General features: G+C 67.3%; 89 protein-coding genes and 4 pseudogenes (1 of these 93 running past the window's edge). 54 read left to right on the top strand and 39 right to left on the bottom strand.

Features of this window, described 5'->3' with window-relative positions:
* Nucleotides 1–35 precede the first annotated feature (35 nt).
* From BDD16_RS23455 to BDD16_RS22690, 9 genes and pseudogenes are all read left to right on the top strand, one after another.
* Nucleotides 36–782, top strand: a pseudogene (locus tag BDD16_RS23455) (condensation domain-containing protein); the annotation flags it as partial.
* A 121-nt stretch (nt 783–903) separates the two neighbouring features.
* Entirely contained in the window at nt 904–1,140 is a 237-nt protein-coding gene (locus BDD16_RS22725; RefSeq protein WP_375139103.1) for a condensation domain-containing protein, read from the top strand.
* A gap of 121 nt (nt 1,141–1,261) precedes the next feature.
* The gene (locus BDD16_RS22720) at nt 1,262–3,172 is read left to right on the top strand and encodes a non-ribosomal peptide synthetase (RefSeq protein WP_179636404.1); all 1,911 of its coding nucleotides are present in this window, start codon (nt 1,262–1,264) and stop codon (nt 3,170–3,172) included.
* Nucleotides 3,060–3,839 carry a thioesterase domain-containing protein gene (locus BDD16_RS22715; RefSeq protein WP_179636403.1) on the top strand — a complete coding sequence of 260 codons (780 nt, stop codon included), beginning with the start codon at nt 3,060–3,062 and terminating at the stop codon, nt 3,837–3,839. Before BDD16_RS22720 ends, BDD16_RS22715 begins: the two co-directional genes overlap by 113 nt.
* A 46-nt stretch (nt 3,840–3,885) precedes the next feature.
* On the top strand, nt 3,886–4,320 hold the full coding sequence (locus BDD16_RS22710; protein ID WP_179636356.1) for a DUF29 domain-containing protein: 435 nt from the start codon (nt 3,886–3,888) through the stop codon (nt 4,318–4,320).
* 715 nt (nt 4,321–5,035) lie between these two features.
* Nucleotides 5,036–6,619, top strand: coding sequence for an ATP-binding protein (locus BDD16_RS22705; protein WP_179636402.1), 1,584 nt, complete (start codon nt 5,036–5,038; stop codon nt 6,617–6,619).
* A 2-nt stretch (nt 6,620–6,621) separates the two neighbouring features.
* Nucleotides 6,622–8,934, top strand: a complete 2,313-nt coding sequence (locus BDD16_RS22700) for a phage integrase family protein (RefSeq protein ID WP_179636401.1) — start codon at nt 6,622–6,624, stop codon at nt 8,932–8,934.
* A gap of 256 nt (nt 8,935–9,190) precedes the next feature.
* Nucleotides 9,191–9,391, top strand: a complete 201-nt coding sequence (locus tag BDD16_RS23160) for a type II toxin-antitoxin system RelE/ParE family toxin (protein WP_310732894.1) — start codon at nt 9,191–9,193, stop codon at nt 9,389–9,391.
* A gap of 7 nt (nt 9,392–9,398) precedes the next feature.
* Nucleotides 9,399–9,683, top strand: coding sequence for a helix-turn-helix domain-containing protein (locus BDD16_RS22690; protein ID WP_179636400.1), 285 nt, complete (start codon nt 9,399–9,401; stop codon nt 9,681–9,683).
* Between the two features lie 122 nt (nt 9,684–9,805).
* Here the strand turns inward: BDD16_RS22690 and BDD16_RS22685 are convergent, their stop codons facing one another.
* Genes BDD16_RS22685 through BDD16_RS22675 form a run of 3 tightly spaced genes read right to left on the bottom strand, consistent with a single transcriptional unit; the run spans nt 9,806 to nt 18,265 of the window.
* Complete coding sequence (locus tag BDD16_RS22685) at nt 9,806–14,767, bottom strand: ATP-binding protein (RefSeq protein WP_179636399.1); 4,962 nt, start codon at nt 14,765–14,767, stop codon at nt 9,806–9,808.
* Entirely contained in the window at nt 14,757–16,565 is a 1,809-nt protein-coding gene (locus BDD16_RS22680; protein ID WP_179636398.1) for a methylation-associated defense system protein MAD7 family protein, read from the bottom strand. The genes BDD16_RS22685 and BDD16_RS22680 overlap by 11 nt, the downstream gene beginning before the upstream one ends.
* The gene (locus tag BDD16_RS22675) at nt 16,562–18,265 is read right to left on the bottom strand and encodes a hypothetical protein (RefSeq protein WP_179636397.1); all 1,704 of its coding nucleotides are present in this window, start codon (nt 18,263–18,265) and stop codon (nt 16,562–16,564) included. The genes BDD16_RS22680 and BDD16_RS22675 overlap by 4 nt, the downstream gene beginning before the upstream one ends.
* Before the next feature lie 277 nt (nt 18,266–18,542).
* Here BDD16_RS22675 and BDD16_RS22670 point away from each other — a divergent pair, with 277 nt between their 5' ends.
* The 3 genes from BDD16_RS22670 to pglX all read left to right on the top strand — a co-directional run bounded on the left by BDD16_RS22670 (nt 18,543) and on the right by pglX (nt 26,039).
* Entirely contained in the window at nt 18,543–18,788 is a 246-nt protein-coding gene (locus BDD16_RS22670; protein ID WP_179636396.1) for a helix-turn-helix domain-containing protein, read from the top strand.
* On the top strand, nt 18,785–23,071 hold the full coding sequence (gene pglW / locus BDD16_RS22665) for a BREX system serine/threonine kinase PglW (RefSeq protein WP_179636395.1): 4,287 nt from the start codon (nt 18,785–18,787) through the stop codon (nt 23,069–23,071). Before BDD16_RS22670 ends, pglW begins: the two co-directional genes overlap by 4 nt.
* Before the next feature lie 184 nt (nt 23,072–23,255).
* The gene (gene pglX / locus BDD16_RS22660) at nt 23,256–26,039 is read left to right on the top strand and encodes a BREX-2 system adenine-specific DNA-methyltransferase PglX (protein WP_179636394.1); all 2,784 of its coding nucleotides are present in this window, start codon (nt 23,256–23,258) and stop codon (nt 26,037–26,039) included.
* On the opposite strand, the gene BDD16_RS22655 is transcribed toward pglX, so the two are convergent.
* Nucleotides 26,036–26,992: an IS1595 family transposase gene (locus BDD16_RS22655; RefSeq protein WP_179632657.1), complete on the bottom strand. Its 957-nt coding sequence runs from the start codon at nt 26,990–26,992 to the stop codon at nt 26,036–26,038. The genes pglX and BDD16_RS22655 overlap by 4 nt on opposite strands.
* A 58-nt stretch (nt 26,993–27,050) precedes the next feature.
* On the opposite strand from BDD16_RS22655, the gene BDD16_RS22850 reads away from it, so the two are divergent.
* From BDD16_RS22850 to BDD16_RS22610, 9 genes are all read left to right on the top strand, one after another.
* Nucleotides 27,051–28,049 (top strand): DUF7008 domain-containing protein, encoded by a 999-nt coding sequence (locus BDD16_RS22850; protein ID WP_218898227.1) that lies wholly within the window; start codon nt 27,051–27,053, stop codon nt 28,047–28,049.
* A gap of 50 nt (nt 28,050–28,099) precedes the next feature.
* Nucleotides 28,100–29,401, top strand: a complete 1,302-nt coding sequence (locus tag BDD16_RS22645) for a DUF6161 domain-containing protein (RefSeq protein WP_179636393.1) — start codon at nt 28,100–28,102, stop codon at nt 29,399–29,401.
* A gap of 180 nt (nt 29,402–29,581) precedes the next feature.
* A complete protein-coding gene (locus tag BDD16_RS22640; RefSeq protein ID WP_179636392.1) occupies nt 29,582–30,655 on the top strand; it encodes a Fic family protein in 1,074 nt (357 codons plus the stop codon).
* A 62-nt stretch (nt 30,656–30,717) separates the two neighbouring features.
* Entirely contained in the window at nt 30,718–34,458 is a 3,741-nt protein-coding gene (locus BDD16_RS22635) for a BREX-2 system ATPase PglY family protein (protein ID WP_179636391.1), read from the top strand.
* Complete coding sequence (gene pglZ / locus BDD16_RS22630) at nt 34,455–37,265, top strand: BREX-2 system phosphatase PglZ (protein ID WP_179636390.1); 2,811 nt, start codon at nt 34,455–34,457, stop codon at nt 37,263–37,265. The genes BDD16_RS22635 and pglZ overlap by 4 nt, the downstream gene beginning before the upstream one ends.
* Complete coding sequence (gene brxD, locus BDD16_RS22625) at nt 37,262–38,572, top strand: BREX system ATP-binding protein BrxD (RefSeq protein ID WP_179636389.1); 1,311 nt, start codon at nt 37,262–37,264, stop codon at nt 38,570–38,572. The genes pglZ and brxD overlap by 4 nt, the downstream gene beginning before the upstream one ends.
* Nucleotides 38,569–40,635: a DEAD/DEAH box helicase gene (locus BDD16_RS22620; RefSeq protein WP_179636388.1), complete on the top strand. Its 2,067-nt coding sequence runs from the start codon at nt 38,569–38,571 to the stop codon at nt 40,633–40,635. The genes brxD and BDD16_RS22620 overlap by 4 nt, the downstream gene beginning before the upstream one ends.
* 445 nt (nt 40,636–41,080) lie before the next feature.
* Complete coding sequence (locus tag BDD16_RS22615; RefSeq protein WP_179636387.1) at nt 41,081–43,219, top strand: ATP-dependent nuclease; 2,139 nt, start codon at nt 41,081–41,083, stop codon at nt 43,217–43,219.
* Nucleotides 43,219–44,571: a UvrD-helicase domain-containing protein gene (locus BDD16_RS22610; protein WP_179636386.1), complete on the top strand. Its 1,353-nt coding sequence runs from the start codon at nt 43,219–43,221 to the stop codon at nt 44,569–44,571. The genes BDD16_RS22615 and BDD16_RS22610 overlap by 1 nt, the downstream gene beginning before the upstream one ends.
* A gap of 91 nt (nt 44,572–44,662) precedes the next feature.
* Here the strand turns inward: BDD16_RS22610 and BDD16_RS22605 are convergent, their stop codons facing one another.
* Nucleotides 44,663–45,742 carry an IS5 family transposase gene (locus BDD16_RS22605; RefSeq protein ID WP_179632875.1) on the bottom strand — a complete coding sequence of 360 codons (1,080 nt, stop codon included), beginning with the start codon at nt 45,740–45,742 and terminating at the stop codon, nt 44,663–44,665.
* Between the two features lie 83 nt (nt 45,743–45,825).
* On the opposite strand from BDD16_RS22605, the gene BDD16_RS22600 reads away from it, so the two are divergent.
* The 3 genes from BDD16_RS22600 to BDD16_RS22590 all read left to right on the top strand — a co-directional run bounded on the left by BDD16_RS22600 (nt 45,826) and on the right by BDD16_RS22590 (nt 52,394).
* Nucleotides 45,826–46,281: a 3'-5' exonuclease gene (locus BDD16_RS22600; RefSeq protein ID WP_218898225.1), complete on the top strand. Its 456-nt coding sequence runs from the start codon at nt 45,826–45,828 to the stop codon at nt 46,279–46,281.
* A 433-nt stretch (nt 46,282–46,714) separates the two neighbouring features.
* The gene (locus BDD16_RS22595) at nt 46,715–46,897 is read left to right on the top strand and encodes a hypothetical protein (protein WP_179636385.1); all 183 of its coding nucleotides are present in this window, start codon (nt 46,715–46,717) and stop codon (nt 46,895–46,897) included.
* Between the two features lie 163 nt (nt 46,898–47,060).
* Entirely contained in the window at nt 47,061–52,394 is a 5,334-nt protein-coding gene (locus tag BDD16_RS22590; RefSeq protein WP_179636384.1) for a RecQ family ATP-dependent DNA helicase, read from the top strand.
* 458 nt (nt 52,395–52,852) lie between these two features.
* On the opposite strand, the gene BDD16_RS22585 is transcribed toward BDD16_RS22590, so the two are convergent.
* Nucleotides 52,853–54,400 carry a relaxase family protein gene (locus BDD16_RS22585; RefSeq protein ID WP_179636383.1) on the bottom strand — a complete coding sequence of 516 codons (1,548 nt, stop codon included), beginning with the start codon at nt 54,398–54,400 and terminating at the stop codon, nt 52,853–52,855.
* A gap of 5 nt (nt 54,401–54,405) precedes the next feature.
* Entirely contained in the window at nt 54,406–54,813 is a 408-nt protein-coding gene (gene mobC, locus BDD16_RS22580) for a plasmid mobilization relaxosome protein MobC (RefSeq protein ID WP_179636382.1), read from the bottom strand.
* A gap of 567 nt (nt 54,814–55,380) precedes the next feature.
* Between mobC and BDD16_RS22575 the strand changes: the two genes are divergently transcribed.
* The 3 genes from BDD16_RS22575 to BDD16_RS22565 all read left to right on the top strand — a co-directional run bounded on the left by BDD16_RS22575 (nt 55,381) and on the right by BDD16_RS22565 (nt 57,644).
* Nucleotides 55,381–55,668: a hypothetical protein gene (locus BDD16_RS22575; RefSeq protein WP_179636381.1), complete on the top strand. Its 288-nt coding sequence runs from the start codon at nt 55,381–55,383 to the stop codon at nt 55,666–55,668.
* Nucleotides 55,669–55,738: 70 nt separating this feature from the next.
* Nucleotides 55,739–56,065, top strand: a complete 327-nt coding sequence (locus BDD16_RS22570; RefSeq protein WP_179636380.1) for a Mu transposase domain-containing protein — start codon at nt 55,739–55,741, stop codon at nt 56,063–56,065.
* 446 nt (nt 56,066–56,511) lie between these two features.
* Nucleotides 56,512–57,644 (top strand): IS630 family transposase gene (locus BDD16_RS22565; protein ID WP_246332863.1). Its coding sequence is split into 2 segments (ribosomal slippage): nt 56,512–56,944 and nt 56,944–57,644, totalling 1,134 coding nucleotides; the frame shifts between segments, so codons are not numbered across the junction.
* Between the two features lie 129 nt (nt 57,645–57,773).
* Here BDD16_RS22565 and BDD16_RS22560 read toward each other — a convergent pair.
* Complete coding sequence (locus BDD16_RS22560; RefSeq protein WP_179636379.1) at nt 57,774–59,138, bottom strand: replication initiation protein; 1,365 nt, start codon at nt 59,136–59,138, stop codon at nt 57,774–57,776.
* A 655-nt stretch (nt 59,139–59,793) separates the two neighbouring features.
* Between BDD16_RS22560 and BDD16_RS22555 the strand changes: the two genes are divergently transcribed.
* Nucleotides 59,794–60,921 carry a ParA family protein gene (locus tag BDD16_RS22555; RefSeq protein WP_179636378.1) on the top strand — a complete coding sequence of 376 codons (1,128 nt, stop codon included), beginning with the start codon at nt 59,794–59,796 and terminating at the stop codon, nt 60,919–60,921.
* A 4-nt stretch (nt 60,922–60,925) separates the two neighbouring features.
* A complete protein-coding gene (locus BDD16_RS22550; protein ID WP_179636377.1) occupies nt 60,926–61,927 on the top strand; it encodes a ParB/RepB/Spo0J family partition protein in 1,002 nt (333 codons plus the stop codon).
* Between the two features lie 279 nt (nt 61,928–62,206).
* Here BDD16_RS22550 and BDD16_RS22545 read toward each other — a convergent pair whose 3' ends face one another.
* The 7 genes from BDD16_RS22545 to BDD16_RS23145 form a co-directional block, all read right to left on the bottom strand.
* Nucleotides 62,207–62,974, bottom strand: coding sequence for a hypothetical protein (locus tag BDD16_RS22545; protein WP_179636376.1), 768 nt, complete (start codon nt 62,972–62,974; stop codon nt 62,207–62,209).
* On the bottom strand, nt 62,971–63,630 hold the full coding sequence (locus BDD16_RS22540) for a hypothetical protein (protein WP_179636375.1): 660 nt from the start codon (nt 63,628–63,630) through the stop codon (nt 62,971–62,973). The genes BDD16_RS22545 and BDD16_RS22540 overlap by 4 nt, the downstream gene beginning before the upstream one ends.
* A gap of 56 nt (nt 63,631–63,686) precedes the next feature.
* Nucleotides 63,687–64,064 (bottom strand): hypothetical protein, encoded by a 378-nt coding sequence (locus BDD16_RS22535; RefSeq protein WP_179636374.1) that lies wholly within the window; start codon nt 64,062–64,064, stop codon nt 63,687–63,689.
* 490 nt (nt 64,065–64,554) lie between these two features.
* Nucleotides 64,555–65,226 (bottom strand): metallophosphoesterase family protein, encoded by a 672-nt coding sequence (locus BDD16_RS23370; RefSeq protein WP_310732880.1) that lies wholly within the window; start codon nt 65,224–65,226, stop codon nt 64,555–64,557.
* Between the two features lie 10 nt (nt 65,227–65,236).
* Nucleotides 65,237–66,154 (bottom strand): metallophosphoesterase, encoded by a 918-nt coding sequence (locus BDD16_RS22525; protein ID WP_179636373.1) that lies wholly within the window; start codon nt 66,152–66,154, stop codon nt 65,237–65,239.
* 43 nt (nt 66,155–66,197) lie between these two features.
* Nucleotides 66,198–68,132 (bottom strand): AAA family ATPase, encoded by a 1,935-nt coding sequence (locus tag BDD16_RS22520; protein ID WP_179636372.1) that lies wholly within the window; start codon nt 68,130–68,132, stop codon nt 66,198–66,200.
* A gap of 269 nt (nt 68,133–68,401) precedes the next feature.
* Nucleotides 68,402–68,737: a helix-turn-helix domain-containing protein gene (locus tag BDD16_RS23145; RefSeq protein ID WP_310732879.1), complete on the bottom strand. Its 336-nt coding sequence runs from the start codon at nt 68,735–68,737 to the stop codon at nt 68,402–68,404.
* An 82-nt stretch (nt 68,738–68,819) separates the two neighbouring features.
* On the opposite strand from BDD16_RS23145, the gene BDD16_RS22510 reads away from it, so the two are divergent.
* The 3 genes from BDD16_RS22510 (at nt 68,820) to BDD16_RS22500 (ending at nt 70,134) form a co-directional block, all read left to right on the top strand.
* A complete protein-coding gene (locus BDD16_RS22510; RefSeq protein WP_179636370.1) occupies nt 68,820–69,272 on the top strand; it encodes a hypothetical protein in 453 nt (150 codons plus the stop codon).
* 132 nt (nt 69,273–69,404) lie between these two features.
* Nucleotides 69,405–69,755 (top strand): H-NS histone family protein, encoded by a 351-nt coding sequence (locus tag BDD16_RS22505; protein WP_179636369.1) that lies wholly within the window; start codon nt 69,405–69,407, stop codon nt 69,753–69,755.
* Nucleotides 69,756–69,783: 28 nt separating this feature from the next.
* Nucleotides 69,784–70,134 carry a hypothetical protein gene (locus tag BDD16_RS22500; RefSeq protein ID WP_246332862.1) on the top strand — a complete coding sequence of 117 codons (351 nt, stop codon included), beginning with the start codon at nt 69,784–69,786 and terminating at the stop codon, nt 70,132–70,134.
* Here BDD16_RS22500 and BDD16_RS22495 read toward each other — a convergent pair.
* Nucleotides 70,092–70,748 (bottom strand): DUF4113 domain-containing protein, encoded by a 657-nt coding sequence (locus BDD16_RS22495; RefSeq protein ID WP_179636368.1) that lies wholly within the window; start codon nt 70,746–70,748, stop codon nt 70,092–70,094. The two genes, BDD16_RS22500 and BDD16_RS22495, sit on opposite strands and share 43 nt — an antisense overlap.
* A gap of 72 nt (nt 70,749–70,820) precedes the next feature.
* Here BDD16_RS22495 and BDD16_RS23450 point away from each other — a divergent pair.
* Both BDD16_RS23450 and BDD16_RS22490 read left to right on the top strand, forming a co-directional pair.
* A pseudogene (locus BDD16_RS23450) lies at nt 70,821–70,949 on the top strand (rhodanese-like domain-containing protein); the annotation flags it as partial.
* Nucleotides 70,950–70,969: 20 nt separating this feature from the next.
* Entirely contained in the window at nt 70,970–71,887 is a 918-nt protein-coding gene (locus BDD16_RS22490; RefSeq protein WP_179636367.1) for an energy transducer TonB family protein, read from the top strand.
* A gap of 161 nt (nt 71,888–72,048) precedes the next feature.
* Here BDD16_RS22490 and BDD16_RS22485 read toward each other — a convergent pair whose 3' ends face one another.
* Nucleotides 72,049–72,468, bottom strand: a complete 420-nt coding sequence (locus tag BDD16_RS22485; RefSeq protein WP_179636366.1) for a hypothetical protein — start codon at nt 72,466–72,468, stop codon at nt 72,049–72,051.
* 11 nt (nt 72,469–72,479) lie between these two features.
* Nucleotides 72,480–73,235, bottom strand: a complete 756-nt coding sequence (locus BDD16_RS22480; protein WP_179636365.1) for a DUF4395 domain-containing protein — start codon at nt 73,233–73,235, stop codon at nt 72,480–72,482.
* Nucleotides 73,236–73,415: 180 nt separating this feature from the next.
* Between BDD16_RS22480 and BDD16_RS22475 the strand changes: the two genes are divergently transcribed.
* From BDD16_RS22475 to BDD16_RS22460, 4 genes are all read left to right on the top strand, one after another.
* Nucleotides 73,416–74,147, top strand: a complete 732-nt coding sequence (locus BDD16_RS22475; RefSeq protein WP_179636364.1) for a response regulator — start codon at nt 73,416–73,418, stop codon at nt 74,145–74,147.
* Nucleotides 74,138–75,199 (top strand): ATP-binding protein, encoded by a 1,062-nt coding sequence (locus tag BDD16_RS22470; RefSeq protein ID WP_179636363.1) that lies wholly within the window; start codon nt 74,138–74,140, stop codon nt 75,197–75,199. The genes BDD16_RS22475 and BDD16_RS22470 overlap by 10 nt, the downstream gene beginning before the upstream one ends.
* Before the next feature lie 312 nt (nt 75,200–75,511).
* Nucleotides 75,512–75,826 (top strand): transposase, encoded by a 315-nt coding sequence (locus BDD16_RS22465; protein ID WP_179636362.1) that lies wholly within the window; start codon nt 75,512–75,514, stop codon nt 75,824–75,826.
* A gap of 3 nt (nt 75,827–75,829) precedes the next feature.
* Complete coding sequence (locus BDD16_RS22460; RefSeq protein WP_179636361.1) at nt 75,830–76,087, top strand: hypothetical protein; 258 nt, start codon at nt 75,830–75,832, stop codon at nt 76,085–76,087.
* A 117-nt stretch (nt 76,088–76,204) separates the two neighbouring features.
* On the opposite strand, the gene BDD16_RS22455 is transcribed toward BDD16_RS22460, so the two are convergent.
* The 14 genes from BDD16_RS22455 to BDD16_RS22390 form a co-directional block, all read right to left on the bottom strand.
* On the bottom strand, nt 76,205–77,161 hold the full coding sequence (locus BDD16_RS22455; protein WP_179632657.1) for an IS1595 family transposase: 957 nt from the start codon (nt 77,159–77,161) through the stop codon (nt 76,205–76,207).
* Between the two features lie 28 nt (nt 77,162–77,189).
* Nucleotides 77,190–77,378: a hypothetical protein gene (locus BDD16_RS22450; RefSeq protein ID WP_179636360.1), complete on the bottom strand. Its 189-nt coding sequence runs from the start codon at nt 77,376–77,378 to the stop codon at nt 77,190–77,192.
* 295 nt (nt 77,379–77,673) lie between these two features.
* Nucleotides 77,674–79,989: a phage integrase family protein gene (locus BDD16_RS22445; protein ID WP_179636359.1), complete on the bottom strand. Its 2,316-nt coding sequence runs from the start codon at nt 79,987–79,989 to the stop codon at nt 77,674–77,676.
* A gap of 2 nt (nt 79,990–79,991) precedes the next feature.
* The gene (locus tag BDD16_RS22440) at nt 79,992–81,563 is read right to left on the bottom strand and encodes an ATP-binding protein (protein WP_179636358.1); all 1,572 of its coding nucleotides are present in this window, start codon (nt 81,561–81,563) and stop codon (nt 79,992–79,994) included.
* 77 nt (nt 81,564–81,640) lie between these two features.
* On the bottom strand, nt 81,641–82,831 hold the full coding sequence (locus tag BDD16_RS22435; protein ID WP_179636357.1) for an ATP-binding protein: 1,191 nt from the start codon (nt 82,829–82,831) through the stop codon (nt 81,641–81,643).
* 813 nt (nt 82,832–83,644) lie between these two features.
* Complete coding sequence (locus BDD16_RS22430; RefSeq protein WP_179636356.1) at nt 83,645–84,079, bottom strand: DUF29 domain-containing protein; 435 nt, start codon at nt 84,077–84,079, stop codon at nt 83,645–83,647.
* 46 nt (nt 84,080–84,125) lie between these two features.
* On the bottom strand, nt 84,126–105,284 hold the full coding sequence (locus tag BDD16_RS22425) for a non-ribosomal peptide synthetase (protein ID WP_179636355.1): 21,159 nt from the start codon (nt 105,282–105,284) through the stop codon (nt 84,126–84,128).
* Between the two features lie 59 nt (nt 105,285–105,343).
* Nucleotides 105,344–106,432, bottom strand: a complete 1,089-nt coding sequence (locus BDD16_RS22420; protein WP_179636354.1) for a hypothetical protein — start codon at nt 106,430–106,432, stop codon at nt 105,344–105,346.
* Nucleotides 106,433–106,588: 156 nt separating this feature from the next.
* Entirely contained in the window at nt 106,589–107,167 is a 579-nt protein-coding gene (locus BDD16_RS22415; protein WP_179636353.1) for a YcjF family protein, read from the bottom strand.
* A gap of 221 nt (nt 107,168–107,388) precedes the next feature.
* Nucleotides 107,389–107,658 (bottom strand): hypothetical protein, encoded by a 270-nt coding sequence (locus BDD16_RS22410; RefSeq protein WP_179636352.1) that lies wholly within the window; start codon nt 107,656–107,658, stop codon nt 107,389–107,391.
* A 30-nt stretch (nt 107,659–107,688) separates the two neighbouring features.
* Nucleotides 107,689–109,728 (bottom strand): ABC transporter substrate-binding protein, encoded by a 2,040-nt coding sequence (locus tag BDD16_RS22405; protein WP_179636351.1) that lies wholly within the window; start codon nt 109,726–109,728, stop codon nt 107,689–107,691.
* The gene (locus tag BDD16_RS22400) at nt 109,725–110,666 is read right to left on the bottom strand and encodes a prohibitin family protein (protein ID WP_179636350.1); all 942 of its coding nucleotides are present in this window, start codon (nt 110,664–110,666) and stop codon (nt 109,725–109,727) included. The genes BDD16_RS22405 and BDD16_RS22400 overlap by 4 nt, the downstream gene beginning before the upstream one ends.
* Nucleotides 110,667–110,699: 33 nt before the next feature.
* Nucleotides 110,700–112,337, bottom strand: coding sequence for a cyclic peptide export ABC transporter (locus tag BDD16_RS22395; protein ID WP_179636349.1), 1,638 nt, complete (start codon nt 112,335–112,337; stop codon nt 110,700–110,702).
* Nucleotides 112,334–113,917 (bottom strand): cyclic peptide export ABC transporter, encoded by a 1,584-nt coding sequence (locus BDD16_RS22390; RefSeq protein ID WP_179636348.1) that lies wholly within the window; start codon nt 113,915–113,917, stop codon nt 112,334–112,336. The genes BDD16_RS22395 and BDD16_RS22390 overlap by 4 nt, the downstream gene beginning before the upstream one ends.
* A gap of 380 nt (nt 113,918–114,297) precedes the next feature.
* Here BDD16_RS22390 and BDD16_RS22385 point away from each other — a divergent pair, with 380 nt between their 5' ends.
* Complete coding sequence (locus BDD16_RS22385; protein WP_179636347.1) at nt 114,298–115,737, top strand: sensor histidine kinase; 1,440 nt, start codon at nt 114,298–114,300, stop codon at nt 115,735–115,737.
* Nucleotides 115,738–115,774: 37 nt separating this feature from the next.
* On the opposite strand, the gene BDD16_RS22380 is transcribed toward BDD16_RS22385, so the two are convergent.
* Nucleotides 115,775–116,467 carry a response regulator transcription factor gene (locus BDD16_RS22380; protein ID WP_179636346.1) on the bottom strand — a complete coding sequence of 231 codons (693 nt, stop codon included), beginning with the start codon at nt 116,465–116,467 and terminating at the stop codon, nt 115,775–115,777.
* A gap of 93 nt (nt 116,468–116,560) precedes the next feature.
* Nucleotides 116,561–117,355: a thioesterase II family protein gene (locus BDD16_RS22375; protein ID WP_179636345.1), complete on the bottom strand. Its 795-nt coding sequence runs from the start codon at nt 117,353–117,355 to the stop codon at nt 116,561–116,563.
* A gap of 633 nt (nt 117,356–117,988) precedes the next feature.
* On the opposite strand from BDD16_RS22375, the gene BDD16_RS22370 reads away from it, so the two are divergent.
* From BDD16_RS22370 to ectB, 6 genes are read left to right on the top strand one after another with little or no spacing between them, the layout of a single operon-like run.
* Complete coding sequence (locus BDD16_RS22370) at nt 117,989–129,481, top strand: type I polyketide synthase (RefSeq protein ID WP_179636344.1); 11,493 nt, start codon at nt 117,989–117,991, stop codon at nt 129,479–129,481.
* A gap of 22 nt (nt 129,482–129,503) precedes the next feature.
* A complete protein-coding gene (locus tag BDD16_RS22365) occupies nt 129,504–135,491 on the top strand; it encodes a type I polyketide synthase (protein WP_179636343.1) in 5,988 nt (1,995 codons plus the stop codon).
* 2 nt (nt 135,492–135,493) lie between these two features.
* Nucleotides 135,494–142,285, top strand: coding sequence for a non-ribosomal peptide synthetase (locus tag BDD16_RS22360; protein WP_179636342.1), 6,792 nt, complete (start codon nt 135,494–135,496; stop codon nt 142,283–142,285).
* The gene (locus BDD16_RS22355; RefSeq protein WP_179636341.1) at nt 142,278–150,164 is read left to right on the top strand and encodes a non-ribosomal peptide synthetase/type I polyketide synthase; all 7,887 of its coding nucleotides are present in this window, start codon (nt 142,278–142,280) and stop codon (nt 150,162–150,164) included. The genes BDD16_RS22360 and BDD16_RS22355 overlap by 8 nt, the downstream gene beginning before the upstream one ends.
* Nucleotides 150,161–157,558, top strand: coding sequence for a non-ribosomal peptide synthetase (locus BDD16_RS22350; RefSeq protein WP_179636340.1), 7,398 nt, complete (start codon nt 150,161–150,163; stop codon nt 157,556–157,558). Before BDD16_RS22355 ends, BDD16_RS22350 begins: the two co-directional genes overlap by 4 nt.
* Nucleotides 157,559–157,586: 28 nt before the next feature.
* Nucleotides 157,587–158,852 (top strand): diaminobutyrate--2-oxoglutarate transaminase, encoded by a 1,266-nt coding sequence (gene ectB, locus BDD16_RS22345; RefSeq protein ID WP_179636339.1) that lies wholly within the window; start codon nt 157,587–157,589, stop codon nt 158,850–158,852.
* Between the two features lie 31 nt (nt 158,853–158,883).
* Here ectB and BDD16_RS22340 read toward each other — a convergent pair.
* Nucleotides 158,884–159,120 (bottom strand): annotated as a pseudogene (locus BDD16_RS22340) (IS6 family transposase); the annotation flags it as partial.
* Nucleotides 159,121–159,471: 351 nt separating this feature from the next.
* On the opposite strand from BDD16_RS22340, the gene BDD16_RS23445 reads away from it, so the two are divergent.
* From BDD16_RS23445 to BDD16_RS22295, 9 genes and pseudogenes are all read left to right on the top strand, one after another.
* Nucleotides 159,472–159,894, top strand: a complete 423-nt coding sequence (locus BDD16_RS23445; protein WP_179636337.1) for a pathogenesis-related family 1 protein — start codon at nt 159,472–159,474, stop codon at nt 159,892–159,894.
* A 350-nt stretch (nt 159,895–160,244) separates the two neighbouring features.
* A pseudogene (locus BDD16_RS22330) lies at nt 160,245–160,373 on the top strand (transposase); the annotation flags it as partial.
* A gap of 178 nt (nt 160,374–160,551) precedes the next feature.
* On the top strand, nt 160,552–160,785 hold the full coding sequence (locus BDD16_RS22325) for a saposin domain-containing protein (RefSeq protein WP_179636336.1): 234 nt from the start codon (nt 160,552–160,554) through the stop codon (nt 160,783–160,785).
* 144 nt (nt 160,786–160,929) lie between these two features.
* A complete protein-coding gene (locus tag BDD16_RS22320; RefSeq protein WP_179632657.1) occupies nt 160,930–161,886 on the top strand; it encodes an IS1595 family transposase in 957 nt (318 codons plus the stop codon).
* Nucleotides 161,880–162,839, top strand: coding sequence for an ADP-ribosylhydrolase MavL family protein (locus BDD16_RS22315; RefSeq protein WP_445683274.1), 960 nt, complete (start codon nt 161,880–161,882; stop codon nt 162,837–162,839). Before BDD16_RS22320 ends, BDD16_RS22315 begins: the two co-directional genes overlap by 7 nt.
* A gap of 50 nt (nt 162,840–162,889) precedes the next feature.
* Nucleotides 162,890–163,432: a protein-tyrosine phosphatase family protein gene (locus BDD16_RS22310; protein WP_179636334.1), complete on the top strand. Its 543-nt coding sequence runs from the start codon at nt 162,890–162,892 to the stop codon at nt 163,430–163,432.
* A complete protein-coding gene (locus BDD16_RS22305; protein ID WP_310734002.1) occupies nt 163,429–164,208 on the top strand; it encodes an SIR2 family NAD-dependent protein deacylase in 780 nt (259 codons plus the stop codon). The genes BDD16_RS22310 and BDD16_RS22305 overlap by 4 nt, the downstream gene beginning before the upstream one ends.
* Before the next feature lie 32 nt (nt 164,209–164,240).
* Entirely contained in the window at nt 164,241–164,609 is a 369-nt protein-coding gene (locus BDD16_RS22300) for a hypothetical protein (protein ID WP_179636333.1), read from the top strand.
* A 105-nt stretch (nt 164,610–164,714) separates the two neighbouring features.
* Nucleotides 164,715–165,323, top strand: a complete 609-nt coding sequence (locus BDD16_RS22295; protein WP_179636332.1) for a PAS domain-containing protein — start codon at nt 164,715–164,717, stop codon at nt 165,321–165,323.
* Between the two features lie 249 nt (nt 165,324–165,572).
* Here the strand turns inward: BDD16_RS22295 and BDD16_RS22290 are convergent, their stop codons facing one another.
* The 4 genes in view from BDD16_RS22290 to BDD16_RS22275 are tightly spaced (at most 17 nt apart) and all read right to left on the bottom strand, a layout consistent with a single transcriptional unit that may run on beyond the window.
* Nucleotides 165,573–168,368: a phospholipase D-like domain-containing anti-phage protein gene (locus BDD16_RS22290; RefSeq protein WP_179636331.1), complete on the bottom strand. Its 2,796-nt coding sequence runs from the start codon at nt 168,366–168,368 to the stop codon at nt 165,573–165,575.
* A 17-nt stretch (nt 168,369–168,385) separates the two neighbouring features.
* Nucleotides 168,386–171,169: an anti-phage-associated DUF1156 domain-containing protein gene (locus tag BDD16_RS22285; RefSeq protein ID WP_179636330.1), complete on the bottom strand. Its 2,784-nt coding sequence runs from the start codon at nt 171,167–171,169 to the stop codon at nt 168,386–168,388.
* A gap of 12 nt (nt 171,170–171,181) precedes the next feature.
* The gene (locus BDD16_RS22280; protein ID WP_179636329.1) at nt 171,182–171,820 is read right to left on the bottom strand and encodes a DUF3780 domain-containing protein; all 639 of its coding nucleotides are present in this window, start codon (nt 171,818–171,820) and stop codon (nt 171,182–171,184) included.
* Nucleotides 171,821–171,823: 3 nt separating this feature from the next.
* Nucleotides 171,824–172,645, bottom strand: the 3' portion of a protein-coding gene (locus BDD16_RS22275) for a DUF499 domain-containing protein (RefSeq protein WP_179636328.1). It continues 2,280 nt past the right edge of the window; the window shows 822 of its 3,102 coding nt (coding positions 2,281–3,102); its start codon lies off the right edge, out of view; its stop codon occupies nt 171,824–171,826.

Genomic DNA, 172,645 nt, shown 5'->3' with positions numbered 1-172,645 from the left:
GCGCCAGGCCAGCCTGCGCCAGAGCTTCCCCGTCGATGCCTCGGGTCAGGCTCGCCTGCACGAGTGCGCACCGTGGGATCCGCTCGAACTCGTCGACCTGCAACACCTCGCCCCCGAGGCGCAGAAGGCCGAGGTCGAGCGGCTGGCCGCGCCACGCCCAGGCCCCCTTCGACCTCGCACCGGCCCGCTGTTCAAGGTCGGCTGCGCCTGCGGCGGCACCGCTGGAGCACGTGCTGCTGCTCAACCTGCACCACAGCATCGCGACGGCTGGTCGATTGCCGTGCTGGTGCGCGAGTGGGCCGAGCTGTACCGCTCGCTCGTGCGGGCGAGGCCCGGCTTTGCGGCCCCTGCCCGCTCTTCCCGTGGCCTACCGCGACGTGGCAGCCTGGCAGCAGCGCTGGAGCACGAGCGAAGCCGCCTCCGCCCAGCTCGCCTGGTGGGTCGCGCAGCTCCAGGGCGCCCCCGCCCTGCTCGAACTCCCCACCGACTTCCCCCGCCCCGCCCAGCAGAGCTACCGCGGCGCCAGCTTCTCCCGCACCCTCGACGCCGCGCTGAGCCAGGCCGTCGAGCGGCTCGCCCGCGCCCAAGGAGCGACGGTCTTCATGACCCTGCTGGCAGCCCTGCAGCTCGTGCTGCACCGCCACAGCGCTCAGTCCGACATCAGCGTCGGCACGCCCGTGGCCAACCGCGAGCACGCCCAGACCGAGCACCTCGTCGGCCTGTTCGTCAACACCCTCGTCCTCCGCAGCCACCTCGACCCCCAGCAGCCCTTCGCCGAGCTGCTCGCGCAGGTCCGCCACACCGCGCTGGGCGCCTTCGCCCGCCAGGCGCTGGCCCTTCGAGCGTGTCGTCGAAGCGCTCAGCCCCGAGCGCAGCCTCGCCCACGCTCCGCTGTTCCAAGTCATGTTCGTCCTGCAGAACAACGACGCAGCCGACTTCGACCTCGACGGGCTCCAGATCACCCCGGTCGAGCAGTCCAGCAGTGTCGCCAAGGTCGACCTCACCCTGAGCGCGCAGCAAACCCCCCAGGGCATCCTCTGCCACTGGGAGTTCGCCTCCGACCTGTTCACCCAGGCTCGCATCGAGCGCCTGGCCCGCCACTTCGAGCAGGCGCTCCAAGTCGTCACCGCAACAGCCTGACACGCCGCTGCAGGCCATCGACATCCTCACCCAGGATGACAAGGCGCAGCTCCTCGCCTGGAACCGGACCGAGGCCGACTACCCGCAGGACCTCACCGTCGTCGATCTCTTCGAGCGGCAGGTGGACCAGACCCCTGACGCCACCGCCGTGGTCTTCGAGGGCCAGGCCCTGAGCTACGCCCAACTCGACAAACAAGCCAACCAGGTCGCCCACGCCCTCATCGAACAAGGCATCCAACCCGACACCCTCGTCGGGCTTTGCGTGCCCAGATCCCTGGAGATGGTCGTGGGGCTGCTCGGCATCCTCAAGGCCGGCGGCGCCTACGTCCCCCTCGACCCCGACTATCCGCCAGAGCGCCTCGCCTTCATGGTTCAGGACTCCAAGGCGCCGGTCTTGCTCTCGCACAGCGCCGTGCTCGATCGCCTGCCCCCGAGCCAGGCCGCCGTGCTCCAGCTCGACCAGCCCGTCCTCTGGGCCGGCCAGCCCGTCTCCCGCCCCTCTCGCCAGGCCTCGCCACACGACCTCGCCTACGTCATCTACACCTCCGGTTCCACCGGTACCCCCAAGGGCTGTCCTGATGACCCACGCCAACATCAGCCGGCTATTCTCCGCCACCGAAGCCTGGTTTCCACTTCGGCCCCACCAACACCTGGACCCTGTTCCACTCCTACGCCTTCGACTTCTCCGTCTGGGAGATCTGGGGCGCTCTCGCCCACGGCGGCCGCCTGGTCATCGTGCCCTACTTGGTCAGCCGCAGCCCCGACCTGTTCCGCCAGCTCCTGCTCGACGAGCAGGTCACGGTGCTCAACCAGGACGCCCTCGGCCTTCCTGCAGCTCATCCAAGCCGATACCGCCTGTACTTTCGAACGATTCTCACTGAAGTGGATCATCTTCGGTGGTGAGGCGCTGGAGCTTGCGAGCCTGAGGCCCTGGTTCGAGCGGCACGGCGACGTGCAGCCACAACTGGTCAACATGTACGGCATCACCGAGACGACCGTGCATGTTACCTACCATGCGCTGGACCGCCACAGCGTGACACGGGGATCGAGCGTGATCGGACGGGCCATCCCGGACCTGCGCATTTACCTGCTCGATCGCCATCTCAACCCGGTGCCGCCGGGTGTGGCGGGGGAGATGCATGTGGCTGGAGCGGGCTTGGCGAGGGGCTACCTGAACCGGCCGGAGCTGACGGCGGAGAAGTTCATCACCGCCGACGTCCTTGGCAAGACAGAGCGGCTATACCGCACGGGGGATCTGGCACGCTGGCTGCCGGACGGCAACCTGGAGTACCTGGGCCGCATTGACCACCAGGTCAAGCTGCGGGGCTTCCGTATCGAACTCGGTGAGATCGAGTCTGCACTCAGCGCCCACGAGGCGGTAAGTGCAGCGGCGGCGGTGCTGCGCGAGCGCGCGGGGGTCAAGGCCCTGGCCGGCTACGTTATTCTCCGCGCTGCGGTCGAAGTGTCCGAGCTGAAGGTCTGGCTCAAGAGCCGCCTGCCCGAGTACATGGTGCCGGCCTCCGTCACGGTGCTGCAGGCCATGCCGCTGACCCCCAACGGCAAGGTCGATCGCCGCGCACTGCCCGAGCCTGATCAGGTCTCCGGCACTCATCACCTCGCCCCACGCACTCTGACTGAAGTCCACCTCACCCGACTGTGGGAACAGGTGCTCGGCGTGCGCCCGATCAGCATTGATGCGAATTTCTTCGATCTCGGTGGCCACTCCCTGCTGGCAATTCGACTGCTGGCCTGCGTGCAGCAGCATTTCGGCCAGCAACTGCCACTGAAGGTGCTGTTCCGCTCGTCCACCGTCGCCCAGCTCGCCGATCATCTCGATGCCCCCCCGCAGGCCGATCTACCCCGTCACGTCGTACCGATTCAACCCACCGGTCACCGGCCGGCGCTGTACTGCCTGCCCGGTGCCGGCGGTCAGGTGCTGTACTTCCACACCCTGGCGCGGCACCTCGGCGCCGAGCAACCCGTCTTCGGTCTGCAGGACGCCGGGGATCGGTCCTGGCGAGCGCCTGCCTGACTCGGTCGAGGCCCACGCTCGCCAGCTCGTCACAGCACTGCGCACTCACCAGCCCGAGGGACCATACCGTCTGCTGGGGCACTCCAGCGGTGCACGTGTAGCGTTCGAGATGACACGTCAACTGGAACAGCAGGGGCAATGTGTCGCGCAGCTTGTCTTACTTGATGCAACGCCCAGTACGCCGGCGCAGGCATATCAGCAACGCCGAGGCCGCTCTGCTCTGAAGCGGATGATGGACGCCATCGATTCGCTAGAAGCCGCTTTTGAGCAGTCACTCGACCTGCCCGAAGCGATGCTGGAGGCACTGCCTGACGAGGACAGCCGCTGGCAGTGCATCGTGCAGCGACTGTGGCAACGCCAGATCGTACCGGCCAGCGTCGGGGTCGAGCAGGTGCGCACGCTGTTCCGGGTTTGGGAAACAGCTGAGGACAACCACGAACGCTACCAGCCCGGCGCGAGGGTACAGGCACCGGTGTGGGCGCTGCGTGCAAGTGATCGGCATCACGACACACCGGCCTGGTTGCTCGACGACGCGCAGTGGGACTGGCAACCCCACGCGCATTTCCCGGTGCATGTACAGTGGGTGGCGGGCAACCACAACACTATGCTCAACGAGCCGCAGGTGCGTGAACTCGCTGGCGTGGTCCGACAGGCGCTCGGGAGTTGAACTATGGCCGACAATGCGCGCTTGGACCTGACAGAAGGAGGCCCGAATGGGAACGCCGTACGAGAAGGACGTGGTGGCCTGGGCGATGGAGCAAGCCGCGCTGTTGCGCTCGGGCCAGCTCTCGGCGCTCGACATCGAGCACATCGCCGAGGAGATCGAGGACGTGGGCAAGAGCGAAAAGCGCGAACTGGCGAGCCGCATGGCAGTCCTGTTGGCGCACCTCCTGAAGTGGCAGTACCAACCCGGCCGGCGAGGCAGCAGTTGGAGCCGCACGATCAAGGAGCAACGCAAGGCCATTGCGGCGGCGATGCGTCAGACCCCCAGCCTCAAGGCGTCGCTGAGCGATGCTGACTGGTTGGCAGGGACATGGTCTGATGCGGTGACCAAAGCGGTCGAAGAAACGGGACTGGACAACTTCCCGGACGACTGCCCGTGGTCGATGGAGCAGGTGCTGTCGGCTGAGTTTTTGCCTGAGGCGTGATGTGAGCGCACCTGGGAGGGTGCGCTTCGCTTGCACAAGTAAGATCGCTCGCACAAGCGAAATTGATGCTATCGATACGGTCGACCCTCAGAGAGAGGTAGGCTCCAGACCGCGTCCGAAAGATGATGCTACTTGGCAAGTAAAAATGATGCTTGATGGGCGATTCAAGCAAATTTGACGCTTGCTGTCGGGTCGCGAGGGACTGGGTATGCACAGCAGCCGGTGTGCCGGCCGATCCCCAACGACCAGGCTGTGCAGCCGAACTCACCGAGGCGCGCCCACACCTCCTGACCCTAGGAATTGCCGTGAATTCAATGACTTGCAGGCTGACGGCGCGGGTTGTGGCAATGCCGTCGGTGCTGGCGTCATGGCGGTGTCGCGGCACCATGAGGCCGCGCAAGGTCGCCATCTGCGGCTGCCCGGCGTCGATAGCATCAAATTGTCTTGCAAAGCAGCATCAAATTCAGTTGCGTGAGCGGGGCTACGCCTGGCGCCGACATTTTTCATCACTAACTAACGCCCTGATAATAAACATTCTCAGGGTGTCAGAAAAATTGGTTCATCGCGTACCTGGCGGATTGACAGGGATGGTTTTTGAGCCCCGCAGAGGCGGCACGGCCCCGGCCAGCCGACGTGACAGGCCTTGAGCACGCTCGGCGCGACTTCCCGGCTTGGGCGGTGTCTCGCCAGCGGCTCGCCCTACTACACTTGCCCTATGACCCCCGCCGCCCCCGCACTGCCCCGCAAGAAGCTGCCCGTCGGCATCCAGAATCTGCGTGAGATCCGCGAGCAGGGCCACTACTACGTCGACAAGTCGGGCCTGGCGATCGATCTGCTCAACTCAGGCAAGTACTTCTTCATGAGCCGTCCCCGCCGCTTCGGCAAGAGCCTGCTGGTGGACACGTTCAAGGAACTGTTCGAGGGCAACCGCGCGCTGTTCGAGGGGCTGGTCGCCGAGACCCGCTGGGACTGGTCCCGGCGCCATCCGGTCATCCGCATCAGCTTCGCCGATGGCATGCTGAAGAGCCGAGCTGAGTTGGACCGGCGCATCCAGAGCAACCTGCGCCGCAATCGCGCCGCCTTGGGTCTGCCCCGTCCGACCGACATTGACCCTGACGACACGGCCGATGACCTGGCCGACCTGATCGAGCAGGCCCACCGGACGCTGGGTGCGCCGGCGGTGGTGCTGGTCGACGAGTACGACAAGCCCATTCTGGACAACCTCACCGATCCGGCCAGGGCTGCGGAGATGCGCGACGGGCTGCGCAACCTGTACTCGGTGCTCAAGGGGGCCGATCCGCACCTGAAGTTCGTCTTCCTGACCGGGGTGTCCAAGTTCAGCAAGGTCAGCATCTTCTCGGGCCTGAACCAGTTGGTCGACATCACGCTGGACCCGCGCTGGAGCGCGCTGTGTGGCTACACCGATGAGGACATCGACACCGTCTTCGCACCAGAACTGCCAGGGCTGGACCGCGAGGAGATCCGGCGCTGGTACAACGGCTACAACTGGCGCGGCACCAGTGTCTACAACCCCTTCGATGTGCTGCGGCTGTTCGACCGGCGCGAGTTCCACCCCTACTGGTTCGAGACGGGCACGCCCACCTTCCTGGTCAACCTGCTGGCCGAGCGCCGGATCTTCACCCCGGACCTGGGTCGCATCGTGGCCAGCGAGGCCCTGCTGTCCACCTTCGACGTGGACACGATGCAGCCCGAGGCCCTGCTGTTCCAGGCCGGCTACCTGACCATCGGCCAGGTGCGTGCCATTCCGGGGCGCATGGAGTTCACGCTCAAGTACCCGAACCTGGAGGTGGAGGCCAGCCTCAACGACAGCCTGCTCAAGCGCTACATGGGCGACGCCGCCGCCTCCGAGGCGCAGATCAGTCGACTGTGGCGCGTGCTGCAGGCCGGTGACGTGGCGGCCTTGCGCGAGCTGTTCCACGCCTTCTTCGCCAGCATTCCCAACGACTGGTACCGCAACAGTCCGATTGCCCAGTTCGAGGGCTACTGGGCCAGCGTGTTCTACAGCCACTTCGCCGCGCTCGGGCTCGATATCCGGGTCGAGGACTCGACGAACAAGGGCCGCATCGACATGACGGTGCTGGCGGGCGGGGCGGTGTGGGTGTTCGAGTTCAAGGTGGTGGAACTCGTGCCCCAGGGCAAGGCCCTCGCGCAGATCCGCGACCGGGGCTATGCGGACAAGTACCGCGGCCGGGGTGAGTCGATCCACCTGATCGGCGTGGAGTTCAGCCGAGTCGACCGCAACATCGTGGGCTTCGAGGTCGAGACCCTCGCCGGGTGATCGTGACGCCAAACCGCCCACGCGGCCGTCCACGCGGCACCGAGACCAAGCTGCTGCACGAACACGCGGGCCACCTCGGGCGTCACCACTTCGCGTTCCTGCGCGCGCTGCTCGATGGCGTCGAGCTGGAGCAGGCCTGGACGCGCTACCTCGCGTTCTCGGGCGGCCCGAGCGACCGGCGGCACTTTGTCAGCCGCCTGCGCCAGGTGGTCGAGGCGATCGAGCACGCGGGGGCACGGCAGGTGTGCGCGGCCGAGTTGGCGGTGGCGCTGCCAGCGCTGCGCGCGCTGCCGGACTTCGTGCCCGCACGAGGGTCACGGCGAGACACCTTGCCGCTGACCGCCGCCACCTCTGCCGCCCCCTCCCTGGACGACTGGCGGTCCGCGCAGTGCGGCGCCTCGGGTATCGACGAAGATTTTTATACCCAGGCCGAGTGGATCGACCTCTATGGGGAGGTGTTCGGTCACGCACCGCCAGCGTCGGCGTCGGCATCCATGCCCGCCCTCTCCCCTGAGCCCGCCCCTGCCCTCTCGGCCACGGTCCACGCCCGCCTGTCCGAGACCGCTCACCCCGAGGTGACCCCACGCCTGACCCCGGCGCAGCGCCGCACCGTGATCGAAGCGCTGGCCACCCTGGAGCGCGTGCTGGCCCGCGAAGCGCGGCTGGACGACGAGACCGGGTTCTGGCTGGGTGCGGGCCTGCCGCGCGAGCTGGCCCGGGTAGGGGTGCAGTCGCTGGGCGACCTGGTGCGGTACATCAACCTGCAGGGCTTTCGTTGGCACCGCACGGTGTCGCGACTGGGCGCGGTGCGCGCCGCGCGGCTCGTGGCGTGGCTCGTGCCCATCGCGCAGCAGGGGGACCAGGCGATTCGGGACTCGGCACTGCGGCCCGAGAGCGACCTCGCACGGCTGCGCCAGCGCGATCTGACGCGGGCACCGGTGACGGACCTAGCTGATCCGGCCAGTGGCACGGATCCGCTGATGCCGGTCGCGATCCCGGTCATGGACGTGGCCCTCCCGGACACGCTCTCCGGACGCGACGGCCTCTTCCGCGCGTCCGACACCAACGTCTGGGGCGCACAGACCGACGTGCAGGCCATCCAGCAGTGGCTGAGCCGCTACCAGGGCCAGACCCGGCGCGACTACGCCCGCATCGCCGAGCGGTTCTACCGCTGGTGCCTGCAGGTGCGGCGCAAGGCGCTGTCGTCGCTGCAGGAGCCGGACCTGCAGGCCTACCAGGCGTTTGTCACCGCGCCACCGCCGGACTGGGTACAGCCACGCAAGGTGCGCCGGGAAGACGCCGCATGGCGACCGTTCCGGGGACCGCTGGGCCGCAACAGCCAGCGCCACGAGTTCGCGGTGCTCGGCGGGCTGTTCGCGGCGATGCACGACAAGGGCTACCTGCGCGCCAACGCGATGTCCGGTCTGGGCCGCACGCTGGGGCTGGTGAAACCCAGCATCGACGTACGCCGGTCGCTGAACGAGGCGCAGTGGTCGTTCGCGATGGCGGTGCTGCGGGAGCGGCCGGACACGCCGGCGCGGCGGCGGCTGCAGTTGCTGCTCGAACTCGCGAGCACGACGGGGCTGCGGCTGTCGGAGCTGGCGACGACCCGGATGAAGGGTTTGCGGCAGGAGCTGGTGGACGGGGAGCCCGCGTGGCTGCTGGACGTGATCGGCAAGGGTGGCAAGCTGCGCACGGTGATGGTGTTCGACGACATCAGGGCGCTGATGGAGCGGCACCACGCGGACATGGACGCTGCGGGGGTAGGGTTCGAGGACGCCGTCAAGCGGGTGCAGGTGCCCAACAGCCTGCCGACCACGGCCGCGGGCGAGCGCATGGCAGCGGGCGACCAAGGGGCAGAGGCATCGGGGTCCATGGGCAACGCGCTCCAGGACGCCCTGCGTGCCGAACACCTGCAGGGGTGGCGGCCACTGATCGGGATCCTGCGGCGACCGCCGCCGAGGCGGGATATGGACGCGCGCGGCGTGCCGTTCGTGGACCGGGAGCGCCCCGCGCAGGCCGATCGGTACGGCGCGCTGGAGCGCTCGGCGATCTACGGGCTGCTGCGGCGCTTCTTCAGGGACGTCGCGAACGAAGCGGCCACGCGAGAAGGGGCGCCACCGGCGGCCGAGTTCACCCGGGCCTCGACGCACTGGCTGCGCCACACCTTCGCCAACGAGGCGATCAAGCAGATGCAGCCGCAAGTCCTGCAGAGCCTGCTGGGGCACGCGGACCTGCGGGTGACCTCCGTGTACGTGAAGGCGCAGGCGGCGGACCTCGTACGGGGCATGCGGGCGCTTCCGCGCAAGCGCTGAGGTCAAGCCCTCGCGAACGGTATGGCCCCTGGTTCGCCAGCGCTTTGTGCCTTGCCAACAGGGCAGGTCATGACGTGGCGAGTCGGTGCATGATACTAATCCAATGGATTACAATCCATGCATGCTGACCATTGCCGAACTGCCCTAATACCAGAAGCGAGCCGGCAAGCTGCTGTCCGATGACGATCGCCGGGATCTGATCCTGTACCTGGCTGCACACCCTCGGGCCGGCGATCTGATCGAAGGCACAGGTGGCGTGCGCAAGCTGCGATGGGGACGCGACGGGCGCGGCAAAAGCGGGGGTGTGCGCGTCATCTACTACGTTCACAGCGACGCCATGCCGCTGTACCTGCTGACGATGTTCGCCAAGAACGAACGGGCGAACCTGACCCGGGCCGAATGCAACGAGTTGGCCGGCCTGGTTGATCTTCTGGTGCAAATCTGGTTTGAAAGGTAGAACCCTCATGGGCAAAGCATTCGAGAGCATTCGCCAAGGGCTGAAGGAAGCGGCGGCCCACGCGCGGGGCGAGGCCACAGGCGTCAAGATCTATGAGCCGACCGCTGTGGACGTGGCCGCCGTGCGGGCGCGGCTGGGATTGACCCAGGACCAGTTCGCGGCACGGTTCGGGTTTTCGGTGGCGACCCTGCGCCATTGGGAGCGCGGCGATCGCCGGCCACAGGGCGCAGCGCTGGTGCTGCTGAACCTGATCGAGCGGGAACCCCAGGCCGTCATGCGGGCGCTGTCTTGATCGGGTGACGTGCTGCACGGCCATGCTGACGCGGCCGACTGGCCAAGTCGACCTGCCTCACGCCGTTGACAGGCGTGATCGCCTCGTTGAGGTAACCATGTCCTGATGTCTGCAAACCCATCTCACGCCAACAACCGGATCACCACCGGCCGACGTGAGCCTTCACCGTTGTACATCGCGTGATACTTGGCCATGCGCTTGATGTCGTCGGCACAGTCTTTTACCCGCTCGCTGGTGGTGAAGATCCTGGCCATCTGGCGAGCATCCGTCTCATTGAGTCGCAGCGTCAGGTAGTTCGCGATCGCGCTGTAAAGCGATGGATCAAAGTCCTTCGCCTCTTGTGACGCGACGACGAAGGCGATGCCGTACTTGCGACATTCCTTGGCCATGGTTGGCAACAGCTTCAGACCTGCAGCGAGATGCGCCTCGTCGAAAACGATCGCATGCGTGATCTCGGACTGCAGCCCACGCCTGAACATGTTCTGGTAGATGTTGTGCAGCACGAAGGTGGAGAAGGCCCGCTGGAGCACTTCGTTTTGCGTGCCGTGAATCTGCACCAGCGCACACCGGCGTTGGTCAAGCAAGGACTGAGCCCCTTCGACACGATCAAAGAATCCGTAATCGTCAAGTTCGCTCAGTCTCGTCAGCAGACCGCGCTCGGGTTTGGGGTCGGCCTTCAACAGGTCGTAGAAAGCGCGAAACGGCGGCGTTTTGCCTCGCTGACCGATGGCCCAGCCACAAGCCTGGTAGCTGGCCTTCAGGGCCTCGCGTAACCGGCCAAGCTGCACATCGCCGAGGTCCGGAAAGATGGTGGAAAAAATGTCGCGCAAGGTGGTGACGTTATCGACAAAGGCATGTGGCGTGTCCTGATCGACACGCATCGGATTGAATCCCAGGCCATTGAACTTGACTTCCAGCAAGCCACTGTTGATGCGCTCGGCAAGCTTCTCATCGATGTCCTCATGGTATGAAAACACGATCGGCGTGATCTGGTGCTCCTGCAACTGGATGCACAGGTTGATCAGGCAGGTGGTTTTCCCCATGCCAGGCAACCCCAGAATCATCAGGTGTGGATTGCTGCGGATGCTGGGCAACCAGGTCAGTTCGGAGGCATCGGTTTGCCTGTGCCCGAGAACGATGTCGGCACGGGGTGGATTCGTGGACTCGGCAATCGGCGCAGGGCGCAGCGATGCCAACGACTCGGTCGGATCTGAATCCATCGTCGATGCCCCAACCGGTGTTGTGGCCGCCTCATTCGAAGGCGGTGCCAGCGCATCATCCATTGATTCGATCGCCACCTCGCATGCACTGGTACGGCTTTCCGCGTCACTCTCAACCATCGCTGGATCGCCCATGGTTCGGGGTCGAACGGTACTCGGCGCACAGGCTTCAAGTGTGACCAGCGCTGCCGCATCGATGCTGCGACCGAAGATCTGGATCTGTGCCCCGCCGCCGTGGTCGACGCCGAGCGTTTGACCATCGTTCAATTCCGGACAAAAAATGTAGGCCCGCCGTTCGAGATCTGACAACGCAGGGGGATCGGATTCCTTCTTGACCATACGGTCGATTTCTCGGTCGATCACCTGCCAGGCAGGGTCGCGCAATCCATGGCGTCGTCCCTTGCGCGCGTAGAAACGCAGCACCCGCGCCAGCCAGGCTCGATGCACGGTTTTTTCAAGCATCGACGTGGCCATGCCGAACAGCCGCTCCCAATGCCGGCACGACGCATCAAGCTGGGCTTCGATCTCATCGGCCAGTTCGTCGGACTGTGCCGCATCAAGCCGACGGCGGTACTTGACCTCGATGAAGGTCAACTTCAGCCCACCACGGCGCGCCGCCGTGACATGCAGCAGATCGGCGCGCCGCGAGCGGTTCGCTGGCGTGCCGACATCACTGAACAGTTCGGGCACATCATCCAGCGGGATCAGGAAGCCATCCTGCAGGGACAGACCCGTGCCGTCTAGCGCCAGTCGATGCCGGGTCAGTGCCAGCGCCACCATTTCTTCGACCGTTCGGCCATCACCCGCAAGGCGCAGGGCCAGGCGACCGCTGATCGATTTCAGGCCATCGAGCACAAACCTGCAGGCTTGTGCTGTCGGCTGCAACCCCATCTTTTGCAACACCCGGCCCAGAAGGCGCTGGATTTCGTCGAGCCGGCTGGTCGAGGTGATCAGCTGGGTGAAGCCAAGGTCATCGCGCTCGGGCACGCAATCGATGATGTAGGCCTCGTAGACCCGCGGCAGCTCCAGCGGTGAATCGAAGTATTCGATGCCGGCATTGCGATCGGAGGTCACGACCCAGTCGCACAGGTGGTGCATCTCCTCCAGCAAGCCGGCATGGACAGCATCTGCATCGGTGACCAGCACGGGCCAGTCGTCGACGGTTCCGCCCAGCTGGCGCGCCACAGCTTGCAGCACCGCGTTGTGCAGCAGGACCTGGCGCTCGGTCAGCACACGCGTGACCGGGTGCTTTTCTCCTTCGGGCTTGGCCGGTATGTAGCTCATCCAGCGGGGCTGCTGTGCGGTGGCGTTGAACTCGCGGGTGGGCATCAGCATCAGGCCGTGTGCTTCGAGCACACCAGTAGGCGGCAGGCTGGCGCGGGGACGTGTCTCCAGGCGGGCCTTGAAGAGATCGAAAGCCAGACACATGTGCGCGGCCGTGCTCGGGCGCTCCGCCGAGCGCCTGGCCCACTGCAGTCGTGGCAACCTCACACCGCCAGGTCGGTGCACGCTGTCGAGCAGGCGACGGTCCACCTCCGTGATGCCAGCCGCCCCGGTGCGGCTGCGTTCGTTGAGTTTGGCCAGAAAACGGCCTGTGCCCGGCCCCCCATAGAGATCCAGCTCGAAGCACACTGGCCAGGCTTCATCGCTGTCCACATCTTCGATCTGCACCTCCTGCAGGGCATGGCTCAAGGCACGGGCGACCGGCATCGCGTCACCAACCTGGAGAGCGTGCAAGCGAATGCGTCGATAGGACGGGTGCAGCCGCAAGTAGCGCCCTACTTCGGCGCCCAGCGCCTGGGCCGCGGCACGTCCCACCGTCGGCGCGATCGATTCGTCACCACCGACCAGGCGACCGAGCAGCGCGACAGTGGCCTTGGGTTCAGGATCATTGGCAGCAGCCAGGGCGACAGCGTGAAAGCCCAGGACATCGGCGAACACGAATCCTTGTCCCACCTCCAGACCAGGCAGGAAAGCCGGGTAATGCGCACCCGTGACCGGCGCGAGCAGACGCTCGATCTTGGCAGCGGGCAGTCCTTCGGCATAGCGGTGGTGGCGCACCATGGCGTCGAAGCTTTGCTGCCAGGCCACGCGCAGTGGGTGGGTGGGCAGCACGATCAGACCCAAAGTGGTGCCCGTGGCCGACACCACTTCCAGCGTGTGCATCAGGGTCAACTCAGGCGTCCCTGTCTTCCAGGTCTGCCGCGCCGCATTCACGTATTCGCTCAGTCCCGGCACAGCATCATCGTCGTACAGCACGCCGATCGGACCATGGGCCTTGCTCATCCAATGGGCCAGGCGTCGTGAGGCCAATGTCAGCGCACTGACATCAGTTTCGGCATCAATGGACACAAAGGTTTCGGTGCCGATGGGTGTGCCGTCGGCTCGCACGCTCAGGCGCCAGCGTCCGATCGGACCTCCCCGTTCGATCCAGTCCCGAGCCAATCGCCTGATCAGTGGCGGGCTGTACACCTTGCCCGATTTCCCCTCCCATCGGCAACTGATGTAGCCGCGTGCATCCTCGCTGAACAACGCCGGGTTGCCAGGCTCCCGGGCCATGGTCTTGAAGACGTCGGCATTCGGCGCGACATGGGCGACCGCGAGGGCCAGCGTCTCGAAGGTCTTGCCTGCCGAGGCCTTCACCGGCTGGTCGCTGCGGCCGAAGCGCAGGATGAAGTCTTCCGGGCTGACGATCTGTTGAGGGCGATCGCCCAGCACGCGGATCACGACCTGTGGTTCGAAGCAGGCATCGCTCTCGACGGCGGCGAAGTCGTCCTGCGTGAACACCACCTTCTGGGGTGTCTTGCCACTGTGCGTGACGCGCTTTTCCGCCAGCACGTCGTGGTCGGTGCGGATCTCGATGACGTAGTCGATGCTGCCCTTGGGCAGATCCTCCGGTACGACCTGCCAGCGCACTTCCAGCCGGGCGCCGGAGGCCGCCGACTCGTTTTCTGTCTGCAGCAGCAGTTCGAGCCGGTCATCGTCGTTCAGGCTCAGGCCCGACCACTTGTACGGCTTGCGGTTCCTGGCGCGCCAACTGACCCATTCGACTGCCGCCAGCTCACTGTCGACGAACAGCCGGGGCCGCATCCGATTGAGTTGCAGGTCGTCGAGCGGGGCCAGTCGCGCCATCGCTTCGATGCGCGACAGACTTTGCACCTCGCGCAGGTAACGGACCAGCGTTTTTTCCGTCTCGGACTGCGTGGCGTCGAGCCGCAGCGCGGCGACCCGTTGCTCGGGCGACAACCGTGCACCCTGCGTCGGCAGCAACCGTTCGGTCAGGCGAGCGGCCTTGTCGAGGTCTTCGTCGTCAGGTCGGCCACTGGATGCGACTGGCCAGAGCCCCAGTTCATGCAGCGCCAGGCCCGCTTGGCGGGGATCGGTGACCACCCGGCACAGATAGACAAATTCGCGCCATGGGGCCAGATGGCGTTGGCCGCTGAGTTGCCGGGCCTTGACCATGGCCTTGTCGACATGGGTCTTGTAGCCCCGCTGCACATCCTCGCGCGCACTAGCGCGTGCTGCATCGAACAGCACCTTCTCGCTGATTTCCCGTCCGGCGCTGTAGATCCCGTCCATGCCGGCCCCCGCACTGCTCGGATCGACCAGCAGCAGGGTGGCCTCCCCTTTTTCCTCCCGCCAGGCCACCGCCAGGTCGGCGGTGATGCAGCGCCGATCGATGTCGATCTGATCGGTCACCACGGCTATCCGCCAGCCCGGCACCAGGAAGAATGGATCGGCGGCCAAGGCCCGGCACACCTCCGGTGGCAGGCAGCGCAAATAGGAGACGCTCGCCTGCATCGCCGTGCCGAGCAACCGTCCGAGGGCACGGGTCAGCAATCGTGTGGCTTGGTCAGGCAGCATGGGTATTCACTTCGCGGTCGTAGCGCGGTTTGATCTGTTTCATGCCTTCAGCATCGTTGACGCCGATCAGCAGGCCGAGGTCGCGCAGGCGCCGTTCTAGGAAGCGCTTGTTGTCCGCCAGCAGTTGCTGCGAGATCGACTGCCCTGGAGGCTGCTGGTCGATGTAGAGGCCGTGGTCCTCGCGCATGCGACGCAGGAAACCAGGCAGCGACAGCATCGAGCCTCCATCGGCCAGAAAGCGATGCACCAGAAAGTCGAGCATCGGCGCCTGTAGCACCACGGCCCGCAGATCCTGCGACTCACGATGACCTCCGGGCTGGGCGCGATAGACGCGACGCTTGGTGGCCAAGCCGTGTGGCGAGTCGGTCATCAGGGCCGATTCCAGTGCTTGTGCGTGGTTGCCGCGTTGCAACTTGTCGCCCATCAGCTGACACAGCGCTTCTCCCAGCCGAATGGCCGGGTGGCTCTGACCTTCGCGCAAGCGCTCGACGATGTCGGGTACCTGCCCTTCCTGCGACAGCGCTTCTGCCAGCCGCATCGCGTCTTCGTCGATCGCGTCGGCGATGGCCTGTGATCGAGGATGCCGTTCATGCAGGACGTCACCCAGCAGGTTGACCAGGGCGGTGCTGTCCCGGTCCGCAGTGGGGAGTTGATCGCGCAATTTGCGGTCGACGCGCACCCGGTCTTCGAGTACCCGCAGCACCATCATCGTCACCGCGAGGCGTTCGTGGCGCCGCAGGGTTTCGCCCGTGCACATTTCCGACACCTCGCGCAGCCTCCTGTCTTGGCCCTGTGAGGCATCGACAAACAAGGGCCAGGGCCTTTGCTGATCAAGCGCTTGCACCTGACCGCTGCGCTCCCAGTCCGACAGCAGTGCCGATGTCGACAGGATGACCTGTGTCAGGCCGAGGGCAATGCCCGCCTCCAGCATCGGCATCAACAGTGGCCTGGGAATGGTCTGGCCATGGTGACCGATGAACTGCATGAGGTCTGCGCGCAGGACCGAGGCCGCCCGACGTGCCAGCGGAAGACGGTTGGCGATGCGGTCGCTGCCATCGCTGCCCCGCGCCTTCAGAGGGGCACCGCCACAGGCCTCGGCCAGGCGGACCATCAGCAGTTCGTCGATCGATGCATCGTGCGCCTGAGCGTCGTCGTAGCGGTCGGCACTCACGTCAGACACGAATCGTCCGCGCACACCCATGTGTCGGCCGAACACTTTCAACAAGGGGTTCTCGGTGCATGCCACACCGATCGGGAAGGCGGCTGTGTTGCGGCCGATTTCGAGCCACTCCCCATCCGGCTGGTCGGCGAGCAGCGCGACCAGCATCTCGGGCACCTGACGCAGGTGTGCGATGGTGCCTGGCAGGTCGATCCAACTCGCGAGGTAATGTGCCGGGTAGACCCGCTGCACCGGTTCGTCGTGGCCGGTGGCGTGGCTGCGGTTTTCCAGGCACCAGGTCTGCAGCAGGTCGCCGAGCACCGCGCGCCCGATCTCGCCACCAAACCCGCTCAGACGCGACTCGGTGGCCGCTTCGAGCGCGCTCGCCACCGAGCTGATCGTGGGCACCTGCAGCTTGTCGTCGACCTGCAGGCTGAAGGTCGCGCCGAAGCGTCCTTTGCCCCGGCGATGCCCCCAGCGGGTCATGTACAGCACCGCCGGCAAGATGGCCCCGATGTCGTAGGACTGGGCCGCGATGGGCAGAACCCCATAGTGGTTGGCCGTCCAGAACGCTCGCACACGCTGGGATCCGAGCACTTCTTCTGCGATCGCCTTGACGGTCCTTTCTCCTGCACTCATCGCAGCACCTCGCGTTCGATCGTTTGCACGCCATCCACCGCCGTCACGCGGATGCGGAACAAGCTGTGCTCGTCGCCAGGGTGCCAGCCGAACAACTCGCGGGTGTCCTCACTGGCCAGACGCCGCGTGTAGACCTCCAGGTTGGCGAAGATGCCCTCTTGTGCCACGCCCGACAACTGCACTCCGGCACGCAACTCCAGCAGCAGATGAAACAGCTCCAGACCCATGGCCAGGACGTCGTCGCGGCCATGCTCACCGCGATAGATCAACCGCACATGCGTGTGCAGGGCTTCCAGTCCGAGCGCTGCTGCGGGCATCACCGCCTCCAGCCGGAAACGGTCCCAGGGCTTGCTGACCCACAGAACGGTTTCGGTGGGAGTGCGCGGCGCAATTCGAAGGGGCACACCAGCCGCCAGATGGGTTTTGTCCAGTGCCAGCGTCGGCAGGTCTTCGAGATGGGCGATGCCGAGGCACAACTCCTGTGTCAGCGTCTGGAGTTCCGGCGCGCTCATGATCCGCACCCGCCGGAAACGGTCGAAATGTCGTCCATGTGTCAACGTGATGCCAGTCGGATCCATGTCCTCCAGGCCTCCCAGCCAGGCGCGACGGCGGGCCTCGGCCAACCCAGCAGGGGATGAGGCTACCTGCGGATGCTGTCGAAGCGTCCGATCCTGGTCGGGATCACATTCCAGGGCTGGATCGAGTCGGGCGAGTTCAGCCAGCAGATCGCCTTGACGATGTGCGCTGTCAGCATCGAAACTGCGTTGCCAGAAACCGTCAGGCACCAGGCTGGGCGCCTGGTGCAGGTCGCTGCAGGTGTGCACACCGAAGAACACATAGGACAGCACGGCCCGTAACTCGCGTGCGGTGATGTGAACCTCGCCCCGCTGATGGCATGCCTGCAGTGCAAGCGTGAAGCGTTGACGGATCAGCGGTCCGCTTGCATCGTCCTTGAGCATCCTGACCGAACGCAGCGCCGTGCAGCGTGAGGCTGCGCTGCAACCGCCGCAGACCGCCCAAGGATCCTCTCCAGGTCCGTCGAGAAAGCGGTCGAGCAGCGTGTCGAGGAAATTGGTACTCCAGCGCCCATCATCTGCGTCGAAACCGCCGACGAGTGAGCGTTGGTTCAGATCGATCAGGCGCACGCGCTCGTCGAGCGTCGTGCCTTCATCCATCAGCATGCGCTTGAGTTGCTGACCGATCCTCGACAAGGAGTCTTGCCGTTCCAGCCACTCCAGCAGCTTGCCGCTGTTGATGGCGACGATACGCACGGCATCGGGCGGCATGTCGCCGTTCTGGAGGGGTTTGAGCAGGGGGTCGAGCAGGTCGTCAGCTCGTTGCCCTCGCCAGGCGGCCGATCCATCCTGGTTTGCCTGCAGACAGCGCCCGTCGGGTAGGGTCATCTGCCAGATCTGCTCGGCCGAATGCACCTCGGTGCGTCCCAGGCTGCGCGCCAGGTTCTGCAGGAAGGCGGTTTTGCCGTCACCAGCATTGCCGAACAGGATTACCAGCCGGACACCACCGGACAGGATGGCATCGCGCAGCACGTCATCCAGCCGAGTACGGACGTAGGTCTGGACAGCGAAGTCAGAATCCAGCCCCCGTGTTTCCTTGTTGCCGTGCGGTGCGCCTGGATAGGCCGACAGCAGTTGGGTCAGCCACGGGTTCTCCCGTGGGCCCAGATCTTCATTCTTGGTCATGAACTCCCCTTGCGCCTTCATTCTCCATGCCCGGCGTAGCGTCTCCACGGAGACTGGGTAGTGCTGACTGGTCTATCGCGTGATCAATGGTCTACACATGCCTTTTTTCAGGCGTATCTGCCACGCAGAAATAAGACACAGGGGGCAAAACCCGCACAAGATTTGGTGGCGGCTGCGCACTCTTTCATTCTGCCGGGGACACCTTGGACACATAGACCCCCTGTTTTGCTATCCTGCGCACCACCCCGCCACCGCACATGCCAAAACAGTCCCCCCGATGCTGCGCTGCCACCTCTCCACCCTCATGGGCCGCGACAAGCTGCGGATCTCGGATGTTGCACGCCTGACGGGGCTGAACCGCAGCACCATCGCCGCGCTGTACCGCGAGACGGCCACCCGGGTCGATCTGTCCACGATCGAGGCCCTGTGCAAGCTGTTCCGCTGCAGCGTGGGTGAGTTGCTGGAGCACGTTCAAGCAAGCGCCCCGACACGCCCCCACCCCACCGAGCGAGGCCCCGCATGACGCTCAGCGCCGCCCGCTGGCACGTCATCGCCGCATCGAACTTCGCGTGGGAGCGCGAGGCGCTGGACTGGCTGCGCGCCCACCTGCCCGACCGCGACCCGTGGCACGTCTGGACCAACTTCGAGTTCATCGACGACCAGGGCAAGGTCTGCGAAGTGGACGCGCTGGTGCTTTCAGGCGCCGGGCTGTTCGTGGTCGAGATCAAGAGCCGGCCCGGCACGCTGGCTGGCGATGTCCACACCTGGACCTGGACCACCGACGGCCGCGTGCTCACCACCGACAACCCGCTGATCCTGGCCGACCGCAAGGCCAAGCGCCTGGCCAGCCTGCTGCGGCGCCAGCCCGCGGTCGTCAAGGCCAAGATGCGCCTGCCGTTCGTCGAGCCGGCGGTGTTCCTGTCCTCCACCAGCCTGGATTGCCGCCTCGACAGCCGCGCCCGCCTGGGTACCTTCCAGCAGGGCCGCCCCGGCACGCCGGACGATACCGGCATCGTCGCGGCGCTGACCCGCGGCATCACCACCACCGCGCTCCCGCTGGCCAGCCCGATCGACACGCAGCAGGCCCGCGCGATCGACCGCGCCCTGAAGGAAGCCGGCATCCGCCCGTCCAACAAGCACCGCCAGGTCGGCGACTACCAGCTCGGCGCGCTGCTGGCCGAGGGCGACGGCTTCCAGGACTGGGCCGCGCAGCATGTCTCGATCGACACCATCCACCGCCGCGTGCGCATCTACACCGTGGCCGGCGCGTCCAGCCCGGAGGCCCGCGCGGCGCGGACCCGGCAGGCGCGGCGGGAATTCGAGGTGCTCGAAGGCATCGAGCATCCCGGCATCCTCAAGGCCAAGGACTACAAGGACACCGAACTCGGCCCGGCGCTGCTGTTCGAGCACGACCCTGACGCGGTGCGGCTCGACCACCTGGTGCGCGACCACGGCGCGCGCCTGACGCTGACGCAGCGGCTGCAGCTCGTGCGCGACCTCGCCGAGACGCTGCAGTACGCCCACGGCAAGCGCCTTGTCCACCGCGCGCTCGGGCCGCAGAGCGTGCTCGTCCACGGTGTGCCGGGTGCCGAGGGCGGCGCGCTGACGCTGCGGCTGACGAACTGGCAGACCGCCTCGCGCAACGCCTCCAGCGGCGCCGACGCGGGCGCCCCCGACACCCTGCACCACACCACCGGCACCCGCCACGTCGAGGACTACGTCGAAGACCCCGGCCTGGTCTACCTCGCCCCGGAAACCACCCGCGGCGACCCGGCCCACGGCCCCAGCCTGGACGTGTTCTCGCTCGGCTGCATCGCCTACCTCGTCTTCAGCGGCCAGCCGCCGGCCGAGTCCGTGCTCGCGCTCGACGAGAAGCTGCGCATCGGCCAGGGCCTGCGGCTGTCGGACGTGATGGACGGCTGCACCGCGAAGCTGCAGGAGCTGATCCAGTACGCCACCTGCCCGGATGTCTTCGCACGCTACGACACCGTGCAAGGCTTCCTGGATGACCTGGACCAGGTCGAGGACGCGCTCACCACGCCCGACCCCGAAGCCACCATCGATCCCTCGTCGGCCAGCACGGGCGACCGGCTGGAGGGCGGCTTCAGCGTCGTGAAGCGGCTCGGGCGGGGATCGTCCAGCGACGCGCTGCTGGTGCGGCGCGACGGCAGTGACGAAGACCTCGTGCTCAAGGTGGCGCTGGATGTCGCGCACAACGAGCGGCTGGTGGCCGAAGGCGAGGTGCTGGCCCGGCTGCACCACCAGCACATCGTCGCCCACCGCGAGACGCTCAGCGTCGCCGGGCGCACCGCGCTGCTCCTGCGCAATGCGGGCGAGAAGACGCTGGCGGCCCTGCTGCGCCACGAGGGCCGGCTGTCGCTGGACCTGCTGCAGCGCTTCGGCCGCGAGCTGATCGAGGCGGTGAACCACCTGGAGAGCGAGGGCGTCGCGCACCGCGACATCAAGCCGGAGAACATTGGCGTCAGCGCAACCCGCACCGGCAAGCTGCAGCTCGTGCTGTTCGACTTCTCGCTGTGCCGCACACCGCTGACCAACCTGACCGCCGGCACGCCGCCCTACCTCGATCCCTTCCTGTCGCTGCGCCGGCCGCCGCGCTGGGACCTGTACGCCGAACGCTTCGCGCTGGCGGTGACGCTGTACGAGATGGCGGTCGGCCAGCCGCCGGTCTGGGGCGACGGGCGGACCTCGCCGGCCATGCTGGAGGTCGAGGCCACCATCGAGCGCGAGGTGTTCGACCCGGTCATGCGCGACGGGCTGGGCGCCTTCTTCACCCGCGCGCTGCGGCGCGACCCGCGCGAACGCCACGACAACGCCGAGGAGATGCTGCGCGCCTGGGATGCGATCTTCACGGCCCGCGCCACGCTGCACCCGGCCACGCCCGATGCGCAGGCCGGGCTGACCGCACTGGCCCCGACCGTCACCCTGCGCACCACGATGGCCGAGCTGGGCTACAGCGCGGCGGCGCAGGAGGTGCTCGACCGCATGGGCGTCCACAACGCGCGCGAGCTGCTGGCGGTGGATCGGATCAAGTTCCGCTACCTGCGCGGCGTGGGCGACCGGGTGCGCAAGGAGATCCGGCTCACCGCCAAGGAGCTGGCCCGGCTGCGCCCCGACCTGACCCAGGGTCGGCACACCGCGCACGACGCCGACGAGTCGGCCGACGGCGCGGTCAGCGTCAACGAGCTGGCCGCGCTGCTGCTGCCACGCCGCCCGGCCGGGGACGACCGGCCGGAAGAAGCGGCGCTGGCCCACTACCTCGGGCTGGACGACGCGGTGCCGGCGGGCCGCTGGCCGACGCTGGGCGAAGCGGCCGAGGCGAGCGACGTCGTGCGCAGCACGCTGACCACCACCGTGCTCAAGGCCCGCGAGCGCTGGCTCAAGACCCCGGCGTTCACCGAACTGCGGGTCCAGCTTGACGCGCTGCTGGTGAGCCAGGGGCAGGTGATGAGCGCGCAGGAGGCCGCCCTGGCGCTGCTGAGCCTGCGCGGCTGTGCGGCGCGGGACGAGGTGGAGCGTCTGCGGCTGGCGACGGCGGTGCTGCGGGCGGCGGTCGAGGCCGAGTCGAACCTGGAGGCGCCCCGCTTCGAGGCGCACGACCACGCGGGCGGCGCGCCGCTGATCGCCCGCGCGGCGGCCTGGGCGGACTACGCGCGCCAGCTTGGCGCGGCGGCGGATGCTTGCGCGGCGGCCGATCCGTTGTTGCCGCCGCAACGGGTGCTGGAGACGCTGGAAGGCGTGCCCTTGCCGGTGGGCTTGCAGGGGCCGGGGTCGGTGGCGGCGGCGGGGGCTGCCCTGGTGCTGCCGGCCGGGCGGTTGCTGCGGCTGGCGGCGTCGGCGTCGCGGCGGGCGGCGCTGTCGAGTCGGCAGGAGCTGTATCCGCGCGGCATGTCCGCGTTGCAGGCGCTGCGGCAGTCGCTGGGCGCGCTGGTGGGTGTGCGGGAGCTGCGGGCGGTGGATCTGCAGGCGCGGGTGCGGGGCCGCTACCCCGAGGCGGCGGCGCTGCCCGAGCGGCCGGCGCTGGACCGGCTGCTCGAAGAAGCTGGCGCGCCGCTGCACTGGGACGCCACGGCCGCCGGGCATGAGGGCGCCTATTGCAGCGCCCTGCTCGGCCGGGGCGCCACGGCCGGTCTCACCACCGCCTTCTCGCGCCTGCCGACCCGGCTGAGCCACGGCGCGGCGGCGCTGGACGACACGCTGCTGGCCGACGCCGCCGAGGTGGAGGCGCGCCTGCAGCGCAGCCGGCGCCAGGGCGGGCTGCTGGTGCTCACCGCCGCGCCGCGGCTGGCGCAGCGGGCCGAGGCCGAGCTGCTGCGCCGATTCGGTGGCACGGAGCCGGGCGATCTGCAGCGGCTGAGCGTGGATGCGCTGCTGCTCGCGGCGCTGAAGGCGCAGGCGGCGGCGGCGCGGGTGGACTGGTCGGTCGTGCTGCGCGCCGATGCGGCGGAGCCGACCACGCGCGACTGGCTCAACCTGCAGCGCCTGGTGCAGCGCACGCTGCCGGGGCTGCGGGCGGCGCTGCTGGACAGCCCGGGGCCGCGGCTGGTGGTGAACGTCGGGCTGCTGGCGCGCTACGGGCTGATGGGGCTGGTCACCGAGCTGGAGCAGGCGGCCGGCCGACCCGGGCGCACACCCGGCGCGTGGCTGCTGCTGCCCACGTCGCGCACCGGTCTGCCGATGGTCGATGGCCAGCCGGTGCCGCTGGTCAACCACCTGCAGCACGGCCACACGGTCGCGCTGCCGCAAGCGTGGATCGAGAACCAGCACCGCGCCGCCACGCCGACATGAAGCGCCCCCTTTCCGTCATGCCCGCGCAGGCGGGCACCCACGCACGCGGCCACCGTCGGGGCGTGCGTGGGTCCTCGCATTCGCGAGGATGACGGGGCGGGGTGGGGGTTGGACGCGGACACCGCACTGACCCACGCCACACACGAACGAACAAGCAAGCAAGTACACAGGGGAGCTTTCCACCATGATCCACGCCCAACGCCTGCTGGCCGACCTGACCCGCCAGCTCAAGCTCACCGAAGACGACCTGCGCCAGCGCATCGCCGAGGACCACGCCCTGCGCACGGACCTCACCGCCGAGTGGGACGCCGCGCGGGTGGCCGACCGCACGGCCGAGACCTTCGAGAGCTGGGCCGACGCGGTGATCACGCAAGCGGGGGGGCATTGGCTGCTGAGCGGCGTGTTCCTGCGCTTCATCGAGGACAACGGGCTGGTGGCGCGGCCGTGGCTGGCGGGGCCGCCGCAGACGGACCGGCTGACGCTGGCGCGGGACCGGCACGAGGCGTATTTCCGCGCCGAGCCGCTGCACACCGACCGCGATTACCTGCTGGCCGCGTTCCGCGAGGCGGGGGAGTTGCCGGGTTTGCAGACGTTCTTTGACGAGGCGCACAACCCCGTGTTCCGCCTGGGGCTGAGCGGGGCGCAGGCACAGCGGCTGCTGCAGTTCTGGCAGCAGGTGGACCCGGACACCGGGGCGCTGGTGCATGACTTCACCGACGCGGAGTGGAACACGCGCTTTCTGGGCGATCTGTACCAGGACCTGTCGGAGGCGACGCGCAAGCGGTATGCGCTGCTGCAGACGCCGGAGTTCGTCGAGGAGTTCATCCTGGACCGCACGCTGACGCCGGCGCTGCGGGAGTTCGGGTTGCATGCGGTGCGGATGATCGATCCGACCTGCGGCTCGGGGCACTTTCTGCTGGGCGGGTTCGAGCGGCTGGTGCGGGCGTGGGCGCAGGCGGAGCCGGGGCGCAATGTGCGCGATGTCGCGCAGCGGGCGCTGGACGCGGTGGCGGGGGTCGACCTGAACCCGTTCGCGGTGGCGATCGCGCGGTTCCGGCTGCTGGTGGCGGCCTTGCGGGTGAGCGGGTGCGCGCGGCTGGCGGAGGCGCCGGATTTCAGGATTCCGGTGGCGATCGGCGACAGCCTGCTGCACGGGACGCGCTTCGGGGCCAAGGGCACGGGCGATCTGTTCGACATGGCCGAGGCGCACGCCGACACGGGGCTGGCGCACGCCTATGCGAGCGAGGATCTGGCGCAGGTGCAGGCGATCCTCGGGCGGCAGTACCACGCGGTGGTGGGCAATCCGCCGTACATCGTGGTCAAGGATGCGGCGCTGAACAAGGCGTATCGCTTGAAGTACGCCAGTTGCCACATGAAGTATTCGCTCGGGGCGCCGTTCACGGAGCGGTTCTTTGAACTGGCGGTGACGGGGCGGGATGGGCAGTCGGCGGGGTTTGTCGGGCTGATCACGGCGAACTCGTTCATGAAGCGCGAATTCGGCTCGAAGCTGATTGAAGAGGTGTTGCCACGTCTCGACCTGACGCATGTGGTCGATACCTCGGGCGCCTACATCCCCGGCCACGGCACGCCGACCGTGATCCTGTTCGGCCGCCACCGGGCGCCGGTCGCGGGCGAGGTCCGCACGGTCATGGGCATCAAGGGCGAGCCGTCCACGCCGGACGATCCCGCGCATGGTCTGGTCTGGAGCGCCATCGTCGGGCAGATGGACCGGGCGGGCAGCGAAAGTGATTTCGTCAGCGTGGCGGATACGTCGCGGGCAACGTTTGGCAAACACCCTTGGAGTATTGGAGGCGGCGGTGCTGCTGATCTCCTAGAACACCTTGAGGATTTAAATACTCTTCGCCTTGCCGACGTTTGCTCTTCAATTGGAAGGACAACTCACACAGGCGAAGACAATGTTTTTTCAGTTGATGCCGGATGGATTTCTAGAAACAATCTTGCATGTATCACGATACCTCTGGTAGAGGGTGAGCACGTTCGCGATCATATCGTTAATACAAAAATAGCAACTATATTCCCATATGACAAAAAAACGGCCATAGTGTTGGATAATTTTCCACAATCGATTGACCGTCATTTTTGGTTATATCGTCGACTATTGAAAGAGCGAAAGGATTTCGGAAATTACATCGAAGATAGAGGTTTGCGTTGGTATGAGCACTCGATGTTTTTTCCAATTCGATATAAAAATTCTCTTGGTATAACTTTTGCAGATATTTCTACGCACAACCACTTTGTTCTTGACCGTGGCGGGAAGGTCTTCAACCGTACTGCCCCGGTGATCAAGCTGCCCGCCGGCGCCACGGAAGACGAGCACTTGGAGCTGCTCGGGCTGCTGAATTCGTCGGTGGCGTGTTTTTGGTTTCAGCAGGTCTGTCACAACAAAGGCGGGCCGGGTGGTGGAAGCAGTAAAGATGAGAAATGGCATGATTTCTACGCCTTCAATTCGACAAAGGTTGCTGAATTTCCGCTAGTTACTGATCGCCCGGTAGATCTGGCTCGCCGTATAGATAATTTGGCGCAATGCATTTCTAGTATTTCCCCTTCTGCGGTCTTGGCTCGCGGAGAAGATCCAACCAAAGCTACATTGCAATCGGCTCGTGAAGAAACTGCTGCGCTGCGTCGTCAAATGGTATCGCTGCAGGAGGAAATGGATTGGCGTTGCTATAGCTTTTATGGTCTGTTAACTGATCGCCTAGATACATCAACGCCACCGGAAATAAATGTCGGTGAGCGAGCATTCGAAATCGTGATGGCCCGCCGCATGGCCGCCGGCAAGTTGCAGACCAAATGGTTCGAATGGCTTGGAATCCAGCCTGTGACAGAAATTCCGTCAGGCTGGCCGGCTGAATACCGGACGCTCGTCGAGCGCCGCATCGCGCTGATCGAATCCGACCGCAGCATCGGCCTGATCGAATCGCCCGGTTGCAAGCGCCGTCCTGATTAGCAACGATCCTCAGCATTCCCCCGAACGACCCGCTGAGCCCGAGGCTTGCACCGCGAGACATCGATGATGAGCCGAGCCACCAACTCGCGCAGGTCGAACCGACGGTTGAAGCGGTAGGCGAACGCTGCCAGGTAGCTGCTGGCGTACTTGGGGTACTTGAACGCATGGAACGCACCCGACAACGTCGTCTTCAGGTTGCCCAGCACCGTGTTGACCCAGGTGAACTCGGGCAGCTCGCGCGGCTTGCGCTGCCCCACCACGATCGGCGTGTGCAGACAGCCCGCGCTGGTGACCGCGGCGAAGCACCCCAGCCCGTCGCTGACCACCCGCGCTCCCGGCATCAGCGCCGCCTGCGCCCACTGGCCCACCGCCTCCAGCGTGAAGCCGCTCACCGGCGCGAGCTTGACGTACTGCGGATGCCCCTGGTCATTGACCGAGACCGCCGCCACGAACGGCACCTTGTTCTCCGAACCCCGACCCGCCTTGCCGCCGCTGCGCTCCCCGCCGAGGTAGGCATCGTCGAGCTGCACCGTGCCGTCGAGCCGGTGCTGGCTCTCCCGCTCGGCCATCGCGTGCATGATCTTCTGGTGCATCAGCCACGCCGTCGGGTAGCTCACGCCCACCTGCCGCTTGAGCGCCAGCGCCGACAGCCCCGTCTTGGCCTGGCTGAGCAGGTAGATCGCCAGGAACCACGTTCTCAGCGGCAGCTTGGTGCTCGCGAACAGGCTGCCCGCGGTCAGCGAAGTCTGGTGGCGGCAGCCGTTGCATTGATACAGCTTGCGTGCGCCCTGGCCCACCACGTAGTGCGCCGCAGTGCCGCAGCGCGGGCACTCGAAGCCCTGGGGCCAGCGTGCCTGCTTGACCGCCTCGGCGCATTGCTCTTCCGTGCCGAAGCTGCTCATGAACTCCGGCAGCGACATCCCTTGCTGGAACTGGATTCGGTTCATCGGCATGTGCTCGCTCCTGCGCTTTGTCTGCCTTCTACGCTACGCCTGATCGTCGGCTAGGGCCTTGCTGAAGATCATTGCTAATCAGGAGCGCCGTTGGGAACGCACGCCTTGGCACACGCTGGAACAGGACGCCCTGCGCGAGGCCCTGCTCGCCCGCCTCGAAGCCCCCGCCCTGTGGCCCGCCACCCCCGACCAGCCCCCGCAACTCACCACCACCCGCCGCCTCGCCGACGCCGTCCAGCAGCACGACCCCGCCTTCATGGCGCTGGCCGCCCTCTACACCGGCCACCCCGACTTCGACCCCGCCGCGCTGGTGGCCGACCTCGTCGCCGCCGAGTCCGTGCCCGCCCTGCCCGTGCAGCGCTACACCGACACCGGCCTGCGCAAGCGCGCCCAGTGGCAGGCGACGTGGGCACTGCAACGCCGCGAGGACCGCATCAAAGCCGAAGTCGCCGACAACGCCGACGACTGGTGCCGCGAACTCGCCACCCAGGCCCGCGAGCGCTTCGGCAGCGACACCACCGACGACGCCCGCGCGTGGATCGACAAGGCCCTCGCCGCCGAAATCGCCACCCAGACCGCCGAGCGCCAGGAAGCCGAAGTCGGCCGCATCCCCGTCCCGCCCAAGTATCAGAGCAAGGACTTCCTGAAGGCCGACCTCTGGCGCCTGCGCGGCGGCCTGGACGTGCCCAAGGAACGCTGGACCAGCTACCCCGGCTGCGAACGCGGCGCCGACGGCAGCCTGCCCGTGGCCTGGGCCGGCTGGAACCACCTGCAGCAGGCGACCGCCGTGGCCGGCTACTTCCTCGACATGAAGGACACCGAAGGCTGGCCGCCCGAGCGCCTGCAGCCCCTGCTGGCCGCGCTGGACGAACTCGTGCCCTGGCTCCAGCAGTGGCACAACGCCATCGACCCCGACTTCGGCGAACGCATGGGCGACTACTACGCCGCCTTCGTGCGCGACGAGGCGCGGGCGCTGGGGTTCACGCTGGAGGAGCTGCGGGGGTGGCAGCCGGTGGTGGTGGCGAAGAAGCGCGGGCGCAAGCCCAAGGCGGGCTGAGCCCGAGATTGACCTGACAACCAACAAGACCGTGCGGGGAGCACTGAACCATGTCCGAAGACAACCAGGCAGAAGAAATCGAGACCTCGGCACCTGAGCCGAAACCGGAGCCGCTGTTCACGCTGGATCTGGGGGCGAACGGGGGTGTGCTGGCGCCGACCAGTTATGCGGAAATAAAATCCTGGATCGAGACCGAATTGACCTTTTGGGGTTGGGTCTCACGATATAGCCATCGCACCAGTGAAGGCGATCCAGGATATAGACTGCAACTTGGTTTGCAAATGCTTCGCCAAGCACAACAACATCTAGTTGATGCAGAAAAAAATAAGTCAGACGCGAACAAGGTCGAAGAAAATCAGAAAAACTTGGCCGCCGAAAAATCAAACCAAGAACGCTGCCAGTCACGCATTAGAGAAGCGTACGTAGGCGGAAAATTTCCGCACAGCAGCACATCGGCCGCCAAACGCATCCAACAACTACAGGCATCATCTGACGATATTTCTGCCTTCATGTATGCAGCAGTCTATCTTCAGCCGGTGAATGCCCAGAATTCAATATATGGGCAACCGCTATCTGGCTGGCGGGGCTTGGTCGAGGGTCTGGTTGATCGCTATGACTTGATCGGGGAAGTATCCGATGGACGTCAACAAGCTGCCGAAGCGTCGTTCGAACAACTGCGCAACAAGGCTGAGCAGTTCGTCAGCGAGAAAAGCCAAGCCTGTGATGCATTGCACCGCGACTATGCCGGCCTGACGGATTCCGTCCGCCAAGAAGCGGAACGACAAGTGACCGAGTTCGGTGAATCTCACACCCGATGGCAAGCTGAGTTCGATCAGCTCAAAGCGAAGCACCAACAGGATATGGAGAAGCTGCGCAAGACCTTCGAGGAGGAAATGGGGTTGCGAGCGCCGGCTTTGTATTGGAAAGACAAACAGAAAACGCATGGGACATGGTCCAACGTCTGGGGCGCTGTGTCGTTCCTCGGCATCGTGGGCGCAGCCAGCGGCCTTGGTTTCCAGATCCACGACCTGCTGAAGAACACCCCCGCCAACACCGCTCCGGAAACCTGGCGCCTCGCCGTCCTGGCCCTCGTCGCCGTGTTCACTGTCTGGGGCGTGCGCCTGATTGTTCGCCTGTTCCTCAGCCACCAGCACCTGTACACCGACGCACAGGAACGAATCACGATGGTCCAGACCTACTTGTCCCTGATGGAAGGCGAACACCTTGCCAGCCGGAAGGACCGCCAACTGATCCTGCAAGCCCTGTTCCGCCCCGCGTCGGACGGTCTGGTCAAGGACGAGGGCGTGCCCTTCTCCCTCGCGGAAGTGATCACCCGGCAAGGCAAGCCATGAGCCCGCCGTCATCAGCACCCACCTGCCCGGCTCTCAAGCAGGGCGCACTGCCGCCCACCGCGCGCCTTGAAACGCTCGCCCCACGCGGGCGCATAGTCATGGCCGAACGGCCTCTGTGGAACGAGCATTGCCAAGACGCTGCCGCCGCAGGTTCGCTGCGCAACTCAAAGAGCCAACACGATGTTTGAGCGCGACCACCCCTACAACGACCTGCCCGCACTGCCACCGACCAGCGCGGTAGAAACACCGGCTGTCCTGAAGAAGGCCATCGCCGCCAGCCGGGCCCTGGCCGAACTCAAGGGCATGGCCGAGCGCATGCCCAACCAGGCCATGCTCATCGACAGCCTGGTGCTGCAGGAAGCGCGGGCCTCGTCAGAAATCGAGAACATCCTGACCACCAACGACGAGGTCTACAAGGCCGCGTCCGACGATGGTCTGGCCGCCAGCGCACAGACCAAGGAAGTGCTGCGCTACCGGCAGGCGCTCAACCACGGTTTCCGCCAGATCCGCACACGCCCGCTGGCCACCGCGCTGTTCGTCGAGATGGCGCAGATCATCAAGGAAACCACCTTCGATGTGCGCCGCACACCCGGCACCCGCATCGCCAACGGGCGCGGCGAAACCGTCTACACGCCACCCGAGGGCGAGCGGGTCATCCGCGACAAGCTGCGCGACCTCGAAACCTTCATGCACGCGCAGGACGACCTGGACGTGCTGGTCAAGATGGCCCTGGTCCACTACCAGTTCGAAGCCATCCACCCCTTCCCCGACGGCAACGGCCGCACCGGGCGCCTCATCAACATCCTGTACCTGGTCGATCAGGGGCTGCTGAACCTGCCGGTGCTCTACCTGTCGCGCCACATCATCGACCACAAGACGGCCTACTACGACGGCCTGCGCCGGGTCACCGAAGAAGGGGCATGGGAGGACTGGATCCTCTACATGCTCGATGCCGTGCAGCAGACCTCCGTGCGCACCCAGCAGCAGATCACCGACATCCTGGCCCTGATGGAGTCCACCCGCGAGCGGGTTCAGCGCGAGGCCCCGTCCGTCTACAGCAAGGACCTGGTCGAGCAGATCTTCCGCCAGCCGTATTGCAAGATCAGCTTTCTGGAGCAGGCCGGTCTGGGCACGCGCCAGACCTGTGCCAAGTACCTGCGCGAGCTGGAACGGCTCGGCGTGCTGCAGGGCCAGAAGATCGGGCGCGAGGTGTACTTCATCAACAAGGCGCTCTTTGACCTTCTAACACGTTAAAAATAATCTATTTTTTTAACACGTTATCGCCACATGTTCGTTCAGAGAACCTATTCGCACCCATGACCCTGCTCAAAGACCTCATCCACATCCCCGAGCGGGTCCACCAGGGCGACTTCGTCCTGCAACTGAGCCAGGGCGTGACGCAGCCCGAGCAGACGCTGCGCGACTACGTCGTGACGCCGCAGCTCGTCGATGCGTTCAGCAACGCGCTGGGCTTCATCCAGCAGGCGGTGCAGACGGGTGGCAGCAAGGCGGCCTACCTGCACGGCAGCTTCGGCTCGGGCAAGAGCCACTTCATGGCGGTGCTGAACCTGCTGCTGGCCGGCAACACCCAGGCCCGCGCCACGCCCGAGCTGGCCGACGTGGTGGCCCGCCATGGCTGGACGACCGGGCGGCGCTTCCTGCTGGTGCCGTACCACATGATCGGCGCGCGCGACATGGAGTCGGCCATCCTCGGGCAGTACGCCGAATTCGTCCGCCAGCGCCACCCGGATGCACCGGTGCCCGGCTTCTACCTGGCCGAAGGGCTGTTCCGGGACGCACGGGAGCTGCGCCTGCGCATGGGCGACGCCGCCTTCTTCGAGCAGCTCAACCAGGCACCTCGGCAGCCCAGCGAGGCGACGGCGGACACCGGCCACGGCTGGGGCGACTTCGACAGCGGCTGGGACGCGACGAGCTTCGATGCCGCGCAACTGGAGCCACCGAACGGCGAAGAGCGTGCGCGGCTGGTGAGCGACCTGATCAGCCAGTATTTCTCGGCCTACCGCACGCTGGCGGGCACGGGCGAGTCCTACGTCTCGCTCGACGACGGCCTGTCCATCCTCAGCAAGCACGCCCAGCGCCTGGGCTATGACGCGGTCATCCTGTTCCTCGACGAGCTGGTGCTGTGGCTGGCCAGCCATGCCGCGGACGTGGGTTTCGTCAGCCGCGAGGGCACCAAGCTGGTCAAGCTGGTCGAGGCCACCAACGCCGACCGGCCGATCCCGCTGGTCAGCTTCGTCGCCCGGCAGCGCGACCTGCGCGACCTCGTCGGCGAGAACCTGGCCGGCTCGGTGCAGGTGCAGTTCAGCGACGTGCTCAAGCACTGGGAGGCACGGTTCCACCGCATCACGCTGGAGGACCGCAACCTGCCCGCCATCGCCGAGAAGCGCGTGCTCAGGCCGGTGAGCGAGGCCGCCCGGTTGACGCTGCAAGGCGCCTTCGACGACACGCTGCGGGTGCGCAAGGACGTGCTCGACACGCTGCTGACCACCACCGCCGACCGGGAGATGTTCCGCAAGGTCTACCCGTTCTCGCCCGCGCTGGTGCAGACGCTGATCGCCGTGTCGGCGGCACTGCAGCGCGAGCGCACGGCGCTGAAGCTGATGCTGCAGTTGCTGGTGGACCGGCGCGAGGACCTGGCGCTCGGGCAGTTGATCCCGGTCGGCGACCTGTGGGACGCGATCACCGAAGGGGATGAGCCGTTTTCCGAAGGCATGCGGCTGCACTTCGAGAACGCCAAGCGCCTGTACGGCCAGCGCCTGCTGCCGATGCTGGAGCGTCAGCACGGCGTGACCTGGGAGGCGATCAAGCTGGGTCAGGCCGAGGCGACCGCTGCCCGCAACCTGCGCAACGACGCCCGGCTGCTCAAGACGCTGCTGCTCGGTGCGCTCGTGCCCGAGGTCGAGTCACTCAAGGCACTCACCGCCACCCGGCTGGCCGCACTCAACCACGGCACCTTCCGCTCGCCCATCCCCGGGCGCGAGTCGCAGGACGTGATGCGCAAGTGCCGCGACTGGGCCTCGGAGATCGGCGAGATCAAGATCACCGACGACGTGAACGCGGTGGTGTCGATCCAGGTGACCGGCGTGGACATCGAGCCCATCCTGCGCGCGGCCGAGGCCAACGACAACACCGGCAACCGCCGCCGCAAGGTGCGCGAGACGCTGTTCGACCAGCTCGGCATCAGCGACGGCGCGGGCCTGTTCGTGCGCTACGCCTTCGACTGGCGCGGCACACGGCGCGAGATCGACCTGCTGTTCGAGAACGTGCGCGACCTGGCCGACGACCGGCTGCGCGGACGCGGCGAGGGCTGGAGCGTGGTGCTGGACTTCCCCTTCGACGACAGCCACCACGGCCCGAAGGACGCGCTGGCCCGGCTGCGCGAGTACCGCGGCGGTGACACGCGCACGCTGGTCTGGCTGCCCTCGGCGCTGAGCCCGAAGGCGCTGTCCGACCTGGGGCGGCTGGTGGTGCTGGACCATGTGCTGCAGGGCGACCGGTTCGACTCCTACGCCAGCCACCTGTCCTTCGTGGACCGGGTGCAGGCCAAGGCCCTGGCCCGCAACCAGCTCGACCAGCTGCGCCTGAAGCTGCGCTCGCAGCTCGACGTGGCCTACGGGCTCAGCCCCGAGCCACACGACGCCGTGACCGAGCCGCTCGCGCCGGACCAGCAGTTCCGCTCGCTCGACACGACGCTGTCGCCACGTCCGCCGGTGGGGGCGGATTTCCGGGGCGCGTTCGACCAGTTGCTCGGACAGCTCTTCGCCCACCAGTTCCCGGCGCACCCCGAGTTCGACACCGAGATCAAGCCCGGCCTGGTGCGCAAGCTCTGGCCGGTGCTGCTGCAGGCGATCGAGGCGCCGGGCGGACGCACGCTGGTGGACGACGCGGCGATGCGGCGCCTGCTGCGCGCGGTCGTCGGGCCGGCCCGGATCGGCCAGATGGGCGAGCACCCGTTGCTGGTGGAGCCGCACTGGCTGAGCCATTTCAACCGCTGCCTGGCCCGCGACGGCGGCGGCCCGGTCACGGTGGGACGGCTGCGCCAGTGGATCGACTCGCCCACCCCGATGGGGCTGGTGGAGGAGCTTCGCCGGCTGATCATCCTCGTGTTTGCTGCGCAATCGAACCGGCGCTTCATGCTGCGCGGGGGGCCAGTGGAGGTCGGCATCGACAGTGCGCTGAGCGACGACATGGAACTGCGCGAGCAGGTGCTGCCCGAGCCGGCGCACTGGGAGCTTGCGCGACAGCGTGCCGGTCGGCTGTTCGGCCTGACCCCGGCCCTGACGCTGAACGCCGCGAACGCCGGCCGGCTCGCCGAAGACCTGCGCAAGGCCGCGGTCAACCGGCGCGACGCAGTCGGCCAGCTCGTGAGCCGCTTGCGCAGTCGGACTGCGACCTGGGCCCCCGAGGTGTCCAGCGCACGCCAGCAGACAGCCGAGTCGGCCCAGGCCCTGTTGGCCGCGCTGGTCCAGGCGCCGGAAGAAAGCGTGGTGCGCACCCTGGCCACGGCCGTGCTGCAGACGTCCGAGGCCGCGGTCAGTCAGGCCATGGCCACCGCGGCGGTCTGTGCCGATGGCCTGTCGAGCGGGCCGTGGGCGCTGTTCGAAGCCGTGCGACCGCTGCAGGACCACCGACGTGACGCCGCCATGGCGCTGACGAGCCGGTTGGCTGATGTCTTGACCAGCGATGAACATGTCGTGCCGCTGCGGGCGCGCCTGACGGAGCTGGAACGCGACGCGATGCGGCTGCTGGCGGCCGTGGCGCCGGCGCCGGCCCCTGTGCCTGTGGTCTCGCCTGTACCGCCCCACATCGATCCCACGGTGTCACCACCGGTACCGGCGCCACCACCCTCGCCGATCGTGCTGCCCCCGCCGCCGCCACAAGCCTGCACCGTGCTGGTGGAGGAAGCCCAGCGCAGCCAGCTCAGCGGCACCGCAGCGACCGAAGCCCTGGACGCGCTTAAAACCCGCATGAGCCGTGAACACGACCTGGAGCTGACCCTGAGCTGGCGCCTGGAACGCAAGAGCACCCGGCCATGAGCCTGTCCACCGCCCAGATCACCGCGCAGCTCGATCGCCTGCTGGCCAGCGATGCCAGGGCCACTGCTGTGGCCATCCGCGCGGCCACCCGCCAGCCCTGGCCCGAGACGGTCAGCCAGCGCGGGCGCACCTTTGCGCTGCGCTGGTGCGAGTCGTCGCTGGCGATGCGCGAGGCCCTGTGCAGCACAGAAGAAGACGCTGCCAGCACCGGGCTCGGCCTGCTGCTGCTCACGCCTCTGCGCACGCACGAGGTCGCCGAGGACATCGCCGCGCGGCTGTTCCGCGGGCAGGTGTTCCAGCCCGAAGGCTGGGACATGGTGCGCCAGCTCTTCCAGGCCGGGGACACCGACGCCCGCCTGGGCCGCTACCCGTGGATGCCGCAGTGGCTGATTGACGGCACGGCGCAAGGCCCCTACCCCGCCGTCACCAGCGGCTTCCTCGACCTGGACACGGCATGGCGGGAGGTGCTGCGGCGCTTTCTGGGCCTGCCGTCGGCGCGGCCGGACACGGTCTCCCTGCTGCAATGGTCGGCGCAGCCGCGGGCGGAGGTGTCGCTGAACCTGCTGCCGGCGGCCCCGCGGCGGGATGTGCTGCAGTGGCTCGCCGACGCCGCTGGCTCGGCCGGGGCACTGGTGCTGGCCTGCGTCGAAGGTGGGCGCACCGCCGACGCCTTGCCGCTGGGGCTGGCCTGCGGGGTGGTGTTCGCGGCGCAGGACGAAGGACTGACCGCGCTGGGGGCGGCCGCGATCCGACTGGAACGTTATGTCGAGGGCCGCACCGTGGCCCGTGCGGAGGGGCGGGCCTGGGCCCACGCAGCCGAGCAGGCGCTGGCAGGCCTTGGTCCGGAACTGAGCCGGGCCCTGCTCGAACGGGCGGATGCGCTGCTGGTCGAGTTGCAGATCGGTGAGCACGCCCACCTGAGCGACGCCCTGCCACAAGGCCTGGCCCAGCGCATGCGCCGCTATGCCGCCAACCTGTCCGACCATGTGCAGGCACCCGACACCACCCGGCTGGCCGACGTGGAACGCCAGGCAGACGAGGTGTTGCGGCACCGGCTGGGCGCCACGCAACCGCAGCGCATGGACCGCGTCGAGATGTCGCGGCGCATCGCCCGCTGGCTGTGCAGTCCGGCGCCCGATGCGGTGACGCTGCCGGACGCGGTGGCCTGGCAGGCCGACGACGGGGCCTTCCTTGACTGGGCGCGGTTTCGCCTGCTCGGGGGCGATGACCTGCCGGAGCTGTCCCGCGCCTACGCCGCCGTCCGCGACGCCGTGATCGTCCGCCGCGATGCCTTCGCGCGCACCTTCGCCCAGCACCTGGTCGAATGGAACGCCCGCGGGTCACACACCCACGGGCCACACACCAGCGGAGCCCTCGGCGGCCGCACCGTGCCGGTCGAGCGGGTGCTGGAGCAGGTGCTGGCCCCACTGGCGGCGGCTCAGCCGGTGCTGCTGCTGGTGATGGACGGGCTGAGCACGAGCATCTGCCGGGAGCTGTTGGCCCAGGTTGCCCGCCTGGGCTGGACCGAGGTGGTGCGGACGGACCTCGGGCGCGCGCTGGTCGGTGTGGCCGCCTTGCCCACCATCACCGAGGTCAGCCGGGCCAGCCTGCTTTGCGGCCGCCTCACCACCGGTGCGAGTGGCCAGGAGAAGTCGGCCTTCGTCAGCCACCAAGCCCTGCTGGCCCACAGCAAACCCGAAGCACCGCCACGGCTGTTCCACAAGGGTGATCTGGCGGAAGAGACCAACCTGTCGCTCACGGTGCGCGCGGCATTGGCCGCCACAGGCCCCCGGGTCGTCGGCGTGGTCTACAACGCGGTGGACGACCACCTGAGCGGCCCGGACCAGTTGCACCAGCGCTGGTCGCTGGACGACCTGCGCCTGCTGCTGCCGCTGCTGCACGAGGCCCGCGAGGCCCGCCGCGTCATCGTGGTCACCGCCGACCACGGCCACCTGCTCGAAGACGCCACCCGTGCGCTGACCGGCGGCAAGAGCGACCGCTGGCGACCGGGGCTGGATGCCCGGGCGCCCGACGAGGTTGCGCTGTCCGGTGGTCGGGTGGTGGTGCCCGACGCCCCCACCGGCGCGGTCGGCATGGTGGGGCTGTGGGGCGAGCGCACCCGCTACGCCGGGCGCAAGAACGGCTACCACGGCGGCGTGTCCCCGCAGGAAGTGACCGTGCCGCTGAACGTGCTCGTGCCGCACGGTCTGTCGCTGCCGGGGTGGCAGACCGCATCGCCTGCACAGCCGGATTGGTGGGAGCTGCCGCCGCTGCCCGCCGCGGCGCCTGCCTCACCTGTGCCGGAGGCGCCCGCACCGCGCACGGCATCCCGCCGGGCGGTCGCGCCGCAGAAGGACCAGATCGACCTGTTCGGCGCGGCTTCGGTGGCCCTGCCGATTCCCACCCCGGTGTTGGCACCGGCATCGGCACAGAGATCGACATCAGCGCCTGTACCCCGTCCAGCCGCAGCTCCCGAAGACTGGATTGGCACTCTGTTGCGCAGCCCGATCTATGCTTCGCAGCGCCAGTTGGCGGCGCGCGTGGCGCCGCCGGACGAACAGGTGCGGCAGTTGCTGGGCGCGCTCGACGAGCGGGGCGGCAAGCTGTCGCGCACCGCGCTGGCACAGCGGATGGCATTGACGGAGATGCGCCTGACGGGCCTGCTGAGCGCCATGCGGCGTCTGCTGAACGTGGACCAGGCCGCCATCCTCGGCGTCGATGAGACGGCGGGCACCGTGGTGCTGAACCGCGTGCTGCTGGTGCAGCAGTTCCAGATCGGTGCCAAGGCCACAGGAGGTCGTCCATGATCAGCACCGCACGCCGAGAGGACATCGTCGGCGCCCTGCGTCGCGGCACGGTGCCCAGCGCAGGCCTGGACGCATTGGCCGTCGGCATCGACCCGTTTGCTTCGACGCTGGACGAGGAACTGGCGCGGGTGGCCGCCGGCGCGGGCGGCTTCAAGGCCGTGCGCGGCGAGTACGGCACCGGCAAGACCTTCTTCGGCCGCTGGTTGCAGGAGCGTGCCCGAGCCCGTGGTTTCGCGGCCAGCGAGGTCCAGATCAACGAGACCGAGACGCCGCTGCACAGGCTGGAGACGGTCTACCGGCGACTGGTCGAGCGGCTGGGCACGGCCGACACCCCCACCGGTGCGTTCCGGGGTGTCATCGACGGCTGGTTCTACGCGCTGGAGCAGGATGTGCTGGCCGACAGCGCGGTCGATGCCGACAACGCCGAACAACTGCTGGCCAGTACCGACGCGCTGATGGAAGCCCGACTCGTCGCCATCAGCCAGGCGGCCCCCGCTTTCTCCGCCGTGTTGCGCACCTACCGCCACGCGCTGGCCGAAGGCAACAACCTGTTGGCCGACGGGCTCATCAGTTGGCTGGCGGGCCAGCCCAACGTCGCTGCCAGCGTCAAGCGGGCCGCCGGCATCAAGGGCGATCTGGACCATTTCGGGGCGACCAACTTCCTGGCCGGCTTGCTGCTCATCCTGCGCGACAGCGGCTTTGCCGGTCTGGTGCTGGTGCTCGACGAGGTCGAGACCCTGCAGCGCATGCGCACCGACACGCGCGAGAAGGGGCTCAATGCACTGCGGCAGTGGATCGACGAGATCGATGCCGGGCGCTACCCCGGGCTCTACCTCGTCGTGACCGGCACGCCAGCGTTCTTCGACGGTCCTCAAGGGGTGCAGCGGCTGCTCCCGTTGGCCCAGCGCCTGCACGTGGACTTCAGCACCGACGCGCGGTTCGACAATCCCCGGGCGGTGCAGATCCGTCTGGCACCGTTCGACACCGAAGCACTCCAGTGTGTCGGACGCCGTGTGCGGGATCTCTACGCCGAGGGGCGACCCCATGCGCCCCGTCTGCACCAGACGGTCGACGACCGCTACATCGAAGTCCTGGCGCGGGCGGTCACCGGCGGGCTGGGCGGCAAGGTGGGCGTCGCCCCGCGTCTGTTCCTGAAAAAACTTGTCGCCGACGTGATGGACCGTGTCGACCTGCACGCCGACTTCGACCCGCGCCAGCACTACAAGCTGACGCTGGCCGAGAACGAAATGACGGTGGTCGAGCGTGCCGCCGCCGGGGCGTCGAGCGTGGACGACATCGAACTGTGACCGACGCCTTCGCGCAACTTCACCCTGCGCTGCAGTACCACGTCGTCAACTCGCTGGGCTGGAGCCAGTTGCGCCCCACGCAACTGGAGGCGATCGCCCCGATCCAGTCGGGCAGGCACTGCCTTCTGCTGGCCCCCACGGCAGGCGGCAAGACAGAGGCTGCAGCCCTGCCGATGCTCTCTCGCATCCTGCTGGAAGGCTGGCCGGCCACGAGCGTGCTGTACATCTGCCCGATCAAGGCGCTGCTGAACGACCTCGAACACCGGCTGACCCACTACGCCGGACTGGTCGGCCTGCGCGTGGCGGTCTGGCACGGCGACGTGTCGCAGAGCGCCAAACGTCGGGCCATGAAGGACGCGCCCGACATCCTGCTGACGACGCCCGAGTCGCTCGAAGCGATGCTGATCTCGACCCGGGTGGAGCGCACACACTGGTTCGGACAGCTCCGCGCCGTGATCGTCGACGAGCTGCATGCCTTCGCGGCCGACGACCGTGGCTGGCACCTGCGGGCGGTGATGCATCGCCTGGCGCAGTACACCGCCCAGCCACTGCAGCGCATCGGCCTGTCCGCCACGGTCAGCAACCCGCAGGAGCTGCTGGCCTGGTTCGCGCCCCAGGGTGAGCGCCAGTTGGTCGGACAGGCCCAGGTCAGCACCGACGCCGACGTGACGATCGACCATGTCGGCTCGCTGGAAAACGCCGGCATCGTCGTGTCACGCCTGTACCGTGGCGAGAAGCGGCTGGTGTTCTGCGACTCGCGCAGCAGCGCCGAGCAGTTGGGCAGCTTGCTGCGCGGTCATGGTGTGCGGACCTTCATCAGCCACGCCTCGCTGAGTGCGTCCGAGCGCCGACTCGCCGAGGCCGCCTTCGCGCAGGAGAAGGACTGCGTCATCGTGGCCACCTCGACGCTGGAGCTGGGCCTGGACGTGGGTGACCTGGACCGGGTGATCCAGATCGATGCCCCCTCGACGGTGTCGTCCTTCCTGCAACGCATGGGCCGCACCGGGCGGCGCAGCGGAAGCCGCCGCAACTGCCTGTTCCTGACCACCAGCGACGACGCCCTGCTGCTGGCACTGGGCCTGACGCAGCGATGGTCTGAAGCCTGGGTCGAGGCGGCCATCCCGCCGGCAGAACCCTGGCCGCTGGTGGCGCAGCAGGCGCTGGCGGCCACGCTGGAACGAGGCGAATGGGCGCACCACGAACTGGTGACGTTGCTGCAGGGTGCGTTTGGAGAGTTGCCACCCCAGGGCATCGCCCGGGTGGTCACCCACCTGGTAAGTCAGGGCTTTCTTGACGAGGCTGAACACATCATCCGGATCGGCCCTCGCACCGAGCAGGACTACGGGCGGGGCCACTACCGCGATCTGCTGGCATCGTTCAGTGGACCCGATCTCCTGACGGGCAAACACGGCAGCGCCGAGGTCGGCTACATCGACCCGACCGTGTTGAGCGGCGAACATCCGCAGCGGATCCTGCTGCTGGCCGGGCGGAGCTGGCGTGTTGTCGGCGTCGAGTGGTCGCGGCGCACGGTCTGGCTGGAACCCGCCAAGGAAGGCGGCACGGCGCGCTGGATGGGCAGTGCCCGCAGCCTGAGCCGAGACGTGTGCCAAGGCATCCGGACCGTCCTGGCCAGCGGTGCCCCTTCCGCCATCACGCTGTCGAGGCGTGCCAGGCTGGCCCTGACAGCGTTGGCCGAAGAGACAGGGCTCACACCGCAGACACAGATCCTCCTCACGCAGGACGAGCAGGGTCCTCGCACCTGGACCTTCGCCGGCACGAGGGAGAACCGGACCCTCGCGCACCAGGCCGGGCAACATGGCGCGAAGGTGCGGTTCGATGCACTCAGTGTTCGAGCCCCAGTCGGTTGGCAACTGGACGGGAACGCCGAGGTTCGACTGACTGATCAGGAACGGGTGATGCTCGGGGAGGGTTTCAAGTTCCACGCCTGTGTTCCGGAGGAACTGCTGGACCGGACCATCATGGCTCGGCTGTTTGCCGTGTTGTCGTCGGACAGGTCAGCGCAGGGTGCGTCTCCTGCAAGGGGCTGGCGCACCGGTCTCTAATTCGTTTGGGGTTCGATGTGGTGAACCGCCCATTCGGTAGCTGCGAGTGGTGGGCCGCAATCGCTGCCAGGTGGCCAGTTGACCAATCAAAGCGAGTGGCTGGATTGCAGCGCTTGCTGCCGCTCAGCCCATAGCCCTTGGCGGACCGCTGTCGGCCACTAGCGACCTGCTAGTTGCAGGCTCAACAAGCTGAATACCTGCCAAGCACGCGGCGCGGCCACGTGTCGCCAGTCCATGCGCGCCAGGTCCAGCAGCATTGCCGCTCTCCGCGGTCAACGGCTGGCACGAGAGCGTCTGTCCAGACCGGGCGCGCTCGTGTGAACAACTTCTCTCTTTGCGGGTTTGCGGCAATCGGCCGCCAAGACTGCCGTTCTCGCCGTCACTGGCACGCTGCGATAGCCTGCAACTAGACACTAGAGCCCCAGGGAGCACGAGGGCCCAAAATATGCATATCTCCAAACTTACGCTGGTCAATTACAGAAACTTCAAGAACACCATTTTGACGTTTCAGCGCGGCGTCAACACCATAATCGGGGAAAACGGCGCAGGTAAATCCAACATACTCCGCGCCATCCGGCTGCTCCTGGACGACAACATGGTCCGCGCAGCTTATCGGCTGGAAGAGTCCGATTTCAGCCGTGCGCTGGACCAGTGGAAAGGCCACTGGATCATCATCAGCATGGAGTTCGAGGACCTCAGCACCGATGAGGCGGTGCAGGCGCTGTTCCTGCACGGCACAGCCAAGATCCACGCCGAACCAATTTCCAAGGCTACGTACAACCTGATCTTCCGCCCCAAGAAGGAGATCCGGTTGAAGCTGGCGGCCCTCGATGCCCTTGACTTTGCGGGGTTGAAAGCTATCCGCGAGGGCATCACGATCGCCGATTACGAGACCATCTTCACTGGCCGAAGCAGCGCTAACTTCAGCGATCAGGCTGTGTATCAACGGATCGTAGGAAATTTCGATCTGTGCGTCTTCAGCGACGAAACCGAGTTTCCTGAACTTGGGGCGAAGGTTCCTGGGTTCCTGTCGGTCACCAAGGAAGTTTCACTCACCTTCATCCAGGCGCTTCGCGACGTCGTGGCCGAGTTTCACAACAACCGCACCAATCCGCTGCTCACTCTGCTCAAGAGCAAGAGCGGCGAAATCGACGCGGCGGCCCTCGTGCCCATCGTGGACAAGGTGCGCGATCTCAATGGTGCCATCGAAAGACTTGATGACGTGCAGTATGTGCGCGAGCACATCCGCGAGACCATCAAGAACACTGCCGGCGAAACCTACTCCCCGACGTCGCTGTCGATCCGGTCGGATCTGCCCGAGGAAGCGGAGCAACTGTTTCAGTCGCTGCGCCTATTCGTCGGGGAGTCGGAGGACGGCTATGAAGGGACGATCAACGAACTCAGCCTTGGTGGCGCCAATCTGATCTACCTGACTCTCAAACTGCTGGAGTTCAAGTACCAGCGAGAGAAAATGGCGATTGCGAACTTCCTGCTCATCGAAGAGCCCGAAGCGCATATCCACACCCATATCCAGAAGACGCTTTTCGAGCGCATCACCTACGATGATGCCCAAGTCATCTACACGACGCACTCCGCCCACATCTCTGAGGTGAGCAATGTGAGCAACGTCAACATCCTGGGGCGGCGCGGCGCCTTCTGTGAGGCCTACCAACCAGCGAAAGGACTGGACCCTGCCCAGGTGACGAGCATCCAACGATACCTGGATGCGGTGCGGAGCAACCTGCTGTTTGCCAAGAGCGTGCTGCTGGTGGAAGGGGACGCGGAGGAAATCTTGATTCCTGCTCTCGTGAAGCAGGTTCTGGGCCTGAGTGTGGACGAGTTGGGTCTCAGCGTCATCAACATCCGAAGCACCGGCTTCGAAAACGTGGCGGTCCTGTTCCACGACACCCGGATCCGCAAGCGGTGTGCGATCGTCACTGACCTAGACAAAACCTTCTTTGACACCACGCCGGATGCGAACGATGGCGACGGACTTGCCATGAGGAAGCGAAAGGCGATTGGCTCAGAAACAGCCGGGGCGCAGCGTAAGATCAATTTGGATGCATTTGCTGCTGGCAACGTCTGGGTACGGGCCTTCTACGCCACGCATACCTTCGAAGTGGATTTGATCGACGCGGGCAATCATGAAGCCTTTGTGCGCATCGTCGACAAGGTCTATAAAGCGCCAACGACGATCAAGCAGGCAATCACCGAACTTCGCTCTGGCCTCATCCATCAAAGTGGCTACCGTACCTTGACGATGGCCGAGCAAGAAGGCAAGGGGTGGCTCGCCATCTTGCTTGCGCAGACGCTAGATCATCAAGCCGTGGTGCCCGGCTACATCCGAGATGCCGTGCTGTTTGCGCATGGCCCATTCTCGCGACAGCTGATCATGCGAATCCTCCGTCATCGCATGACACGCCTGCTGGGCATTGATCGCACAGCGTGTCAGCGCTTGACGGCTTTCAATGCCAAGGTGGAGCGATTCGGGCGCTCCGATATCGATCTAGCCACTCTGCGTGCGGCGGCCGTAACGGCGTTGCCGGGAGACGTGGTCCATGCGTTCCTGGCCGGGATGACCTGATGTTTGTCTGGGATGCTACGGAACTCAATCCCGAGCAAGCGGCCGCCGTCGAAGAGCCATCGAGCGTTTTCCTGGTCGCCTGCCCGGGCAGCGGAAAAACGCGCACACTGACTTACAAGATCGCGTATGAGCTATCCCAGCGCACGGACAAACGCATCGTCGTGGCCATCACTTATACCCACCGGGCCGCTGACGAGATCCAGGAGCGAATCGAAGCCCTTGGAGTTGACATCTCCGCCCTGTGGATCGGAACCATTCACTCGTTCTGTCTCGAATGGATCATCAAACCCTACGGAATCTATGTCCCAGAGCTGGCTCGCGGTTACACGGTCTTAGACCGGCACGACCGCGAAAAGATGCTCGATCGACTGTGCTCAGTGTACCGCAGCGTGACCTTTTACGACTGCGAATATTACTTCGAAGGGGATGGTTACCGGCTGGGATGCGCCGACACGCGAAAGCACGACAGCATCCATCAGGTCTTGGCGGCCTACTTTCGAGAACTGGCGGACACGAGACGCATCGATTTCGAGTTGATTCTCTGGTACTCCCAGGTGCTGATCCGGAATCAGCCGCATATCGCAGCGCTGCTCTCGCAGGTCTTTTCCTATGTCCTCGTCGATGAGTACCAAGATACGAAGCAGATCCAGTACAACCTGGTGGGTGCCATTCTTCGGGCGGGCGCCGGCAGGACCAAGACGTTCATCGTGGGTGATCCCAACCAGGCAATCTATGGCTCGCTTGGCGGTTATGCCATTTCGGTGTCGAATTTTCGCGCACTCACGGGCATTCCTATTCGTGAGATGGTGCTTCGATTGAACTACCGTTCAAGCGCGCGGATCATCGGGCACTTCTCTAACTTCAACGTGCACACTACCGACATCGAGGGAGCGGGCGAGATGGTCGGCTTTCCCAGTCACGTCACCTACAACCGACTCGTTGCGCACGACGATCTTCATGATGAACTGATCAGGCTTATTCAAAAGAGCTTAGCCGAAGGGCATGCGCCCGAAGAGATTTGCGTGTTGGCGCCGTGGTGGATCTTGCTGGCGTCAACCACCCGAAAACTGGTGGCATTGCTCCCCGACCAACAGTTCGACGGTCCGGGATTGGTGCCGTTCAGCAATGATCCCGACAACTTTTGGTTCAAGCTTTCCAAGATCTTGCTGACGGACTCGTCGCCCCAAATGCTGGTGCGACGCATGCGATGGGCCAGGGACGTCATTGCCGACCTGCGAGATTTTGGCGTCGACACGGCCAAGATCTCGCAGCGATCGCTGCTGCGGGAGTCCAACTCTCTCGCCATTGGGGCACTTCTAGAAACCGGCCCTGCAGCCCTGAACCTGGTCTGAGCCTGCACAAATCCAGCTCAGACGAGCAGTGGATGACGGCGGCGAGCCCCTGTCCCCACCGTCGCGGTACCCCGCGACGGGGTTTTGCCCCTCACGCGGGCTGTGCGGACGGACCTGCGCTCTTGACCAGCCACACCAGCCTGCGTGCGTTGTAGGCCGCGCACTGCAGCGTGATCGCCAGCGCATTGCGCGCCAGCGTCATCGCCCGCACGCACTTGCCGCCCTGCTGGCTCAGCGCCGCAAAGACGTGCTCGACCCGCGCCCGCGTGCGGTTGATCGTCTTGTTGCGCTGCTTGAGTCGAACCTTGGCCGTCTGCCCTGGCTTGGCGCGACGTGCGATGCCGTCGGCCAGTCCGTGCTGCTGCAGCGTCTGGCGGTTGGCCGCGCTGTCGTAGCCCCGGTCGGCCAGCAGCCGCTTGCGCGTATTCGCCACCTGCAGCACGTCGGGCAGTTGCTGTCCGTCGTCGGCGTTGGCCGCCGTGATCTTCATCTGGCGGATCAGCTTGTAGCGTGCGTCCACGTTGCCGTGCAGCTTGTAGCCGTAGTACGACTTGCCGTGCTTTTGCGTCCAGCGCGCGTCCCGGTCGGTGTGCGCCAGGCGCTTCTTGCTCCAGCCCTCGGGCGCCTCCCCCTTGTTCAGCGCCTCGCGCTCCCGGGCGTTGGCCTGCGTGATCGGCGCCTGCACGATGCTGGCGTCCACGATCTGCCCGCCCCTCGGGATGAAGCCGTGCCGCTGCAACTGCTGGCTCAACGCCTCGAAAATCGCCCGGCCGCCCAGCCCGCCTTCGGCCAGCCGCTGCCGGAAGTTCCACAGCGTGCGTGCGTCCGGAATGTTCAGCGCGCCGTCCAGCCGGCAGAAGCGCTGGAAGCTCAGCCTGTCCAGCACCTGGTGCTCGCACTGCTCGTCCGACAGGTTGTACAGCCCCTGCAGGAACACCATGCGCACCAGCGCCTCGGTCGGGTACGGCGGGCGTCCGCCCTTGCTGCGGTCAGCGCGAGGGCAGGCCTTGTCCACCGCCGAGGCCATCGCTGCGAAGTCGATCAGTTCGTCCATCGCCGCCAGCGTCTGCACGTAGCCCTCCAGCTTGGCCTTGCGCTGCTGCACCACGAACAGGTCGTCCGCGGCCTCCTCAGGAAAGAAGCTCGATGGCTTGGTGCGGGGTGTGATCATGGGGCGGCATCTTGCCGCAGCGCGCGGCTCAGGTGGCGGTCAGGGTCGGTTTCTAGAAGTGCCCCATTGCCGAAACAGACGGCTTGGCGTATCTGGACCAAGCGTTCGTCGCGGTGCTCAATCGCCTGGGGATCGAGTTGTGTGCTTTCCCCACGCTTGTGGAACATCGCAAGGCATTTTTTGCGAGTTCCCAGGCGCGGCTGGAGAAGCTGCAGAAGTCCGGCGCCGACTACATCACCGATCTGTCGTTCTTCAAGAAAGTGTTCCGTGAACGGACCGGGATCACCGTGTCGACGATTCACGGGGTCAAGGGCGCGGAGTTTGACGTAGTCATCGCATTCGGTCTTCTCCAAGGCATGGTGCCCCACTTCAGCGATTCCGACGGTGATGCCGCCGCCAGCAAGCTGCTGTACGTCCTGGCCTCGCGCGCTCGAAAGCACTTGCACCTGATCTCGGAGGCCGGACGCTCACGCGGAAGATATGGGAGCTACGAGCCCACCGAGGTTCTGGCCCGCTTTGAGTTCGATTACAACGGGTAGTGAGGGCGGCGCAGCTACCGCAAGAGCGGTTTAGCCCTGTGACTATTACCTACGGCACCTGGCTTCGCGCCGTCGTGGAGATTGGCCAAAAGGTCAGCCAACGGCTGCTATCGGGGATGCGCCTTGGCCGTATGTACGGCTGCATTGGGTCGGAAGCCGCCGTTCAGGTCGATGCGGTCGAACGGCTGCACCCAGTCTGAAGCGGTCACCGTATCGATCGCGTCGAAGATAGCGACCAGCCATTCGCTTGGGATCGCCGTGGCCAGACAACACGCCGCGCACACCCAAGGCTGCCAAAATCCCACGCCGAACGCGCATCCGATGCGCGAAACCCACCAGAACCACCCAGAACCTGACGCAGACTCTCGGCACCCCTGCGCCGATCCTGCCCCCCAAACACCAGAACTCCCGCCAGAGTCCCTGCCAGCGCCCCATGCACCCGCCACCCCGCACCTCACCGCTGCGCGACGACCGCGCACTCGCGTCGATCACGCCCGCGACACAAGGATGGCTGTCGCGCTGGCTGAGCCGCCTGCTCCACCGACCCGCCGGTTGCCAGGTCTGCGGCCGGTCGCTGGCGCGCTGTGCCTACGACGGCCGGCATCCGGAACTCTGACCCCGAAGAGCGCCAGGGCAGATCAGACCTCGCCGAGTGCCAACAGACCTTGCCTTGACGTCCATGTCCTGAGCGCAGGGGCATTCTGGATTACGCTCGACGACCAAACTAAAAAATCCGCCCTCTGCCTGAACCCCCAGGCACCGCACGGCGCGGTCATGTCATGTTCGAGATCCCTCCTGCGGACCAGGGCTGCGCGCCGCCTGTCCAACCTGCTTCACCGGCGTCACCTGAACCCGCCTCGCCTGCCCCCACGGCCTCCCCCGCACCGCTGTCAGGCCTGACTGCCCTGTGTGTCGACGTCGAGACCCTGCCGGCCGAGGACAACCGGATCTTCAAGCTCGGCGCCCTGCGCAGCGACCACCTGAGCAACCACCCACAGGGGCTGCTCACCGACCTCCACCCGGCCTCGATCCCGCAGACCGCCCAGGTCATCGATCAGCTCAACCAGCTCGCCCACGGCGTCGACGTCATCGTCGGTCACCACCTGCGCCGACATGACCTGCCCGCGCTGACAACCCAGCTCGCCGGGCTGAACTGGCTGGACCTTCCGATCCTCGACACGCTGGAGCTGTCGACCCTGGTCTTCCCCCAGCAGTCCTCGCACCGCCTCTTCAAGGACTACAAGGTCGTCTCGGACACCCGCAACGACCCCTTGAGCGACGCGCGGGTGAGCCTGGACCTGCTTGCCGAGGAGATCGAGGCCTTGCGCCAGTTGAACCTCCAGCATCCGCGCTGGACCGGCGTGCTGCACTTCCTGCTGCAGGACGACCCCGGCATTCACCTGCTGATGACGCGCCTGCGCTCGCGCCCGGCCCCCTCGCTCGACTTCGTGTCCACGGTGCTGCCCCGCCTGCTGGGGGACGTGTGCTGCACCACCCGCCTGATGCCCGTGGTGCAGGCGCTGCTCACCGCACCACTCGACCAGCGCTGGGCACTGGCGCAGACCCTGAGCTGGCTGCGGGTGGCCGCGGGCACCTCGGTCCTGCCCCACTGGGTGCGCGCCACCTGGCCCCAGGCCGGCGCCCTCATCCACGAGCTGCGGGCCCTCGACTGTGGTGACCACGGTCACTGTGGCCACTGCGCCCGGCACCACCACCCCGAAGCCCTGCTGCAACAGCATTTCGGGCTGCCCGGCTTCCGGGCCGTGCCCGCCAGCCCCCGGGGCGGATCGCTGCAGCGCGAGATCGTCGTCGCCGGCCTCGACAAGACCAGCCTGCTGGCCATCCTGCCCACCGGGGGCGGCAAGTCGATCTGCTACCAGGTGCCGGCACTGGCGCACTACGCGCGCACCGGCCAGCTCACCGTCATCGTCTCGCCCCTGCAGTCGCTGATGAAGGACCAGGTCGACAACCTCGTCAGGCAGGGCGTCCAGTGCACGGTCACCCTCAACGGCATGCTCACGCCGCCCGAACGGCGCGCGGCCCTCGACAAGATTCGCCTGGGCGAAGCCGGCATCGTGCTGGTCTCCCCCGAACAGTTTCGCAACCGCGCCTTCGCCGAGGTCCTGCGACTGCGACAGATCGCCACCTGGGTGTTCGACGAGGCGCACTGCCTGTCGCGCTGGGGTCAGGACTTCCGCACCGACTACCTCTACGTCGCGCGCTTCATCCGCGAGCACTTCCCCGGCGTGGCCGCCACGGTCGCCTGCTTCACCGCCACGGCCCGACAGGAAGTCATCAGCGACCTCACCCAGCACTTCCGGGACGAACTCGGCATCGAGCTGCGCTGCTTTCTCGGCGGGCACGAACGCACCAACCTCCGCTACCGCGTGATCACCGCCAGCCGGGCCGAGAAGGGCCAGCACCTGGTCGAGCTGCTCACCCGGGGCCTGCGCGACGGGGGTGCCGCCGTGGTGTTCTGCGCCACCCGCAAGGCCACCCAGCTTCACGCTGAACTCCTGCGGCAAGCGGGCCTGCGCTGCGCCGCCTTCCACGGCGGCTTGCCCGTGAACGTCAAGAAGGACATCCAGCAGCAGTTCCTGGCCGGAGAGTTCCAGGTCATCACCGCCACCAACGCCTTCGGCATGGGCGTGGACAAGCCCGACATCCGGCTGGTCGTGCATGCCGACATCCCCGGTTCGCTGGAAAACTACCTGCAGGAAGCCGGGCGTGCCGGCCGCGACGGCCAGCCGGCGAGCTGCGTGCTGCTGTTCGACGAACTCGACGTAGAAGCCCAGTTCCGCATGGCCGCCGGCGCTCGGCTGGACGGGCGAGATTTTCAGGGGCTGCTCAAGGCGATCCGCAGCCGGGCCGAGCGCTTCCACCGCCGCGAGGTGGTCGTCTCGGCCAAGGAGCTGTTGATCGAATCCGAGGGGGTCGACATCGAGGTCGATGCGCCCGACGCCAGCACCAAGGTCACCACGGCGGTGGCCTGGCTGGAGCGCCGGGACTTCGTGCGCCGCCACGACAACCGCAGCCAGGTGTTCCCGACCAGCCTGCGGGCGGCCTCGCTGGACGAGGCACTGCGGGCGATCCGGCAAGCTGGTCTCAAGGCCGTGCAGCGCGAACGCTACGAGGCGGTCACCCGCAGCCTGTTCCATGAGGTCTCTCCCCAGGGGATCAGCACCGACGAGCTGATGCTCGCCGCCGGCGTGTCGCCCGAGGAGTGCTTCCGGATCCTGCACGGACTCGAACAACTCGGCGTGGTGGCCAACGACCTGGGCCTCACCGCGGCGGTGAGCAAGGGCGTGCGGGGCGCCTCCGACAGCACCTTCCTGCACCTGCAGCACCTGGAGGTCCAACTGCTCGGCCTGATGCAGGAGCTGGCCCCCGAGACCGGCCCCGACGACACGCTGACGCTGAGCATGCGGCCGATGTGCACCGAGCTGCGCCGTCGCCTGAACCTGGCCGAGGGCGACGTGACCGTGAACCCCGACCGGCTGCTGCGCTGCCTGCGCTCGATGGCCGAGCGCTTCGGCCATGAGCCTGCACAGCGCAGCATGCTGCAGGTCAAGCGCCTCGGGGGCGACAGCTTGGAGGTGCGGCTCAACCGGTCCTGGGCGCAGATCCGCACCCTGTGCATGCGCCGCCGCGCGGTGGCCCAGGTGGTGCTCGACACCCTGCTGGCCCGGGTGCCGGCCCACACCAAGGGCGCCCACCTGGTGGTCGAGTGCCAGGTCAAGGAACTGGTCGAGCGGATCGAAGCGGACCTGGTCCTGTTCAGCGAACTGCGGGATGTCGCCATGGCCCTGGAGCAGGCCTTGCTGTACCTGCACGAGACCGGCATCCTCCAGCTCGACAAGGGCCGGTCGGTGTTTCGTGCGGCCATGACGATCGAACTCCTCGGCGAAGCAGACAAGCGGCGCTGGCGCAAGGAGGACCTGGAGAGCCTGCAGGCGCACTACCTGGAGCGCAACCTGCAGATCCATGTCATGCACGAGTACGCCCGACTCGGGGTGCAGGACATCGACGCCGCCCAGGACTTCGTGGCCGCCTACTTCTCCTGGCCACGCGGCAAGTTCCTGCGCAGATACTTCGGCGGTCGCACGGAGCTGCTCAGGCAGGCCACCACGGATGATTCGTACCGCCGCATCATCCAGGCCCTCCAGCATCCCGGACAGGAAGCGCTGGTGACCAAGCCCGGTCCCGGCAACCGGCTCGTGCTGGCCGGACCGGGCTCAGGCAAGACCCGGGTGATCGTGCACCGCATTGCCGCCTTGCTGCGCGTGCACCGGGTGGCCGGCTCCCGCATCCTCGCGCTGGCCTTCAACCGCAGCGCGGCAACCGAGTTGCGGCGGCGTCTGCACGCCCTGGTCGGCGAGGACGCGCGGTCGGTCACGGTGCTCACCTACCACGCAATGGCGCTGCGACTGACCGGCACCAGCCTGGCCGGCACGGGTGGGGTCACCGGCGCCAACAGCGGGCAGCTCGGTGAGCGGTACGGCGAGCGGCTTGGCGAGCGGCCTGCGCAGGAAGTGGATTTCAAGCAACTGATCTGGGACGCGGTGGACCTGCTGGAAGGCCGCAGCGAAGCCTTTGCCGACGCGGGCGAGGCGCGGGACCGGCTGCTGCAAGGCCACGAGTACATCTTCGTCGACGAGTACCAGGACATCAACGCGCAGCAGTACGCCCTGGTCAGTGCGCTGGCGGGACGGCGCTTGCCTGAAGCCGAAGGCCGGCTCAGCATCATGGCGGTCGGGGACGACGACCAGAACATCTACGGCTTCACGGGCGCGAACGTCGAGTTCATCCAGCACTTCCAGCAGGACTACGCGCCGGTCGAGGTGTCGTACCTGGTCGACAACTTCCGCTCGACACCCCACATCCTCCAGGTCGCCCACCAGGTCATCAGCGGCGCCCAGCAGCGCATGAAGGCCGAGCACCCGATCCGCCCGGACGCGCGGCGCCGCGACACCCGGCCCGGTGGTCGCTGGACCCGCCTGGATCCGCACAGTCAGGGGCGGGTGCGCCTGATCGTGGCCCCGACAGACGTGAACCAGCAGGCCCAGATGGTGTTCGAGGAGATCAGCCGGCTGCGGCGGCTGGACCCCCAGCTCGCGCTGGGCGACATCGCGGTGCTGGCCCGCACCCACCAGTGCCTGGTGCCGCTGCGGGTGCTGTGCGAGTTGGCCGACTGGCGCTACACGCTGGTCCTGCCGCGCGACGCACGCAGCACCCTGCTGACGGTGATGCACTCGCGCGAAGGCCAGCAGGTCCGTCGGGCGGTGACGAACAGCGGCCGGGCGCTGCGCTCGACGGCGGCGCTGGCGCGCTGGGTGAAAGCGCTCGGCCGGCAGCAGCCGACCAATCCCTACTGGCAGGACTTGCGCAGCATCACCGAAGACCTGGCGCTGTCCAGTCCGGGCGGCAAGTTGCCGCCGCGCGAGATCATCGAGCTGCTCCACGAACACGCCGACGAGGTCGGCAGGGACGGCAGCCACGAGGCCTTGCGGCTGACGACGGTGCACGGGGCCAAGGGACTGGAGTTCCGCCATGTCCTCGTGATGGACGGCGGCGACTGGGGCGCCGGGCACGGCGATGACCGGCGGTTGCTCTATGTGGCGATCACCCGCGCGCGCGAGACCCTGGCGCTGTTTAGAGGAGAGCAAGGGGGCAACCGATTGCTGCAGGGGCTGGACGGATTGGACGGGGTTCATGTCCAGGCGAGTCAGCCGGTGCCGGCGTGGCGGCCCGAACTGCAGCGGCAGTACCTGTCACTGGGGCCAGCCGACGTCGATCTGGGCTTTGCGGGACGGGCCGGGCCTGCCGATGCGCTGCACCAGCGACTGGCCAAACTGGGCTGGGGCAGCCGAGTGCAGGTCGTCGATCGACAGATCCTGAACCAGCAGGGTGAACTGGTGGGCCGGCTCGCCCAGAGGACGCCCCCACCCGGGCGTCCGAGTCAGGTGCTGGAGGCCAAGGTCACTGGGATGATGGTGCGCCGACGCGAGCAGACCCACGTCGAGTACCTGGACAAGGTGCGTGTTGACCGCTGGGAAGTGCCGCTGGTCGAGGTGGTGTTGCCGGCAGAGACGCCGCAGGCCGCGGGGGTGTGACAGATCCACGGGCTGAACAAGATCAGCGCCCACCCGTCAACGGCAGCCGTCGACGACGGACTCACGTCGGCACGCTCCGCAGGTCAGCCGGGCAAGGCTCGTGTTCTGCAAAATTGCAGAAAATCCGCGATTTTGCAAATTATCTGCAATATTGCAGAACTCCAAGCTCTACTTGATCAGACAAGCACAATCCATACCTTGCAAAATTGCAAAAAATTTGCAATTTTGCAGAGATTGCCGCGGACTTGCACAGTCTCAAGCACCGTAGGTCGGCTGAGCGAGGCTGATGTTCTGCAATTTTGCCAAAAATCTGCAAAATTGCAGAACTCACCAAGTCACCCGAGCAATGACTGTTGACGCCGGCTTCCATCTGAGCGGAGCAAATCGACCGGAAGTTCCTGTCTATCAACTATCAACATTGGGGGGCAAGAGCGCTGGCTCACTTCTAGGCGCGTGCCTCAAATAGGTGATGGTCTAAACACTCGGACCCCAGTGTGCGTAGGGTGCTGCAAAAGTGCATCCTGGCGTCGCTGTGCGTCGCTCTGCGCGGCTTCAGCGGCCTTCAACTCGGCCTCGGCCGCTTTGACCGCTGCTGAAGCTTTACGGGCCTCCTGCTGCGCTTGCAGCGTCTCTGAGTGCGCACGATCTGCTGCGGACACAGTCGCTTCCTTTTCGACGATCTCGCGCTCGATCTGCTGCGCCTGTCGGCTAACCTCAGCGACCTGCGCGGCCTCAGGGTCGGCGAGGCGAGCCGCTACGCGGGCTAGCCAATTACGTGCTTCGATCTGGCGCTCCAGCCCTTCCCGCTCACACTTCGCATTGCCCAGCGCTCGACGTAGCTCGACAAGCGCGTCGCGCGGATGGCCGAGCAGCGACTCAGTCATCGATGCGCTGCTCGCTCGTGCTTCAGCGTGCAACGAGGCTGTGCGCAGTTCTGCGAGCCGCACCTTCATCTGCGCTATCCGGTCGACCGGTGCCGGTTGCGCGGCGAGCGAACTGGCCATAGCAGGCGCCGGTGGCGCTGCGACGGGCTTCCTGGTAGCCAGGCGTGCCTCGACCATAGCCCGTTGCCGGGCTGCGAAGTGATCTGGATCTTCGACCGACCAGGCCGGAATCGTCTCCGGCGCTGGCCGCTGGCGGTACCGCGTCGCGGTGTATGCCTGGCGGCGCTTCACGGCCTCTGCCAGTGCCTGGCGGGCCATGTGAGCGCGACCACGTGCAGTAGCAGCGTCCACACCGCACCCACTGGGCTGCGGTGCGTCGGCAGCACGGTGGCGGGCGACGGCTGCACGCACTGCGTCAGCGTCCAGCTCGCGGGCAAATATCGGACCCTTCAGACGCACCGGCCCCACGATGGTCGGCAGCGTGACTGACACAGAGTCACGCCCCTGGCGCGTAATTTCACCGTGCGCCTTGAGCACGCGCACGACGCCGGCCCGATCGGTGATCTCCCCGGCCAGCAGTGCGTCCTCCACTGCCCGCGTCATCAGGATGCGCGGATCGCGCTCAATGGGCGGTACGCGGCCCGGCTGCAGCGGCCTGGCGCGCGCAGGATCGTCTGGGCGGGCCCAGTTGTGCTCGTAGTTCCAAGCATCGCGCAGGGCACCGTATGCCCGTTCCCAGCCTGGTGGCGCGGGGTTGTAGGACTTGCCCGTCAGCAAGTCGACCCGGGGCATGACGACGTGGAAGTGTCCGTCGTGCATGACAGCCAGGACGTCGAGCCGGTCAGCGTCGAGACCACCACACATCAACTCGATCAGCTCGTCTAGGCACGTGCGCATCTGCGCCTCAGTCGGTCGGTCTTCCGGGTGCCAGGCGACCACGAGCGAGGTGTAGCGCTGAACCGTGTGCTGGCTGTCGATGAGCCGGGCGGTCATCGCCGGGTCACCCTTCAGCACTTTGATCATGCGGCGTGGCTGTCCGCGGCTGTCGAGCGCCTGCAGCAGATACCGCACGGCCCGTCTGCCTGAGCCAATGCCGTGGGGGAGGACCTTGATCGACGACATACGCCTCAGGACGTCGGCACGGGCACGGGGTCGGCCTGGACGGCGAGCCGGTCGAGCTGCCCGCGCATCGCAGACAGCTCGGCCAGCAGCAGAGTGGCATCCACGGCTCGCTTGCCCGGCAGGAGGCGCACTGCGTGCAAGCCATGCGCGATCTGGTTCACATTGGTACCAATCAGGCGCAGGGCTTGCAGCAGCGCAGGGTCGGCAGCAGTGACAGGAGCGAGCGACTTCACCCGTTTGCGGGGCCGCACGGTGCCCAGCGGCTTGGCTTCGTCAAGCTTGATGTACGAGCGCAGCACGTCAGAGACAGACGTGCCACGTTCGTCGGCCTCGGTCCGAAACCGGGCCGCCATGGACTTTGGCAGGCGGCAGGGGACGGGGATGAGCGGATCGGCGGCGGGCACAGCGGGCATAAAAATTCCTGGTCGCGACAGCGGGGGTCAAGGGGGGTGCAGCCCCCTTTGTCAGCTCCAGAATACGCTGAAGGCGTGTACGGGTATGCTGGCTTACAGAAAACGATCTTACCAGCCCCCACCAACAAAAGCGCAATTTGCTCAGCCAGCGCGCCCAACTGTCGACGCCTCAGTGGGTACGGTGAACAGCAGAGCGTGCAGCTGTGAACGGCGGTCCGGTCAGAAAACGCGCGCATTCGGTGGGGAGGCGGGTTTTGGTCTTACGTGACAGACCTGCGACAGCGCGGCCCTGCTCTCACGGTTGACGTGAACTCGGTTCGGAGCGATGGGGACAGACGGGCGGTGCGGGTGAGCAGGCCGCCTGCAGAGCCGAGGTCCGCAGACGGGCCCAGGGCTGAGCCGCCGCCGTTGCGCTACAACGGTCGCACCCAGGCCGAAAAGGGTGGGCGCGGCAGTGGCCCCTGAAGTTTGACGGCTTGAGCAGAGCCACGCCGCACCCTGCACCGTGCTGCAACAAGTAGTGCCACGCCCGTGTGGCGCTGCAGGGCACTGGAGATAAACCCTCCCGTGGCGGCATCGGCCCAACTGTTCCTGTGCGCACGCTGCCGGGTGCAGCTCAGCCACTCGCGCCAGGTATTCCTGTGCTTCTTCATGGACGCCCGCATGGACAGCTTCCTGCGCGGACACGTCGAAGCCTTCGAGGCCTTCGGCGGCGTCGCCCAGGTGCTGCTCTACGACAACATCAGGAGCGCCGTGCTCGAACGCCAGGGCGACGCCATCCGCTTCAACCCGCCGCTGCTGGCGTTCGCCGCCCACCACCGCTACGAGCCACGTCCAGTCGCCGACCAGCGCTGACCCGAAGACCACCGGCGCAGCGTGCGCGAAGCCTTCAAGGCCGAGCGGGAGGTGCTGCTTGGACCTGCCGGTGCATCCGTGGGTCCTGAGCGAGCGCCTGGCTGTCACGGTGGGCAAGACGCCCTACGTGCACTTCGACCTCAACGACTACTCGGGGCCGCACACGCTGGTGCGTCGCGCGCTGGCGGTGCTGGCCGACGAGCACACGGTGCGTATCCTCGACGGTACCACCGAGGTTGCCCGTCACCCGCGAAGCTGGAGCCGGGCCGAGCAGATCGAGCAGGACAGCCACGTCAAGGTGCTGGTCGCCCACAAGCGTCAGGCCCGCGCGCAGCGCGACGCCGCCGCGGCGCAGGCTGTCAACGGCATTTCAAGATTCCCCGGAGCGTCCCCATGAGTGAGTACGATCCCACCGGACTGCGCACCCAGGCTGACGAGCTGCGCCTGTACGACCTGCTGGCCCACTGGCCCGAAGTCCTGGACAGCCCACTGGTCGCCCAAGCAGGCCCTGGCCGTCTTCGAGTGCCTGCAGATACTGCGCGAGGCCCTCTGGCAGCTCTACGGCCCCGGGTTCAGCAGGCTTGGCGTGATCAGCTTCGCGCCGGGTCCATGCCGGACTTCGATCCCGACGAGCCGTTCGGGACACCGCGCTCCTGCCTGTCTTGCGCCTCCCGGCCGCCTTCTGGCGGTCTCTATAAATCAACTGTCTGCTTGACAGGGGAGCTTACGGACCTACTGGCGTGCTTGGTGCAGACACTAGTGTCGTGTCACGGCTGACTTGACGGTGATCGCCGTTGGCGAAGGCGCACTGGCATGACCATGGAAGGCGACAAGAATGGAGGGATGGAAAAGTACACCGTGACACTGAGCGCCGAAGAGGCCGAACAACTGCAGGCGCTGGTGGCCAAGGGCACGCACGCGGCGGCCAAGATGGTCAACGCGCTGATCTTGCTGAACTGCGACGAGTCGCAGGCCCGAGGGCGAAGACGCAGCAGTCAGGAGATCGCCGAGGTTCTGCAGGTCAGCCCGCGCAAGATCGACCGGCTCAAGCGGCGCTTCGTGGAGGACGGGCTGGAGGTGGCGCTCAGGGGCGTGCCAAGCCAGTGGGAGTACGAACACAAGATCGACGGCGAGGTGGAGGCGCACCTGATCGCGCTGAGTTGCTCGGTGCCGCCGAGCGGACACGCGCGCTGGTCGCTGCGGCTGCTGGCCGATCGGGCGGTGGAGCTGGAACTGGTAGAGGCCGTCTCGCACGAGACGGTGCGGCGGGCGTTGAAAAAAACGAACTCAAGCCGTGGCGCAAGGTGGGCTGGGTGATCGCCCCCGAGGCCAGCGCGGAGTTCGTGGCCAGCATGGAGCGGGTGCTGGATGTGTACAAGCGGCCCCTGGACACCCGGCGTCCGGTGGTGTGCATGGACGAGACACCGCGCCAGCTCATTGGCCAGACCCGCGAGCCGATTGCGGCCGCACCCGGTCAGCCCGGGCGAGAGGACTACGAGTACCGGCGTCTGGGCACCTGTAACGTCTTCATGGCGTGCGAGCCGCTGGCCGGCACCCGCATGACGCAGGTCACCGAGCGCAGGACCAAGCGCGACTGGGCGTTGTTCGTCGAGGCCATTGCCGCGCACTACCCCGAGGCCGAGCGCATCACGCTGGTGATGGACAACCTCAACACCCACACCCCGGCGGCGCTGTACGAGACATTCCGGCCGGCCGAGGCCAAGGCGCTGTGGGACCGCTTCGAGTTCGTCCACACACCCAAGCACGGGAGATGGCTCAACATGGCCGAGATCGAGATCAACGTGATGGTGCGGGAGTGCTTGAACCGACGCATCGGCGACATCGAGACCGTGCGCCGCGAGGTCGCTGCCTGGCAGGCACACCGCGATCAGCGCCACGCCAGGATCGACTGGCAGTTCACCACCGAGACGGCTCGGGTCAAGCTTCGGCGGCCTTATCCGTCAATCGAGGTGTGACGCGACACTAGGGGCAGCGCAGGCCCACCACGGCTACCTGTTCGCCAACGCGCGGGCCACACGCGTGAAACTACTGGAACCAGATCAGGGCGGAGAGGTTCTGTGAGGTTCTGGGACGGTGTCTTGCACTCAGGTTGTCTTCTGCTCTGCCCATAGGCGGAGCTGCTCTTCGTTGATGTTCCATCGATCACCCTGGTGAGCGATCCAGCCGAAGAACCGTGCGGACAGGGGCGGCGAGGTGATGCCTATCCGCTCCCAGGACTGTTGATCTCGCGCCGTGCTGAGCAGCCTGCCGAACTGGCTGCGAAGGTCTGCTTGAGCCTCGTCCGGCAGGGCGCCGTACTCCTGCCGGGCCTTGGCGATCAGGCTGCGCTCGTATTCGCGCCGCAGGGCCTCCTGGGCCATCTGATCGGCGACAAGCCGAGCGGCTGTTGAGATCTCGGATATCTGTCCAGAATCGACTGCAGCGTCGGGCTTTTCTTCATCGCGCTGTGCGTCCGCGTCCGCATACCCGTGCTTGATCGCTGTGCGCAGGTAGGCTGCCGGGGAGTCGACCTTACCCTGACGCGCTTTCGTGTACTGGACAGCCTTCTGAATTCGATCATGGTCTTCGGAATCGAGCAGTGCGTCAGCGTCGACATCACGCAGCCCCATCCCGATGAGTGTCTCGAACAATTCGAGATTTACGGGCTCTGGCACAGCTTCTGGTGCCATACCATCCAGCGTCGAGTTGCTTCGGGTCTTTGAACTCGAAGAAGGCTTTTTGCGGTGAATTCGGAACTGCAGATCAAGGACTTTTCGGCCAACACGGTGCTCTAGCATCTCCAGCTCGAACTCGGACTGGGACTCATTGACTTCCCGAAGCCCTGGCATCAGCGTGTCACGCTTGAAAAATCGATAGTCCACGGGCTTCTTCAGTGGCTGTCCCTTCAGCACGGCAGCCCACCAATCCACGGACTCTCGCATCGTGAGCTGTCCGGGAGATGTCAGGTACTGGAAGCCAATCTCCAGCAGAACGGCAGCGCTGTACAGGCTGAGTTGCGTGCTGATCTGCAGCAGCAACCGGGTGTACTGCTTGGGCTCGACTAACTGGCGCCGCACACCCGGCGCATACGACCAAGTTAGGGTGATCGGCTTGCCTTGACGGGCTGGCGTGATCTTCGCAGCTAGCAGGCTCGCGATGTTCCATTCCTGATCTTCAGGTTGGCCAGTGGGATTCGAGTTCCATTCGATGGTCGTGGACGCCATCTCTCTCAGCCGTGCCTTGATCGACGCGTTGTTCTCACTCGAACTGATCTGCCCGACGATGTAAGCCAGCGGCAGGCTGTACTCCTCTGAGGCGATGCCCTGCTGTTGTGCGTGATACAGCAACAAGTTGTAAATGCGTCGAGAAATGATTGTCAGCTTGCCCGTCGTGGGCCTGATCGCAATGGCCGGGTTCGCTTTCCGAACGATGGTGGGCTCTTCTGTGAGTGGTGATTTGGCCATGCTCACAATGCTATCCGGTATTGTGAGTCACTTCAAGATCTACTCACAACAACGGCTTCCTGTTGTTGTTCTTGAAATTACTTGAATACCATTGAATACATTAACTGTCTGAAAAACTCAATAAAAACAATGAGTTGCGTTAATTTGCGTGAGAAATATTGATGTCATTTGTGAGGGGATTTGAGGTGAACTGTGAGACGTTTTGATGTGGAACGTGAGAAGGATTGAGGTCGATTGTGAGAAGGATTGAAGTGCCGGCAATGTGAGCTTTTTTGATGCCGAAGTCATTCTGAAGTTGGTGAATGGTTCCCCTGAGTCAGCGCTGTCTTGGTGCTCGCACACGACGTTTCCTGCTGGGAAATCATTCTGTAGATCGTCATCGGGTGATGCCATGTCGGCGTGGTCGAGCATGGAAGGTGGCTCGACGCCCGCCGACGGCTGCCCGCGCGGAGCACTTTTTTGCCTTCAGTGATGCCTTCCAGAGGATTGAAAGTCACTTTGGCAGGCGGCTGATCGACTTCGCTGAAGTGTTGGTGCATCAATCAGGCTCACATCGCACCACACGACATGCGATGTCGGATGCTCATGTGTGGTCCACATGCATACAATAGATTTTGTTCTGAATGAACAAAAAATGTATTATGAAAGCAAGGAGCCACACATGTCTGATGACACCATCGAATTTTCCGACGCGATAGCCCAGCCCGGTATGGGGCCTCCGCGAGGCGCGATCAAGCTGAAACTGGCCATGGAGTTGAGCCGTTGGGCTGGCTCTGCACAGTCTTTTCGGGCTTTTTTCCCTGCGCCCACCAAGGGGGAAGGGTCGTATCACAACGTCTACACCCCGCTGCAGATACGTGAGGCAAGGCTGCGCATGATGGGAATCGAGCAGGAGCCTTGGCGTCCGATTGACCTGATGCCGCCGATCATCTACTGCCGGATGGCCAAAGGTGGTGTTGGCAAGACAACCATCGCAGCGAACATTGCATCCTGCATGGCGATGCAGGGCCACCGAGTGTTGATGATTGATGCAGACCCTCAAGCGTCGTTGACCAGCATGTTCGGTATCGACTGGACCTCCGAAAAGATCCGGCACATCGGCCATGCCCTGCGCGACCATGAGCAGGGCTACCCCGTCATCTTTGACGAAACGATCATTCGCCCGATTTATCCGGACGGCATGCTCGACCTCCTGGCAAGCGACATCACGCTGGCCAACATCGAGTCATGGTTGTCCACGGTGATGAACCGAGAAGCCGTGGTCGAGCGGCTGTTCAAAGCCTATGTCGAGTTGTGGTCTGCCTACGATGTGATCGTGATTGACTCTGCCCCGGGGTCTTCTCAACTCAGCAATGCGTTGATGTACGCGGCCAAGCGTGTACTGGCTGTGGTCATGCTGGATGGTCAATCCATCAAGGCGATGGAAGTGCTGGCCCACAACATTCACGAACTGAATCGTGCCTATCCTGATCTCAAGGCATCAGTTCACCTGGTTGCCAACGGATTCGATGCGCGTCAGACGACTTGCCAAGCGTCACTTGAGATCTTGCGTGCAGCCTACCCTGGGATGATCGATCCTTGCATCATTCCTCGGTACGCCTCATTTGCTCGTCAGGTGTCGCTCTACAGCGATGCCGAGAGCGGTCCTATCCTGGAGCGCGAACCTAACTCTCCTGCGGCCAAAGCCATCATCGATCTGACCCGCTCTCTGATTGGGTTCTTTGATGTCAAGTTGGCGGAACAGATCCCGGTTGTTCCGGACTCCACTCGTGCTCGCAGGAAGGGCTGAAACCATGGAACCCAGAAAAATGAATGTCAAGCCTTCAGGACTACTTGGAGCAGATCAGAAAGCTGAGCGAGAGCGGCGTCTGGCCATGGCTGTAGGGCGATTGCCTTCGTTTGCTGCCGCTGCAACCCCACCCTCCGAGGTCGCAAGGGATGAGCCTGCAGCACCTACTGGCAGTAGTTCGACGCAAGTCATCGATCCCAAGTTGATTGTTCGCAGTCGCTGGGCAAATCGACACCAGGCGAACTTCAGTGGAGAGGAGTTCGGTCAACTGCGTGAGGAAATTCGCCAGGCAGGTGGGAATGTTCAGGCGATCAAAGTGAGACCACTGCGCTCTCCTGTGAGCGCCGTGCAGCCTGGTGAGGTCGTGCCCAGATACGAAATTGTGTTCGGCCATCGCCGCCACGAGGCGTGCCTGCTGGAAGGTCTTCCTGTACTCGCCGTCGTGGCTGATGTAGATGACCGCACCTTGTTCATCGAGATGGACAGAGAAAACCGCTCTCGAAAGGATCTGACTGCTTGGGAGCAAGGGGTGATGTACCTCAAGGCGCTGGACACGGGGCTGTTCCCATCCAAACGGGCATTGGCCAGCGCACTGGGTGTTGATCACAGTGCCTTGGCTAAGGCGGTGACTTTGGCTGAGCTTCCTCAGGCCATCATCGACGCATTCTCTTCGCCATTGGATCTGCAGTTCCGATGGGGCCAACCTCTAGCAGCAATCTTTGCCGCTGATCCAGACACAGTGCTGGCGCGCGCAGCAATGTTGAAAGAGCATCGCGGCAAGATGAACGCGCGGAGCATTTTCGAGCAGTTGATCAACGGTAAGGACGTGAAGTCTGATGCCAACATGCCTGCTGAGCCGATCAAGATCGATCAAGGCGGTAAGCGTGCTGATATCTCCATGACCGCCAAGGGGGGCGCTGTGGTCAACATTGCACCAGGATCAATTGGGCCAGAGCGCCTGAAGGACCTTGCGGAACTGGTGACTAAGTTCCTGGCTGGAATGTGATGTACCCGAGCGTGTGGAACCGTTCCACACGCCGCACTACCCTCCCCTGCTGACTCCTTGGGAGTGTGTGGAACGGTTCCACAGAGGTAGCGTTAGTACTACTGGATACCAATACAGCTTCAGTTGGCACGGACTCACGCGTGCATAGTTAATGCAGGTTTCCAAATATCCATCCCCGGCCGTCTGTGGGTTTCCAGCAAGGATTGATGACCACCGAGGTACGAACGGCGATCAGGTCCAACAAGGCGCAGGACGCCTCCCGGCCTGATCGCCTCACCGTCACACCACCACGGCCTGCGCCAGATAGTGCGCGTCACAACGCGTGATGCGCGCGGGATCCCGCCGCGCTGATGCGATCAAGATATGCGGCTCTGGAGGCGCATGCCGATCCTGCCGCCCCGGCCGTACTGGATGCACGACCATCGTCAGTGCCACATCCTGGCTCAGTCCGAGGTCCTGCGGCCCCCGCAGCAGATCTTGCGCATACCCCGCAAACTCCACCGCCAACTGCGCGACCGACCAGTCAACGACCGCCCGGCGCCGGTCCGCTCCCAATTCCTGATCTACCCGATCCAGCCAGCGCTCGCGCAGTGCGCGCTTTGGTACTGCAGTCAGCCGCGTTAGGCTGAGCAGCCCGGTTTCCTGAATCTGCTGTACCGACATCGTCTGATGGATATCCGTCGCCCCTGGCATGCGATAGAACAGCCGCAGCGGAATCGACACTTGGTGATGCCGATCCGCAAACCTGCTGCTCAGTGCCTGGCCTCTGCGGTGCGAAGACCAGCCCCACGTCCCCCACACCAGGTCGGACCGCGGCGTCATGCCGCCGAAGACAAATGCGTTCTCCATGAAATTCAGGACCGCCGGCAGTGGCGCCGTGAGTACGCCCGCTTGTGCGCCCGCGGGTGACCGCGCGAGCAGCGCATACGCCTCCAGGACCATGTGGTCTTTCAGATGATGCGGCTGAAGTTGGGCGTGGGGCGGGGTGTCCAAATGGGTGTGCGTGTGAGTGCCCGAATGGCTCTGCACCTGAACCACCGTGCTCATGACGGCTCCCCGCGAGGGCTCGTCAGGCGGAGCTTGGGTGAGCGACCACGGCGCACGCGACTGACCGACTCCAGGGTTGGCAGGGGTGCTATCAGCTCCAGATCCTGTCCGCGCACCGCATACGCCTGCGCCGCAATCGCCTCCAGCACTTCGCGAGGTGAGGCCAGCTCGATGAGCTTACCCAGCACCCGCCGCACCGGCAGGCTGTGGCCCTGGTTGCCCTGGAACCACGAGAAGCTTCGTGCCACCGAGCGTCCCATCACCGCCGTGAAACGACGATAGAGCATCACCCGCGCCTTCGCCTGGTGTACTGGCAACACGAAGCTGCGCAGCAGCGGTCCGTAAAACTCTTCGAACGCTTCCTGTGGCGACCAGTTCTGCCATGCGGACGGGCTCGGGCTGAGCTGGTAGAGCCGCAGCAGGATCTCCCGGTCCAGCGACAAGGGGCCCTGGTTGCAGACGGTTTTCTGGTACTGGCTCGGCACGAGGGCCATTGCCAGGGAGAACTCCATGCGAGACAAGCCCATCGACGCCCGAAAGCTCTCGATGTCGTGGCCGCACAGTGGCCGCTGATCGACATCGCGGGTGAAATCAACCACCACCGCACGACGTGCAGCGGACCCCGAGCAAGACAAATTCAGATCAGAAACAGACATGGCAGAACTCCAGGAACAGGCAGCAAACGGCGAACTCAGGAAGGGCAGGCGATGCGTCACGCATGACCAAGCCCCAGCGCACGCAGCAGCTCGGGTTCCAAAAAGTGTTCCGCGTCCGTGCGACGCAGTGGTGTGCTCGGATCGGCTTGCCGGGCACCGACATCGCAGCGCCAAGCGCTGACGGCGAGCAGATCGCCAAGGACCGCGTGGACCGATGGATCCCCGGGTTCGGCTTGGCGAACAAGATCGCGCAGGTTGTCGAGGTCGAGGGCGACCGTGCTCAGCAACAGCGCCAGACCGCGGCGCAGGGCGTCCACGGGCAGCGGCTGTCCGCCGGGGCAATGAAGGTCAGGGTCCGAGGGGATCGGGGTTGCGGCCGAGGGGCGCGCGGGTGCATTTCCGGCGGTCGTACCGGAATTCGAGGTGTCAGCCATGGGGTAGGCTCCATTCGACGGTGGTTATCCTGCCACCCACGCCGCCAAGCGTAGGGTGGCAGACCGTGCAAGGTTGGCGGACCGGGAATGGACCGGCAGGGGTTGCCCCCTCCCTGCACGGCCCGCCAGTGATGGAGCCATGCTCGCAGCTCGGCCCAAAAAGGGACGATAAAAAGCCGCGACGGGCGCGGCTACTGCGCCATTCTGTCGGGCCGCCAAGCCCGCATCACTGAATTTCAGCGATACAGTTATCGTACACCAGCGTCGCACCGCAATGCGCTTTTTGTTTTTCCAGCGCGGGTCTGGCTGGGTGACCCCGTTGAGATGAGCGTCGTCGCTTCAGCCCGGGTTGTGTGAGCTGTCTGTCGTCCACGCCTCATCCATCTCCCCCGCCCGGATCACCCGCCCATCAAGCGTCGTGATGCCGCGCAGCCCCACCCCGTGCGCCTCGAACCCCAGCCGTGGCCACTCGGAGCGGTAGTCTCGCCGGTCATGCTGGTGCCCATGGAACGCCCGCCGCACCCCCAGGCCCCGGGCTAACTCGTCGATCACCGCAAACCCGTGCGGATGCGCACTCGGCGATTCGTGCGTGACAAGCACCTCGGCCCGCTGCCGACCAAGCGCCTGCACCTCCGCCGGGAAGATCGTGCTGCGGTGCCGCCGGGGCAAGCCCCCGCGCCAGCGGTTGCCCCGCCCGGCCCATGCCGTGTATGCCCGGGCGGTCTCGAACTGCCAAGGATTCGGCGGGCTCCAGACCTGACCCCTGACCCCTGAACACCCCGCCCAGTCCTGCGATGCGCACCCCGGCGACCTCGACCACCCGGCCATGCAGGTTCCGGTGCGCCAGCGCCGAGCCGAACAGGTGGTCGTGGTCCGCGTCTGAGTCGGTGTCGTGGTTGCCGTGGATGAACCACACCTCGGTATGCGGGAGGATGGCGGCGAGTTCAAGCTCCAGCGGCCGAGCCGCCTGCACATCGCCCAGCAGCACGATCGCCGCCGGCCGTTGTCCCTGGGGTGGCTGCAGCACAGCGCCGATCAGGTGCTCGAAGCGACCATGCACATCCCCGCACAGCCAGATCGCCCCCGGCGCTGCGACCCGGCTGGCCGTGCCGGCGTCGGCTGGTTCTCCTGCCTGCCCTTCCGCCTTGCGTGGCGCATTCATGCCCGTCCCTTCACACCGTCACCACCCTTGCCGGCTCGAACGCCCGGTTCTCCAATGCCCCGTCCCAGCGCACGTAACCCCGCGGATTGCACACCACCCGGCACGTCCCGCCGCCCGCCCGGTCTACTGGGTAGTCGAAGCTGTCATGCGTGTGCCCATGCACCCACAAGTCGACGCCCTGGAAACACGCCGCGGGCAAGTCATTCACGAACGCCGGGCTCAGCCCGCTGCGCTCGAAACATCCCGCCAGCGACCCCGGGTGCGGCGCATGGTGCGTGACCACCACGGTCCGCCCGGCCCAGGGTTCGGCCAGCCGGGCGAGCAGCCACTGCCGCGCGGCGTGGTGCCACTGCACCGTGTCCAGCGGCCGCAGCCGCCGCACGCCCGACTCCGGCGCCGAGCGCTGCACCCGGATGACGCTGAAATCGTTCAGCCCCACCCCGGCCTCGGCCGCCGCCAGCCGCGCGTCCCGCCGCCACTGACCGTCCGCGCCCAGCACCTTCAGCTTGAAATCCGTCCACAGCGTCGCCCCGAGCACCCGCACCGGCTCCTGGTCCTTTCCTGCATCTGATCCCACGCCAGACACGAGCGTCACCATGTCCCGGTCCAGCACCTGCACGTTCGTGCCCTGCGCCGCGGCGCGCATCGCCGCCAGCTCCTTGTCCCACACCTGTCCGTAATACTCGTGGTTGCCCGGCACGTAGAACACCGGTTTGCCTGCGAACGCCGGCTCTGCCGCCGCCCAGGCCACACCCCGGTGCCCCGGCGCCTGGATGTCCCCGGCCAGCACCACCGCATCGAAGTCGTCCGCGACATTGAATGCGACATTGAATGCGAAAGTCCCCGGAACATTGCCAGCGACATTGACCCGTGATGACGCCCTCGCCTGGAACTCCAGGTGCAGGTCCGACAGGATCAGTAGTTTCATCGCGGCCCCCTTGGCCTGTTCAGTTGCCTGTTCAGTCGTCTGTTCAATGCGGCGCGCCCGACACCGACACCTCGCGCACGATCTCCCGCCGGACCAGCCGCACGAGTTCCCGCACCGAGCCCGCTGCCCGCGCCAGGCCCGACACATCCAGCGTCGGCATCACCTCGACCGGCAGCCCCCAGTCGCTGGCCACGTCCCGCACCACCTGCGCGATGATCATCGGGTAGTGCTGCCGCTCTGGTGTCGGCACCAGCACCGGCTGCAGCCGCGACATCAACGCCGCCTCGATCGTGCCCAGCCGATTCGCGGTCGCGACATACAGCAGCTTGCTCAGGTCACATGGCACCTGCAAGTAGCCGTCGATCCAGTTCCGGCTGGATTCCGGCTCCAGCAGCCCGAGCAGGGTGGCCTGGATCGGCGCTGCATTCACGGTGTGGGTGCTGCTGCGGGTGCTGCACTTGTCCACCTCGTCCAGCAGCACCAGGATCTGCGCCAGACGCCGGTCGCGCAGCGTGCGCACGATCGGCGACGGATCCCCGCTGGCCCAGCCCCGGCTCGTACCGGTCAGCAGTCGGCTGTCGCTGCTGCCTCCGACGCCCAGCGGCAGGAACGCCAGCCCCATGACCTCGGCCAGTCGCCGCGCCAGCCGGGTCTTGCCCGTGCCTGGCGGGCCCACCAGCAGGATCGGCGCCCACGCAAAGCTCACTGCCCCCAGCCTGCGCCGCGCCAACATCTCGCCGGCCGCGACCTCGATCGCCCGGCTCGCCCACGGAAACTCTCCGTGCAACTGCGTGATGCGCGCTTCCAGCTCGGCCACCGTCGGCAGCAGCACCAGCGGCAGCGGCACCCGCAACCCCTCGTACGAGGCCAGCGTCAGCCGGTCATCCTTGTCGCGCATCTCCGGGATCGACTCGCTGATCACCTGCCACTGGGTGTGCGGGCGCAACGCCTCCAGCGCCGCCGGTGCATACCGCTCGGCCAGCGCAGCCTCGTGCGCGGCCAGGGCGCTCTTCGACGCGGCGATCGACGCCTCCCGCGCGGCCGTGATCGCCGCTTCTGTCGCCAGTGACTTCGGCACGGGAGGAGGCGCGCGTGTGGAAACGCTTGGAGGGGCGCTGGGAGACGGGCTTGGGGAGGCGCCTGAGGATGAAGGTGTGGACGACAGCGTCGATGAGGAGGCCGCCGAACGCTGCGCCGCGGTGATGATGTCGGTGTGACCGGCCACCTGGCAGGTAGCCTGCTGACGCGCTTGCCGGCTGTCTTGCAGCAGGGCCTGGAGCGCAGCGTCAGGATCAGGAGGCCGCGCCGCACCAGACACTTCATCTTGGGCGTCCTGAGCGTCCTGAGCGTTCTGTTCGGCATTCCCATGCGTCGCGTACAGCGCCGCAGGCCCCCCAGGGCGGGTCGGTAACTGCGGCAGCCGCTGCTCGACCTCGGCCCACAACCCCAGCACCCCCGCACACGCATTGAGCATCGGCTGCGCCGGGTGGTCCAGCGACATGTCCAGGTGCAGCAGCACATACAGGCGCAGCAACCGGATCAGCGCCGCCGCGTCCTCGGTGTCGTGCAACTGCTCGTCGAGCGGTTCGCGCCAGCACAACCTCATGAGCGGCACCACCGCCTGGCGAAGCCAGTCCGCCTCCTGGGTGCCCAGCCACTCGGTCAGACCGGTCGGGTTGTCGGTGTCCCAGCCTTCGCTGCGCAGGTCGCGCCACTGGATGCCCATCTGCGCAACAGACGCCTTGAGCTGCAACTCGCGGTGCCTGGCCCCCTGCAGCGCGGGTTCGACCGCGGCCAGAAGTTCCTCGCCCAGCCGCTCCAGCGCCCGAGACTCGGGCATCACCACCGGTAGCCAGTCCAGGCAGCGGTCCAGTGCGTCCAGCCGGTCCAGGCGAGCGTGTCGCTCGTCCAGTGCGAGGCGCAGCGCGTCGGCAGCGGACAGCGCCGCGCCGGTCAGACCCTCAGCACTGGCCAGCATGATCAGCACCGGGGAGCGGAGGCGGCAGGCAGGGGCAGCGGGCAGTGGATGCATGGAGTCGTCGGGGGTCGTCATCAGGGCGCAGGGAACCCGTCAGGGGCGACAGGCCTGACAGCATTGTGACGTAAAAGCATCAGTCGAGGCGTTGCATCAAATCCTCGCAGCACACCCACAGCACACCGGCATAACACCGGCGAAACACCCACACGCATCACCTCCCGCTCGGGTCACACCCCACCCGGGCCACCCGCCTGAGCGTGAACGTCCCTTCAGCCCGCAGGCGGATCCGGCGGTGGCTGGAACATCGCCGCCACCGACACGCCCAGCGCATCGGCCAGGCGTTCGACGTTGTCGATGGAGGCGTTGCGCACCTGGCGCTCGACGTGGGCGATGAAGGTGCGGTGCAGCCCGGACTCGTGCGCGAGGGCTTCCTGTGACCAGCCGCGCTGGGCGCGCAGGCGCACGAGGTTGAGGGCCAGCAGGCGCCGGGCGACGCCGGGGGCCGTGGCGGACAGCGTGCCAGGGACTGTTGCAGGCGTCTTGGCAGGAACCGCAGCAGGAGCCGCGGCCCGGGCGGAGGGGGAAGGGGATTCGGTGGCAGACACCGTAGCAGTCTTGGGGTGTGATGCTTTTGCGTCAGCCGCGTTTACGTCACAATGTGGGTTCAACTCTCCGAAAAGATCCCCCATGTTCGAGACCTGCGATGTCCATGAAAGCCAATCCTTCAACCCGTTTCGGCCGCCGGACGTGCGCCAGTGGAGCGCGGTGTCGCTCAACCTGGACCTCGCGTGGTTCGTGTTGACGACCTACGTCCGGGAAGAAGGCCGGGACATCGGGTGTGACCAGACCACGCTGGTCGCGGACGAAGAGTCGCTGCTGGCGTGGCTGAGAGACACGCCGCCCGAGGCGCTTGTGGCGTTGCACTGCGTGAGGCCGGGGGCGGCGCAGGAGGGCAGGGGACTCTGGCGCATGGCGCGTGTGCGCGAGGTCTGGGTGCTCTCGATCCCGGAGCAGCGGCAGGGGCGCCTGCTGGTGTGCAAGCTGTGGGATGAGGAGGGCTGGTTCGAGCCGAATAGGCAGGACGAGGCCAAGTCGGTGGGAGAGGGCCGGCACTTGCTTGCGCGGTTCGAGGTGCGGTGACTTGACCAACTCCTGAACGACCGGGTGTGCGCCTCGTGGCCGCCAGTGCTTCGCGATATCCTCGACGGTCAGGGCTCGTTGATTGAACAATCAATGTGAGCCATCAACGTGAGCCGTCAAAGGATCCTCTCCATGGCACTGTCGAATCTGATCGCGCAGCGCGAGGCGCTGGAGCGGCAACAGGCCGAACTGTCCAAGGCCATTGCCGAGGCGCAGATGCATGCGCGTCGCGAGGTGATCGCCCAGATCAAGCAACTGATGGCCGAGCATGGCCTGGTGGCGGCGGATCTGGCCGAGTCGGGCCGCGGCAAGCGGGGCCCCAAGCCCTCGCTGGCGGATGCGCCCGCTCCGGGCAGATCCAAGGTCGCCGCGAAGTACCGTGACCCGAATACAGGGGAAACGTGGAGCGGACGGGGGCTGATGCCCAAGTGGCTGCGCGCGGCGGTCGATGCCGGCCACAGCCGCGACGAGTTCGCGGTGTGAGGCCGCATCCGGTCAGGAGCACTTGCCCATGATGGACGCCTCAGAGCGAGAACAGGCGCTGCGCGCCATGCGGGCCAGCGCCGATGCGTTCTACCGCTCGGCGGTGCAGATCGGCGTGCATCCGTTCATCGAGTTTTCGGGGTTGATGAATGAGTACCTGCTGGCCTGCGCGCAGGCCCATGCGCAGGGCATCGACTTTTCAGAGTGCAACCGCCACAGCGGGCAGGCCTTGCCGCTGCACCCGGTGATGAGCGACTACATCAACGAGAAGCTCGAATGCATCTTCTCGGGCGCCAAGGTGCTGGACGTACCGGCGCCGGAGTCCGGTGAGCCGCCTCAGGCCCGCACGACCGGCATCTCGGACCAGCACGTCGTGTAAGCCGGGGTCCTACGCTCCTGCTTGCCGGTCCACTGGGTGGCCACCTCATCGTGCCGAGGCACCCGAGCCTGCGCACTCGCGATCTGCAGAGTGCCGCGCCCCCAGCGCGCGTTGACCGCGTCGAGGGCTTTCATCAAGTGGCCGGCGCCCCGTTGGCTGCCCGTGGACTCGAAATCGAACTCGCCTTGCCGCACCGAGGTTGCCACTGACCCCGCGGGGGTGCCTGCCTGCGCGTCACGGGGCAGACAGGTCTGCAACTGCACCAGCATCACGCCGGCCTTGGCCAGCGCATACCCGCTCTGGTAGATCGAGCGCAGACCGTGCAGGGCCGCGCCCACCAGCCTGGCCGTGTCCTGGGTGGGATGCGCCAGCGGCACCACCACCGAGCGCGAATACTGCGGCGACTTCCGGAACGGACTCGTGCGGATGAACACCAGCACCGCCCCGGCCGCGCTGTCCTGTGCCCGCAGCCGCACCGCCGCTCGGCTGGTGAACTCGCTCACGGCCTCGATCAGCGGTGTCAGCGTCGTGACCGGCTGACCGAACGAGCGGGTAGGGGTCCGAGGTCCAGTGGAACCGGATCCTTGCGTAAGAGGCCAATCGCGTGCAGCCATTCGGCTCAGGGAGCATCGGCGTAGCGTGCTTTAAATTCCGAATTCTGAGTCGGCCCCAACACCAGCTCCTTCGCCGCCCAGGTCGCCATGGCGCTGCGCATGGACGGGTTCGAGAACGTGCGGCTGCTGTACGGCGGCTACAACGAGTGGAAGGCCCGCGGTGGGCTGGAGGCTTACGCACGGGCGAGCAAGAAGGGCTGATTTCAGAACCGGCCTTGGTGATGAACCGCCGTGCCATTCCTTGCTTCGGCCTGGGCGTCTCGCTGGCCCTGCATGCCGTGGTGCTGACGCTGGCCGCCCGGCACCTAGTCACGGCCCCGGACACGCCGGTGCGCGCGGCAGACGAGCCGCCTGTGATCCAGATGACACTGATGCCGCCGACGCTGCCAGCACCGGTGGACATCCGCCCAGTGCCCGAGGTGCGACCGGCGGCCGTTGTTCCAGTGGCTCGCGCTGTGTCGACTCAACCGGTGCCGACCACCACGGCGCTGGCCCCGGCCCTCCACGAACCCGACAGCGTCGCCGCCGCTGACACTTCCGCCGCGCCGCGCCAGATCGCCTCCATGGCCGCGCCGCCAGCGCCCACGGCGGAAGAATGGGCCTTTGCCGCCAGGTACACGCTCAAGAACAGCAAGGGCTATCGCCACACCTGGGGTCAGCAGGTGCGCAGCATGATGGGGACCGCGATCGAAGGGCCTGACCAGGGCTCGGTCCGTTTCCGGGTGGAGATCGGGGCTGACGGCACCTTGACCCGGCTGGAGACCCTGTGGTCCACCTCGCCCGTCGCCGAACAACTGGCCCGCCAGGCCATCGCAAGTCTGCCGCGCTGGCCGCCCACGCCGACGGGCAAGCCCCTGGTCTTCGAGAAGACCCTCTCGTTCACGCCCTACGCAACGGACGGCCCGCCGATCTACAAGGACGACTGCTTGCCCGACCCCTCGGCATTCGGCAATCCGTATGCCTGGGATGGCCGTTCAGACCGTGCGCCTGTTCCGGCGCGGACCGTCGAGCCGCCAGACCCCCAGGCGATGGAGGACTGTCGCAAGCAACTGCCGCAAGACTCCATCGAAGCCGAAAGCGCCCGGGATCAGCGTCTGATGGACCAGTGGGGCTGGGGGGCGAGCAAGGTTGGGCGTTGAACATTCCGCTCGGATCTGGGCCGTGAGTGCTGGATCGTGGTGAAAAAAAGGAATTTGCCTGATCTACGCAGCCGTCGCAGCGTCGAGGCATCAACAGCCAGTTCGCGCAGATGCCAACAAGGCGCAAGCGATGGCACCGCTGCGGCGACTGCGCATAGACCTCACCTCAAACGCGATTTCAGGATGGCTTCGACGTCCGCGGCCGACCAGGTGCCCTTGACACCCGGCGGCGTGCCAGGTCCAGCGGGGAAGCTCACGAGGCTGCTGCCGTCGGCACGTTTGTGCCGATGCTGGCCATCGATGAGCACGACCACGGGCACATGGCCGGTCACGCCCACCGCCTGCAGACGCTTCTCCCCTGCAGGCGTCTCCATGTCAATCTCGACGACCTTCAGCCTTGTTCCCTGGGCTGAGAGCCAGTCGCGCAGCGGTTTGAGCGCGGACTGTACCGGTGGGTGGGCGAAGGCAATGATCTCGACCACGGGTTGCGCTGCGTGGACAGCTTGGGCCAGCAGCAGTGACGCGCTTGCTGCGGTGAGACTGGTCAGCCAGCGGCGGCGCGAGAGGGTCAGACAGAGCATGGCTGGGGTTCTCACTTGCAGTTGTTGTGGAGCTTCCACTTTTCCTCATGACCCATGGCCTTGGCGAAATCGGGCACCTTGCAGCGCTCGACTTCGGCTGCGTCCACCGCTGGTGAGACCATGGGCGGTTCGGTGGCAGGGGTGACCGCACGGGCGTAGGGGTCGTTGGCTGACACGCGGCTGATCCATGCACCGATGACGCCGACAAAGGCCAGTACCACGGTCGCCTGCACCCAGTTGCCGCCGGCACCGCGTGCCGGCTCGAACTCGCACACACCACCCGGACAAAGCTTCGCCTGGTCCTTGTTGAACCAGTTGTAGACCTTGCAGCCGATGCAGATGCCGAAGGCTGTCTCGAAGAACAGCAGCACAAGGCAGGCCGCGCAGACGATCAAGTTGATCGGCCCGATGACATGCTTGATCACGACCAGGTACAACATCACCACCGCCAGCACGAAGCCGATCGCCCACGCGAATCGCTTCTGAGGTGCGCCGACGTACTCGGGCTGCTGCTTGCGAACCATCCACTGACCCACGATGAGACTCGGCGCGAACTTCGGGTTGACGAAGATGCGGATGGTGAAGTCGATCAGGAAGGCCACCACGAACACCCGTGTAGGCTGGAAATTGCCGACCAGCCAGGCATTCATGAACGACAGAAAAGCGAAGAAGAAGACGATGCCGGCAGCAGCGCGCACGGCGCGCTCGTTGAGCACCGGCACAGCGTAGCCGTCGAGGCGTTCACCAAACGAAAAGATGGTTGACATGCTGGGAGTACCCGGGGGTGTTTACATGCACGCATTGAAACCGCAGAAGATGCCGGCCGAATGGCGGCCACCGAGTGAATTGCATCGCCATCTTGCGCAGGGGTCGCATGCAACACTGCGATACAAAACTCACCATGTCTGGGTACCTCGCTCGGCGATGCCGACTTCCACACTACGGCCATGGACCCGAAAGACAGCATCCTGATCGTCGATGACGATCCAGAGATACGCCAACTGCTGGTGGACTATCTTGCGCGCAATGGCTTCGATGCCAAGCCGGCTGGCAGTGGCCGGGAGATGTGGCAAGTGCTGGACAAGCACGCCATCGACCTGATGGTGCTCGACCTGATGCTGCCTGATACCGACGGCCTGGTGCTGTGTCGTGACCTGCGTTCCAGGTCCAATCTGCCGGTGCTGATGCTCACGGCGCGCGGAGAGGAAGCCGACCGCATCCTAGGCATCGAGATGGGCGCAGACGACTACCTGGTCAAGCCCTTCAGCCCGCGCGAACTGCTGGCACTCATCAAGGGCATCCTGCGGCGCACCCGCTCACTTCCACCCAACCTGAAGCCGGACAGCCAGCGTTGCCTGGGCTTCGCCGGCCGGAAACTGGACACCGCCACTCGGGTGCTGACTGGCGCAGATGGAGTCGCCACCCCGTTGTCGGGTGCCGAGTACCGGCTTTTGCGGATCCTGCTCGACCACCCCAACCGCGTGCTCAACCGAGATCAGTTGGTAGAACTCATCCACGGCCGCGAGGCAGAACCCTACGACCGCGCGATCGACGTGCAGATCAGCCGGCTGCGTCAACGCCTGCAGGACACTGGTCGCGAATCCGGCCTCATCAAGACGGTACGCGGCGAAGGCTATGTGCTGGCTGCTGCCGTGGAGGGTCTGCCCTCATGCGAATGATTTTCGACAGACTGCTGCCGCGCTCGCTGTCCGGTCGCATGATGCTGATCTTGGTGCTCGGCCTGCTGGCCGCGCAGTTCGCCAGCCTGCTGCTGCATTTGCAGGAACGCGCTGCACTGCTGGCAGACGGTCACATGTATTCGGGCATGCCGCCGCTTGCGCCACTCGACGCGCTGCCGCTGCGCTTTATCTGGCATGTGTCGCTCACACTCGGGGCGGTCATCATCGTGTCGCTCGTTGCCGTGCGCTGGGTGACGAAACCGCTGCAGCGGATGGCAATGGCCTCGACCGCGTTTGCGCACGACCTGGATGCCGCTCCACTGCCTGTGGGCGGCCCGGCCGAAGTGCGTCGCGCGGCCGAAGCATTCAACTTCATGCAGCATCGGCTGCGCCAGTTGGTGGTGGAGCGAGGCCGCGCGCTGGCGGCGGTGTCGCACGACCTGCGCACGCCGCTCACCCGCATGCGACTGCGCGCCGAGTTGGTTGACGACCCTGCTCTGCAGGACAAGCTGAATGCCGACATCGACGCCATGCAGGGCATGGTCAACAGCGTTCTGGCCTACCTGCGCGGACTGGAGGATGCGGAGCCGATCCAGCCGATCAACATGGATGCGCTGCTGTCGAGCATCGTCGAGGATGAGCAGGCGCTCGGGCGCCATGTGCGCCTGGAGGATCCTGATCTTGGGCATGCGACACCGGTACCCTATGCCGGCAAGCTGTCAGTCCTGAAGCGCGCCGTGACCAACCTGATCGACAACGCAGTGGCCCATGGCAAGAACGTGACTGTGCGGATCGAAGATTCCGCCACAGCGCTGCGCGTGGTGGTTGATGATGACGGGCCCGGCATACCGGAATACGATCTGGCCCGAGCCTGTGAGCCCTTCGTCCGTCTGGACTCCTCGCGCAATCTGGACACTGGGGGTGTCGGACTGGGTCTGGCGATCGCGCGTGATGCGGCGGTTTACCACGGTGGAACCCTTGTTCTGGAGAACAGGACCAGCGGGGGGCTGAGAGCAATTCTGGATCTGCCTCGATCCACCCGAAAGGGCTAGAACAAGCAGTCGTGACACCAGTTCATCTCGATCTAGGCAAGTCGATACGTGTAGGGGTAGGCCCAACCGTCGTGTCACCAGCCGCCATCTTGCGCCGACCGACGTTTTTCTGCAGACCTGCGCAGCAGGCGATGGCTTTCAGCACTCACCTGCACGGAGAGCATGAGGAGTTGTGAGATATGAGCCTCAGAGGCAATTCGGGCCGGATGAAACGCGTCCCGATTCCCTCGTTTTCAGCGGGCTGCGGCGTGACACCCCACAACTCCTCATGCTCTCCAACTCGGTCTGGAGGCTGACGATCAGGCACTCAGGGTGCGGCGCATCCGCATCCGGCTGCCCAAGCCGACCCGCGATGGCGACGACACGATCTGTCTGGTGACCACGCTGAGCGCCGAGCAGGCCGATGCACTCACGCTGGCGGCGCTGTACCACCAGCGCTGGACGATCGAGCGGGCCTTCCTGCACCTGACGACGCAACTGCGCTGCGAGGTGCGCACGCTGTGCTATCCCGGTGCGGCGCTGTTCGCGCTGGCCTGTGCGATGGTGGCGTTCAACGTGCTGGCGGTGGTCAAGGCGGCCGTCCGCGCCGCCCACGGCCAGGAAGCCGAGGCCGCGCTGTCGGGCTAATACATGGCCATCGAGATGCGCAACCTCGGCGAGAGCCTGGACACGATCGTCGATGCCGAGGATTGGGAGCCCTTCCGGCGGGCCAGTCCGCAGGCGATGGCGGCATGGCTGGCGCAGCAGGCCAAGCGGCTTGATCTGGCCCGCTACCCCAAGACCGGGCGCAGCACACGAACGCCTGCGGTCAAGCGCACCCATGATCCCGGCCGTACCCACTTCTCCGTGGCTCGGACGCTTCAGCAGCGCAAAGCGAAGGCTCCTTGAAAGCACTGACCCGATGAGGGCTGCAAGCGCCACAGCGTACCAAAGAAAAAGCGACCAAGGCTCTCACACCACAGTCGCTCTTACTTGGTCATGCGCGCTTTCCTTCGCGCCTCCTGATTAGCAACGATCCTCAGCATTCCCCCGAACGACCCGCTGAGCCCGAGGCTTGCACCGCGAGACATCGATGATGAGCCGAGCCACCAACTCGCGCAGGTCGAACCGACGGTTGAAGCGGTAGGCGAACGCTGCCAGGTAGCTGCTGGCGTACTTGGGGTACTTGAACGCATGGAACGCACCCGACAACGTCGTCTTCAGGTTGCCCAGCACCGTGTTGACCCAGGTGAACTCGGGCAGCTCGCGCGGCTTGCGCTGCCCCACCACGATCGGCGTGTGCAGACAGCCCGCGCTGGTGACCGCGGCGAAGCACCCCAGCCCGTCGCTGACCACCCGCGCTCCCGGCATCAGCGCCGCCTGCGCCCACTGGCCCACCGCCTCCAGCGTGAAGCCGCTCACCGGCGCGAGCTTGACGTACTGCGGATGCCCCTGGTCATTGACCGAGACCGCCGCCACGAACGGCACCTTGTTCTCCGAACCCCGACCCGCCTTGCCGCCGCTGCGCTCCCCGCCGAGGTAGGCATCGTCGAGCTGCACCGTGCCGTCGAGCCGGTGCTGGCTCTCCCGCTCGGCCATCGCGTGCATGATCTTCTGGTGCATCAGCCACGCCGTCGGGTAGCTCACGCCCACCTGCCGCTTGAGCGCCAGCGCCGACAGCCCCGTCTTGGCCTGGCTGAGCAGGTAGATCGCCAGGAACCACGTTCTCAGCGGCAGCTTGGTGCTCGCGAACAGGCTGCCCGCGGTCAGCGAAGTCTGGTGGCGGCAGCCGTTGCATTGATACAGCTTGCGTGCGCCCTGGCCCACCACGTAGTGCGCCGCAGTGCCGCAGCGCGGGCACTCGAAGCCCTGGGGCCAGCGTGCCTGCTTGACCGCCTCGGCGCATTGCTCTTCCGTGCCGAAGCTGCTCATGAACTCCGGCAGCGACATCCCTTGCTGGAACTGGATTCGGTTCATCGGCATGTGCTCGCTCCTGCGCTTTGTCTGCCTTCTACGCTACGCCTGATCGTCGGCTAGGGCCTTGCTGAAGATCATTGCTAATCAGGAGGGCTTTAATATCGATGCCTTCCAAAGCTGCAGCCAGATAACTACCGGGCATCCGGGTGCTTTGCAGGAGGGTCATGTAGGCCAGTGCGCGGGATTTTGTCACGTCACTGAGGAGGAAGGTGTAGCTGTTCACGGCATGGCTCCGGATTGGGCGAACAGCATTCTAGAAACAAAAAGTGTCAGGCGGCAAGTTTTTTGTGCAGGGACGATTTTTCGTCCATCTCTCAGCGGTGCGGATGCCCGTATCCGATAAATACCACTCGGTTCCATGCGAGATCAATATGAAACCATATCGGCGGCAGTATTAATTGCTTGGCAAAATTACCTGCCAGTCAAAATATGCCCTGATTATTAATAGTACCCCGCAAGGCGCCAGTCGGCGGTCAGGCGTAATATAGACGTCGAATCCCTGAAGGTCAGGTCGTTCTTCAGCCCCGGCGAGGCAGCGCCCGCATGCCCCGCACGAGGTCAGCAGCCTGCGCCTTCACGTACACCGACGTCACTCGCAGGTCCGAGTGCCCGAGCAGGCTCTGCAGCACCTGCGGCTGCATCTGCTTGATCGCCTCGTTGGCGAAGGTGTGGCGCAGCCAGTGCGTCGAGGCCCGGGTGAACTCGGCCGCTGGCGGTGCCCCTTCGCGCGTGGCCGCCGCGTTCGCCACATCCCGGAAGAAACGCCGCAGCAGCCCGTAGATCGCCGAGCGCTCCAGCGCGCCATACCGATCGGCCTGCGCGGGGCGCTCCTGGTCCACGAACGGCACCCCGCGTGCGTCCAGATCCCGTTTCGGCGGCGGACGCCGCAGGATCCCGATCAGTGGCCGCCACCCCTGCAGGTGTTCGGCACGCAGGGCGTCCTGGAGCGCGTGGCCCGTGGGTTCCAATGCGTCTGCCCCCGGGCCACCCGCAGCCATGCGCTCGCCCGCAGCCGTGGTCGGCAGGCTGTTGGGCACCTGCACCCGCTTGACGGCATCCTCGAACCCCACCCCTGCAGCGTCCATGTCCGCGTGGTGCTGCTCCATCAGCGCCTTGATGTCGTCGAACACCATCACCGTGCGCAGCTTGCCGCCCTTGCCGATCACGTCCAGCAGCCACGCGGACTCCCCGTCCACCAGTTCCTGCCGCAAACCCTTCATCCGGGTCGTCGCCAACTCCGACAGCCGCAGCCCCGTCGTGCTCGCGAGTTCGAGCAGCAACTGCAGCCGCCGCCGCGCCGGCGTGTCCGGCCGCTCCCGCAGCACCGCCATCGCGAACGACCACTGCGCCTCGTTCAGCGACCGGCGTACGTCGATGCTGGGTTTCACCAGCCCCAGCGTGCGGCCCAGACCGGACATCGCGTTGGCGCGCAGGTAGCCCTTGTCGTGCATCGCCGCGAACAGCCCGCCGAGCACCGCGAACTCGTGGCGCTGGCTGTTGCGGCCCAGCGGTCCCCGGAACGGTCGCCATGCGGCGTCTTCCCGGCGCACCTTGCGTGGCTGTACCCAGTCCGGCGGTGGCGCGGTGACAAACGCCTGGTAGGCCTGCAGGTCCGGCTCCTGCAGCGACGACAGCGCCTTGCGCCGCACCTGCAGGCACCAGCGGTAGAACCGCTCGGCGATGCGGGCGTAGTCGCGCCGGGTCTGGCCCTGGTAGCGGCTCAGCCACTGCTGGATGGCCTGCACGTCGGTCTCTGCGCCCCAGACGTTGGTGTCGGGCGCGCGGAACAGGCCGTCGCGTCCGGAAAGTGCGTCCGAGAGGGCCACGTCCATGACCGGGACCGCGACCGGCATCAGAGGATCCGTGCCGCCGTTCAGATCAGCCAGGTCCGTCACCGGCCCACGCGCCAGGTCGCGCTGGCGCAGCCGTGCGAGGTCGCTCTCGGGCCGCAGTGCCGAGTCCCGAATCGCCTGGTCCCCCTGCTGCGCGATGGGCACGAGCCACGCCACGAGCCGCGCGGCGCGCACCGCGCCCAGTCGCGACACCGTGCGGTGCCAACGAAAGCCCTGCAGGTTGATGTAGCGCACCAGGTCGCCCAGCGACTGCACCCCCACCCGGGCCAGCTCGCGCGGCAAGCCCGCGCCCAGCCAGAACCCGGTCTCGTCGTCCAGCCGCGCCTCGCGGGCCAGCACGCGCTCCAGGGTGGCCAGCGCATCGATCACGGCGCGGTGCTGCGCCGGGGTCAGGCGTGGGGTCACCTCGGGGTGAGCGGTCTCGGCCAGGTGGGCGTGTGCCGTGGCCGAGAGGGAGAGGGCGTGCTCAGGGGAGAGTGCGGGCATCGATGCCGACGCTGGCGGTGCGTGGCCGAACGTCTCCCCATAGAGGTCGATCCACTCGGCTTGGGTATAAAAGTCTTCCTCGATGCCCGAGGCGCCGCACTGCGCGGACCGCCAGTCGTCCAGGGAAGGGGCAGTGGCGACAGTGGAGGCAGTGGCTGTTGGCGGCAAGTTGTCCCGTCGTGCCCCCCGTGCCGGCACGAAGTCCGGCAGCGCGCGCAGCGCCGGCAGTGCCACCGCCATCTCGGCCGCGCACGCACCCCGCGCCCCCGCATGTTCGATCGCCTCGACCACCTGGCGCAGGCGGCTGACAAAGTGCCGCCGGTCGCTCGGGCCGCCCGAGAACGCGAGGTAGCGCGTCCAGGCATGCTCCAGTTCGACGCTGTCGAGCAGCGCGCGCAGGAAAGCAAAGTGGTGACGCCCGAGGTGGCCTGCGTGTTCGTGCAGCAGCCGGGTCTGGGTGCCGCGGGGACGGCCGCGCAGGCGGTTTGGCGTCACGGTCAAACGGCGAGGGTCTCGACCTCGAAGCCCACGATGTTGCGGTTGACTCGGCTGAACTCCACGCCGATCAGGTGGATGGGCTCACCCCGGCCGCGGTACTTGTCCGCATAGCCCCGGTCGCGGATCTGCGCGAGGGCCTTGCCCTGGGGCACGAGTTCCACCACCTTGAACTCGAACACCCACACCGCCCCGCCCGCCAGCACCGTCATGTCGATGCGGCCCTTGTTCGTCGAGTCCTCGACCCGGATATCGAGCCCGAGCGCGGCGAAGTGGCTGTAGAACACGCTGGCCCAGTAGCCCTCGAACTGGGCAATCGGACTGTTGCGGTACCAGTCGTTGGGAATGCTGGCGAAGAAGGCGTGGAACAGCTCGCGCAAGGCCGCCACGTCACCGGCCTGCAGCACGCGCCACAGTCGACTGATCTGCGCCTCGGAGGCGGCGGCGTCGCCCATGTAGCGCTTGAGCAGGCTGTCGTTGAGGCTGGCCTCCACCTCCAGGTTCGGGTACTTGAGCGTGAACTCCATGCGCCCCGGAATGGCACGCACCTGGCCGATGGTCAGGTAGCCGGCCTGGAACAGCAGGGCCTCGGGCTGCATCGTGTCCACGTCGAAGGTGGACAGCAGGGCCTCGCTGGCCACGATGCGACCCAGGTCCGGGGTGAAGATCCGGCGCTCGGCCAGCAGGTTGACCAGGAAGGTGGGCGTGCCCGTCTCGAACCAGTAGGGGTGGAACTCGCGCCGGTCGAACAGCCGCAGCACATCGAAGGGGTTGTAGACACTGGTGCCGCGCCAGTTGTAGCCGTTGTACCAGCGCCGGATCTCCTCGCGGTCCAGCCCTGGCAGTTCTGGTGCGAAGACGGTGTCGATGTCCTCATCGGTGTAGCCACACAGCGCGCTCCAGCGCGGGTCCAGCGTGATGTCGACCAACTGGTTCAGGCCCGAGAAGATGCTGACCTTGCTGAACTTGGACACCCCGGTCAGGAAGACGAACTTCAGGTGCGGATCGGCCCCCTTGAGCACCGAGTACAGGTTGCGCAGCCCGTCGCGCATCTCCGCAGCCTTGGCCGGATCGGTGAGGTTGTCCAGAATGGGCTTGTCGTACTCGTCGACCAGCACCACCGCCGGGGCGCCATGGCGCTCATGCACAAGCCGGATGAGTTCGGCAAAGCGGCCATTCACCGTGCGGCGCTGAGCTTGCACCCCCAGCTCCATCTCGTTGTCCTGCAGGATCTCGTGAATGCGGGTGTCCAGTTCAGTCCGACTCTGCAGCATGCCATCGGAGAAGCTGATGCGGATGACGGGGTAGCGATGCGACCAGTCCCAGCGGGTCTCGGCGGCCAGCCCCTCGAACAGCGCACGGTGGCCCTCGAACAGTTCCTTGAACGTGTCGACCAGCAGGCTCTTGCCGAAGCGTCTCGGCCGGCTCAGGAAGAAGTACTTGCCTGAGTTGAGCAGATCGATCGCCAGGCCCGACTTGTCGACGTAGTAGTGGCCCTGCTCGCGGATTTCGCGCAGGTTCTGGATGCCGACGGGCAGCTTCTTGCGGGGCAGTGCAGGGGCGGCGGGGCTCATGGGGCAAGTGTAGTGGGGCGGTCTGCTGGCGATGCGTCGTCAGGTGGGGCTTGCGGCCACCGCGTCCCCACGTGCACTCACGTGCGCCAGTCTTCGCTGGGCATGATCCGCCGCATGAACTCATCGAACAACGGGACCGTGAACGCGGTGTCGCCGTGGCTGGGGCTCCAGATCATGCCCTTGGCAATCAGCGAGCTGCGCACGGGCCCCAGCGAACTGACTTCACGCTTGAGACAATCGGCAATAGCCCCTGATCGATGGGGGCCGGGACCAAGTTCGGACATGGCGCGCAGGTAGCGCTTCTCCTGGGGCGTCAGCCGATCGAAGCGAACTCGGAAGAAGCTCTCGTCGAGCGCCGCCACGGCCGTGGTCGTCGCCTGCTCGACGTCATCGGCCTTGATGGGGGACTCGACAGCGACTTCCCAGCTCCGTTGGCCCCATTCCTGGAGGAAGTAGGGATAGCAGCGCGTGTCGGTCAAGATCCGCTCGACGGCGCCGACGGTGATTTCGGCGCCCTCAGCTTCGATCGGCCTGGTGATGGCACGCACCGCTGCGTCAGCGCTGAGCGGGCCAACCTCGGGAAACGTGAACAAGCGTTCAGCGTAGGACTTCGCATTGCCCATGCGCCCGCGCAACTGCGGCAGACCGGCACCCACGAGGAGCACGGGTACCTGACGCTGAGCACAGCGGTGCATCGCGGTGATGAGGGCCGCCAACTGGGGCTCCGGCACGTACTGAAGTTCGTCGACGAAGAGCACCAGGGCCGTGCCGGCCGCCTTGGCCGCCGCGCCGGCGCTTTCCAGCAGTTCCTGCAGGTCGTGCTCCAGGTCGCCGTTGTCGGCCAGGCCGGGCTCACCTTCGTAGTCCAGACCGACCTCGATGTCGCCGTACGTGACCTTCAGGGCCTTGGCGAAACCTGCCAGAGCGCGCAAGCCTCGCACGGCCAAGTCCTTGGCATGCGCCAGCTTGCTCAGCCGCAACAACGCCACACGTAACTGCGGCGCCAGTAAGGCGGGCAGCGAGCGATCCTCGGGGGCTTCGATGCGGACGGTGTGCACGCCTGAGGCTTCCGCGTCGTCGCGCATGCGGTCAAGCAGCACCGTCTTGCCTACGCCGCGCAGGCCGACCATCAGCACGCTGCGCGCGGACTTCCCCGCTCGCGTGCGCTCGACGGCGACGCGAACGGCTTCTCGCAGGTCATCGCGACCAGCGAGTTCCGGCGGCGGGGAACCGGCACCAGGGGCAAAGGGGTTTTTGACGGCGTCCATGGGCCAAGTGTAGAGAGTTTATGAAAGTTATTCAATATCGATAATATCGATCTCGATCAGCCACTTCTGGCCAAGCCAAGCCGGCAGGGCGAGAGCTGCGGGGATCACGGGAGACGTGTCGTGGTATCGAGCGGCGGGCGAGATGGCGCCGGGCCGCAAAGGCGTGCCGGGTGTCGATCACGCCGGCACAGTCGGGGTCGTGCCGCCTCTGCGGAGTTCAAAAAGCACCCCCATCAATCCAGCAGGTGCGCGATGAAGGTATTTTTCTGACACCCTGAGAATGTTTATTATCAGGGCGTTAGTTGGTGAAGATAAATCTCGGCGCCAGGCGTAGCCCCGCTCACGCAACTGAATTTGATGCTGCTTTGCAAGACAATTTGATGCTATCGACGCCGGGCAGCCGCAGATGGCGACCTTGCGCGGCCTCATGGTGCCGCGACACCGCCATGACGCCAGCACCGACGGCATTGCCACAACCCGCGCCGTCAGCCTGCAAGTCATTGAATTCACGGCAATCCTGGGTCAGGAGGTGTGGGCGCGCCTCGGTGAGTTCGGCTGCACAGCCTGGTCGTTGGGGATCGGCCGGCACACCGGCTGCTGTGCATACCCAGTCCCTCGCGACCCGACAGCAAGCGTCAAATTTGCTTGAATCGCCCATCAAGCATCATTTTTACTTGCCAAGTAGCATCATCTTTCGGACGCGGTCTGGAGCCTACCTCTCTCTGAGGGTCGACCGTATCGATAGCATCAATTTCGCTTGTGCGAGCGATCTTACTTGTGCAAGCGAAGCGCACCCTCCCAGGTGCGCTCACATCACGCCTCAGGCAAAAACTCAGCCGACAGCACCTGCTCCATCGACCACGGGCAGTCGTCCGGGAAGTTGTCCAGTCCCGTTTCTTCGACCGCTTTGGTCACCGCATCAGACCATGTCCCTGCCAACCAGTCAGCATCGCTCAGCGACGCCTTGAGGCTGGGGGTCTGACGCATCGCCGCCGCAATGGCCTTGCGTTGCTCCTTGATCGTGCGGCTCCAACTGCTGCCTCGCCGGCCGGGTTGGTACTGCCACTTCAGGAGGTGCGCCAACAGGACTGCCATGCGGCTCGCCAGTTCGCGCTTTTCGCTCTTGCCCACGTCCTCGATCTCCTCGGCGATGTGCTCGATGTCGAGCGCCGAGAGCTGGCCCGAGCGCAACAGCGCGGCTTGCTCCATCGCCCAGGCCACCACGTCCTTCTCGTACGGCGTTCCCATTCGGGCCTCCTTCTGTCAGGTCCAAGCGCGCATTGTCGGCCATAGTTCAACTCCCGAGCGCCTGTCGGACCACGCCAGCGAGTTCACGCACCTGCGGCTCGTTGAGCATAGTGTTGTGGTTGCCCGCCACCCACTGTACATGCACCGGGAAATGCGCGTGGGGTTGCCAGTCCCACTGCGCGTCGTCGAGCAACCAGGCCGGTGTGTCGTGATGCCGATCACTTGCACGCAGCGCCCACACCGGTGCCTGTACCCTCGCGCCGGGCTGGTAGCGTTCGTGGTTGTCCTCAGCTGTTTCCCAAACCCGGAACAGCGTGCGCACCTGCTCGACCCCGACGCTGGCCGGTACGATCTGGCGTTGCCACAGTCGCTGCACGATGCACTGCCAGCGGCTGTCCTCGTCAGGCAGTGCCTCCAGCATCGCTTCGGGCAGGTCGAGTGACTGCTCAAAAGCGGCTTCTAGCGAATCGATGGCGTCCATCATCCGCTTCAGAGCAGAGCGGCCTCGGCGTTGCTGATATGCCTGCGCCGGCGTACTGGGCGTTGCATCAAGTAAGACAAGCTGCGCGACACATTGCCCCTGCTGTTCCAGTTGACGTGTCATCTCGAACGCTACACGTGCACCGCTGGAGTGCCCCAGCAGACGGTATGGTCCCTCGGGCTGGTGAGTGCGCAGTGCTGTGACGAGCTGGCGAGCGTGGGCCTCGACCGAGTCAGGCAGGCGCTCGCCAGGACCGATCCCCGGCGTCTGCAGACCGAAGACGGGTTGCTCGGCGCCGAGGTGCCGCGCCAGGGTGTGGAAGTACAGCACCTGACCGCCGGCACCGGGCAGGCAGTACAGCGCCGGCCGGTGACCGGTGGGTTGAATCGGTACGACGTGACGGGGTAGATCGGCCTGCGGGGGGGCATCGAGATGATCGGCGAGCTGGGCGACGGTGGACGAGCGGAACAGCACCTTCAGTGGCAGTTGCTGGCCGAAATGCTGCTGCACGCAGGCCAGCAGTCGAATTGCCAGCAGGGAGTGGCCACCGAGATCGAAGAAATTCGCATCAATGCTGATCGGGCGCACGCCGAGCACCTGTTCCCACAGTCGGGTGAGGTGGACTTCAGTCAGAGTGCGTGGGGCGAGGTGATGAGTGCCGGAGACCTGATCAGGCTCGGGCAGTGCGCGGCGATCGACCTTGCCGTTGGGGGTCAGCGGCATGGCCTGCAGCACCGTGACGGAGGCCGGCACCATGTACTCGGGCAGGCGGCTCTTGAGCCAGACCTTCAGCTCGGACACTTCGACCGCAGCGCGGAGAATAACGTAGCCGGCCAGGGCCTTGACCCCCGCGCGCTCGCGCAGCACCGCCGCCGCTGCACTTACCGCCTCGTGGGCGCTGAGTGCAGACTCGATCTCACCGAGTTCGATACGGAAGCCCCGCAGCTTGACCTGGTGGTCAATGCGGCCCAGGTACTCCAGGTTGCCGTCCGGCAGCCAGCGTGCCAGATCCCCCGTGCGGTATAGCCGCTCTGTCTTGCCAAGGACGTCGGCGGTGATGAACTTCTCCGCCGTCAGCTCCGGCCGGTTCAGGTAGCCCCTCGCCAAGCCCGCTCCAGCCACATGCATCTCCCCCGCCACACCCGGCGGCACCGGGTTGAGATGGCGATCGAGCAGGTAAATGCGCAGGTCCGGGATGGCCCGTCCGATCACGCTCGATCCCCGTGTCACGCTGTGGCGGTCCAGCGCATGGTAGGTAACATGCACGGTCGTCTCGGTGATGCCGTACATGTTGACCAGTTGTGGCTGCACGTCGCCGTGCCGCTCGAACCAGGGCCTCAGGCTCGCAAGCTCCAGCGCCTCACCACCGAAGATGATCCACTTCAGTGAGAATCGTTCGAAAGTACAGGCGGTATCGGCTTGGATGAGCTGCAGGAAGGCCGAGGGCGTCTGGTTGAGCACCGTGACCTGCTCGTCGAGCAGGAGCTGGCGGAACAGGTCGGGGCTGCGGCTGACCAAGTAGGGCACGATGACCAGGCGGCCGCCGTGGGCGAGAGCGCCCCAGATCTCCCAGACGGAGAAGTCGAAGGCGTAGGAGTGGAACAGGGTCCAGGTGTTGGTGGGGCCGAAGTGGAACCAGGCTTCGGTGGCGGAGAATAGCCGGCTGATGTTGGCGTGGGTCATCAGACAGCCCTTGGGGGTACCGGTGGAACCGGAGGTGTAGATGACGTAGGCGAGGTCGTGTGGCGAGGCCTGGCGAGAGGGGCGGGAGACGGGCTGGCCGGCCCAGAGGACGGGCTGGTCGAGCTGGAGCACGGCGGCCTGGCTCGGGGGCAGGCGATCGAGCACGGCGCTGTGCGAGAGCAAGACCGGCGCCTTGGAGTCCTGAACCATGAAGGCGAGGCGCTCTGGCGGATAGTCGGGGTCGAGGGGGACGTAGGCGCCGCCGGCCTTGAGGATGCCGAGCAGCCCCACGACCATCTCCAGGGATCTGGGCACGCAAAGCCCGACGAGGGTGTCGGGTTGGATGCCTTGTTCGATGAGGGCGTGGGCGACCTGGTTGGCTTGTTTGTCGAGTTGGGCGTAGCTCAGGGCCTGGCCCTCGAAGACCACGGCGGTGGCGTCAGGGGTCTGGTCCACCTGCCGCTCGAAGAGATCGACGACGGTGAGGTCCTGCGGGTAGTCGGCCTCGGTCCGGTTCCAGGCGAGGAGCTGCGCCTTGTCATCCTGGGTGAGGATGTCGATGGCCTGCAGCGGCGTGTCAGGCTGTGCGGTGACGACTTGGAGCGCCTGCTCGAAGTGGCGGGCCAGGCGCTCGATGCGAGCCTGGGTGAACAGGTCGGAGGCGAACTCCCAGTGGCAGAGGATGCCCTGGGGGGTTTGCTGCGCGCTCAGGGTGAGGTCGACCTTGGCGACACTGCTGGACTGCTCGACCGGGGTGATCTGGAGCCCGTCGAGGTCGAAGTCGGCTGCGTCGTTGTTCTGCAGGACGAACATGACTTGGAACAGCGGAGCGTGGGCGAGGCTGCGCTCGGGGCTGAGCGCTTCGACGACACGCTCGAAGGGCAGCGCCTGGCGGGCGAAGGCGCCCAGCGCGGTGTGGCGGACCTGCGCGAGCAGCTCGGCGAAGGGCTGCTGGGGGTCGAGGTGGCTGCGGAGGACGAGGGTGTTGACGAACAGGCCGACGAGGTGCTCGGTCTGGGCGTGCTCGCGGTTGGCCACGGGCGTGCCGACGCTGATGTCGGACTGAGCGCTGTGGCGGTGCAGCACGAGCTGCAGGGCTGCCAGCAGGGTCATGAAGACCGTCGCTCCTTGGGCGCGGGCGAGCCGCTCGACGGCCTGGCTCAGCGCGGCGTCGAGGGTGCGGGAGAAGCTGGCGCCGCGGTAGCTCTGCTGGGCGGGGCGGGGGAAGTCGGTGGGGAGTTCGAGCAGGGCGGGGGCGCCCTGGAGCTGCGCGACCCACCAGGCGAGCTGGGCGGAGGCGGCTTCGCTCGTGCTCCAGCGCTGCTGCCAGGCTGCCACGTCGCGGTAGGCCACGGGAAGAGCGGGCAGGGGCCGCAAAGCCGGAGCCTCGCCCGCACGAGCTGAGCGGTACAACTCGGCCCACTCGCGCACCAGCACGGCAATCGACCAGCCATCGCCGATGCTGTGGTGCAGGTTGAGCAGCAGCACGTGCGCCAGCGTGTGCCGGGCCTGTCCAAGGCGCAGCAGGCTGACCTTGAACAGCGGGCCGGCAGCGAGGTCGAAGGGGGCCTGGGCGTGGGCGCAGGCCAGCCGCTCGACCTCGGCCTTCTGCGCCTCGGGGGCGAGGTGTTGCAGGTCGACGAGTTCGAGCGGATCCCACGGTGCGCACTCGTGCAGGCGAGCCTGACCCGAGGCATCGACGGGGAAGCTCTGGCGCAGGCTGGCCTGGCGCGCGGTCAGCGCCGTGAGGCTTGCCCGCAGCGCCGGCTCGTCCAGTTCGCCCGACAGGCGCAGCGCCGCGGGCATGTTGTAGGTGCTGGAGGCGCCTTCGAGCTGGGCCAGGAACCACAGCCGCTCCTGTGCGGGCGAGAGCACCAGCGCCGAGCCGGCCGGCAGCGGCTCGATCACCTCCACGATGGATCCGCGCTGCTGCGCGTCCAGCCAGGCGGCCAGATCGGCCAGCACGGGCTGCTCGAACAGCAACCGCAGGGGGCAGTCCACGCCGAGCTGTGCCCGGATGCGCGAAGCCACGCGAGTGGCCAGCAGCGAGTGCCCGCCCAGCTCGAAGAAGTGGGCCTCGGCCGTGAGCGATCCGAGGCCGAGCACCTCGGCCCAGATGGCGCCCAGCACCTCCTCGGTCGGGCCCGACAGAGGCCGGCCGACGGACACAGCCATCTCGGGCTCGGGCAGTGCGCGGCGATCGACCTTGCCGTTGGGGGTCAGCGGCAGGGCCTGCAGCACCGTGACCGAGGCCGGCACCATGTACTCGGGCAGGCGGCTCTTGAGCCAGACCTTCAGCTCGGACACTTCGACCGCAGCGCGGAGAATAACGTAGCCGGCCAGGGCCTTGACCCCCGCGCGCTCGCGCAGCACCGCCGCCGCTGCACTTACCGCCTCGTGGGCGCTGAGTGCAGACTCGATCTCACCGAGTTCGATACGGAAGCCCCGCAGCTTGACCTGGTGGTCAATGCGGCCCAGGTACTCCAGGTTGCCGTCCGGCAGCCAGCGTGCCAGATCCCCCGTGCGGTATAGCCGCTCTGTCTTGCCAAGGACGTCGGCGGTGATGAACTTCTCCGCCGTCAGCTCCGGCCGGTTCAGGTAGCCCCTCGCCAGACCGGCGCCTGCGATGCACAGTTCACCAGGTACCCCGGGCGGCAGCACTCGCTGCGCCTCATCCAGAATGTACACACGAGTGTTCGCGATCGGCGCGCCGATCGAGGCCGCAGGATGTGACTGGCACGCAGCCCGACCACTCGCGTCAATCGTCGCTTCGGTCGGGCCGTACAGGTTGTGCAGGGCGGCTTGAGGCCAGCGTCGGGCAAAGTCCCGCTGCAGACCGACCTCCAGCATCTCGCCGCCGCAGAAGATCTGCCGCAACGACGTGTCAGGTGCTGTTCTCTGGTCGAGCACCACCTGCAGCAGCGAGGGCACGCACTGCAGCACGGTGATGCGTTGCCGATCGATCAGATCCTGCAGATAGTCGGCGTCGCCGTGTCGCTCGGGAGCGGCCACCACCAGCGTGGCGCCGGTGAGCAGTGCAGCGTGGAACTCCCAGACCGAGGCATCGAAGCTGAAGGGGGTACGCTGGAGGATCCGATCCTGGGCATGCAGGTCGAAGGTCCGGATCAGCCAATGCATGTGGTTGGCCAGACCCCTGTGCTCGACTAGCACGCCCTTCGGAACCCCAGTGGAGCCGGAGGTGTAGATGACGTAGGCCAGATCCCGGGGAGATGCGCGACGAGCGGGGCGCGTGTCGGGCTGAGCGGCCCAGGCATTCGCGTCATCAAGCCGCAGTACCTGTGCTTCGCTCCGGGGCAGGCGGTCCAGAACAGCAGAGTGAGTCAGCACCACAGGTGCATTGGAGTCGCTGACCATGAAGGCCAGACGCTCTTGGGGGTAGTCGGGGTCGAGGGGGACGTAGGCCCCGCCGGCCTTGAGGATGCCGAGCAGGCCGACGACCATCTCCAGGGATCTGGGCACGCACAGCCCGACGAGGGTGTCGGGTTGGATGCCTTGTTCGATCAGGGCGTGGGCGACCTGATTCGCTCTTTGATCCAGTTCGATATAGCTCAGGGCCTGGCCCTCGAAGACCACAGCGGTGGCGTCGGGTGTCTGGTCGACCTGGGCCTCGAAGAGGTCGACGACGGTCAGGTCGGCGGGGTAGTCGGCCTCGGTCTGGTTCCAGACCCGGAGCTGGGCCTTGTCCTCGGAGGTGAGGATGTCGACGGCCAGCAGGGGCGTCTCGGGCGCACGGGTGACGACGTCGAGCACCTGAGCGAAGTGGCTGGCCAGGCGCTCGATGCGAGCCTGGGTGAAGAGGTCAGAGGCGAACTCCCAGTGACAGAGGATGCCCTCGGGGGTCTGCTGCGCGCTCAGGGTCAGGTCGACCTTGGCGACACTGCTGGACTGCGCGACAGGGCTGAGCGTCAGCCCGTCGAGTTCGAAGTCGGCCGAGTCGTTGTTCTGCAGGACGAACATGACCTGGAAGAGCGGAGCGTGGGCGAGGCTGCGCTCGGGGCTGAGCGCTTCGACGACCCGCTCGAAGGGCAGCGCCTGGCGGGCGAAGGCGCCCAGCGAGGTGTGGCGGACCTGCGCGAGCAGATCGGCGAAGGGCCGCTGGGGGTCGAGGTGGCTGCGGATGACGAGGGTGTTGACGAACAGGCCGACGAGGTGCTCGGTCTGTGCGTGCTCGCGGTTGGCCACGGGCGTGCCGACGCTGATGTCGGACTGGCCGCTGTGGCGGTGCAGCACGAGCTGCAGGGCACCGAGCAGGGTCATGAAGACCGTCGCTCCTTGAGCGCGGGCGAGCCGCTCGACGGCCTGGCTCAGCGCGGGGTCGAGGGTGCGGGAGAAGCTGGATCCGCGGTAGGACTGCTGGGCGGGGCGGGGGAAGTCGGTGGGGAGTTCGAGCAGGGCGGGGGCGCCCTGGAGCTGCGCGACCCACCAGGCGAGCTGGGCGGAGGCGGCTTCGCTCGTGCTCCAGCGCTGCTGCCAGGCTGCCACGTCGCGGTAGGCCACCGGCAGGGCCTGCAGCGCGGGCACTTTCCCCGCACGAGCCGAGCGGTACAGCTCGGCCCACTCGCGCACCAGCACGGCAATTGACCAGCCGTCGCCGATGCTGTGGTGCAGGTTGATCAGCAGCACGTGCTCCTGCGGGTTCAGGCGCAGCAGGCCGACCTTGAACAGCGGACCCGCCGCCAGGTCGAACGGGGCCTGGGCGTGTGCCCGGGCCAGCCGCTCGATCTCTGCGGCCTGCGCCTCGGGGGCGAGGTGCTGCAGGTCGGTGAGTTCGAGCGGATCCCACGGCGCACGCTCAACCAGCCGCGCTTGACCCGACTCATCGACGGGGAAGCTCTGGCGCAGGCTGGCCTGGCGCGCGGTCAGCGCCGTGAGGCTTGCCCGCAGCGCCGGCTCGTCCAGTTCGCCCGACAGGCGCAGCGCCGCGGGCATGTTGTAGGTGCTGGAGGCGCCTTCGAGCTGGGCCAGGAACCACAACCGCTCCTGCGCGGGCGAGAGCACCAGCGCCGAGCCGGCCGGCAGCGGCTCGATCACCTCCACGACGGATCCGCGCTGCTGCGCGTCCAGCCAGGCGGCCAGATCGGCCAGCACCGGCTGCTCGAACAGCACCCGCAAGGGGCAGTCCACGCCGAGCTGCGCCCGGATGCGCGAGGCCACGCGGGTGGCCAGCAGGGAGTGGCCGCCCAGCTCGAAGAAGTGCACCTCGGCCGTGAGGCCTTCGAGGCCGAGTACCTCGGCCCAGATCGCGCCCAGCACCTCCTCGGTCGGGCCCGACAGAGGCCGGCCGACGGACACAGCCATCTCGGGCTCGGGCAGTGCGCGGCGATCGACCTTGCCGTTGGGGGTCAGCGGCAGGGCCTGCAGCACCGTGACGGAGGCCGGCACCATGTACTCGGGCAGGCGGCTCTTGAGCCAGACCTTCAGCTCGGACACTTCGACCGCAGCGCGGAGAATAACGTAGCCGGCCAGGGCCTTGACCCCCGCGCGCTCGCGCAGCACCGCCGCCGCTGCACTTACCGCCTCGTGGGCGCTGAGTGCAGACTCGATCTCACCGAGTTCGATACGGAAGCCCCGCAGCTTGACCTGGTGGTCAATGCGGCCCAGGTACTCCAGGTTGCCGTCCGGCAGCCAGCGTGCCAGATCCCCCGTGCGGTATAGCCGCTCTGTCTTGCCAAGGACGTCGGCGGTGATGAACTTCTCCGCCGTCAGCTCCGGCCGGTTCAGGTAGCCCCTCGCCAAGCCCGCTCCAGCCACATGCATCTCCCCCGCCACACCCGGCGGCACCGGGTTGAGATGGCGATCGAGCAGGTAAATGCGCAGGTCCGGGATGGCCCGTCCGATCACGCTCGATCCCCGTGTCACGCTGTGGCGGTCCAGCGCATGGTAGGTAACATGCACGGTCGTCTCGGTGATGCCGTACATGTTGACCAGTTGTGGCTGCACGTCGCCGTGCCGCTCGAACCAGGGCCTCAGGCTCGCAAGCTCCAGCGCCTCACCACCGAAGATGATCCACTTCAGTGAGAATCGTTCGAAAGTACAGGCGGTATCGGCTTGGATGAGCTGCAGGAAGGCCGAGGGCGTCTGGTTGAGCACCGTGACCTGCTCGTCGAGCAGGAGCTGGCGGAACAGGTCGGGGCTGCGGCTGACCAAGTAGGGCACGATGACCAGGCGGCCGCCGTGGGCGAGAGCGCCCCAGATCTCCCAGACGGAGAAGTCGAAGGCGTAGGAGTGGAACAGGGTCCAGGTGTTGGTGGGGCCGAAGTGGAACCAGGCTTCGGTGGCGGAGAATAGCCGGCTGATGTTGGCGTGGGTCATCAGACAGCCCTTGGGGGTACCGGTGGAACCGGAGGTGTAGATGACGTAGGCGAGGTCGTGTGGCGAGGCCTGGCGAGAGGGGCGGGAGACGGGCTGGCCGGCCCAGAGGACGGGCTGGTCGAGCTGGAGCACGGCGGCCTGGCTCGGGGGCAGGCGATCGAGCACGGCGCTGTGCGAGAGCAAGACCGGCGCCTTGGAGTCCTGAACCATGAAGGCGAGGCGCTCTGGCGGATAGTCGGGGTCGAGGGGGACGTAGGCGCCGCCGGCCTTGAGGATGCCGAGCAGCCCCACGACCATCTCCAGGGATCTGGGCACGCAAAGCCCGACGAGGGTGTCGGGTTGGATGCCTTGTTCGATGAGGGCGTGGGCGACCTGGTTGGCTTGTTTGTCGAGTTGGGCGTAGCTCAGGGCCTGGCCCTCGAAGACCACGGCGGTGGCGTCAGGGGTCTGGTCCACCTGCCGCTCGAAGAGATCGACGACGGTGAGGTCCTGCGGGTAGTCGGCCTCGGTCCGGTTCCAGGCGAGGAGCTGCGCCTTGTCATCCTGGGTGAGGATCTCAAGCGCCTGAGCGGGCAGCTCCGGGGTGACGGTGATCGCCCGGACGATCTGGGCGAAGTGCGAGAGCAGCCGCTGTGCCGAGGCTGGCTCGACGCGTGCGGCGTCGAAGCTGAGCTTGAAGCCCAGGGCGTGCCCGGGCAGCACGGCCAGCGTGAGCGCGTAGTTGGTGCCCTCCTGGGCCTGGATGTCATCAAGGCCGAAGGGCTGGCTGCGCTGGTCCTTGAGGGCCTCGTCGACGGGGTAGTTCTCGAACACGACCAGCGTGTCGAAGAGGCTGGCCCCGGCGGGGATGTCGCTGGCCGCCTGGATGTCTGCGAGACTCGAATAGGCGAAAGCGTTGTCGGCCTGCTGCTGGGCCTGCAGGGTGCGGGCCAGCTCCAGCGCAGTGGAGCGCAGGCTGGCGCGCAGCGGCAGGGTGTTGATGAACAGGCCCACCATGTGCTCGATGCCGGGCAGGGGCACGTTGCGCCCGGAGGTGGTGGCGCCGAAGACGACGTCGTCGGTGCCGGCGTAGCGGCCCAGCAGGGTGGCCCAGGCGCCGAGCACGACGGCGTTGAGGGTCAGGCGCTGGCTGCGCGCCCAGCGCTGCAGCTCGGCGCTGGCCGGGGCGTCGAGCGTGAGCGCGAGGTCATGGGGCTGCTTCGGCACATCCGCCGGCACATGGCGGGCGATGGTGACCGGGGTGGGGGTATCGAAGCCGAGCAGGCGCTCGCGCCAGTGCGCGCGGGCCTGCTCCTGATCCTGGCGGGCGATCCAGGCGATGTAGTGCTGGTAGCGCTGCACCGGCGGGAGTGCTGAGGGCTGGCCGAGGCGGCTGGCCTCGTACAGCACGAAGAGTTCCTGGAACAGGATCGGCAGGCACCAGCCGTCCATCAGCAGGTGGTGGTGGCTCCACAGCAGCCGGACCTGTCCGTGGCTGAGGTCGACCAGGCTCAGGCGCATCAGCGGGGCTTGGGCGAAGTCGAAGTCGCGCCGGTCCTGCTGCAGGATCTGCTCGACGAGGCTGGCCTGGGCCGCTTCGTCAAGGTCGCGCGCCTCGACCTCGCGCCAGGGCAGCTCGACCCGTGCGAGCACGACCTGCACGGGCGGCTGCATGTCATGACGCACGGCCGAGCGCAGGATGGCGTGGCGCTCGACCAGGCCCTGCCAGGCGGCCTTCAGGTGCGCGGGCTCGACGCGGCTGAGCCCCAGGCTCATCTGCGTGATGTAGGCGCCGCTGCCCGGGGCGACCAGGCTGTGGAACAGCATGCCGTGCTGCATCGGGCTCAAGGGGTAGAGCGTCTCCAGGTCGCGGCCGTGGTCACGGCTGAGCCGGTCCAGGCTCGGCTGGTCGAGTGTGGCCAGTGCGAAGTCGCTTGGGCTGAGGCCGAAGTGATCGCGGCAGTGCGTGATCAAGGCGCGCAGGTGGCGGCCGTAGGACTGGATGAGCGCCTCGATCGAGGCGGCCTCGAACTGGGCGGTGCTGTAGTCGAAGGACAGGCTGAGCTGGCCGTGGGTGATGGAGCCGTTGATGGCCAGCAGGTGCGAGCGCTGGCCGCCGGGCTGGACCGGCTGGCCTGCACCCTCGCGGGCGAGCGTCCAGCCGTCGGCCGTGTCCTGACCGATCTGGTCGAACTGGCCGAGGTAGTTGAACAGCACCGTGCCGTGCGGCACGCGCTGACCTTGCTGTTCGAGCACGCCGCAGGCCAGCCCCTCGTGGGGGATGGCGCGCAGGGCCTCCTTGACCGCCAGCAGTATCTGGCCCGGAGCCTTGGCTGCGCCAAGGTCGACCTCGACGCTGTAGAGCGAGGTGAACCAGCCGACGGTGCGCCCGAGGTCGATGTCGGCGAAGAGTTCGGCCCGGCCGTGGCTCTCCAGGTCCAGATGCATCCGGCTCTGGCCGCCGTGCTCGTGCAGCGCGAGCGCCAGGGCGCTGACCAGCACGTCCTGGATGCCGGTGCGGAACGCCGCCGGCACCTGGTGCAGCAGCTCGGCCGTGAGGTCGGCGTCGAGCGTGAAGGTCTGCCAGGCGCTCAGGGCCTCGTCGGCCGCGCCCTCGGGGTGGTCCGCGCGCAGCGCCGGCAGGGCCGGCCGGTCCTGCCAGAGGACGGCCTCCTCGGCAAAGGCGGCACTCTGCCCCCAGCGCTGCAGCCGGGTGCTCCAGCCCTGGAAGCTGCTGGTCTTGGCCGGCAGCGCGGCGGGCTCGCCCGCAGCAGCCTGAGCGTAGGCGCGCTGCAGGTCTTCGAGCAGGATGCGCCAGGACACGCCGTCCACGGCGAGGTGGTGGATGACCCACAGCAGCCGGGTGCGCTCGGGCGCGCCGGGGCAGCGCAGCAGCACCAGGCGCGTCAGTGGCCCCTTCTCCAGGTCGAGGCTGGCCTGCCAGTGGTCGGCGCGCGCCTGCAGCTCCGCCTCCCAGGCCGCCGCATCGGTGGTCGCATCGAGGGTGTCAGCCACGTCAAGATCCTCGACGTGCAGCGGCGCGACGGATTCGGGCTCGACCTCAGCGTGGCTCTGCAGCCACTCGCCCGTGGTCGCATCGAGCGTGTAGCGCAGGCGCAGCGCATCGTGGTGGGCCAGTACCGCGGCCAAGGCCGAGCGCAACGCACGCTCCTGCAGCAGCGGCACGCGCAGCAGCATCGCCTGGTTGTAGTGCCACGGTGCCGGGCGGGCCGCCTCGAAGAATCTCGCCTGGATCGGCGTCAGCGGGACCAGGCCGCGCACCGCCCCCTGCGGGGCGTCGAGGTCGCGCACGGCGCGCACCACCTGGGCCAGCTCGGCCACGCTCTGGTGCTCGAACACGTCCCGCGCACTCAGGCCAAGACCCGCCTGGCGGGCACGGGCCACGATCTGGATGCTCAGGATCGAGTCACCACCGAGATCGAAGAAGTTGTCGTGGATGCCGATGTCGCTGCGGCGCAGCACGGCTGACCAGATCGCGCAGAGCGTCTGCTCGGCGGCGCTGCGCGGGGCGCTCCAGTCGGTGGAGACGGCCAGCTCAGGCTCCGGGAGCGCCCGGCGATCGACCTTGCCGTTGGGGGTCAGCGGCAGGGACTCCAGCACCGTGAGGCTGGAGGGCACCATGTACTCGGGCAGGCGGGCCTTGAGCCAGCCCTTCAGCTCGGACACCTCGACCGCAGCGCGGAGAACCACGTAGCCCGCCAGAGCCTTGACGCCCTCGCGCTCGCGCAGCACCACCGCTGCGGCGCTCACCGCCGAGTGGGCACCGAGCGCGGACTCGATCTCGCCCAGCTCGATGCGGAAGCCCCGCAGCTTGACCTGGTGGTCCAGCCGGCCGAGGTACTCCAGGTTGCCGTCCGGCAGCCGGCGGGCAAGATCCCCCGTGCGGTACAGCCTCTCCGCCTTGCCAAGGACGTCGGCCGTGATGAACTTCTCCGCCGTCAGATCGGGGCGGTTCAGGTACCCCCGCGCTAAGCCGGCCCCGGCGATGCACAGCTCTCCCGGCACACCCGGCGGCAGCACCCGCTGTTGCGCGTCCAGGATGTAGATCCTCGTGTTCGCCAGCGGCACTCCGATCGGGGCTTGTGTCATCTCTGCCGTGCAGGATGCGATCGTGGCGCAAACCGTCGTCTCGGTCGGACCATAGGCGTTGTAGAACAACCGGTCGGCTGCCCAGACGGACAGCAGCGCTGGCGGGCATGCCTCGCCAGCGACCACCAGCGTGCGCAGCGCCGGCAGTCGCTCGGATGGCAGCACTGCCAGCATCGAGGGCGGCAGTGTCACATGAGTAATCGCCTGCTGCTGCAACACGGCCATCAGATCCTCGCGCAGGCGCTGGCTCGGCGCCAGATGCAACGCGGCTCCGCTGCCCAGGGCCATCAGGACTTCCCAGGCTGCGGCATCGAAGCTGAAGGCGGCAAATTGCAGCACGCGGCATCCCGGGCCGGTGTCGAATGCCTGAATTTGGGCAAACGCAAGGTTGACAGCGCCACCGTGCTGCAGCAGCACGCCCTTGGGGGTACCGGTGGAACCGGAGGTGTAGATGACGTAGGCGAGGTCGTGTGGCGAGGCCTGGCGAGAGGGGCGGGAGACGGGCTGGCCGGCCCAGAGGACGGGCTGGTCGAGCTGGAGCACGGCGGCCTGGCTCGGGGGCAGGCGATCGAGCACGGCGCTGTGCGAGAGCAAGACCGGCGCCTTGGAGTCCTGAACCATGAAGGCGAGGCGCTCTGGCGGATAGTCGGGGTCGAGGGGGACGTAGGCGCCGCCGGCCTTGAGGATGCCGAGCAGCCCCACGACCATCTCCAGGGATCTGGGCACGCAAAGCCCGACGAGGGTGTCGGGTTGGATGCCTTGTTCGATGAGGGCGTGGGCGACCTGGTTGGCTTGTTTGTCGAGTTGGGCGTAGCTCAGGGCCTGGCCCTCGAAGACCACGGCGGTGGCGTCAGGGGTCTGGTCCACCTGCCGCTCGAAGAGATCGACGACGGTGAGGTCCTGCGGGTAGTCGGCCTCGGTCCGGTTCCAGGCGAGGAGCTGCGCCTTGTCATCCTGGGTGAGGATGTCGATGGCCTGCAGCGGCGTGTCAGGCTGTGCGGTGACGACTTGGAGCGCCTGCTCGAAGTGGCGGGCCAGGCGCTCGATGCGAGCCTGGGTGAACAGGTCGGAGGCGAACTCCCAGTGGCAGAGGATGCCCTGGGGGGTTTGCTGCGCGCTCAGGGTGAGGTCGACCTTGGCGACACTGCTGGACTGCTCGACCGGGGTGATCTGGAGCCCGTCGAGGTCGAAGTCGGCTGCGTCGTTGTTCTGCAGGACGAACATGACTTGGAACAGCGGAGCGTGGGCGAGGCTGCGCTCGGGGCTGAGCGCTTCGACGACACGCTCGAAGGGCAGCGCCTGGCGGGCGAAGGCGCCCAGCGCGGTGTGGCGGACCTGCGCGAGCAGCTCGGCGAAGGGCTGCTGGGGGTCGAGGTGGCTGCGGAGGACGAGGGTGTTGACGAACAGGCCGACGAGGTGCTCGGTCTGGGCGTGCTCGCGGTTGGCCACGGGCGTGCCGACGCTGATGTCGGACTGAGCGCTGTGGCGGTGCAGCACGAGCTGCAGGGCTGCCAGCAGGGTCATGAAGACCGTCGCTCCTTGGGCGCGGGCGAGCCGCTCGACGGCCTGGCTCAGCGCGGCGTCGAGGGTGCGGGAGAAGCTGGCGCCGCGGTAGCTCTGCTGGGCGGGGCGGGGGAAGTCGGTGGGGAGTTCGAGCAGGGCGGGGGCGCCCTGGAGCTGCGCGACCCACCAGGCGAGCTGGGCGGAGGCGGCTTCGCTCGTGCTCCAGCGCTGCTGCCAGGCTGCCACGTCGCGGTAGGCCACGGGAAGAGCGGGCAGGGGCCGCAAAGCCGGGGCCTCGCCCGCACGGGCGGCGCGGTACAGCGCGGCCCACTCGCGCACCAGCACGGCAATCGACCAGCCGTCGGCGATGCTGTGGTGCAGGTTCAGCAGCAGCACGTGCTCCAGCGGGCTCAGCCGCAGCAGGCCGACCTTGAACAGCGGGCCGGTGGCGAGGTCGAAGGGGGCCTGGGCGTGCGCGCGGGCCAGCCGCTCGACCTCGGCCGCCTGCGCCTCGGGGTCGAGGTGCTGCAGGTCGGCGAGTTCGAGCGGATCCCAGGGTGCGCGCTCGGCCAGACGGACCTGTCCCGCCGCATCGACGGGGAAGCTCTGGCGCAGGCTGGCCTGACGGCAGGTCAGCGCCACCAGGCTCGCGCGCAGCGCCGCCTCGTCCAGCTCGCCCGACAGGCGCAGCGCCGCGGGCATGTTGTATGTGCTGGAGGCACCTTCGAGCTGCGCGAGGAACCACAGCCGCTCCTGCGCGGGCGAGAGCACCAGGGGCTCACCCTCGGCCAGCACGGCGATGGTCTCCACGGCCGAGCCACGCTGCTGCGTGTCCAGCCAGGCGGCCAGATCGACCAGCACGGGCTGCTCTAACAGCACCCGCAGGGGGCAGTCCACGCCGAGCTGTGTCCGGATGCGCGAGGCCACGCGCGTGGCCAGCAGGGAGTGGCCGCCCAGCTCGAAGAAGTTCGATTCGGCCGACAGCGAGGCCAGACCGAGCACCTCGGCCCAGATCCCGCCCAGCAGTTCTTCCGTCGGACCCGACAGCGCACGGCCGACGGAGACGGCCAGTTCAGGCTCCGGGAGCGCCCGGCGATCGACCTTGCCGTTGGGGGTCAGCGGCAGGGACTCCAGCACCGTGAGGCTGGAGGGCACCATGTACTCAGGCAGGCGGGCCTTGAGCCAGCCCTTCAGCTCGGACACCTCGACCGCAGAGCGGAGAACCACGTAGCCGGCCAGGGCCTTGACCCCCTCGGTGCCCTCGGGTTGGCGCAGCACCACCGCGGCGGCGCTGACCGCCTCGTGAGCGCTGAGCGCAGACTCGATCTCGCCCAGCTCGATGCGGAAGCCCCGCAGCTTGACCTGGTGGTCTAGCCGGCCGAGGTACTCCAGGTTGCCGTCCGGCAGCCAGCGCGCCAGATCCCCCGTGCGGTACAGCCTCTCCGCGTGGCCCAGCACCTCCGCGGTGATGAACTTCTCCGCCGTCAGCTCGGGGCGGTTCAGGTAGCCCCGCGCCAGACCGGCCCCTGCGATGCACAGCTCTCCCGGCACACCCGGCGGCAGCACCCGCTGTTGCGCGTCCAGGATGTACACCTTCGTGTTCGCGATCGGCCGGCCGATCGACCCCAGCCGCTCCGGATCTTGCGTCACCGCATGCGCGGCTGACCAGATCGTGGTCTCGGTCGGGCCGTAGACGTTCCAGAGAAGCCGGGCTTGCGCCAGCAGTCGCTCACCCAGATCTCTCGGCAGAGCTTCTCCGCCACACAGCACGGTCAGCGGCCTGTGCTGTTGCCAGCCGCTCTCTAACAGCATTCGCCAGGTGGCGGGCGTCGCCTGCATCAGGTCGATGACCTGCTCGTGCAGGCATGCCTGCAACTGTCGGGCATCGGTGGCCATTTCACGACTGGCCAGATGAACGGACGCCCCGCTGACGAGCGGCAGGTAAAGCTCCAGTGCCGCGATGTCGAATGACAGCGTGGTCACTGCCAGCAGCGTCTGACCGCACTGGATATCGGTGCGCGGCTGCATGTCGGCCAGAAAGTTCGACAGGGCCGCATGCGCAATCATGACGCCCTTAGGAACCCCGGTGGAGCCGGAGGTGTAGATGACGTAGGCGAGATCCTGGGGCGAAGCACGGCGAGCCGGGCGGATGTCGGGCTGACAAGCCCAGAGGTCGGGCTGGTCGAGCATCAGCACGGCGGCTTGGCTCTGTGGAAGTTGCTGCAGCACGGAGGAGTGCGAGAGCACGACCCGCGCCTGTGCGTCGGTGACCATGAAGGCGAGGCGCTCTGGCGGATAGTCGGGGTCGAGGGGGACGTAGGCGCCGCCGGCCTTGAGGATGCCGAGCAGCCCCACGACCATCTCCAGGGATCTGGGCACGCAAAGCCCGACGAGGGTGTCGGGTTGGATGCCTTGTTCGATGAGGGCGTGGGCGACCTGGTTGGCTTGTTTGTCGAGTTGGGCGTAGCTCAGGGCCTGGCCCTCGAAGACCACGGCGGTGGCGTCAGGGGTCTGGTCCACCTGCCGCTCGAAGAGATCGACGACGGTGAGGTCCTGCGGGTAGTCGGCCTCGGTCCGGTTCCAGGCGAGGAGCTGCGCCTTGTCATCCTGGGTGAGGATGTCGATGGCCTGCAGCGGCGTGTCAGGCTGTGCGGTGACGACTTGGAGCGCCTGCTCGAAGTGGCGGGCCAGGCGCTCGATGCGAGCCTGGGTGAACAGGTCGGAGGCGAACTCCCAGTGGCAGAGGATGCCCTGGGGGGTTTGCTGCGCGCTCAGGGTGAGGTCGACCTTGGCGACACTGCTGGACTGCTCGACCGGGGTGATCTGGAGCCCGTCGAGGTCGAAGTCGGCTGCGTCGTTGTTCTGCAGGACGAACATGACTTGGAACAGCGGAGCGTGGGCGAGGCTGCGCTCGGGGCTGAGCGCTTCGACGACACGCTCGAAGGGCAGCGCCTGGCGGGCGAAGGCGCCCAGCGCGGTGTGGCGGACCTGCGCGAGCAGCTCGGCGAAGGGCTGCTGGGGGTCGAGGTGGCTGCGGAGGACGAGGGTGTTGACGAACAGGCCGACGAGGTGCTCGGTCTGGGCGTGCTCGCGGTTGGCCACGGGCGTGCCGACGCTGATGTCGGACTGAGCGCTGTGGCGGTGCAGCACGAGCTGCAGGGCTGCCAGCAGGGTCATGAAGACCGTCGCTCCTTGGGCGCGGGCGAGCCGCTCGACGGCCTGGCTCAGCGCGGCGTCGAGGGTGCGGGAGAAGCTGGCGCCGCGGTAGCTCTGCTGGGCGGGGCGGGGGAAGTCGGTGGGGAGTTCGAGCAGGGCGGGGGCGCCCTGGAGCTGCGCGACCCACCAGGCGAGCTGGGCGGAGGCGGCTTCGCTCGTGCTCCAGCGCTGCTGCCAGGCTGCCACGTCGCGGTAGGCCACGGGAAGAGCGGGCAGGGGCCGCAAAGCCGGGGCCTCGCCCGCACGGGCGGCGCGGTACAGCGCGGCCCACTCGCGCACCAGCACGGCAATCGACCAGCCGTCGGCGATGCTGTGGTGCAGGTTCAGCAGCAGCACGTGCTCCAGCGGGCTCAGCCGCAGCAGGCCGACCTTGAACAGCGGGCCGGTGGCGAGGTCGAAGGGGGCCTGGGCGTGCGCGCGGGCCAGCCGCTCGACCTCGGCCGCCTGCGCCTCGGGGTCGAGGTGCTGCAGGTCGGCGAGTTCGAGCGGATCCCAGGGTGCGCGCTCGGCCAGACGGACCTGTCCCGCCGCATCGACGGGGAAGCTCTGGCGCAGGCTGGCCTGACGGCAGGTCAGCGCCACCAGGCTCGCGCGCAGCGCCGCCTCGTCCAGCTCGCCCGACAGGCGCAGCGCCGCGGGCATGTTGTATGTGCTGGAGGCACCTTCGAGCTGCGCGAGGAACCACAGCCGCTCCTGCGCGGGCGAGAGCACCAGGGGCTCACCCTCGGCCAGCACGGCGATGGTCTCCACGGCCGAGCCACGCTGCTGCGTGTCCAGCCAGGCGGCCAGATCGACCAGCACGGGCTGCTCTAACAGCACCCGCAGGGGGCAGTCCACGCCGAGCTGTGTCCGGATGCGCGAGGCCACGCGCGTGGCCAGCAGGGAGTGGCCGCCCAGCTCGAAGAAGTTCGATTCGGCCGACAGCGAGGCCAGACCGAGCACCTCGGCCCAGATCCCGCCCAGCAGTTCTTCCGTCGGACCCGACAGCGCACGGCCGACGGAGACGGCCAGTTCAGGCTCCGGGAGCGCCCGGCGATCGACCTTGCCGTTGGGGGTCAGCGGCAGGGACTCCAGCACCGTGAGGCTGGAGGGCACCATGTACTCAGGCAGGCGGGCCTTGAGCCAGCCCTTCAGCTCGGACACCTCGACCGCAGAGCGGAGAACCACGTAGCCCGCCAGAGCCTTGACGCCCTCGCGCTCGCGCAGCACCACCGCTGCGGCGCTCACCGCCTCGTGCGCAGACAGCGCAGACTCGACCTCGCCCAGCTCGATGCGGAAGCCCCGCAGCTTGACCTGGTGGTCCAGCCGGCCGAGGTACTCCAGGTTGCCGTCCGGCAGCCAGCGGGCAAGATCCCCCGTGCGGTACAGCCTCTCCGCGCGACCCAGCACCTCGGCGACGATGAACTTCTCCGCCGTCAGCTCGGGGCGGTTCAGGTAGCCCCGTCCCACCTGGACGCCCGCGATGCACAGCTCTCCTGGTACGCCCGGGGGCACTGGTTGCTGGTCGGTGTCCAGGAGGTGTACGCGCGTGTTGGACACCGGTCGTCCGATCGGCACGCTCTCGCCGAGACTCCCGGGTTCGCAGGGCCAGTACGTCACGTCCACCGCCGCTTCGGTCGGCCCGTACAGGTTGTGCAGCCCTACTTCGGGCAGCCGCTCCAGGCAGCGCCGCTCCAGATCGACCGGCAGCGCCTCGCCGCTGCAGACGATGCGCCGCAGCGCATGGCCTGCTGGCAGCGTGGCCAGCTCCAGGAAGGCGCCCAGCATCGGGGGCACGAAGTGCAGCGTGGTGATGCGCTCGTGCGTGATCAGCTCGGCCAAGTACTGCGGCTCCTGGTGGCCACCCGGACGGGCCAGCACCAGCCGAGCGCCGGTCATCAGTGGCCAGAAGAACTCCCAGACCGAAACGTCGAAGCTGAAGGGGGTCTTCTGCAGCACCACGTCCGCAGCGTCGAGCCGATACTCGTCTTGCATCCACTGCAGGCGATTGACGACGCCGCGGTGTTCGTTCATCGCGCCCTTGGGCACCCCGGTGGATCCGGAGGTGTAGATGACGTAGGCGAGGTCGTGGGGAGAGGCCTGGCGAGCGGGGCGGGAGCCGGGCTGGCTGGCCCAGACATTCGAGTCATCAAGGCGCAGCACCTGTGCTTCGCTCAGGGGCAGGCGGTCCAGCACGGCGGAGTGCGAGAGCACGACCTGCGCCTGTGCGTCGGTGACCATGAAGGTCAGACGGTCCTGGGGGTAGTCGGGGTCGAGGGGGACGTAGGCCCCTCCGGCCTTGAGGATGCCCAGGAGGCCGACGACCATCTCCAGGGATCTGGGCACGCACAGCCCGACAAGGGTGTCGGGGCCGACGCCCTGCTCGATGAGGGCGTGGGCGACCTGGTTTGCTCGTCTGTCAAGCTGGGCATAGCTCAGGCGCTGGCCCTCGAAGACCACGGCCGTGGCGTCAGGGGAGGTGTCCACCTGAGCCTCGAAGAGATCGACGACAGTCAGATCCTGGGGATAGTCGGCGTCGGTCTGGTTCCAGGCGCGGAGCCGCTCCTCATCGTGACCAGTCATCACTGGTAGCGCCTGCACTGAGGTCTGTCCCCTGCTCTCCAGTGCTGCCGCCAAGAGCACATGAAAGCGCTCCTGCAGTGCTCGCACCTCTGCCTCGTCCAGATACGCCAGGTTGTGCACGAAGTCCACTTGCACGTCATGTGCATCGTGGAAGTCACGCACGAACACTGTCAGCGGATCTTGCGCATGTCCGTTCAGCACCGGAATCAGTTGTCCCCGGATTCCCGCAAAGTCCATGTCGTTGCCGCTGTTCTCAAAAGACAGCGTCACATCGAAGAGCGCCGAGCGGGCCGCCTGCAGCCCCACGGCCCGGTTGATCTCGCTGACCGGGAAGCGCTGGTGCCGGTAGTGCCCCTTGAGCGCCTTGCCGATTCCTCGGATCAGCTCCACGAACGTGATCTCGCGCCCGAACTGGAAGTGTGCTGGCGTCACCCCGACGAAAAGGCCCGCAGTTGCCCGCATCTGCGCATTGCTGCGGTTGAGCACCGGCAGGCCCACGGCGAAGTCCTCGCGCTGCCCGGTACGGGTGAAGTACACGTACAACGCTCCCAGCAGCACATGGAACACGCTGGCGCCTTGCTCGGCCGCCAGCGCCTCCAGTTCACGGTACATCGCCCGAGGCAGGTGCATCGACTGCACCGCGCTGCCCGCGGTTCCTTCACTCTTCGGTGCAGTGGCATGGTGCCGAGCCTGCAGCAACGGCTCAGGTGCGCCATTGGCGTACTGGGCCAACCAGTACGCCCGGTCCCGCTCGAACGCGGGCGACTCCACGTACTCCCGGTCACTGGCGATGAACGCCGTGTACGACGGACTCGGCGCGATCTCGCTCCAGGCCTGCTCGGCCAGACTGGAATAGATCTCCGCCAGCGAGCGGTTGATCAGTGCCACGCCCCAGCCATCGACGATCAGGTGGTGGTACTGCAGCAGCCAGCCGTACTCGCTGGGCCCCATCTTGACCAGGTCGTAGCGCCACAGCGGCTGCCCGATCAGCGTGAAGGGCTCCTCGAAGCGGGCCTGCATCCAGGCGTGCGCCGCACCTCTCGGATCCGCTTCACCCGAGAAGTCGTGCAGCGGCACCTCCGCAGCCCAAGGCTCGACCACCTTCTGCAGCGGCATGCCGTCCTCGTCCGCGGTGTCCATCAGCACCAGACGCAGCGCGTCATGCCGCCTGATCAGCATCTGTACCGCCGTGCGGAACATCTCGACGTCAATCTCCCCGGGCAGGTCCACCCAGCCACCGATGTTGTACAGCGCCACCCCCTCGTGCAGCATCTGGTCGAACCAGATCTCGCGCTGGGACGAAGAGAGCGGGTGAACGGTCAGGTGAGGTGCGCGCATGGTGAAGAACAGTCGATCAGGTCAGAGAGCGGGGGCGATGAGAGGAGCAGCCCAGGCGCTCAGCGCATCTGGATGACGGACGCCTGCGGGAGCTGACCGGGATTGAGTTCAGTCTGGGCGAAGACGAACTGCAGGCCCTGGAAGGTGGTGCGGTAACGCAGCGAGCCGGCCTTGTCCGAGATGACGTACTTGCGCCCGGCATAGTCCACGCTTGCCGCTTCCGGCTCGGTCAGATCGGACGCTGCTTCGATGCGCAGCACCGCGTCGCGCTGGCCTTCCGGCAGGCTCTCGCGCAGCGCCGCGGGCAGCGCGTCAGCGCCCGCACCGTCGTAGGCCATCGCATACAGGGTGCCTACGAAGGTGCGCAGCTTGACATCCACACTGAAGCCGCCTGCCAGGGCTTGATTGCCCAGCGTCTTGAACTGGGCCTTGGCTCCGTCTCGCGTGGCCAGGCGCTGCAACACCGCGCCAGCCCGATCGTCTGCCGTGATGCGTAGCGTCGTGCCCCCGGCGTCGGTGCCCGTGACCAGGGCGCGTGCGTACTGCAGCGTCTGCAGCGCCTCCACCAGCCTCAGGAAGTCGCCATAGTTATCGCTGTCCTGGGCGTCAAAGCCGTTGCGCAACACCGTTTTCTGACCACTCGCGTTCGTCAGCGTGACCTCGTCGGCGAGCATGCGCATGAGCGCCGTTGCCGAGAAGCCTTGCATCGCCAGACCCGAGAACGTGCGCGGATCGATCGGCTTCATGATCACTGCCGAGAAGCCGGGGCCGCTCAGCGGCGCGAAGTTGAACATCGGCGCCTCGGTGGCGCTGCCGCTTAGGCCAAGGGCGCGCGTGAACATCTCGGGCAAGGCGCCCGGCATGGTGCCGAGTGTGTGCGAGGCCGAACCATTGGTGCCGCGGGTGAAGCTGTAGCTGGCGGTGATGGCACCCATCTGCAGGAAGTACGGCGGGTGGCCATTGCGGATGCGTGCCAGATTCAGCAGCGTCTGCTGGTTGCCGACCTGGGCCTGGGCGTGCGAATAGTCGACGTAGCCCGAGCGCAGCGCAGCCGGGCCGCTGCAGCCAGCCAGCAGCAGCGTGGCGGTGGCCACCGACAGGGGAAGGAGACGGCGCAGCGCGGTGCGCGACGAAGTACGAGCGGACATGGCAGACCTCCGGAACAGGAGCGAAGTGGGTGGAAGCGGGGGGAAAGGTGCAAGAGACAGGCAGGCGAAGTGCCGGCACCGTGTGGCGGTGCGTGGGAAGCCTGGGTGGTGCCGGCGACCCTGAGGCCCTGATCATGGCCTCAGGGTTTCAGAAGGTCAGGCGGACGCGGGTGCAGCGTCAGGCTTGAGCGACTTGACGACTTCGGCGCCTTCCTTGACCTTGGCCTTGAACATTTCCTTGAACTGGACCGGGTCGAAGGTGTCGATCGTGCCGCCCGTCTCGAAGTGCTTGGTCAGCACCTTGCCGGTGGCGTAGGTCATCGCCGCCGAGGTGGCCGACACGCCGGCTGCACCGGCGATCGAGCCGAGCACCGGCACGGCCTTGGCCAGGCTGGCCAGCCCGGTCATGGCGAGCACTGCACCCGCACTGCTGACCAGCGAGGTCAGCAGCGAACGCACCAGCTTCTCCTTGAAGGGCACGTCATAGAGCTTGCACAGACTGTGTGCCATCTTGACCTGGATGCCCATGATGGCGGCTAGATCGACCCCCGGGATCGGGATCAGGCTGATGCCGGTGGCGGCGATGACGTGGTTCTTGACGATGTCGTTGGCCAGCAGCAGCCGGTCGGAACGCACCACGTCAGAGACCAGCACGGGAGCGGGGGTGGCGGGCGCAGAGGGTTCGACGACCGTGGCTTCGGCGTCGATGGTGTTGTGGTCAGCGGTTTGACTCATGAAAATGGTCTCCAGAGGTTGGGAGGAGAGAAGAGAAAGAGCGGTCGACTCCGGCTCCGGCGTCAGCGCCAGGGGTTCGAGCAGACCCAGCTCGACAGGTGTATGAGCGGATTTCTTCTTGCGGATGCGCAGTCCTTTCGGGGTGGGTGGAGGAAACTGGGGATGTCCTGGAGGTGGTCCGCCGTGCTCCCTTGTCTCCCGCCCCGAGCCTTCAGTGGCGCTCACGGCTTGACCGCCGGGGCTGATGTGGCAACGGGCTTCACGCTGGCTGCGGGGACGCCCACCGCTGGCGTTGCAGCCACTGGCGAAGGCTGGAGCGCGGACTTGGGCGCTTTCGGCTTGCGCTCAGGTTTGTCGCCTGCCAGCACGAACAGCAGACCCAGCACGGGTGACATCAGCAACGACGCCCAGAAATAGCCCCAGAAGCCCCACTTGCGATTGCGCCCCATGAGCGCCACGAACAGGCTGCCAAAGCCATACAGCAGGGGCATGACATACGGAGGTAGTGAGGACATGACTTCTTACCGATCAGAAGAGCTGGAGGGCGCCGAGGCGGGGAGCGGGGCCGACGAAGGGGCCGAGGTCGGTGTTGACGCGGCCGACGCCGCATCAGGTGCACTGGCCGCAGCGTCCGCGCTGGCAGCTTCCGAGGCGGCCGAAGCGGCTTCAGGCGCCGCCACCGGCTGACGCGCCTGCTTGGGCAGCGCGAACGTGGCCGCCACCGGCGGCATCTCCTCGGCGAACAGGTTCAGCAGCGCCGGGTTGCTCTGGTGTCCGAGGGCCAGCAGGCGCTGCAGATCGACCTTGACCGCTGGCAGGTTGACCAGCCCGCCGATCACGCCGTCCACCACCTGACGCGCCACCATGCGCTCGATGTTCTTGACCGCCGGGCCGAAGTAGTCTTGCCGCCCGACCTCGTCGACGAACACCGCCAGCCCCGGCGGCATGACGCGGTTGCCCGCTGCGCTGATGGCGAACACCGGCAGTGGCGCGGCGCGCAGCTTCGCGCCCACGGCCACGGTATCCACGAAGCTGAGGTCGTCGAAGCGGGCCAGCATCAGCGCCTGGGGCTGCGACGGTGACGGGGCGGTCAGCGTCTGCAGGCAGTGCGCCAGGTCGTCATCGAGTGCCTCGTCCCGCATCACGCAGTGCTCGATGGCCACGCCGGTGGCCTTGGCCAGGCGCTGCACCTGCTGGGTAACCTCTTCCAGCGTGTCGGGGTCGCGCGAGGCGATGAGCACCCCCAGGCGCTGGATCGGCAAGATGCGCCGCGCCATCTCGAACTGCAGCGTAGCCGTCTCTTCGAGCGACGCCTCGGCACGGAAGGACTGGCTGAAGCCCGCCGGCAGCGGTTCGCCCGTGAGGCGCGCCTCGGCCTCGGCGCGCTCCAGCTGGTAGCGCAGGTGCAGCCCCGGCAGCGGCTGCCACTCGCCCGCCAGCAGTTGCTGGAACTCGTAGCGCTTGGCCCGCAGCTCCCCACGGGCGTCGAAGGCATGCAGCCCGGTCACGCCGATCCAGTACGGCATGAAGCGCAGCGCCGACTGCACGGCCGACGTGCGCGTAGTCTTGGCCAGCTCGATGGCGCGCGCCAGCAGCAGCATCGAGTCGTAGCCCTGGGCCGCGTTGTGGTCCGGCTCGCGCCCGTGTGCGGCACGGAAACGCTCGACAAACGCGGCATTGCGCCAGCCGGTCTGGTTGCTGCGGTAGAGCACCGGGGTGATGATGTTGTGACCGGCCGCCCCCGCCGCGTCCTTGAACTCGCGCGAGTTCATGGAATCGATGCCGATGATGGGTACCTGCACACCGAGTTCGCGCAACTGTTGCACCATGCGAGCCCCCGGCCCGCTGGAGGCCGACAGGAACACCGCATCGAAGGGCTTGGCGCGGAGCTGTGCCACCAGGCTGCGGTAGTCCTCGTCGGTGGCGAGGAACGAGGCCCGTTGTGTCACCCGCACGCCGCGCGCCACGGCCGAGTCTTCGAACAGGAAGGCCAGCTCGCGGCTGTAGTCGTCGCGGGCATGCAGCACGGCGACCCGACCGTGGCCCAGCAGCGCCGTCAGGCTGGCGAGCTGCTCGGCCATCACCGGGCTGCTCGGGGCCATGCGGAAGACGTACTGGAAGTCGTGTCCGGTGAGGCTCTTCTTGGTGGCGAAGGGCGGCAGGAATACCATGCGGGCCGCCTCGTAGACCAGCGAGGCCGGCACCGCCAGGCTCGATGCGCGGTGACCCAGCACGGCCACCACCCGTTCGTCGCTGACCAGGCGCTGCACCAGCCGGTTTTCGGCCACCGGGTCTGCGCTGCCTTGCTCAATGCGCAGCCGTACCAGCCGCCCCAGCAGCTTCTCGGGTCGCTCGTTGAGTTGCGTCACCGCCAGCTCGATGCCCTTGACGTAGTCCGACTGCTGCGGGTCGGCCACCGCCGCCACGACGATGTCGGCCTGGGTGTCGAGCGCGTGCTGGTCACGGGCATCCGCCAGCGCGGCATAGTCCTCCGCCGGCCAGTGGCTCCACACGAACAGGCCGACCGCCACCGCGGCCGCCATCACGAGCAGGCGCTTCATGGCGTGACGTTGATCATCAGCTTGGGATCGCCCTGGGCCGTGCCCGGTGCGCCGCTCTGGCCGCTGCCCATGATCAGCGTCTTGGCATTGGGCGACTTGGCCAGATCCCGCATCGCCGCGATCTGCTCGCGCTGCAGCACCTTGTCCGTCAGCGTCTCGGCCACGATGGCGTTGTGCTTCTTGTGCCCCTCGGCCTCGATCGTCAGCCGCTCGGCCTCCTTGCGCGCGGTCTCCATGCGGAACTCGTAGGACTTGAGCATCTCCTCCTGGGTCAGCTTGTCCTCGATCGCCGCCTTGAGCTTGTCGGGCAGTTGGATGCTGCGGATGATGATGTCCTCGACCTGGATGAAGTTGCGCCCTACTTCATCCAGCGCAGCCAGGATCGCGCGCGTGAGCAGCCCGTCCTTGTTGGTGTAGACGTCCTCGGCGACGTATTGGCCAAGCTGCTTGCGCATGACGGACTCGACCTGCGGGATGATCACGCGCTGGGCGTAGTCCGGGCCGATGCGCTGGTGCAGCACGCCCAGCATCTCGACCTCGGGCTGGTAGCGGATCGCCAGCGCGAGTTTCACGCTCAGGCCCTTGGCAGTGAGCACCTCGAACTCGTGCAGCGTCACCTGCTTGCGCGTCTCGTACAGGTTCATCGTGTTGAGCGGACTGATCAGGTAGAGACCTTCTCCGTAGACCCGGTCCACCTCAGTGCCTGAGAACAGGCGGAACAGCACTCCGGTCTGCCCCGGTGGCACCACCACGACCACGCGGTTCCACAGAAAGATCAGCAACAGGACCAGCAGCAGATTCGTGACGATGAAGGACGGCGTGTTGTCGTGCAGCCAGAGCGAGAAACGCTGGCGGCGCGTCAGTGGCACCTCGGGGGCGTCGGCCTCGGTGCCTGCATCGGCCTTGAGGTCGTCGAACCATTCCTTGGGAGTGGTCATGGGAACACGGTCCTTGCGGGGCGGATGCCCGGCTCAGGCGACGATGCGGCCATCCTGCAAGCGGATGAGCCGGTCGGCGCAGTCGAAATAGGCGTCGTCATGCGAGACGACGATGACGGTGGTGCCACGCTCGCGCAGCCCGGGCAGCAGCTCGCGGTAGAAGCGGCGGCGGAACTCGGGATCCTGGTCGGCGGCCACCTCGTCGAGGATGCACACCGGCTTGTCGCGCAGCATCGCGACGATGAAGGCCAGGCGCTTGCGCTGGCCGGTCGAGAGCGAGGTCTGCGTGAAGCGGCCATTCCTGAAGCGGGTCTTGTGCGCCAGGCCCATCACGGCCAGCCAGCGCTTCACCTCCCTAGGATCGACGTTGTCCAGGCCGTGCAGCCGCTCGAACAGATGGAAGTCGGTGAAGACGATCGAGAAGAGTTCTCGCCAGTCTTGGCGTGCGTCGGCGTCGACGATCTGGCCATCCAGCAGCAACTCGCCCGTCACCGGTGCGTACAGGCCCGTGAGCAGCTTGAGCAGCGTGGATTTGCCTGAACCGTTGCCCCCAACGATGAAGACAAGTTCGCCGCGGCGGATCTCCAGATCGTGGGGACCGGAGCAGAAGGTGACGTCCCCCGCATCGTCGGTGTAGTGGAAGCTCACACCTTGAAGGGCCAGCCGCTCGAAGGTGGGTGTGTCCGATGCTTGAGGATCCGAATCATCCTCAGCCTCGCAGTCTTGGGCGGCGGCATCGATCTCGGCCTCCAGCGCGTACAGCCCTGCCACCGCCGCCTCGGCACGCGCCAGCATCGGCAGCGTGGTGGCGAACGCTGTCAGCGGCCCCATGAGCGAGAGCACCGTCGTGAGTGTCTGCTCGACGGTGTCGCCACGGCTCGACCAGATCTCAGGCAACAGGAACACCAGCGCGGCCAGCAGCACGTAGAAGATGCCGTTGGAAAACTGCAGGTCATCGACGGTGCGCCGGTGGATGTGATGGCGGGGCGCGTGGGCTGCTCGGGCCCGCTCGACCAGTTCTGCCTGGAGGGCATCACTGCGTGGACGGTGCAGCTTGACCTCCTTGAAGCCCCGCACCAGGTCGCCGAACAGGGCGAAGAAGCGGCCTTCGCGCTCGGCCGACAGCCGTGTCTCGGCGGTCGCCTGCTGGTAGTTGTGCATCAGCTTCGGAATCGCCAGCACGAACACCAGCGCGACCAGTCCGAAAGCGACCGGATCTTTCCAGAGCATGTAGACGCTGCTGGCCGCGAACAACGCCAGCGACTGCAGGCAGTACAGGCCCCGCATGACGGCGTCTGCTACAAGCCGAGTGTCCTGGCTGAGCAGCGAGAAACGGCCACTGGCCGCTTGGCGCTCGACGTAGAGCAGGTCCGCCTGCAGCAGCCGGGTGGCCAGGCGGGTCTTGACACGCTCCAGCGCCTGCTCGGAGGCGGTGAAACTCTGCTTGAGCGCCCGGCGCAGGCTGACCACCCAGGTGGTCAATCCAATCAGGTACACCGTCAGCAGCACCGAACGGGTGAGCGTGAGACCTTCGCTCGCCGAGTTGGCCCCGACGTTGGCCAGCACGATCACCAGGCCCTCGGCCAGCCCCGACAGCACCATGGCCACCAGCATCGGAGCCCGCCGCTGCCCGGACTCGCGGCGCAGGAAGTCCAGCAGGTGGCTTTTCATGCTGGCTCCCCGGGATGGCGGCGCTCGTCGGCCACGATGTGCCCGGCATCGAGTCTGAGCAGTCGATCGGCGCAGTCGAAGTAGGCGTCGTCATGCGAGACGATCAGCAGCGTCCGTCCCTGGGCCTGGAGTTCAGGCAGCAATTCCTCGTAGAAGCGCCGGCGGAACACGGGATCCTGGTCGGCCGCCAGTTCGTCGAACAGGCAGATCGGCCGGTCTTCGAGCACTGCAGCGATGAACGCCAGGCGCTTGCGCTGGCCGGTCGAGAGGTCGGTGTTCGTGAAACGCCCGCCCTCGCAGCGTGTCTTGCCCGCCAGCCCCATGCGCTCGATCCAGGCGTTGACCACCGCGTCGTCTACGGTCTCGGGCAAGCCGTAGAGCCGGTCGAACAGGTGGAAGTCGGTGAAGACGGTCGAGTACAGGCTGCGGTAGGCCTCCAGCGTTCGTGGTTCGACCGGCTTGCCGTCTAGCAGCACGCAGCCCTCCTCTGCCGGATACAGCCCGGTGAGCAGCTTGAGCAGCGTGGACTTGCCCGCCCCGTTGCCGCCGACGATGAAGACCGTCTCGCCCGCGCGCAGGCGCAAGTCATGCGGGCCGGAGGTGAACAGCGGCGCACCTTTGGCGTCAAGGTAGCGCATGCGCACGGCGTCGAGGCGAATCTCGTCGAAGCTGTGCAGCGGCTCGGTCGGTCGACGGTGGTGGGGCTCCAGGGCCGCATCCAATCGGGCTTCGAGCGCATAGAGGTGGCTGATGCCGGCCTCCACCGCCGCCATGCCAGCCAGGCCCTGGGTGATCGCGCCGATCGGCCCGAGGATGTAGAGCATGGTGGCGACTACCTGGTGCGTGGTCTCATTGCTACTCGGTACCACGATGGGCAGAAGGAACACCACCGCCAGCAGCAGCAGCATGAAGACCAGACCGCCGAACAGGTGGTCAAAAACCGTGTCCAGGTTGGCCTGCAGCTTGTGGGCATGCGACTGCGCCGCCACGTCGGTCAGGTAGGTGCGCAGGCCAGTGCGCTCGCGACGGCTGAGTTGCAGCTCCTTGACGCCCTGCACGACGTCCAAGATCGCGCGCTGCACCGTGACTTCCTGTTCGTGGGCCTGCTTCATGGCGGAGGCGATGGCCGGGTCGCGCACTTTGCTCACGATGATGTAGCCGACCACCACGACCACCACCGCCAGGCAGGCCAGTGGGGACAGCCAAGCCAGGTAGAGCACTGAAAAGGTCAGCGTCACCAGCGCCTGCAGCGTCGTGACCACCTGCGAGCCCGCCTGGGAGATGACCTGGGTGTCCTGGGTCAGTGCGGAGAAGCCGGGAAGCCCGCCGGCCTGCTCGACAAGGTGCAGCGACGCGCGGCGCACCTTGTCGGTCAGGCGCAGCCGCACACGCTCGATGGTGTGCTCGACCGCACCCATCGCGTCGAGCATCGAGTGTCGCTGCGCATAGGCATGCAGTGCCAGCGCGACCACGTACACAGCAAAAAGGCTGCTGTCACGATCCGAATCACCGGCATGAGCCGCGGCCATGTTGAGCAGGCCCAGCATGAGCGCGTTGCAGGCTCCTGTGAGCAGTGACATCACGAGAATGCGCCGCTTGGGCACACCCGCTTCTTGCGTCAGAAAGCGCTTCAGTTGCTGCATCGGTGCTGATTCAGCGCGCCATCACGCACACACACGAACCAGTCGGCCTGTCGGTGATCGAGGCTTGCGCTAGGCTTCGTTGATGGCGGCAAAAGCTGGCGAACATGTGTACAAAACAGTCAGGTATGACTCGTGGAGCGAATGCGCCACAGCGGGCGAAATTTGACTGATCAAATAAACCAATTCAGGCGCCAGAAAGTGTGACCTGCTTGCTTGAAATTCGTTAATTGTTCACTTAAATCAATTCTAGTCGGCAATCGTTCTTTCTTTGATTGATCAGATCTTCTTGTTACTTGTCGTTTCTTCTTGAGTGACCCATGTCTATTCCTTCGCTGGATTCCCACACCATCGGCTTCGTGGCAAGCCTGCTCTATGTGCTGCTGCCGCTGGGGGTGTGGTTCATCCTGCGCAAGCAGGACGACCCTGTCCGTCTGGGCATCTGGGTGGCGGGCAACATCGCCGTGGGGTTGTTCATCAGCCTGGCCGCAGTCCGGCACGGCACACCACTGCCCACGGGCCTGCTGCTGCTGAGCGTGGCGCTCGGGTTCGCCGGCACGATGCTGCGTGCCTTGGCCATGCACCACCACCTGGGAGAGTCGATCGCCTGGCCACGGGCACTGGCCGTTCTGGTGGCCCTGATGATCGGCTTCGAGATCAGCCGACGCACCAGCCTGGTGGACCGCGCGTTCTATGTCGTGCTCGTGATGCTGATCGGATCGCTGTGGTTGTGCGCCGTGTCGAGTCGACTCGGCCGCGTGCGCGCCAGTGCCAGCGCGCACGCCATGTCGATGGCTTACGGGTGTGCGGCCATCCTGCTGTCGCTGAGGATCTGGAACATGCTGTTCGGAACTGGCGAAGCCCTCACCCTCGACCGCAGCACGAACTCGGTCCTTCTGACGCTGGTGATGATGTTCACGGCGGCATTCGGCAACATCGCCTACATCGGCATCACGTTGGAGGGCGTGCATGCCCGCGAGCTGACCCGCCAGCTCGACATCGAACGCCTCAGCCAGTCCCAGCGCCAGAGCCAGGCGCAATCCGAGCGGCTACTGTCCTTGCTGCGCGAGCGCGACGAGATGTTGAACCTGCTCGCCCACGAGGTGCGCCAGCCGCTCAACAACGCCTCGGCCGCCTTGCAGAGCACACGGACCGTGGCGACCGAGGCCCCGGCTGACCTCGCGCCCCGCCTCGTGGGCCGCCTGGACCGGGCTCGCAACGTCATCCAGCAGATCACCAGCATCCTGGACAACACGCTGGCGGCCACGACGCTGCTGTCAGCCGACGGCCGGCTCGCCCTCGTGGAGTCGGATCTGGAGACCCTGGTCGAGCTGTGCCTAGCCGACATCATGCCGTCGGCCCGTCTGCGCATCCTGGTGGAGCATGACCCGGGTCTGCGGACAGCGGCATTTGATCTGGGGCTGATGCGGCTCGCATTACGCAACCTGTTGGTCAATGCGCTGGCGTACTCGCCCTCCAACTCGTCGGTGGTACTGCGCCTGAGCGAGCGAGAGGAGCCGCTGGCGATCGTCTTCGAGGTTTCCGATCAGGGGCGGGGCATTGCCGAGGGGTTCAGGGCGCGGGCGTTCGAGCGGGGGGTGCGGGGCCCTGAAAGCACCGGAACCGGCCTGGGTTTGGGGCTGTACATCGTGCGACGTGTGGCCGAACTGCACCGCGGTACCGTCGAGATCCTCCCAGGTGAATCTGGCAGACCGGGTGCGCACCTGCGGCTCACGATCCCGCAGGATCGGCCCATCTGATCTGGATGCCGCGCCGGATGAAGCGCCAGGCCCGGGTTCAGATGGCGCGCAGTTCAGCCTTGAATTCGTAGCCCACTCTGGCGACCGATTGCAGCGGTACTGGCAGCACCGTGGCCCGCTCGATGCGGCGACGCAGCCGATAGATCGTGCCGTGCAGCCAGTTATCGTCGGCGCCACTCGGGTTGCGGCCCAGCCGTTTGATCAGCACTTCGCGCGCCACTGGCTGGCCGTGGGCTTCCAGCAGGCACTCCATGACGGTCATGTCACCACCGCTGAGTTCTATGCGGCTCGTGTCCGGTGCGATCAGCAGGCTGGCGCGCCGGTCCAGTTGCCAGGCCGAATTGACCTGCGCCATAGCCGCCGTGCGCCGGCAGATCGCCCGGATGGTCAGCAGCACCTGCTCGAAACTCACCGGCTTGCTCAGGTACATGTCCGCCTGCGCGTCGATGACCGACCGGAACACGTCCGGCGTGACCTTGCCGGAGATCACCACGATGCCGACATTGGTGCGCCGCCGCAGCAGTCGGATCAACTGGATCCCGTCGACCCCCGGCAGCATCAGGTCCACCACGTAGAAATCGTACCCATACGGTGCATCGGTGGTCAGCAGGTCGTCGCTGTCCGGGAAGACATCGACCTTGATGCCCTGTTCGCGCAGGTACTGGGCCAGGAATTCGACGAATTCGGAATCGTCATCGATCAGGGCAAGGGTGCTGGGTAGCGTGACCATTGAACGGATAAATTTGCGGGGCTGGGCATGGACTCGCCTGGTCGGCGGTGCCCTGACGCCCCATTGTGGATCACGCGGTCCGTGGTACGACGCCTATCCTGTGACAGCCTGTCCGGACCGGATCCCGGGGGCACCCAATGCAGCGTCCATCAGCAACTGAGGTTGCTGCCAAAGTGAAAAATGCCCTCCGGGGATGCTCGTGCAGTGCAGCAGTCCTTGGGTGAAATCCGCCCAGCGCGCCACCTGCTGCGGCGTGGCGTGCTCGTCGTCCTGGGCCGCCAGGGCCGTGATGGGACACCTCAGGCGCGGCCACCCTGGCCAGGCCGTGGCGGCTTCGCGCAGGCGCCGAACCAGCCGGAAGTCCGCCCTGAGCATCGGCAGCAGCATGTCCAGCAACTCCGCGTGCTCGAACACGGCGTCGGGGGTACCGCCCAGGCTGCGCACGTAGGCCGTGAACTCGGCGTGATCCATTCGGTCGGGATCGATCCGTGCGGGGTGGTCCGGGCTGCCGCAGGCGGCCACGACCAGGCGCTCAGGGGTAGGCCCGCCTGACGACTGTAGCCGGCACGCCAGCGCATGCGCGATCAGCCCGCCCATGCTGTAGCCCATCAGCACGAAGGGGCAGTCCAGCCATGGCCTGATCGCCGTGTGCAGTTCCGTCAGCAGCACATCAGGGTCGTCCATGGAGGGTTCTGCAAAGCGTCCTTCGCGACCTGGCAACTGGATAGGGCACAACTCCACATCGGCTGGCAATCCTGCACGCCAGGTCCGGTAGATCGAGGCAGAGCCACCCGCGTAGGGCAGACAGAACAGCCGCAGGCGGGGCGATTCACAAAGACGCGGCTGATGCAACCACGGCGTGAGAAACGGAATGGAACGCAGGCGCATGGCAGGCGGGCAGTGGAGGAGGTGCAGGACGGGGGGATAGGACTTGGCGTCGGGGGCGGGCCACAGCCGCACCTTTTTTATTGCACCAGATATGACGAATCAGTTTTTCCGGCGGCAGGTGCATGCGCCATTCAAGCTGCTTAAAGCTGCATTTTCACGGAGATTTTGTGCTGAAGCAGCCCAAAACGCATTGACAAACGCGTTTTGTACATTTGTTTGTGATCATTTGTTTCAAATGAGGGGCATTTTTTGTCTTTCTGCCTAAGATGAGGGAGTGAAAAAATCACAAACAACTGATCACCATGTTTTTTATAAAGTCAGTAGTGATCGTGTGGTGCTTCTGAATCTTGAACGTCACGGCTTGAGCCACTTCATGCGGGCTCCGCTGCGTCCGCGCTCGCCTGCCGCCTTGGAAACGCCTTTTGCCGGCAGATGTGATCGATCAACCGCAGACCATGGTTGATTCCTCGTCGCGCACTGCGCTGCCCCACCGCATCACCCGGGCAGAAACCGAACTCGCCCCGAACCCGCCTCTGCAGCCGTCCGTCCTCCAGATGCCCTGAGCCTCTCGGCTGAACGCACCCGAATCCGCACCCCGCAGACCTTTCCCCGCACGACTCGGTTGACATCACGATGAAGAACGCACCAGGCCACCAACCCGACTCCAGCGCCGATGCCGCAGCTACCCATGCGGGCGTCGCAGCCCAGGCGAACCGACTGCCTGCAGACCGTATGGCCTGGCTGGTGGACCAGGCGGTGTGCCAGGTGCTGGGGGATGCACGTTCAGGTATGTACCTGCGCCGCCGCGCACTGCGCGAGATGGGCCTGGGCTCGCGGGAGATGGGCGATATTCGTGCGGCACTGGAGCGAGGGCTGGGACGTCCCCTGGACCCGCTGCTGTTCTTCCGCCACGCCACCCCCGAAGCCCTGATCCGTCACCTGGAACAGGCGCCTACCGCGTCGTCCGCTATCGACCGACCGGCCGTGGCGGCAGTAGAGCCGGTGGCCATCATCGGCATGGCCTGCCGCTTTCCTGGCGGTGTCACCAACCCGGCGGAGTTCTGGGAACTGCTGGCCAACGGTGTCGATGCGATCACCGAGGTGCCGCCCGAGCGCTGGGACATGCACGAACTGCACGGCGATGGCCCCGGCCGGATCCGCTCGCGCTTCGGCGGCTTCCTGGCCGGCGAGGTCGGCCGCTTCGACGCACCGTTTTTCCGCATCGCGCCGGTCGAGGCCGCCGCGATGGACCCGCAGCAGAAGTTGCTGCTGGAAACCCACTGGGAGGCGCTGGAGCACGCCGGGCTCAACCCCGAGACCCTGCAAGGCAGCGCCACCGGCCTGTTCGTCGGCACCTTCTGCGACGACTTCAAGCTGATCCAGGCCCGCGAGCCCGAAATCGGTCTGTACTACGGCACGGGCACCGCCAACGCCGTGACGGCCGGCCGCCTCGCCTACTTCCTCGGCACGGCTGGTCCGGCGTTCTCGGTGGACACCGCCTGCTCGGCCTCGCTGGTGGCGGTGCATCAGGCCTGCCAGAGCCTGCACATGGGCGAATCGGACCTGGCGCTGGCCTCGGGGGTCAACCTGCTGCTGACGCCCGAGCTGAGCATCGCCTTCTCGCAGGCCAACATGCTGGCCCCGGACGGCCGCTGCAAGACCTTCGACGCGGGGGCTGACGGCTATGTGCGCAGCGATGGCTGCGGGGTGGTGGTGCTCAAGCGCTTGTCGGACGCGCAGGCCGCGGGTGACAACGTCCTCGCCGTGATCCGCGGCACCGCGATCAACCAGGACGGCGCCAGCAACGGGCTGACCGCACCGAACGGTCTGGCGCAGGAAGCGGTGATCCGCCAGGCGCTGGCCGTCGCCGGGCTCGACCCGCGCGACATAGGCTACGTCGAGGCGCACGGCACCGGCACCCGGCTCGGCGACCCGATCGAGGTCCAGGCGCTGGAGGCGGTGTACGGCCCCGGGCGCAGCGCCAAGCAGCCGCTGGTGGTGGGTTCTCTTAAAACCAACATCGGCCACGCCGAGGCCGCCGCCGGCATCGCCGGGCTGATCAAGCTGGTGCTGACGCTGCAGCACGGCCACATCCCGCCACATCTGCACCTGCGCGAGATCAACCCCTACCTGCAGGCGTCGACGATCACGGTCCCGACCGAGGGCCGGCCGTGGCCCGCGCAGGCAGACGCGCCGCCGCGCCGCGCCGCGGTGAGCGCCTTCGGCTTCAGCGGCACCAATGCGCACGCCATCGTCGAAGCCGCGCCCGTGCCCCAGCCGAACCCGACCGAAGCGGCGCGAACCACGCGCACGCAGCACCTGCTGACGCTGAGCGCACAGGGACCGGCGGCGCTGCACGAACTGGCCGAACGCTACGCGGAAGTTCTCTCACAGCAGCCAGACGCTGCGCTGCCGGCCATCGCCGACACGCTGCAGCAAGGTCGCGCCCACCTCGGCCACCGGCTGACGCTGGTGGCGGCAACGGTGCGCGAGGCGGGCGAGCAGGTGCAAGCCTGGCTGCGCGGCGAAGACACCCCGGCGCTGGTGACCGGTCAGCCGCCGGGCTCTGGTGCGAACCCGAAGGTCGCTTTCCTGTTCACCGGCCAGGGTTCGCAGTACCTGCGCATGGGCGGTGAGCTGTACGCCACCGAGCCGGTGTTCCGCGACCGCATCGACCGCTGCGACCGGGTGCTGCGCGAGGTACTCGGCCGCTCGCTGGTCGAACTGCTCTACCCAACACACGAGCCTGACCACCAAGATCTGCTGACCTCGCACCCGTGCGGTCAGGCGGCCAATTTCGCGCTCGAATGCGCGCTCTCGGACCTGTGGCGTTCCTGGGGCGTCGAGCCCGACCTGGTGCTCGGCCACAGCCTGGGCGACTTTGCCGCGGCCTACACCGCGGGCGTGCTGTCGCTGGAGGACGGCCTGCGGCTGGTGACCACCCGAGGCCGGCTGATGGAGGCCGCGCACGGGCACATGCTGGCGGTGCAGGCGAGCGAGGCCGAGGTGCTGCCCTTCCTCGCGGACCACCCGCACGTGGCGCTCGGCGTCATCAACGGGCCGCAAAGTGTCGTCCTCTCGGGCGCCACCGACGGCGTGGCGACGATCGCCGACCGGCTGACCGCAGCCGGACTCAAGACCCGCTGGCTGGACATCCCGGTCGCGGCGCACTCGCCGCTGCTGGACCCGGTGCTGGACGATTTCGCCGCTGCGGTAGCTGGGGTGCCGCTGGCGCCACCGCGGCTCGCGGTGGTGTCGAGCATGACCGGCAAGCGGATCGGTGACGAACTGGCCGACCCACAGTACTGGCGCCGCCATCTGCGCGACACCGTGCGCTTCGCCGATGGCGTGAGAACGCTGTGGCGCGAGGGCTGCAGCCTCCTCGTCGAGGTCGGCCCGCAAGGCACGCTGCTCGGCATGGCCGGGCTGGTGCTCGACGCCGAGGCGATCGAGCCGGCGCAGCGCCCGCTGATGCTGCCCAGTCTGGGCACGGGCGGCGACGACCTGCGGCAGATGCTGCTCGGCCTGGGTGCGCTGCACACCCGCGGCGTGCCCATCGACTGGCATGCCTTCGCCGGCCACACCCGGCGCACGCCGGTGGCGCTGCCGACCTACCCGTTCCAGCGCCAACCCTATCCGGTCCCGCCGGGTCGGCGACCGCAGGCCAGATCGACCGAAACCGGAGCAACCGCCTCGGCACTCGCGTCGTCGCCGGTCAACGATCACCTGTACGTGCCGACCTGGGCGCGCCAGTCGCGCACCACGGCGCTGCTGGCACCGGCGCAGGCCGGCCGCTGGCTGCTCGTCGGCGACGCGGGCGGTGTCGCCTCGGCGCTGGCCGGCGTGCTGCGCGGGCTGGGCGAGACGGTCACGCTCGCAGGCGAGGTGACACTGGCTGCAGACTGGCTGGCCCAGGCCGATGCGCCACCCGCGCGCGGCGTGGTGTTCGTGCCAGCGCTGGAGGACGGGCCTTCGGAGGACGAAGCGTCTGACGAGGCCACGCTGGAAGCGCTGCAGGTGCGACTGCAGCACAGCCTCGGCAGCCTGCTGACACTGGTGCAGGCGCTGTCGTTGTCCGCCGCGTCGGGTGCATCGTCGGCGCGGCTGTGGGTGGCGACGCACTTGGCCTTGCCGGTGGACACACGCCAGCCGGTCGCGCTGATGCAGACACCCATGACGGGTTTCGGCCGGGTGGCCGCGCTGGAGTTGGGCGCACGCTGGGGCGGTCTGGTCGATCTGGACAGCAGCGACAACCCGGCGCAGCGCGCCCGCGCGCTGGCCACCGAACTGTTGCAGCCTCGCCCCGACGGCGAGACCGAGGTCGCCTGGCGCCAAGGTCGTCGCCATGTGGCGCGCCTGGGCCGGGCCCCGGCGCTGCCGGCGCGTGACGAGCCACTGGCGCTGCGGTCGGACGGGCTTTACTGGATCACCGGCGGTCTGGGCGCACTGGGCCTTCAGGTCGCACGCCGGCTGGCCGCGCACGGAGCCCGCCACCTGCTGCTGACCGGTCGCCGTGGCACGGTCGATGCGCAGACCCGCGCCGTGCTCGACGCACTGGCCGCCGACGGTGTCACGGTGCAGGTCCGTGCCGTCGATGTCGCCGACGCCACCGCGATGCGTGGCCTGATGGACGAGATCCGCGCGGGTGAGCAGACGCTGCGCGGCGTCTTCCACACCGCGGGTGTGCTGGATGACGGCGTGCTGCTGAACCAGGACTGGGCGCGCTGCAGCCGTGCGCTGGCGGCGAAGGTCCATGGCGCCTGGCTGCTGCATCGGCTGACGCAAGGGCTCGGGCTCGGGGCTGACCTCGACCTGATGGTGTATTTCTCGTCCGTGGCGGCGCTGCTCGGCAATGCCGGCCAGGGCAGCTATGCTGCAGCGAATGCCTTCCTGGACGGGCTGGCGCGCTGGCGCCGCCGCCAGGGGTTGCCGGCACTGAGTGTGGGCTGGGGCATCTGGGCCGACGCCGGCATGGCAATGCGCGGCGAAACGCTGTCGTTCCCGGGCGTGCAGCCGATGGCGCCGGAACTCGGGCTGGACGCGCTGGCGCGGCTGCTGCCGCAAGCGGTGCGCTTCGACGGTCAGGTGTCTGTCGCGGCGCTGGACTGGGGCGCGCTGGCCGAGGCACGGCCGGCTTCGCGTCTGCACGAGAAGTTCGTTCAGCCAACTGCCAGCACCGCAACCGATCGCGGTCACGGTACGGCGCGCACACCGCTGCGCGAACAACTGCAGGCCCTGCCGCCCGCACGCCGCCAAGCGCCGATGCTGGCCTGGCTGCAGCAGGTGGTCGGCGCCCAGCTCGGCATGACCGAGGCGCCCGACAGCACCACGGGCTTCACCGACCTGGGGCTGGATTCGCTGATGGCGCTGAAGCTGCGCCACCGGCTCGAAGGTGAGCTGGGCTGTGCGCTGCCGAGCACGCTGGCCTTCGAGTACCGCAGCATCGGCGCGCTGGCACCCTTCCTGCTGCAGAAGCTGCAACTCGACACCGACGGCCCGACGGCCGACCCGGTCATTGCGGCCACGCCCCTGCTGCAGGCCACCACTGACGCCAAAGACCCAGCCGACGACGGCGCGGTCGCGGTGATCGCGATGGCCTGCCGCTTCCCGGGGGCCTCGACGCCGGAGGACTTCTGGACCCTGTTGCGCGACGGCGTGGACCGCATCGGCGAGATCCCGGCGTCGCGCTGGGATGTCGAGGCGCTGTACGACCCGCAGCGCCCCTTGCCGGGCCGCATGTACGTGCGCCAGGGCGCCTTCGTCGAGGACGTCGAGCAGTTCGACCCGCTGTTCTTCGGCATCTCGCCGCGCGAGGCCGCGGGCATGGACCCGAAACACGGGCTGCTGCTGGAAACCGCCTGGGAGGTGCTGGAGCGCGCCGGCATCGCGCCGCAGCAGCTCCTCGACAGCGCCACCGGGGTGTTCATCGGCACGGGGGTGGACAACCACGGCGGCATCCACGACGTCGCCGACCTGAAAGACCTGGACACCTACGCCATCACCAGCTCCGGCCACAGTGTGGCCGCCGGCCGGCTGGCCTATGTGCTGGGGCTGCAGGGGCCGACGATGGCGATCGACACCGCGTGTTCGTCGTCGCTGGTGGCGCTGCACCTGGCCGTGCAAAGCCTGCGCGCCGGTGAATGCCAACTGGCGCTGGCGGGTGGCGCGAGCCTGATGCTGACGCCGACGATGTACGTGGCGCTGTCGCAGATGCAGGTGCTGGCGCCGGACGGCCGCTGCAAGGCCTTCGACGCCGCCGCCGACGGCTACGGCCGCGGCGAAGGGGGCGCGATGGTGTTGCTCAAGCGCCTGCGCGACGCACAGGCCGACGGCGACACCGTGCTCGCGGTGATCCGCGGCAGCGCGGTCAACCACGACGGTGCCGCCAGCGGCCTGACCGTACCGAGCAAGCACGCACAGGAAAAGCTGCTCCGCCAGGCGCTGGCGGACGCGCGGGTGTCAGCCGACGAGCTGGCCTATCTCGAAACCCACGGCACCGGCACGCCGCTGGGCGACCCGATCGAGCTGCGCGCCATCGGCACGGTCTTCGGCAACGACCGCGCCGAGCCGCTGCGGGTCGGCACGGTCAAGGCCAACATCGGCCACCTGGAGCCTGCCGCCGGCATCGCCGGTTTTGTCAAGACGGTGCTCGCGCTGCAGCACGCGACGATCCCGCGCCAGATCCACTTCCACACGCCCAACCCGCACATCGAGTGGGACGAGTTCGCCGTCGAGGTGCCGGTGGACAACCTGCCGTGGCCCGGTGGCGAGGGCACGCGGCGGCTGGCGGGCATCAGCGCCTTCGGCATCAGCGGCACCAACGCCCACGTGATCGTCGAGGCCGCACCGCCAGTGGTCAACACCTCGGCGCCAGCGCGTGGCACCGACCTGCTCGTGCTGTCCGCGCGCAGCGAGGCGGCGCTGAACGCGCTGGCGGTCCGCTACCAGGACCACCTGCAGGCGCATCCCGCGCAGGCGCTGGCCGACCTCTGCCGCACCGCCGCCACCGGACGCCAGCACCACGCGCACCGGCTGGCGATCGTTGCCTCGGACCGTGGCGAACTTGCCGCTCGGCTGGGCGCCGTGGTGGATGGCCGCAGCGGACCGGGCGTGCTGCGCGGCACGGCACAGCCGGTGGCCCCGCGCATCGCCTTCCTGTTCACTGGCCAGGGCAGCCAGTACGTCGGCATGGGCCGGTCGCTGTACCAGACCGAGCCGGTGTTCCGCGCCGCGCTCGACCGCTGCGATGCGCTGCTGCGCGGGCGGCTGGATCGGCCGCTGCTGGAGATCCTCCACCCCGCCGATCCGGCCCGCGATGGCGAGCCGATGGAGCGGGCCGGTCAGGCGCAGCCGGCGCTGTTCGCGCTGGAGTACGCGCTGGCCTGCCTGTGGCGCGCGTGGGGCGTCGAGCCCGAGGTGATGATCGGCCACAGCCTGGGCGAGATCGTCGCGGCCTGTCTGGCCGGTGTGTTCAGCCTGGACGATGCGCTGACGCTCGTCGCGGCCCGTGGTCGCCTGATGGAAGCCTTGCCGCAGGACGGCGACATGGTGGCGCTGCACGCGGGCGAGGACCGGGTCCGGCCACTGCTCGCCGGACTCGAAGACCAGGTCGCCATCGCGGCGGTGAACGCGCCCGACCGCGTGGTGCTCTCCGGGCGACGCGACGCGGTGGCCGGCCTCGTGGCCCAACTGACGGCGCAGGGCGTGCGGTCCCGGCCGCTGCAGGTGACCCACGCCTTCCACTCGCCGCTGATGGCGCCGATGCTGGAGGATTTCCGCCGGGTTGCGGCCGGTCTGCGCTACGGCCGGCCGACGCTGCCGGTGGTCTCGAACCTGACCGGTCGCCTCGCAGGCGACGAGATGCTGAGCGCGGACTACTGGGTGCGCCATGTGCGCGAGGCGGTGCGTTTCGCCGACGGCGTCGCGACGCTGCGCGCGCAGGGCTGCGGGATCTTCCTGGAGATCGGCCCGCAGCCGGTGCTGTCCAGCCTGGTCGCCGACACGCTCGGGTCGGACCAGGCCGTGACGCTGGCCAGCCTGCGCCGCGGACAGGCCGACGGACCGGAACTGCTCGCCAGCCTGGGCGCGCTGTACGTGCGGGGCGTAGCGCCGGACTGGCGGGGCGTTGACCAGGGCCATGCCCGCCGGTCGGTGCTGCTGCCGACTTACCCGTTCCAGCGTCGGCCCTGCTGGACCACCAGACCCGCCCCCCGGCGCCCGGCATCGCTGCACCCGCTGATCGAACGCCGTTTCGAGCTGCCGCTGCACGACGAACAGGTGTTCGAGGCCGACTTCAGCCTGCAGACCCAGTCCGCGCTGGCCGAGCACCGGGTGTTCGGCGCGGTCGTGTCACCGGGGGCGTACCAGCTCGCGATGGCGCTGGCGGCGGCCACACTGGCGAACGGGCGTGCCGAAACGCCGGTGGCGCTGCTGGAGGTGGTGTTTCCGCAGGCATTGGTGTTGCCCGAGGGCGGCAGCCGCCGGGTGCAGACCGTGATCGGTGCCGCGCCAGAGGGCGACGGCGATGTCCGCCAGACGTTCAAGGTCGCGAGCTTCACGCCCGAGGGCACGGCGCGGGATCTGCTGACCCACGCGAAGGGCCGACTGGCGCCTGCCGGTGTGCCCGCGTCCGCAGGCCACGGACTCGCCGCACTGCAGCAACGCTGCACCCGCCTGGGTGACGCCAGCCTCGTCTACAGCCGCGCACAGGCCGCCCGGATCGAGCTGGGCACCCCCTTCCGCTGGATCGCCGAGGTGTGGCATGGCCCCGCGGCGGACCGGCCCGAAGCACTTGGCCGGCTGACGCCTCCGATCGGCACGCTGGATGACCATCGGCTCCACCCGGGCCTGCTGGACGCCTGTTTCCAGGTGGCTTCGCTGGCTCGCCACGACGAAGGCGCCGGCACGCTGCTGCCTTTCGCGATCGAGGCGCTGCGGCTGTACCGGCCGGCCCGTGGGGAGGTCTGGTGGTGCCATGCCGTCCAGGTCGAGCCGGACGCCTGGGATCTTCGCCTGTTCGACGGCGAGGGCGAACTGCTGGCGGAGGTCGAAGGCTTCGCGATGCGCGCGGCGCAGTCCACCGCCATCCGCCGCACGCCGGACTGGCATGACTGGCTCTACCAGGTGGCCTGGCCGCGCAGCCCCTTCGGCGGCGCAGCCGGACACCTGCCCACCCCGGCCGAGGCCATCGGCGACCTGACCGTCGCCCTGGCCCCGCGCTGGGCAGCCGAGGGCGGGGCCGCCTATGAACAATGCGTGGCCGATCTGGAGGCGCTGAGCGGCGCTTACGTGCAGGCGGCCTTCGCCCGTGCGGGGCTGCGCCTCGAACCGGGTACGCGCTGGCGCACCGCCCAGATCGCCCGGCAGATCGGCGTCATCCCCGCCTGCCACCGATTGCTGGGACGCCTGCTCGCCATCCTGGCCGAGCAGGGCGTGCTGCGGCACGAGGGTGGCGAGGACTGGACCGTGCTGCAGGCACCGCCCGCGAACGATGTCGCCGCCCGAGTCGCCCGCTTCCAGGCGGACCACGGCCTGCCACCGGAAGCCGTGCTGCTGACGCGCTGTGGCGAACGCCTGGACGACGTGCTGCGCGGCACTCAGGAACCGCTGGAACTGCTGTTCCCCGGTGGCGACACCAGCACCGCACACCGGCTGTACGCCGACTCGCCGATCCACCGGCTGATGAACGCCCAGGTGCGCGACGTGGTGGCGCGCCTGGTGGCCAGCCTGCCTGCCGACCAGGGCCTGCGCCTGCTGGAGATCGGCGGCGGCACCGGCGGCACCACCGGCGGCCTGCTGCCGCTGTTGCCGGCCGACCGGACCGAGTACCTGTTCACCGACATCGGCACGTCCTTCATCCACCGGGCCCGCGAGCGCTTCGCCAACTTTCCCTTCCTGCGCGGCCAGACGCTGGACATCGAGCGCTCGCCGCTGGAACAAGGCTTCGGGCGCCACCAGGCCGACGTGGTGCTGGCGGCCAACGTGCTGCACGCCACCCGCGACATCGCCACCACGCTGGCCCATGTCCGCGCGCTGCTCCAGCCCGGAGGCCACCTGCTGCTGCTGGAGGTCACCGAGCGCAGCCGCTGGGTTGACCTGACCTTCGGCCTCACCGATGGCTGGTGGCGCTTCGAAGACCAGCGCCAGGACCATCCGCTGCTGGACGCCGACCAGTGGCGAGCGGCGCTGCACGCCCAGGGGTTCACCGACGTAGCCGTGCTGGCGCAGAGCGGCCATGCGCTGATCGTGGCCCGGGCCGATGCCGTGGCGCGCCCGCTGCCGGCCCCGGCCGCGGCCCGTCAATGGCTGGTTCTGGCCGACCGGCAAGGCGTCGGTCAGGCGCTGGCGCAGCGGCTGCACCAGCAAGGGGACCACGCCACCGTGCTCGGCGCTGACCAGACTGACGAGGTGCGGCGCTTGCTGGCAAGCCAGCCGGCGCTGCATGGTGTCGTTCATCTGCAGGGACTGGACATACCCGACCTCGCGCCGCAGGACGATCCGGTGGCGGCGATGACCCCTGCCGGGGCGTCGCTGCTGCAGGTGACGCAGGCCCTGCTGCAAGGGTCACCACCGCCCGCAGGCCTGTGGTGCGTCACGCGCCAAGCCCAGGACGTCACGCCGGACGATCCGGTGAGCGCCGTGCTGCAGGCGGGCTTGTGGGGCATGGGCCGGGTGATCGACCAGGAGCATCCGGAGCTGGGCTGCGTGCGGGTCGACCTTGGCGCTGGCACCGCTGCCGATGCCGATGTGGATGTCGAAACCGAGGCGGATCTCCTGCTGGCCGAGCTGAACGCCGTGACCCCGGGCGCCGAGCGCGAGCGGCAGATCGCCCTGCGCGGCGGCCGGCGCCACACCGCCCGGCTGTCCCGCGCCACGGTCCCGCCAACCGAGCCGATTCGCTGCGACCCCGAGGCCAGCTACCTGATCACGGGCGGCCTCGGCGGCCTCGGTCTGGCCACCGCCGCCTGGCTGGTGGAACGGGGTGCCCGCCACCTGGTGCTGGCCGGCCGGCGTGCGCCAAGCGAGGACGCCCAGTCGCGCATCGACGCGCTGATCGCGCAGGGCGCCCGGGTTGTGGTGGCGCCCTGCGACGTCGGTGACCGTGACGCGGTGGTGCGGCTGCTGGCGGGTGTCGATCCCCGGCACCCGCTGCGCGGTGTGGTCCACGCTGTCGGCGTGCTCGACGACGGCACGCTGCTGCACCAGGACTGGTCGCGCTTCGTCGGCGTGCTGACGCCCAAGGTCCGGGGGGCGTGGTACCTGCACGCGCTGACGCAGCACCTGCCGCTGGACTTCTTCGTGCTGTACTCGGCCGCCGCCGGCCTGCTCGGCAACCGCGGGCAGGCCAACCACGCCGCCGCCAACACCGTGCTGGACGCGCTGGCCGCCCACCGCCGTGCCCGTGGCTTGCCGGCCCTGGCAATCGACTGGGGCGCCTGGGCCGACATCGGGGCCGCTGCACAGTTGATGCGCCGGTCGCAGGCCGAGCTGGTCAGCCGCGGTCTGACGGCCATGCCGCCGGACCAGGGCATCGCCGCACTGGCCGGTCTGATCGGGCAGCCGCTGGCCCAGGTCGGGGTCATGGCGATCGACTGGGGCGCCTACCTCCAGGCCGAGGCGATGCGCCTGCCGTATTTCAGCGAACTGCTGCCCGCCGCCCGCGCTGGGGCGGTCACCGCACCGGCCCCGGCCGCTGCAGTGCGCGCCACGCTGCGCCAGCGCCTGGCCGACGCCGCACCGCAGGAGCGCTCCGCCGAGCTGACCGCCTGGCTGCAGCAGGCGGTGGCCGAGACGCTGCGGCTGCCCGAGCTGCCGGACCACCAGACCGGCTTCAGCGACATGGGCATGGATTCGCTCATGACCATCGAGCTGCGCCGCCACCTGGTCAAGGCGCTGGAGCAGCCACTGCCGTCCACGATCGCCTTCGAGTACCCGAGCATCGAGTTGCTGCGGGACTACCTGCTGCGCGAGGTGCTGGCCGAGCCGGCCCCTGCTGCGGCTGTCGAGGTGACACCGGCACCGGTGCTGGTACCGGCGGAGACCACCGACCCTGACGACCTGGAAGCCCTGTCCGACGCCGAGCTGGATGCGCTGGTCGAGCAGGAACTGGCCCGGCTCGATGACTGACGATGTGAACACGAGACGGCTGATGAGTACCCCCCCTGACCACCGCGCCCAACTGCTCAAGGCCTTGCAGGCACTGCAGAAGACCCGGCAGAAACTCGATGTGGCGGAAGCGGCGCGCCACGAACCGATCGCCGTCATCGGCATGGCCTGCCGGTTTCCGGGCGCCGACAGCCCGGAGGCGTTCTGGGAGCTGCTGAAGACCGGTCAGGACCGCGTCGGCCCCGTGCCGCCGGCACGCTGGGACCGCGACGCCTGCCACCACCCCGAGCCGGGCACGCCGGGCCGGACCTATGTGCGGGAAGGCGCCTTCCTCGAAAGCCCGATCGACGCATTCGACGCTGCGTTCTTCGGCCTGTCGCCGCGCGAGGCGATGGTCCTCGACCCACAGCAGCGCCTGCTGCTGGAGGTGGCGTGGGAGGCGCTGGAGCGCACGGGCCGGGCGCCCGCGGCGCTGCGGAACAGCCGCACCGGCGTGTTCGTAGGCATGACGCCGAGCGAATACCTCGGCCTGCTCGGCGAGGCGGACCGGTCCTCGGTCTACGCCACCACCGGCAACAGCGCCATTTTTGCCGCGGGCCGCCTGTCCTACGTGCTGGGTCTGCAAGGCCCCAGTCTGGTGATCGACACCGCCTGCTCGGCGTCGCTGATCGGCGTCCACCTGGCCTGCGAAAGCCTGCGCCTGCGCACCAGCGACCTGGCGCTGGCGGGCGGCAGCCACCTGATGGTCACGCCGCAGGGCCATGTCGTGCAGTCGCAACTGCAGGCGCTGGCCCCCGACGGCCGCTGCAAGACCTTCGATGCCGCCGCCAACGGCTACGGACGGGGCGAAGGCTGCGGACTGGTCGTGCTCAAGCGCCTGTCCGATGCCGAGGCCGATGGTGACCCCATCCTGGCGCTCATCCGCGGCAGCGCGACCAACCACGACGGCCCGAGCAGCGGCCTGACCGTGCCCAGCGCCACCGCGCAGGCCGCGCTGATCCGCCAGGCACTGGCGGACGGCCGGGTGTCAGCGCAGGACGTGGGTTACATCGAGGCCCACGGCACCGGCACCAAGCTCGGCGACCCGATCGAGGTCCGAGCGCTGGCAACGGTCTTCGGAGAGCGCGAACGCACGCAGCCGCTGACGATCGGCTCGGTCAAGGCTAACATCGGCCACCTGGAGGAAGCCGCGGGCGTGGCGGGCCTGATCAAGGTCATCCTGTCGCTGCAACATGGCGTCCTCCCGCACCAGTTGCACTTTGCCCACCCCAATCCGCACATCGACTGGCTGGACGGCCGGCTGCGGGTGGCCACCGGGCTGTCGCCCTGGCCGGCGGGCCAGCGTATCGCCGGTGTCAGCTCCTTCGGTCTGGGCGGCGCCAACGCGCATGTGCTCGTGGAGCAGGCCTCGGTCGAGGCGGCTGAGGTGGCAGCGGTGCCCGTGCAGGTGCCGGACCGTGCCTGGCACCTGCTGACGCTGTCCGCGCGCCACCCGGCCGCGCTGCGGGCGCTGGCGCGGCGGCACGCCGAACGGCTGCGATCGGCGCCGCACACTGACCTCGGCGACCTGTGCGCCACGGCCTTCACTGGTCGCAACCACTTCAACCACCGCCTCGCCCTGACCGCCGACACCGCGGCGGGCCTGCTCGGTCAGTTGCAAGCACACGTCGATGACCCCGCCGATGCGGTCGAAGGTCACCACGGCGTGGTCCCGGGCCAGGGGACACCGAAGATCGCCTTCCTGTTCACCGGCCAGGGCTCGCAGTACCTGCACATGGGCCGCGACCTGTACGACACCGAGCCGGTGTTCCGCGCGGTCATCGCCCGCTGCGAGCCGGTAGTGCAGGCCGAGCTGGGCCGATCGCTGATCGAGTTGCTGTACGCGGCCATCGCGCCCGAGCACCAGGACCTGATGACCTCCCATCCCTGCGGGCAGGCGGCCAACTTCGCGCTGGAATGTGCGCTGGCCGACCTGTGGTGCGCCTGGGGCGTGCAGCCCGCGATGGTGCTGGGCCACAGCCTGGGCGACTACGCGGCGGCCTATGCCGCAGGCGTACTGGAACTGGAGGAAGGACTGCGCCTGGTGATCGAGCGCGGGCGGCTGATGGAACGTGCCCGTGGTCGCATGGTGTCGGCCATCGCCACCGAGGCACAGGCGCGGGCCTGCATCGCCGGTCTGGAAGACGTCGATCTGGCCGCGGTCAACGGCCCGCAGAGCGTGGTGGTCTCTGGCGGCGCTGACAGCGTGGCGCGGGTCATGGCCGCGCTGCAGGCCGCTGGCCACACGGTGCGCGAACTGGCTATCCCGGTCGCGGCGCACTCGCCGCTGCTCGACCCGGTGCTGGACGCCTACTCGGCCGCACTCGCCCGGGTGCGCCTGTCGCCGCCACGCCTGCCGGTCATCTCCGGCATGACCGGCCAGCGGGTCACGGACGAGCTGACCGACCCGGCCTACTGGCGCCGCCACCTGCGCCAGACGGTGCGCTTCGCCGACGGCGTGGCCACGTTGCACGCGCAGGGCTGCCGCCTCTTCCTGGAAATCGGCCCCCAGGCCACGCTGGCGGGCATGGCCGGCTCGGTGCTCGACACCCTCGCAGTGCCGGACGCGACCGCCAGCGTCGCCCCGCTGCTGCTGCCCAGCCTGCGCCAGGGCGAACCCGACCACCGATCGATGCTTGACAGCCTGGGGGCGCTTTATGTGCGCGGCGTGTTGCCGGACTGGGCGGGTGTGGACGGGCAGCGCCCACGGCGGCGGCTCGTCCTGCCGACCTACCCGTTCCAGCGCAGCCGCCACTGGGTCGAATCGGCACTACCGGCCACCACATCGACCACCACACCGACCGCGACCACGCCCGCCATGGCCACGCCGCTGGTCGCAGGACTGCTACAGGGCGACCGGCAGTGCCTGCTCGACCTGCTTGGCGAGGGGCTGACCCTGTCCAGCACAGCGCGCACGGCGCTGCCTGAGCTGGTGGACCTGCTGCTGGCACGACAGCGCGAGCAGACCGCCGCTGCATGCCTCGACGACCTGCTGTACCGACTCGTCTGGCGTGACCAGGGCGTCTGGGGCCGGGCGGCGGCCGGACTGGCGCCCGTCGATCGCATCGCTGCCGCACTGAAGACTGAGGCTGCCCGCCATCTGGCCAACCCCGCGCTACATGCATCGCTGCAGGCCGTGGCACGCCTCGACGCCGGCTGCCCGGACCGGGTAGCGCATCTGTTCGCACAGGGCGGCCTGCCGCTGCGCGAAGGCGCGTGCTGGACGGCGGACGAGGCCGCACGGACGCTGGGCGTCGTGCCGGCGCACCGGCGCTTCTTCGCTAACCTGCTGGCGATGCTGGCCGACGCTGGCATGTTGGCGCACGAGGGCGAACACTGGCGCGTGCGGTACACGCTGTCGCCGGTCGATCTGCCGACACCGGCCGACCCGGCAGCGGCGATCGAAGGCACGCTGCTGGCACGTTTTGCACCGCAGTGGCTGGCCCTGCTGCGCGGACAGGCACAGGCACTGGACCTGCTGTTCGGCGACGACACCGCCGCGCGGCTGTACCGCGAGACCGCGGCGGCGCGGATGATGAACGCCTTGGTGGAGACGGCGGTCAGCGCCGCCCTCGACACGCTGCCCGCCGACCACGGCGTGCGCGTGCTGGAGATCGGTGCCGGTACCGGGGGCACCACCGATGGGCTGCTGGACCGACTGGCGCGCCAACCGCGCCGTGTGCAGTACACCTTCACCGACAAGGGCACGGCCTTCGTGAAACAGGCCCGCGCGCGCTACGCCGCGCACCCCTTCGTCCACGCCCAGGTGCTGGACATCGAGCAGTCGCCCTCGATCCAGGGCTTCCTGCCAGGGCAATTCGACGTGGTCGTGGCGGCCAACGTGCTGCACGCGACCCGCGACCTGCGCGCCAGCCTGACCCACGCGCGCAGCCTGCTGGCGCCGGGCGGCCTGCTGGTGCTGCTGGAAGCCAGCGCGCAGCGGCGCTGGATCGACCTGACCTTCGGGCTGACCGAGGGCTGGTGGCGCTCGGCCGACGAGCGCCAGGGCCACCCGCTGCTGCCGACCGACGCCTGGCGGGCACTGCTGGCCGACTGCGGCTTCGAGGTGACCACCTCCAGCCCGGAGGCCGACATGGCCGATGGCGAACTCGGGCAGGTGCTGCTGCTGGCACGGGCGACGACCATCGCTGTGACTTCGCTGGTGCAGGTGCCGGGCCGACACTGGCTGATCCTCGCAGACGAGGGCGGTCTGGGTGATCGGCTCGCGACCGAACTGCGCCAACGCGGTGATCAGCCGGTGCTGGTTCGTACCAGCAGCGCCTGGCGCGCCGAAGACGGGGAGATCCGCCTGAACCCGGACGACCCGCAGGACTTCCGGCGGCTGCTGACCCTCCACCCGTCGCTGCAGGGGGTACTCCATCTCTGGGGGCTGGATGCAGGCGCCGACGATGTCTCGTCTGCGGCGCGGTCGTGCTGCACCAGCGCGCTGCATCTGGTGCAGGCGCTCAGCGAACAAGCGACTGAACTGCCACGGCCACGGCTGTGGCTGGTGACACAGGACGCGCAGGGTGTGGTGGAGGGCGACGAGGTGCGCGGCGCGCTGCAGGCGCCACTGTGGGGCCTCGGGCAGGTCATCGCCGTCGAGCACCCGGAACTGGCCTGCGTCCGCATCGACCTGGACGGTCGGCAGCCTGCATCGGCCCAGGTCGAGGTGCTGCTGGCGGAACTGGCGACGCCGGCCGCGGCCGACACCCGCCCCGTGGAGGATCGGATCGCGCTGCGCGACGGCCGGCGCCAGGTCGCGCGGCTGGTGCGCATGGACCAGCGCCCAGCGATGCCAACCGCCACACGGCTTCGCGCCGAGGCCAGCTACCTGGTCACCGGCGGTCTGGGAGGCATCGGGCTGGCGGTCGCGCGCTGGCTGGTGGAGCACGGAGCGCGTCACCTGCTGCTGCTCGGGCGCCGCACACCGTCGCCGGAAACCACGCGAGAGCTGGAAACGCTGCGGGCGCTCGGTGCCACGGTGCGTGCCGTGTCCGCCGACGTGGGGGACCGCGACGCGCTCGCCGCCGTGCTGGCATCGATCGTTCCGCAACAGCCACTGGCGGGTGTGCTACACGCCGCCGCAGCCGCGGACACCACCGGCTTGCTGCACCAGACCGACAGCGCGCAGTTCGCTGCGGTGCTGCGGCCCAAGCTGCTCGGCGCCTGGCACCTGGACGCGCTGACCCGCGACCTGCCGCTGGACTTCTTTGTCTGCTTTTCGTCGATCACCGCGCTGACCGGCGACCTCGGGCTGGGGGCCTATGCAGCGGCCAACAGCTTCCTGGACGCACTGTGTCGACAACGGCACGCCGCTGGCCGGCCCGCGCTGAGCATCGACTGGGGTATCTGGTCCGAGGTCGGCGCCGCCACGCAGATGGACGCACGCCGCGCGTACCACCTGCAGGACCAGGGCCATGGCCGGATCGATCGGGCGCAGGGCCTGGCGGCGCTCGGTCGGCTGCTGGGCATGGCCGAACCGCAGGCCGCGGTCATGCCGATGGACTGGGCGCAGCACCGCCGACAGGCGGGCGTGACCCCGTTGTTCACCGAACTGCTGGCGGCACACGAACCGCCTGCCGACGTGACCCGGCCCGCCATGGCGACCGAGCCAACCCCTGTGGTGGACGAGGCAACCCGCAGCGATGGGGCCAGCCCGCGCCAGCAGTTCGAGCGCTGCGCACCGGCCGAGCGACCGGCCTTCCTGAGCGCACAGGTCACCGGGCTGGTGGCGCGTGTGCTGCGCCTGCCGCGTGGCGAGACGCTGCCCGCGGACGAGAGCCTGCTGGGCCTCGGGATGGACTCGCTGATGGCGGTCGAGCTGCGCAACCACCTGCGCCGCACCTGGGGCGCGGACATCCCGTTCGCCCGCTTCCTGCAGGGGCTGAGCACCCAGGACCTCGTCGCCGAGTTGCTGCAGCGGCTTGACGTGCCAACGGTCGCCCCGGCGCCTGCGGGAGAAGCCGAATGGATCACCGGATCAATATGAGCATGAACTTGAACCCCGACCTGAACGTGGTCGAGCTGCTGGGCGACCTTGCCGCCCGCGACATCACGCTGTGGCTGGAGGACGGCCAGTTGCGCTTTCGCGCCCCGCGCACCGGCATGCCACCCGAGGTGATCGCGCAGTTGCGGCAGCACAAGGCGACGATCGTGGCCTGGCTCGCCGAGCGGGACGCCTTCGCCGCTGGGCGCCACGACAGCCCGTTGTCACAAGGGCAGCTCGGCCTGTGGCTGGACTGGCAGATCGACCCCACCAGCCGCCGCTACCACCTGGTCAGCATCGACCGCCTGCCAGCCGGCACCTGCCTCGACACGCTGCGCCAGGCTGCGCGCGCGCTGCTGCAGCGGCACCCGATCCTGCGCACCACCTACCCGCTCACCGAAACGGCCGACAGGCCCGAGGCACCCGATGCAGTGCAGCCGGCGCAGCGCCTGCTCGTCGAGGCCGAACCGGACTTCACCGTCGTCGATGGCCGCGGTTGGCCCGCAGCGCAGGTCGACGCCTGGCGCCAGGATTTTGCCGACCAGCCCTTCGACCTCGCCCGCGGCCCGGTCATGCGCATGGCGGTGCTGGAAGTGACCACCCCGTCCGGCGCGGTCGAGGCCCACCTGCACTGGTCGGTCCACCACATCGCCACCGACTACACCAGCCAGGAGATCCTGCGCCACGACCTCGCCGCGCTCCACCGCGAACTGGTCGCAGGCCGCGGGCCGGTCACGGCCGCGGTGACCGATCCCGGACACCTGAATCACCACGATTTCGTGCGCTGGGAGCGCGACACGCTCGCGGTGCAGGGCGACGCGCTGGCGGCCTACTGGCGCGACGCGCTGAGTGGCGAGCCTGCGCTGCTCGACCCGCCGACCGTCGGCCACGCCGATGGCGATGCACGCCGGCATTGCGTGACGCTCGATGCCGGTCTGGCGGACGGACTGCGCGCGCTGGCCCGTGCCAAGCGCAGCACGCTGTACGCGGTGCTGCTGGCCGTCTGGCAGGTGCTGCTGGGCCGGCATGGCGGGCAGCAGCAATTTCTGATCGCATCGCCGGCCACCACCCGCGCGCTGCCGGGCTGGACCGACACGGTGGGCTACTTCGCCAACCCGGTGCTGTTGCGCGCGGACCTGAGTGGCTCACCGACCTTCGCCACGCTGCTGCAGCGCACGCAGGCGGCGCAGCAACAAGCCCTCGCGCACCAGGCCTGGCCGCACGCCGAGATGATGCGCCTGCTGCAAACCCACGCCACGCCGCAGCGGCTGCACACAGGCATCGCGGGCTTCGTCTGCGTCGCACTGCGCCAGGCGGACGCGGTGACCGCCGACGCGCTGCTGCAGCCCCTGGCGAGCGAGCAGCGCGGCATGCCGCAGGCACTGACGCTGACCTTCCTGGACCGCGGCGGCGTCCTGACGGCGATGTTCACCTACAACGCCGGACGTTTCGAGGACGCGCAGATCGCCGCGATGGCCGGGCACCTGCAGGTGCTGCTGCAGGGCATCGTTGTCAACCCCGAGGCGGACATCCACACCCTGCCCGTGCTGACCGACGCCGAGCAGCGGCAACTGCGCGCCTGGAACGCGACCGAGCGGGACGACCCGCAGGGCTGGACCCTCGTGGACCTGTTCGAGGCCCACGCCACGGCCACGCCCGCGGCGCCCGCCGTTGTCTACGGGGACACCTCGCTCAGCTACGCCGACCTCGACGCCCGCGCCAACCGCATCGCCCAGGCGCTGATCGCGCGCGGTGTCGGCCCGGACACGCTGGTCGGCCTCTGTGTGTCGCGCTCGCCGGACATGGTGGCGGGTCTGCTGGGCATCCTGAAGGCCGGCGGCGCCTACGTGCCGCTCGACCCGGACTATCCGCCGGAGCGCCTGCGCTTCCTGCTCGAAGACTGCGGCGCCGACCTGGTGCTGACCCAGCAGGGGCTGGCCGAGCGGGTGGCGGCGCTGGCGCCCACGGGCTGTGTGCTGCTCGGTCTGGACGAACCGGACGCCTGGAGCGCATACCCGACCAACCGGCCAACGCGCCGCGCCGGGCCGGATGACCTCGCCTATGTGATCTACACCTCCGGTTCGACCGGACAGCCGAAGGGGGCCTGCCTGCCGCACCGCGCGCTGACGAACATGGTCACGGCCTTCCACCGCGTGGCCCCGCTGGCGCCCGGCTTCCGTAGCCTGACGCTGGCCCCGTTCGGCTTCGACGTGGCGGTGTGGGAGCTTCACGGCACGCTGGGCTTTGGCGGCGCCCTGCACATCGTGCCCCGCGACCTGCTGCTCGCGCCCGAGCAACTGGCCCGCTACATCCGAACCGGCGGCATCGACAGCGCCTACGTTCCGCCCGCGCTGCTGGAGCCGCTGCTCGATGCAGTGGGCGGGGATGTGCCGCTGCGCCGCCTGCTGGTGGGCGTCGAATCGATCCGGCAGGGGCTGCTGCAAGCCTGGCAGGACGCCGCCGGACCGCAGGGCCTGGTGATCGTCAACGGCTACGGCCCGACCGAGACCGCCATCTGTTCGACCTTCCACCGCTTCACCGCGGCGGTCGATGCACAGGCACCGACGCCGATCGGCCGGCCGATCGACAACACCCGCATCCACCTGCTGGATGCGCACCAGCAGCGCGTGCCCCCGGGCGTGCCGGGCGAGCTGTGCATCGCCGGGACGGGGCTGGCACGCGGTTACCTGAACCGCCCCGACCTCACGGCCGAGAAGTTCACCGAGGCAGACCTTGGCGGCCGGCGCGAGCGGCTCTACCGCACCGGCGACTTGGCCCGCTGGCGGCCTGACGGCGAACTGGACTACCTCGGCCGCATCGACCAGCAGATCAAGCTGCGCGGCTTCCGCATCGAGCCGGGTGAGGTCGAGGCGGCGCTGGTCGCCCACCCGGCCGTCATCGCCGCCGCGGCCGTCGTCCACGGGCAAGGGGCCGACGCCGTGCTGGTCGGCCATGTCGGGCTGAAGGACATCGCCGACACCGCCCGGGCCGCAGCGCTCGGCACGGCGCTGCGCCGCTGGCTGCAGCAGCGCCTGCCCGCGCACCTGGTACCGACACACCTCATGGTGCATGCGCGGCTGCCGCTGACCCCGAACGGCAAGATCGACCGCCGCGCACTGCCCCCGCCGAACATCGACACGACGGGCGATCCCACGGGCAATGGGCAGGTCGCCCCGCGCACGCCCGTCGAGGCCGCGTTGGAGGCGGTCTTCGCCGAGGTGCTCGGGCGGCCGGCGGTCGGTGTGCATGACGACTTCTTCGAGCTGGGCGGGCACTCGCTGCTGGCCCTGCGGCTGGTGCGCCTGGCGCAGCAACGGCTGGACCGGGCCGTGACGGCCACGCAGCTCTACCGGCTGCGCAGCGTCGCCGCACTGGCCGCCGCGCTGGACGAGGCCGGGGTGGACGACATGCCCGATCCGATGGCGATGGTCTTCACGGAGCCCCTGCCGGTCGTGACCGAGGAGGCCGTCCGCTGCCCGCTGTCGCACGGGCAGCGCGCCCTGTGGTTCCTGCAGCAGAGTGCGCCGCTCAGCCACGCCTGGAACTCCGGGCTGGTGCTGCGGCTGCGCGGCCCGCTGCAGCGCGGGGCGTTGCAGCAGACGCTGACCGATCTGGTGGCGCGTCATGCCGCGCTGCGACTGGTCGTGCGCGTCGAAGACGGCGAGCCGATGCAGCAGGTGCTGCCACCCACGCGGGTGGTGCTGGCCGAGGTCGATGCGGTCGGGCTGGACGCGGGTGCGCTGGCGGCGCAAGTGCGCGCGCAGTTCACGCAGCCTTTCGACCTGACGCAAGGCGTGTTCCGCCCCGTGCTGATTCGCCACGCCGACGACGATCACCTGTTGGTGCTGTCGATCCACCACCTGGCCACCGATGCCGGCTCGGGCGAGATCCTCACCCGCGAGCTGGCGCAGGGTTATGGCGCGCGCTGTGCGGGCACGGTGGCCGCGCTGCCGCCGCTGCGCCACGGCTGGGCCGATTTCGTGCGCTGGGAACAAGGGCTGCTAGAGGCGGCCGGGCCGCGCCTGCGCACCTGGTGGCACCAGCAGTTGGCGGGCGAGCTGCCGGTGCTGCAACTGCCGCTGGACGTGCCCCGTCCACCGACCCGGACGTTCAACGGCCGCTCCCATGTCTGGCACCTGGACGCCGACCTGACGCAGCGCGTCAAGGGGCTGGCGCGGCGTCGGCGGGTCAGCCTGTTCACGCTGCTGCTGGCGGTGTACCTGGTGCAGTTGCACCGCACCACCGGCCAGTCCGACCTGCTGGTCGGCACGGCGCCCGAGGCTGGCCGCGCCCGCGCCGAGTTCGCGCCAGTAGTCGGCTACTTCGTCAACCTGATCGCGCTGCGTTCGCGCCACGATCCAGACGCCTCGCCGGACTTCGCCGACTTCCTCGACCAGGTCGCGCAGACGGTGGCCGGTGCGCTGGCGCACCAGCACTACCCGTTCCCCGCGCTGGTGCAGGAGCTGCTGCCGCAGCGCGACCCGAGCGTACCGCCGCTGGTGCAGACGCTGTTTCTGCTCAGCCAGCAGGATGCGGCCGAGCCGCTGACCGCCGCCGGCCTGCAGATGACGCCGTGGGCGCTGGCCGAAACCGGCGGACAGGGCGCGGGCCAGTTCGACCTGGCGCTGCTGGCCGATGAGCATGAGGGAGGTCTGCGTCTGGTGTTCGACCACAACGCCGACCTCTTCCACGCCGACACCATCGCCCGCATGGCGGGGCACTACACGACGCTGCTGGCTTCGGTCGTGGCCACGGCCGAAGCCAGTGCCGATGCCCGTGGTGCGCCGGACACGGCTATCAGCCGCTTGCCGATGCTCACTGCGGCTGAGCAGCAGCAATTGCAGGCATGGAATGCCACCGACACGCCCTGCCCGGCCACCGCCTGTGTCCACCAACTGTTCGAAGCCCAGGCCAAGCGGTGTCCGCAGGCGGTCGCGCTGGTGTGCGGCGGGGAGCAGGTCAGCTACCAGACACTGGATGCACGTGCCGATCGACTGGCCGAGCACCTGCGCCGGGCGGGTGTCGGTCGGGACGTGCTGGTGGCCCTCTGCGTGGACAGCGGCCCGGCCCTGGTGACCGGCATGCTGGGTACGCTGAAGGCCGGCGGCGCCTTCCTGCCACTGGACCCGCACTACCCGCGGGAGCGCCTGACCGGCATCCTGGAGGACGCTGGTGTTCAGGTGCTGTTGACCCAGGCCGCGACACGGCCAGCCGCCATGGCCGCGTTGAGGGGCATCGGCGCGACCGTGCAGGTGCTGGACCTGGACACGCTGTGCGAGCGGCCCGTGGCCAGTGATGTCGCTGCGGTGGCGGTGGCGGCGGTGGTGCAGGACGACCTGGCCTACGTGATCTACACCTCTGGCTCGACCGGCCGGCCCAAGGGCGTGATGCTGCCGCACCGCGGGCTGGTGAACCTGGCCGAGGACTTCATCAAGCTGGGTCGGCTCACACCCGAAAGCCGCTTCGCCCAGTTCGCCGCCTGGGGCTTCGACGGCGCGGTGTTCGAGATCCTGGTGACCCTGGCGGCCGGTGCCACGCTGGTGCTGGCAACGCCGCAGACGCGGGCCGATCCCGTCGCCAAGGTAGCGCTGCTGCAGCGCGAACAGGTGTCGGTGGCCACCCTGCCACCCGCCTTGCTGGCCACGCTCGACCCGGCGGCGTTTCCGCACCTGACCACCGTCGTGGCGGTCGGCGAAGCCTGTCCATGGGCGCTGGCCCTGCGCTGGAGCCCAGGCCGACGTTTCCTGAACGGCTACGGTCCGACCGAAGCCACCGTCGGCACCAGCTTCTTCCAGGTGACGCAGCCAGTGGACGGCCCCCAGACCGTTCCCATCGGCCGCCCCGTCGCCAACACCCGGCTGCACCTGCTGGACACGGCGGGTCAGGTGGTCCCGGTGGGCGTGCCGGGCGAACTGTGCATCGGCGGGGTCGGTCTGGCCCGCGGCTACCTGAACCGGCCCGACCTGACAGTCGACAAGTTCGTCGAGCGAACGGTGATGGGGCGGCGCGAGCGGCTGTACCGCACGGGCGACCTCGCACGCCGACTGAGCGACGGTAACTTGGAGTTCCTCGGCCGCATCGACCACCAGGTCAAGCTGCGCGGCTTCCGCGTCGAGCTGGGCGAGGTCGAGGCGGTCCTGCGGGCCCATCCGGCGCTCGCCGATGCTACCGTCATCGTCCGCGAGGACCGCCCGGGTGAGCCGCGGCTGGTGGCCTACACCGTGGCCGCTACCGGTGTCGAAGCCCCTGACAGCGGCGTGCTGCGCGCCTTCGCCGCCGAGCGCCTGCCGGCCTTCATGCTGCCCGCGGCCTGGGTCCGACTGGACGCGCTGCCGCGCAATCCCAGCGGCAAGGTGGATCGCCGGGCGTTGCCGGTGCCCACCTCCGTCCCGCGCTCCGACTCGCCAATGGCCCCGCAGACCGCGCTGGAGCGCCGGCTAGCCGCGCTGTGGCAGGAACTGCTGCAGGTCGAGCAGGTCGGCCGCGACGACAGCTTCTTCGAACTGGGCGGCCATTCGCTGCTGCTGGTGAAGCTGAAGAACCGACTCGACGACTGGGGCGTGCCGGCGCTTGGCCTGGTGGACCTGTTCCGCCACCCGACCGTGGCCACGCTGGCACGCCACCTGGCGACGGCCGGATCGTGGGACGGCCATGGCGGCGAGTCCACGACCCGCCACGACGCCCCGCCCCCCGACGACACCCGCCGCGCCGAGGCCCGGCGCACGGCCCGCGGTGCGGGCCTGCGCCAGCGCCAGATCCGCAAGGACGCGCGCACCGAGGAGACCTCTCTTGACTGATCTGAACGACATGAACGACGCGGCGATCGCCATCATCGGCCTGGCCGGCCGCTTCCCTGGCGCGCCGTCGCTGCAGGACTTCTGGCGCCACCTGTGCGCGGGCGATGAGATGATCACGCGCTTTTCCGACGCGGAACTGCGCGCGGCTGGGGTCGGGTCGGCGCTGCTGGACGATCCGCACTATGTCCGAGCAGGGGCCGTCTTGCCCGAGCACGACCGCTTCGACGCGGCCTTCTTTGGCTTCTCGCCGCGCGAGGCCGAACTGCTCGATCCGCAGCAGCGCCTGTTGCTGGAAACCGCCTGGGAGGCACTGGACGCGGCCGGCTACAGCGACCGCACGCTGCCGGGCCGCGGCAGCATCGGCGTGTTCGCGGGGGGCGGCCTGAACCACTACCTGCTGGAACACCTGCACCCGAACGTCGCGCTGAAAAGCGCGGTGGGCGCGTACCAGATGTTCCTGGTCAACAGCCCTGACTCGGTGGCCATGCGCCTGTCGTACAAGCTGAACCTGAGCGGCCCGAGCGTGACGGTGCAGACCGCCTGCTCGACCTCGCTGGTGGCGGTGCATCAAGCCTGCCAGAGCCTGCTGGCGGGCGAGTGCGACCTGGCGCTGGCCGGTGGCGTGTCGCTGCTGCTGCCGCAGGACCAGGGCTATCTGCACCAGGAGGGCATGATCCTGTCGCCGGACGGCCACTGCCGCGCCTTCTCGGAAGACGCCGCCGGCACGCTGGGTGGCAGTGGCGTCGGCATGGTGCTGCTCAAGCCCTTGGCCGAGGCGCTGGCCGACGGCGACGTGGTCCACGCGGTGATCCGCGGCTCGGCGGTCAACAACGACGGCGCGGCCAAGATCAGCTTCACCGCGCCGAGCGTCGAGGGCCAGGTCCGGGTGATCCGCGAGGCGCAGGCCGTCGCCGAGGTCGAACCGGACTCGATCGGCTATGTCGAGGCCCATGGCACCGGCACACCATTGGGTGACCCGATCGAGGTCGCTGCGCTGACCGAGGCCTTCCGCAGCGAGCGGCGCGGCGTCTGCGCGCTCGGCTCGGTCAAGAGCAACATCGGCCATGCCGACGCCGCCGCGGGGGTGGCCGGCCTGATCAAGGCCACGCTGGCGTTGCAGCACGGGCTGATCCCGCCGTCGCTGCATGCCGAACGCCCGAACCCGGCGCTGAAGCTGGCACAGAGCCCCTTCTTCATCCCCAGCGCACCGACGCCGTGGCCGCGCAGTGCAGCGCCGCGGCGGGCGGGTGTCAGCGCCTTCGGCGTCGGGGGCACGAACGCCCATGTCGTGCTGCAGGAAGCGCCGCTGTCGTCACCATCCGATCCGGGGCGGCCCCAGCAACTGCTGCTGCTGTCCGCACGCAGCGAGGACGGGCTTGTCGCTTACGCGCGGGCGCTGGCGGCGCGGCTGGCCGAAGCTCCGGACCTCGTGCTGGCGGATGTCGCCTGCAGCCTCGCCTACGGCCGACAGCACCATCCGGTGCGCGGTGTGCTGCTGTGCCGCGACACGGCTGAAGCCGCCGCCGCCCTGGCCGCGGCTGCCGACGACGGCAGCGTCTGCGGAGGCGAGGCCCCGGAGGCCCCGCGGCCCGTGGTCTTCATGTTCCCCGGCCAGGGCACCCAGACCGTCAACATGGGACGGGAGCTGTATGACACCGAGCCCGTTTTCCGCGCGCAGGTGGACCACTGCGCCGAACTGCTGCAGCCGCTGACCGGCTACGACCTGCGTGAACGGCTGTATGCCGCGCCAGGTGACCGCCAGGCCGCCGAGGACCGGCTCCACCAACCCTCGGTGACGCAGCCAGCCCTGTTCGTCACGTCCTACGCGCTGGCCCAGCTCTGGCTGTCCTGGGGCGTGAAACCACAGGCGATGATCGGCCACAGCTTCGGCGAGTACGTGGCGGCCACCGTCGCCGGGGTGCTCTCGCTGCCGGAGGCGCTCGGGCTGGTGGCGCTGCGCGGTCGGTTGATGGAAGCGCAGCCTGAAGGCGCGATGCTGGCGGTGTCCCTCGCGGCCGAGCAACTGGCCCTGCCGCCGGGGGTCGCGCTCGCGGCGGTCAACGGACCGGCGATGAGCGTGGTGTCCGGCACGCCGCAGGACATTGCCGCCTTCCAGCAGCACCTGACCGTGCAAGGGGTGATGCACCGGCTTCTGCATGTGAACCGCGCATTCCACTCGGTCATGATGGAGCCGGTCCTGGCGCCGCTGGTGGCGCACCTGCGCACCCTCACGCTGCGCGCCCCGCGCATCCCGTACCTGTCCAACCTGACCGGCACGTGGATCACCGACGCGCAAGCCACCGATCCCGACTACTGGGCCCGGCACACCCGGGAGCCGGTGCAGTTCGCCAGCGGCGTAGCGGCGCTGGCGAAGGAGCCGGCGCTGATCCTGCTGGAAGTGGGGCCCGGACGGGCGCTGGGCGCTCTGGCCCGACAGCAGCCGGGCATCACCGAGCAGGTCGTGCTGCGCTCCACCCCGCAGCCGCAGGAGGCGCGGTCCGAGCGTGAATGTCTGCTCGATGCCCTGGGGCAGTTGTGGACGGCGGGTGGCCTGGTGGATTGGGCAGGCTTCTTCGACCTCGACCGGGCGCGGCGCCAGCGGGTCACGCTGCCGACCTGTCCGTTCGAACGCCAGCGCTACTGGATTGACCGGCCAGCCGCCGGGGCGGACCTACCCCGCGCCGCGGTCCGGCGCCCGTTGGCCGACTGGTTCCATGTGCCGGGCTGGGAGCGCGTGCCCCTGCCGCAGGCCGAATCGAGCGTGCTGGCGGACCGGTCCTGTGTGCTGGTCTTCGCAGATGCGCTGGGACTGGGGGATCGGCTGGCACTCCGCCTCGTCGCCGCGGGTCACACCGTGATCATCGTCCGGCCCGGCAGTACGTTTGCCTGGTCAGGCGACACAGGCTACGCCGTGGACCCGCGCCGGTCGCAGGATTTCACGGCCCTGGTGGACGACCTGCTGGCCCGCCAGCTTGCCCCGCAGCAGGTGGTCCATCTCTGGCAGGTGACGCCGTTGTCCGCCCCTGACGGGCAAGCGCTGGTGCAGGGCTTCTACAGCCTGATGTTCCTGGCCCGGGCCCTGTCGGCCATCCACACGCCGGTGCAGTTGACGGTGGTCGCTAACCACGTCCAGGCGGTCACCGGCGACGAGGCACTCGACCCGGAGAAGGCGGCGCTGCTGGGCCTGGTCCGGGTCATCCCGCAGGAGTACCCCCACATCGCGTGCCGCTGTCTCGACCTGGACGGCGAGGTCGGTCCCGCCACGGCTGCGGTCGATCAGGTGCTGGCCGAACTCGCGCAGCGCCGGGGCACGGTCGTCGCCTACCGCGGCCGTTACCGCTGGACCCCGACCTTCCAGTCCGTCCGTCTGCAAAGCCCTGCGGCGCCAGACACGCCCGGCCCCTTCCGGGAAGGCGGCGTCTACCTGATCACCGGTGGACTGGGCGAGATCGGGCTGGTGCTGGCCGAGCACCTCGCCACTTGGCGCACCCGGCTGGTCCTGATCGGACGCTCGCCAGTACCCCCTCGGCAGAACTGGCGCACCTGGCTGACCACCCACGCCGAAGACGACGCCACGAGTCGCCGCCTGCGCCGGCTGCTGGCCATCGAACAGGCGGGGGCGCAAGTGCTGGCCCTGAGCGCCGACGTGGCCGACGAGGCCCAGCTCGGTGCGGCCCTGCGCACCGCCCAGGCCACCTTCGGTCCGCTGAACGGCGTGTTCCACGCCGCCGGTATCACCCGCGAACCGACGACGGGCGCCTTCATCCAGACCGCGCAAGTGGCCGAGTGCGACCCACACTTCCGTGCCAAGCTGGGGGGCGCCCAGGTGCTCGACCGCTTGCTGCACGGCCAGCCCCTCGACTTCTGCATCGCCTTCTCGTCGCTGGCGGCAGTGCTGGGTGGGCTGGGCTTCGGGGCCTACAGCGCTGCCAACGCGGCACTGGATTGTTTCGTCACCGCGCGGCGCCAGAACGGCGTTCTGCCCTGGACGAGCCTGAACTGGGAAGGCTGGCGCCAGGGCGACACCCCGTTGCCCAGGGCGGCGGGGCCTGGTGACTCCGTGCTGGGTTTAGCCCTTCAGCCGGAGGAGGGCCTTGCCGCGCTGCGCGCCGTGCTCGCCAGCCGTGGACACGAACAGATCCTCCTGTCCACCGGCGACCTGCAGGCACGCCTGGACCAGTGGCAGCACCGGCCGGCAGATCTGGCCCCACCGACACCTCCAGCCTCGGGCAACGGCCTCGCACAGTCGAAGCGCCGCACGGGCCGCATGGGCTCGCACGTCCACGTCGCCGCCCGCGACAGCGTCGAGCAGGGCCTGATCGGGATCTGGCAGGAACTGCTGGGTGTCACTGACATCGGGGTGAACGACGACTTCTGGGCGCTGGGGGGCCATTCCCTGCTGGCCACCCAGGTCATCGCCCACGTCCGCAAGGTGTTCCAAGTGGCGCTGTCGATGAAGACGGTCTTCGAAGAGCCCACGGTGGCTGGTCTTGCGATCACCGTTGCCCGCCTGCAGCGCCTGGCGAGCGGCGTCACCGACCGCCAGGATCCGGGCATGACGCTGGTGCCGCGCGCAACCACCGCGCCCGTGCCGCTGTCCTTCGCCCAGCAGCGGCTGTGGTTCCTGACCCAGTTCGAGGCGAATCCGAGCCTCTACAACCTGCCAGCCGCCATTCACCTGCACGGCGCGCTGCAGGTCTCGGCCCTGGAGCAGGCGTTCCAGACTGTCGAGGCACGCCACGCGTCGCTGCGAACCAGCTTTCCCGAGCAGGAGGGCCAGCCTTGTCAGCGCGTGCATCCGCCGTCCTTCCGGCTCGCCGTCACCGACCTGTCCACCTGGCCCGACGATCGACAGCAGGCCGAAGTCACGCGGCAGGTCCGGCAACAGAACGACCAGGCCTTCGACCTCGCCAACGGCCCGCTGTGGAATGCCACGTTGCTGCGCCTGTCCCCGAAGCACCATGTCCTGACCCTCACGCTGCACCACGCGATCGCCGACGGCTGGTCCATGGGCATTCTGATGCACGAGCTGTCCACGCTGTACGGAACGCTGGTGGCGGGTCGACCTGCTTCGGCGGCCAGCTTGCCCGCCCTGCCGGTGCAGTACGCCGACTACGCGCTCTGGCAACGGGAATGGCTGCGCGGACCGGTCCTGGAGGCGCAGTTGGACTACTGGCGACAGCGGCTGGACGGCGCGCCGCCGCTGCTGACCCTGCCGACCGACCACCCCCGCCCGGCGGTGCAGCGTGGCGTTGGCGACAAGTTCGTCTTCCTGCTGCCGAGCGGGCTGACCGAAGCGCTCAAGCACCTGGGGCGGGCTGAAAACGCCACGCTGTTCATGGTCGTGCAGGCCGTGTTCTCGGTGCTGCTGGCCCGCTACGCCGGTCAGGACGACATCGTGATCGGCACCCCCAGCGCCAACCGCCAGTTCGCCGAAACCGAGCCCCTGATCGGGCTGTTCCTCAACGCGCTCGTGCTGCGCACCGATGTCTCGGGCAACCCCAGCTTCCGCGAGTTGCTGGCCCGGGTACGCCAGGGCGACCTCGACGCTTTCCAGCGCCACGCCCTGCCCTTCGAGACGCTGGTGGAGGCGCTGCGCCCCGAGCGGTCGCTGGCGTACACCCCGGTCTTCCAGGTGATGTTCAACCTGCTGACCAACCGCTCCCATGCGCTGACGCTGGAGGGCCTGCGCGCCGAACACGCTGCGATCGACGACGGGATGGCCAAGCACGACCTGACCTTGATGATGCACGAGATCGACACGGGCCTGCACACGGTGTTCGAGTACGACACCGACCTGTTCGAGCGCGCCACGATCGAGCGCATGGCTGGGCATTTCCGGGTGCTGCTTGAGACGGTCATCGCCGACCCCGGCCAACCGATCGGGCAACTGCCGTTGCTGACCGATGCCGAGCACGCGCAGATGCTGCTGCACTGGAACGACAACGCCACCGCCGACGCGGGCGATGCCGTGTACGCCCGGCTGTTCGAGGCGCAGGTCGCGGCCTCGCCCGACCAGGACGCGGTGCGCTGGCAGCCCGAGCCGGGGGGGCCGGTCGAGTGCTTGAGCTATGCCGAACTGAACCACCGGGCCAATCAGCTCGCCCATGTGCTGAAGGCTCGTGGCCTCGGTGGACCGGTCGGTTCCGAGGACATCGTCGGCGTCTGCCTGGAGCGATCGGCCGAGACGCTGGTCTGTCTGCTGGCCCTGTTCAAGGTCGGCGCGGCCTACATGCCGCTCGATCCGTCGCTGCCCGACGAGCGCCTGGTGGTGCTGATGGCGCGGGCCGGCACACCGCTGGTGTTGACCCTGGCGCACCATGCCGACCGGCTGACTGGCCGAGGTCCGGCGCTGATGTGCCTGGATCGAGACGCCGACCTGCTTGCCCGCCAGCCAACGCACGACCCGGACGGCCCGGGCGACGCCGCGCGGCTGGCCTACGTGCTGTTCACCTCCGGCTCCACCGGCGTGCCCAAGGGCGTGATGGTCGAGCACCGCGGCATGGTCAACAACCTTCGCGCCAAACTGCGCGACCACGGCCTCGGCGCAGGGGACACGCTGGCGCAGACCGCACCACCCGGCTTCGACATCTCGGTGTGGCAGTTCCTCGCCGCGCTGCTCGTCGGCGGCACAGTGCGCATCTTCGGCGACGAGATCGCCAAGGATCCCGCTGCGCTGCTGCGCCACGTCGAGGCCGAGCGCGTCACGGTGCTTGAGGTGGTGCCGTCGCTGCTGCGCTTCATGCTGGACGAGTTGCAAGCCGACGAAGCAGCGGCCCCCGCGCTGGCTGCGCTGCGCTGGCTGTCGCTGACGGGTGAGGCGCTGCCACCTGCGCTGTGCAACGCCTGGTTCGCGCGCTACCCGCGGATTCCGATCCTGAACGCCTATGGCCCGGCCGAATGCTCGGACGACGCCACGCACCACATCCTCACCGGTCCGTTGCCGCCCGACGCCACGACGGTGCCGATCGGCCGGGCGCTGCCGAACGTGCGGCTGTACGTGCTGGACGCGCATCGGCAGCCGCTGCCGATTGGCGTGCCCGGCGAACTGTGCATTGGGGGCATCGGCGTGGGTCGCGGCTACCTGAACGACCCGGAGCGCACCGCCGCCGCCTTCCACCCCGACCCGTGGGCGGGGCAACCCGGCGCGCGACTGTACCGCACCGGCGACATGGCGCGCTGGCGGGCGGACGGCACGCTGGAGTTCCTGGGGCGCCTGGACTTCCAGGTCAAGCTGCGGGGCCTGCGCATCGAGCTGGGCGAGATCGAGGCGGCGCTCGACCGGCACCCGGCGGTCGAGCAGTCGGTGGTCATCGTCCACACCGATGCCCGTGGCGAGCAGCAACTGGTGGCCCATGTCGCCATGCAACACAGCGATGGTGATGCCGATGGCGACGCGGCCTCGGCGGAGGCACTGGCGGCCGGACTGGCGGCGCACCTGGGCCAGCTGTTGCCCAGCTACATGGTGCCGAGCCGCTTCCTGGTACACGAAGCGCTGCCACTGACGCCCAACGGCAAGATCGACCGCAAGCGCCTGCCCGCACCGGACAACGTGCCGATGCCGACACAGGACAGTCACCTGCCCCCGGTGACGCCGACCGAAACACTGCTGGCCTGCGTCTGGCAGGAGGTGCTGCGGCTGGAGCGGGTTGGCCGCCACGACCACTTCTTCGCGCTCGGCGGCCACTCGCTGCTGGCGACGCAGGTGGTGTCGCGGCTGCGCCGGCAGCTCGGCATCGAGCTGCCGCTGCGCACCGTGTTCGCCGCCCCCACGCTGGCCGGCCTGGCCGAGCAGATCGACCAGAGGTTGCTGCTGCAGCGCGTGCAGCAGGTACCCGACGACCTGCCCAGCGATGAACGAGAAGAGATCCTGATATGACCGCGCCGCTCACCGAACCGATCAACGAACCGATCACCGCCCTGATCACCGAGCTGGCCGGGCTGGACATCCGGCTGTCGCTCGATGGCGAGGCGCTGCGCATCAACGGCCCGGCCGGCCGACTGCCCCTAGCGCTGATCGCCCGCCTGAAGGCGCACAAGCCGGCGCTGATCGCCTTCCTGCGCGAGCACGCCGCCCCCGCACCGGCGGCGACCTTCACCCGGTTGCCGCGCCCGGCGCACCTGCCGCTGTCCTGGTCGCAGCAGCGGCTGTGGTTCCTGCACCAGCTCGACGGCCCGAGCGCGACCTACAACATCCCGCTGGCCCTGCGGCTGCATGGCCCGCTGGACGTGGCGGCGCTGGCCGCTGCATGGCGCGAGATCGAGCAGCGCCACGAGGTGCTGCGCACCACCTTCGTCGAGGTGGACGGTCAGACCTGCCAGCATCTCCACCCGCCCGCGTTCACGCTGCACCAGACCGACCTGACCGCGATGGCCGTGCAGCCGGCCGCGGCGCGCGAAGCGGCGCTGCAGGCGCTGGCCGACGACGAGGCCGCACAGGTCTTCGACCTGGCGCGCGGCCCGCTGTGGCGGGTGCGGCTGGCCCGGCTGGACAGCGTGGACCACGCGCTGTTCGTGACGATGCACCACGCCATTTCCGATGGCTGGTCGGTCGGCCTCCTGACGCGCGAGCTGTCGGCGCTGTACGCGCACCAGCTCGGCCAGCCGGTCGAGCGACCCGCGCCGCTGGCCCTGCAGTACGCCGACTACGCCGTCTGGCAGCGCGACCCGCGGCAGATCGAGGCGACGGAGCGGCAACTGGCGTACTGGACACGACAGCTCGCCAATGTGCCCGCGCAGCCGCTGCTGCTCACCGACCGACCGCGCCCGTCGATGCCGAGCCACCAGGGTGAACGGCTGCTCGCGCCGCTGCCGCCGGCGCTCTCCAGCGCGCTGGAGCGCTTCGCCCGCGAACGCGGCGCGACGCTGTTCATGGTGCTGCAGACGGCCTTCGCCGCGCTGCTGGCACGCCACACCCGCCAGGACGACCTGTGCATCGGCACGCCGATCGCCAATCGCCAGATCGCCGAGGTCGAGCCGCTGGTCGGCTTCTTCGTCAACACGCTGGTGCTGCGCCACGACCTGTCGGGCGAGCCGGACTTCGAGACGCTGCTGGACCGTGTGCGCCGCACCACGCTGGACGCTTTCCAGCACCAGTCCGTGCCCTTCGAGCGGGTCGTCGAGGCGCTGCAGCCCGAGCGCACTCTGGTCTTCAGCCCGCTGTTCCAGGTGCTGTTCGTGCTGCAGAACACGCCGCGCGAGACGCTGACGCTCGGCCCGGTGCGCTTCGGCCCGCTGCAGGCGGCGCAGCAGGTGGCCAAGTTCGAGCTGACGCTGACGGTCTGGGAGGACGGCGACACGCTGACACCGGCCTGGACCTGGGCCACCGACCTGTTCGACCGCGCCACGATCGAGCGCATGGCCGCGCATTACCAGCAACTGCTGGAGGGACTGCTGGCCAACCCGCGCCAGTCCGTCAACCGGCTGCCGATGCTGGGGGCGGCCGAGCGGCGGCAGGTGCTGACGGACTGGAACGACACCGCCGCGGACTACCCCACTGACCGCTGTCTGCACCAGTTGTTCGAGGCACAGGCTGCGCGCACGCCCGAAGCCCTGGCGGTCACCGACGGTCACCGCACGCTGCGCTACCGTGAACTGGATGCGCAGGCGAATCTGCTCGCGGGCGTGCTGCGCGCGGCGGGCGTGGGTCCGGAGGTGCTGACCGGCCTGTGCGTGGAGCGCTCGACCGACCTGCTCGTCGGCCTGCTGGGCATCCTCAAGGCGGGCGGCGCTTACCTGCCGCTCGATCCGGCCCACCCACCGGCACGGCTGGCCGCGATGCGGCAGGACGCGCGGCTGGACGTGCTGGTCACGCAGGCGTCGCTGTGTGGCGAGCTGCTGCCCGGGCCGGAACGCATCGTCGTGCTGGACCGCCTGGAAGACGAACACGACGCGGCACCATGCCCAGCCGTGGTCGTCACGCCCGAGCACCTCGCCTACGTGGTCTACACCTCCGGCTCGACCGGCCAGCCCAAGGGCGTCGAGGTCACCCACCGCAGCTTGGTCAACTACCTCGAATGGTGCGTGCGGACCTACCCGGTCGCGGCCGGTCGCGGGGTGCCGGTCAATGGCTCGTTCGGCTTCGACGGCACGGTGCCAGCGCTGCTGGCCCCCTTGCTGGTCGGTCGGCAGGTGATCCTGCTGCCGGAGGATCAGCAGTTCGAGCGGCTGGCCGAGGCGCTGCGAGGCCGTGGCGAGTCGGGTAACGAGGCGCCGTTCAGCCTGGTCAAGGGCACGCCGACCCACCTGGACCTGCTGCACCGGCTGCTGGGCCCGCCGGACGCCACCGCGCCGCTGCGCACGCAGGCGCTGGTGCTGGGCGGCGAGGCGCTGCCGCGCGCGCTGCTCGACACCTGGTGGCAGCACGCACCGCACAGCCGGGTGTTCAACCAGTACGGCCCCACCGAGGCCACGGTGGCCTGTTGCTGGCACGAGGCCAGGCCGCAGGACACGCCGACCGCGACCGTGCCCATCGGCCGCCCGGTCGCCAACACCCAGGTCTACCTGCTCGACCCGCATGGCGAGCCGGTGCCGATCGGCGTGCCCGGCGAGCTGTGTGTCGGCGGCGTGCAGGTCGCCCGCGGCTACCGGCACCAGCCGGACCTCACCGCCGAGCGATTCATCGCCAACCCCTTCGGCGCTGGCCGGCTCTACCGCACCGGTGACCTGGCGCGCTGGCAGGCCGACGGTTGCCTCGAATACCTTGGCCGTATCGACCAGCAGATCAAGGTCAACGGCGTGCGCATCGAGCCGGGCGAGATCGAGGCTCGGCTGCACCAGTGCGACGGCGTGACCGCGGCGGCGGTGGTGGCCCGCGAGACCCCGGGCGGCGGCCGGCAGCTCGTCGCCTACGTGGTCGGCCCGGACGTCACGCCGGAGCGGCTGCGCGCCGAGCTGATGCGCATGCTGCCGGCCTTCATGGTGCCGGCGCGTTTCGTCCACCTGCCCGCGCTGCCGCTGACGCCCAACGGTAAGCTCGACCGGCGGGCCCTGCCCGAACCGGCGCCGCTGGCCGAGGCGGCCACCCTCGTGGCCCCGCGCACCCCGGCCGAGGCGCTGCTGGCGGCGGTCTGGCGCGAGGTGCTGCGCCATGACACGATCGGCGTGACCGACAACTTCTTCCAGGTGGGCGGCGACTCCATCCTCGGCATCCAGATCGTCAGCCGCGCCCGCGCTGCCGGGCTGCACCTGTCGCCACGCGACTTGTTCCAGCACCAGACGATCGCCGAACTGGCCACCGTGGCCCGCTTCGAGCCGCAGACCGGCGCTGACCGTTCGACGGTGCATGGCCCGGCCAGCGGCCCGCTGCCGTTGACGCCGATCCAGCGCCGCTTCTTCGCCCAAGACTGGGCCGAGCCGCAGCACTTCAACCAGGCGATGCTGCTGGAGCTGGACCCGCAGGCCGAGGACGGCGCGCTGGAAACTGCATTGCAGGCGCTGGTCGATCACCACGATGCGCTGCGCACGCGCTTTGTCCGTGACGCCAGCGGCCAGTGGCAGGCCAGCCTCGCGGCGGTCGATCCGGCCACGCCCGGTGCCCACCTGACGCTGGAGCGACTGGACCTGTCCGCATTGCCCGATCGTGATTGGTCGGCCGCGCTGCAGGCGCAGACCACCGATTGCCAGCGCGGTCTCGACCTCGCCAGCGGCCGGCTGGTGCGCGTGCTGCGGATCGTGCGCGGCACGCGCCGGCTGCTGCTCGTCGTCATCCACCACCTGGTCGTCGATGGCGTGTCGTGGCGCCTCGTGCTGGAAGACCTGCAGACCGCGTACCGGCAGGCGGCCGACGGCACGGTGCCGCGGCTGCCGGCCCGCACGCTGTCCTTCGCCGACTGGGCGCGCCAATTGCAGGCGCATGGCCCGGCCGCCGTCGCGGACGAGCGTGCGTTCTGGACGTCGGTGTGCGCAGGGGGTGCACCCGTGCTGCCCATCGACCACTGCACCGGACCTGATGACCACGCCTCGGCCACGGTCGTCACGAACCGACTTGATGTCGCCGACACCACCGCACTGCTGCACGAGGCCCCGGCGGCCTGGCACACCCGCATCAACGACCTGCTGCTGACCGCGCTGCTGCGGGCTTGGCAGCGCTGGAGCGGGCAGCGCGAGCTGCTGCTTTCGTTGGAGGGCCATGGCCGCGAGGATGTGTTCGATGGCGCCCGCGACGTCGATGTCTCGCGCACCGTCGGCTGGTTCACCGCGCTGTTCCCGGTGCGGCTGAGCCTGCCCGACGCCGACGATCCGGGCGCAGCGATCCGCCAGGTCAAGGAGCAACTGCGCCGCACACCGAGCCACGGCATCGGCCACGGCCTGCTGCACCACCTCGGCGGCGACGCCCACCTGGCCATCGCGCCGGGGCTGTGCTTCAACTACCTGGGCCAGTTCGACCAGAGCGTCGGCGGTGACGGTCTGGTCCGCGCGCTGGCGCCAGAGGACGTCGGCCCGACACGCTCGCCGACGGCGCCGCGTGCGCACCTGCTCGACGTGACCTGCCTGGTGACGGGCGGGCAACTGGAGATCGTCTGGGGCTACAGCCGCCACCGGCACCACGCCGCGTCGATCGAGCGGCTCGCCGAGCTGTTCCGCGACAGCCTGCGCGAGCTGATCACCCACTGCCGCACACCCGGCGTCGGCGGCCACACGCCAAGCGATTTTCCCGACGCAGGGCTGGACCAGGGGGCGCTGGACCGGCTGCTGCAGGCGATTGCCCGCGCCAACCCCGATCCGCAGCCAGTGCATCGACGCATAGAGGCCATCCATCCGCTGTCGCCGTCTCAGCAGGGCATGCTGATGGAGACGCTGGCCCACGCCGGCTCAGGCATCCATGTCGAGCAGTCGGTGCTGAGCTGGCACGGCCCGTTCGACCGCATCGCCTTCGGCCACGCCTGGCAAGCGCTGCTGGCCCGGCACGCCGCCTTGCGCAGCGGCTTTGCCTGGGACGGGCTGGACGAGCCGCTGCAGTACGTGCTGCGCCAGGCCGTGCTGCCGATCGCGGACCACGACCTTCGGGGCCTGGACGCCGAGGCGCAGCGTGCGCAGGTGATGCGCCTGGCCGAGGCGGAGCGGCGCCGCGGCTTCGCACCGGCCGAGGTGCCGCTGATGCGCCTGGTGCTGCTGCGGGCCGGAGACGACACACGCCACCTCATCTGGACACGCCACCACCTGCTCAGCGACGGCTGGTCGGTGTCGGTGATGACACGCGACTTCATGGCGCTGTACCAGGCCGCCTGCCGTGGCGAGGCGGCGACGCTGGCACCGGCTCGGCCCTATGCCGCCTACATCGGCTGGCTGCGTGCGCAGGCGCCGGCGAGCGAAGCGTTCTGGCGCGGTTATCTGGCGGGCCTGCGCCAGCCACCACGCCTGGGCCACAGTGCCGGCTCGACCGAGGCGGTGGCCGGCCATGCCAGCCACGACACCGTGCTCCCGGTCGCACTCGGCACACAGCTCGGCGCACTGGGCCGGCAGCATGGCCTGACCACCGGAACGCTGATGCAGGCGGCCTGGGCGCTGCTGCTGCACCACCTGGGCGGCGCACGCGACCTGGCGTTCGGCACCACCGTCTCGGGCCGCCCGCCCGAGCTGGCCGGGGTCGAACAGATGGTCGGTATGTTCATCAACAGCGTGCCGGTGCGCGTGCGTCTGCCGGACAGCGGCGATGTCCCGCTGCTCGACTGGCTGCACACGCTGCAGGAACAGGCTCTGGAGGCCCAACCCTACGGCCACTGTGCGGCGGGCCAGATCCAGTCGTGGAGCGAAGTGCTGGCCGGGCAGCCGCTCTACGACAGCCTGCTCGTGTTCGAGAACTACCCGGTGGACGCGGGCGCACCGGACGACGGCGACCACGCGCCCCGCATCGTGCCCTTCGTGATCGAGGGCGACGACGCGACCGGCGCGCGCACCCGCCACGCGCTGACGGTGCTGGTCATTCCCGGTGCGGCGATGCGGCTGCGCTTCATCCGCGACCGGCGCCGCCTGGACGAAGGGACGGTGGTGGACATCGCGGCGCGGCTGACCGATCTGCTCGTCCGCATCGCCGAGTCGCCAGGGCAGCCGCTGAGCGCACTGATACGGCCCCCGGAGACGGCCGAGACCGCACAGCGCCATGTGGGCCTGCTGGCGAGTCCGACCGCGGACAAGACGCCCCCGGTGCCGCCGCGCACCGAGACCGAGCGGCAGTTGGTCGACCTCTGGCAGAACCTGCTCGGAACACGACCGATCGGCATCCAGGACAGCTTCTTCGACCTGGGCGGCCATTCGCTGGCGGCCCTGCGGCTGATGGCGCGCATCCGGCAGCAGTTCCAGCGCAACCTGCCGCTGGCCACGCTGCTGCACAACCCGACCATCGAGACCGTGGCCCGGCTGCTCGCCGAACCCGAGGGCAGCGCACAGGCCGCCGCATGGCAGACCCTGGTGCCAATGCCGTCCCGTGGCAGCGGCCTGCCGTTCCACTGCGTCCCTGGCGCGGGTGGCAATCCGCTCTACCTGCACGCGCTGGCCCGCCTGATGGACGGGGACCGGCCGGTCTACAGCCTGCAGGCGACAGGGCTGGATGGCGAGACCCCGCCGCACACCACGGTCGAGGCCATCGCCGCTAACCACCTCGACGCCATCCGGCGCGTTCAGCCACACGGCCCCTACCTGCTGGGGGGCCACTCCTTCGGCGGCAAGGTGGCGTTCGAGATGGCGCTGCAACTGCAGCGGGCCGGCCAGACGGTGGCCGGCGTGGTCCTGCTGGACGTCACCGCACCGGGCGAGCACGACGACACGCCGCTTCCGCCGTGGGACGAGGCGCGCTGGCTGGTCGCGCTAGCCGACGCGTTCGGCACGATGGCGGGACGGCGCAGCACGCTGGCGGTGGAGCCACTGCGCGCGCTGGAGCCGGCAGCACAACTGCTGCGCTTCAAGGAGGAACTGGAGTGCCTGGAACTGCTGCCGGCGGGCGCCGATGTGCGTCAGGCACGGGGCTGGGTCGAGGTGTTCAAGAGCAACCTGCGCACCCGCTACCAGCCGGCCGGACTGGCAGATTTCCCGCTGGTGCTGCTCAGGGCCGAGGAAGCGCTGGTCTCAACCCCTGATCAGGCCCCGGCGCCAGCGCAGCAGCACGATCCCTTCCTCGGCTGGCGTCGCTGGAGCCGCGACCCCATCGAGCGAATCTCGGTCCCCGGCACCCACCTGACGATGATGGGCCAGCCCCACCTTGGCACCCTGGCCCGGCACCTGCGCGACTGCCTGCGGCGCCTGGAAGAACGGGCGACCCATGCCGCCACCGAATGAACCCTTCCCGCATCCCACGGAGCACACCATGAACACCTTCGAGCGGCTGGAATCCAACGTGCGCAGCTACTGCCGCAACCTGCCTACTGTCTTCACCTCGGCGCGCAACGCCCATCTGGAAGACAAACAGGGTCGGCGCTACATCGACTTCCTGGCCGGTGCCGGCACCCTGAACTACGGACACAACAACCCCCTGCTGAAAACCGACCTGCTGGACTACCTCGCCCAGGACGGCATCGTGCATGGCCTGGACATGGCCACCGCCGCGAAGCAGCGCTTCCTGGAGACGCTGGAGCAGGTGGTCCTGCGGCCACGCGGGCTGAGTTACAAGGTGCAGTTCACCGGCCCGACCGGGACCAACGCGGTGGAGGCGGCCCTGAAGCTGGCGCGCCGGGTGACCGGGCGGCAGAACGTCGTCGCGTTCACGAACGCATTCCATGGCATGAGCCTGGGCTCGGTGGCCGCCACCGGCAACCGCTACTACCGCAAGGCTTCGGGCGTGGCCTTGTCGAATGTGTCGTTCATGCCCTACGACGGCTACCACGGCCCGGAGACCGACACGATCACCCTGTTCGAGCAGCTGCTGGATGACACCGGCAGCGGGCTCGACCACCCAGCGGCCGTGCTGGTGGAAACCATCCAGGGAGAAGGGGGCATCAACGTGGCCAATGTGGCCTGGCTGCGTCGCCTGGCGGCGCTGTGCCGGCGCCACGACATCCTGCTGATCGTCGATGACATCCAGATGGGCTGCGGGCGCACGGGCGCCTTCTTCAGCTTCGAGGAGGCCGGCATCACGCCAGACCTGGTCACGCTGTCGAAGTCGCTCAGCGGTTACGGTCTGCCGCTGTCGGTGGTCCTGATCCGCCCCGAGCTGGACCAGTGGCGGCCCGGGGAGCATTCCGGCACTTTTCGCGGCAACAACCTGGCCTTTGTCACGGGGACCAGCGCCCTCCACCACTACTGGCGTGACGGTCAGTTTGCCCAGGAGACCCAGCGCAAGGGGCAGCGCCTGCGCAGCCGCCTGCAGGAGATCGCAGCGCTATGGGAGGACGCCCCGGCGCAGGTACGCGGCCGGGGAATGGTTCAGGCGATGGACTGCGGCAGTGGCGAGCGTGCACAGGCTGTCTGCCGCGCCGCCTTCGAGCGGGGGCTGGTCATCGAGACCAGTGGTGCGCGTGACCATGTTGTCAAGTGCCTGCCCCCCTTGACCATCGCGGACGAGCATCTGGAGGCAGCCTTGGACATCCTCCAGCAGAGCGTTGAGGCCACGGCCCTGGTACTGTCACCTTGTTGAGCCTAGGCCGTCGCCGCTGCGTCAGTCAGCATCAAATGGCCGTGACGCCGAACGACCGGGCACCACTGGCCCAAGCCCAGGCTGCAAAGGCATTGGTACGAGCGGCCCGTTTGGCGGCCGCACCTCGGTTGTAACGACTGTGGATGAACAGGCTGGCCATTTGGTCATGGGTCGACGCAAAGCGCTGCAGATGCCGCGCCGATTTGAACCGGCGCATGACCTTTTCTCTGACCCGGGTCGGCTGGTGCAAATTCTCCCCCTTGTTGTTCGGCGTCGCCGCCATTTAATTTTGGCCGACACGGCGCCGGTGGCCGTATCTCGACCTCGCCGCAACAAGTTGACAGCACTCGTGCCGATGCAACTACTGGCTCAGCGCATCGAAGATGCGCCGGGCCTCCCAGAATCTCCACTCTTTGGTGCTGATGTCGCTCGGGTAATGCTTTCTGTCTATCGGGCAATTCTAGAACTCAGCTCCCGCGCCTGCGACTCATGGGCGGTCGTAAGTCAATAACACGCGCCAACTTGTACTTACATGCGTTTCAAACACACCGCAAATATATGACTTTCTCTACATCACAATGGTTCGCATAGTAATAAACAGGTCCAAACAAGGAATTCAATGCCAACTGACTCACCCGAAAATTATTTAGATTCGGTCAATGCGGCGCGCAGCAACGTAGGCGTAGCCCCTCTCTCTTGGGATAACGACTTAGCTGCATACGCTCAGCTCTACGCAGAGCAAAGGTCAGGGGATGGTGCGTTCATTAAATCGGGCGGCCCGTATGGTGAGTGCATTTTCCGGGGGGTGGGTCAGCATTACTCTGCAGCCGATGTCGTCGCATCCTTCTTGTCGGAAAAGGAATACTATGACTATCCGACAAATAGCTGCCAACCCGATCAGGACTGCCGAAATTACACCCAGCTTGTCTGGAGAGATACGACCAGAATGGGCGCAGGCAAGGTTACCTGTGATGATGGAGCTATATTCGTCGTGCTGAGCTTCGATCCGCCGGGTAACTTTGATGGGGAATGGCCTTACTGACCTCCACCCCCTTGCGGTGTCCAGAACCGGACGGCGCAGCGAAGGCATGGTCATGATCGGGTCGCTGCAGAATTCGTACGGTAAGGTTCTTTGCCCGGGAGAGTCGCGCCTCCCGGCGACCTTGATGCACATCCCAGACGTGGACGTCTGGCTCGACCCGCAAAGCTGTTGCCATTCGAACGGGTTGTGCAACACGCTTTTGTACGGGATCGCCTCCTGTTGCGGGCAGCCATCCCGTTTGTGCACCATGGCGCAAAGCGCCATGGTCCTTACCGTACGATTTTTTCCGAATTATGTGAGGATCCGTTCATGCCGAGAGCATGAGGAGTTATGGGGTCATCACTTTCAATGTGGCAGCCTGGCTGGGCCTGGTACCTGACCAGTACAACTTGGGTGGCAAGACTCGAATGGGCAGCATCACCAAGGCTGGTGATCTCTGCATGCGATCGTTGCTGGTTCTGGGGGCGTGTTCGGTGCTCAACGCAGCCAAGCAGAATTCCATCATGCCCCCAGTCTTGCTCACCTTGTCGTGCCGTGCTGTTCGGGTCGGTACTGCATTCCGCTTTCAGCCTGCCATGGTCACCTTGAACGCACTGGAGACTTGGGGCGTTCAGCGACCAGTTGACAAAAATCGATCAGACTCTTTACCATCCAAAAATGAGCTTCAACCACGACATCTGCCTGTTGGCTGTTAATTTCATTAAAACGTCAATCGACGACAATGTCTCTATTGATGACATGATCACCGGCCTCAACGAACTCTCAACGAGTATCTTTGGAGGTGGACAATCTCCATTGTTGGATTTTGTCAACAAACATCTTCCGACAATCATCCACCATTTGGAACAAAAATTAACTCCTGAAGAAGTTTGTACTGTCATGCTCGTTTAGTGGTGGGTGTGTTCGCGGCAGAGCCTGCGATCAGAGCATTTGAGCAAGGTCCAAGGCGCGACCTGATTAGCAATGATCTTCAGCAAGGCCCTAGCCGACGATCAGGCGTAGCGTAGAAGGCAGACAAAGCGCAGGAGCGAGCACATGCCGATGAACCGAATCCAGTTCCAGCAAGGGATGTCGCTGCCGGAGTTCATGAGCAGCTTCGGCACGGAAGAGCAATGCGCCGAGGCGGTCAAGCAGGCACGCTGGCCCCAGGGCTTCGAGTGCCCGCGCTGCGGCACTGCGGCGCACTACGTGGTGGGCCAGGGCGCACGCAAGCTGTATCAATGCAACGGCTGCCGCCACCAGACTTCGCTGACCGCGGGCAGCCTGTTCGCGAGCACCAAGCTGCCGCTGAGAACGTGGTTCCTGGCGATCTACCTGCTCAGCCAGGCCAAGACGGGGCTGTCGGCGCTGGCGCTCAAGCGGCAGGTGGGCGTGAGCTACCCGACGGCGTGGCTGATGCACCAGAAGATCATGCACGCGATGGCCGAGCGGGAGAGCCAGCACCGGCTCGACGGCACGGTGCAGCTCGACGATGCCTACCTCGGCGGGGAGCGCAGCGGCGGCAAGGCGGGTCGGGGTTCGGAGAACAAGGTGCCGTTCGTGGCGGCGGTCTCGGTCAATGACCAGGGGCATCCGCAGTACGTCAAGCTCGCGCCGGTGAGCGGCTTCACGCTGGAGGCGGTGGGCCAGTGGGCGCAGGCGGCGCTGATGCCGGGAGCGCGGGTGGTCAGCGACGGGCTGGGGTGCTTCGCCGCGGTCACCAGCGCGGGCTGTCTGCACACGCCGATCGTGGTGGGGCAGCGCAAGCCGCGCGAGCTGCCCGAGTTCACCTGGGTCAACACGGTGCTGGGCAACCTGAAGACGACGTTGTCGGGTGCGTTCCATGCGTTCAAGTACCCCAAGTACGCCAGCAGCTACCTGGCAGCGTTCGCCTACCGCTTCAACCGTCGGTTCGACCTGCGCGAGTTGGTGGCTCGGCTCATCATCGATGTCTCGCGGTGCAAGCCTCGGGCTCAGCGGGTCGTTCGGGGGAATGCTGAGGATCGTTGCTAATCAGGAAAGCCCTTGGATTCACTGAATTCATGCGTCTTTTGATATCCACTAAAAAGCCCAAGATATTTGCCGAAAGCGCTGTATCTGGCGATGGGACGGACTGGAATCTGGATGAGTTGGGTTTGCTGGGCGACATCAGCGTGGCCACTCCGGTCACGGTCTATGACAACGGTGTGCACAGCTACCCTGTGGTTCACGCACAACCGTTCTCTGCCTCGCTGCTCTTCACGCCCGGCGCGTTGCTGGAGACGGGCCGTGGTGGGCGCTCTGCGGACTGGGACGAAGTGGTGCGCAACGGTCGCTTCGACGACCAAGGCTACGCTGCCCTCTATGAGCGCCGTCTGCTGCCGGTCTTTGTCCATGCCAATGAGGTCGCCCGTGCCCGTGGTCGCAAGGCCGTCATCACGGTGCCAGGTCTCGGCTGCGGCATGTTCGCTGGGCCGTATCGCGGCAAGATGGGGTCGAAGTTGTTGGCGGCTTTGAAGGCGTTGCTGGCCAAGCACGCCCAGCGACTGTCGCATGTGAAACTGGTTCACTTCGACCCTTATCAGGAATGCGACAACCAGCAAGAGCAGTTCGAGCAAACGCTGCTGCGGGTGCGGCCGCTCGCCCGAGGAAATCCCAAAACTCCGCAGTTGTGCGAGCCGCAGGCCTATGCGCAGGCGGGGGAGGATTTCAGCGACTGCGATCTGTTCAGCGTCGTGGCATGGGACCACGTGTCTTGGCCGGGCAATGATTTTTATGGCGGCCTGCGCGCCACGGACGATGGGGTCAAGGCCGCCGCAACCAACTCAATGCAGGTCATGACCGGGGTCGAAGGCCGTTATGAACCGCGGGTTCAGCAGTATTCCCCGCCAGCGCCGTTCCGCACATGGGAAAAACTGGTCCTGACACAAGGTCTGACGATGCGGGTCGATGACAGCAACCTCTGCTGTATCCCGATCGAGGTCTGAGTAGCAGCCGACTGCCCGCATGACGCCCCCATTTTTCCCAGGAAACCGCCGTGACCCGTCCGACCCATTTCAGTTACCCCGTGATTCCAGACCGCTTCTATGCCGGCGAGTATCCGGGCGCCAAAAGTGCAGCGGAAGGGCAGCAGAAAGTCACCGCCATGGTCCAGGCGGGCATCACAGCGTTCATTGACCTGACCGAGGCAGACGAACTGGCGCCCTACGCGCAGTGGTTGCCTTCGCAGGTGGTTCATGAGCGGCATCCGATTCGCGATGTGTCGATCCCGTCGGACGTGTCCCGCACAGTGGGAATCCTGGCGTCGATCGACCGGCACCTGAGCGCAGGCCGTGGGGTGTACCTGCACTGCTGGGGCGGCATCGGTCGAACCGGGGTCATCGTGGGGTGCGGGCTGTCGTCACGCCAGGGGCTGCAGGCGGACGCGGCACTCACACGACTGGCCGAACTCTGGCGCGAGTGCCCCAAGTCGGCACGCCGGCCGCAGTCACCCGAGACGGCCGAGCAGCGCCGCTATGTGCAGGACTGGCACATCGTCGAAGCGGCGTTGTCGAAGCCGTCACCTGGGGTGGCTGCGTGACCGTTCACGACACCCAACTGAACAAGGCTGTGGACTGGCTGGCCCAGTCGCGTCGGGTGGCCGTGCTGACGGGTGCGGGAATCTCTGCCGAGAGCGGCATCCCGACCTTTCGTGATGCCCTGACTGGGTTGTGGGAGCGCTTCGAAGCGGCGGACCTGGCCACGCCGCGGGCATTTCGAGAAGACAAGGCGCTGGTCTGGGGCTGGTACGAATGGCGCCGCATGCAGGTGCTGAGCAGCGAACCCAACGCCGGGCATCGCGCGCTGGTGGCCTTGAGCCAGCGCGTCGAAGACTGCCGGTTGATCACGCAGAACGTCGATGACCTACATGAGCGGGCGGGCAGTCCAGACGTGGTTCACCTGCACGGCAGCTTGCTTCATCCGCGCTGCTTTGCCTGCGGGCATCCGCACGTGCTGCCAGACGGGATCCCCGATGAGCCGGAGGGCGGTCGCTCGATACAGCCGCCACGGTGCGAGCGGTGCCGTGGATATGTGCGGCCCGGCGTGGTCTGGTTCGGCGAATCGCTGCCGACGCTGGCGTGGTCGGCGGCCGAGCGTGCGGTGCGCGAATGCGATCTGTTCCTCTCGATCGGCACTTCTGGACAGGTGTTCCCGGCGGCGGGTCTGCACCAGATCGCCGCGCAGCAAGGCAAGCCGATCATCGTCATCAACCCCGGCGAACTGGCCGATGGGCGGTCCCGCGAGTTGTGCCTGCGTGGGCCTGCGGGCGAGGTGCTGCCGGCGCTGATGGCGCGGTGGTCGGCCATTGATCCTTGAACGGATCGTCTTTTTTCTGGAGAACCTTCACCATGTGGCTACTCACCCCGATCGGCTTTTTCAGCATCGTCTGCAAGCCGGAAGATGTTTCGACCGGCACCCTGACCGTGCGCGCACGGGTCAAGGCGGACCTGGAAAATCTTCGTGCCCACCTGCTCCCCGAACTGGGCGAGATCCGCAAGAGCCCGCACAACGATTACCGCTACCGCGCCCAGGCGCCGCGCGAGGCTGTCGCCCAGGCGATGGCGCGGTCGATCGAGCAACTCGGCTACAGCAATTTCAAGAGCGAGGTCGGGCGCAAGCAGGGGCATGAGCGGGCGGGGGTGTACCACGACGTCTGGGAAGTCCTCTACAACCTGCAGGACGACCCTCGGCATGAACGCAAGGTGAGCCCCGCGTAGCGCCCGCGGGTGAAGTTGATCGGCTCGATACCGATAGAACCGGCTCACTCTCGAAAGCTCGCTGTGCCGCCGAATCGCCTGCGTCCTCTGGTCCCGCTGTGGCGCATGTCCGCCAGTCTTGCAGCGCTCACACTGCTGTGCCTAGTCGGTCTCGACCAGGTCGGGCGATGGCTGAGTCCCGGTGTCGTTGATCCGCCATGGAGTCGGTGGCCGCTGATTTCGGTGATGGCCTTGGTGGTCACCGTGTGGGTGTATCTGCGCGGGAAACTGGGTCCGTTCGTTTCAGCGGACGTCGTGCCCGAGCGGGTGAGCAACGCGATGAACCTGCTGCCCGATGCCGTGGTTCTGCTGGACCAAGACGGGCGTGTCGTGCTCGTCAACGATGCGTTCAAGACGCTGGTCAGCCCGAAGGCAGTGCAAATCGGCGACTCGCTGGACGCGCACTCCTGGTGGTGTGAGGCGCTGTCGCTGGCGCCAGGGGGTGTCGATCTCCCCTGGACGCAGGTGCTGAAGGCCGCCGTGCCGCGGGTGCGTGTGGCGTTGCTGTTTGCCCTGCATGGCCGTTCGCCGGTGCCTGTCCGTCTGACCTGTACCCCGGTGTCTGCCGAAGCCTCGAAGCTACTGGGTTGCTTGGTGACGGTGGCCGAGCAGGGGCCGGTCGATTCACCAACATCCCACGTTTCCAACCAACCCCTTCACGGAGTCTCTGCATGAGCACCAGCAAACCTTCTACGTGGCAAGTCTGTGCCACCTGCACCCACTGGGCGGGGTCGCGCGATGTGTCCACGTTTCGGGACCGGGTCGAGTACGACAGCGACCGGGTGCGCGGCGAATGTGTTGGCGGGGGCTGGAACCGCACGGAGCGGAGTCCGTCGGCTACTTGTGCGCAGTGGGTCAAGTGGTCGGTGCTGAAGTAGCGGCAAGTCCCGGACGTGGCGCAGGCGATGCGTCGTGTTTGAGCGATTACCAACCGCGCGAAAGCTGCTCGTTCACGGAACTCGGCTCCAACACCAGCGAACATGTTTCCCAGTCCGCATCCTCGACCTTGCTGTACTTCGCATCGAAGGGGTTGCGTGTCGCCGCAGTGCGATCTATCAGGCGCCGAGCCTCTTCCTCATCGGCCAAGGCGATTTTGACCCACACGTCTTCCAGGGTGTCGGGGATCTGCCCGAACAATTGGTGGATGGATTCAAGGCGATCAGCCAGCACTTCATGAACTCTGTCTTCCACAGAGCCTCTGTAGCGCAGGTTTGCCACCCATACTTCACTACGTACCTGCCCGATGCGCTGAATGCGGCCCTTGCGCTGCTCCAGGCGCGTGGGGTTCCAGGGCAAGTCGATGTTGATCAGCGTGCCCAGGCGCTGCAGGTTCAAGCCCTCGGACGCCGCATCGGTGCCAAGCAGCAGCTTCAGTTCACCGGCCCGCACACGAGCCTTCAGCAACTCGCGGTCGCAGCGCTGGAAGCGGCCGCCACTCCAGATGCCAGAGCGATTGCTGCCCGCATACAGCCCGATCTCCATGCCCGAGAACTCCGGCCGCTTGGCCATCTCGTCGCCTACCCAGCGTGCGGTGTCGTAGTACTGCGAGAACAGGATACAGCCGCGGTCGATCCAGCGCTCGCTCACATCCGGCCGGCCACCCAGCAAATAGCCCAGCACTGCGTCCAGCTTGGGGTCGTTGTTCCCGCCTTGCTGCAGCAGCGCCAAACAGCGCTGCAGCGAGGCTACCTCGGCCTTGGTGAAATCCTTGAAGTCGGAAGTCGCGGTGCTGCCGCGTGGCGGGGATTCTTCGCCCTGAGCCACGTCGTCAGTGTCATCGTCGTCTTCGTCCGTCACTTCGTCGGGAGCACTGCTCAGTAGCTTCATCACGGTATTGCGGCCAGCCTCCATTGAGCTACCCAAGCGTCGCAGCAGCAGCGTCTTGAAGAAGCCTGCACCTCGCACGCGTTGTTGCATCAGCCGGCTGAACTCCTCAGCTTCCTCATAGGCCTCGCGCAAGTACCCACCCAACCCCAGCGCGCTGGTGCTGTCTTCACCAAACAGGCGGACGGTCACCTTGGGCAGGAAATAGCCACCAGTCGCCGGGTTGACGGTGGCCTCCAGGTAGCCACGTGTGCGCCGCACGATGCAGCGCAGCAGCGGGTTGAACTGGTCGCCGTAGCCTGGTAGTACACCGTTCTGCAACTGCACACGGCGGATTGCAGGCGAGAGCTTGTCCAGCACCTCGGGCGCGAACTGCCAAGTGTGGTCGTCGGCGTCAAGGTTGCGGCGGATGCGGTCGAAGCCGTCACCTTCGGCCCGCGCTGGCAAGGGGTCGCGCACGTACTGCCAGCCTGCCTTCACCTCGGTTGGTACCGAGGCCTCTCCGTTGGCAACCGCCAGGCAGTGGCTGGGCCGGAACCAGGGACTGGTACGCGTCCAGCCTCCCAGCACACCGTCGTTGCCATGGGACAGGATATCCAACAAGTCCCAGGCCTCCAGCGGATGTAACTGCACCGGGGTGGCTGTGGCCAGCAACATGCTCTTGGTGCATGGACCGATCTGTTTCAGGAAGGCCATCAGCTTGTTCGGCTCGGCGCGTTCGTCCACATCCTCGTCGCTGGCGTCCACCTTGGGCACGTTGCGGCGCCGGGCGCGGTGCGCCTCGTCAACGATCACACAGGTGTAGCGGCGCGACAGCAACTGCTGCAGGGCCTCCGGCAGCCCGCGAACCACCAGACCCTGCGACACCAGCCCGATGCGGCGCGGGCACTTGCCCAGCGACCTGACGCCTTCGGACGGATATTCCAGCGCGTGCTCATCAACCCAGGCGCGGCCGTTCCAGCGCGCCGACGGTAAATGCAGCAGCTCCATCAACTCGCCTTGCCATTGCTGCAACAGAGGCTTGGGGGCCAGCACCAGCACCGGCCCTCCATCCGGATCTTCCAGCGCCATCAGCATCGCGGCCATGGCCAGTTGCACGGTCTTGCCCAGGCCCACCTGGTCTGCCAGCACCAGCCGCGCACCACCCAGGCGGTGACGCTCCAGAGCCAACTGGGCAAAGTACTTCTGGTGCGGCCACAGGCCCTGCTCGCGGCGGTAGACCGGCGTTTCCACCGCCGCAGAAGCAGCGGCGATCTGGGTGTCGGCAGTAGCCTTCCACTGCGGTACCTCGATGATCCGGCGGGCTGCAATGCGCTGTACGTCCTGCGCAATGAACGGGCACACGCTCAAGTCGATGGCGCGCGGATCGTTCCAGAGGGCGTCAAACTCCTCCTGCACCCAGGCTACGGTGTCGGGAGCGTCGTCCTCCCACAGCAGCTCGTAGTTCAACCGCCAAGCACTGGCGCTCTCGTTCACGCTGCCCAGGAATGCCGTGGCCCTGCCATCAGCGCGCCGCACTACACCGGCCTTGCCGTGGATAAGACCAAACGCCGTGTCCGGCAGCACCCGCACCTCGATGCGCTTGCTGGTCAGGGCCTCGTATAGTGCTTTGTAGCGGGGCAGTGCGGCAGGTGGTGCGTCCTCGGGTTTGCCGGCGCACCAGCTCCGGCGCAGAGCAGCCTGCGCAGCGGCAGCGGTGATCAAGTCCTGCGGGTCCAAGTCGGAATTGCAGACGATGCGTATCGGCCCTTGCACCTGCGCCAGGGCCTCGCCCGCCACCTCGAACAAGCTGCTGCGAAAGTAGCCAGCGATGCGGTCGTAGGTTACCGCACCCACCAAGCGCTTTGCCAGCACGTTTTGGTCAAGGCGCAGGCGGCGGCTGGAATGGCGCAACATGGGTAGGCCCTGCTGCGTCAGGCGTGGTCGTTGCGCAGCCGGCCGGCCAGGATGCGCGCGGCCGGCGAGTCGGTCTTCCAGTGTTCCATGTCTGCTGCGTTACCCAGCGCGGCCAGCCACTCCAGCAGGCCCACGAAGCGCTCGCGCTGCGACCAGTAGCCTTGCCCAAAGGTGTCGCGCAAGTACTGGCGACCGGATTCGGGGTTGTCGCCGGCCACCGCAGTCTCACGTACGGCAAACAACAGATGGCGCAGCGGGGCGCTAGCAAAGGGGTGTGGCGCACTTGCCACCGCGGCACCGCCCAGCGGAGCCAGGCCGCTAGCAGCAAAGCCACTGGGCGTATGCACGCGCGCGCCGTTGGCCTTGTCGCTCTTGAGCAGCGGCCTGATGTCGGTGACCCCAAAGCCGCGCGCCAGTTCCTCGTACATGCCTTGTCGATGCTCGCCACGGCTCTCGATGTCGAGTGAACGTAGGTAGTAGCGCTCCACCAGTGACAGGTCACGCCAAACGGCGTCTAGACCGCGCGGGATGAGCGCATCACAAGCAATGGTCAGCGCACGCTCGATCACCACCTGGAAGTCGCTCTTCTTGCCTTTGTCGCGCACAGCGAACACCTCGTGTTCCACGTCGCGGCCGTCCAAGTTGCCATACTGCGTCAACACCTTCAGCGCTGCAGCATAGGCGGCAAGTTGGTAGTCGGCGTCGTTGAAGTTGGGTTCGCTGCCCTCGTCCAGCGCCTGCATACTTACAATCTGGCGCTTCACCTCGTCTTCCACCAGAGGGTACACCTCGTCTAGGAATCCGGGTTCGTCGCCAATGCGCTTACGCAGCACCAAGCAAACGGTGCCTTGCACGTAATTGCCTTTCTTAATTCCTGCAGATTCAGTCTCCGTGCTGATGGTCCATGCAGCGGTAGCTTTCAGCCCTGCGGCCCATAAAATCATGCCTAGGTCCGCCCATACCGCTGGATTTTGATGTGTAAACATCACCATCTGCAGTCCGTTATCTGGCATATGGCGAGTTAGATTCTTGTAGATTCCCACCATACTACGGCGAAAATCATCACCATCGCCACGCACAGCCAATTCGGCTCGTGAATCTGGAATCCATTGCGGAAAAGCTCGGCCTAACTTTTTATCGTACCAAGCTAGAAAAAAATCACCAAGCTCATGATAGTTAACAGCGTCCGCATAGGGGGGATCAGTAATCCAGAGATCACATTTTTCTTGGATGTCCCGCGCGTCCGCAACTTCGACATTCCCTCTAATGCTTAGATTTACACCCCGGTTGAATGTCAATTTGGATGACGATAGCATCGACAGTGGCCGTGTTGAATAGTTAAACAACGGGTTCAGTGCTTGATTAAGAAATGTATTCTTCCCACCCGCAATTTGAGTGCCACTAGAAAGCCAACAACTCAACCGCGAATTCCAATCAGCAAACCTGCTGACAGTCAGCATGGCTGCAGCCGTCAATTCGCATGTCGAAGTGGACATGAGTTGCTTCATCAGCAGTCCATGTATCAACAATTGCCGAGGCGTAAAAAGGTGATGCCAGCGTGTCCATCCGCGCGTACGAATAGGCTCCTCAGTTTTGTCCCCACCTTCAGGAATCGCACGCGACGGGATGAAGCCTTCAGATTGCCAATGTGCAAAACGTTCGCGCAAAAGCTGCTGAACTTGTGCCTCTCTCGCCAGATCGTTCGCATCAGGTGCGGCGTAACGCCGGTTACCCTCGTCGTCTACCCATCTGATGCAATACAAGCGCTCCTGGAACACATCACCTGGACGCGGGACCACGTCATCATTCGTCCAACGACGCAATCCATCTGGGCCTCGAAGTGCCTCTACACTCCAACTGCGCGTGGAATTAAATGGATCAACTACGCGAGCCTTGACGACAGTTGCTCCCAGCTTCGCTTTATATAACTCAAGCTCGGCATCGCCCAACTCGGCTACTTCTGCAGTCAGACGATCAGATCTGGGTTCGCGATGCCACTTAACTACGATTTTGCTGTATTCATCCACCACCCAACTGGGCGCAAGCGGAATGTAGTAGTCACAGCCTTCTGGTTTGACTTCAACGCAGTACAGATAGGCATCTGCACGCTCACCGAGGCTGTTGTGCTCAATACCCCACGCACGCACCTGCGTATCAGCCTCCTGGAGGGCGGCAGACTGAACCGCCATGACTTGTTGTTGCACGTGCCGGCCCCCACCCAGCAAGTTTAGACTGGCCCAGGTTAGTAGGCCAGCCACCGGGTTCAGGTCAGAGGCATAGGCGTCGCAGCCAATGCGTGCCGCCTCAAACGGAATAGAGCCTCCGCCGCAAAAACTGTCGCCTACGCGAGGTTTGCAGCCGAAAGTACGCTGGCCAAGTTGTTCGACCAGTTCCTGCAAGTTGTTGGCATTGGTCCCCAGGTGTGCATTGATTTCTGCCCATGCCTCAGGTTCTGGACCAACGATGTTTTCGGGCCGTTCGCAATGGGCAAGGCGCTTGGCATATGGCAATGCGTCAAATGCAGTCCGCCCAAGCTTTTTCTGCAAGTTCGGCTTGCAGCGTGCCCAGGCACCATCGTCGTCCATGGTCAAGATCTGCAGGAAGACCTCGCGGTCCTTCTTTGCATCATCGCTGGCCGGCATCAGCATGCCTAGGATAGCAGCACGCACCAAGATTAGCGGTTTGCGGCCCCACCATTTACCCAGACCAGTTAGGGTCTGACCAGACACAGATTTGCGTTCCTTGAACGACTCGGCAGACAAACGCGCGATGGGGAACTGGGTCTCAATGAATGCGGGCATGGGCATGGACGATCAAAGGTTCAGCGCGAGCTGGGAATGTCCCAGCAATTCGCGGCGGGCTCGGGGCGACAGGCCCTCACCCTTGATGAAGGGGTTGTCGGCCAATGCGGCGCGCAAGGCCTTGCGCCAGCCGATGCTTTTTTGAAGCGCCTGGCCGGTCGTGGCCACAGTCATTGTGAATAGCCACCAGCGCTCTTCGGGCGCCAGCGCCTCCCAATTGCGCAGGGCATTGGGGATATCGGTCGGCGGGGCATCTTCCACGGCCCAGCACAGCACACATAGCTCCTTACCCAGCGAGGCATGCAGTGGCACTGGCTTGGCCGGGTTTTTGACGAACTTGGCCACTGGCAGACCGTTGGCACGCAGGCGGCGGTTGGCGTCTTCCCAGAATGCCGGTGCCAGGACCAGCCAGCGACTACGGTCGATCAACACGCGCAGCGCTGGACTGGCGGGGTTGAGCGGGCTGCTGTGGCGTTCGCCCAGGCCATCCAGGTCGGCGCCACGGTGCTCGGAGATGCACACCATGGCGTCTGGCCCAGTGCCCTTAGGCACATCGACTAGAAAACCGTGGCGGGCCTCGTCGGGCAAGAAGCCCAGGCCGACGACCTTGCGGCCATCAGCACTGTTGCGGGTAGAAGTCTTGCTGGTCATCGGTCAGGTCTGTTGTTGAACCTTGCTGGCTTCAAAGGGCTGGTTGGTAGCCTTGAGCCAGTCCAGCAGGGACTGGCCGGTGGCAAAGCCGAGCGAACCAACGGCCATGCGCAAGGCGCCAGCACCGACGATTTCCTGCAATTTATCTGCTGCGGCTTTCATTGATGCCGCGGTGTAACCAGCGTCAAGCGCACCAGAGTATTCGATGTGCTGCAAACCGTCATTGCTTTCAGCGGTGAGCTGCAAGTCGTAAGCAATGACCGTGGTGGCTTCATCCAGGCGCTGGATGAAATCCCACACGGCACCAGCATCATCAAGCTTAGTACGCTGAATCCATCGCGCCGGCTTGGCGGCATCGAGCTTCGGGCCAGTGCGATCGCCCTCGGTAATGCTGATGCGCAGGACTTCGGAACTGATGCCCAGCGCGCTGGCCGATGCCACCGCGCAGACCACGCGGCTACCAGCAGGCACACGGAAGGTGCCGTCATAAGTGGCAGCGCCGACGTGCGTGGGCGATGACCCATCCGTGGTGTAGCGGATCTCAACGCCGGGGGCCTTGGGCAGTACGCGCAGTTCCACCTCGAAGTGATCGCCGCGATTGTGGCGTTGATACTTCAGGCGCAGGCGAGCCGTCCACTCTTTGACCGGGCTGAGTCGCGCCATGTCCGCTGGGTCATGGGCCAGGAAGCGGTAGCGCAAGGCCGTCGCCTCGAACCGTGCCGGCGTGGGCACCGGGGTGGATGCCGGGGTGGGGTCGGCATCACCGGTCTCGAACACGATGGCCGGTGCGTGCAGAGGCTCGATCTTGAGGTAGGTGCGACCGTC

The sequence above is a fragment of the Sphaerotilus montanus genome (assembly GCF_013410775.1).
In the GTDB taxonomy this organism is placed as follows: domain Bacteria; phylum Pseudomonadota; class Gammaproteobacteria; order Burkholderiales; family Burkholderiaceae_C; genus Sphaerotilus; species Sphaerotilus montanus.
The sequence above is the reverse complement of the archived record's forward strand: the minus strand, read 5'-3'. Positions and strand labels throughout refer to the sequence as shown.

What these genes read in the sequence shown, in the direction of transcription:
- BDD16_RS22725 (WP_375139103.1), top strand. Translation starts at nt 904, where the DNA reads ATGTTCGTCCTGCAGAACAACGACGCAGCCGACTTCGACCTCGACGGG.
- BDD16_RS22710 (WP_179636356.1), top strand. Translation starts at nt 3,886, where the DNA reads ATGGGAACGCCGTACGAGAAGGACGTGGTGGCCTGGGCGATGGAGCAA.
- BDD16_RS22705 (WP_179636402.1), top strand. Translation starts at nt 5,036, where the DNA reads ATGACCCCCGCCGCCCCCGCACTGCCCCGCAAGAAGCTGCCCGTCGGC.
- BDD16_RS22690 (WP_179636400.1), top strand. Translation starts at nt 9,399, where the DNA reads ATGGGCAAAGCATTCGAGAGCATTCGCCAAGGGCTGAAGGAAGCGGCG.
- BDD16_RS22685 (WP_179636399.1), bottom strand. Translation starts at nt 14,767, where the DNA reads ATGCTGCCTGACCAAGCCACACGATTGCTGACCCGTGCCCTCGGACGG.
- BDD16_RS22680 (WP_179636398.1), bottom strand. Translation starts at nt 16,565, where the DNA reads ATGAGTGCAGGAGAAAGGACCGTCAAGGCGATCGCAGAAGAAGTGCTC.
- BDD16_RS22675 (WP_179636397.1), bottom strand. Translation starts at nt 18,265, where the DNA reads ATGACCAAGAATGAAGATCTGGGCCCACGGGAGAACCCGTGGCTGACC.
- BDD16_RS22670 (WP_179636396.1), top strand. Translation starts at nt 18,543, where the DNA reads ATGCTGCGCTGCCACCTCTCCACCCTCATGGGCCGCGACAAGCTGCGG.
- pglW (WP_179636395.1), top strand. Translation starts at nt 18,785, where the DNA reads ATGACGCTCAGCGCCGCCCGCTGGCACGTCATCGCCGCATCGAACTTC.
- pglX (WP_179636394.1), top strand. Translation starts at nt 23,256, where the DNA reads ATGATCCACGCCCAACGCCTGCTGGCCGACCTGACCCGCCAGCTCAAG.
- BDD16_RS22655 (WP_179632657.1), bottom strand. Translation starts at nt 26,992, where the DNA reads ATGCCGATGAACCGAATCCAGTTCCAGCAAGGGATGTCGCTGCCGGAG.
- BDD16_RS22645 (WP_179636393.1), top strand. Translation starts at nt 28,100, where the DNA reads ATGTCCGAAGACAACCAGGCAGAAGAAATCGAGACCTCGGCACCTGAG.
- BDD16_RS22640 (WP_179636392.1), top strand. Translation starts at nt 29,582, where the DNA reads ATGTTTGAGCGCGACCACCCCTACAACGACCTGCCCGCACTGCCACCG.
- BDD16_RS22635 (WP_179636391.1), top strand. Translation starts at nt 30,718, where the DNA reads ATGACCCTGCTCAAAGACCTCATCCACATCCCCGAGCGGGTCCACCAG.
- pglZ (WP_179636390.1), top strand. Translation starts at nt 34,455, where the DNA reads ATGAGCCTGTCCACCGCCCAGATCACCGCGCAGCTCGATCGCCTGCTG.
- brxD (WP_179636389.1), top strand. Translation starts at nt 37,262, where the DNA reads ATGATCAGCACCGCACGCCGAGAGGACATCGTCGGCGCCCTGCGTCGC.
- BDD16_RS22615 (WP_179636387.1), top strand. Translation starts at nt 41,081, where the DNA reads ATGCATATCTCCAAACTTACGCTGGTCAATTACAGAAACTTCAAGAAC.
- BDD16_RS22610 (WP_179636386.1), top strand. Translation starts at nt 43,219, where the DNA reads ATGTTTGTCTGGGATGCTACGGAACTCAATCCCGAGCAAGCGGCCGCC.
- BDD16_RS22605 (WP_179632875.1), bottom strand. Translation starts at nt 45,742, where the DNA reads ATGATCACACCCCGCACCAAGCCATCGAGCTTCTTTCCTGAGGAGGCC.
- BDD16_RS22595 (WP_179636385.1), top strand. Translation starts at nt 46,715, where the DNA reads ATGCACCCGCCACCCCGCACCTCACCGCTGCGCGACGACCGCGCACTC.
- BDD16_RS22590 (WP_179636384.1), top strand. Translation starts at nt 47,061, where the DNA reads ATGTTCGAGATCCCTCCTGCGGACCAGGGCTGCGCGCCGCCTGTCCAA.
- BDD16_RS22585 (WP_179636383.1), bottom strand. Translation starts at nt 54,400, where the DNA reads ATGTCGTCGATCAAGGTCCTCCCCCACGGCATTGGCTCAGGCAGACGG.
- mobC (WP_179636382.1), bottom strand. Translation starts at nt 54,813, where the DNA reads ATGCCCGCTGTGCCCGCCGCCGATCCGCTCATCCCCGTCCCCTGCCGC.
- BDD16_RS22555 (WP_179636378.1), top strand. Translation starts at nt 59,794, where the DNA reads ATGTCTGATGACACCATCGAATTTTCCGACGCGATAGCCCAGCCCGGT.
- BDD16_RS22550 (WP_179636377.1), top strand. Translation starts at nt 60,926, where the DNA reads ATGGAACCCAGAAAAATGAATGTCAAGCCTTCAGGACTACTTGGAGCA.
- BDD16_RS22545 (WP_179636376.1), bottom strand. Translation starts at nt 62,974, where the DNA reads ATGAGCACGGTGGTTCAGGTGCAGAGCCATTCGGGCACTCACACGCAC.
- BDD16_RS22540 (WP_179636375.1), bottom strand. Translation starts at nt 63,630, where the DNA reads ATGTCTGTTTCTGATCTGAATTTGTCTTGCTCGGGGTCCGCTGCACGT.
- BDD16_RS22535 (WP_179636374.1), bottom strand. Translation starts at nt 64,064, where the DNA reads ATGGCTGACACCTCGAATTCCGGTACGACCGCCGGAAATGCACCCGCG.
- BDD16_RS23370 (WP_310732880.1), bottom strand. Translation starts at nt 65,226, where the DNA reads ATGAATGCGCCACGCAAGGCGGAAGGGCAGGCAGGAGAACCAGCCGAC.
- BDD16_RS22525 (WP_179636373.1), bottom strand. Translation starts at nt 66,154, where the DNA reads ATGAAACTACTGATCCTGTCGGACCTGCACCTGGAGTTCCAGGCGAGG.
- BDD16_RS22520 (WP_179636372.1), bottom strand. Translation starts at nt 68,132, where the DNA reads ATGCTGGCCAGTGCTGAGGGTCTGACCGGCGCGGCGCTGTCCGCTGCC.
- BDD16_RS22510 (WP_179636370.1), top strand. Translation starts at nt 68,820, where the DNA reads ATGTTCGAGACCTGCGATGTCCATGAAAGCCAATCCTTCAACCCGTTT.
- BDD16_RS22505 (WP_179636369.1), top strand. Translation starts at nt 69,405, where the DNA reads ATGGCACTGTCGAATCTGATCGCGCAGCGCGAGGCGCTGGAGCGGCAA.
- BDD16_RS22500 (WP_246332862.1), top strand. Translation starts at nt 69,784, where the DNA reads ATGATGGACGCCTCAGAGCGAGAACAGGCGCTGCGCGCCATGCGGGCC.
- BDD16_RS22495 (WP_179636368.1), bottom strand. Translation starts at nt 70,748, where the DNA reads ATGGCTGCACGCGATTGGCCTCTTACGCAAGGATCCGGTTCCACTGGA.
- BDD16_RS22490 (WP_179636367.1), top strand. Translation starts at nt 70,970, where the DNA reads ATGAACCGCCGTGCCATTCCTTGCTTCGGCCTGGGCGTCTCGCTGGCC.
- BDD16_RS22485 (WP_179636366.1), bottom strand. Translation starts at nt 72,468, where the DNA reads ATGCTCTGTCTGACCCTCTCGCGCCGCCGCTGGCTGACCAGTCTCACC.
- BDD16_RS22480 (WP_179636365.1), bottom strand. Translation starts at nt 73,235, where the DNA reads ATGTCAACCATCTTTTCGTTTGGTGAACGCCTCGACGGCTACGCTGTG.
- BDD16_RS22475 (WP_179636364.1), top strand. Translation starts at nt 73,416, where the DNA reads ATGGACCCGAAAGACAGCATCCTGATCGTCGATGACGATCCAGAGATA.
- BDD16_RS22470 (WP_179636363.1), top strand. Translation starts at nt 74,138, where the DNA reads ATGCGAATGATTTTCGACAGACTGCTGCCGCGCTCGCTGTCCGGTCGC.
- BDD16_RS22460 (WP_179636361.1), top strand. Translation starts at nt 75,830, where the DNA reads ATGGCCATCGAGATGCGCAACCTCGGCGAGAGCCTGGACACGATCGTC.
- BDD16_RS22455 (WP_179632657.1), bottom strand. Translation starts at nt 77,161, where the DNA reads ATGCCGATGAACCGAATCCAGTTCCAGCAAGGGATGTCGCTGCCGGAG.
- BDD16_RS22440 (WP_179636358.1), bottom strand. Translation starts at nt 81,563, where the DNA reads ATGAGCCCCGCCGCCCCTGCACTGCCCCGCAAGAAGCTGCCCGTCGGC.
- BDD16_RS22435 (WP_179636357.1), bottom strand. Translation starts at nt 82,831, where the DNA reads ATGGACGCCGTCAAAAACCCCTTTGCCCCTGGTGCCGGTTCCCCGCCG.
- BDD16_RS22430 (WP_179636356.1), bottom strand. Translation starts at nt 84,079, where the DNA reads ATGGGAACGCCGTACGAGAAGGACGTGGTGGCCTGGGCGATGGAGCAA.
- BDD16_RS22425 (WP_179636355.1), bottom strand. Translation starts at nt 105,284, where the DNA reads ATGCGCGCACCTCACCTGACCGTTCACCCGCTCTCTTCGTCCCAGCGC.
- BDD16_RS22420 (WP_179636354.1), bottom strand. Translation starts at nt 106,432, where the DNA reads ATGTCCGCTCGTACTTCGTCGCGCACCGCGCTGCGCCGTCTCCTTCCC.
- BDD16_RS22415 (WP_179636353.1), bottom strand. Translation starts at nt 107,167, where the DNA reads ATGAGTCAAACCGCTGACCACAACACCATCGACGCCGAAGCCACGGTC.
- BDD16_RS22410 (WP_179636352.1), bottom strand. Translation starts at nt 107,658, where the DNA reads ATGCCCCTGCTGTATGGCTTTGGCAGCCTGTTCGTGGCGCTCATGGGG.
- BDD16_RS22405 (WP_179636351.1), bottom strand. Translation starts at nt 109,728, where the DNA reads ATGAAGCGCCTGCTCGTGATGGCGGCCGCGGTGGCGGTCGGCCTGTTC.
- BDD16_RS22400 (WP_179636350.1), bottom strand. Translation starts at nt 110,666, where the DNA reads ATGACCACTCCCAAGGAATGGTTCGACGACCTCAAGGCCGATGCAGGC.
- BDD16_RS22395 (WP_179636349.1), bottom strand. Translation starts at nt 112,337, where the DNA reads ATGAAAAGCCACCTGCTGGACTTCCTGCGCCGCGAGTCCGGGCAGCGG.
- BDD16_RS22390 (WP_179636348.1), bottom strand. Translation starts at nt 113,917, where the DNA reads ATGTCACTGCTCACAGGAGCCTGCAACGCGCTCATGCTGGGCCTGCTC.
- BDD16_RS22385 (WP_179636347.1), top strand. Translation starts at nt 114,298, where the DNA reads ATGTCTATTCCTTCGCTGGATTCCCACACCATCGGCTTCGTGGCAAGC.
- BDD16_RS22380 (WP_179636346.1), bottom strand. Translation starts at nt 116,467, where the DNA reads ATGGTCACGCTACCCAGCACCCTTGCCCTGATCGATGACGATTCCGAA.
- BDD16_RS22375 (WP_179636345.1), bottom strand. Translation starts at nt 117,355, where the DNA reads ATGCGCCTGCGTTCCATTCCGTTTCTCACGCCGTGGTTGCATCAGCCG.
- BDD16_RS22370 (WP_179636344.1), top strand. Translation starts at nt 117,989, where the DNA reads ATGAAGAACGCACCAGGCCACCAACCCGACTCCAGCGCCGATGCCGCA.
- BDD16_RS22365 (WP_179636343.1), top strand. Translation starts at nt 129,504, where the DNA reads ATGAGTACCCCCCCTGACCACCGCGCCCAACTGCTCAAGGCCTTGCAG.
- BDD16_RS22360 (WP_179636342.1), top strand. Translation starts at nt 135,494, where the DNA reads ATGAACTTGAACCCCGACCTGAACGTGGTCGAGCTGCTGGGCGACCTT.
- BDD16_RS22350 (WP_179636340.1), top strand. Translation starts at nt 150,161, where the DNA reads ATGACCGCGCCGCTCACCGAACCGATCAACGAACCGATCACCGCCCTG.
- ectB (WP_179636339.1), top strand. Translation starts at nt 157,587, where the DNA reads ATGAACACCTTCGAGCGGCTGGAATCCAACGTGCGCAGCTACTGCCGC.
- BDD16_RS23445 (WP_179636337.1), top strand. Translation starts at nt 159,472, where the DNA reads ATGCCAACTGACTCACCCGAAAATTATTTAGATTCGGTCAATGCGGCG.
- BDD16_RS22325 (WP_179636336.1), top strand. Translation starts at nt 160,552, where the DNA reads ATGAGCTTCAACCACGACATCTGCCTGTTGGCTGTTAATTTCATTAAA.
- BDD16_RS22320 (WP_179632657.1), top strand. Translation starts at nt 160,930, where the DNA reads ATGCCGATGAACCGAATCCAGTTCCAGCAAGGGATGTCGCTGCCGGAG.
- BDD16_RS22300 (WP_179636333.1), top strand. Translation starts at nt 164,241, where the DNA reads ATGTGGCTACTCACCCCGATCGGCTTTTTCAGCATCGTCTGCAAGCCG.
- BDD16_RS22295 (WP_179636332.1), top strand. Translation starts at nt 164,715, where the DNA reads ATGTCCGCCAGTCTTGCAGCGCTCACACTGCTGTGCCTAGTCGGTCTC.
- BDD16_RS22290 (WP_179636331.1), bottom strand. Translation starts at nt 168,368, where the DNA reads ATGTTGCGCCATTCCAGCCGCCGCCTGCGCCTTGACCAAAACGTGCTG.
- BDD16_RS22285 (WP_179636330.1), bottom strand. Translation starts at nt 171,169, where the DNA reads ATGCCCGCATTCATTGAGACCCAGTTCCCCATCGCGCGTTTGTCTGCC.
- BDD16_RS22280 (WP_179636329.1), bottom strand. Translation starts at nt 171,820, where the DNA reads ATGACCAGCAAGACTTCTACCCGCAACAGTGCTGATGGCCGCAAGGTC.